The sequence below is a fragment of the Methanobacterium sp. SMA-27 genome (genome assembly GCF_000744455.1).
In the GTDB taxonomy this organism is placed as follows: Archaea; Methanobacteriota; Methanobacteria; order Methanobacteriales; family Methanobacteriaceae; genus Methanobacterium_B.
Genome location: NZ_JQLY01000001.1, coordinates 2183186 through 2413871 on the forward strand (window position 1 = coordinate 2183186; position 230686 = coordinate 2413871).

The following is a 230686-nucleotide window of genomic DNA, read 5'->3' on the forward strand; positions in this document are numbered from 1 at the left end:
GCTCTTAGACATTGCCACTGGCACAAAAAGTGCTATATACAATGGGAAGGATCCAAAAGCTATTAATCTGAATGCCCTCAGAGAACTGAGTTCCTCCAAGAAAGACCTTTGAGTATCAGGATGCTTCGCACCCTTAACAATATCTGGAAATGGCATTTTAAGTGACATAACAGATTTTGAAAGTGATCCCATGAACATATAGATAACCTCTTCAATCTTCAATAGCCCCACAACAGCTATTATACTTGTAAGTGCCGCAAATACATAGAGTTGTGGCATTAGTATTAGCAATATAAATACTACAGATAAAAAACTTATTATTGGAAGAGCATTGTATAATCTAGGCATTGGAGAATGTGGTTTTATTGTTTCTTTGAAGAAAAATTTAATCGGTGCCATTATACCTGCACTGGATATTGGGGGACCAACCCTCTGTTGTATTCTTGCCTGTACAAACTTCCTCTCAATCCCTGGAAGCCATACACTCACTAATAATGCAACTATTAACGTTCCAATTACGGCTATTAGGGAATTTATTGCTGTCATCATGATCTCCTTTTATATTTTGATTATTTGGATTGCACGATCCGTGCAAGTGAAGCAAGGGTCGCATTGAACTATTGCAAGCTGTGCATCCGTTATATGATGTCCAACAGCCGCATACTGCATTGCACCTATATTGGTTATTGATGGTGTTCTAATAATAGAGTTTCTTACTCTACCATCTTCAAGGGCGTAAGAATGATATAGTGTTCCCCTTGGAACCTCGATATAACTCTTGTTTATTGGGGCATCCTGCATTTCCCAACTTCTGTTGGTTATTTTACCTTCTGGAAGATTGTCAAGCGCTTGCCTAATAATTTTTATAGCTTCAGGAATTTCTAGAACCCTGACTAAAAGATTTGATTTAACATCCCCATCATCCTGTGTGATAACATCAAATTCAAATGGATCATAGGACTCCATTTCACTTCGAAGATCTATTGCTACTCCAGTGGATCTTAAAGTAGGGCCGGTTGCGCCCAGTTTTATTGCTTGTTTCTGTGATAAAGTACCTACTCCTGTTATACGTGACATTACCATGGGATCAGAGACAAATCTATCTGCAAAATCGGTTATTTTTTCCTCGATTAAGTCTAATCCTTCTCTAATTTTTTGTATCCTCATTTCATCAAGTTCACAACGGGGTCTAATACCCCCGATTATGGATACTCCATACTGTACCCTGTTACCCCCAATCATCCGTAAAAGTTCCATTACTGTTTCTCGGATGTAAAATAATCTCATAGCAAATGTTTCATGACCTAGTACTTCATTTCCATGAGCTAAATAAAGCATATGACTATGTAGACGTTCCAGTTCCTCCATTATAACCCTTATATACTGAGCTCTTTCGGGTACCTCTATTCCAATGGCCTTCTCAGCAACCAAACAAGAGTTCCATATGTGGCTGTTGGAACATATTCCACATATTTTTTCTGTAAGACTATTTGCCTTTTCAACAGGCAATCCTTCCATGATCCTCTCAATGCCCCTGTGATTGATTCCAACTGTAATTTCAGCATCCCTTACAATTTCGTCTTCAACAAATAATCTAACCCTGTAAGGTTCTATTGCTGCAGAGTGTACCGTTCCCATAGTAACTTCTGTTTCGATGACCTTTTTATCGGTTATCTTGTTATCTTCATTCATTAAATCCACCTTTTAACTCTAATTATAGTACATTATTACAGATTGATTGATTGATTATTTCGCATTCAACAACAATGGTAATGCTGCTACCACACCAGATAATATATCCTCTGGCCTGACTGCACAGCCTGGAACCTTGGCATCAACAGGAATTATGTTCTCTACCGGTCCCATAATTTCTTCTGAGGGTATGTCTCCATGTATATTCTTGTAAACTCCTCCCATCAGAGCACATGCTCCTGCAGCAATAACAGCTTTAGGTTCAGGTATTGCATTGTATATTTCTATTAATGGTTTCTCATTGTGTTTTGTAACCGGGCCTGTAACTACAAGTACGTCAGCTTCCCTAGGATTCCATGTAAGGAAAACTTTGTATTGTTCTGCATCGTACTTGGGAGAGAATATACAATTTACAATCTCTATATCACAGCCATTACATCCTCCAGTATAAACAAGCATTACATGAACGGCTCTTGCCCTTGAATATGATTTTAAGCTCATATCATTCCTCTTTAAAGGTTATGGTAATTTATATTTCTTATAATTCGTTTTTATTTAATTAATTTATAATTTTAATGATTCTAATCCTTCCTCTTTTTAAGTATGGTTGAATCTGCAAGATACTGAGATATGAAAGCTATTTTATCCTCTGAAATTTTAACTGGTTCATCTAAAAGTTTTGATATTTCTAAATCCACAATTCCAACATCATTTGGATGGATGGTGCCAGCTTCTCCGAAAAGAGCATATAATGGACAGAAATCATGACAGTAATAACAGTTAACGCATTTTAAACTGTCCAATACAGGTATCTTATCTTTTACTAAGCCCTCCATGAGTTTTACTGGTTCTGGAAGTTCAACCATTTCTATCGCCTCGGTCGGGCATGCATTGGCACATCCACCACAACCTATACATGAAACCTCTGCAACCTTATCTGTAGGAACTATCCTTCCTTCAAGGATTTTGCTCCTAAGTTCCATATCAGTCACCCTGTCTGATGCAAAGAGGATTCTTTTGGTGTTAGTAATTATACCCTCCAGGAATATTCTGATTAAATTTTTCATTCTGATACCTCGAATTCTCTTTCAAGTATTATTGCCCTGGCAGGACATGCATTTGAGCAGGCTCCACAGTATGTGCATTTTGAATCATCTACTACAATTTTACCTTCTGAATCTTCTTTAATTGCTTCCTCAGGACATATTTTTGTACAAAGTTTGCAGTTCATACATAGTTTGTCCTGTACAAAGCTGAAACCCTCTTTTATGGATTTTTTAACGGTTGCAGTTCTTGGTATAGCATTCATTGGGCAATGTATTGCGCATTTTTCACAGAGGATACATTTTTCAAGATCCACATCTATTGAACCTCGTCTAAGAGTGATTGCACCTTTCGGGCAAATTTCTGAACATATACCACAAGATACACAGTCTTCTGTAACACTTCCATCCCACTCAACTGTTTTTAAAATCCTAGCTTTATTAACATCACAAGATTGAACACATTTACCGCATGAAACACAGAAACCTTGTATACGGCGATCTGGATCATTAGATAGTCTAAGAGTACCTACTGGACAGACATCCAGACATTCCATTGTATTGCACTCTTCACATAATGTTGGATCATATCGCAGTTTGCCTTCTATTACACGAAGTGCTCCGTGTGTACAAGCCTCGGCACAGAGTCCACAGTTGAGACATGATACAATTGACCCTGTTGTTTCTTCCCCTTCTTCAAGATTCCTTATTTTAATCTTAAAATCTTCAATGTACATTGCTTTGTTTGGACATTCCGTTACACATTTAAGGCAAAGGGTGCATTTTTTTTCATCTATAATCCCGTCTTTTATTGCACCTACAGGACATACATCTTCACAAATTCTACAGTCTGTACATTTGCCTTCAGAATCTATGTCAACCATTAAAGCACCAGTTGGACAGTAATATTCACATCTTCCACAAAGGGTGCAGTTGTCAGGATCTGTACAAATATTTATCCTTTTAACATTTTCTTCCTCTTTCTCTACTCTTGAACCAGGTTGAATTGTCAAATTAAGAGATTCAAGGAATTTGAGTTGTCTTTCCTCAATAACATCCTGCGCATCTGCCCTTGCATTTATTGGACATGCATCCACACATATGCCACATCTTGCACATATGCCCTTTACAACGCCATCTTCAATTTTTATGTTGTTAACTGGGCATGTCATCTCACAAACACCACATGCATTACATTTGGCCCTGTCGACAACAAAACCTCCATATTTATTCTTGAATATGGCACTGTTTGGACAAGCCTCAGCACATGCACCGCAGGTTATGCAGCTGAATGCTTTACCATCTATAATTCTTATTGCTTGTGTTGGGCATTCTTCAACGCACTTTCCAATGCCTTCACATTTCTTAGTTGATAGGAACATGACCATTACCTTCTAAAATTTTAATGATTATTTTATTTTGTTATCCATTTATTTCTATTATCCTCTTCCAAATGTTATTTTACCGATAATTATCCCTGCCAAGGCTGCTATCAAACCATTAGCAAGGATAGAATCCGTGTACCATGGGAAAGGACCCAATTGGTATGCCATAATTAATACCACAATTGCTAGCACAACGAATACTGAAGCAGGAAATTTTAAGTTGCTGCCTATGCTGGGCTTAATTCTGGTTCCAATTATGAATCCTATTATAAATCCTAAGATTAATGGGCCACTGTAAACCATTTTATTTACTCTCCATATTCTTCAGTAGCTTTTCGCTTTCGAGGAATGTTATTACAACAGCACTCAATCCAACAAGCACTTTCAGACCTACAACAAAGTTAAGGTATGGTATTATACCTGCGTGTAGTGGGTCAGGGTAATCAAATATATTCACAATATTAGGTGGAACTATATGATAAAGGTCAACCCCCAAATTGTAAAGGAAAAATCCTGTTGTAAATAGTCCTGCTAATCCTAAAAATACGTATCCAAGAGCACCTATACTTTCAATGGATGCCATAAAATTGTGTGAAAATTTTATTGGACTTTCTTTTAATCCATATACTATGAGACAGAATATTATTCCCGAAGCTATGATTGCTCCTCCCTGAAATCCTCCTCCAGGTGTAATGTGACCTCCAAGTATGGTAAGTGCACCGTAACAGATTAATATCAATGCAGCAGGGAATACGAATATTTTGAGTATTGTACTCATTAATCTTCACCTCCAAGATCAACTTGACCCCTTCCAAAGACTAGAAGAGTTATAATAACTGCCGAAACAAGTATTAATGCTTCACCAAGAGTATCGTATCCTCTCCAATCAAACACAACATTAGTAACCATGTTAGGAGCAATGTGTGGACCTACCCAATTGTAGATATAACTTATTCCAGGATAGATCATTGGTTTGAAATCAACTATCGATTGAAAGAGAGTTATTGTGAATACAACTAGTGCAAATCCAGCTATTAGATTTCTTAATCCATCAGACATTCAAATTCCCCCAATAGAATAGTGTTACTATAATTCCAAGTGCTAGAATAACATAGAAGCTCATGCTTGCAAGTGAATCATTTTGTTCCCTTTTAAGTCTGGGCATGATTGGCATTGCCAGAAATACAAGTACGAACACTAATACTACCAATGCTATCATTAGAGTTTTGTTCAAAAGTCTTAGCATTACTACTGCAATTAAAATGGAAGATATGAGTGTTATCTCTGCTGTTAACATGGACGATGCTGCTATATTTGTAACAGGTTTGTCATCTCCTGTTTCCATTCTAACGTCCTTTATTTTTTTCAGTATAATATCGTAGATGTTCATATAATCCCCCTTTCTCTAAGCAATACTGATCGCCAGCCCCTGCAAGAAATTTGTTGCAAGTTGTGGATAAAGACCTAACACCAAACATATAACAAGGAATGCAACCATTGCAACCAATGTAATCTTTGGTATTTTTTCATTTTTAATTTCTAGATCAGCGGGCTTCGGTCTTAGGTAAATGGTATGGAAAGCCCTCATAAATGTCATAAATGTTACAATACTCATTAATACCATAATTATTGCAATTTCTGGCAGACCCGAATTTAATGAAGCCTGAACAAGCATCAATTTACTTTGGAATGCATTGAATGGAGGCACACCTGCTAATGCGATACCTGCAAGGAGTACAAGAAGTGCAGATTTAGGTGTTGCAACCAGCATCCCTCCTAACTTTCGCATATCCGTTTCTTTGGTTTTGTACATTATTGTTCCAAATCCAATGAATAGAAATGCGGTTATAATTGATTCGTTAACAGCTTGGAAAAGTCCTGCTGTAATACCAAACACAGTTCCAAGACCAAGACCAACTCCTATATACCCTAGTTCACCTACAGCAAGGAATGCTATCAATCGTTTGAAATCTGTTTGGGTTATGGCCATTGTTATGCCCAATACCATTGCAACCAAAGATATTCCCAGGATGAAAACATGTGTAAATGGAATGTATGAAAATATTCTTATGATAATTACTCCAAGTGCAACTAAACTAAAGACAGAAAATGCCTGGAGTAATGCTGCTCCGGTTGGAAGTGCTTTGCTGTACATTGCAGATTTAATTGTATGGAATGGAGGGAGGCCAGTTCCATATAGCCACCCAAATATGATTAAACTGCAGGCCATAAGCAGTACCGGACTTTGTGGATTTACTAAACCATTTCTAATTGAATATACCATGTCTGTTACGTTTACGTTACCTGTAACTCCCAGAAGGAGAGCAATTCCCAATAAAAGAATTGGTGAAGCTATGCTTCCCAGTATCATGTATTTGAGTGCTGTTTCATAGTTATTATTAACCTTGGAAACCAGTACAATACCAACTTGTGCAAGGGCAGCAATTTCAAAGAATACATAAAGGTTGAATATATCATCTGATAAAAGCATGGCTATTATTGATGCTGTTCCCATTAGCATGAGGTATATGTAGACACCCGATGGTTTTTTTACCTCATATAGAGATATGAATATGGCAAATAAACCAACAATACCCAGTATAAATATCATGAGTTTTTGGGCGCTTCCATAGACATATGTAATTGCAGGGTGGAAAATGTTCAGTGCTGTTCCTGTTATTGATGCTGGAAGACCTGCTGATATTGTTGGATTTTGTGCTAAGGGAGGATATCCTCCAAAGTATTGTATACCATAATTCGCAAGAAGTGGTATTATTGGAAGTGCCAGTGCAACCACTATTGAAATTGCCTTTACAGTCCTAGTCCTTTCATGAAGAAGGTTTAGGAATAATGCACAAGTAATTGGGATTATTACCATCAATGGGATTAATAGGTTGGGAAGGTTCATTTTGATATCTCCATCAATCCATAATAGTGATGAACAATATAAACATAATTTAACTCTGTTTTTGTTCCTTTGTTGTTTGTTGAGAAGTTTGAAAGCATTTCAATTACTCTCCAAGAATCTTTGATGCACTTATAGATCCATATTTTTTATTAAGTACTATTATAATTCCAAGCATCACAGCCATGGTACTAGCCCCAATAACAATGCTCGTGAGCACAAGAGCGTATGGAAGCGGGTAAGATGCATTCTGTGAAAAATTGCTCATTGACATTCCAGGTAAAAATATGTAGACTATTCCTCCTGCTTTGTACCCTAACGATACAAGAAACAGGTTCGCACCATCACCTATAAATGCTAGCGCTATAACTTTTTTTATCAGGTTATCAAGGAATAATGCACCGAAAATACCTATTACTATCAATGCCCCTGATGTGAGAAGTGATGCTAGTTGTGTGTCCATTATCATTTTATTCCTCCACCCTGCGAGTTCTTAAAACTGCCAGTGCAAAAAATACAGGTACTATTGCCGAACCAACAATTGCTTGGGTCAGTGCAACATCCGGGGCTTGAAGATATTGGTAAAGGAATGCAAGTGAAGCTCCAGGAATACCTGTTAGAATAGCTGCTTTTAGAAGATCCCTTTGCATTAAAGATATTACTGCACCTAAAATCGCTGTTATCATGAAAATGTATTCAATCATTGTTCTTCCTCCCCATAGAAGTAACCATTGGCTATTGCATGTGCTGCAAAGGGTGCTAAAATGAAGTAGGCCACCGCCAAAAGGGGTTCATTGAGTGCTAACAGTGCTATGATAAGAGCTGTGTCTGCAACTCCCAATATATGTATTCGGGCATAGATTATATTTTCAATATTGTCCCCATACCTCAAAATCCCGTAAGCTGCTAAAAGCACCAAAAAGGCGGCTATTATGAGTATTGCTGACTGTATCAATGTTATTACATCTGTCACGTGATCATCCTCTTAAAACTCTTGCAAATGCTATAGTTCCTACTGGCCCTAAAAATATAAGTGCAGTTGCGATGTCCCTACAAAAACCAAGGTTGTACACGTGCTGCACTAATACAAGCATCGTTGCAATTGCAATACTTAATCCTGATAAACCTACCAGGGCCATTGCAATTTTCTTCCTTGTGGTGATCCTTATTGTGGCAATTGCAAAAATTGCAAGTGCCCCCATTAGAATATATTCTGATATAAGCAGTATGTTCATTCTAACATCCCTTTTATATATGATTCAAACGGAATTATCTCTTCAACTGAACGTGGAGATATTGTTGCTACTTTTAATATGCAATTTTCAGAGTCAAGATCAATTGAAAGAGTTCCGGGAGTTAATGTTATGCTATTTGCAAGAATTGTCTGTGATATCGGCCTTTTAAGTTCGGTTTTTATTTCAACTACTACAGGTTCAACTTTCCCGTTTAAAACCCTTTTGGCAACGTCCAATTCTGCTTTGAGTATTTCAAAGATAAGAACGATGAAATAAGCTATTCCATAGAATATTCTGGTTATAAACATTGTGAATTAACTCCCTTTTTATTACCTAGACTGATTAATCATGAATAATTAACATGGAAAACAATTTAAAACTTTATAATAAGTTCAACAATACAATCAGATCATTGCAAACCATGATAATTAATTCATCATTATAAAACATGATATATATAAAATTAACTAAATTGATTTTTCATTCAATACAAAAAGATTCTAAAAATATAATTTTAATACTTTTTCATTTGGAAAATGTTGGAAGTTAAACGGGAATTGTAATTATCTAATGATAAAAAAGTTGTTACCGTATAAAACAACAGAAGCAATTACACAACCTGCCCAAATACCTAGTAAAGTTAGTCCAGCTAGTTTTTTAAATTTTTCTGATGAAATGGGATTTAACAACTGTACCCCTGAAGGCGTAAAGAGATCCAGTATTATATGACTTAAACAACCTAAAAACAGAGATAAAACTACGTAATAAATATTGAAACCAATATGTGTTGAAAAAATAAGTCCAATAATAATTAGAAACCCAAACACAGGCACTAGTTTTTTATTTAAAATTACAATCCCTAAGATAAGTAAAATGATAATTAAAGATATCTTTAAGCTTATGTTATAATCAAAGAGCAATATGTAAGCCCCCAACACAAAAAAGGATATACAACCGGTAATAAATATAATTCCTAATATTGAATGCATAAATCCTCTGTGATCTGAAATATAAAATAATAATGCCATCAAAGCAATTAAAACTCCTACTAGATAGGGAAGTTTGAATATGTAAAGTAATAATGCCAGTATAACTCCCAGCAATCCCATAATAATAATATTTTTCTGATTAACCTTATGATCCATATCTATTATGGATGCACCAACAACTGCTAATGCAACATAGAAAACTTCTGGAAAGAATGGAAACACCAGTATTATTGAGGCTAAGACATGTTCTTTGTAAGACGGCATTGTATCGAACTAACTTTGTATTTTCCCATTAAATAATAATTCCTTATGAGATTCTATATAATTATTTTTAAAATATAGATGAAATAATAATATCAAATCAATCCAAAGTACTTTAGATAATATATCATTTGAAGATAGGATCGTTCAGGACTTCCATGAGTTACTTCACAGTTTTCAGATACGACCTCACAAGTAACTGCTGTAATTCCCCTAATGTTGCATTCATCTTCAATTGCACCGCTGTATAACGATCCCGCAGTTGAATGACAGATAATCTTTGATGACATAGAATTGGTTATATATTTGGCAATAATGTAACTCTCTGGACAGGGATTCTTTGAACAGAACACACTTTCAATTCCAGGATTACTCCTTGGTTTTGTAGAATGAAAATCAGAAATTGATACAATATTCAGGTCATCAATGGCATTTAGTATTTTATTTGAAATAGAACCTTCCTTAGAAGCACTTCTATTCATATCAAATCCTTTAAATCGTCTTGAATTTTTCATTGTGGCATCGGGTATTGCAAATGGAATAATATAGACCGTACCATTTATATTTTTATCTTTCAACTCTTCTGCAAGCCATAATGCAGCAATTTGTGCCGGAAGTTCATTTCCATGTACTCCTGCAGTTATCATGATTTTAGGGGAAGAAAATCCAATTTTAAGCATGGGAGTGCCATGTTTGGCTGCATTGATCAACTGAGTGCATGTATAACCCTCAGGAACATATGCCATGAGATTTTCATTTTTATTTACAATTCCCCCAGTTTTATTAGAGATAATTGTAATATCATCTTTAAGAACCATTAACATCACTTAATCATTATTATCTGTGATTTAATTTTCAATACATTATTAGGTTGCAGAATACCTAATATTTAAACAATATTTCTTTAATTTTATTAAGATATAACCTATTTTATCTACTTTTTTATTCTTAGATCATAATATTCAATTTAAATCTGAAATTCTATGAAATTAAAAATGATACAAAATTATATAGATTTTGTTTGATCCAAAGTTGCTAAAGTCATGAATTTAATAAATTAAGTTAATGATCTGATTTTCATTTTACATAGATAATTTACATAACTCATACCTAATTTTAATTAATATCCTCTTTAGATGTTGAATAAAAACATAAACAATATATGTTAAAATGTATGAAACTTTCATATTTGTTATGAATATAGTAAGGCCTTAACAATAAATAAAAATTATAAAATATTCAAGGTGATTAAATGAAAAAAGTTGTTCTTGCATTCAGTGGTGGATTGGACACAACTGTATGTGTAAAATTACTTCAGGAAAAGTATAATATGGAAGTTATAACTGCATGTGTTGATGTAGGACAGCCTGATGATGAAATTAGAAGGCCTGCAGAAGTTGCAAATAAAATTGGTGTAAAAAAACACTACACAATTGATGCAAAGCATGAATTTGCTGAAGAATTTATATTCAGGGGTATTAAAGCCAATGCCGAATATGAAGGATATCCTTTAAGTACTTCACTTGCAAGGCCTTTAATAGCGATGAAGATAGTACAATTAGCTGAAAAGGAAAATGCAGATGCAATAGCACATGGTTGTACAGGAAAAGGAAATGATCAATTTAGGTTTGAAACCACAATAAGATCTTCATCCCTTTGTGAAATAATAGCCCCTGTTAGAGATTTAAGTTTAACCAGAACAGAAGAACTAGACTATGCCAAAACACATGACATCCCACTTTACTCTGAGAAGCTTTACAGTATAGATGAAAACCTCTGGGGAAGATCCATTGAGGGAGATGTATTAGAAGATCCTATGGTTGAAACTCCAGAAGAAGCCTTTGAATGGACAGTTTCAACCGATGAAGCTCCTGACGAAGCACAAATAATAAAGATTTCCTTTGAAAAAGGTGTTCCTGTGGCCCTTGACGATGTTGAAATGGGTGCATATAAAATTATCAGCGAAAGTAACCGCATTGCCGGACTACATGGAATTGGTAGAATTGACATTATCGAAGACAGAATAATTGGTCTCAAATCAAGGGAAAATTATGAAACACCCGGTGCAGTTCTAATTCTAACTGCCCATAAGGCCCTTGAACAGTTAACTCTATCACGCGAAGAACTAAAATTTGCAAATACTATTACTCAAACCTATTCAGAAATAGTATACAATGGACTATGGCATGAACCTTTACGTGAGGATCTTGACTGTATAGTCGACAACATGCAAAAACGTGTGACTGGAAATGTGAAGTTGAGACTTCATAAGGGCAGTATCAAAACACTTAGCCGTGAATCTCCTTACAGTCTTTACAGTGAGGAAGCAGTTACCTTTGAAGATAAAGAAACAGATCAGAGAGAAATTGCAGGAATGGTTAAAAACTACGGACTACAAGCAGCATGCTATCAAAAAATCTGCAAAAAAAATTAAAAATTGAGGATATATTTATCCTCAATATACCTCTTAAACAAAAGTATTGTCTTAAATCAATAAGAAATAGATTAGGGTTAAAATAATGGTCCTTAACACAATTTTAATTGGAATAATTCTCGCCGTAATAATAGCTATAGGTTTGATAATTCTTTTTAAAGCTGCAGGAATAATAGTAAAAATATTACTTCATATGGGCTTTGGCCTAATTCTCCTTTTTATAGTAGATTTAATTCCATTTGTACATGTTCCAATTAATGTACTAACAGTTCTTGTTGCAGGGTTTGGTGGGTTCATAGGAGTTGTACTCCTAGTAATTTTAGGTGCTCTAGGGTTCTATTGATTAGATTCTTCTTTTAAATACTTTAGGGATGTACTTCCAAATATCGCTTGCAATTAAATTGTATCCATAATCTTCTGCTGCGAGGTCACCTGCATTTCCATTAATAAAAGATCCTAAGTATGCAGCTTCAAAGGCTTCGTGTCCCTGTGCAACTAAAGCACCTACAATACCTGCCAATACATCTCCTGTTCCACCAACTGTCATACCAGGGTTTCCTGTAGAGTTAAGTTTTATTTTATCCCCATTTGAAATAATATCTGTAGATCCTTTAAGAAGTACAGTACATTTACATTTTTTAGAACATTCTAAAATGGTATCAATTTGATCATCCAATTTTTTAGGTACATCAACTCCAAAAAATGCCTTAAATTCTGCTTTGTGAGGTGTTAATATCACTTCATTTCTATAGTGCTTAATTAAATCTAAATTTAACAATTTAAGTGCATCTGCATCAATAACAATTGGCATGTTGATTTTTTCGATCATCTCTGTTAAAGCCAAACCAGTTTCTTCTTCTCTTCCAATACCACAACCAATTACCATTGAATTCGCATTCTTTGATAATTCAAGTATTTTAGCAGTATCATCAAATGTTACATAGTTGTTTGAAAGGCTTTTAACAATTAAATCAGGAGAATAGGATCTAATAGTAGATGTAACACATTTTGGACACGCAATTACAGATATATCAACTCCTGATCTTAATGCAGATATTGCTGCCAATGCAGGAGCGCCAGAATAATCTTTGCTTCCTCCCAAAACCAATAAATTACCATTTTGTCCCTTATGAGAATTAATATTCCTTTGGTTGAGCCTCAATAAATCCCCGGGACCGGTATATAACTCAGCTTGTTCAGGTATTCCAATGTCACAGACTTTTAAATCTCCCAAATATTCATCATCTGCATTTTTAAGCCCGATTTTTTTCTTATGGAATGTTACCGTAAAATCTGCCTTAACAGCCTTATGTTCCACCATTCCTGTTTGTGGATCCAGTCCTGTCGGAATATCTACTGCAATAACAGTACTATTTGAATTATTAATAATATCTATGGCTTTAGAAACTGGTTCTCTAATCTTTCCTCTGGTTCCTGTCCCAAGTATTGCATCTACCACCAGTTCTGCACTGCTAAATCCAAATTGAGAATGATCTTCAATAATATTCAGTACAATACTATTAGTTTCAATATTTAATTTATGGAGAACTTCCCAGTTTTTCAATGATTCAGGTGAACTTATACGTGATGGATGCCCAATCAGGAAAATTTCTACTTCAAAACCATGATTAAGCAGATATCTTGCAGTTACAAATCCATCTCCTCCGTTCCCCCCAGTTCCAGCATATATATTTACTTTGCATGGTTTTGAAATTTCAAATATTTTTTGGGCAATGCACTTTCCAGCATTTTCCATCAGCAAAGTCTTTGATATCCCCAGTGCCTCGGCGTTGACATCAACAACCATCATGTCCATTATATTCATGTTATCACTAGTTATAAATTATAAAACAGATGATATTTATAATAACCTAAGATCATGCAGTAAATTAATGAATATCTAATGATCTCTCAAAATAGTAAACTAAATTATTCAAATTCTATAACTAATTATTCAAAAAAATGGTGATCTACTGTGCGCCCACCATACATGCCACTACTACCAGTAAGTAAAGATCTTACAAACAAACCATATAAATTGGTTCTTTATGCTTTATTGGGAGTTACATTGCTCATAATTTATGGTATGATAGGATCTACATATATAATGAGATTAGATCTGGTTAATTCTATTTATTTTACAGTACAAACCATAGCAACTGTTGGTTTTGGTGATATTCAGCCAATAACTCCATTACAAAAAATGTTTACTGTAACTCTTGTAATGGGTGGGGTTGCTCTACTTGCTTATGCATTTACATTAACAATAACGGTGGTTACAATGGCAGTTGAAGAGATAGCTTCCGGCGCTAAACAAAGGAGAATAATAGCCGCCAGTAAGGATCATTTTGTCCTCTGTGGCTATGGAAGAGTTGGAAGTGCAGTTTATAAAGAGCTTAAAAAAAGGAATATTAGATCAATAATAATTGAAAAAAATAAAGACGTGGTTGAGAAAGAACTTTGGGAAGATCCAGATGTTCTTGCAATTCCTGGAGATGCAACAGATGAAAGTATAATGATGGATGCAGGAATAAAAAGGGCACGAGGAGTTATCATAACTACTGGAGATGATGTGGATAATCTATTCATAACCCTAACAGCAAGAGAAATACATCCCGAGATATGGATAGTTACAAGAGCGAGTAAAAGCGAAAATGTGCGTCGATTATACCGTTCTGGAGCAGATAAAGTCATATCTCCTGAAACAAGTGGTGCAGAAGACATATACTTCGCTTCAATGGAACCCACAATTATGAAGATCACAGAGATCCATGGAGTTGCAGACATACGAAAGGAATCTGAAATCATCTTGAAATATGGATGCACCCTCGAGAACATAGAATACCACTTACCAGAATTCAAGGAACCTCTTGCAAGAAAAATAGGAGTAACAGATATAGAACAGCTCAACAGATTTTTAAGTAGTTTAGAACGTGAAAAATCTCGAAAAAAATCTTTAGAGAGCATATATGAATCAGTGAGCGGAATTCACTCCCATTGGATTTCAGGACCCAACAAGGAAAGTCTTGAAAAAGTTGCTGAAGAACTGAAAAAAGAGGGATTCCTTTTAGGAGTCAATCTCACAGAAGATGAAATAAAAGAAACGGCAAAAAAACATGGCAGAATGGTTGAAGTTGTTCTAAAACCCGAGATTAAGATAACTGAAAACCATGACATCCAAGATATCAGAGAAGAAGCAAAGATAATTCTTAAACATGGTTGTACATTAGAAGATATTGAGTACTACCTCCCAGGATTTAAAGAACCCCTAAAGAGAAAAATTGGACTTTCAGATGAAAAAGAAATGGATAGATTTCTTTCAAGCCTTGAACATGATTCTAAAAGGATGGATGCACTTGAAAGGCTTTACATCATCTCAGGTGGAGGAATTCATTCCCATACCATTTCAGGCAAGGATACACAAAGTTTAGCTAAAGTTGAAAAAGAGCTAAAAACAAAAGGATTCCTTTTAGGGGTAAATTTAACTCATGATGAGATTGTTCAAAAGATATCCGAATTTGGCAGAGTAAGCGAATTACTATTAAGACACAAACCAAGTGATACCGATGATAAAAGAATCATTATTAGTATGGGCGGTAGAATATTGGACTCTAAACATTACCTACCAGGTTTAAGACAAGTAGTAACAAGAAAACTCTATTTAAAAGATGAAAATGATCTAAAAAATTGTGAAGAGGAATATAAAAAACCAGATGCAAAAAGGTCTCTTGAAGCATTATCCCAGATATCAAGACAAGTCCACTCCCACACAGTTTCTGCAGGGGACATTGAAAAAATCAAGAAAATTGAAAATGCACTGAAAAAAACTGGAATGCTTTTAGGGGTTGATCTTCCTGAAGATGATATTTGGAATATCGTTGAAAGTGAAGAAATAGAAAAGTTCTGTATTCAGTGAATAGGATAATTTTAATTTTTATCTTTCATAAATAAAAAAAAATATGGAAATCGTAATTATTAGAAAAGCTCATGAAGCTTAATCTGATATTTACCGAGGTTTCCACCGAAGTTACCTGCACTTATCTGAATTATTCCAGAGATTTTAACTGCAGCTTCAATACCTGCCTTCATGGCTGCTTTGACTGCTTCTTCATTTACTCCGTCAATAACTATCTCATAAACACCATTAACATTTTCCGGTATTTCACAACCCTCAACTTCGTCCTTCAAAGTAACACACATTTTTTCGTTGGTAGAAGCTCCTAAAAACTTGTACTTATTTGAACCAACTTTGGAACCGGAAGCAACTATTCCCCCCGGGAATGGAGTTATTGCACCAGGAATTGCTTCAATAGCATCCACAGCTGCGTCCGCAGCTAATAATCCTGCTGGTTGGTTTTCTGCGAGAATGAAGAAATTCCCACCTGCAACGCCTGCTTTTATTCCTAATTCTGCTTCAACTAAAAAGTCACCGGACATTAGGGGGATGGAGTGTATTTTCCTTCCTTCCACATCCAATGTTTGTTCATATCCATCACCGAAGAATTTTAGTTTCTGACCTGTTTTGAGTTTTTCATCAGGTTCATCCATCCAATCAAAGACAGCTGTGGTTGCTGCAGTTAGGATACACATTCCTACTCGCTCTAGTAATTCATGATCAAGTTTACCCTTGTTCATGTTGCAGATCATTATTATATAACCCGGCCTTCCATCAGGAGTATCCTGTGGTGGCACATAACCGTCTATTCCTGCCTCTGCCGGGCATCCGATAACAGATGTTCCGTAACCTGTGGCTTCGGTAGCTGCTACTAATGCCAGTTTTTTGGTTGCTGCAGTTATGAGAATTCTTGATACTTGTATGCCGAATGCTTCTGCAAAATTATCTTCTATTTCCACTCCGTTTATTTCCATGATTATCACCGTCTAGATCGTAGTTTAGGAGAAGTTATAAATTTTTCCATTTAATCCTGAGTAATTAAAAAATAAAAATAAATATTAAATTAAAAGTATTAAGCCCTATATCTAAAATTTGTCTGAGAATTTTTCTAAAACATTTGACCCAACATATGGAAGCATTCCTATTCCAATAAATGAAGTCATCCAGAAAGATATTAACCTTTCAACAATAGTTGCTGCTGCACTTATTGATGGTGGTACGCCTGCTGCAGAATATAAAATTATCATCATTCCATCAACAGCTCCAACACCTCCAGGAAGAAGTGGAATCAATCCTATTAAGGTAGCTATTACAAATACTGCTGCAATTACCCACAAGGATACTGGAGTACCAAATGATGCGAAAACTACGTAAACTCTGATTATTTCCATGAACCATATCAAAAATGACAATGGAAGCCCATACATTAAAACCCTTCTGTCACGTATCATAATACGCATGCTGCTCTGAAATCCATTCATTGCTTCCAAGGCCTTTCTCTCAATTTCGAAGTGTTTATTTTTTGAAAATCTTTTTACAAGCCCTACTAGCCATAGCGTTATTCTCTGACCTACAGCCTCATTAATAGACATGATTAAAATTATAATAAAAACAACAATTAAAATGACAAGGGATACAATCAAAGCAAAAACAATCCATTCTGGAAGGCTAAGAAAAGAAACAGAAAATATTATTGTTAAAATTGCCAAAAGAACAAATGGAAATGTGTCAAGTCCCCTATCTGCGATTACCGTAGCAAAGGCATTTTCCATTGGAGCCTTTGTGTATTTTCCCAACATATATGCCCTAACAGGTTCTCCCCCTCCTCTAGCACTTGGTGTGATATTATTAACAGCAAGTCCAACCATTAACATTGGAAAAACATGTCTTCTTTTTATGGATATTTTAAGTGAATGGATTGTGATGGACCATCTTTGGGTCCACATCCCATATATTATGAATTGAATTACAACTGCCAATGCAATGTATAATGGATTTGCATTTTTCAGAGCACTTTCAATTTTTCCCGGGCCTATGTATAAAACCATTGCTGCCAGAATCCCTATTCCAACAAGTAACAGTATAATAGTTTTATTATTCATGATATTGTTCCTTTCAGATAATATTTGAATTAATTTGATACTTAAATTTATACAAATCTATATTGAATAGATTTGATGTCTATTTAAGTGATAGCTATAATAAAATTTGTAAATAAAATATGAATATTGTCATATGTATATTACTTCAAAACTGAGATCATCTGTATCTAATAAAACAACTGTTTTTTGCCCTGAAACATATCCACATACTTCACCAGGGTTTATAATCATTGTTTCACCATTCAATATTTCCATTTTATGAGTGTGACCCCTAATAACAACGTCATATTTTCCACATTTGGCAAGAGAATCCACAATTGCTTGGTTACTGCCATGGATGATTGAAAATTTCCAGCCCTCAACTGAAATTTCTTTAAAATCTTCTAAAATGCAGATTTCTTCATAAGCTACCTTAAGACCTTCTTTTTCACCGTCATTATTACCATAAATAGCAATAAATTCCGGATCTAGTTTTCTAAATTCTAATGCAGTGAATGGAGATATTAAATCTCCTGCATGTATTACAACGTCTACTTCTTCTTTGTTAAAAATTTTTACGGCTTTTCTAATAGCATCAAGGTTGTCGTGGCTGTCAGACATTATCCCTATCATAATATTACTATGTTTTATTTGATAATAATTTTTTTTGTTTTTATTAACATTATTAAACTAATATGAAAATTATATCTATTTTTTTACACAACTTTTTTAAGTGTCTAAGTCCAGTTTTCTATTGAATAATATACCCATATAACTAATTAATTTGAGAAACAGCCCTATTAAAATTATAAAGTTAATATTCTGTATTAAAATATTGTATTTTTATTTGGAATAAATTTTAATTAGACGATCAAGTTCTTTTAAAATTGCTTTGTTTCCATCCTGTTTGTATGATTTTAATGCTTCACTGTAAGTATCAAGTTTATTTAAAAATTGTTCAACAATATCCAATTCTAATTCTTCATGGAATTCCCCATATCCTAGTCTTTCCATATATATTGCATTTAATATTTGCTCGAACTGACCTTTTACGGGAATGCTGAGTATAGGTTTTTTTAAGTAAATAGATTCACTAATAAGGGTGAATCCTCCATTGGCTAATACAGCTTTACATGTTCCAAGATCTTTGAAGAACTGATCTTCATTAAATTCACGGAATATTAGGTTTTCATCTACTTTTTCAAAATCAAACCCATATATTATGAAATTTTCATCCACTTTCTTAAGTACTTCTATAAGTTTTGAATTAGAAGTACTGGTCTGATAAACAAGTACATGACCTCCTTTTACAGATTCTAAATTTAAAATTTCGTTCCTTAGAATGGGTGGGAAAATGGATACCTTATCAGAATTCTTAATTTCTGGATAGAAATACGAAGTAATAAGATACTTTTGAGGTAACATAATGAATGATCTAACCACTCCTTCTGCCTTGAGTTTATCTCGGGAATATTTTCGCGGTACATCAATTTTACAGTGTGTTATAACATGCATGTTGTCAATGCTGATCATAGGGACTCTTATGATCTTACTTAATATATTGGAATAAAATTCAAAGTCGGATATTATGAGTTCCGGTTTAAATTCATTCGCAATATTGTAAAGTAGTTTAATATTATCTTTAACATCACGAGGAAGGTTTTTCATAGCTTTTATGAACGTTTTTTTATCGTTTACTGCATTGTCTTCATAAACAGTATTAAAACCATGAATTTCATAAACATTGTCAAATTTCCCTGATAAGTACTCAAAAGCTCTGCTACTAGCAAATACAACAACCTCATTTTCCTGTTTCAAATGATTTAACACGACAGAAGTCCTTATAGCATGGCCCATCCCTTCTCCACATGCAGCGTAAATTATTCGTGGTTTTGAACTAAAATTATCATTCTTTTCATGGCCGAACTTATAATCTAAATCTTCAGCACTGATTTTTTTCCCTCTGAAATCATAAATAGTACTTTTAGTGTATTTAAATGCTAGATCTTTTAGTCCTTCCTTTTCGAGTCTTCTTGTTGAAACCAGGAGTCTTGGATTCCTTAATACTTTGAACGTGCTTATTTTAGCAATTCTTTCGATGTAATCACTGTCCTCACCAAAATCCAATTCTTCATCAAAACCTTTTGCCTTTTCATGGAGAATTTTGGTAGTTAAAATTCCATAACATCCTGCACCATGAGGTTTTATGGATTCCGCACGTTTCATAAAAAAGTTGGCAAATTTATGTAGTACTTTGTCAACATTACTATCACTTAAAGGTATGATCTGAGTGATTGCGATTCCAAGTTCCTTCTCTTCGAATTCTTCAATTGCTGATTCAAGGTACCCTGCTGAAAGTACCACATCTGAATCTAAAAATAATAAATATTCTCCTTCAGCTATCTTGGCCCCGTTATTTCTACCAACAGCCGGTAAACCCCCATTTATTACTTTAGTACAGGATAATTTTGCAATTTCCTTTGTGCTATCTGTTGAGCCGGCATCGGCTATTATTATCTCATAATCTTTGAATTCCTGTTCTTCAATGCTGTAAAGGAGTTTTGGAAGGTATTCTTCCTCATTGTAAGTTGGTATTATGATACTGAGCTTCACATTAATAATTAACACCCTCATCCATTTTATATTTAATGTTGATCTAATGATTTTGAATAATAATTAATCTTTGAATTTAATTGACTCTGCTAGAAAAAGGAATAGATATTCCATGAAACAAAATAAATAGGATAGTTTCCCTTAAATCGATTAAAAGTTTGGTTAAGAAATGTTAACTCATTTGTATCAGAAGATACATCAATTATTGTTTTTCCATTAATTGTTTTCTCATTCAAAATATTATAACCTTGAAGATCTACATTTCCATCTACGCCAAAAGTGGTTACTTCATATATATGAGGATTACTACCCATCAGACCCAATAAGACCCTTATCATCAGTAGTACAATTATAATAGTTGATGGTTTAATAAGATTTGATAAGGAAAATGGATTTTTAATTGAATAAATTATCAAAAGACCAAATAATCCAATAATTGATGGGGATGAGAATAATCCGCCGTCCACCATTCCTATTAATGTAGTTGAAAGCGCAAATGCAAGTAAAATTTTTTGTGAATCTGTTCTATTTTTAATGGAAAAAAGTCCTAAAATGTATACAATTGGAAAAACAGCAAAAATTATCGAAGCAAATTTTGGGACATATTGTGCTAGGGAAATCCCAGTATGAATATTCAATGGTACGTATATCCCTGTATCACTAATTAAAATGCCCAACATGGATTTAAAGATGTGACTGTGTATAATACTGCTTGTACTTATGCTTGGAGATGTTGAAATGAAAGTTGTGAATATAGAAACACCAAATTTGGATCTAATCCATATTTCAAATAATAATCCAATTATATATGTGGTTAAAGCTAGGATGATTACTAATTTGAGATAATAATTTCCGTTTTTTGAAGATATTTTAGAATTTTCAAAAAATTTAGAATTTTTCATTAATTGATTTATTATTAATATGCTTCCCATTAAGAAGAAGAATATAATTGATTTACCTTCAGATGAACCCATTAAAAATGGATATGTAATTTGTAACATTATTGTATCGAGAGATCTTATGAAAATAGTCAAGACACCGATTACAATCATGACTATCCCAATTATACTCAAACGATTAATATGCAATGAACCACCTAATTAATTACCTATATCGACGTTTTTATTCTTAACCAAACTTTTAATTATTCTATTTAATTGAAAAGAATTTTTTTAAATAATTTTTAATCTTTCAATTAGGTTATATTAATAGAATTTATACTTTACTAGAAATTAAAAAGTAAAAATTGGTTAATAATATTTTAAAAAAAATAAATTAAGAAGGCTAAATCTTCTTTTAATCTATTATGCCCTCGATTAGATTTAAAAAATTCTAAAAATTTTTTAATCTATTAAAGGTAATAATACTTCGGTTGATCTTCCTGTATTCACAATCCAATTCATTCTTGTCTTTAGCTGACTGAATGTTAACGTTCTGTAACCATATGAAGGATCTGCAATCTTAACGAGCCCGCTGTTAATGTTAATTCCCATCAAAACAACATAATGTCCAGAGGTATTTGGATTTATAAAGGACTCAATGTGTAAGATTACAGGATGATTATGAACTAAATAATTTCTAAGTCCGCTCCAGCCCTTTGACGAGAATGTTACATCACTTAAATTAAAATGGGTACCATATTTCAAATTCACCCTTTTTACAGCCGTTATAAGCCCTGTGTGACTTGTTCCAATATTAGAATTAGAACTTGCATAGGATGCCAGGCCCATTTCATTTAGGTTCATACCGAAATTTGAAATTGCCATTTTTAGAGATGATGGACCGCAAGTATAAGATGTATCCTGATGATCATACACAATGTTTTTAAGTGAAACCCATCCGTCCGGATAGTTACTTGTAACTATTTTCAAACCTTGTGTCGCTATGATATTCTGAAAAAATGATATATTGATCTGTTTAGTTCCATAACTCACATACTTGGGTAACCTGTTGTTTTGCTTATAGAATGTTTGAACCCTTGATATTCCATCTTTCATTTGGGCTAAATTAATTGGTGAAACAGTAAAACGAGTTGTATAATTAGAAACTCTATTTCCCGCCAAATCAGTTACACTTCCAGAATTTAATGTAAGGGAATATTTTACTCCACTTGCCAATGTTGAAGATGGTGTAACTGTTAGAATGTTATAACTAATGGATTTCTGACTATATATGGTCTTTCCACTAATTGTTTTTAGTGATATATTTTTGTTCCCAAATTTGATTTTTTCGCTAAATTTTACTTTGATGTTTTTTGTTGATGTTACAATGCTATTGTTTGCAGGAGTAACTAAAGTTACTTTTGGTGTTGTATGGTCTGTTAATGAGACATTGCTTGCTGCTGATGTCGTGTTCACATTTATAAAAATTGCCAATCCAAACAGCAATAACACCGATAATAATAATTTTTTATTAATTATACCGCCCCCTATGTCTCAAAAATCAATATTAAGAATTTCCAGACATATAAAATAATTAAGCAAACAATAACATTTAAACACTTCGGTAACCAAAACAAGTGAAAAAAGCTATTAAACCAATTTTTATGCTTAAAAACCCATAAAAACCTATTTAATTAATTTGTAATGAATAAACCTTCTTTGCTTATATTTTTAATAAAGGAGGTCATTTAAAATATTAATTATCAAAAAAAGGTGTCTACGCTGTGTTTTTTGATACTATGATCAACTTGAATCATCAATCATCTATATGTTAGGGAAACACATTTCATTTCACAGGACCACTGATGTTGCTTTAATGTTTTTATGGATTTAAAATTATTCTAATATAATTTTGCAGGATTTCTGTCCATCTTAATTATACTTAATAAAAATTTATTAAAAAATTTTAATCTAAAACTTAAATTTTAATATCTATCCCTATTCATATCTATAATAATAATTTTAATATGTTTGAAAATCAAACTAGTTTATAAAAATAGTAATTAGGAGGTTTAAAAATGGATTGGTTTTCATTAATTATTATTTTGGTTATAATCTTGATTATTTTGGGCTTATCAATACGGATAGTTAATCAATATGAAAGAGGCGTTGTTTTTCGTGTAGGAAAAGTTATAGGAGTTAAAGAACCAGGATTAAGGTTAATAATACCTTTAATAGATCGTATGGTTAAGGCTTCATTACAGATAGTTACTATGCCTATACCTTCTCAGAAGATCATTACAGAAGACAATGTTTCAATAGATGTGGCTGCAGTTGCCTATTTTAAGATTGTAGATCCCTATAAAGCTGTTGTTGAAGTAGAAAATTACAGTAGGGCAGTGAATCAGATATCACAAACAACTGTTAGAAGTGTTGTTGGACAGTTCAATCTCGATGAAATCCTTTCAGAAACGCCTAAAATTAACCTTAAAATTAAGGAAATTATAGACAAACACAGTGAACCATGGGGAATAAACGTCACCACTGTAGAAATAAAAGATATTAAACTTCCAGACACCATGAAACGTGTTATTGCAATGCAAGCTGAGGCAGAAAGGGAGAAAAGAGCAAAAATTATTGCTGCAGAAGGGGAATATCTTTCAGCAACCAAACTGGGGGATGCCGCAGATATAATATCTCAACATCCAATAGCTTTACAACTCAGAATAATGCAAGTACTGAATCAAATAGCTGTTGAGAAAAATTCAACTATAATATTCCCTGCACCACTTATGAACAGCATAACTGACATTGCAAACTTCTTGAAAGAAGAAAATAAAGAAGCAGTCGATAAAAAGTAAGAATGAAACATGATTTAAATTGAATATATATAAATTTTGTTTCTTAGAAGGAGTTAAAATTAGAATAGCAACTTTAAGAATTTTGATTTAACTCCAATATTATTTTTTTCTCTAAATATTTATATTAGATCAACCATTATCATAGGATAATGATAGGTTATCTAAGAAAGAAAGATTTCTATTTGATTTTTAAAAATCTTGGAATCGTAATGGAAGGTGTTGGCGTTGTAATGTTAATACCATTAATTGTTGCACTAATATACGGTGAAAACAATTATGGTGGCTTTTTGATATCAGGTATCCTATCAATTTCTATAGGATATATTTTTAGGCGATTTTTTCCAGCTAAAGTCAACTTACGACTTAAACATGGAATGATAATAGCAGGTTTTGCCTGGCTTTGGGCAGCACTTATGGGGAGTATCTGCCTGATGTATTCAACAGATGTTAGTTTTTTAAATGCCTACTTTGAAAGTATGTCTGCATGGACTGGAAGTGGGCTTTCAATATATCTTGATGTAGAAATACTCCCTAAATCAGTTCTATTTTTGCGAAGCCTAGAACAGTGGGTTGGTGGTCTTGGAGTTGTTATTGTCGTAATAGGTATTTTAATTCGTCCAGGAACCACTGCAGCCAGGCTTTACAAAGCAGAAGCCCGTGAAGAGAAGATTAAACCCAGTATAACCAATACAGTTAAAACCATCTGGTGGATTTACCTTTTTTACACGGTATTAGGTATTGTTCTTTATGTTCTTGCAGGTATGTCACTTTTTGATGCTATAAACAACTGCTTCACTAACCTTTCAACCGGTGGAATGTCCATTAAAAACAATAATATTGGCGCCTACAACAGCAACATCATAACCATAATCACAATTGTGTTAATGGTTATAGGAGGAACAAGTTTTCTAGTACACTACAAAGCTCTTAAGGGAAGAGTTTTAGACGTTTTCAAAGATATACAATTTCAGGCAATGATCATCATTGTGACCCTATTTTCAATACTTCTTTTAATATATTCTCATTTTACAAGCCTCAATTCTGTTTTTTACGTTGTTTCAGCCCTTAGTTGTACCGGCTCCAGCACACTACCGATAAGTACACAAGCAGGGTGGACAGACTTTTCAAAAGTTATACTTGCTGCGTGTATGATAATTGGTATGGCAGCTGGTTCAACAAGCGGTGCAATAAAGCTCATAAGGATTGTTACACTTGTAAAAGGAATTTACTGGGAAATTATTAAGATTTTATCGCCTGAAGGATCCGTACTTCCAAGAAAAATTGCAGGTAAAACTGTTCAGGATGCAGAAATAAAAGAAGCAGGAAGTTACACATTTTTATATTTGTTCATCATTTTTATTACATGGCTGGTTTTCATGGCTTATGGATACGGAGGAATAGATTCATTTTTTGAGATTTCATCAGCACAAGGTAATGTTGGTCTTTCAGTAGGCATAACCTCTCCAACCATGCCTAAAATTCCAGAAATATTCCTTATATTCGGTATGTGGGTAGGTAGAATTGAAATCATACCCGCACTCGTTCTCCTTAAAGGAGGTTTTGATCTTTTCAAAAGATTTAATAGGTCCAAAGCTTAATGAGATAAAATACTTCAAAAATAAAAAAAAATAAAAAACAACCATCATTATTTTGAAGGTTGAATTAAAACTACAATAAAAATAAAATTTAACTAAATTTTAGCTGGTGTATCAAATGTATATAGTTATAATGGGTGGCGGAAGAGTCGGACTTAACCTGGCTTCATCCCTGGTTGCAGGAGGACACGATGTTACCCTCATTGAAAATGATTCAAAATTATGTAACAATGCAGCAAGCGGACTAGATGCTCTAGTCATATGCGGTAATGGAACAGATATAAAAACCCTTGAAGAAGCAAATATAGGTGATGCTGATGTTTTTGTAGCGGCAACGGGACACGATGAAGCAAATCTCCTGTCATGTATCCTTGTTAAAGATTATAATATAAAAAAAATAATTGCTAGGGTCAGTAACCCTGATCATGAGGATGCATTTAAAAAGGTAGGTATAGATGACGTTATAAGTCCGGAACTTACAGCAGCCAGCTACCTAGAAAAACTCATAATTCGTCCTAAAATTGCTGATCTCATAATTATTGGAAAGGGAAATGCAGAGTTACTTGAAATTCAAGTAGAAAATAAGCATATAATAGGAAAACGAATAATGGATGTTAGTCCTACTGATGATTTTATAATAGCTGCATTATATAAAAACGGTGAGATAACCATTCCAAAGAAAGAAGACATCCTAAATAAGGGAAATAGAATTTCTGTACTTGTTAAAATAAATGCAGTGAAGAAAACAACAAAACTTTTCACAGCCTAAATAGGAACAAAATATCAATTCAGCCCGTTTATTAATGTCAAGTTACCAATTAATTAGGAAAACTTAAATATTTTCTTTTGTAGGGTAATTAAATTGATTAATTCGTTTGATTGTACAATAATATTTAATGAATACTCTTAAAATAATTTAATTTTCTTTGACTTTTCTAATTTTAAAAAAATTGAAATTAAAAACCTTCTAACATTTTACATGCCATTTTTATATGCTTTGAACCATCTTTAACCCATGGCCCATGACCCGGTAGTAAAAACTTCACATCTAACTGGCTTAAACGTTTCAAAGACTCCTTCATGTCTTTAACATCACCACCTATATCCATTCTTCCAAAATCCCCACCTGCAAATACGGTATCACCAGATATGAGAGTTTCACCATTGTAAAGACATATCCCGCCTTTAGTATGGCCTGGAGTATGTATAACCTCAAAATTATGGATTTTATCCCCCTCTTCAAGTTTTCTGTCAACTTTAAATCCTTCCATTGCCCTCCCGAACATACGGGCTACAGTTTTTTCATCATCTTCCTCTTCAATAGCCAAAGCATCTTCACTATGCATAGCCACTTCCAAATTGAAACATCTGTTTCCACCTATGTGATCGTAGTGATTATGAGTATTTACTATTAAAGAAAGGTCTTCAATTGATATACCTGCTTCTTTTATTGAATCTTTGATGTATCGAATGTTATCTCCGGTTCCAGTGTCAACAATTACATCTTCGAAGATATAAATATTAGAATCATATCCCTTTCCTTCGATCATAATAATATCATCAATCTTCTCCAATTTATCACCTTTTTATTAATTATTTTAATAATTTGAGTTATTATAATTAAGTCTTGATAAATAGTTGAAATGTGTTATGTTATCTAAATTTAAAATAAGTGAATTTATCGTAATATAATAAGAAAATGGGGTCACCGGGATTTGAACCCAGATCCTAGGATTTCTCTTGTCTCAGTACTCCAATTGGTCATCATACTTTTCCGTCAGAGTGCGCACTTTCTTCAAAGACAACTGGAGTCCCAGATGATAGCCAGATTACACTATGACCCCATAATTAGGTTTTACATAATACCAACACATATTAAAATGTATTTAAGCCAAGGGAGAGATTTGAACTCCCGTGTAATGGATCTGCAGTCCACCGCTTCGCCTCTAAGCTACCTTGGCATGGTAGATATAATTGAGTGTTGTTGATATTTAAACCTTGCGGATAACAAGAGGTATTCTTTTTAATAATTATATGATTATATTTGGATTAAAAAATTGTTATAAAATTTTTTCAAATTTCATTGAATCCAAATGTACGATTCAATAAATTTAAAAAAATATTCTACTCTTATTGACCTGTGATTATTACTTCACTTCCAGTTGCCTGTGGCGGATACGATTGAAGTATGGGTCCTTTGAATGTGACATCAACGTTTTGTCCTGGTTGAATATTTCCAAATGATGCAGATGTACGCTTATTTCCATCTTTTAGGAATATCTGTGTTTCATTTGTTATCCTTACAGAAACGTTACCATGTTGATTACCATTTGTTACAACTCCTTGGATGAGTATAGAGTTTGAATCTGTGGAGTTATTATCACCTGCACAAACACCAACAACCTTTCCAGTCATATCTGCATGTTCACTCCCAGTTGCAACAATAGCACCGTAGACTACTCCCATAAACATCACAAAAAGCATTGAGAGAAGTATGATATTTTTCATTTTTTTACCTTCTTAAATGTCAAATTTCAATGGGTATTAATACATCATATTCTATTCAAATAAAAATCAAGGAATACAAATATACTCTGGAGTATCTTCCCTATTGTACTCTTGGATAATATATCACACAAACCCCTTTATATAATTAATTGGTGAAACTATACCTTACTTGGATTTCAAGTGAATTCAATACCCCTTTTATTTAATAAATTCAATAGTGTTCTTTAAGTTGTCTTTGAATTATCACATGTTTCTCAAGAGTTTTGTTGAAAAGTTTGTTAAATACTTGGGGCATTTCAGCGTCCAGAATATTAATACCTTCTTCAGTTATTCCTCCTTTAGTAGCAACAGCAGATATTAAATTTTCTAAACTTATTTTATTCTCATAAAGAAGTTTTGAAGTTCCATAAAATGTTTTTATTACCATTTCTTCTGTTTCTTCCAATGAAAATCCGCTATTTTTAGATGCCGTTACTGCAAATTCCATTAATAATTTAGCTATGAATGCAGGTGAACAACTAGTAATATCTGCTCCAACATCCAAATCTACCTCATCTACGATTTTAACATCACCTATAGTACTAAAAAGGCTTTCTATATAATTTGCTTCTTCATTACTCACCATGGAGTTATGACAAATCAGAGACACCCCATCAAGCACTTGCGATGTAATTGATGGTATAATTTTGGTTATCTTACCGTTAAAAACCCTTTCAACTTCTGCTATTGTTAATGCTGCGGAAATATAAATAATATATGTATTTTCCGTTATAAATTCATTTATTTCTTCAATAACATCCTTAATATCTAATGTTCCAACGAATAAAAACAATATATCAGATTTAGATGCAGTTATCATATTAGATGATACAACTTCAATTTCAGGGTAGTCATGTTTCAGTTCATCCAATTTAGATATTGTTCTTGTTGATACAACAACTTCATCCTGTTTTAACGCCTTTGAAACTAAAAAACCATTTAAAATTACTTTTCCCATATTTCCATAGCCTATAATTCCTATTTGTTTCATGAAATTGCCTCTAGTTTTATTAACCATTGATTATTCCTATTAAATACTAAAAATTATCTTTCACCACTGAAAACTACAAATATCCCATATTTGTAATGGCAATCCACATTTCTAAAACCACTTTGTTGCAAAGCATTTAACTGCTGTTCCATAGTATCTGGATTATTTTGATACTGTTGAGGAATGTGTTGGAATGTTTCTTCAAAACCTGATTCTCTTTCTTTTTCCTGAATCCATTCCTGCAATAATTTTAGGTACCATTCTTCTAATTGATCTGTATTTGGTAGCACCACATCCATATTAAGAAAACATCCCCCATCGTTGAGATGATTATAAATATAAGTAAACAATAATTCCTTCTCTTTCTGTGATAAATGGTGAATTGCCAGTGCAGAAACAACAAAGTCAAAATTTCCTAAATTATCGTTTTTCATAAGACTTTGAAAGGATTTGTGAATATAATGGATGTTGCAGTTTTTTAAAGTGGATTTAGCATTTTCAAGCATCTCTAATGATCCATCAACTAAAAAGATTTCAGCACAGGCATCCAATTTTAAAATTTCATGGCTTATTCTACCATCACCACATCCAAGATCTAATACTCTTACATTCCTATTTTTTATCTTATGTCTCAAAAAATGATTATAAAAAGAACCTAAAATCTTGAACTGTTGTTTTCTCTCCAGAATAAAGTTGTCTGAATTTTTAATAAACTCATGAACATTTTCACTTTCTATCCATTCTGATTGGTTGAATTCACTCATGATGTCCCCTATTTTATTGTTATTTCATTAATTCTTCATGATATGTAGATATTAAAAAATTAATAAAAATTAACTATTTTGAATAAAATTTAATTAATTTCTTTTTAACAAATCATTCAAATCCTCTGCTCGATAAAGCAATTGATCATCAATACCCATGATATCATTATTTTTCAAAATTTTTAACGTTAACTCAACTGATTTAAGACTTGAAAATATTAAAAGAGTGGGTAAACTGACCCTAGCTATTCCCAAATTTTTTAAATCTTCAATTGAGAAATTATTAATGTTATATGGCATTCCTGCGGCTATGCTAATTGGACCTTTCACCTCATTTTCAAGAGTTTCAACCTCATCAAGGGTTTCAACATAGGCTGCAAATACAATATCTGCACCTGCTTTAATGTAAAGATTAGCACGTTCTATAGCTATATTTAAAGCATCATGACGATCTTCGGTAGATTTTAAAGCATCTGTACGGCCATTAATAATAAAATCTGGATTATTTGATGTTTTGACAGCTTCTCTTGCAGCATATATTTTCTCTAACATCATATCTTCTTCAATGATGTTGATTCCTACATCATTATCAATCAGCTGATCTTCAATATTCAAACCAGCTACTCCTACATCCATAAACATGTTGACTGTTTCAGTAACAGCAGCTGCATCCCCATATCCATCTTCAGCATCAGCCATAACTGGTAAATCAACTGCATTTACTATACTTCGGGTAATCTGGATATTTTCTAGTCTTGAAATATCCATTTCTTTTTTTCTTGCTGCAGCAATCGAAAAACTGTATCCGGAACATTGTACTGCCTTGAAACCTGTTCTTTCAATTAATTTAGCACTTACTGGATCATAGGCGTCGGGCATAACCAATGTTTCCTTGGATAAAAGAAGTTTTTTAAGTTCTTTACTCTCATTCATTGTATCATCATTTAATTTGGATAATCGACAATTATCTTATTATATAATTCTAATTCATGATATTTAAAATTGGTATTTCATGACTCTATACTGCAAGAAAATTATCTCATTCTTCAATAGTTCCATTTTAATAAGTTTCAAGTCTATAGCTTCCTCAGAAGTTTTCAAGTCAGGTGCTTTATAAATGGAATTGGGAGATATTCCTCCAACCAAAACCGGGTTTAAAAGCACGCAAACTTCGTCAACCAAATCATTCCTTAAAAGTACCCCATTTAAAGTACCCCCACTATCAACACGTAGAGATTTAACTCCAAATTGGGTGTTTAATTCCTCAAGAGCAGTTCCCAAATTAACTTTGTTATAACCAATAACCATATATTTAATATCACTATCCTCTAAGAAATTCATATATTCTTGTGGTGTAGATCTAGAACATAAAACTAAAATATCCTTTATAAAGGGCATTTCAAGCACTTTGTTCCAGATACGTATTTGTCCGCCACTATCAGGTACAACAAGTAAAGGAAAATAATCTGTTTCATCAACATCAAAATTCGCCCAACCACATACTTCTCCTGTTTCAGCATTAAATCCTTTAAGAAGAGTATTACTGCCCATTAAAACCGCATCAACATTCCATTTAGATGCGATTTCATAATAAAGTTTAGAATCTATATTAAAAAAATTTAATTTGCCATCCAGACTTACTGCATTGTAAATTATTACTTTTGGTAACATATTCATGCCCTCACTTTTTAGCATTAGTTATTTAAGATATCAATTTACAAGATTTTATTTTGATCTAACTAAGAATCTACAGTAACCTCGTATTGATATATGAATTTTGAATCATAAATTTTTTTTTATTTAAAATTAGATCAATATTTCAAAGGTAATAAAATACCAGATACATCAATATTATTTATCCAACTTCTCAAAACCTTATTAAAAAGATCAGGAGATTCTAAATTCCAAAGATGCCCTAATTTAGGGGCCATGTATCCTTTAGAAATCTGCAATGTCTTTATCAAATCATAAGCTGATTCTTTGATGATCTTATAATCTTTCTCACCTGTCATTACAAGGACTGGTGTTTCAACCTTTTCTAGGCCGTCAGGCTGTTTGAAAAGCATATTTTCTGTTAGTATTCTCTCCAGAGCATCATGGTTAATAAGTTGTGTTGATTCCTTGAAATTATCAAAAAGATGTTTTGGCATATTGTACGTGCGCATATTAGCTTTTATAAAAAAATCTGTATCCTTCACTGGAGTATATACCTTGATTGCATGATCAAGAAGTTTTAAAATTGTTTCGGTTTGTGGAATTGTACGCATAAGTGTACCACTAATAATTGCATGATCAACCACATTAGGCGTTGTACTTAGAATCTGTAATATAATCTGAGCACCGAGGGAAATTCCAACAAGATGAGCTCTCCCATTATTCGTATGGTCAAGTATGATATTGGTTATCCTTTCTGCTGAATCAGTTATAGTGAATGGCTTTACATCAATACTTTGTCCATGTTCTGGAAGATCCGGAATGATACAATGATAATCGTTAAAAGCTGTTATCTGTTCATCATACATCCAACTTGCCATAGCTCCACTATGAAGAAATATTATGGTTTCTGCATTCTCTGTACCCTTTTCTTTTAGGTATAACTCTTTCATTGGCATCAACCCATATATTGCTTAAATCCTGTTCAATAGAGTTTCTATTTATATATTCTTAAAGATTTTAGATCAGGGCCTACACATAAATTATCATCTTAAACAACCATTCTATACAAATTCTATGTAAATTATCCCCAAAACCAATATCTACTATTATAACTATACTTTTGTATAATTTAAGGATTTAATGGCAAATTAAGGTTATTTTCATTGAAATACTTACGGTTAGATTTTCAATCCAAAGTTGATAAACAAATTGTAACCCAATTTATGATGAATTGATTTATTTATTCATCTAACAAATATTCCATTCCATATGTACCATCATCCTTACCAATCCATTTGAAACTCTTTTCACCGCAAACTTTGAAACCTAACCGATCATACAGATTTTTTGCCCTTTCATTTCCAAATAAAACATCCAATAAAACCCTTTTGCATTTTTTATCGTGTGCAAGTTTGAATGAACTTTTAAGTAGTTCTGTTCCAATACCTTGACCTCTGGAGTTCTGCGCTACAACCAAATTGCCTAGATAGAAATCATCACTTTCAATTGATGATGCTGTAATCTTATCATAGACTGGTTTAACAATGGTAAGCTTTAAAAAATCTAAGAAATTCATGGTGTCCATAAATACCTTTGCTTCATCAATGAATTTTACTTCATCACCCCTGAATGCAACAATAATTCCTCCAATCTCACCTTCATCGTTTTCAGTAATATACAAATTTTCTTTACCATAACAATTATTCCCCGCTACTATAAGCTTTTTAAGTTTTTTTACAGCTTTATCCGGGTTTTTATCAAGAAAAGTTGAAAACAGATTCTTATCTGTTTCATAGATGAGTAAAGAAACTTCATTAATATCATGTTTATTTGAATCAAATTTTCGAATATCCATTAATTTAACTCCCCATATATTCATTAAGATATGTTAAAGAGGTTAAATAATGCTCAGATCGAATATTTAGACCCAAACAGTACCACCCAATATCTGAATTTAACAACCTATATAACCTTCACACTATAAATAAAAGTTTATGGAGAGTAAAAGATTCGTGCTTCTGGATATAGATTATATAACAGAAGATGATAAGGCTGTTATCAGGATGTTCGGTAAAATTAAGGGAGATGATGAGGGTAAATCAATAATCGTCCTTGATAAGCATTTTAAACCATATATCTATGTTGTTCCCAAAGACGAAGAGAAATGTATTGAAGATTTGAATGAGTTTGATGAAATTGAGATGGTTGGTTGGGCACGAAAAGGATATATGGGTGAAATTAAAGATTTTTTAAAGATTACACTGAATCATCCCCAAGATGTTCCTAAATTAAGAGATAAGATAAGAGATCTTGATTCGGTTAACAATATAATGGAACATGATATTCCATTTTATCGAAGGTATTTAATTGACAAGGCAATATTTCCTATGGCCGAAGTTGAGGTTGATGGACAATGTCTTGATGAAAATTCAATTAATTTCATGTGTGAAAGCGATGTTTGTGTTTTTGAGATGAATGGCGAGCCAAAGCCGATAAATTCAGAATTTCCTGAACTCAAAACATTAAGTTTTGATATAGAAGTGCGTAATCCCAAGGGAATGCCCCAGTCCGAGGAAGATCCAATTATAATGATTAGTCTTTCAAGTAATTATGGATTACAAAAGGTTCTTTCAACCAAGAAATCCCCCTTAAAATATGTTGAAACCCTTAAAACAGAAGCACATATGCTCCAAAGATTTGTTGAAATAATCAAATCAGAGAACCCTGACCTTTTGATTGGTTATAATTCTGATAACTTTGATATGCCCTACATTCGTGATAGAGCAGCCAAACTCAATGTAAAATTGGGAATTGGAACAGATGGATCCGGTTTGAAGTTTATGAGACGAGGTTACACAAACTCTGCACTTGTAAAAGGGAGAATACACGTGGATCTTTATCTTTTAATGAGAAGGTATCTACAGCTAGATCGATATACCCTTGAAAGGGTTTACAGAGAGCTGTTTGGAGTGGAAAAGGAAGATGTTCCAGGGGATGAAATATTTGAGTACTGGGACAATGGTGGTGAAATGCTTGAAAAACTCTTCAAATATTCCCTTGATGATGCTGTAGCAGTCACAAAAATTGGAGAAAAAATGTTACCTTTGAGCATGGAATTTACTAGGATAGTTGGCCAACCATTCTTTGATATCGCCAGGATGGCAACAGGTCAGATGGTTGAATGGTATCTTATCAGAAAAGCTTATGAAATAGGAGATATGGTACCTAACAAACCTTCATCATCACAGTATTCTGAAAGAAGAGGTAAAAAAGCCGCAGGCGGTTATGTAAAAGATCCTGTTATGGGTTTACATGAAAATATTGTTTCTTTCGATTTCAGGAGCCTATACCCCAGCATAATAATCTCTAAAAATGTTTCACCCGACACATTAGTTGATGAATGTGACATAAACAATTGTTATGTAGCACCTGAAGTAGGTCATAAGTTTCTAAAAGAACCTGTTGGCTTTGTTCCATCAATAATTGGGAATATTTTGAAAGAAAGAGTAAGACTTAAAACTCAAATGAACAATGCTGAGAATGCACGGGAAAAACAGGTATTAGATGTTCAGCAACAGGCTCTTAAAAGATTAGCAAATTCCATGTATGGTGTTTATGGATATTCCAGATTTAGATGGTACAGAATAGAATGCGCAGAGGCTGTAACTGCTTGGGGAAGAGATTTTATTAAAAAAACAATGGTTCAAGCTAAAAAATATGGTTTTAAGGCCATTTATGCAGATACAGATGGGTTCTATGCCACATATATTCCAAAAGATGATATACATGATGATAAATAAAATTGAGTGAAAATATGAAGAGGGCACTTCTGATAATCGATGTTCAAAATGAGTATTTTACAGGAAAATTACCAATAAAGTACCCTGATAATTCATTTAATAATATTTTAATTGCTATGGATATAGCAAAATTTCAAAAAATTCCAATTGTGCTTATACAACATACCAATCCATCTGATGCTTCAACATTTGCCTATGGAAGTGATGGATGGAACATTCAGAGCCATATAGCTTCAAAACATCATGAGACATTAATTGAAAAGACCCTTCCCGGAAGTTTTACTAAAACTAATCTGGAAGACTGGTTGAAAAAACATAATATAGACAGTGTTACAATTGCAGGCTATATGACCCAAATGTGTTGTGACACAACAGCAAGACAGGCATTTGATCTAGGATTCAACGTGGAATTTCTTTCTGATGCAACTGGAACATTAGATGTGTTCAATTATGCAGGGATATGTCAGTGCGGAAGAACTACATCGTTCAATCTTGATTACACAAGCCATGAAGTTTAGTAAGGTTTTAAAAGTCGATGAATGGATAAAAACTCTTAAGAATAATAATACTAATTATTGATTTAAATACTTCAATGAATTAATATTTAATAATGAGTTAATGGATATTTATTCCATGATAAGCTATCTTGAAACTGATGAGACTGAACTTGACCTTATAAAAGACTTGTGGGAAAAACTTAACCATCACCATCAGTTAAGATCTAAGAACTTCCATCAAGATTATTTAAATATTCTTTTTGAGGACAGAAAGGATGAATTAATTAAAAAATCTAACAAAGGAAAGTTAAGATTAGATTTGGCTTTAGATAATACGATTAATAAGGTGGTAGGATATTGTATAAGTTCATTTTCATATGAAAACGGTGAAATTGACTCAATATATATAGACGAAAAATTTCGCACTTTGGGTATTGGAGATACCCTTATGAAGCGTGCACTGAGCTGGATGGATTCAAATAATGTAGAAAATAGACAAATAAAAATATCTGTGGGTAATGATGTTGCAATAAAGTTTTACAATCAATATGGCTTCCATCCTAAACATGTCATTCTTAAACAATTGAAAAATGAATAATACTGAAGATGGTTAATTTAATTCTGGGATGATTAGAAATGGTTGATAAAAGTTTAAAATCTAAATTTGACAGAGGTGCTAAAAAATACGACAGACAAAGGCATCAAATCATTCCAAATTTGGATCAAATGTACAGTATCATGACAGAACTTGCAAGTTGTAAGATACCAGGACCTAAAATACTGGATCTTGGAGCAGGTACAGGACTGCTTACCAATTACATGTTAAAGAAGTATTCTCGAGGACATTTTACATTATTGGATATTTCCGATGAAATGCTAAATATAGCCAGAGAAAGATTTAAAGGAAATCCTAATTTTAAATTTATTAATGGCGATTACCTTGAAGCTGATTTTGTTGAAAAGTATGATATAGTGATATCCTCACTATCCATTCATCATCTTAAAGACCATTCAAAAAGGATTATTTATTCTAAAATATATGAAAGCCTCAATATTGGAGGTATCTTCCTAAATTTAGACCAAGTATATGCACCTAGTTTGGAAAATGAGGATATTTATCAAAGGAATTGGTTTGAAAAAATTGAGTTAAAATCATTATCCCCAAGTGAAACAGGGATAATATTCGATAGGATGAAACACGACAGACCAGCAACTCTAGAAAATAATCTTAAATGGCTAAAAAGCTGTGGTTTCACAAATGTGGATGTTTTTTACAAATATTACAATTTCTGCATTTTATATGGTAAAAAGTGAAAAAATTTGATTGTAAAAATAGTTTTTGTGGAGGCAAAGAATTGTTTGAAGAAAAACTGGATAAGTTTGCAAGAGAACTTGGAGCTGATTTTTATGGAGTTGCAGATTTAACTACAGCTGCAGATTTCATAAAAAAACAAGGAGGAAACAGTGTTACTGGTTATTCTACTGCAATTTCAGTAGGAATCAAATTATTAGATACTATTGTAAATGAACTCCCAAATAGATTTGAAAAATCTGTTGCTGTAAACTACAAACACCACACCTATGATATTATCAACATGCGCCTTGATCTTATAACATCACGTTTGAGCAGTACAATTCAAAATAAGGGATATAATGCTCTTCCGATTCCCGCATCTGAAAGATATGATAATGAACGGATTTGTGCAGTTTTTTCACATAAATTAGCAGCGAATATGGCAGGATTAGGTTGGATTGGTAAAAGTTGCCTTTTAATAACTCCCGAAGCTGGTCCCAGAGTAAGATGGCCAACAATACTTACAAATGCTCCAATTAACCCAACAGGAAAACCAGTTGAAAATCGTTGTGGCGAATGTACTGAATGTATTGATACATGTCCTGTTTCAGCATTTACAGGAGAAATTTTCAATGCAGAAGATGATCGTGATGCTAGATACGATGCTAGAAAGTGTGAAAAATACTTTGAAATAATGGAAGACGCCGGTAAAATACCCGTTTGTGGTTTATGCATTTATAACTGTCCCTATGGTAGAGATAGTATCAAATTTTAATCCATAGTTTACAAATAAATGTAACTTTCCACTAAATATAGGATAAAGTTCAAATATCCTTAAAAACTATTTAATAATGTTAAAAACAGCTTAATATTCAAGATTTTTTATAAATTACTGAAGATCTTTTGTATCCATTATCTTGAATTATATAAGAATGAAGAATTAAACAATTTATAAAATCTACTTAGGATTAAAAATATTATATCATTTAAATCTTTGAAAGAAACTTTCAGGGGTGTGAATTTGGAAAAAGCCAGAATATTTGTGCAGGGAATAGTTCAGGGAGTTGGGTTCAGACCCACAGTGTACAGGATAGCTCATAAAATGCAAATTAATGGATATGTTCGTAACATGGGGAATATTGTCGAAATTATTGTTGAAGGGTCTGAGCATGAAATTAACGCGTTTATTAATAATTTAAAAGAAAATAAGCCCCCAATATCCGAAATAACCACTCTTGTAATAGAATGGTTAGAACATGATGTTCAATCTGAATTCAACGATTTTGTAATTCTTGAAAGTTTAGAAAACTTCTCTGGTTCCTCTGTTATACCACCAGACATTGCAACGTGCGACAACTGCATGGAAGAAGTATTTAATAATTTAGACAGGAGACAAAAATATCCATTCATTGCATGTACAGACTGTGGCCCACGTTTCACTGTTATAAGTTCAATTCCATACGATCGTGTTCGTACTTCCATGAGTGATTTTCCACTCTGTGAAGATTGTACAGTAGAATACACTGATCCTGAAGATCGCAGATACCACGCAGAAGCAACTTGTTGTCCAGTTTGTGGACCTGAAGTATTTTTATACAAAGAAGAAATGATTAAATATGATAATCCTGTGAAAGAAGCATCTAAATTAATTGATGAGGGAAATATTCTCGCTGTGAAAGGTATTGGAGGCACACACCTGGTTGTTAAAACAACTGAAGACAGTCCTGTTGAAGAACTTAGAAAAAGGCTTGGAAGATACAACCAACCATTTGCTTGTATGTCTCCCGATGTAGATACCATAAAAACCTTTGCAGAGGTTTCAGACAATGAAAAAACTACCTTAACATCCAGAAGACGGCCCATTGTAGTTTTAAATAAAAATAATAATTACTTTCTCTCACCTTCTGTATCGCCTGTTCTTCATAATCTCGGTGTGATGCTTCCTTACTCTGCACTACACCACTTACTTTTTACCTACACTAATGAGCCAGCATATGTAATGACCTCTGCCAATATCCCTGGAGAACCCATGCTCATTGATAATAAAGAGATAATATCAAAACTTGATGGAATAGCTGACTATTACCTCCTACACAACCGTAAAATAGTTAACAGGTGTGATGACTCTGTTGTCAGATTTAGGGGAGATGATATGGCATTTATAAGACGTTCACGAGGTTATGTTCCTGAACCATATGATTTTACTAAAATAGCTTCTGATATAAATGTACTTGCACTTGGCCCAGAAATAGATGTAACATTCTCACTTCTTAAAGAGGGTAAATGCTATGTCTCCCAACACATAGGAGACACAACTAAGTATGAAACATTTAGATATTTAGAAAACGCTGTAGATCATATGATGAATATTACCAAGACTGAATCTGTTGATGTAGTTGCATGCGATCTGCATCCAATGTTCTTCACCACCAAACTTGCAGAGAAAATGGGTAAAGATCTTGGATCTGAAATTTTAAAGGTGCAACACCACCACGCCCATGCTGCAGCCCTATGTGTTGACAATAGCGTTGATGAACTCATATGCATAGCAGCAGACGGTGTAGGCTACGGTGATGATGGAAATGCTTGGGGAGGTGAAATTCTCCTATCACATGGATCTAGTTACAAAAGGCTGGGCAGTCTAATGCAACAAAATATGGCTGGTGGTGATTTAACAACCAAATATCCTGCAAGAATGGTCATGTCAATGTTGTTTAAACACATTGCTACTGATGATCTAGTGGATCTAATGAAAACAGAATACATAGAATACTTCAAACATGGCAACATTGAAGTGGATCTCGTTGCAAAACAGCTTCAACAGAATTTTAACACAAGTATCACTACAAGTACAGGCAGAGTTCTTGATTCCATATCCACTGTACTGGGAATTTGTGGAAAAAGAACCTATGAAGGCGAATGTGCTATGAAACTCGAATCTGCAGCGTATTATGGTAAAGATACGCTTGAAATTCCAATTGAAATTGATAAAAGCCCTATAAATGGAATGGAAACTCTAAATACATCCAAAATTTTAATTTCAGCTTTAGAAATGAAACAAAATGGGGGAAAAATAGCCAATATAGCAGTTGCTGCACAGAAAGCATTAGCTCTTGGGCTTGCAGAAATGGCTATAAATGCTGCTGATAAAACCGGAGTCAAAATTATAGGTGGTTCTGGAGGAGTTTTCTATAATGAGGCCATAAGTGTTACAGTGAAGAAAGCGGTTGAATCTGCAGGTTATAACTTTGTACAACATAAGAATACTTGTGCCGGTGATGGTTCTGTATCAATTGGGCAAGCAGCAATTGCAGCCTGGAAATCAAAGGGAATTTAAAAATTATATTTAAAATAAAAAATTTTCACTCTAAAAATTTAGTTATTGGAATGATTTAGTTAGGATAACTGATAAGGAAATTGTTTTAACCATATCTTATTAAAATTCTTTTACTGTATTTTTTTGAGGTGTTCATTGGGATGTTTTATCTTTCTGGACTTCAAGATCACTTAAAAGTTTTTCTGCATGTTTTTTTGCATTGTCATATTTTTTAATAAGTTTTTGAAGTTCTTCTGTTACTTCTGTTTCACCCATGTGAATTCTGCCCTCTAGTGTGTGTAGCTCTGAGAATTCCTGACCTATAACGTTCATCTTAATTGCACCAGGACCTATAAAAATCTGTATTTGAATGTCCTGAGATATGTCATAGTACTTCCTAGGCCTACCCCTTTCTATTTTTTGGAATGAAGAACTGAGTAACCCTAATTCTTCCATTGCCCTCAGATGTTCTATTATGGCCTTCTGTCCAACTTCAAGTTCCTTCGATATTTCACTCACAAATCTGGGCTCGTCAGTTAAAAGATTTATGATATCCCTTCGGGTTTTACAGCCCATCACATCAAGTATTGCTTCTAAATCCATGTTATTCCACTTGTTGATTTTATGATCTTTATGATGTTATAATTAGTACTTATTTAACTAGTTGTGCGAAAGATTTATATAACCTTTTGTAACTATAATAGTTAAAGGTTACTGTTCTTTTTATACCATATAAAAGGTGAATGAATGAATGATAAACAAGAATTAGAGAAGTTAAAAAAGGATCTGGCCCGTCTTGAAACTGATATCCATGAAAAAACCAAGGAAAATCAGGAAAAAGATGATGAAATTCAGAATCTAAAGGATAAAGTGGATGATTACCACTCTCAAGTACTGAGGCTACAGGCTGATTTCGATAACTACAAAAAACGATCAGAAAAAGAGATTAAAGACTATGTTAAATACGCAAATGAAGGACTGATTCTTAAGGTTATAGATGTATATGAAGACCTTGAAAGGGCTTTAAAAGCAGATAAATCACATGACCTTAAAGAAGGTGTAGAAATGATACATAAAAAACTCGAAGACATACTCAAAGGAGAAGGTCTCTGCGAGATTGATGCATCAGGAGAAAAATTCAACCCTTATAAACATGAAGCCCTCATGGTAGAAGACAATGAAAATTATGACGAAGGAACAGTTATAGAAGAGCTTGGTAAGGGCTATACCCTTGAATCCAAGGTAATCAAATATTCAATGGTTAAAGTGTGTAAAAAGAAGTAATCTTAATCTTATAAATTTAAAAATGACGTGTATTAATAAAAGAGGTGAATATTATGGCAAAGAAAGAGAAAATAATTGGTATAGATCTGGGTACAAGTAACTCAGCAGCAGCAGCACTAATTGGTGGTAAAGCAACCATAATTCCTAGTGCAGAAGGTGCAACACAATATGGTAAAGCATTTCCAAGTTATGTAGCTTTCACTAAAGATGGAGAACGTCTTGTTGGTGAACCTGCAAGAAGACAGGCAGTAACAAATCCAGAACACACCATTAGCGCCATAAAAAGAAGTATGGGAACAGATTACAAAGTCAACATCCTAGGTAAAGAATACACCCCACAGGAAATATCAGCTTTCATATTACAAAAAATTAAAAAAGATGCAGAGGCATTTTTAGGAGAGGAAGTAAACAAAGTCGTAATCACTGTACCTGCATATTTCAATGATAATCAAAGAACAGCTACTAAAGATGCAGGAACGATAGCTGGTCTTGAAGTTGTACGTCTTGTTAACGAACCAACAGCAGCCAGCCTTGCATATGGTATAGACAAAGAAGCTGAAGAGGAATTAGAGATACTAGTATTCGATTTCGGTGGTGGAACACTGGATGTCACCGTTATGGATTTCGGAGGAGGAGTATTTGAAGTAAGATCAACCAGCGGTGATACTAGTCTAGGTGGAACTGATATGGACAACTCCATAATGAAGCACTTAGCTGAAGAGTTCAAACGTGACACTGGGGTTGACCTAATGATGGATGATCAAGCAGTTCAGAGGCTAAGGGAAGCAGCAGAAAAAGCTAAAATAGAACTTTCAACAACCTTAACAAGTGATATAAATCTACCATTCATTACTGCAACTGCAGAGGGTCCTAAACACCTTACAGCAACTCTTACAAGGGCCAAACTTGAAGAACTTGTTGATCCTATCATTAAAAAATGTTCAGGACCATTGGAACAGGCAATTAAAGACGCTAAAATGAGTAAATCAGACATAAACAAGATCATACTCGTTGGAGGACCTACAAGGATGCCTGTTGTACAGAAATTTGTTGAAAAATTCATTGGAAAACCAGCAGAAAGTGGAATAGACCCAATGGAATGTGTTGCAATGGGAGCAGCTATCCAGGGCGGAGTTATGGCCGGTGAAATCAAAGATCTAGTACTACTCGATGTAACACCCCTATCTCTAGGTATTGAAACTCTTGGAGGAGTTTTCACCCAGCTCATTGAAAGGAATACCACCATACCAACTAAGAAAAGTCAAGTTTTCACAACTGCTGCTGACAGTCAACCTTCTGTGGACATACATGTGCTTCAGGGTGAAAGGCCAATGGCAGCTGACAATTCAACACTCGGCAGATTCCAACTCGTTGGAATACCACCGGCCCCAAGAGGAATCCCACAAATTGAGGTTTCATTTGATATAGATGCTAATGGAATTATTAATGTATCTGCAAAGGACATGGGAACCGGTAAAGAACAAAGAATTACAATAACAGCACCAAACAAGCTCTCAAAAGAAGAAATCGAAAGAAAAGTTAAAGAAGCAGAGCAGCATGCAGAAGAAGACAAAAAACGCCAAGAAGAGATTGAAATTAGAAACAATGCAGACTCAATGATATACACATCAGAAAAAACCTTAGAAGAACTGGGCGACAAAGTAGACGCAGACAAAAAATCCAAAATTGAAGGTCTAATAAAAGAACTCAGGGAACTTATTGCAGGTGATGATCTAGATTCAATTAAATCTAAGACAGATGAACTAACCAAGATCGTTCAGGAGATAGGAGCTGCAATTTACCAAGAAGCACAACAGGCACAACAGGCACAACAGGCACAACAGGAAGCTCAAGGTGAATCAGAAGAAACTCAAAAGGATAACAAAGACAACGACGAAACAATAGATGCAGACTACGAAGTAAAAAAATAAGTTAAATATTAGAGTCAGGAATTTTATTTCCTGCTCTATTAATTATTTTAATCTAAAGAATCTTAGAATATTACTAAATTAATTCATGTTATGTAATCATAAAAATTTTAATATTGATTGATGACATCAATTAAATAGTTTCAGTATAATAATTTAAATCTCATACTTATATTCATATAAAAATTTCATGTTGATCAATGAGTGATCAAAATTAATTGAGGGTAAGATTATAATGGCAGAAAAGCGTGATTACTACGAAGTCCTTGGAGTGGATAAGGGCGCAGACAAAAAAGATATTAAAAAGGCTTATCGTAAACTAGCGATGAAGTACCATCCTGATGTAAGCGAAGACAAAGAGTCAGGTGAAAAATTTAAAGAAATTAGCGAAGCTTATGCAATACTTTCTGATACAGAAAAAAGACAGACCTATGATCAATATGGACATGCAGGAATGAATGGATTCTCGCAGGAAGATATATACAACAATGTTAACTTCGATGACATATTCAGAGGATTTGGATTTGGTGGAGGTCAAGGAGGAAATCGCAGTGGAGGCGGTTTTGAAAGTATTTTTGACCTATTTGGATTTGGTGGGAACACTAGAAATGGGCCAAGCCAAGGTGAAGATGTATACTATGAAATGAACATTACCCTTGAAGAAGCAGCATTGGGCCTTGAAAAAGACATAGAAGTACCCCATAAAAAGACATGCCCAAACTGTCAGGGAACAAAAGCAGAACCTGGTACAGACACCAGAACATGCCCTGAATGTGGTGGTTCTGGACAGGTTCGCCAGGTCAGCAACACCCCATTAGGTCAGTTTGCAACAGTACGCCCATGTAGAACATGTAGAGGAGAAGGACAAATTATTGACACACCTTGTACTGAATGTCATGGAAAAGGAATAGTTAAACATAAAAGTACCATCCATATTAAAATACCTCCCGGTGTGGAAGATGGCAGTCGCTTACGTGTACCCGGTGAAGGAGATGTTGGAAAACGAGGAGGACCTCCTGGCGATCTTTATGTTATGATAGGTGTGAAAAAACATCAGTTATTCCAAAGAGAAGGATCAGACCTCATATATAATATGCCAATAAGCTTTGTACAGGCTTCGTTAGGAGATACTGTTGAAGCACCCACATTAACAGGAGCCGTTGATCTTAAAATACCTGCAGGAACACAGACTGGAACTTCATTCAGAATACGTGGTGAAGGAATGCCACATCTTCGTTGGAATGGTAAAGGTAATCTCTACGTCAAGGTTAAGATAGTTACTCCAAAGAAACTCAGCCCAAAACAAAAGGAACTTCTTGCAGAATTTGCTGATGTAAGTGGTGAAGAAATATATGCTGAGGATAAAGGTTTTTTTGAAAAAGTAAAGGAAGTTATTAATCACTGATAACTTTTCATCATTTTATTTTAAACATTAAATTTTCTATTTTTCTCTTGTAAAATACAATCAATTAAATCAATGCCAGCTACATGAAAACTCTATTGTAATATTAATTAATTTATTTTATTTTAGTATACTGCTTTTATATTGATTGAGTTCGATCCATGACACAAAGCAGATCCTTATGTCCTCATGTGTTGGAATAAATGTTGAGATTTCAATTAATTAACCTGAAATTTAAATAATTCCTAATTTAAATAATCCCACCCATACAAGGTAAACACCAATTACGATTAGAACTACTCCCATTAGATAATGCCCATTTCTTTGCATCCATTTGTTAACTTTTGACAGAATATTATTAGCCTTTTCTGGAAATAAAAGATATATTCCAAGAGGTACTTCACAAACCATCAGTGTTATGAATGTTAAAATTATCACAATAATTAATTTTCCAATTGGATCAACCAATGATACTCCAATTTCTTTGCCAGCTTCAAGAATAATTATGGTAGTTGAGAAGTTTATTAAAAACATTCCAAATCCAAATGATAACCCTTCAATAAATAATATTAAATTTGATGATTCTTTACCAATTCCTTGAAAACGTTTTTTTGGAGCATTTTGAGGTTGAAAAATTCTTTTTATACCAAATAATAACAGAATAATACCCAATAAAACATCAATTCCTGCTAATGTTGGATCAGGTGTTGGAGATGTTGCGGTTACTCCTGCACTAAGAAGTATTCCAAGAATAACAACTATTAAAATCAAAATGATTGCACCAAGATAATATCCAAAACCTTGGAGTTTTGGTCTTTTAGAAATTGATAAAAGGAGTATTATCCCCATTAATGCTGTAGGACTAACAGCTGCACCTAATGCAAGTGGTATAATCTGTGTTAGAAGCGTTAAGAATGATGACATAATTTAACCGTTTTTAATCAATATTCTTAATTATTTTTTTAAATTTAATATTATAAATGTTTATTTCAACATTCATTTACAATATTGTAATAATCTTGATTTTTATAGTTCATCAACTTATATTAAAATCTTGAAAAATTAAAGAATTTTTCTTATCGAATAATTAATTCAAAAATACCATAAAAATTAATTAAATGGCATGCCGAGAGTAACCCACCTTCTGTTTAAGCAGCATTCATCTATGCGGATTACCTCTACTTCGTACAGGACTCATGAGTAGTATTTACCCTTGCATCCCGTGGAATGGCCGTTTCACCGTTTCTTCTGATGTCGTCAGCTTCGCATCATGTTCATTCATCAGAATACGTGTCGTTTCTGCTCCATGGTCACGCTTCTCAGCGTATGCCTTCTGACACCACGGTTCTGTATGATGGATGGAGTTTCCTCAGTTTACGAAAAACCGTTAGCTGCCCTTCGGCTTGCCATTTAAAAAAGATAAAAATAGCGGGGCCTAGATTTGAACTAGGGCTCTCGGGGTTATGAGCCCCGCGGGATCACCAGACTACCCCACCCCGCTGTACTATGACTGTTTATCCTTACAGCATATAAAGTTTTGCATTGAATATTTCCAATTGAACATCTAATTTAACAGTTTCCATTAATTTAACTAAGTTGCTTGATTTAATATAATGCATAGTATCTTCTTTATCAAGATGATAACATGTAACAGTGATTATGGATGTGTAACTATCAGAACAAGAACTTCATTTAGGAAAGTGTTATCGTGTAATTTAAAATATTTAGGAAAGAAAAACTACATGATTTGATACAAATATTTAGTTATATTTAAAATTATTATTTGACCCATTAAAAAGATAATCCGTTCATAACCATCATTCAGCATAAAATTCTTAATATTTCTATAAAAAATATAAAAATAGATGGTAATTTATATTTAGTTTATACTTTAAGCTTAAATTTAAATAATCAGTATTTGGTTATTGGATTATTCTTCAAATGTTTTCGAGTTTATCTAGCCTTTCTTCAATTTTTTCTAGTTTTTTATTGGTGTATCCTCTGTATTCATTGAATCTACTGTCAAGTTCTCCTAAATCTCTAGACACTTTACTGTACCTTTTTTCGAGATCAACAACATCATTCTTGGTTGCAAGTTCCCAATCTTTAATTAGCTGATCACTTTTATCATCCAAAAATAACTCTATCTTACTTGAGAGTAAATCTGTGCTCTTTGGAACACCCTTAACAGTTCCTTTTATTTTTTCACTCACGCCAGCCATTCTTTCACTGACTCCGTCAATCATACTACCCTCAATTGTTACTTTTTCACTAGCTCCAGAAACTGCTGAACGAGCTTTCTCTCCCATTCCTGACATCTTATCACCAATTCCATTTTCATCTTTATTTTCATCGGCTCCAGAAACTGCTGAACGAGCTTTTTCTCCTGTTTCATTTATTACAGAACGGGCCCTGGAAAATGATGGATTTCTGGTATCTTGCAGATAGTAATAAAGCAAAATTACAATGGCCCCTGCAAGTATGAGTACCGCAAGTAATTCCAATGGGGTCATTTACGTTTTACCTCCTTGACTTTACCTGTTTTCTTTTCAAGTTCTTCTTCCTTCTTTTCTATATCCATAAGTAGTTTTTGGAGTTTTGCATATTCTGTTTTTGCTTCAAGACGATTAACCCTTTCGTTTATCTCACTGTGGAGATATCCTGCTTTATGCATCAGATCAGAAGTTGTTTCCCTAATATTAGTTAATTTTTCTTGCTGATCTTTTGGAAGAACAATATCGCTCATCATACGCTTAGATTCAAGGTCACGTTCCACCAATTCTATCTTTTTGAGTTCAGCCTGTTTTGTAAGAAATTCAACATTTGTCTGTGCTTCTCTAACTCTTCTCCATTGCGTAAGTGCAACTATAAGTCCAACAACCACTATGGCCGCTATTACTATATAAAATACATTTTGATCAATTGCTACCATATTATTACCCCTTTACAGTTTATCAAAACTTATATATGTATTTTTTTTAAACTAACCAAATATCCTTCCTATTTTCAATATAAATTAATTTGAAGGATTCTAAATCATAGACCTGTATTTTATTCACATCTTAAATATGAAAAATTATTGCACTTGATTTTTATATAGTGGTTTTTATAATAATATTGTATTAGATGTTATTTTAAAGTTACTAGTTGAACTAGTTGAAAAGAAGTATTAAAATATTAATATTAATTGAGTTTAAATCAAAATAAAAGAAATTATTTGTAATCAATTTTAAATAGTATAAGTGAGTGTTATGATGGAAATGTATAAAAAACCAGGCCAAATCGTTTCAAAGGTCAGAAAAATGGCTGTTGATCATATCAAAGCTGATATGAAAATCATAGATCTTGTTGAATATGTTGAAAATAATATAATTGAAATGGGAGGAATGCCCGCATTTCCATGTAATGTTTCTATAAATGAAGTAACTGCACATTATACATCACCTCCAGGGGATGATTCAACTATTAAAAGAGGAGATTTAGTTAAAATTGATCTAGGTGCTCATGTAGATGGTTATATTGCAGATTCTGCAGTTAGTGTTCTTGTTGGTGCCGATGATTACACTGATCTTGATTCATCTGAACAGGATTTAAACTTGAAGATGATAGAAACAGCACAAAATGCTCTTGAAAGTGCTATTAATACTATAAAAGATGGTATTGAAATTGGTAAGGTTGGAACTACTATTGAAGAAACTATTAATCAGAACAACCTGAATTCAGTTTCCAATTTAACAGGACATAGTATGGATCGCTGGATACTGCATTCAGGTGTTTCTGTTCCGAATATTAAAGAAGATAATAAACATATAATCCAAGAAGGAGATGTTCTTGCAATAGAACCATTCGTAACTAATGGAATCGGTCGTGTGGGAGATATGAATGATACATATATCTTCAGATTCCTAAGAGATCGTCCAATGCGTATGGCTCAAGCAAGAAAACTTCTTAAAATAATTGAAATAAATTACAGGACTCTTCCTTTTTCCCAAAGATGGTTAACAGAACATATAAACTCGAAACAACTTAATATGGCAATGAGACAACTTCTATCATCACGTGCAATATATCCATATCATGTTTTAAAGGAAAAAAGTAATGCAAGGGTTGCTCAAGCAGAACACACAGTAATTGTGGAGTCTGACGGATGTAAAATAATAACCGAATAAAATATTCTTAATTTTTTTATATTGATTTAAATTAAAATAAGAACTTAAATAAATTATTCTAAAAATAAAGACAGAAGTAAGGGGATTAAATCCCACTTTACTATATTCTGTACAATTTCTTTTCTTAGACGTTTGCGAGTGGATCTTCCTTCTCGCTACTTCCTTTGTATGGAACTGGTAATCCCATTGCTTTTCGTCTGTCGATCTCCTTCATTGCTTTCTCTTTTTTCTGAGTTGAAAGCTTTGTGAGCATCTCTAGACCAAATTTGCCTTCATCAATAGCTTTGGTTTCAATAACACCTGCATCGACTGCTGCTTTGAATATTGTTTCTCCAGCGTCTGTACGTGTGAATACTGTTGACCAACCATCTCCTGATCCAACTGAACCTGTAGCTACGTCTGATAATTCAGAAACGTAGTCAAGGCAGACTTTACATCCACTCTGTTCGTAGCCGTGAGTTTCTTTGAGTGGAAGTGATAACACCTCATCTGCTGTATGAATCCAGAATTTACCTTTTCCAATATCCATTTTCTCTACTAGCTCTGGGGAAACTCCCATTTTTGCCATTAATGTTTCAAGTGACGTAAATGGAAAATTCTCCATACAGAATATACCTGTTAATAGAGCAATCTTATCTGCAAGGAATCTCACACCGAATGGATATGACTGCATTTTCCTTATACCCATAGTCTGGCACGGAATTGCGACAGTACCAACTTTCTCAAGTCCATACTGCCTTACTGCTTTTTTAAGCATCCAAACGTTCGGTGAGAATGTGTACTTGGTTCCTGCAGCAGCTAGTATCTCATCAGAATTCATTGCAACCATTGGTTCTGGTTTCCAGAATTCCTTTCCAGGTCCTGCAACAACAGCTCCATCTATAATTTTCTCATCAAGGGCGTAGCAGAAGAGAGCAGAAACAATTCCTCCGTCCTGTGCGATCTTCTGGATATTTTTGTCAGTTGATCTTGCAGTAACAACTTCTTTGTATGTTCCTAATACCATTTTCTCGTCCTCCTATAACCCCAAGTCCTGTTTAATCCTATCTGCAGGCCACCAGCTTCTAGGGCACTGAGTGTAACATATACCACAGTTAACACATCTATCACTGTTAAATTCTGGTCTACCACTGGTCATGCTTAATGCACGGGTCTGACAGGCCATTGCACATGTTCCACATCCAATACATAGGGCTTGGTTTACTACCTTGTACTGAAGGTCGTTTCCAAATGCTTCAGTGAAACCAGCTAAATCAATCATTGGCTGTAGGTAATCCATGTCACCGTTAATTACAGCTACTACTGTCTTTGCAATTATTTCTGGTGATGGTGGGCATCCTGGTATTGCACAATCTACTTTTACAAGGTCTGCGATTGGCACGAATGATTCGTGATCTGGGCGAGCCTGCTGTCCTCCTCTGGAGTAACGGGTGAAACACCCTGTTGCTGCGCAGGAACCGAAAGCTACTACGAGTCCGGCTTTTTCCCTTGCTTCCATGAGCTCTTTGATACTATGTTCGTCCTGCAGACATACTGAACCTTCTACAAGTACAAGGTCCATTTCTGGCATTTCCCATACATCTGCCAGTGTTTGTCCATAAACAATTTCCACCATATTGGTGAGTAATTCGGCTAAAATGTCGTAGTTTTCACTAAGCGACATAACGTCTCCGGTACATCCTGATAAGTGGACGTAACCGATTCTTGGTCTTGCTTTTTCTTCAGCCACTTTTTCAACCTCCTCTTTTGAAGCTAGTTCTTCTGGTTTTGCCTCCATTCCTAAAAATTCCTTTATTTTGGCTAACATGGGCTAAACCTCTATTTCTTTTAAAATTATTTCAATGGCCTTGGGAATTGCATCTTCCACACATTCTGTTAAACCCAACTCAATGTCGGGGGCAGAGATTGATTCTGGCTGGACACCAACTACCATTACTTCGCAGACCTTGCTCAGATCATGCAAAGGCTGATTAACTGGCCATGAATGCATATTTTCATATGCTCCCTTGGGTAGTTCATCAACACTAAACACTCTGATGGTTCCTGGTTCTGCACCGAAATCTACAATGTCCACAACTATCATCTTCTTCCATGTTTCATGGGGAAGTGAGAATACAAAGTGTGGGCCACCTGTTCCGGCATCTAATGTCATTGTATTATCTGGTAGTGGTTTTTCCTTTGATAACTCGTCTAGAGCATCAATAACTGCTGGTCCAAATCCATCGTCTTTGAACAAGATGTTTCCACAGCCGACAATTAATATCTCTGCATCGTATGGCATGTTAATTCCCTTTAAATCCTGACCATTTCGTTTTTAAGGACACTCCTGTCATCATCGTCAACTACAATCACATGGGTTGCGCATGATAAACAAGGGTCGTATGCTCGTATTACATGAGGTCCGAAATCATGGTGGAATCCTTCGGTTGCTGGTCCCATGGTTGGAATGTTCCAGGTTGTTGGGACTAGGCAGCTGTAGAACTGGGTTTTTCCATCTGCGATCTGGGCCATGTGTACATCCATTCCCCTTGGACCTTCGATTGCACCGATACCAAGCTTGTTAGTACCAGTTACATCGTAGTCTGCCATTACAGGAGCTGATGTGTCCAATTCACCAAGAATAGCTACAATTTTGGACATATTGGTTTTCATTTCAATTGCCCTTGCAACGTGCTGAGCAACAACACCCTCACCAGAGTAGCCTCCGAAGACTGCTGCTCTAGCTCTAGGACCTACTTCTACGCTTCTACCATCGTAGAGAGGTATGGTTGAGCATGCTCTTTTACCTACTTCAGGGTCATCGTACCATGTCTCGGGCATGATTTCTGTGAACCTCTCAAGATCGAATTTGGTTCTGTCACCGTAAGTATGGTGTGTGGCTAAAGTTGGTGCGTTTGTAACACCTAAACCTGCTGGGAGGTCTTTATCTGCAACTAAACCTACAATAAGGTCAATGTGTGCATCAACTTTTGGTATAAGTGCTTTTGTACGGGAGTATAACCTTTTCCTTGCAAGTTCACTTATGTTGCTTGCCATTCCACCGATTCTAACATCTGATGGGTGTATACCTTCTCCGGCAACCATATCAACTACGTACTGTACAGTTTTCCTTATCTCGGAAACAGAGTTTATGGCTGTTGCCATTAGGTTTTCAGGTACGAAGTCAGCTGCTATCAAGAAGTGGTGTATTGCATGGCTGTTTACTGTGTGAGCTGCTAATGTTAGCTCTCTTAACTGCCTAGCTGCTTTTGGTATCTCAATACCTAAAGAGTCGTCTATAGCTTCTACTGATGCTAGAGTGTGAGGTATAGGACAGACACCACAGATTCTCTGTACTATTACAGGTGCTGTTTCTGGAACTTTGCCTGTTACTATTTTCTCAAGACCTCTAACAGGAGTAATACTAAAGTATCGCCCCTTAGTTACGATTCCTTCATCATCGACATCCATGACTAATTCTGCATGTCCTTCCTGTCGTGACGTTGGCGATATAACTATTTTTTCGCTCAAATGTATCACCTCTTGTTTTTATATAATCTTTTGAACATCAATATTTCTCTTGATTATATATTATATTATAACCTTTTCTTTGAAGGATAAAGTGCAAAATTTATATATAATGAGGAACTAAACTATGATTTCCTTATTGAACTTAAGAAATAAATATAGGTGTCCAATTAGTAAGAATTATGCATATTATATTATTAGTCTACTATTCTGTCTCTATTTAATATTAAAAAAGGATAATTATAAATCCAAACATGAGGATATAAAATATATTAGTATTTATGAGATACTAATCTTAATATGAGATATTAAAAATATTACTAAAACCAATAATTTACAAAGAGTTGAGCCAATGATTGACAAGAAAATATTAATATCCATTGTAATTGTACTTTTAATAGGCGTTGCAGCTGCGAGTTATCAGATTACAACTAAAACTCCGGGAATATGGCAACCTAGTGTCTCTCAGGCTCAAACAGCAGCAGATCATGGATCTTCAGGAGCTTCCTCATCAGCAGCACAGACACAGACAGGATCACAATCTCCATCAACAACCTCGTCCGGACAAAGTGGGACTGAAGGAGTGGATGTGAAAGTAACCCCATCAGACGCTCAGACAATTGCTCAAAATCATAATTTGGAAGCCAACACTATAACCGGCACACCAAAGCTCATAACTTTGGATGGAAAACAATTATATTATGTTCCAATTTTTGATAAAAATAATAATCAAATTGGAGAGATATATGTAAATGCTCAAACAGGTAAAACTAGTTTGGAATAATTAAAATATATTTTAATATGTTGGAGGTACCATAATGGTTAAGATGGTTGAGACAGAAGTAGAGTGTTGTAAAATAGTATCAGAAGATGTTAAAGATGCAATAGTTCTAGAAGGATCACCAGAATTAGGCCTTATTGGTAATATACTTGGATGGTTACTTGTTGAAGAACTTAAAATGAAGCAGATTGGATATATAGATTCTAAAGAATTTCCTCCGCTTGCGGTTTTATACAAAGGTATCGCAATTCATCCATTTAGAGTATACAGTACAGATGGAATTGTATTGTTCCTATCAGATTTCATAATACCGCCAAATGTTTCATATGACATGTCCAATGCAATAGTGGATTGGATGGAGAGAAACAACAGTAAAGGACTTATCACATTTAACAGTATGGTAGTAATGGAAAAAACTGGCTCTGTTGCAGGAGCAGCTAACTCAGAAGAAGCTCTTAAAAAATTAGGCGAACTTGATCTTCCGATTTTACCATTTGGAAATGTTAATGGACTTTCAGGCTCGTTATTAACAAAAACAGCAATAAAAAACATACCTGCCTCATGTCTGTTTGCAGAGGTTTTGAATCAATACCCAGATCCAAGGGCTGCAGCCAGTTTAGTGAATGTTTTAAATAAGATGTTGAATATAGATGTGAATGCACAACCATTATTAAAAGAAGCAGATGAGATAGAAGAAAGACTCAAAGAATTAGCAAAACGCGTTCAAAGTGAAAATGAGCCTGAATCTCCTATATACAGTTAATTTAAAATGGGCCCGTAGCCTAGTTGGATAGGGCGTCGGACTTCTAATCCGAAGGTCCCGGGTTCAAATCCCGGCGGGTCCGTAATTACTTCTTTTAGAAGTATTGTAGAATATTAAAATACATGATAAGATACTGTAAAAAAAATTAAGAATATTGTAAATACACCTAAATTCTATTAATAAATATTATTCTTGAATTCAAATCCAATGGGCCCGTAGCCTAGTCAGGATAGGGCATCAGACTCCTAATCTGAAGGTCCGGGGTTCAAATCCCCGCGGGTCCGTTCATAATTACTGATTTTTTATTTTCCTTAAAAAATAGTTATTCTATGAAATCATCCTAAAAAAAAGAAAAAAAAATATTATTTTGATTCAACTATTTCTTGTTCGGGATATCTTTTTTCTGATTCTAATTTAATTACAGATCCAAGTATTCCTCCTACTAATGCAATTATTATTCCTAAAATCAGATAGGTTAATAGACTAAATACCAAAAGTCCTAACACTGAACTGTATCCTGCAATGTAGTACATTATCAACAGTATAATGGTCAAAATAACTCCACCGATAACTCCAAAAATTCCACCGTTAATTGCACCTACCTTGATATCTCCACCAACCATAAAACCAACAGCTATTCCTGCCAGTAAAAGGTCAATCAATGATATATTTAAGCCAGATAGAATATTTGATACAATGTATAATGCTATTACCGTAATTATGCCAATTATTATTGGCCTCCATTTAATTACATCTTTATTAATTTTATCATCTCCTAATCTTTACATTTAATAGCTCAAACCGTATCTTAAAGTTTGTCCAGATTTACACCCAAATTAAACCTCCGCTGAATTTAATAAAATACGCCCTAATTCCTTTTAGAAAATATTAGAAAAAATCAAAACAATTAAAGATAATACTAAAAATTGATTAAATTTTATTAAATTATGGAGAATATTTGAATATGAAACAAAATTTGAAAGGCGTATCTAAAACATTGTTGATCCCTCTTTGGGCCAGGGCTTTTGAGACAAAACAACCCAATCCTATTATTAAAGATGAAAAAGCTGTTGAAATAATGAAAATATAGAATATGATTTCTTAAAATTTGATGAAAGAAAAATGCCCCAAGTTAAGTATAGCAATAAAGACTGAAATCTTAGATAATGCAACAAAGGTTTTCATAAAAAAATCATACTCAAGCGGTTATTATAAACATAGGCTGCGGCCTTGACACACGATTTTCAAGATTGGACAATGGCAAAATCACTAGTATGATCTTGACCACCCACAGCAATCCATGTTCGAACAATTTTTTGATTAAACAGACAAATACAAAATGATAGCCAATCTGTTTTCGATTACTTCATGGATAGATGATATTAAACCAATCAATCCGTTTTAATAATAGCAGAAGGAATAGTTATGTATTTTACTAAACATGAAGTGACAGGATTGTTAAATAAATTGGTTGAATCTTTTCACAATGCAGAAATGATACTTGAAACAATACCTGCTTCATTGGTTAAACAAAGTGAAAATCAGAATCTCATCAAAAAACAATATTATATAGAAGCTCAATTCCATTGGGGGATAAAAAACGGAAAAAATTTAGAAAAAATAAATGATAAAATTAATTATCTTGAAGATTGGCATTATTTTGATTATCATAAAGATAGATGGAAATCTATAAGCTGGTTTTCTTTAATTCCACTATTTAAACAGATTCGGTAATCGGATCGTACATTTGAGATTTTATTGATAGAACTAGAATAATTCATTTTTCAAATTAAAATAAAAAAAACAGATAAAGTCCATTAATCTTTTGGACTTATATTATTAACTCTGAGAAGATTTCTTCCCAAAACCTGCATCATCAGAGTTACAACTATGAATCCACCTATAAAAATTCCAAAAATTATTGTAGCACTACTCATGAATATACTTCCTAATTTTTTAATATGAATGATTCGTTTTTACTGTTAATATATCTTTTTAAAAATTCCACATAATGATACTTTTCATAGATTATATCATTAATCTTCTAAATGTGTTTGAGCACTTTTCACCAGTTTTATCAAAGCATTGATCTCATCGGTTAAATCTTCAAAATCATTAGCAGTGATTAAAACAACTACTTGATTTTCCTCGAACATATCTGCATCTTGGGGTATGACAACCATTCTACCATCTGAGTCCTTAACCTTTGAACATATACCTATACTTGACTTAAGATCCATTTATCCACCCCTTGAAATTATCTTTAAATTTCCAGATATAAATTGATTTTGTTAAACTTGAATTCGCTGAAACATATTATTAATCACATGAACAAATTAAGGGTGCTGTTTTGACTTTCCGCAGGGAGTATAATTTCACCATACTCTCCACCTCCACCAGATTTTATTTGTAATGTTTTGTTTCTAAACGCCTTTATAACATCTGCAACTTTAGGATCTATAATTTTTAGGTCTTTCATTGGCGCGTGTATAAGTGCAGTAATTTCGTTATTGAATTTCGTTACCATTTCTTTCCATATTTTCTGTACAAAAACTGTTGTAACACCTTTGCCATGAGTGATACTTATGATCTCTGCTAATGGAAGTATGTGTATATAAGGTGGCCTATGCATAGGGTGGTGTGGTTTTTTCCACTTTGAAAGCTCATGTATCCTATAATCAACACCTTTCTTTATTTTACCCCCACATGGACATCTCATCTTCATTTCTATTGCATCTTCAATTGAGTATTGTGTGTAACACTTTGAACATGCTGTAAGATGGTACTTTCCAAGTCTTGGATCGAATCCATAGTTAGCCTTGATATTCTTATTTAAAATTGCATCCCTAACCCCTTCAAATGTTAACTTACTAATTTCAAGCTCATTAAACTCTCTTCCAAGACGATGTGGCCATGGAGAATGTGCATCCGAATTGGTTAAAAAAGGGATGTTCTGTAACTCTTCAATTGTGTCTGCCATTTCAGAATCTGCAGACAGACCTAATTCAAGAAAATCGGGCATTTTACCATAGCAATCTTTGATACTATCATATTCCTTGTAAATACTGGTCCAAGGTGTGAATGCATGAGCCGGGCCTATTATACATCCATATTCATGTGCTATTTCCATTATTTCTTTTCCATTCATTCTTACTCTGGGCCTACCATCAGCTTCCATATTCCCCTTCATTTTGCTTCTTATAATCTTCGCAGATTCAATTGATGGGAAAATTATAAGATGGTGAACCCTTTTGATATCTTCTACTTCTGTTGTTAAAATGAATTTGGATTCATTATTTTCTGATGACTCTTGATCCCTAACACTATCCTTTAAAGAAAATATTCCATCTGATGATTCTTCTGTGGTTTCTTCCACCAATGCCATCCATTTTTGGTGAAGTGCATCACCAGTCGCAACCAGATCCAGTCCTTTAAGCTTTGCTTGAGGAGCCATAACAGAAGGAATCATGTTTTTAGAAGTTGCTATAGAATAACGGCCATGTATGTGTAGATCTGCATTTATAATCATATTGATACCCCTTTAAATTTCAAATATATACATTATATATTTTGATATTTCATTCAGAACTATTATAATGATTTGATGTTACAAGGTATTAATAAAATTAATGAAATTAAAATAAGAAATAATAAAAAAAAGTATTTAAAATGGTTTATCCTATATAACGAAGATCTTCTTCGCCTTGGATAATGTTCATGCGGTCGCTCATTTCTTTTTCCATCTGTTGAGCTTTGGATATCATTTTACGGGTTTCTTCAGCTCTTTCCTCAAGTTTTGCAATATCAAGTTCAACTTTGAGTATTTTTTGAAGAATGGTAAGTACTGCCTTTGATGCTTCTGCATCAATGAAGTAACCAGGTGTTTCACCCATTAAACATACACCCATCATATCATTTGACATACCTAAACCCAATATAAGACCAGAAGCACCGATAATTCCCCCGTCTGCAGTTCTTAAGGTGACATCGTGACCTTTTAGCATCTCAGCAAGCTCCACTGTGGTTGCAGCGCCAAAAACTTTTGGTTTATCTACTGGCTGTCCTGTTCCAAGACCTCCAAGTGTGTATATCTGTTTGACACCATGTTTTCCTACAAAGTCAATGATTGCACTACAAATCTCGTACTGACCTTCTGGACTTAATCCCTGAGTATTCCCAACAAGAATTATGTAATCTCTATTATCTTCACCATGAGATTTAAGATAGTAAAATTCATTTTTCATAGGTTCAATAATTCCGTTTTCATCCACAAAAACTTGTGGTGGAAAGGCAGGTGAGTAAAGTTCAGCAAATTTTACTGCATTTAACTCGTGGATCATGTGCTCTGCAACCAGTTTTCCAACATGACCTATACCTGGAAGAGCCTCTATGAATATGGGTTCATTAAGATCTACATTTTCTATGGTTTTAATAAAAGTTTCCTTCATCCAACCAACTCCTTTTCGCTCTTCAAGAGCTGTTTTTTAAGAATACGTCTATATTTACCGTATTTATCTTCAGGAGAGTATTTTGGAGGGTAGATGACCCCTACCTCCCCCTTGCAGGGGCAATTGTCATTAAGAGTGTATTCTCCACAAGACTTACACTTTTTCATTTTAAGCTTCATTCGAGTTCACGTTGGAAGGTACCTTCGCCTCCCTCCTCCAAAACAACTTCAATTGCTTTGTCTGCTGCTTCCTTAAGGAGGGTTTCTGCAGTTATATAATCTGATGATTTAACCATTAATCTATACCTTGGAGCACCAACACACTGAACAGAAATCTCTTCACCATTTATTGCTCCAAGTGCCTTCTTAATAACATCCACACCGTTAGGAGAGTATGATTTTAAATCAACATATCCTGTTATATTAACTTCAGGAGGAGATATATTCTTTTTAGCTACCTCAGTTATTGCATTAGCCCACTCTTCATCCATACCACGATCTATGAGTGTTTTTGCACCTTCTTCTGCAGCGATTTCAAATGCACCATAGAGATCTCCGAATTCTTCCATGATCCCATAGCCGACTTCTTCATAACCTGCATCAAGATCCTTTTCAAGAATTTTTGCAGAGAATTCTAGCAGTTTTTCAGCTTTCTGCTCGATCTTCCACTGTTGGATTTTCCTTGTACGCTGATCTTCCCTTATTCTCTTAAGTGAAACATCAACATGTCCTTTTTTGGGGTTAACACGTAGAACTCTAGCAACGATTTTCTGATTTTCCCTAACATAATCCCTTATGTTTTTAACCCAACCAGAAGAGACCTCGGATATGTGTATAAAAACTTCTTTACCATCATATTCCTCGAGACTTCCGAATGCACCGTAGTTCAAAACTTTGTGAACAGTTCCCACTACCAGATCACCTTCATCTGGCCATTCTTTTCTCATTCTTACCATTAGAACACCTATAATATATTTAAAATATATTATTAACTTTAATTAATTCAATTAATCCATTAATTAGTATTATTGTACTAATCAAGGATTATAATAATTTTAATCTAAGACTTCAACAATCTGAGCTGTTATTTCAGATTTTCCGCCTTTTGGTTTAACTAGGGTTTTTCCACATATTATGCATTGTACATTGGATGCAGCATGGTCAAAAACTACCTGCTGGTTACCACAGTCAACACATTTAACCCTTAGAAAGTTACTTTTGTTACTTCTGTAATTTGCCATATAATCCACCTACATTACGAATTCTACTTTACCTGCTCTGAATGATGATCTCTTGATGTGGGACTTTCCACATTCCTTACATTTATATCTAAGGTCCAGTTTTTTAATTGGCTTGTTCCTTGATGGAAGTGGCCTTGGGTAACCTCTGTATCCGCTTGTAACCCTTCTAAACTGCCTCTGACCCCATTTGAGCTCACTTGCTTTTCTTCTTTTTGCTTCTAATACTTCGTGAATTGTGTGTTTTTTACAACTTGGACAGTAAGTTCTCCTTTCTTTAGGAATCTTCATTATAATCACCTCTTAAATGTAAAAATAAGTCGTGCAATTAACTTCTTATTAATATGCTATTTTTAGAAACTTATTTAAACTGATATTTTTTTTGTTTAATATCTTGTACTTCTTTATAAAAAGTCCAAATAATATATTAATCTGTTTATCATTTCCAGTTTATTTATATGTTTGTATGAGTATTCCCTTTTTGTTTTTCACAAGGATCCTAGCGTTGGGCTCTGGTATTGTTATGAGATCTTGGGGAGATACTGGCCCGTAAACATTCTTATCAACCCCAACAATCGAAGGAAATTCATCAAGAATCATCAAAGTTTTCATTTCATTATTTTCAGATTTTTCCCCATGCCCATTATGATCCTCAAATGAATCAGTATTTTCTGATTCCACTGGAATTTCTTTGTTATTCTCTGATTTTGAAGTGTTTGTATTGTTCTGTTTTACAGTTCCATTTGCCACATCTTCAGGTTTTTGGATTTCATTTTTAGATTTATCTCTTCTTGAAGGTTCAGATCCAAACCTTTCAAATATCTGGTTTTCAAAATCATCTTTAACAGGTTTAACATCTTTATTTTCAGTAACTAAAGATTTTGTTTGAGCATCTGATAAAAGTTCATCGATATTAATAGATTTAAGCGATTTATCTACAGGTTTTTCTACAGGTTTTTCTACAGGTTTTTTGCTATGATTACCATGATTTTTCTGTATATACGACATTAAAGGAGCTGTAAGCTTTCCCCTGTATTTGATGAATGAGTCAACCAATTCTAAATAGAGTCCTTCTTCTTCGGGCGTGGAATTGATTGGAACTGTTATCTGGTTATCATCCTTTGAATCCTTGCTTTTTGACTCTTTAAACAATTGATAAGCCCGTTGTACATTCATAACTGCACTGTTGGCTATTTTATGTTCTCTTCTCTCGCATATTTCTGCCACAATTCTCTGGGCATCCCTCAGCAGGTAAGATTCAAAGGAAAATGGATTATCATCTATCTTCCTCATGAGTCTATTGAGGTAATTGGAGACTTCCCCGTAGAAATTATCGCCTACACGAGATAGACCGCTAATACTACGCTCTTTCTTTTGTGTCTCCCTCAATTTTTGGAAAAATTCATCCAACCCTATTCCTCACTTTCTATCCTTGGAGCTAAAAGGAAACTTAGTTCACCATCTTCTGAAACCATTTTCATGGACAAATTAAGAGGCATATCATTTCCAAGACTTAAAACTGCCGTATCAGAAAATTTATCTGCTTTTAACATCTCTTTTATTTTCTCAAGAGAGAAAACTGACTTTGCATTTTCAGATATTTTCTCACCGTGTAGATATTCTATCTTTGCATCCCCAAATTCTCCCTCAGCAGATGCAATAAACTTGTCCTCATCCACCATTAAAGCAATCTTATCAGAAACTATACCTATATCCTGAATCGAATTTTTAAGTAGGGAAAATGGAATTTCAAATACACTTGGATAATCTAGATCTGGAGGGCTTGGAGCCTCATATTCAATATCAATAAGTCTAATCTTGAAGGTACGTCTTGCTTCATCCTCAAATGTAAGAATCAAATTACCTTCATCAACTGTAAGTTCAACTACATCATCACTTTTTGCCCTCTTAAGAACTTTCATTAGTTCTTCAGTATCTACGTTGATCTTCAATGGTTCGTCACAGGAATATATATCGAAGAGCGCTGCTTTGAGCTCTAAATGCACGAATGTGATGTGGGATCTGTCTAATGCATCAAGCCTTAATCCTTCGCTGTCTGCTTTCATTTGAACTTCGTCCACAATTGAAGAAATAGCTTCGAAACTTGTTTTTAATACATTTGAATCACTTAAAACCGCTTTGAACATTTTCATCCTCCTTGATTACCTTTTATTTTCTTCAACTATATTATCCTTATTATCCTTATCTATCTTATTACCATTTTCATCTTTAACTTTCTTGGAACCATCATCTGATTCAGACCTTCCCTCTGCAACTTCAAGTTCTGTATGTATTTTGTTGAGGAAAGTTTTATTCAAAATACTCTGAGCAAATGCAGCCACAATTATCAAAATACCCACTAATATTAGAAAGGCCGATAGAGTAGCTCCTTCTCCAAATATTACATTATCAGCAACCTTAGTAACTGATGTGGAAATAATAACCAACCCATAAACAATTAAAAATCCACCAATTAATATTGCAGCGGCTTTAATTATTTTGTCCTTTTTATTTTTCAGTGAATCAATAGAATCATGACCACTCAAGATATCTGTGATATTGAAATCATGATCTTCACTTTTAACGTTCTTTTGAGAAGTTATATCCTTTTTATTAGAATTGTTTGAATACACTTTAAAGGAGTTTTTAGAATCTTTATCCTCTGTTTTTTTGTTAGTTGTTATTTCAGGGTTTAGATCATCTGCAATAGTGAATTTCTTGATTTTAGAAATGATTCCCGAAATAGAAGAACCTTTAGATTCAGGGGATTTATCATTACCCTTCTCTCCCACATTATCTTTTGAATTTTCCAATTTTTCCTCAGTGTCCTTATCCAAATCCTCCACCAATTTACTATCCCCCTAGATTTATATTTTCATGAATGATTAGTCAATATCCCATATGGTTAGTCATACTCACGCCATGTGCAAGAACACTTGGTACATCTGAAAAACCTTGTTTCAGATTCATCTGCACCACGAGTTTGGATAAGCCACCAAGATGCTTCCTTATTATCACATTTAGGACATTTAACAGTGGTTGTGGGTAGTGTTTGGATATCATCACTTGTAACAATTATGCTATCATTTGTTGATACCTTTTCAGAAATTTCGTATTCCTTTACAGATTCTTTTGTTATCTTTGTTGTGTATTCACAGTTTTTACATTCGAAACAGTCACCTTTAGGAAACATGACTGTACCGCATTTAGGACAAAATTCCATTTATATCCTCCCTATAAAAATTTAATATTGATTTGTAAGGATCGAATTATTAAATTAAGTTTTATATATTAGTTAATGCATTATTTGTATTGATCAATCTTGTAAAATATAAATTAATTTTTGTATTCTTTTAAGTTGTTATACTTCGTGATTTATGATATTTACTACTTAATATTCAGCAAGTCAAATGCATCTTCAAGAATTTTTCCATGATCAAATGCCAGATCTATAGTTGAAACTTCGTCTAAACAAAAATATTTAACTTCAGCAGCGTCTGTATCGGCCATAAGCTTTCCACCGATTTTTTTACCCAAAAAACATATGGAAATAATATGCCCCCTAGGATCTCTTTCAGGATTCGAGTATACTCCTACTATATCTCCTAATGTTACATCAAGACCTGTTTCTTCTTTAGTCTCTCTTATGGCAGCTGACTCAACAGTTTCACCATATTCAACAAACCCACCCGGCAAAGCCCATGATCCCTTGTATGGAGGATTTTTACGCTTTATGAGTGTAACTGATTCTTTATGAATAATCACGGTATCTACAGTTAAAAGAGGATTTTTAATTGGAACACTTCCTTTTGACAGGAATTTCAGATCTTAGGCTCTTCCCTTTGATTCCCCGTTTATGATGCCTGCTGCTATAATGTGTGCAACTCTCAAAGGTTCGGGTATTGCACTTCTTGTGGTTGAAAGTTTAACTATATCTTCTGCATCTTCCCTCTCAATCCCATGTATCTGCATATAAACTGATTCAGAATTGTCTACCTTGTAAACTTCTCCTGCTTCAAGAACATTACTCCACCTATCTTCAAAATCTTCAAATCTTTGTAGAGCTTTTTTTATTCGATCAAAATTTGGAGTTCTTCGCATTATCACAATAACAGGTACACCTGTTGATTCAAATATCTGACGGATATTAACTAAGTTGAAACCACCAAATGTGATGCCATCAAGCATGATCACTCCTAGCTGGCCAAGATTTCTTGAATTTTTAACCATCTCGGTTATCTTATTTGTTGCATCTGTGCCGTCACCATGGATATATGTGCTTAAAACACCATCTAACCAGCTACCTGCTCTGAAAACAGTGCCTACCAACAATACTTCATCTTTTGTATGGGAAGGAAATGGCGAATCATCAACACCCAAAATTCTTATTTCCTGTTTTATTATCCGGAATTTCTTTTTTTTATTTCTTTTTTTCATCTTCAGAAGAGTCTATTAAATCTTTGAATTCATTACACCTTGATTTAACCGTTTCTGCAGCTTGTTTAAGGGATTTCTTCGGATTTTTAGCCTTAACATATAACTTTGGCTCTCCAATAATTGGATGTTCTATAACGTATGCTGCTGCTTCAACATCCTCATCCTCCATAAGTGTCTTTCTTAAAGTATTGCATAATGAATGAGTTTCTCCAGTTATTTCTATCTCAAGTTCTTTCTTTGTATCCTTTAATACCTTCATTTTATCCCTCATATTTTGAAGAAAGATTTCTTCTTTCTTTATTACCGCAATTTGGACATTCAACTTCGTTTTTGCTTGTTTGCTTCATGTAATGCCTGCATTTTGTGCACATGGCCTTTAAAACACCAAGCTCATCCTCGGCTGTAGTAAGGTCTACATTGTCTATGCCTATTATTTTGGTCACCTTTGCCTCAATAAGATCTCCTATTCTGAACTCATCGGTTAATTTGGCTACGTAACCTTTTTGGGCCTGTGATATGTGTATTCCTCCTGAAAAGGATGTTACAAGACCTCTGCTATTATCCTTAATACTATCCAATTTAATGAGGGCTCTCTGACCCCTTACATCAGATACCTGCCCAACAACAACCACTCCATTTCTAAGCATAGATGGAGAACTTGTTTTTGGTATTATGGATATTTTCTTGTTTTTATTATCTACTGATACTGTTCCTGCCACAAGGGATCTTATCTTCCCCTCTTCTTCATAGGTCCATTCTGATGGAACAAACTCCTCAGTTACTCCTAAAGCATCCCCCGGCAAAACAAAATCTCCAGATTTGGTTTTCATATATTCACCTCAACTAAAATAAGTGCATAAATTATCCTTGAATTTTGAAATCTACATTTCCATGTGTATAAATGAAATTCATTTTAACTACGATTTGTTGTAGTGACTTACTATTTACCCTTCATATTTATATAACTATATAAGATTTGAATTTTTAAACTCCATTATATTTATGGTTTCTTATTTTATCTTATCTTGTATATTTAATTTCATCTATTTCATAATCTTCCCACTTTCTCCTTTTAAATAATATTTCAAGTTCCTGAGGAGTTAATAATGGTTTTTTATACATTTTTGAATCATCAATAGCAATTCTAGGACAAGCCGTCATTACAAATGCATCCAGTTCAGTGAATGGTAGGAGTAAGTTGGGTGATACATCATCAAGGAACAATATGAATCCTTCTTTACCCTCTTCTTTTATCATATTCTTCAAATTCTTTGCAAGCTCCAATCTTGATTGACCTCTTTTTGATGAAACAATTATTCCAAATCTTTCTGCTTCAATTGCCTTTGCTATCCTCGCAGAACGTATCCTCAAGATTCTATCTGCAAATTCATCTATTTCTCTTGCATCTCCAAGATATGGATCTGCAACAACCACGGGTTTGTGTGTAAAAAGTTTAATACCCAATGCATGGAAATTTCCACTTCCAACGTAAAGAAATGCATCGGCATCAATATCCTTTATGGCTGAAAAGTTGCAACCCAACACTTGCCCTCTAGTTGTGCCTGCACCTTCATTGATTAAAATCTTCTTTCCATTTTGTTCTAGAAAATCTGCAACTTCATCAAGCAGATGTAAATGTTGGGTTGTCGTGACAAGTCCTATTTTATTATAGCCCTCGAGAAAACCCATGGCACTTCCAATGCAACCAAGTAAATCTATATTAGAACGAGCATCAACAAAAATAACCGGTAAATCATAATCAATTGGGAGTGGTCTGTGTCCAAAATGGACAATTACATCAACTGAATCCCCCATATCCACGTCAGCTACATCACAAGCCCCATAACAGGGGTCTGCAGATATTATTACTGTTGCACCTGTTCCTAGTTCAATCTGCTTTGCTACTTTTATTGCATGAACTTTAAGGCCTTCTGGAAACTGTAAACCCACAATATCTGCCTTTAATTCATTTATTTTTTCTATAACTTCGGCTATATCAAGTTCGTGAATTGACATTTCTTCATCAGTCCTTTAATTGACATTTAATCTAAGAGTAGAATGAATACTCACAACAAATCATCCACACTTCCTTCTATTACAACCTTTCCTTCCACCACATTCACTTTTAAAAGGCTTTTAACATTGAATCCTGTTTCATTCTTGACAATATCGTTTCCATTGCCTTTTTCTATAACTGCTACAACATCCACAACCTTCACACCCATCCTTTCCAATGCTTTGAGAACTGCTATCATTGTTCCACCAGTACTCACAACATCGTCCACAAGAATTATCCTATCCCCTTTGTGCAAACCATTTATGTAAAGTTGCCCTTGGCTGTACCCGGTAGTTTGATGAACCAGAACTTCCCCTTCCAATCCGTAAACACGTTTTCTTATAACAACAAATGGTATTCCTGTTTTTATTGACAGTGCAGTAGCTATATGTATTCCCATTGCTTCCACACAAACTATTTTATCCACATCCATATTTCCAAATTTTGAAATAGCCTCTGCAGTTTCTTCAAGGATTGAAGGTTCTACCACTGGGATACCATCTGTAATGGGATGAACAAAATAATTATATTCCTTTTTTTTAATTACAGGTGCTTTAATTAAGCTGTTTTTAAGTTTTTCAAGCATTTTATCACCGGATCAAATCTTTAATTTGAATTAAATTCATTATCATCATTAAAATAATCCCACCATAAACCTTAATTAAATTTTTTTGAGGTTTAGATCATCCCCCAGGGATTTTTGGAATATTATTATAGATAAATATTTACAACTACTCTTTTTATATCTACATGAATTTATATTTAACAAGGAGAGTATATGTAAAATATCTATTTTTAGATTCTAAAATTTAAATCTTAAATAAAAATTATCTTAAAAAATATTGAAAATCAAAAAAATAAATTGATTATAATAAAGTACAATAACATGTAATAATAATCTTTTAATTTAAACATTTAATTGTAAATTTATAAGATTATCATAAAAACTGGTGAGAATATGTTGGGCAATCTAGGAAAAAATCTGACCAAAACAATGAAAAAACTGGCAGGAATGGCCATCATCGATGAAGAAGTTGTGAAAGAGGTCATAAAAGACATTCAAAGGGCCCTTATCCAATCAGATGTCAACATCAAATTAGTTTTAAAACTTTCTAAGACCATTGAAGATCGTTCTTTAAATGAAGAACCTCCAAAGGGCGTTACCCCTAAGGAACACGTTATAAAGATAGTTTACGAGGAACTGGTTAATCTTCTTGGTGCTACAGCCCAGGAAATTGAGATCCATAAAAAACCCTATAAATACCTTTTCATGGGTCTACAAGGAAGCGGTAAAACCACTACCATTGGTAAACTTACGCGTTACCTGCAGAAAAAAGGTTTTAATCCTGCAATTGTGAGTACCGATACTTGGAGACCTGCAGCGTACGAACAGCTACTACAGCTGACTGAAAGTATGAACGTGCCTGTTTATGGAGACCCCGAAAATACAGATGCATTAGACCTTGCAAAAAAAGGGTTAAAAGAAGCTAAAAAGAACGATGTCATAATAATTGATACTGCAGGACGTCACAAAGAAGAGAAAGATCTTTTAAATGAAATGGAAAGCATTTCTGAAGTAGTTAATCCAGATGAAGTTATAATGGTCATAGATGGGACCATAGGTCAGCAGGCGAGGGACCAAGCTCTGGCATTCAATAAAACAAGTAAAATTGGTTCAATAATTATAACTAAATTGGATGGTTCTGCCAAAGGTGGAGGAGCTCTTTCAGCTGTAGCTGAAATTGGGGCACCAATTAAGTTTATCGGAACTGGTGAACGCGTTGAAGACTTTGAAGCATTTGATCCCGATAGATTCATCTCAAGATTGCTTGGAATGGGAGACATAAGAACTCTACTTGAGCGTGCAGAAGAAATAGCTGAAACAGATGCTGACATGGGATCTGTAGATGCAATGCTCAGCGGTAAATTCACATTGAAAGACATGTATTCTCAATTCGAGATGATGAATAAAATGGGGCCAATGCAGCAAGTAATGAACATGATTCCTGGTGCTGGAGGTAAACTTCCTAAAAATGCTTCTCAGGTAACCGAAGAAAAACTTGCAAAATACAAGGTGCTAATGGACTCCATGACAGAACATGAACTCGAACACCCTGAGGTCATAAAACAATCAAGGGTAAAAAGAATAGCCAGAGGATCTGGTATGAGAAATGAAGATGTGAAAGAACTTCTAAAATATTATAACGTTACCAAAAAAGCAATGAAAGGATTTGGAAAAAGAAAAATGGGCGGTCCACTTGGGCAGATGATGAAACAGATGATGAGATAATAGTTACACAAACTTCCCCTTTTAAAAAATAAACGTTATTATGACTATATTAATTCTCATTTTATTTTATATTGAAGAATTATAATTTAATATAATTCATGACCATTCAATAGTTTATATCAAATTTAAGGATTCAGTTTAGGAAATGGTAAAAATGGAACTTCAAATAGAAGACAAATTAATCAAAGTTATTAAATTCACCGAAGGAAACATATGCGACAGGTGTCTTGGTCGAAACTTCTCCAAAAGCGTTGCAGGTTCTGGAAATCTGGAACGCGGAGAATATCTAAGAAATAAATTGGAAGCCTCTAATCAAAATATCCAAAAGACAGGTTCATGTTACATTTGCAACGATCTTTTTGAAACTTTGGATAAAATGACCAATAATGTAGTTGAAGTTCTTAAGGACGAACAAATTCATTTTTCCAATTTCTTGGTAGGTAGTCGTGTTGATTCTGAAATACTTAGGAGAGAAGACCAGATACACAAAACATTTGATATTGATGTAGAAAATATAAAAAAAGAAATAAACAGGGAAATAGGTAAAGAACTTTCATTAAGGCTTTCCAAAGAGGTTGAATTTGACAATCCCAATGTGGTTTTGATGGTAGATTTCAAAACAGGCAAAGTAGATATCCAAATAAATCCAATTTTCATAGAAAGCCGTTACCGAAAGCTTATAAGAGGAATTCCCCAAACAAAATGGCCATGCAATAAATGTAAGGGGAAAGGTTGTGAAAAATGCAATTACACCGGTAAAATGTATGCTGAAACAGTTGAAGAACTGATTTCAGAAGATGCAATCAAAGCAGCAAAGGGAGTAGGCGCTAAATTTCATGGGGCCGGTCGTGAAGACATCGACGTTAAAATGTTAGGTAAGGGAAGGACTTTTGTCCTTGAAATCAAAGAACCCAAAATCCGCGATATAGATCTAAAAAAACTCGTGGAAACAGTTAATAAACATGCAATGGGCAAAGTAGAAATTTCAGAAATGAAGTTTGTTGCCAAAAACAGGCGGGCAGTTATAAAAGAATCCTCAAGAGATACTTATAAAATCTACAAGGCAACAGTAGCGCTTGAAAATGAAGTTGATAACTCGCTTTTAGATTCACTGAAATCAATGAAAATAATAAACCAACGTACACCAATAAGAGTATCACATAGACGTGCAGATAAAATACGAACCCGTGAGATTAGGCAATTGGAATATATAAAGGTCGATTCAAAATTATTAGAGCTTGTAATAGAATGTGAAGGTGGCCTTTACATCAAAGAACTCATATCCAGTGATGAAAACAGGAGCCAGCCCAGTGTAGCAGGAATGCTTAAAACAGGTGCAAGATGCGTGCAACTGGATGTCCTTGATGTGAACATTTAAAGTAGTGGAATGGATAATATTATATAGTTAAAAAAAATCAAAATATATATCTATATCCCATTGCAAATTAAACATTCAGCATACAAAATTTGAGTAACTATCTGAATCTGTTTAATTTCAATTAGTCTTCAAACGAATTTTATCATCAAATAATAAAACAGTTTAACTTTTAGACTAGAATTGAGGATATTAAATTTATGATAGTGATAAAACCAATTATTGGTTTATATTATAAAGGTGATTAATTCATCTTACAGCAGGCCCTTAAGGGTTTTGGAGGTTTTAAATATGGTAAAGAGATCAAAAGGTTCAAGAAGTAAAACACGTTACAAACTTAGAAAGACTATAAGAGCAGGTAGAACAAACCCTATAACCAAAAAAATACAAACCTTCGATGAAAGTGATTTAGTTCACATAATAATCGATCCAAGTATTCACAAAGGTCAACCACATCCACGTTTCCATGGGAAAACTGGTAAAGTTGAAGATAAAAGGGGAAAAGCTTACATAGTAGAAATAAATGATGGTAATAAAGCTAAAAAATTAATAATCAGACCAGAACATCTTAAAATGCAAGAGTGATTTTAATGATTGGAAAAAAAGTCATTGAAACAGACCCCATCACAAATGCAGAAGCCAAAAAAATGCTTGAAGAAAGTTCTGAGTCCTATGAGCCAACTTATGAACAGAACCTTGCAATGGATCATGTTACTAAGTTTTCAAAACTAGATGTTGAATCTGCTCAAAAGCTCGTTAACGAGCTTGAAGAAATTATAAAGATAACACAGGCCATAAAAATTGCAGATGTCATGCCAGTGGATCTTGCAGATCTGAGACTGATGTTTGCAAAAGAAAGGGGTTCACACAAAAAAGAAGAATTTGAACAGATATTAGAGATAGTGAACAAGTACCGAAAATAATTAATTTCCAATCTTGGAATTTTTTGAGTACTAGTAAATTGGGACCCACGGGTCTTGAGATATATAATACCATCCGGGTGGTTTTGATGGAAGATCATGCAATTATCCTTGATTATCTTCCTTTAGGTTATGTTAAGGAAGGTGCACCTTCATTTAAAAGAAAACCCATAGCGCAGGCTGTAGGAACAGAAGAATTTACTCTCCTAGAACTCATTCCAAAGGAGAGGGTTCAGCTAGACATACATGAAAGAGTTTATATTGGTCCGGGTAAGAGAGATGAGATAGCTCGTGTAAACAGTAGGTTAAAGTATGATAAACTTACAGCAACTGCTAAAATAGAACTTGATTATGTTATAGAGGAAATCATAAAAGAAAAAGAGGAAAAATTTGTTGAATTTTTCAATGAAGCAGGCCCCATTTCAACTAGATTACACCAGCTAGAATTACTACCTGGAATCGGTAAAAAACATATGTGGGACATTATAAATGCCAGAAAACAAGCCAAATTCTCTAGCTTTGAGGATATAAAAAATCGTGTCACTATGCTTGCAGAACCTGTTAAACTCATTGCAAAACGTGTTCATCTCGAGCTGGAAGCAGGAGAAGACAGAAAGGGTAAGATGAAGTATATTCTCTTTACTAGACCCCCAAAACCAAAAAAACCAAAGTGAAATACCTTTTTTTTTATTTCTTTAAACTATGGACTTTTTTATTTGTATTTCAATATCAATTAGCTAAATATCATTGTTACATATTCAATCTCTTTTTAGGAGTTAACTGTTCTCATGTTGTCCGAAACCCTCAAAATATTAAATAAACAAGGTATAAAACTCGATAAAAGGAAGGGTCAGAACTATCTTATAGATAATAAGGTACTTTCACAAATTATCCAAAGTGCAGAACTCTCAATTAATGACTCAGTACTTGAAATTGGTGCAGGGATAGGTACTTTAACTATTCCTCTTGCAAAAAAAGCAGGAAAAGTTATTGCTATAGAACAAGACAAAAGAATAGCTGCAATTTTAATTAAAAGACTTGATAAACTTAACATTTCAAATGTTGATGTTATTGTGGGTGATGCAACCAAATTAAATTTTCCAAAGTTCAACAAAGTGGTATCAAACCTGCCATATAAAATCTCATCACCCATAACATTCAAGATCCTTGAAAACAAATTTGATTCGGCAATTCTCATGTACCAACTAGAATTCGCTGAGCGTATGATAGCAAAGTCAGGTGATTCAAATTATTCTAGACTATCTGTTATGATGCACTTCTATGCAGAAGTTGAAATGCTTTTTAATGTTTCAAAAGATGTATTTTTCCCAAAACCCAAGATATCATCAGCAGTGATCAAATTAACACCTAAGAATAAAGTGGAATTTAATGAATTATTTTTAAAGGTAACAAGAGCATTGTTTCAACACAAACGAAAAAAAGTTAGAAATGCTCTTATGGACTCTTTCCATGAAATTAATGATCTGGATAAGAATGAACGAAAAATTATAATATCAAAATTAGATCAAAACATTATGGATAAAAGAGTAATTATGATGGAACCCGACAGCATTCTAAAACTATCAAAAGATCTTGAAAAGTTATTAAAAGAATATTATAACTAAATTAACCCTGATTACATAATAAATTTCTATTAAATGATAAATTGATATGTTAGCTGAAATAATTCTTAATTGGTGATTAAATGAAAAAATCCCCATATGAAATTTTTCTAATGGAATGTCCAGAACTTGCAGCTAAATTCAATGAATTAGTACAGGTTCAACATTCAATTAAAGGTCTTGATCAAAAAACAAAACAGTTGATAAACATAGCTATCCAGACAGCTAACAAGAATCCCACAGGGGTTAAAATTCATGCAATGATGGCCAAAACAGAAGGTATAAAAAGAGAAGAAGTAATAAATGCTGTTACAATGAATCTTCATCTTTCGGGTCTTTCAAATGTCCTTGAATGTCTTCCATCAGCCATTGAAGGTTACGATGGCAAGTAGACCATCTTTTTTAAAATAGTTTCTAAATTGTTAAAGTTGGATTTACTATGATTAAATATCAAGGAATGGAATTTCAAACCAGTAATAATGTTTATGAGCCAGCAGAAGATACATTTCTGCTTGGTGATAATCTTATGGTCCGAAAATCTGACAGTGTTCTTGAAATTGGTACTGGAACTGGAATCATTGCAATACTAGCTTCTAAAAAAGCTCAAAGTGTAACTGCTATCGATATCAATAAGTATGCAGTTGAATGTGCCAGTAACAACGCTGAAAGCAATGCTGCTAATGTTGATATAAGATTAGGTGATCTTTTTGAACCAGTTATAGATGAGAAATTTGACCTGATATTATTCAATACACCTTACCTTCCTACAAGCGAAGAAGAATTTGTTGATGATGAACTTGAAGCTGCTTGGAATGGTGGGGAAGATGGTAGGTCCGTTATAAATCGTTTCATTAAAGATTTACCATTACATTTAAATCCATATGGGCGTGTTCAGCTAGTGCAATCTTCATTGTCTGATGTGGAGGAAACTGTTGCAATGTTGATGGATCTTGGTTTTGAAGTATCCATATCTGCAAGGGAAAGATTCTTCTTTGAAGAAATAGTTGTTTTAACTGGACAGCTCATCTAAAATAACTCAAAAATCTTTATTATTTTACAAAAGAAGATCAAATAAATAAAATTAATATTTTTTTAGGTTTATTTTCACAGCAACAAAGTAGCTATAAGACCAATACTCAGCACCATCACAATAACAACTGTTGCAATGGCGATGAAGTTGAATAGCTTTGAGTTTACATATTCTCCCATAACCCTCTTATCGTTGATAATAAGCAACATCAATATGAGTACAAATGGTAATAGCAAACCATTTGCAACTTGTGAGAGGAATAAGATTGTAAGAAGTGGTACACTAGGAATTAATATTATAATCACTGCAAGTATTATAAGTCCAAGATACAAACCATGAAAAACTGGAGCTTCTCTAAATCCCTTGGAAACTCCAGCTTCGAAGCCTAAACTTTCACATATATAATATGCTGTTGAGAGAGGTAAAATGCTTGCTGCAAAGAGTGAAGCGTTTAGAAACCCAAATGCAAATAATATACTGGCATATTGGCCAGCAAGGGGCACTAATGCATTTGAAACATCTGCTACATTATTGACTTGTATCCCATTTGTGTGGATTGTTGCTGCACATGCTAATACAATGAAAAATGCTACTATATTCACAACTATTGCACCAAAGATCGCGTCAACTTTCGAATACTTCAAATTTTTCAGACTGATTCCCTTTTCAACAACAGAAGATTGTATGTAGAACATCATCCATGGTGCTATTGTTGTTCCAACCATTCCGATTACCATAGTAATATAAGCTGTACTTAGGCTTATTTGAGGTACAATAACACTCTTTGCAGCAAGTCCCCAGTCAGGTTGTGCAAGAAATCCTGCAACAATATATGATAAGTAAAGAGAGGAAGCGAGTAAAAATACTTTTTCCACACTCTTGTAAGTTCCTTTAACTACCAACAACCAAACAAATAGTGCTGCAGCTGGTAAAGCAACGAGTCGTGGTACTCCAAATATTCCTGCACTAACTGCAATACCTGAGAACTCTGCTAGTACATTTCCAAAGTTGGCAAGTAAAAGTGCAATCATCATCAAAAAAGTAAATTTAATACCCACCTTCTCGCGTATAAGATCAGCAAGACCCTTTCCAGAAACTATGCCCATTCTAACACCCATTTCCTGTATAACAGCCAGAGCTATTATCATTGGAATGAACGTCCACAGAAGATTGTATCCAAATTGAGCACCTGCTAGGGAGTATGTAGTTATTCCACCGGCGTCGTTGTCAACATTTGCTGTGATTATTCCTGGACCCATTACAGAGAGGAATATTATAAAACTTAAAAAAGCAGGGTTTTTAAAAACCCTACGGAAGATTGTAAAATCCATTAAAAAACCTCATCTTCCAAACATTCTTGGAACTCTTTTCTTCCACGCAGTAGGTAAAACAATATCAATGGCATCATCTACAGTGATAATACCCCTCAATTTAGTTTCCTCCTCGACAACGGGTAAAGCAATCAAATTATATTTGGCAATTTTCTGAGCAACCTCATGCTGATCTTCCATTACATCAGCTTTTATTATGTGGGTATGCATGATCTCTGAAACATTTCGATTAGGTTCTGAAAGTAGAAGATCCCTAAGCGAGATTACACCCACAAGATCTCCTCTTTTCGATATAACATAAACATAGTATATAGTTTCAACATCTTCTGCCATATGCCTCAATGAATTTAAAACCGCCCTTACAGTTAAATCCTGATCAACATAGGCAAATTCTGTTGTCATGATTCCTCCTGCCGTGTTCTCGGGATACTTTAACAACTTCCTTAGATCATCAGATTCTTCTGGCTCCATTAAATCTAAGAGTTCTTCAGCTTTTTCTTCAGGCAAATCAGCTAAAACATCTGCTGCATCATCTGGAGACATTTCATCTAGAATTTCAGCCGCTCGTTGGCTATCCATGCCCTCTAAAAGTGAAACTTGTCTTTCTGGAGAAACTTCCTCAAGAGTGTCTGCAGCAGATTCATCGTCTAAAGATGTTAAAATATTCAAAGATTCATTTAATCCCAATTGATCTACAATTTCCGCCATATCTGCAGGGTGGAGCTTTTTTATTTTCTGTTTAGGCACCTTCAATTTGACATTGGAATAATCACTTTCCAATGGATCAATATCCTTCCATGAGATGAGATCCTCATTTGAAGTTATTCCAAGTGGTTTTATTATCCTATTAAGACTTAACCTTCTTAAAATACCATTAACACCAATATCAACACCAATAACATGAAAGTGACCATTAGTTGGAGATATTTTTATGTCGTTGACTCTTCTGATCTTTTTGCCTTCAATGTCAACCACTTGCCTGTCCATCACATCTTTTAAAAGGATGATATCATGTTTTTGAATTTTATAGGGCTTAATATCTTCTAATGAATATTTAAGTTTTATTTCTTTACCTAAACCTCCAATATATCTCCATGAAACATTTATTGTCTCTTTGCCGGTTGTACTAATTTTTAAAGCTTTAATAATTGGATATGAATGGTCCGATGATACTATAACATCCTTTAATTTTCCTATTCTTTCTCCTGTTGGAGATATCACTGGTTTTTTGATGAAATCACTTAGATACAAGTTCTCACCTCCTTAAATTTTGTGGATCTTAATTTTGATTATATTGGTGGAATTACTCCCTCTTTAACACGCTCCATAACGATCATTTCAGTCAGATCTTCAACACCATCAACAGACCTGACTTTACTGTTCATAATTTCATTGAGCTCTTCTATACTATGCGCCCATACCTTGATGAGTATATCATATTCACCTGATACACTGTACACTTCAGATACTTCTTCAAGCTTTGAAAGCTCATTTTTAACATTTTCATGTTTTTCCGACTCAGTCTGTATGATAATAATTGCAGTTACCTTCAAACCCATTTCATCAGGGTCAACTAAGAGAGTATACTGTTTGATCACACTTTTCTCCAACTTTTTAAGTCGGTTGGATATGGTTGCGTCCGGAACATTTATCTCTTTAGACATTTGGGAGAGAGTTATTCTAGAATTCCTGACCAAGGAACGAATTATTTCAGAGTCTATATCGTCCATTTCAAATTCACCACAAATTTATTTATGAATTTAGTATATTACTACTACACATATAAACGTTAGGGAAGATTACCAAAAATCTTTCAATATACTGGAAAATTACCCATATTTTGCTATATAACTGAGAATATAAAATTATAACCATTATGGAGTAAACAATGTTAACACTCCCCACTTGTTAAATCCCCTGAAATTTGATTATAAACTCTTAAAAAAAATATTATTAAATTCAAATTTTTGTATCTTATGAATATTTACATCCATATCTTCAAAACAAAAAATGCGGGCTGAGGTTTAAGATGGTTAATCTTAACATCCTCAGGAGGAGTGTCCTTAGTTACACCAACAACATAAGTATTAAAATATTTTTCCTTATCTCCATTTGTGAAAATATGCAGTACAAACGTTTCTTTACTTTTATTTTTTGAAAGATCTGAAATAATAGAATTTATATTTATAGGTTTTGAAGTAAATTTCTGGGCGTTCAGAATCTTATTATCTGGAGTATCAATTATCCATGTAGAATAGTCGGTATAATTTTCATTCATAACATTAGAATCTGTCAATAAATAAAAGTCTTTTGAATTAATATCTTCCATGTTAATGGTGAATGGTGCACATATCCATCCTGATTTGCTTTTATTGAAATCCGGCCTCCTATGATCGTGCCCCTCCATATTCATATGGGTACACACATACCCTGATTCACTATTCTCATTGTAAATATCTGGTTTTATACTTAGATAAACATCCATGAGTTCGTAATCATATAGAATAGTTCTATTAACAACTGTTATGTCCCCAATATTGTTAGGAGGAGTTTGATTTTGTACTACAAAGATTGGAATTGATGGATCAGTTGGATAGATCATCAAATTATAACTAGTTGATTCAGGCAGCATTCTGGTTAGCATTTCAGGTTCTTGTTTAAGACGGGATATCTTCCTCATACTTAAAGTATTTCTGACCACCCCTTTTCCAATTTCATATTTTGCTAATCCAGGAGTAATGCGTGTGACGTATTTGATTTCCTCCCAGTTTTCAGGAGAACCCGGTGTATTGATCAAAATATCGGCTGCATCATTTGCAATTCTATCAAGAGAAGTTTCAGTAGAATAATCATATATTTTGTTTCCTGCAATGTCCATTGCATCAGCTGATATTCCTATTATTACGGTTAGTAAGATCAATGCAAACATTGCATCTATTGTAAATGCTTGACCTCTTCGATCCAATTAAACATCCCCTTTAATGTTTGTTTCTTAATTTTCTTTATTTGAAATTTGATTCTCTGAAAATGTCTCGATATTTGATATTCCATATTTAGTTCTGTGTCCATTATCCAGAAATATTCTAAAATAAAGATTAAATGTAGAATAATATTCCACTGCTTCTCCATTATAGATTCCATTCATATCATCGTTAAATAATACATGATCTATAGAGCATGGAGCAGTTGAAACTCTTTTGTTAGTTCCTGCAGGTACTATGAACGTTTCTAATCCATAGTGGCTACATATAGCCTTTCCTTCCAATCTACATAAAAAACATGCCCCATCATTACTTTCATGATAGTAACCATTTTTCAATAATACAAATTTAAATAAAAAAAGTAAAAAGAGGTATTTTTATGCTCCTGTTTTGAATTTGAATGTGTAGGTTGCTAGTAGGTTATTTCCTGTCACCATCATTTAACTCATCCTTTTTGAAAATTTCGTAAAAACTCATTTTTTCTACCTCTTATCACTTCAAAGATTCAAATTTTCTGAAATTAGTTCTAATTCTATTTAATTTTACAAAATAGGGATATTTAGTTAAGTTTATCTTAAATTCTTAAATTTTTGTAGATATTATCCTATTTTATTATATTATGTCAAAGGGTTTATCATTTATGGTAAACATAATGTTATAAGGTGATACAAGATGGCAATGGAAGAAAATATGGATACTATGCATGAAGGAGATTTCGATAAAAAATGGATGGGACTCTGGGAAGAACATGTTGCCTGGACCAGACTAACTATCATAAGTTTAGTGGACATCAAAGATGCAACAGAGACTATTGCCACTGAAAATCGGTTATTAAGAAACACCAAAGACATGGCAGAAGTGTGTAGAATGTTTTATGGTGAACAAGCTGCAACTAAATTCGATGAATTAATGACCGAACACCTTACAACAGCTGCAGAACTGGTGCAGGCAGCAGTCGCAGAGGATAATACAAAAGAGGATGATGCTGAAAAAAGATGGTACAAAAATGCAGATGAAATTGCAGCCACTTTAAACAGGCTAAACCCCAACTGGGAAGAAAAAGAAATGAAAAATATGTTATACGACCATCTAAGACTAACCAAAGAAGAAACAATGGCCAGAATAACCAAAGACTATACAAAAGACATATCTACTTATGATGAAATAGAAAAACAAGCAAGAATGATGGCAGATGGATTTTCCCACGGAATAATCATGCAATTCCCTGAAAAATTCGAAATGAAGAAAAAACACTTCTGGCAACGAATGTAAACATAATTACTATTCTTAAAATCTTTTTTTTAAATTTCTATTTCTTTCTAGTTTACTATTTTACAAAACTGAATAATAATGTTCGATATCTATAAAAAGTGTCATTTTCATTCTATAAAAAAAAGTATTAGAGAGTAAATTAAGAATTTATAATCTGCCCCTACCTCTGCCCCTACCTCCTATTAAAACTCCTATTACTCCACCTATTGCACCGATAATTGCAAGAATTATTATGTTACTTATACTTGCTGCAACTCCAAATCCAATTAAAGCAAGTATGAATAATACTATTGCTGCAACGATACCAACAAGTGCCCCATTGACAGCTCCATTTATGTAGTCTCCTCCTATCATATAACCAACATAAATTGTGGCTATTAAGAATCCTATGAATGCTCCCGATGGTGATATCAAACCAAGGATAAAACCAAGAATTATTGCAATTACTACTCCAATTATTACAGTATTCCATCGTACATAAACCATATTCACACTCCCAATATTATTTGATAAGAAGATAGTAATCAATAAATTTTTAATAAATATTCATTATCTTATAATTTTTATCTTTTATTTTTACCTTCGGCTTCTTTAGCTTTCCCCTTCATTTCTCCTTTCATCTCTTTAGCTTTCCCTTTTATTTCTCCTTCCATCTCTTTAGCTTTTCCTTTTATTTCTCCTTTCATTTCCTTTGCTTTTCCTTTCATTTCACCTGTTTTTTCACTCATAAAAATCCCTCCATAATATGTTTTACTTTCCTAATTCATAATATTATATTTATATTTTCTATTTTGATGATGTGTTGTTGTCTAGGTTTTGATACCAACCTTTACCGGTGCCTCCCATGAGTTTTGGAAGTATAAAACTTCGCATAACTGTTTTAAACATAACCTTGAACATATGCCGATGGTTCATGAGATAGCTTGGTCTTGCATAAAATTTTAAATATGCCATGGCCAGTTTTCTTTCAACCATATTTTTGTTTAAACCCATTTCATCATATTTTAAAACTGGTTTAAGTACAGTGTATTCATCCCAGTCATCATTGTCTATTAAATCTTTTTCTTTGAGTTCATTGTAGATAGGTGTTCCGGGGAATGGTGTTAGGATGGAATATTGTGAGTAGTCTGAGTCAAGTTTTGTTGAGAAATCTATGGTCTTATTCATATCTTCTTCGGTTTCTCCAGGATATCCTAATATAAAAGAGGTTAAAACTTCTAGATCCACATTTTTAGCACTTTTAACCGCATCTTCAGCTTGTTTTAATGTTATGCCTTTTTTCATAAGGTCCAATATACGCTGTGACCCCGATTCCACACCGTAATAGATTGTTTTTAATCCTGCACTTTTCATATTTTGAAGTAAATTCTGGTCTACACTGTCAACCCGTGATGATGCAACGAAGCTTAAATCTAGATCTCTGGCTTTGATTTCATTTGCTATATCGTTAGCTCTTCTTTTATTGAGCATGAATGTGTCATCCATGAATCCTATATCTCTTATTTGATATTGGTTTATTAATTCTTCAATTTCGTCCACGACGTTGTCTGGACTGCGTGATCGGAACTTTTTACCCATGATTAATGATGATGAACAGTAGTTACAGTTGTACACACAACCTCTGCTCGTAATTATCCCACCCGTCTGTTCTTTAGAAGCACCATATGAATCAAAAGGTACAAGATGTCTTGCCGGGAAAGGTAATGCGTCAAGATCTTTTATCAAAGGTCGTTTTTGTGTTGTTTTTATATTTCCATTCATTAAATCCCTGTAAACAATTCCTTTTACCTCTTCAAGATCATTGATACTTTTGTTGGAATATTTGGCCAAATCCACAATTGTTTCCTCTCCCTCACCCATAACTACTACATCCAGATTTTCTGAACTCTTTAAGGTTTCAGATGGCATGAAAGTAGTGTGGGGTCCACCAATTACAGTTAATGAATTGGGTAGAATGTTTTTGATTAGTTCCACGTATTTCAATGCGCTTTTTATAGTAGATGTGGTTGCTGTAACACCTACAATTTGTGGATTGAGCTTTTCTGCCAGCTCAGAAACCTTTTCGTAGCCCATCTGAAGAAGATCATCATCTACAATTTTAACTGAGTAAGATTCTTTCTCAAGTGATGATGCCAAGTACATAAGATTTGTAGGAGGGGTAATGAAACCAAGAGCATTCTTCAATGCATTCTCATCATAAGGATTTATAAGCAGTATATCAAATTTTTTATTCATTTTATACCTTTTTTAGTTATCAATCAAGAGCCTATCTGAAATTTATTAAACTTTTTTTCCATCATATCTGAAATTTTCTCTATGTTTATGGCATAAAAACAAAGGATAACTCTCGTTATCCCTAAAAAATCCTTAAAAATCTTAGTACAACCCTAATATCTTTAATAAGATTATTACTACTATTATGAATACAATGAGGCCTATCCAACTAGTCTGTCCTTTATTATCCATTATATCACTCCTCTAAATTTCATCTTTTTAACTTATTTCATACATTAGTTATTATCTTAGTCTCTCCTATCTCTATCGTCCCTTCTATCATCTCTCCTATCTCTATCGTCCCTTCTATCATCTCTCCTATCTCTATCATCCCTTCTATCATCATCCCTTCTATCATCTCTTCGATCTCTATCATCCCTTCGATCTCCGTCCCTTCGGCCGCCATAGTTTCTGCGGTTTCTGCGGTTTAATAATAATATTAGAGCGCCGATTAAACCGCCTATTGCGCCTGCGACTATTACAAGAATTAATTCTGGTGCTGAGTTTAATGGGACAAAGGTTGATAACTGTGAAGAGAATGCAGCTATCTGACCTTTAAATAAGCTTAGTATCCATAAGATTATTGCACCAGCAACACCCATAAGTGCCCCATTAATCACACCATCAATAATATCACCATAAGATATGTATCCAACTATTATACCTGCGATTAGAAAACCAAATATTGCAACTGGCAATCCAATAACTGATCCAACACCCAAAATTGACAACACTACAGTAATTATAATTGCCAAAATAAAACCTTCAACTATAGCTCCAACACTTACCATTCTATCCCCTTCAAAATTTTTTATTAATAATAAAAAAAATAATATATTAAATTTTCAGAACTGAAATTATATGGATTATTCGGTCTTGAAAATTTTGCCTTTAATTAGAACACTATCTCCTATTGCTTCAATCTTTTCATAGGGTACTATTTTTTTATCGCCTAGGCCTATTTTTGCTGATATTCCTGCTTCTTTTAAATGTATAGATGTTACGGTGTTGGTTTCAAAATCCCATTCTACATCCTTTACTATACCTATTTGGTCTCCAGATTCGTCTATAACATCTTTTCCAATCAATTCATCTGATATTTTCATACTTTTCCACTCTCCAAATTTCACTTATCTAGATAATCCAATTTTCTCTATAATTGATTTAAGTCAGTATTTATCAGTTTAGAATATTCCTAATAATCTTAAAAGGATAATTAACACAATTATAACTACTATAATATATAACAGACTGGGTCTGCCTCCATTCATATTTTCACCTCTACGGTTGGTACATTAATCACAATCTAGTAACTAAAACAAATTCCAGATTCAATTTCATTTAATTGAAATGTATTTCCTGTATAACATTATATGTCAATCGTAATTGTTATAGATGTCTATATTTTCAATAAAGAATTGCTTTATTTTGATGGTATCATTTAAAAAGTCCCAAGTGAAAATGTTTTCAATAGTTAATTTAAAAGAAGTATTAAACGGTTGTTTAAATTAGTTTCAAGTGATTTTACAGATTATTTGATGACCTAATCTATGATTACTTAAGATATTATATAAACTATTGACTTTAATATAGTATTTTGCCTGCATACTAACTTAAATATGTACACAATAGATTGGGCGATTCCTAAATTTTGATGGATTTAATGTTGATTGATAGCAGATTTTGCATGATATTTTACAATAAAAACTTAAAAATAATAATACTTTTTTTCAATTTCATACATCAATTTCATAGTATATCCATGCACTTTTAGACATGAGTATAACCATTTTATATAAAATTTAGATTTTCTTATTTATTTTTAAAATTGATTAATTTTTATTAGAATAAATTATTTAATTAAAAAATCAATAATATTTTGGGAATTATTTTGAATAATACATTTAAAATTTTGATAATTATAAATTGTTTATGAATTTTTTTATAATTTAAATTATTATTGGAGGATTCAGACATGAGTAAAAAATTAGAATTTAGTGAAGAGGATGGATGGGAAGAAATAGAGGATATGGATGAATTTTTTACTTTTGAAAAGGTTGGAGATTCAGTGCATGGAATATATATCTCTAAAGAAGTAAATGTTGGTAGAAATAAAGCAGATGTATATGTTCTAAAAACTGGACCGGTAGAACATAAGATCTTTGGAACAGTAGGACTTAAAAAGAAAATGGCAGATGTTCCAATAGGTTATGAAGTAGGAATAATATATGAAGGTGAAAAACCATCTACTCCACCAAAAAAACCATACAAACTTTTTAGAGTATTCAAAAGACCAGCAACCGATGACAAATAGAGAAATCATGTCTGATTGGTGTCAGTTGATTAATTCTCAGTAGCATTGCATAAATATATATAATATAACTCTGAACGAATACAATAATTGGATATTACTTATTTTAATATTTGACATTTACTCATAGCATTTGTATTTAAATCTACACTTCAAACTGATAGTAACAACTAGAACAAACATATTTTCTTTTAGTAGAATTTGAACTACCTTCACTTGTCATTAGACAATTAACTTCACATTTTGGACATTTTTTCCATTCTTTCTTCATAGTCACATCCTTATTATATATTCAAAATTAAATTTTAAACCACTTTTTACATTCCGAACAATAGTATTCAGTAACAATGATAGTAAAGTATATCTTTTTCTTTGCTTCTGAATCTTTATCTTTTGAACGTACTGGATGGATGTAACGGTTTTTTTGACCTTCAAATCCACAATTGGGACATTTGATATTTTCAGTCATTATATAAAATAGTTAGATAGAAACTATCTTATAATATTTACTATTTTATTTTGATTAAAAAGAGTTAATTAACATCTTAAAGCCTTTGAACATGACTTATCAAATATTACACATTTAGCTTCATAAAAATTTTCAAACGTTCCTAAATGACCCATAAATGTCTTAATATCCGTCTCAAAGTCTTATTGCCCTGTGATATTTTTGATGATAGATTTATTAAAGATAAAAGATTTTGTGATAAAATTCACTAAAAACAAGTTGTTACTGCAAGTGTAAACAAATTATGTTATTCTAACTTATTAATACTTTCATTTTAAATTTATAGAAATTCCTATACATATTTAACCCAGTAAATTGTTCAATTAATTAGAGAGATATTTTGTTCATATATATTACATTGTGGGCTTCGTAGAAGTTTCTGAATAGGTTTATTTTATACATGATTATTTCAACGGATTTATCAAGTTCTTTTGGCATGATTTTAACTGGGATTATGATTGTAATTTCCATTGTCAATGTTTCTAAAATTTCATCATATTTAATTTCAAGTTTTGTAGAGTAATCGTTATCTGTATATAATTTGAATTTGTCTAATTCTTCTTTTAGATAGGTGTATAATTCTTTGTTAACAGGGGTATCTTCGAATTTAAGAAAAATATGGGTAGATGTTTGGTTCTCATTTGTTTTAATATCGACAATTTTTATCATTTACATAATCTCCATAGTTATATATGAACTTAGAAATGAATATATTTATCGAAAATAAGAAAAATCAGAGTTTTAATTAAAAAAATAGTACTGTTCGTTTGATATAAAACAAAAATATTATTTTTTAAGTAAGATATTTGGTATATTAAAAATAGATAGGGATATGTAAACAATATCATAACGAATTATTAATTATTTAATGGGGTCTTTTAGAACGGAAAATTCGAAGATCTTAATAGTAGAAGATGAAATTATAGTAGCAACAGATTTAAAACAACAATTAGAACAGATAGGCTATAAAGTAGTAGGGATAGCAAGCAATGGAAAAGATGCAATAAAAAAAGTAAAGAAACAAATCCAGACTTAATATTCATAGACATAATGCTCCAAGGAGATATAGATGGAATAGAAACAGCAAAAATAATAACTAAACTATACAAAATTCCCCATATATACCTAACAGGCCTCCAAGATAATAAAACATGGGAACGATCAAAAACAAGCCTACCATCTAATTATATAAACAAACCATTTGACGAAGCAGAAATAAAAAATGCCATACACCAAGCCATATCCTTAAAATAAGTTTAGGGAACCTCCCTAGAACTAAATGTCATCTTTCCACCAAAAACAGATAAAAAAAAATTTATAGTATTATTAACCTATTTCTTTAATTGCCAGTTCAATATCTACTGCTTTAACAGTTACTCTTCCAGCGTGTTTTGCAAGTAAAAGTGCTTGTTTGGAAATATCTTCTCCACATTCTTCTAAAACTTTTCCTAAAGCTTCTTTAGCATCCTCACTGATTCTTATATTTGCATCTGCATGTTTTATTATTCTTCCTATTGGAGCTATTGGTAGTTCATTCATATTTATCACCATATATAGTTAACAGCCTTATTTTATTTAAATACATTGAATTTTAATGGATTTTCTTAACGATATATACTTTTTATAAAGATTTAGTGACTTTTTATCACAAAAACATGTTATAATAGTGTAAGTGTAAAAAAAAATATCAAAATTGTTATATTTTATCTGATGTTAAATATTCTAAAATTTGATAAGAAACAGAGATCATAATTTCATTTATTCAAACTTTCCTCAATTATTTTAATCTCCTCAGGTGAACAAACCGGACAGAGTCATATGATGGATTTAAATATTAATTGTTAGCAGATTTGTTAATGATTGTTTAAATAACTTAAAAATAATAATACTTTTTTTCAATTTCATACCTCAATTTAATAATATAATCCATGCATTTTTAGATATGAGTATAACCATTTTCAATGCAATTTTTAAGAGTCTGTGATTTATTGGAATTTCCATGGGATATGTAAGGATCGAATGGACATTTCTTTATGTATAACCCAGAACTCGAGTTTTCATACAATGTACAATTTTTAACACCTTTTTTACTCAAATAATTAGATAGTGTTGAACCATAGGTTATCCTTCCCATATTAACTTTCAAACCACCATAATTTTTACATTTGATAAAGGGTAAAGGGTCTGGTATTTCATTGAATTCATGAGTTTCTTCTGAAAACATTTTAGTTGGTTGTAAACCTATTATAGGTACTTTTTGAATGACGTTTCGGTTATATGAAATATTATCCTTTCGAACCGAAATAGTTGAATTTATTTCTACTTCAAATGGATCAGAGGAAGAATCGACAGACAAAATGTTACATTGGATATTTATACCGGTATTGTTCTGATATTCACTAATTAAATCATTCATTTTGGTTTGTATACGATTTTTAATTACTCCCCTGCTATTTGAGACAGGATTACCGGTTTGAACAACATTTTCAGTAGTTTCTTTTATAGTTTGCCGTGTTAAAATTGGAATATTCCTTTCAACATCCCCAGAAATATGAAATGCAGTGTCTGTGGTCATCATTATATTTGAGGAATCATCTAAATTTATCATGTTTACTAACACAATTAAGAGAATTATCGAAGGTATTATTAGCAAAAATGCTAAACCACTCATTACAAAACCTTTATTATCCATCTCATCACCATTCATAATACTAATTATGGTATTAATATTATCTTAGTTTTCTTAAATATAAAGTTCGCTATGTGGTTGTGAATTATAATTCAACTCATTCTAATAATAAAAAAAAAATGTAATATAACATAACAGTTAATTAACATGTTGTACTAAGAAGATTTAAATTGGAATTCAAACAATGAAATTATGTTACATGAAAATATTTAACAATTTGAATAAATACGTTTTTTTAGCGAATTTAAATAAAAATAACATTAATATGATAAATTTACAATTGAAGTGATATTAAGGAGGTTTAATATGAAAGATATCGTAAGAGGTTGGCGTCATATTCAGCAGCGATACAATCTCATAGGATCAAAATGTTCACAATGTGGAAATGTTTTTTTCCCAAGTAGAGTATTATGCCCTGAATGTAGAAGAAAGGGTAAGATAGAAGATTTTAAGTTTAGTGGTGAGGGTAAGATCCATACATTCTCAGTTATACACACCCCCACAGATGAGTTTAAAACACTTGCACCCTACGTTGTTGCAATAATAGAATTGGATGAAGGCACACATTTAACATCCCAAATAGTTGACTGTGATCCTAAAACTGTTGAAATAGGCGACGAAGTGGAAATGGTATTTAGAAAGATAAAAGCGGAAGGCGATGATGGAGTGATATCATATGGATACAAATTCAAGCTCAAAAACTAAAATCGGTGTACTGCTAGTTGGTCATGGTAGCAGATTACCCTATGGAAAGGATGTTGTAAGTCAAATTGCTAAGATGTACCGTGAAGACCAAGAATTTGTGGTGGTGGTTGGTTTTATGAACATGTCAAAACCTTCCATACCCGAAGCAATAACCATGTTAGCTGATAAAGGTGCAGAAAAAATTATTGTTACTCCTGTTTTCCTTGCTCATGGAGTGCATACCACAGAAGATATTCCCCGAATTCTGGGACTTAACAATGGACATGATGAAAAAGGGGACAAAGCTCATAGCCACTCCCATAGTCACAGCCACGACCATGAAGAAGTTGAAATTAATTTTAAAGGCGAAATTATCTATACAGAACCCCTGGGAGCTGATAAAAGAATCGCCGATATAGTGAAAGACAGGGTAAATGATGCCCTCTAAAATTTCTGATCTCGGGGAAAAACTTCTCATAAAAAGACTTTTGTCAAAGAGCAAGAATCCTCGATTAAATTCTCTTTTTTTAGATGAAAATTCAATTAAAAGCCTTTCTGACGATGCTGCACTCCTAAATCTTGGAGAAAATTATTTAGTAGCATGTTCCGACATGTTAATACAATCTACACATTTCCCCAAGGAAATGAGCCCCTATCAGATTGGTAAAAAAATAGTAACAGTTAATGTAAGTGACTTAGCAGCCATGGGTGCAGAAACTATTGGAATAATCGTTTCAATGGGACTTCCAAAAAACATGCTACTCACTGATTTTGATGATCTTGTTGATGGAGTTCTTGATAACTGTAATAAATATGGTATGGCCCTTATAGGTGGTGACACTAATGAATCATCTGAATTAACACTTTCTGGTACTTGTCTCGGAATTGTAGGAAAGAAAAACGTTATGATGAAAAATGGAACACATCCGGGAGATATTGTTGCAGTCACAGGACCACTTGGCCTTGCAGCTGCAGGATTTAAAGTGCTTCTTAATCCATTCCATAATAAAAACCCTCTTGAAGAGGATACTAAAAATTTAGTAATAAAACATGCGCTTGAACCTGAAGCAAAAATGAAAGAAGGAATTATTCTTGCAAAATCCAATTCAATAAGTTCTGCAACTGACATAACTGATGGCCTTCTCAGTGAATTGGGAGAATTGATCGATGCAAATGAGAATGAAATTGGATTTATAATTTCCATGAAAGATCTTCCCATACCAAAAGAAGTCTTTGATATTGCCAATATAACTGGTAGTGACCCTTTGGATATGGCTACTGCATATGGTGAAGATTTCGAACTCCTACTAACAGTACCCCCAAATCTTTTTAATGATTTAAAAACCAAATTGTCTATTTATAAAATTGGATTAGTTGATTCTTCCGGCAAGATCAAAATGATAGATAAGGAAGGAAATACAAACATAATAACACCTAGGGGTTACGAACATCTGAAGTAATTCCGCCTTATTCATGAAGTAAATATGAAGTATTAAATTAAGATTCTTTATGAAATTTCTTCAATTCTATGGTGTTAAAATTGAAAAAAGAAGCTATTTTATACGACAAAATGGGTAAATCATTGAACTGTAAAGTTTGTGAAAGAAGATGTTTAATTTCCGACGGTAAACGAGGTTTCTGTGACATGCGTGAAAGTATTGACGGAAAATTGTTTACCTTGAATTATGCAGCTGCTTCTTCGGTAGCTATTGACCCTATAGAAAAGAAACCTTTATTCCATTTCTATCCCGGTTCAACTGTATTATCACTTGGATCTATTGGATGCAACTTCAGATGCAAACACTGCCAAAACTGGAACATTTCCCAAGCAGAACTTGAAGATATTTCACTTCGTGAAATACTGCCTGAAGACGCTGTGAAACTTGCAAAGGAATATAAATGTAAATCCATTGCTTGGACCTACAACGAACCAACAATGTGGTTAGAATATACTATTGACTCTGCTAAACTTGCAAAAAAAGAAGGATTAAAGACAGTTTATGTTACCAACGGGTATATGACCAAAGAATCTCTTGGAATGATTGGTCCCTATCTTGATGCAGCAAATGTAGACTTGAAAGGAATGTCCGAACAATTTTATAATGAATTATGTGATGCAAAAATGCAACCCGTACTTGATAATATAAAAAGAATCTATGATAAAAAAATTCATTTGGAAATAACTAATCTGATGATACCAGGATATAATGATTCAGAAAAACATATTAAAGCCCTTGTGAATTTTATGGTAGAAGAAATAGGTGTTGAAGTACCTTTACATTTTACAAGATTCTTTCCCTACTATAAACTAAAAAACATCCCTCCAACAGCAGTTGCAGACCTTGAAAAAGCCCATAAAATCGCTACAGATGCAGGTATGAAATATGTGTATATAGGTAATGTACCTTCCGGTACTGGGGAAAATACATACTGTTATAGCTGTGGAGAACTTCTTGTTGAGAGAAATGGTTATCAGATTATGGAAGATGATCTTAAAAAGGAAAAAAAATGTCCTTCATGCGGTGCAGGCATTGATATTGTAACAGAATAGGTCCATCTAAATTTGAAATTAAATGTTATATTAATAAATTAATTTTTTAATCCAACATCTTACTGACCCTTTCAAATTTCTCTTTTTTATCCAATAATTTAGTTGCGTCAACACCTACTTTTGTTGTAGTACCATCTGGAGTTGCACGAGGATCAAGAGATGATCCTCTAGCACCAGGAACAATTAAGATATCTTCATCCCCTTTAACTCTTGTTGCAATTGCATATTCAATATCAGCACCATTGAAGATATCTATATCTTCATCAACAACTACACAATGTTTCAACGAAGGATGTGCTGCCAGAGCAGCCATTATAACATTTTTACCGTCTCCAGGCGTTTGTTTTTGGATAGATATTGCTGCATGTAACCAACAACAACCTCCCTCGGTCAAAACAACATTTCTAACTGTGGGCACAGTATTTTGGACTGCTTTATATATCCGGGGTTCCTGAGGTAATCCCTGAAGTAGTTTATGTTCATTTCCAGCAGGCATTATGGCATGATAGAGTGGATTATTTTTATAATGCATTTTTGAAAGCTTTATAATTGGTTCTTGTCTAATAACATCATAAGTATCTGTAAGATCAACAAAAGGCCCTTCTGGAGCACGTTCATGAGGTAGTATTTGGCCTTCAAGAAGTATCTCACAATCAGGGACCTCTATATCAACAGTATCACATTTTATAAGTTTCAATTCACCATTATGAAACGTGTTTGCAACCTCTAATTCATCAGATGTAATTGGGATAGATGTACAAGATGCAAGTAGAGTTGCAGGATGCATTCCTATTGCAATTGCAATTTCTAGAGGTTTTTCGAATTCTTCTGCCTTTTTGTAATAGGTATAGAGGTTTCTTGGAACAATTCTAACTCCCAACATATCAGTACCATTCACTAGCATTCTATGAATTGATGCATTCCTAACTCCTGTTACAGGATCTTTAGCTATTATAACACCTGCTGTTAAATATGCTCCACCATCCTTTCGGTAGTAGGTTGGTACGGGTAATTTGGTGAGATCTGCATCCATAGATACCTGAAAATTTTTTGTTGTGGTCTCTACCTTCTCAATAGGAGTTGGATTTTCAGTTGCTTCAACTATCCTAGAAGTGATCTGAGGCACTGTTACCGATATGGAACGTGCAATTTTTTCTCTTGTGTTACAGATACCAGATATTATTCCCATTTCACTTTCTTTAATATTCTTGAAAATCACAACTTCTTTATCGTGTTGCTTTAAGAATTTAGAAACTTCATATTTAGTTGATATTTCATTTTCAACATTTATAACCTTAAAATCATTTTCAATGGCCTTTAAAAAATCTCTCATACAATTCTGGCTCCTTCATAATTCCTTAAATCAATGGAGAAAAATAATCATATAATTTGGGCTATTTTATGGTTGTGGCAATGAACATAACAATGAATATTACTGCTATGGCAACAAGCATGTAGTTAACGTTACACTGGCACCCCTTTACTTCACATTGATCTTCATTAATTTCTTTGTTTCTTTTCATTTTTACAATCTACCTTCGGATAATATTAATAAATTATTATTGACAGTTCATATTCCCCTTAAATTGTAATAATTCTTGTTTTACATTTAAATCTCCTAAAGCAAGCATTTCTGCCGCAAGTAAAGCTGCATTACCGCCAGAATCAATTCCAAGAGTAGCAACAGGTACACCAGGAGGCATATTCACCATTGAAAGCAGTGCATCTATTCCATCAAGTCTTTTTGCACACGGAACTCCAATTACGGGTTTTTCAGTGAAGGCCACTACTGCTCCAGTAACATGTGCTGAAAGTCCTGAAATGGCTATGTATAATTTAACAGCCTTAGTTTCTTCCATGTAACTTTCAAATTTTTTAGGATGTCTTATTGGAGATATTACAGTTGAATCATAGATAATTCTCATTTTATCTAGGAACATGGTTGTTTTTTTTGCAACTTTTATATCTGAGTAGCTTCCTGCTATAACAGCAACATCCGGATATTTTGGATCATCGTAATCCTCAAGATTGTATTCATTAGATCCTTCCAGTTCGTCAATTTCAAATGAATGTCTCGAATAATATTTCCCTGTTAATTTTTCAGCTAGCTTTTCTTCATCTTTCTTTATCTTGAAGAAAAATTCTCTTCTCATTTTTGATAGTTTTGTTCTTACATGTACATCGTGTATACCAACCATCTGGGCAGCTAATATAGCCCCATTTTCGCCTCGATCAATACCGACCGTTGCAACTGGAGCACCAACTGGCATTTGTACTGTAGCAAAAAGTGCATCAAGCCCTCCAAGTTTAACAGAAACAGGGACTCCTACTACCGGTTTGTGCGTGTTTGCAGCTATTATTCCAGGCAAGTGGGCTGAAAGTCCAGCTATTCCAATAAAAACTTCAACACCATTTGCAGTGGATTCTTCTACGATCTTTTTTACCTTTTCATGAGTTCTGTGTGCAGATGCAACTCTTACATCGTAGGAAATACCTAGGATTTCCAGTATATTAATTGACTTCTCTGCCACATTAAAATCTGATGCACTTCCCAATATTATCATGACTTTTGGTTCCATCAATTATACCCCAACAATTATTTAAACTTTGAATATCGAATAAATTAAAGAATAATTATTTACATTAAAAATATATGCCTGAAGAGTTAATAAAGTTTCTGAGAGTACATGAAAATGATTAAAGGGATGTTTAAATGGAAATTTTCATTATGTAATTTTCAACTATATTTTTAAGTCATGTCCACACTTATAGAATAAGAAGTAAACTTGAGGTGTACCTTGTGTATTGGATTATCATGATGTTTATTGTATTATTAGCATCTATAAAAACAGCAGGCAATAATAAAAATCTGAGTGTATCGGTTATAATTCCTGCATACAACGAAGAAAAAACAGTGGGCCATGTTGTAAAGGTTGTTAAATCCCTAAATTATATAACAGAGGTTATTGTTGTTGATGATGGATCAACTGATCAAACAGCCATTATGGCCATTGATGCAGGAGCAATAATAATAAACCATATTAAAAATAGGGGAAAAGGAGCAGCTATTAAAACAGGTTTTAAAAATTCCAAAGGGGACATAGTGGTATTTTTAGATGCAGACATTAAAAATCTAACTAAATCTCAAGTTGACAATATCATCAAACCCATAATGAATGGTGAAGCTGATATAACTAAGACCAAATTTAAGAGGGAAGCTGGGCGAGTTACTGAACTTACAGCTAAGCCATTATTAAATTTTTTCTTTCCAGAGATCAAATTTGATCAACCATTAAGCGGGCAATTTGCAGCGAAAAGATCTTTTTTAAACAAAATTAAACTAGAAGATGACTATGGGGTTGATGTGGGAATTGTTTTGGATGCCGATGTAATGGGTATGAGAGTTAAAGAAGTAGACATTGGTAAAGTAGATCATGTCCTCTCCACTCTAACCGATCTTAATATTGTTGCAACCGAGGTTGTGAGAACTATTGTTGATAGAGCAACAGCATATGGAAGGATCACCATGATCGACTCCCTTGGACAGTACATAAGAATGGAAATCCTAGGACTTTCATTAGCATCTCTTGGTATATTTGCTATTTTTTTCATACGTTTCGTGAGTTTAACAATTGGGTTAATAATTACAGGGGCAGGAGTGATAGTTGCCCTGTACTATATTGTAAAGATACTTAAGATCTCGCTAAATGTGTTCTCAAGGTCCGATGGTAACATCAGAAATTTGAAAGTGTTCCTTAAAATGCATTCTCCAATAATTGTATCAATACTGATACTTTTGGCAATGATGACAACTATTCTTGGTTCTGTTCACGTTGATAATGGCAAAATATCAATTGAACCCGCTTCAAGAAACCTTATAATATTTAACAATCCTGCCAGTAACCAAACCGTAGATGTAAGAGGACCTTATACTGTTGATAGTGCACTTGAAAATGAATTTACAATTATAAGAATGCCCCAAGAGGCTCTTGCCACATTAGAGCTTAATTACGGTGATTCGATCTACATAAACAATCAGAAGTATATTCTTAACCAGACCAGACCCGGTGAAGATAACATCATAAGGATTCCAAATGCTGCAAGAAGTGTAATGGGACTTAATGTGGGGGACATTATTAGAGATGGCGATCTCAGGAACAGATTCAATAATTTCTACGCTGCAAAAGCCATTTCCACAGGGAATGAGAGTGATTTAAACCTCACCGAAGGTGTTGTAATAACCAATAATCTTGATAACGGCAGAACTGTGGACATATTCATGAACAACCAGCAGATTTCTCATACTTCAGGAGTGTTCAAAAATGGAACTTACTCAATTTATGTTAATGGTGTGAAATATAAGACATTCACATATAATGAAAATAACCCTACAAACACTTACTATGTCGAAATTGGAAGCAACCTCTTTAAAATAGTAATTGGAGGCCCTGAACTTACAGATATGGATTTTGCCCCTTCTTCAACAGGTAAGTTCCTTAACTTCCAATATTAAATAATTAGAAAAAGTAAAAAAATAGACAATTAATAATATACTTTCACAGCTTCTTTCAAGTCGTTATAGAGTCCAAGTGCTGCTAAAGCCCCTATTTCCCCAGCGGCCCCTGTAACTTGAACTAACTGTACACCTACTTCTTTTGCTACTTTTTCTGCATCTTCCACATACATCATAGACTTTTTAGTGTCTTCAGCATATGTTCTAAGTTTAGCAGGCACTTTAAATCCGTCAAGAACAGCTATTGCAGTCTTTTCTGAAAGTGTGTCTTTTTTAAGGAGTTGGCATGTTTTATCAACCAATTCATCCCTTCTTCCCGGCTCTACTGCAAATACAAGTGCTATTGCAACGCAATTTTGGGTCTTATTTGGATTATGTGGGTAGAGTTGACATGTGACATGATCAATATATTCAAATCCCATATTTGCTAGTTCCATTCCAACATTGTTGGCAAGTGTCCATGTAGCTCCTTCTTGTTTTGTGTCTGTATCATCAACTCCAATAACAACCTTCTGCATTTTTGGAGTTACAACAGCTGCTCTTCCTACCTTTGATCCTCCACCAATGTCGTAAAGTTCTACACGTTTTACACCTTGTGCCATACCTCGACACATAGCTGCGCCAACACCCGCTCCAGCAAGACCAGCATGTACAATCTTCACCTCATCCTCTTCAACGGATACTTCTTCTATTCCTGCTGCTGAAAAGCTCGGTTTAAGATTCATATTTGCTTTACCTATGTTAAGATGGTAAATGTGCCTGTCTCCATCTCTTTTTGAATCAATTACAAGATTGCTTGTTCTTTTATACTGGTAAACCATCCATTCAGAACCAGCCACACAGGGATGATATTCAACTAGCTCAACTTGGTCATCATCTACCATGGTAATGACTTTTTTGTAAGGTGCTATCCAAGGGTCTTTAAATTTAGTTTTTAAATCATCGGGGGTTAATATTTCCATGAAAACTCTCCAAGAATTTATTCAGGTATTAATCAGACATTTTAGTTACAGTAATCAATTATGATAATGTTATGTCCAAATACTATTTCATAGTATTTTATGATTACACTTATGTTATAGTATTAATTAATTTATAAAATTCAATTTAAAAAAAATAGAGTAATTATTGTAACCTTTCAACCATTTTAACAGCTGCCTCTACAGCTCGTTTACCATAATCTATACGTTGATGAGCCTCAAGTCTTGTCATTTTTGGGCCTGTTATTCCTAGTGCAACAGGTTTACTGTAGTCCAGTGAAAGGTCTGTCATTTTACGAGATGCATGTTGTATAACAATTTCATCGTGGGATGTTGCACCTTCTATTACTGCTCCAATTGTAACTACAGCATCAATATCTTCCTGTTTAAGGAGTTTTTTAATTGCCAGTGGCATGTCAAAAACACCCGGCACCGTTATTACTTCCGTTATCTCAGATTCTAGGAATTTTGCATGTTCTTTTGCTAGCTCTAACATCATGTGAGTTATATCATAGTTGAATTCTGAAACTACTGCTCCAATCCTGACTTTTACCATTTATACCACACTCCTTCTTTAGAATACTTATTCAATTGTTATTAGATCATGATTAAATATCCTGACCAATCTTATCCAGAATTTTGTTCAGTTTAAACAATTAATTAATGATTTTTATAATTATATTAATAAAATTGCTCCTGCAACTGCACTAAATACCATTATAAGAATTATAAATATTGCAATGTACTGTGCTCTATTCATTTTTTTCAATCTCCAAAAAACTTAGAAATCTCCCTTAAAGTTTCTCCAAATATTTGAATTTCTTCCGCTGTATTGTAATAATGTACAGATGTCCTCACTGTCCCCCCACGTTCATAAGACCCCATATGTCGTATTGCAGGGATTGCACAGTGGTAACCGCTTCTCACACAGATATTTTTGAGTTCGTCCAGTATCTTTGCAACATCATGCGCATTTACTCCATCTATATTGAAGGATACTATCCCATAAATATTTTCGGGACTACCGTATATAATTGTATTATCTATGCTATTTATCTCTTGGAATAATTTTGAAGTAAGTTTTTTGCTATGGTTTTCAATTTTATCCATACCTATATTTTTAAGATAATCTACAGCTGCTCCTAATCCAATAACTCCAGCAATATTCTGAGTTCCCCCTTCAAATCTAGCAGGCACATCTTCAAATTCAAATTTAGCCTCTGTAACATCAACAACAGTTCCACCACCTAAATTCGTGGGTTCCAGTTTCTCTACAGATTTCTCGCTGCAGTATAAAAATCCTGTTCCTACTGGGCCAAGAAATCCTTTATGTCCTGGAAATGATACAAAATCTGCTTTAATTTTTTTTACATCAAGTTTCATATGCCCGGCAGATTGTGCAGCATCTACATGATAAAGAATATCATTTTCATCTGCAATTTTACCTATTTCATTTATTGGTTGAACCGAACCTATTGCATTAGAAATATGCGTAGTTGTTATGAGTTTAGTATTATCATCAACAGCTGATTCAACATCATAAGGATCAATTATACCAAATTCATCAGCCTTTATGATTTTGAGATTCACACCGAACTTCTTTAAGTTTAACCAAGGAATAAAGTTAGAATGATGTTCTATATTGGGAACAATTATAGAGTCTCCCTTTTTAAAATTAAAACCATTTGCAACAAGATTTATTGCTTCAGTTGTGTTTTTTGTGAATATTACCTCTGATGGTCCACAACCAACGAACTTTGAAATCCGAGACCTTGCTCCTTCAAATTCTTTGGTTGATTTAACCGCCATTCTATACGCGCCTCTACCAGTGTTGGAATTATAGTTGTAGAAATAATCGCACATTGCATCAACAACTGGTTTTGGAGTCGGTGTAGTACTTGCTGCGTCTAAATATATTACATCTTCAAGTAAGGGTATGTCCGCCCTGATGTCAATATTGGTACTATTTTCCATACTTATGCTCCAAATTTTATTCAGAATTATTTGTTTATGTATATTCCATGTTATAATTAAATAATCACAAGTATCAAGTAATTTTTGATTAGATTAGTAAATATAGTAAAAAAAGTAGGAAATTTGAATAAAACCTATTCTCTCACGAACTTGGTCTTTACTTCTGCAGCCATTTCCATAGTAGTAGCATTACCACCAAGGTCGGCGGTAACAACTTTATTCTCTCTTAGAACAGTTATTAGTGCTTTTTCAAGTTTTCTTGCTTCTTCATTCTCATCAAGATAGTCCAGCATCATCACAGCCGACAATATCATAGCAGAAGGATTTGCAATACCTTTTCCTGCAAGTCTTGGAGCTGAACCATGAACCGGTTCGAATAATCCTTGATTTTCACCTATATTTGCTGATGGTATGAGTCCTAATCCTCCAACAAGTCCAGCTCCCTCATCCGATAGTATATCCCCGAATAGGTTGGTTGTAACTATAATATCAAACATATTAGGGTGGGTTATTAAAAACATTGCAGTTGCATCAACATATTTATCATCGGTTTCTATTTCAGTGAACTCTTCTGCAACTTTATAAAAGTTATTCTTGAAAATTCCATCGGTTTTTTTCAGCACATTTGCCTTATGAACAGCTGTTACCTTTTTCCTTCCAGTTTTTTCAGCATATTCAAATGCAAATCTACATATCCTCTCTGATGCTTTGTTGGTTATGACCCTAACTGCTGTTGCTCCATCCTCTGTGTACTCCTCAATTCCAGAGTATAGTCCTTCGGTGTTTTCTCTAACTATAACAAAGTCTACATCATCAAAAATACATTTAGTACCAGGATAGGCCTTAACTGGTCTGAGATTTACAAATAAGTCTAATTCCCGCCTGAGTTTAACTATTACATCAGCAGCAGATTCCCCCGCTGCACCAAACAAACATGCTTGTGATTGTTTGACAATATCTATTGTTTCTTGTGGTAGAGGTATTCCAGTTTTTTCTGCATATTCATCTCCTGCATCAGCAAACTTGAATTCAAATTCAATGTCAGAAGCATCTAATATATGAAGTGTTGCTTCCATAACCTCTTTTCCTATTCCATCTCCAGGTATAACCGCTATTTTGTACATTAAAACACCATTTTAGCTTTATTTCCTTAAAAATTAATTATTGTATTTTTTATATAATCTTAATTTCTACAATTTAATCTTATTATTCTTCCTTTATCTCTGCAAGGTGATTTTTGAGGTAGTTTATTAATCCACCGTCTTTCATGATCCCTAGCATGAAATCAGGTAATGGTTTGATCTCAAACTCTTCAGAGGTATCTAAATCCTTTAGAATTCCTTTGTCTATATCAATTTCTATAATATCTCCCTCTGATATGTGTCCTTCTATATCTTTGGCTTCTATTAGAGGAAGACCTATATTTATAGAGTTTCTGTAGAATATTCTTGCAAATGATTCTGCAACAACAGCAGATATTCCTGCCCCTTTAATTGCTATTGGTGCATGTTCCCTTGAGGATCCACAGCCGAAATTTTTGCCTGCAACCATTATGTCTCCTTTTTTAACTTTTTTTGAGAATTCGGGATCACATCCTTCCATAACACATGCTGCTAGTTCTTTTTCGTCTCTTAATACAAGATATCTTCCAGGTATTATAATATCAGTATCAACATCGTCTCCAAATTTCCAGACTTTTCCTTTCATTTCAAACACCTTCCAAATATTTTATGTTCTGTTTCCATTTCTAAAGATTTTTATTAGACTAAATTTCATTAAATTACCCTCGGATCGGTAATTTTCCCTTTGATTGCGGAAGCTGCTGCCACTGCTGCAGAGCTAAGATATACTTCTGCATCAGGACTTCCCTGTCTTCCCTTAAAGTTTCTATTTGATGTTGAAAGGCTAACTTCACCGGGCCCCACAAGTCCGATGTGCCCACCTAAACAGGGGCCACAACAAGGATTGCATACCAATGCCCCAGAATCTACAAAAGTTCTTAAAAGACCTTCATCCATTGCTTTGGTATATACTTCTCTAGACGCAGGTATTACAAGCATTCTAATATTTTTTGATACTTCTTTTCCTTTTATTATCTTTGCAGCAGTTCTCAGATCGCTTAACCGCCCATTTGTGCAAGATCCTAGGAATACCTGATCGATAGGTGTACCTTCCACTTCAGAAACAGGTTTTACATTATCCACATTATGCGGACATGCTATCTGTGGTTCAAGTTCATTGACATTGACATGTATGGTTTCAAGTGAAGGTGCATGATCATCTGTTTTTATTATTTCGTAGGATTTGGTTGATCTCCCCTTTAGGTAATTGATTGTCTTTTGATCGGGTTCAACAAGACCAGTTTTACCTCCCATTTCAATTGCCATATTGCAAAGAACCATTCTATCAGAAATACTCATATTTCGTGTTGTTTCCCCTCCGAATTCACATGCTTTATAAGTGGCACCATCTGCACCTATGTTACCTATTATATTGAGAACAACATCCTTTGCGAACACATTGTCCTGTAATTTTCCAGTAATATCAAATTTTATTGTTTCAGGTACCTTAAACCAAAGTTTTCCGGTTGCAAATACCATTGCCATATCTGTAGATCCTATTCCTGTAGCAAATGCACCTAATGCACCATGTGTACAAGTATGGGAATCTGTACCAACAACAACTTCACCAGGTACTACATGTCCCTTTTCAGGAAGAACTTGGTGACATACGCCTTCTCTTACATCGTAAAAATTCTTGATTCCTTGTTCTTCTACAAATTTCCTCATTATCATGTGATTATTTGCTGCGTCAATAGAATCAGCTGGAACTTGATGATCAAAAACAATCACTATTTTGTCTGGATCCCATACCTTTTCTACCCCTATTTTCTCAAAAGATTCCACAGATAGTGGCCCTGTTAAATCGTGAGTCATGGCAACATCTATATTTGCCATTATTATTTCCCCTGCTTCTGATTCTTTATTTCCAGATGCTTTTGCTAGTATTTTTTCTGCCATGGTCATTGCCATTTAAATTCCTCCAATTTAGATTTCATTTATTTTAAAATGCTCAAAATTCCACATAGCTTACGATATCTGTTAAATGATAACTGTAATTTTATCCACTATTTTAATGAAGTTTTCAACTTCTTCCGGGTTTAAAATCTTTAACATCTTCTTGATAGTATTTTTATGAACCTGTTTATGCATTTTCATTATCTCTTTACCTTTAGAAGTGAGTTTTAAAAAATAAAAACGTTTATCAGTTGTAGATTGAATTTTATTTACAATATCAAGATCAATAAGCTGATTAATCGCAATTGAAACTGTTGATTTTTTAAGATCAAGAGTTTTTGAAATTTCTGAAACGCTTATACCTTCGTTTTTATCTATCAATTCAATATAGTATAATTGTCTTAGAGTATATTCCTTCAAATCACCTGTCAGAAGCTCTGTTTGAAATTTTTGCATTAATTCGCTTAATTTATCCATTGATTCCACTAATTCGAGCTCTTGATTCACTTGTTTTCACCTCTTGGATATATAGTTTTATCAAACTAACTATTATAAAAGGTTTGCTATTTTGTCAAAATACTAAAAATTTACACGAATTAATATTGAGTTTATTAACAATCTCGTTAAAAGTAAAAACAATATAATTATAATATTAAATTTTTTTAGAAATTAAAATAAGAGTAATGATGATATATTTTAATGGTTCTTAAAATATAATAGTAATAAAATATTGATATTAAATAATACATTAATTTCAGCAATTCATCAAACTGATATAAATTAAATATACTATGGATGAGAAATATTGAAGTGAGGGAACCCAAATGAGCGGCGAGGAAATAAAGAGTGAATATGAAAAGATTAAGGATAAAATATCATACGATGACTTCTTAAAGAGAATGGAAGAACGGAAACATGATTACGAGGATGTTAGTTTCATGAGCGAGCTTGATATAGCCCGCACAATTGTTGGCGAATATATTAACGAAGCTAATAAACCTTTATCAGAGGCAAATGAAGCACATAAGATATCAGAACTCGAAACTGGTCGTGACAACATCAGTATAACAGGTAGAGTAATGCACATATCTCATGTGAAAAAATTTACCAGTAAAAAAGGAAGGGAAGGAAAACTTGCCAATATGATATTATCCGATGATACAGGCGAAATACGAGTAGTACTATGGACAGAAAATATTAAATTCCTTAAAAAAATATCAGAAGGAGACGTTATTAAAATCAACAATGCTGAAGTGAAGCAAGGATTCAGAGAAGATGAACTTCACATGAAGTTAGATTCAACCATACAGAAACTGGATGAAAAAGATTTTGAAACATTTCCCAAATACGATGATAAGATCACCAATATAGAAGACATAAAGGGAGATATGCAGGTTAATGTAGTGGCCAGAATTTTGCGTATTCCAAAAATAAGAACTTTCAATAAAAAAGGGAAAGAGGGAAAAGTTTTATCACTCGAAATTCAGGATAAAACCGGTAAAATACAATTTACGCTTTGGAACAGAGACACCGATATTGTAGAAGATCTTGAACTAAAGGAAGGAGATTCAATAAAAATATTGGGTGCCCTTGGAAGAACACGTGACAATGAAGTATCTTTATCCAATTCATGGGTAGGTAGAATCTTGAAGGGCGAATTTGATCTTCCAGAATACACCGAAACAATACAAAAAATTGGTGATGCGCATGAAATGCGTGATGTAACAGTTGTTGGTGTCATCTGCAAAATATATGATGCTATTACATTCATGAGAGACGATGGAAGTACAGGACAGGTAAGATCCCTCGAAATGGAAGATGATACTGGATCCATCAGGATAACTCTATGGAATGATGATGCAAATATGGACCTGAAAAAAGGGGACATTATTAAAATTATCGGCGGAAATATTGAATTCGACGAATACTCCGGGACAGACTATAGAATAAACACCAATTGGAATACTAAAATAATTATTAACCCGGAAATCGATGCTAAACTTAAGAAACAACTTCAAGAATGCGGCAAATATCTTAAACCATTAAAAATATCCCAAATACATGAAATGGATGAGGAAGGTGAAGAAATCGATGTTGTTGGGAGAATAGTAAATGTGTACGATCCATCCGAGTTTAATAGAGACGATGGAACAACCGGGAAAGTCAGAACTATTGAAATTGGAGACGGTACAGGAATAATAAGAGCTTCTTTTTGGGATGATAAAGCAGAACTGTCATTCGCAGAAGGGGATCCAATAAAAATAGAAAATGCCCGGACACGTTTAGGAAACTACAACATGGATCTGTCTATTGGCAGAACAGCTAGGATTGTTAAACCTAACCCAGAAGAAATAAACGATTTACCTGCCATAAACGAAATCGAAGATTCTATTTATTCCACCAAAACCATTAGCGAATTGAATGATGGGGACCGTAATGTAAGGCTAATTGGGAGAGTTATTAATATCTATGATCCAAACGAATTCCAGCGTGCCGATGGAAGCAAAGGAACTGTTAGAACAATAGAAATAGCCGATGGAACTGGAGTAATTAGGGCTTCATTCTGGGATGAAAAATCAGAAACTCCATTAAATGTCGGAGATACAATAAAAATAGAAAATCCTCGTGTAAACCTACGTGACGATAAAATAGAACTCAGTGTGGGCAGAAATACAAATGTGACAAAAGCAACAGATGAAGAAACTGAAAAACTCCCTTCTTTTGATGATATAAAAGAAATGATCTATAAAACCAAGAAGATCGATGATATTGGAGAGGAAGATCGTAATATAAAAGTAACAGGACAAATTGTAGAAGCCTATGGAAACAGAATACTCTATGAAATGTGTCCTAACTGTAATAAACGAGTGAGCTTGGTAGATAATATTTATATCTGCGATATATGCGGAGAAGAGATAGATGAACCCAATTATCTTATGATAATACCATGTGTTATTGAAGATGATACAGGGACAATGCGCGTTACATTCTTCAGAACCGCCGCAGAAGAACTAATTGGAATGAAAATGCAAGAAATTATTGAGGTAATCCAAAAAACTGGAGATGAAGGATCGCTCGAAGATAAAGTATCAGATCTTGTTGGCCACGAAATCACAATTATTGCTGATGCTAGCTTTGACGAATACAACGAGGAAATACGACTCAATGCTAAAAAACTTGTTGAAATAAAGTTGTAATAAACAATTAACCATATGGAAGTTTATGAGTATTATGGATTTCCTAGCTAATTGATCAATCTTTAAATAGTGCATCTGTAAATGTTGTATTTGATCCTAGGAATAATTCGAATACTTTTAACAGAAATTTCAAAATGTTTGATATGACTAGGAAATTTACTCATTAAATATTATTTAACAAAATAAATGGACTTTCTGAATTGAATTATTTAAACAATAAAGGGGATTAAAATGGTAGAACTCGAAGACTTGCCAAATGTGGGTGAAAAAACTGCCCAGAAATTGAGAGATGCTGGTTTCGCCGATATGATGAGATTGGCTACCGCAACTGCAAAGGAATTAAGTGTTAAAGCCGAAATAGGAGAAGGTGTTGCTGAAAAAGTTATAGAAGCTGCAAGAAAATCTGAACAGATTGATTTTGAAACAGCAATGGATGTGATGGAAAGACGAAAGGACGTTGGAAGGATAACAACTGGTAGTACCGGTCTTGATGAACTTATTGGCGGAGGAATTGAAACACAATCCATAACAGAAGTATTTGGTGAATTCGGATCTGGAAAAAGTCAGATATCCCACGAACTAGCCGTTACAGTACAATTACCTCCGGAAAGAGGAGGTTTATCTGGAGACTGTGTATTCATAGATACTGAAAACACATTTAGACCTGAAAGAATAAAACAGATCGCAGATGGTCTTGAACTTGATGTGGAAGAAGTTTTAACTAAAATACACATTGCAAGAGCATTCAATTCAAGTCATCAAATATTGATGGCAGACAAGGTTAACGAATTGATCCAGAGCGGCACAAATATTAGACTTGTAATAGTGGACTCTCTAACTGCACATTTCCGTGCTGAATATATTGGAAGGGAATCCCTTGCAACTAGGCAACAGAAACTGAACCAACATTTGCATACTCTTCAAAACATTGCTAACACCTATAATGTAGGTGTTTTCGTTACAAACCAAGTTCAATCAAAACCAGATGCGTTCTTTGGAAGTCCAACCAAAGCAATAGGAGGACATGTGCTAGGTCATGCAGCAACATATAGGATATGGCTCAAAAAGGGACTTGCAGGTAAAAGAATCGCAAGATTAGTGGATAGTCCACATTTACCAGAAGGCGAGGCAGTTTTCAAAGTAATAACAGAGGGAATTTCAGACTGATTCCCCTAATATTTTTTTTAAATATTAATTTTTTGATTTAATGATTTGTGAAAATAATTTTTTAATATAACAATTTTATATTGTCAGATAATATGAGTTCTATTGAAACTATACTCGCCATAATTTTAATGATATTAGTGGGTTACATTTCCAAGAGAATTGGTCTTCTCAAATATGAGGATTCAATTACACTCAACAAAATAGTTGTTAACATTGCCATTCCTTCACTTATATTTTTGGCAATGTACACTGCAGATCTTTCCAATATAAAAGTTTTAATTCCAATTACACTGATATGCATTGTAACAGGGAGTCTTTCCGGTTTACTGGTTTATTTATTTTCAGTTTCAAGAGGATACTCAAAAAAGACGAAATGGACATTGGTAGGTACTTCAACTCTTTTCAATTCAGGTTTTCTTGGATATCCTGTTGTTCTTGGGATTTTTGGTGCAAGTGGGTTGGTAAGAGCTGTTTTCTATGATATGGGTTCTACTATACTCTTTCTTTGTCTTGGAATTTTTTTTATTATTATATTTGAAGGTAAATATACCTCAATCATCAGAAGAACATTTCTATTCCCCCCAATTTGGGGCATTATTCTTGGAATAATTGCAAACTTTTTGCATTTGAATATTGGATTACTACCTCTAAATGTACTGAAATATCTCAGCGGAGCTGCAATTCCAATTATAATGGTATCTCTTGGACTTTCATTAGAAGTTGGGGGATTGAAAAATTATTTAGGTGCTGCTTCATTTGTTTCATTTATTAGACTGGCAGTATCTCCTATAATTGCAATTTCAATAATTTATATTTTGGGGTTAACAGGTCTTGAGAGTACGGTAACAATAATTGAGGCAGGAATGCCCTCTGCAATGTTAAGTCTTGTTCTTGCTGCAAGTTATGATCTTGATATTAAAGCAGCAGCAGCTTGTATATTCCTAAGCACTGTTCTAAGTATGATTTCATTACCAATATTGATTTATTTATTGTAAATTACCAATATACCCTTGTAAAATTATGGTAATTATTTAACAGGATATTTGTTTCATAACTACAAATTCTCAGAAATAAAAAATATCAATTATCTTTACTAACCCTTGGAATCAATTTAAACTTGCAAATTTTAGTTATAAATTTTATTTAAGGGAAATTTAATATTTTAAAATGAATATGCTTTACATATTATTTAGTACATATTTTACTTTACATTTAACGAATTGAAAATATTAAAAATCTTTAATAAGTACTTAAAATAGTGAATTAAAGGTTTATATTTAATTTTTTTGAAAATGGATAAGTTCATTTTAATATGGATATATTATGATAATTAGTGTTCTTAACAGCAGTACGTACAAGTAATTAGTTTGTTAAAAAATTTGTAAAAGAAAATAATGATATTGATGATATACAGATAGAATAATGACTTAAAAATATTCTATTATATATACTTTGTATAAAAAAATAAATAGAAAACTTTATTTATTAAGTTGATAGACCCTACACATTAAGGATAAGAAATCTATCATAGATTTATGGAATAGGTGATCTAATTGGCAGATGAAAAAAAGCAAGAAACAACCGAAGAACCAAAAGTCGGGGTATACACATGTCACTGTGGTATAAACATAGGTGGCGTAGTTGATATCGAGGCAGTAAAAGATTATGCAGCAACACTTCCAAACGTTGTTGTATCAGAAGAGTACAAATACTTCTGTTCAGACCCAGGACAGGAAATGATCCAGAAGGACATCAAAGAAAAGGGTTTAAACAGAGTAGTTGTAGCAGCATGTTCACCAAGGCTCCACGAACCAACGTTCAGAAGAGCAGTTAAAGAAGCAGGATTAAACCCATATCTATTTGAATTTGCAAACATAAGGGAACATGATTCATGGGTTCACCAGAACGAACCTGAAGCAGCAACAGAAAAGGCAAAGGACCTTGTAAGAATGGCAGTAGCTAAAGCCAGATTACTAGAACCACTCATATCTGAAACAGTTTCAGTTATAGACAAAGCCCTTGTTATTGGTGGAGGAGTAGCAGGAATTCAGGCATCACTAGATCTGGCTGACATGGGATTCCAAACTTACCTGGTAGAAAAACAGCCTACAATAGGTGGAAGGATGTCCCAGCTTGACAAAACTTTCCCAACAATGGATTGTTCAATGTGTATTCTAGCACCTAAAATGGTTGACTGTGGAAAACACGAAAATATCGAACTTATTTCCTATGCAGAAGTTAAGAAAGTTGACGGTTACATAGGTAATTTTAAAGTTGAAGTTGAAAAGAAACCACGTTTCATAGATGAAAAGTTATGTACTGGTTGTGGAAGCTGTGCAGAAGTTTGCCCAATAGAAATACCAAACTACTTTGATGAAGGCGTTGGTATGGTCAAAGCTACTTACATACCATTCCCTCAGGCAGTTCCTCTATGTTCTACTATAGACAAGGATTACTGTATAGAATGTAAATTATGCGACCAAGTCTGTGGTAACATGGCAATAAAGCATGACCAGGAACCAGAAACCATTGAACTAGATGTTGGTACCATTATAGTAGCAACAGGTTACGATCCATACGACCCAACAGAGAAAAAAGAATGGGCATATGGTGCAGCTGAAAACGTTATCACAGGGCTTGAACTTGAAAGATACATTAACGCATCGGGTCCAACCCAAGGACACGTTGTGAAACCATCAGATGGTAAAGCACCGAAAAGTGTGGCATTCATCCAATGTGTTGGATCAAGGGACGAACAGATAGACAAACCATACTGTTCCAGGGTCTGCTGTATGTATGCAATGAAAAACGCTCAACTCATCCTAGAACATGAACCAGACACCGATATCACCATTTATTACATGGATATTAGAGCATTCGGTAAAGGATTCGAAGAATTCTACAAACGTTCACAAGAGAAATATGGTATCAAGTTCATCAGAGGTCGACCAGCAACAGTCCTGGAAAACCCTGACCAGACCCTAACCGTAAGGGCAGAAGATACCCTACTCGGAAAAATAACAGAATACGACTATGATATGGTTGTATTATCTGTGGGTCTACAGCCACCAGAAGGAGCAGAAGAACTTAGACAGACTTTAACCCTGTCAAAAAGTGCAGACGGTTTCCTAATGGAAGCTCACCCTAAACTCAGACCTGTTGACACATTAACAGAGGGTATTTTCCTTGCCGGTGTTGCACAGGGACCTAAAGATATTCCTGACGCAGTTGCACAGGCATCAGGTGCAGCAGCAAGAGCAGCAATACCAATGATAAAAGGTGAAGTGGAAATTGAACCTATCATTGCTAGTGTTGATGAAGATGTTTGTGGTGGATGTGAAGTTTGTATTGAACTTTGCCCATACGGTGCACTTGAAAGAATAGATGAACAGGCACATGTTAATATAGCACTCTGTAAAGGATGCGGAACTTGTGTTGCAGCATGTCCATCTGGAGCACTTGACCAAGCACACTTCAAAACCAGCCAGATATTTGCTCAGATTGAAGCAGCAATGAATAGTGGAAAATAAGGGTTATACCCTTTCCTTAATTTTTTTTTAAATTTGAATTTCATTTACTATTCTAATTTTACTGTGCCATTTAATTTGAAATAATTTTTTTAGAAATATTTGTTTAAATTTAATTTTCACAATAAATTATCCAAAAAAAATTATACATTAACTCACCATTTAATAATATAAGAGGGTGAAAATTTGTATCAAGAAATTGGAGAAAAACTTAAGGAAATATTAAAACTTGATCTGGACCCAGTTGCTATAAAGTGGTCCGTAAGAGTACCTAAAAATATCCCAAAGGAAGAAGGCAAATCAAGATTTTGTACCAAACTGGATAAAGCAGCAAAAGGGGAAATTTTTTATTCAACAGTTAAAGAAGAAGACTGTATGGGTGGTATGAGATATTCTGGCATGAAGGATAGGAAAGAATTACCAACAAATATGCAAAGTGGGGCATTTTTAGTGCCTGCTGGGGTTTACAAAAGTATACCTGCTGTTCAACGCTCTTGGAAAAACAACATGGCGATTGAATCTGGAATATTTAGCGCAGTGATATTTTCACCCCTATCCAAAGCTGATTTTGAACCAGATATTATATTTTTGGTTTGTAACGCGGAACAGGCCATGATGATACTCCACGCAAACGCCTATGATTCAGGATCCCATGGTTTAGGTGGAGATTCCGGACCTATATGTAGCTCAATGGCTGCAGTGCCATATTTAACTGGAGAAGTAACGTATGGCTTTGGTGACATAGGATCCCGAAGAAATATGACTTTGAAACCCGAAGATGTAATGGTAACAATTCCTGCAGGAGATCTTGAAAGGATAATTTCTAATCTCATTGAAATGAAGAAAAAAACATTTTTCAGGGAGAGTTAATAATCTCCAAAATCCCAATATAAATACCAGAATAAGCAGGTTAATTTTTATAATTTTGTATAGCTATGCTGCTTTTTTTTTGAAAGTATTTATATTGATTCATTTTATACAATAGATCAATACACCCTAAAACTAATAAATGTTTATCTGGAGGATATTTAATGTTTAAAAACGAAGAATACGCTCTAAAAATTAAAGAAATTACAAAAGAGCACCATAATTGGATGGAAAATAGTATAAATCTTATTGCAAGTGAAAATATTACAAGCACCAGTGTCAGGGAGGCTTTAGCTTCAGATCTATCTCATAGATATGCGGAAGGTCTTTCTGGTTGTAGACTCTACGAAGGCTGCAAGTATGTTGACGAGATAGAAGATATAACTGTGAAACTTTCAAAAAAGATTTTTAAAGCAGAACATGCTAATGTTCAGCCAATATCAGGCGTTGTAGCAAATATGGCATCCTTCTTTGCTCTCGCAAAACACGGCGACTCTATGATGGCTCTTGAGGTTCCCGTGGGTGGACATATAAGCCATGCAAATGTCAGCGCTGCAGGAATACGAGGATTAAAAATAGCCCCCCATCCTTTTGATGAAACAAAAATGAATATCGATGCGGATGCTATGAAAAAGGATATAATCGAGAAAAAGCCAAAAATAGTACTCTTAGGCGGCAGTTTATTTCTGTTCCCACATCCAGTAGAAGACGCTAGGGAAGCAGCAGATGAAGTGGGCGCAAAGGTAATGTACGATGGTGCACATGTTCTTGGTTTAATAGCAGGAGGATATTTCCAGGACCCTCTTAGGGAAGGTGCAGATCTTCTTGTTGGAAGTACACATAAAACTTTTCCAGGACCACAAGGAGGTATAATCCTCTGTAAGGAAGATATTGCGCACAAAATAGATGATGCAGTCTTCCCCGGAGTTGTAAGTAACCATCACCTCCATCATCTTGCAGCACTAGGAATAGCTACATCAGAAATGCTCGAATTTGGTAGTGCTTATGCCAAACAAATAATCAAAAATGCACAGGCACTTGCACAGGAACTATACTCTCTTGGATTTAATGTACTTTGTGAAGATCAAGGATTCACTGAGTCTCATCAGCTAGCAATGGATGTATCAAATGTTGGAAGAGCAGCTAAACTTGCAAAGGACCTTGAATCAAACAACATAATTCTCAACAAGAATCTATTCCCATGGGACGATGTAAACCGCTCAGATGATCCATCTGGTATCCGTATTGGAACACAAGAAATAACCAGACGTGGATTAAAAGAGAAAAACATGTCAGAAGTGGCAGAATTCATTAAAAGAGTTGCAATTGATGGTGAAAATGTTAAACAAGAAGTTACAGAATTTATAAAACAACATAATAAAGTGCATTATGCATTCAAAGAAGATGAAGCATACAATTATGTTGACTTCTAATAAAATTTAACATCCTTTTTTTTATAGACCTATAGGAGAAGTAATATGAGAATTGCTTGGGGAATTACAGGAGCAGGACATCTACTAAAAGAAAGTGTAAACATATTGGTTGGACTTTCAAAGACGCATGAAGTTACAATACTACTTTCAGGTGCGGGTGAAGAAGTTCTTAAAATGTATGGCCTTTTTGAAACAGTTAAAAAGTTAACTGGGGGTAAATATAGGGAACTTGTACTTGAAGCTGATCAACAAGCTAGTTTCCCAATGACCGGGCGATTTTCTTTAGGGACATACGATATCCTGGTTGTTTCTCCTACAACTTCCAATACCATTGGGAAAATTGTTAATGGTATAGCAGATACCCTAATTACTAATGCAGTTGCGCAATCAGGTAAAGGAATGGTTAAAACCTACATTATCCCCGTTGATATGGAATCTGGTGACCTTCAAACCGTTTTACCATCAAAACTAGAACTTGACACATGCCAAGATTGTGAAATATGTGAAGCAGCTGCAGCCTGCCCAAGTAATGCAATTACCCCCGGTGTGGAAATAAACCTCTTGAAATGTGAGGGCTGCGGTGCTTGTCAAGTTGCCTGTTCATTTGGAGCTGTAACCGGAGGTAAACTCATCACCATACATATGAGGGATATTGACATCCAAAACACTGCAAAATTAAGTGAAATTGAAGGAATAAATGTATTGAATCACCCATCAGATTTGAATATCATTTAATTTTAAGCTTCTTTTTTTGGAATACTACAATTTTGCTTATTATCTCCGGTTTATTTCACATTTAAATCTTAATCATGCTCTTATTGAAAATATAAAATTACTAATGGATCTTCATACATAAAATAGATTGGAAATCCTAATATCCAATTTTTTAATACATTCAATAAAGGAGTGATTATATGTCAAACGGTAAAAGAATAGATTTTCTTGTGGATGAACTCCAAAATGATGATTGGATTGTTCGAGAAGATGCTGCAGAACTTCTTGCAGAAATTGGAGATCCTGAAGCTGTTGAACCACTCATAAAATCATTGTATGATGATGATTGGCATGTTAAGGAAGCTGCTGCCCTTTCACTGGCAATTTTCGCAGATTCTCGGGCTGTTGACCCGTTAATTCATCTCATGAAAGATGAAAAGGCAAGTGTGCGTTATGCAGCAGCTTTAGGATTAGCATCTATAGCAGACCAAAGAGCATTAAAAGTTCTTGAAAAAGCTGTTGAAGATGATAATCCCATAGTGAGAAAGGTGGCAAAGCTAGGAATTGACGCAATTGAAAAGAAAGAATAAGTAAATTTTTTTTGTAATTAATTCAATTATAAAAATCAATGGTTAGTATTTAACACTGTAACTAATGTACATAAATAAAATACCTAGAAGTGCCCATACAACGGAGTTCAAAGTTGATATGCCTAATTGTGAGAATTCAATTCCTACAATCCCTGCTATGAATAAAAATATTCCTGCAGCATAAAGCACAATCTTTCTAACCCTCGTGCCATAGCCAATTGCTAGAAACACTGCTCCAAGAACTGCCCATACTACCGAAGTAAAGAGTGTAAAACCTAACTGAGGTAAAATAATTCCCAGAATCCCAGATACAAGTAGGAATAGGCCTGCAATGTAGAGTACTATCTTAGTTGTTTGTTTTTTCATAAAATTCCTCTTACTTCAATGTATTTATATTTTCTTGTTTAATAATTAAAAATAAATTATTTTGGGTTGTTATATCCCAAAATACTCAATTTATATGATATATTAAGAACTTTGGAGCGTCATTATGGTAATTTCAGGCGGACAATTTATTCGTATCCAAAAAACATTGGTTCCAAGACCTCTGTTAGTATACTGAATCATATCTCCAACTTTATATTCTCCCAACGGATATTTTTTGAATTGAGAACCTTTGAATGGTGTTCCAAATCCTGGAATAATCATTTGGCCGCCATGAGAATGTCCTGAAAGTTGTACACAAAATCTTCCTGTTGCTGAACTTTCATCAGCAAAATCTGGTTCGTGTGCTAGTAAAATTGCAGGGCCTGATTTTGGAAGTTTTTTTAGCACTGCATTTAAATCATGCTTTTCCAGGGTGATGCTGTCTACTCCAGCTATGTGAAGCATGGCATCTCCACGTTTTATGGTGTAAACATCATTTTCAAGTTCTATGATCTTACTTTCATCCATTACCCTACGAATATCTTCGGCACCAATCCAGTGGTCATGATTTCCAAGCACAGCCACAGTTGCATCTTTTGGTTTAAGATTTTTGAGAAATCTTAACATGTCAAGAACCGCCTCATTCACCACATATGAAACAGAATCCCCCGTTATAGCAACAATATCAGGTTTCTGTTTATTTACAAGATTTACTACACCTTCAATACGTTTGGCAGATATCCACTGTCCCAAATGTATGTCACTAATATGTACTATACGGTACCCATTAAAAATAGGGTCAAGATCGGGTATTGTTACATTTAAGGGTACAATTTCAAAGTCCCTTGCATCAAATTCATGTATTCCAAGTACATCCCTGAAACCAGACATAGCAATCTGCATTTTTTGACGTAACATCAGGACTCTGAGGTTAGAATGAGTTTCTTTCATAGTTTTTTCATTTAAATATTGTAAAATGATTAAATTTCTATTGATTATGAATTTTAAATATAAATTAGAATTTTTATGTTATTTAAATGATCTCTAAGTCTTCATCCTCTAGAAGGCTAGTTAAATAAACTGTCATTTCTATCTCTTCACGTGCAATGAAATCTTCGATCCGTAATTGGGCATCAGCACTCCCCAATGGGAAATATTTCTCTTCGAAATGGGTTGTAATAAACATATCTCCATTTTTTAACTCAACATTACCTTCAACATTACCTCGAAGCTTTTCCTGATCTTCTGGGTCTATCCCAGTAACCTTATAGATAATATAATAATCGTTAGAATCTGAACCATAATCAAATATTTCCACTTTCATAACTGGACCTCCAACATTCTATATTAATATTTGTTGATGCGATCTCTTGTATTTTTTTATATACAATCGCTTGTGAAATCCAGTTCATCGCCAATATCAAGGTCAAATTTGTTAATTGTACCTTTTTCCATTTCAATAACGTATCTCGCAGGTACGATCGGCGTGTAGGTCTTCCAAGGTTCAATTGATATCATATCAACCACTTTTTTGTTAGAATCAGTAAATAATATATCAAGTGGGAATCTCATGAAAAACATATGAATGGCAGAACCCCGCCTGCTCCTGGTGTTTGGTAGTTTAAGTATAAGACCCCTTTCAAGATCTCGCCTGAACATTAATCCCATGAACCTTGACATAAAGCTGTTAGCAATATCAAATTTGCCCAAATTAGTTCCCTTACTTTTATTTACTAAAACAACGTATTTCATATCTTTGCACCCATATTTTATCGTGTTTATATTATGGTTTAATAATAATGGAATATTTAGTTTTGTAGATTTTACAGATTCCAATGAAATTTTTTGGTTTTGAGGATATCATAAATATTAAAATTTCTTGGATATTACAAGATTCTCATCAAATTTATTCTATAATATAATGTAACGGACCATTGATAATTCATTAACCTTTATAGTTAATTTAATTTTTACATGACCCTTCTATATAAATTCATGATGGCCATTTCAATTACTCATTATAATAACATTATAATGTATATGTTTTAATCCCATTGTTTTTATTATCACAAAACGTTTGGTATTCTCCCTATCAAATGAATGTTCAACCAAAAAGGGAAGATGGTTTAAAAAACCCTGCAAGATACCTAAAATCTTGGGGTTATCACTACATCTATATGCCACAAATAGATTTAAACAAACTAGCAGAAAGAATATATCAAGAGGTCAAACTATAAAAAAATTGTGGATGTTTTAATTCCTTCATCTTTTTATTAAATTATAACCTGATTTATCTCATTTCATGAATCAATGGTAACAGTAATTCATAAATAATTCATAGAATTTTATAAAAATTTCCAAAATTTTGATATACATAAACAAATTTGTTGGTTTGTTACTCTTCACTAGCTAAAAAAATAGTTAAGCATGGGATCATTTTTTATATCAGTTATTTCAAATGCCATACAGTAACACTATCTTAAAGTATATGTTAATTATTGTTGTTGTTACCCCAATAAAAAGTAAATATAATTATTTTATTAACATATCTCTAAGGAGATAGTTTTAACTCACTAATTAATATTAATATGGGAGGCCATTTATGAGGAACATCATTGTAAAAGAGCTTATTCAAAAACCTATTGAAGAGCAAGAAGTAGAGATAGTAGAAAGAAAGGGTATAGGTCACCCTGACAGTATAAGTGATGGGATAGCAGAATCTGTAAGTAGAGCATTATGCCATGCTTACCTGGAAAATTTCGGTGGAATTCTGCATCATAACACAGACGAAGTCCAGATAACTGCAGGAGAATCTGATCCACATTTCGGTGGTGGGGAGATTATCAAACCTATAGACATACTTCTAACAGGCCGTGGAGTCTCAGAATTTGAAGGTAAAAAAGTAGGTATTGACAGAATTGCAATAATGGCTGCTAAGGAATATTTAAAAGAAAATATTATTAACTTAGACGTTGAAAGTACAGCAGTTGTAGAATGTAAGATTGGTCATGGTTCAGGAGACCTTGTTGATGTTTTCAAAAGGGATGGAATGCCTTCATCGAATGACACATCATTTGGTGTAGGATTCGCACCATTTTCAGAAACAGAAAAAATAGTTCTAGCAACAGAAGAACTGTTAAACTCTAGAAGCTTTAAAAAGAAATACCCTCAGGTTGGAGAGGATATAAAGGTTATGGGGCTGCGTGAAGATAATAAAATAGTTTTAACAACCGCAGTAGCAATGGTTTCAAAATATGTCGATGGAAGAGACACATACCTAAATGTTAAGGACGAACTAACAGACATAATAACAGATCTTGCTCTGAAACAAACAGACAGGGAAGTTGAGACCTTCATAAATACTGGTGATGATAATTCCTGCGAGTCAGAAAAGGGTTATTACTTAACTGTAACTGGTACCTCAGCAGAAATGGGTGATGATGGCTCTGTTGGAAGAGGTAACAGGGCAAATGGGCTTATAACTCCTAACAGACCAATGTCTATGGAAGCAACATCAGGTAAAAATCCAATAAACCATGTCGGTAAAATTTACAATCTCTTATCAAATAAAATGGCAGAGGATATAACAAGAGAAATAGAAGGAATCCAACAGATCCATATTATGATCTTAAGTCAGATTGGAAAACCTGTTGATCATCCTAAAGCTGCAAGCGCACAGATAATTGTTAACGATGGTTACAACATCGAATCTGTAAACAAGGATGTTGAAGGAATAATGGACAGCTGGCTTGAAAACATTGGAAAAATCACGGAAATGATGGTTGAAGGTAAAATTAGAACATTCTAATTCTATCAAGAGTAAGAATCTCATTAAAATAGAAATCTTCCCTATTTTTTATTCTTATGGGAGATATGTAGAGTTTTAACGATCCTTACCACGATTAACTTTATTATTTTCTTTTATTTCAATTTTGAATTATTTCATAATGAGTTTTCAAATTATTTTTATAGAAATTCCATCCTTAAATGTAATTAAACTATTTTATATACCTAAAACAAACTTTAGATCAATTCACCATAACTGAAAATCATAAAGGAGAGAATCATTATGCCGATAGAGGAGGCAAAACGCTCATACGAATCAAGAATCATTGAAGAAAAGGTGCAGAAGTTCTGGAATACTAGGGAAATTTACGAAAGAACCAAAAAATTGAGGGAAAATAAGCCCAAATATTCATTCTTAGATGGACCTCCCTACTGCAGCGGTAGAATACATCTTGGAACAGCTTGGAATAAAATTATCAAAGATACTTATCTTCGTTATAAAAGTATGTCTGGTTTTAACATACGCAGACAGGCCGGATGGGACACACATGGACTTCCAATCGAACATAAAGTTGAAGGACTACTAGGTTTGAAGAGTAAGAAGGAAATTGAGGAAAAAATAGGTATCGAAAACTTTGTAAATAAGTGTAAGGATTTTGCAATAGAAAACAAAGGACTAATGACCGAACAATTCAAACTTCTGGGTATTTGGATGGATTGGGATAATCCTTATGTTACACTTGATACCAAATATATGGAATCATGCTGGTGGACTCTTAAAAGAGCCAATGAAAAGGATTTACTAATAAATGATAAAAGAGTCATTACATGGTGCCCTAGATGTGAAACAGCCCTTGCAATGGCAGAAATTGATTACGAAAATAAGGATGACCCTTCTATTTATGTTAAATTCCCACTTAAGGATCAAGAAAGTAATGAATATACAAGTTACATTCTAGTGTGGACAACAACACCATGGACTCTTCCAGCAAACATGGCCGTATGTGTAAACCCTGATTTCGAATACGCTTATGTAAAAGTTGGAAATGATGTCTATATAATGGCAGAGGCATTGGTAGAATCAGTTTTAAATGAAAATATTGATGATCATGAAGATGGTACAGAATGTCATTGCCATGATAAGAATAAAACTTATGAAATATTAAAAATCGTTAAGGGATCAGATCTGGAGGGCGTAGAATATAAACATCCACTTTTAGATGAAATACCTGTTCAAAGAGAATTTAAACATGTTATACTACCAGGAGAACATGTTACATTAACAGAAGGTACTGGATGTGTACACACTGCCCCAGGACACGGACCAGATGATTTTGAAATTGGAAAAAAATATGGACTTAATATATTCTGTCCAGTGGATGAAGCAGGATTGTTTACAGAAGATGCAGGGAAATATTACGGTCAATTTGTTAAGGACGCTGATACCAATATCATAGAAGATATTAAAACCCATCATCTCTTGTTTAGAGAAAGTATAATCAATCACAGGTACGGGTTCTGTTGGAGATGTAAAACACCAATTATCTATCTTGCAACAAAACAATGGTTTTTAAAGATTACAGAAGTGAAAGAACAAATGCTTTCAGAACTCGAAAAAGTAGAATGGGTTCCATCATGGGCCGGTGAAAACCGTTTCAAAAACTGGGTAGAAAATGCCCGAGACTGGACTATTTCAAGACAAAGGTACTGGGGAATACCAATACCAATATGGGAATGCGTTGATTGTAAAGAAATTACTGTTGTAGGTTCAATAAAAGAGTTAAAAGAGCTTTCTGCAGAAGGTGAACTCAAGGGAGACTTTATCCATAGGCCACACGTGGATAAGATAATTATTCATTGTAAGTGCGGTGGAGAAATGAAAAGGATTCCTGATGTTTTGGATGTTTGGATAGATTCAGGGGTTGCAGGTTGGGCAGCTTTACACTATCCTGAAGAGAAAGATCTTTTTGAGGAATGGTATCCATACGACTTCATTACAGAAGGTCATGATCAAACAAGAGGATGGTTCTACTCTCAGCTAGGCTGTGGTGTCATAGCAAACGACAGTACCCCGTACAAAAAGGTACTTATGCACGGATTCACCCTTGATGAAGAGGGGAAAAAGATGAGCAAATCTCTTGGAAACGTTGTTGAGCCAGAAGAAGTAGTAGAACTTTATGGTGCAGATGTTCTCAGATTTTATCTTTTATGGGGTAATAAACCATGGGAAGACCTTAAATTTAATTGGGATGAATTGAAAAATGTAAACAAAATGTTTAACATATTGTGGAATGTCTACGTCTTTTCAACCACATATATGTCAATAGACAATTTTGATCCCACAGAACATGCCGAAGAAGATCTTAAACTACGCGTAGAGGATTTATGGATGACCTCACGGGCAAATTCTCTTGCAATGGAAGTAACAGAATCTTTAGATTCACTTCATTTCCACAAGGCAACCCGTGCAATAAACAACTTTATACTCGAAGATCTTAGTCGCTGGTACATAAGACTCATAAGAGGACGTACTTGGATAGAAAAAGACGATCCCGATAAGTTAGGTGCATATTATACATTATATAATGCCTTAAAAATCTTAATAAAAACAATGGCACCAATTGCACCACATATAACAGAAGATATGTATCAAAATTTGATAAGAAGTGTTGAAACAGATGCCCCAGAGAGCCTGCACATGCTTGATTGGAGTTTTGACAAAGAACTCATAGACAAAGAACTTGAATCTAATATGGAAATTTTACGAAAAATAATTGAAGCCTGTGCAAGAGCGCGTGATGCTGCTCGCTACAAGCTTAGATGGCCTGTACGAGAAATTGTAATTGTATCTGAAGATAAAAATGTGTTGAATGCAGCTCAATCTCTCAAAAATGTTTTAATGGAACAGGCAAATACCAAAACTGTGGTTTCTTCTAATAAATTCGAAAATTTAACTGTAAAAGCATTACCAAACATGAAAACCCTAGGTCCTAAGCTTAGACAGGACGTACCAAAGGTTGCATCCAAATTAGCTGAAGCAGATGGTGATGAGATCATTAGAAAATTAGATTCTGAAGGATGCTTTATTGTAGAATTTGATGATAAAACTATTGAACTTGATGTTGAAGATATTGTGTTTGAAACAGAATTACCTGAGAATATTGCGAGTTCTGACTTTGACGGAGGAAATGTTTTCATTGATACAGAATTAACTCCAGAAATACTTTCTGAAGCTATGTCACGTGAACTTATAAGAAGGATTCAAGATATGAGAAAAGATCTTGACCTTGATGTTGAAGCAAATGTAGAAGTGGTTTTAGAATGTAGCCAAGATTTTAAACATCTAATAGAAAACTTCACTGAATTTATATCGCATGAGGTAAGGGCCACAAACTTCTATTTTGGATCTAAAAAGGGAGACTATACTAAAGACTGGAAGATAGAAGACTACCAACTAAAAATTACCATCAATAAAGTATAAACAAAGAATGAAATGGATATTGAATAAAATATTAATATCCTAGAATCTTTCATTACTTATTCTAGGTTATGGAATACTATAACAAATATGTGAAACATATTACATAAAAAAACTGCATTTCCAAATGTGATAATATGACTTTAACAGACGCAGAAATTGAATATATTAAGAATGAAATAGGAAGAGAACCTAATTCGCTCGAATATGGAATGTTAGACATAATGTTCTCGGAACACTGCTCATATAAAAGTAGCAGACCTATACTGAGACTTTTCCCCACCGAGGGAGATAATGTCATTATGGGTCCTGGAGACGATGCAGGTATTGTTGGACTTACAGATGAGCTTGCTCTGGTTATAGGGATGGAAAGTCATAACCATCCATCTGCTATTGAACCATATGGAGGGGCAGGTACAGGCATAGGTGGGATAATAAGAGATATAATCTCAATGGGTGCCGTACCTGTCGCATTATTAGATTCTCTGCGTTTTGGTTATCTTGAAGACCAAAGATCTAGATATCTATTTGAATATGTAGTTAAAGGAATATCCGACTATGGAAATCGAGTTGGCATACCAACAGTTGGTGGAGAAGTAGAATTTGACAACAATTTCCAGTACAATCCACTTGTAAATGTTGTATGTGCAGGAATAGTTCGAAGAGATTCAATAATGAAGGGAATCGCGCCTAATGTAGGGGATGTTTTCGTTCTAATGGGTGGTAGAACCGGAAGAGATGGTATACATGGAGTCACATTTGCATCTGAAGAACTTACAACCACATCTGAATTGGAAAGCAGACCAGCAGTACAGATAGGAGATCCATTCACTAAAAAACAAGTAATGGAAGCAACATTTGAAGCTCTTGAAAGTGTTAAAATACAAGGTTTAAAGGATCTGGGTGGTGGGGGAATTACTTGTTGTATTTCAGAACTAGCAGCAAAATGTGGAAATGGTGCAAAAGTAGATATAACAAAAATTCCACTGCGTGAAAAAGGGATGACCCCGTATGAAATAATGTTATCAGAATCCCAGGAGAGGATGATTTTTGTTGTTCATCCTGAAGATGTAGATAAACTAATGGCAATTTTTAATAAATATGAACTCCCTGCAGCAGTTGTTGGTGAGGTGATTGAAAGTGATCAGTTCTTAACAACAATTGATGGGGATGTTATTGCAGATGTTCCTGCTGAACTACTTGCAGACCCTCCATTTATTAACAGGGAAATGAAAAAACCAGTAGAAAATCAGGAATATATTAATGTTGAAGACATTAATCCAAAGGAAGCGTTACTAAAATTGTTGTCTTCAGAAAATATTGCAAGTAAAGACTGGGTTTATAGACAGTACGATCATGAGGTTCAGATCGGAACAATTATAAAACCCGGAGATGATGCTGCTGTTATACGTGTAGATGAAAACACTGCATTTGCAATTACCTCCGATTGTAATAGTATACACACAAAACTCGATCCTTTCCATGGTGGAGCAGGTTCAGTTGCTGAAGCAATACGGAATGTTATATCCATGGGTGCAGATCCTATATGTATAGTTGATTGTCTGAACTTTGGGAACCCCGAGAAACCAGAGGTTTTATGGCAGTTTAATGAATGTGTTAAAGGAATGTCCGAAGTTGCCAAGCATTTCAATACTCCTGTGATCAGCGGTAATGTTAGCTTTTATAATGAAACAGAAGGAGTGACTGTTAACCCTTCACCTGTTATTGGTGTAGCAGGAAAAATGGATATAAAAGATATTAGAACTTCTGAATTTAAGAACGAAGGAGATATAATTGTTATGATTGGTACTACCCGTCCAGAAGTTGATGGTTCAGAATACCACAGATCAATTTATGATCTTGTTCAAGGAAAAGCACCAGAAGTTGTAATTGAAGAGGAATATTTGGCCGGAAGATCAATCCTTGAAATTATAAAAAACGATGTTTATAATAATATCACTGCTGTTCATGACTGTTCTTCTGGCGGTCTTGGAGTGGCTATCTCGGAAATGGCAATTTCAAGCGGATTAGGGGCAGTTATTGATTTATTAAAAGTGCCTGTTAAAGAAGATATCGATGTTTCAACGACTCTTTTCTCAGAATCACATGGCAGATATTTGATAACTGTCAAGAAGAATGCAATTGAAGATGTTCTATCCAAAATAAATGTTCCATCATCAATAATTGGAGAAGTCAGAGGAAATAATCTTACTGTAACTGATTCATTTAGTATACCTGTTGAAGAACTTAAAAAATCTTATAATGGAATTATAGAAAAATTCATGGCTTGATGTTATGGATAGGGAAGTATTGAGGCAGCTAATTCATGCATCAGGAATTTTCATACTAGTTTTAGGTTTATTTTTAAACCCTACAGTACTGATACTTCTGTGCGTGATTCTAATTATCTGCGCTGAAATGATATTCATACTGGACAAATATCGCCATATTCCATTTTTTTCAACAATATTGGGCAGATGTAAAAGAAGAGATGATGAAAGGGGTTTTTTATACTTTTTTATAGGTATCATACTTACCCTTTATTTCTTCGGTTTTAATATGGCAATTGCTAGTTCGGGGATATTAATGCTTTTAATTGGAGATTCTGCATCAACCCTTATTGGTAGGAAATATGGGAAGCATAAACTGCCTTTTAATAATTCAAAAACTGTCGAAGGAAGCCTTGCATTTTTTATTGTGGGATTATTAAGTACATTAACTTTGCTTCCAATAGTTCCCTCAATGGTTGGAGCACTGGTTGGAACTTTAACAGAAGCTTACAGCCCAATTGATGATAATATTCCCATCCCTCTTATTTCAGCTTTAGCTATTACTGTGGTGATATATTGGATATGAAAATTAATTTGAACTATTTGAATGTAATTGGAATCATAATGATACTTTTCAGTATCCTCATTTTCACAACTAGATTTTTAGATCATTTTATATTAAATATTACATACCCCTTCCTTGAAGGGTCATCAGAAGGCAAATCTGTTCTTCTATTTGGTATTATGGGCAGTATTTTACTTTTATATCCGTTGTTCAATTTTAATGGAAGGATAATGCAGAAAATTTCCAGTTTACATCCTATTTTCAAGGGCGATGGAAACAAATATCTTAAATTAGTTATTGTTGTTGTTCTTTTAACCTATATAATTGGGATCATGATTGAAATAATCATCAGACTCAAACTTGGCGTTTCCATCTTCACAACATTCGTTGCAATGGACCCCAGCCCTGCAAGCACCAGCATTACACATAGCCATGTATTTAAATCAGTTTTAGGAGATTTAATCAGTTTATCAGGAATACATGTGCCTGGCGATATACACACTGGAAGCTCATTAATACACTACACATCCCCCCTTTCATTCATTGTGTTGATAACTTTTCCACTCACATACTTACTAGGTTTAATATCATTGAATCAAAGAAAAAACCGTTACAAAGTTATTCTTGCATTTGCAATTACCACAACACTCATTGGAATGCTTGATGGTGGGCTCTTTTCAACACCTGCTCTAATTGGGCTTTCAGGTCTTTTTGGAGTTTTAGCCATTAAACAACCTTTTTCACTCAAGAATCTTATAAAACCTAGTTTTTTAATAATACTTCTGATTATATTGAGGATAACAATAGGGATTATAGGAACTAATGTTGAATATCATGAAGTAACCTTTATTGATGAAAAAAGTCCAGTAGATCTAAATGGATATAATGTATTAAACATAAAATATGTAGGAAATGAAACCATTGTAAAGATATCCACAGATCGATCTGATAAAACAATTTTGGCAGACATGGTGAATAGATCTAAAGGAAATGTCTCAGGAATCACTCTATCATGGAATATATTCTCATGGATAATTAAAAATTAATTAAAAAAACTGAATATTTATTATAAATATTTTTTTGATTAAAGTCTAATTGCTCTTTCTCGCCTGAAATATCTCACAGTACCTGCAAATATTAAAAGCGATATTAACATGGTGGGCAGTGCAGATAGAATAATATTGGGATTTATATTGGGTGTGGATGCTAATTTCACCATTATAACTGTTGGTATGTAGTTTAAGATAGGTGCAAAGTAAGATGCCTTTATAAAAAGAGGCATAAATAATATGAATGTTGCAAACACCAATACTATGGTTATAGCAGAATTTGCTTCCTTTGTACTATCAACAAACATAGAAATTAGAATTCCAATACCAATGAACCCCAAACCAATGAAAAATAGCAATATAAAAATTAAAATTGGATTGTAAATTGGAACCTTGAGTAAATCAAGAAGAACAATCCAGACAACGCTTTGAATGAGAGAGAATAACAATATTGGCAATGTTTTTCCAAGCATTACAACCGAACTTGAAATGGGCGTCATAAGAAGAACTTCGAATGTTTTTCTTTCTCTTTCACCAACTATGCTATCTGTTACAATATTACTTGCAAGGAAAAATGGCAACAGTAAAATAAATGGAATAATGAATCCATACATTATTTCTACGAAATAAGAACTGTTAAGAGCTAAACTTGCTTTATTATTCTCATTAATATTTACTATTTGAAGATTAACTGGGTTCAAAATTTGCTGTATCTGTGTGGTGTTCAAACCAGATGATGAAAGTTTTTTTTGAAGCTGATACTCATTTACTGCAGTGTTTATTTTAGTTGAAACAATAGGATAGAACACATTCGAAGTATCTGCCTTTACAGTTACATTTTGTCCATTTGGATTCAGATCCACAATCGCCACAAGAGGATGCCCAAGGAAACTTTGGGCGTCACTGATATTGTTGTAATAAATGAGTTCAAGTTTTTGATTAACAAGATCTGTTTCGAGTACCGTACCCCTTATACTATCGGGAACTCCTACCTTAAGAACAGATGTAATACCATATTGATCAATTAGAGTAGGATCAGATGCAATAGAACTAGCAACAGCAAGACCGAATGCACCTAACAGTATAAATACCTGAACAAAAACCACCAACAGATATATTTTATTTTTCAATATATCGTTACCTTCTTTGCTCGCTAGTGTAGTTAATTTCATTTATATTCGTCCGGAAATCTTATGATCAAATTGGATCTTTAGAATTATTTGATTATACATCATTTCATAAAATATTTTATTTATATAACTTTTTAAATGTGATTAAATCGAATAACAACCTTAAAATTCCTGGTCTTGGTCCAAATACAATGTCATCCCTCTCAAAAAGTTTAATTGCTATCCAGTAAGAAATTATACTCACAATTGCTATTGATATTAATGTCAAAGCATAATCTCCCAATGCTATTGATTCCCCTGAAAATAGCCGCATAACTATGGTCATTGGTGAAATGTTTGATATATAAGAACCTCTTGTAATGTACAACAAAACAGGAACAATTAGGAATCCTACTATTCCTATGTACACTATGCTTAAACCTATTCCTGCCTCCTTATAGTTCTTGGAGTATGCAGCTACTGCAGAAGTAATCCCTATTATGGGTATTGAGCTTAAAAATATGAATATAAATACTAATAAAGGGTTGCTTATATTAAATCCTGCTATTAGAAGAATTATCAACCACATTGCAATTTGTAATGATATTGTTAAAACCACTGCTATACTTTTCCCAATTATTATATTTGCATGGGAAATAGGCATTGCAATGAGTATCTCTGCTGTTTTTCTTTCTTTTTCTCCAACAATACTATCTATAACCATATTTCCAAATAGAAGTAGAGGTAAAAAAAGTAAAATCACTAACATAACCTTTTTAATTATTTGAAGTGGTAATGACTCCCCTGTTGTCTGCTGATTAATATTGGGTAATGTTGTATTCTGGGGTGCAGCAGAAGAGGTAAGTGAAGATGAATATGAATCAGCAATCAACTTCGCAGTTGAATTCACCTCATCCATTACAACACTTTGTTTTGGATCACTAACATCCAAATATACTATCATATTAACTGCTTGTCCATTTTGAATATCTTGGGCTGCATTTCCAGGTACATATAGAAATCCTGTAGTTTTTCCAATTGCAACATTATTTAAAGAAGTATTATAATTTGAGGGGATAATATTAATGATATCTGGGTTTAAATTCTTGGAAATTATACCACTTTGATCCTGGATATTCATAGAAGCGAATCCATTGAGCGAAGGAGTAATTGCTATCCCTTTTTCCGATTCAATGTTTGTAACAAAGGAATTGAAAATAACTATCATTAAAAGTAGAACAGAAAGCTGTAAGAAAAAGATCATCATGAACTTCTTGCTTTTGAGGGTGCTCTTAAACTCCCATTTGGTTATGGTTGTAAACTTCATTATAACACTTGTATCTCTTAATTCATCTCTTACTCTAACCTTTTACAGCTTGAATAAACACATCTTCAAGAGTTGGCTCTTTAGTATTGATTGATAAAACTTCATTGCCAAAAACATCTAATATATCATGAATTTCATTCCTTTGTTTGAGTGATATTAAATATTCGCCCCCAACAAGATTAACAGCCCCTACAGAAGGGAATTGAATTAGTTTATTCTTGATCAAATTAATATCTCCTGCATTTTTAACCCTTATTTTGAGGATAACTTCACCATGAACTTTGGATTTAAGATATTGCGGAGTTCCAACATCTCTAATCTTACCTTCATTTAATATTGCAACTCGATCACACAATAGATCAGCTTCCTCCATATAATGTGTGCAAAGTATCATGGTTTTTTGGCCTTTGAGATTTTTAATAAAGTTTCTTATGGAATTTGCTGTTTCAGGGTCCAAACCCATTGTTGGCTCATCAAAAATAATTATATCTGGATCATGAACAAGTGCCCTTGCAACACTAATTCTTTGCCTCAATCCCTTTGAAAATGTATTTATCCTGTCTTCACTACGTTTTGTCATTCCAACAAGTTCCAGAAGCTCCTGTATCTTCCCATCAATATCATCCTTTGGCACCCCATAGAGTTCTGCAAAGTATTTCAGAAGATCTTTAGCTTTAAAACGCTCATAAAGATTTGGTTCCTCGGGGAGATAACCAATCATCGATTTGATCTTTATTGGATCATCATGGATACTGTAACCATCAATAATGATATCGCCAGAATCTGGTTTGAGAATGCAGCAAGCCATTCTAATAGCAGTAGTTTTACCTGCCCCGTTTGGACCGATAATACCCAGAAGTTCTCCATGCTTTACATTAAGATTAAGATCGTTAAGCGCTTTTATCCTACCAAATGACTTATTCAGTGCCTCTATTTTTATCATTTCATTTGAGTTCATATCGAACCCCACAATTTTTATTGACTTTACTATTAATTTGAGCAAATTTATAATTTATTTATCAAGTTTATAAGTTGTAAATTTATTGATCGATGGTAAATTATATTCTATGATCTTATAACTCAAAGTTCATACTTTAAATGGAAAAATCGAACCCCCACTAGTAAGAACTCCTATACCAATTATAATAAGAACGAATGGTAGGATTATATTGCCATATTCCTGTAATTTATATCCTATGATTTTGTTTATAACCATGATATAACTTATAATACACCAAATTCCAACCATTACCAAAAAAGTTGTTGAAGTGAGGAATATCTGTGAAATACTCAAACTCGCAAAAAGAGGAGCATAAACCCCAATATTGTCCCCGCCATTAGAAAACGTAACAGTTGCTACTTTAAGAATATTCATAATCGATAATGAAGAATTATCATGGACAATATCTTTTTTATTAGTATAATTTATTTTATTCGAAAGGTTATGAGAACTATTTTTTTTAAACTTACAAAGATGATTCAATCCGATAGCAATGGGAAAAATTCCTAATAGTGCAATGTAAGAAGGAGGTATAATAAATTTAAAAAAATAAGCCAACATACTGATTAGGATTAATATAGATATTCCAATATACTGGCCCACTACAATCGAACCTTTATTAAATTCATTGCGTGTAAAGAAGTATATTAAAATAAACATATCATCCAAATTTGTTGCAATAAATGCTGTAACTGCCACTGAGCAGGTTAAAATAATTTCCATTGTATAACTGCACGTGTTGTAATGTTTAGTTTCCTTAAATTTTTTTCATAAGTGGTTTATACTCTTTACATATAGACAAACATATATTATATTTAAACCACAATGATATACTCCTTTCATATTCAAGTATGGTATACTTATATTAATGTTAAATTTGTGAAGTAGATTAAATATTGAAAGATGATTCATGTAAATTGATATGAATTTCAAGTGGGAATATGAAATTCGATAAAGTAATTGAACAATCTATTAATACAATAAAAATAGAACTTAATAAAATTATGTCTAAGAAAAAAATGTTTCTATCCAATTTAATGCCTGTCAAAAAGGCCCAAGATATGATAAGTTCCTCGCTAAAAAATGTAGGAACAGAAGAAATATCCCTTGAAGATGCTCATAAGAGAGTTCTATCAGAAGAAATTGTATCATTACTAAACTCACCCCCATTTGAAAGGTCAGCCATGGATGGTTACGCAATTCGTGCAGAAGATACATTTGGATTTTCAGAAAATAATCCTGCGAAACTTAAAATAGTGGATACAATAGGTGCGGGTCAAGTTTCAGATACTATAATCAAAAATGGAGAAGCTATTAAAATAGCAACTGGCGCCCCAATACCTAAAGGATCTAATGCAGTTGTTATGGAAGAATACACTGTTGCAGACAAAGATAGTTTAGGGGTTGAAATGAGCATTACTCCTGGAGAAAATGTTTCTCCCATGGGGGAAGATATAGAAACTGGAGACATTGTATTAAAAAAAGGAAAAATACTAAAACCACAAGATCTGGCAATAATTGCCTCTGCAGGTTACAGTAAAATAGAGGTTTTCAAAAAACCAAAAATTGGAGTAATCACAACCGGCAATGAACTTGTAATGCCACGACCAGATATAAGTGGAGCAGAAATCATTAATTCAAACCACTACACATTTATAGCCTTTGTTGAATCTGCGCTGGCCGTACCTACACTTGTACACTGTCTTGACAGTGCCAAAAAGGTTGAAGATGAATTTGAAAGACTTCTTGAAACTCACGATGGGCTGATATCCACAGGAGGAACTGCAATAAGCAAAGGCGATGTGGTTGTAGATGTAACTGAAAAAATTGGAGAAGTTTTAGTCCATGGTGTTGCTTTGAGACCAGGCAAACCATTTGGTTTTGGAATTGCACATGAAAAACCCATTTTCATGCTATCAGGCTATCCTGTAGCTGCAATGGTACAAGCTGATGTTTTCGTGAGAAATAATCTTTATAAAATGCAAGGGATTGATTTGGCACCACAATGTGTCTCAAAAATTGCTTCTAGAAAGATCCCCTCAAGTCTCGGAAGAACAGATTATATAAGAGCAAAAACAGATGGAAGTAATGTTAGACCCCTCAAAATAAAAGGATCAGGTATCATCAGATCCATGGTAGAATCGGATTCATATATTGTTATAGAAGAAAACCTAGAGGGCATAGGTGAAGGAGAGGAATGTAATGTTCTTACTTACGATTCACTTACAATTTAAATTATAAATTAATTTAATTGATTAAAATTGCATATTTATAAATTAATTATGAAAAAACATGACGGCATATATTTAAAGGTGATTTTTTGGAATTGAACGTTTTATGGTATTACGCTATTGGATTTATTGTTATATGGGTTTTAGCTATCCTATTTAGAGATAAATTGAAAATAGATATTGAAGGGCCTGTTCTAATGAGAAGAACCCAAAGATTAAGGGATTTCATAGATTCCATTGCAAAGATAAACCCTCGATTTTGGAGATGGGGCATGAACATTGGATTGCCTGTGGCCTTTTTCTTCATGGCATTTATATTGTACCTCCTAATTGAAACACTTCCAACTACATTTTCAAATCCACAAGTTGGATTAATTCTTCCAGGAGTTGATATTCCTGGTTCTCCACTATTTATACCTCTCGGCTACGGTATCATTGCTCTTATGACCGTATTGGTTATCCATGAATTTGGTCATGGTATTATTGCTAGGGTTGAGGGAGTTAAAATAAAATCAATAGGCGTTCTATTGTTAGCTGTGCTCCCTGGAGCATTTGTAGAGCCTGATGAAGAAGATGTTAAAAAATCAAAAAGAATTTCAAAACTAAGAATTTATGCTGCTGGATCTATCTTCAACCTGATACTTGCATTCATATCCCTACTGATTGTCTTGTTTATTAGTGTGATGATCATCGGTACCGTATTCGTAGGCCTTCCAGGATTTACTATCCCTGGTACAAATATAACAACTCAACCAGTTGGTTTTAATGTAACCGGTCCAATATTTCCAACATTCCATGAAGATGGGGTTCAAATAGCAAGCGTGGTTCCAAATAGCCCTGCAGCAGGAGTATTAACTACAGGGATGATTATTGAAAGTATAAATGGGGTAAACATTACCAATTTTAACAGCTCAGTAACAGTTCTTAACAACACCAAAATAGGCGAAAATGTAAACATTCAAACAACTACTGGAAATTATACTGTAAAAGCTGGAGTACATCCCAATAACTCAACAAGAGGTTACATAGGAATAAGAAGCGGAGAACATCTAGTTGTGAATAGCGATGTTGGAAAAGCAGTGGGCTATCAAATACCATGGTTTATATACTCTTTAGCTAACTTATTCTGGTGGATATTCCTTCTTAACTTTGCAGTTGGAACATTCAATCTACTTCCAATGAAACCATTAGACGGAGGATTATTATTAGAGGAGCTTTTAGGCTATAAATTATCAGAAAGTAAAGTGAATAAAATAATGACTCCCTTATCTTACGTATTGATTTTGATAATAGCTGTTATCATTATCTATGGCCTAGGAAGAGGAATATCACTCCTCATTTAAATTCTTTTTTTTATTTTTATGATCAAAAACTAAAAATTAGGACATATAACATAATATTTACGCATCATCATTTCGAAAACATTCTTAGAATGGAATTAAACCATCCAATTCATTTTTTAAATATTGTAATATTATTTATATTTATTTTTCAAAAAAACAAATTGATATTAATTGAATTTAGAAACTCAAAACCTGATCAATATTTTCCATAATATCCCGAACCAACTCATCATAGGTAATAAATTGTTCAACATTGTTTACAAGAACTTCAACAGTTAAACCCCTTGCTTTAAGATCATCCCTACAAACATACACATTTATAGCATTATTGGGATCATTTAACATCCCAGTTATTATTTCAGACACATAATGGCCCGATCTAAAACAATAAACACCATTTCCAATTAGATAAATAGATACTTCCGTATTTCCAAGATATATCTTTAGAAATTTAAGAAATGTATTAAAACCTTCTTCAGAGGGAGTTTTTGTGAGTATAAATCCAACGTGCATATAACCACTTATGAAATTTTTATATTATTCATTCCAACCCATAGATTGCATTATTTGAATCCCAAGAAGTTCTTTTAGACATGAAACATCTTTAATATGCTCCCTATCCCTAAGTGGTTTGCATTTATCCAGTTTTATGTCTCCTGAAAGCAGTTTAATTGCAAATGCCATGCACGTAACCTCACCACATTTTTCACAGTTAGTTTTTGGTAAGCAATTATAAAGTGCAAGTGGTCCTATCTTTGAGAGTTTTTCCTTAATTTCAGAGTAATCTAAACCATTATCATTATTTAATTCGATAAATACCTCATTAATTACTTTCATAATTTCTGTAACTGCTTCAATTGCGTCTTCTTTGTCAATAGTATTATTCATGCTGATCTTACCGGAGGGGTATAATGTTACTAGTCTGTTTTGAATATTCAGAGTAATGATTCCCTTATTTTCAATAAAATTAACCTTACCTGGAGGATATCTAGTTATTAATAACGGAATTACATCCCTTATTTCTGAATCAAGCTGCATTAAAACTCTGATCATATTTTCTGCAACTATACATGGCTTTATTTGTTGTATTGTGACCCTTTTTACAAGTGCACCATCAACAAATATTTCATATTCGAGTTCGTCTATCTCCATTGATAACCCTCATTTTTAAGACAAATAATGTTAAATACACATTAAATCCGGATAAAGGCAGTATTTTTAGTTCTAGACTTTACAATATCATATAATTCATTATCATTTATTATTTGGGAAGCTTCAACCAAATCATCTTCAACAATACCCCGATCAAGCATAGATTCTAGATGTACGTATATATTACCCTCTGGAAAAACTAAGTAGGACAATTCTCCAACATTAGGATAATTTACGCTTCCACAGGGTTCTTGATCCTTAATAGCTGCATAAACACCATCCCCTGTAAGTAATACATCAGCATCCATTCCCTTGTTAAGACAGGCTATTGCTACATAAAAAGCGCTAAAAGTATCTTCATAACCGTATGGTGCTTTATCAACTATTATTAAAACAGTATCCATGTCACCCACTCAGTGTTATTACTTTGTCACTCTTCCTAACCCATCCAGGAATGTCGTAGACACTTGTTATGGAAACACCTTTTAGATAAGATGCATTATCACAGGCGTGTCCCCTTGCTGTTGCACACCTTACACACGCCCTAACATCTGCTCCTTTTTTTATAAGATGTCTCAATCTCTCACCCACATTTGGAAATGAATGTGGATTTTGGTTTTTCTTAGGAATGTGTGTAGCATCCATGTATAAAAATAGATTTACATTGTATCCTATGTTAAGAGCACTTTCAGCAATATTGTGGGCCATTTCAACATACTGAGATCGGTATGGCCCCTCTGTAAGTATGATTGTCAAGGTCTTTTTTTCTTCTTGTATAATTTCAACCATTGTATAATTTTTTAGTTTTCATACAATAAATAATAGTGCACGAATAATAATGAAAGATATTAAATTGAGAATATCAAAGAATAAACTGAACATCTCAATATAAATTAATAATCAATTTTTTAATTTATCCCTTTCAATTGCATCTTCAAATGCGTCCCTATGAAAATTTGCTGCTAATTCCTTTTTACACTCATCAACAAACAACCTCATCTTAGAAGCCCTGCAAGGGTAATGTTGGACTTTAAGACCTGCTTTTATGGGAAGGTTATTAACATCCTCCCCAACCATCTCGTCAGCTACGAAAAATGTTGAACCGCACGGAGATGATCTTAAAACGTGAACTTTTGATACTTTATTACCTACGGTTTCTATTTCTACAATGGGTTTTCCAAACTTGGACACAAATTCATTAAAAACTTCGTCTCCACTTTCTTCAAGGTCACATATATTCTCCGGACAAATAACATTGTCATATTCTTCAATCTGATTTTTAAAGCCTTCACCTTTCCATGCACCTACGATGATCCATTCAACATGATCATGAAGTTGTTCAACTAGTTCCAATAAAAGATCAGGGTGCAAAATATAACTGATAATTATATCTGTACTTTTAAGACTTTCAAGAGCTTCTTCAGCTATTTCAACATCTTCCATGAACATTGATTCTGGTTGTTCTAATTCGATAAAATCGCTCTCAAATTCCTTAGAGATAGTATCAAACGCTCTATCACCATAAGGACCATCTGTAACAACAGCAATCTTTAACATGATTAATCTCCACAAACACGTATTAAATATCTAAAATTTCAGTTTAATTATTATTCACTTTATTATATAATTTTAAGATAAATAAGAATAATTCCTATGAGGAAAAATTATATTCTTTAATATCTTAGAAATACAAAAGAATTCACAAAAAATTGATTTTATAAATAAGATATTTTTGATTAATACATATATCCTTCTTTAACTATAGCTTTAGTATAATTATATGTTGAAATGCTGTTTTTTGATTTTATAATATCCCAAACTTATCGGGTTATCTGCTCAGTGTTCTTTACACTTAACCAATTTCATCTTTTTCTTTCATTACTAAATACATTTATAGAATCCCGTTAGCCTATTCACAGATTAATAATATGCATTTATAGCTATTTTTGACTGCACTTACTTGTATATTGATTATTTTTCCTACAAGTCTTTCATCTAAAGTTATGTTCAGTATTTAAATGTCCAATTAAAAATTTCTAATCTGGAAATATTTATCATATCGGCAGAAAAAATAGATAAATTCCTTCCATATCAGTCAACATTTTAATATAGAAACTTCAAAAAAATCAATTATATTATTAAATTTTTGGGGAATCAATCCCTAAGGTGTAAAAAACATGAAAGTAGTAATAATAGGCAGTGGTGCAGGTGGGCTCACTGCAGCATCAAACATTAGGAAATATTCAGAGAAGGCAGAAGTAACAGTAATAACCCTAGAAAGTAGAGTAGCTTATTCTCCATGCGCTATCCCTTATGTTATTGGTGGGGAAATAGCATCATTCGATGAGATAGTAATGCATACCCCAGAATATTATAATGAACATGGCATTAATATCATAACAGAATCCGAGGCTATTGAAGTCGTTTCTTCAGGAAATATTGTGAAATACAAACCAAAAAATTCCAGAGACAATGAAGTTATTTTAAACTATGACTATTTAGTCATTGCAACTGGTGGATCACCATTCATTCCTCCAGTGAAAGGAACTGATCTACAGGGAGTTTTCAAGGTCAAAACTATTGAAGACGGAGTAAAAATTAAAGAATGGGCTGAAAAAAGTAAGAATGCAGTTGTTGTAGGTGCAGGAGCCATAGGTTTAGAAGTGGGATACGGCCTTAAAGAACTTGGAATTGATGTAAGTGTTACTGAAATGCTGCCCCAGATACTCCCAAGATCTCTTGACCCTGATATGGCCATTAAAGTACAGAAATACCTTGAAAGTCAGGGCATTAATATAATTTTAAATCAGACCTTAGATAAAATTTTGGGCAATGAACTTGCAGAAAAAGTTGTTATTGGTAATAATATCATTGATGTAGATATAGTAATATTATCAACAGGCATAAGACCATCTGTAGAACTTGCTAAATCAGCAGGATGTGCTGTTGGTAAAATGGGTGTCAAAGTAAACGAAAAAATGCAAACATCAATACCGAACATATACTCTGTAGGTGATTGTGTAGAAGTTTATGATGGAATAACCAGACAGAAAACTCAATCCCCCTTTGGAACAACTGCAGTGCGTCAGGGGAAAGTTGCTGCGAAAAATATAACCGGAAGAGAAGCAATTTTCAGACCTGTTTTAAACTCAGTAGTATCAAAGATAGGTGAGCTTGAAATAGGGGCCGTTGGATTAACAGAGATTTCTGCCAATTTAAACGGTTTAGATATTATTGTTGGAAGGAGTAAAGCCTTAACAAAGGCCAGATACTATCCCGGCTGTAAACCAATAGACACTAAAATTATTTGCAGTAAAGAAGGTAAAATTTTAGGATGTCAGATCATTGCAAAGGAAACAGTGGCAGAAAGGGTCGACACAATGGCATTGGCAATAGCTAAAGAAGTGAAATGTGAAGAGTTAACAGAGATGGAATTTTCATATGCACCTCCAGTTTCAATGGTAGTAGATCCCATAGTACTAGCAGCAGAAGATGCTTTAAATAAAATAAAAAAAGATCTTTAATTATTTATCATTAGTTTAGATAGTAAATAGAAGGGTATTAAAAATACCTTTCTAAAATACCTTTCAACATTCTAGCATGCCTTGCTTCGTCCCTGGAACTCTCATCAAAGAAATCATGGGCAGGATCTATTTCTTCCAGCTTAGCTTTTTTTGCAGAAGCTTTCTTTTCATTATTTGCCAACCTAAAATAATATTAAGCATAGATATTTCTTTCGATTACATATAGGCTATTTTTTATCCCTAAATTTAACAATGGTAGTGGATAAATATTTTTTATCCTTTGAAAATCCTTCAAAAACATTTTCATCTTGCATACTGCAATTTTGAACCGAAATGATAGATTTATCTCTATTATCTTGATTAACAATTTCTTCAAGAATTTCAGAATGCCTTGAAGTTTTCATAATTACAAATGTATCCCCATATTCCATTATCCTCTTCAACCTGTCATCAACCTTGGGAACTATAACTACTATTTCATCCTTTTCAGCCAAAGAAATTCCTGCGGCAGCAGCACATCCTGTAAATGAAGTTATGCCTGGTATTATTTCAATCTCATAACCCGATTCAGCTATTCTCTTAGCAACATAGGAAAAAGTACTGTAAATTGTTGGATCCCCAAGTGTAATGAATGCGACATCTTTACCATCAGATAGATTAGTTATAATGATCTCTGCAGCCAGATCCCAATATGAATTCAGGGCAGATTTATCTTCTATCATCGGGAAAAGTGGATCTAAAATATCATATTTTTCATTCCTCTCATCTAAAATAGGTTGTACTATTGAAAGTGCAAGACTAGGCTTTAACTCAGCAGATCTTGGGGAACATATAACTTCGACATTTTTAAGGATTTTAGTTGCTTTAATAGTTAAAAGATCGGTATCTCCTGGCCCTACTCCCACTCCAAATAATTTTCCTTTTTTCATATTTAGATAACACCCTATAAAATTTATTATTACAATCTTATAACTTAATACTTTTAAAATTTTATTATTTTTTGGATTAAATTTAATCTAATAAACTCTATCCATTTAAATCTATTTGAACTTTAGATAAGACCTTTTTTAAAGGTTTCTTTTTAGAAATTTTTTCTAATTTTATATAAGGTTTCATTTTTATACCACCGCTAATAAATATAAGTCTCTATGGAAAGCGGTTTCTTCTGTGAAAAGTGTGGAATGATAAAGGCACGATGTATCTGTGGTAAAAGCAGTACCAAAAGACGAATTTATACTAAAATATCCAAACCCAATATATCAGAGATTAAAAAGTCATATCCAAATGTGGATGAAGAGATAGTTGAAAATTTCCCGTTTTCAGAACCAAGAAATGGTCAGTTTGAAATAATCACCAGGATTAAAGATGCAATTGATAATGGTTATCGTTACATCATACTTGAAGCGGGTACTGGGACTGGAAAATCTGCAATTGCAACTACTTTAGCTAATATCTATCAGCCGGCTTATATTTTAACAATGACTAAACAATTACAATCACAATATGCCATTGAATTTGGTTACCCTATGGTTAAGGGCCGAGGGAATTTTACTTGTAGGGATTCCAACTTCGATGATAGATGCGATTCTGGTACATGCCAAACTGTTCCAAGCACCCAAAATTTTGTGTGTGACTTTGGAATCACAAAATCCCCATTTGAAGAGGGAAATTTTGCATTCAATGAGGCACATGGAACTCCAATATATTTCAGATCAAATGAAAGATGTAACTACTGGAATCAGAAATCAAGAGCAGTTGAAAGTGATATCACGCTTATGAACTATGATTATGCGCTTTTAGAACTTGCATATGTACAACATTTCGGTAAAAGGAGTTTAATGATTCTTGATGAAGCTCATAACATTGAAGATAAACTCATGCGTAGAATGGAATTGAGTTTATCCAATAAAATGCTTGAAAAGGATGTTAAAAAGAGCATACCGAGAAGTATGTTGAAATTTCAGGACCCCAAAGAATGGATAATTTTCATACAATCACTTTATCAGGATTACAAGGATATCAGCCTCACAAAAATGCCAAAAAATAAGGCAGACAGAATCAACAGAACCAAATTAAGGTTGAGCGAACTCATGACCAATTTGGAAGAAAATCCCAAGAACTGGGTTGTTGATGGGTCAGATGGGGGAATAACTTTCAAGCCACTTAAAATAGATGTATACGCCAATGATAGATTATTTAGACATGCTGATGTGTGTCTATTTATGAGTGCAACCATACTAGATCAGGAATTATTTTGCAAATGGCTTGGAATTAGGCCTGAAGAAGTATATTTCTTGAGTATTAAAAGTAATTTCCCTGCTTCAGAACGTCCAGTTCATCTAAAAACGGTTGGTCCTATGTCTCAACGTGCTATTAAACGTACAGCACCAAAAACCATCCCAATTCTTGAAAAGATTATTGAACATCATAAGTACGAAAAGGGACTCATACACACACATAATTACAAGTGTCAACAGTACATTATGAAACAAATTAAAGACAAGAGACTTATTGATCATAAAAGTACAGACAGAGAATATAAATTAAGACTTTTTGAAAAAAGTAAAGACCCTTTGGTTCTGGTTAGTCCTTCAATGAGTGAAGGTGTTGATTTGCCTTATGAAAAATGTCAATTCCAAGTAATATATAAAATTCCATTCCCATATTTAGGTGATCAACAGATAAAAAATAGAAAGGCCCAAGATCCCAAATGGTATGCCTATAAAACTGTTATGACGTTGTTACAGGCATACGGGAGGGGAATGCGTGCTGAAGATGATTATTGTGAAACCTACATCCTTGATGGGAATATTAAAATGCTCTTCAATAACAGATTATACAAATCACTTGTTCCTGAATTCTTCAAAGAAGCTATTGTACGTGATTAGTACCATTTAATTATAGAAACATAATTTAAGAAAATAAATTTTCGATGAATTAACAGAATTTCTAAAGAGATTTAATTTGTTTAAACCTGATCATCTTTTTTATTCCATTTTGATCTCCAATTTTCCATCTCATCCTTAGTTAACCAATGACTACCATCACAAAAGGGTTTATTTTCCGATTTACCACATTGACATAGTGTTACTCTATTACGTACTTCGTAAATTGTTCCATCAAAAGATTCTATAGGAATACCTCCCCGTACCCATATAGGACCTTCACACTTCTTTTGAGGATCATGAATAATTGCTATGGAAGGTTCAAATTCTGGTTCAAGTGCTTTTCCAGTTTCTTTATCCCAAACAACCAATCTTCCTGATGGACAATTTTGACCCTGTTCAATGGCTATCTTCTTTGCTTCAGGATCATCTGAATTTGCAATTAATTCTCGTATACCGCCTGCCCTTTGACAAAAACGTGAATGATCACACAAAGGCCATACATCTGTTAAGGTTAGAACTGGCCCCTCTGTTCCCACTGCTTCAGCCATGTATGGTTTCTTACTTGCGGTTTCTGTTCCATCAAACCCTGTCTTTAAATGCGTCCCATCACAAAAAGGTTTATTTTTTGATTTTCCACAACGACAAAGCGAATATGTATTTTTTAAAGGATATGTAATTTCTAATGTCCATTGATATGAATTACCCTCATCATCTGTACCAATTCCTTGTTTAATTAATGGAACTCCTCCCGAAACAATGTAAGGTCCATCTTTTAATATTCTAATTTTTTGTTTATTTTTTTCAGCAGCCATTTTATAACCTTTTAAATTAAAAATATCTTTATATAATTGATTAAAGAATAAATTCATAGGCACCCATACCTAAATCTCCCCAATACCAGCTATGATGAATAATATCTCCTATTGAACCATCTTCCGCTGCGCCCATTGATGTGATAAGTGGCATAAAATGGTCAGGATAGGGATGGGCTTTTTCAGGAGTTGGTGCAAACTTAGAATAATTTTTAACTACATCATAATTACCATTTTTCAATTCTTTTGTGAGCCATGAATCAAAATCTAGAGCCCATTGGTCTGTTTTTGCACCAGGTCTTAGAGGAGCATATCCTAATGGGTGAACAGCACCACCACTGTCCAATATTAAAACTCCTTCCTGGCGTAATGAGCCTATGGCATGACCCAGGGCATAGTGTTTTTCAGGATCCATATTATTTTGTATAGAAAGTTGAAAAACTGGAATATTAGCTTTGGGAAACATAAGTTTCAAAGGAATCCATGCACCGTGATCAAGTCCCCTTTTATTATCAAGTTCACAAGGTATTCCAGAATTTTGTATCAATTCTGATGTTAATTGAGCCAGTTCTAAATCACCATTAGCAGGATATTCAATCCTGTAAAGTTCTGGAGGAAATCCATAAAAGTCATGGATGGTATCTAATTTCTCCACCATATTAATAGTGGGTGCTTGAGTCATCCAATGTGCAGATATACAGATTACTGCTCTTACAGAACTGTATTTTTTTCCAAGTTCGTTTAAAAATTCCCTAGCAGGGACATCTTCAAGCAACAATGAGGGTGCTCCATGAGAAATGAAAACTGTTGGTAAAGATTTTTTACTCAATACTTACCACCTAATTACAAAATTCAAATCTTCAAATCCTCTATTTTAATAGAGAGTTTCAGTAAAAATTTCTGCAAATTATCAATAATAATCCAGTTCATTAACAATTGTTATTATAATTGTATACCCAGAATTTATATTTTTTGATGAATATGGATATAATATATAAAATTAGTATAAAAAAATAAGATATAATAGCGGACCTGGGGGGATTTGAACCCCCGACCTTGGGATCCGAAGTCCCACGTCATGTTCCTGGCTAGACTACAGGCCCAAAATGAATTATTGATTTAATGAAAATTCTTTGATGTTCAATTTAATTATGTCTATTCATAGTTATAACATTGTAGAAACAACTCAACTTTTGAACTTTTGAACTTCATACTTTAAAAATAGTTATGTTACAGGAAGATAAAGATTAACAATCAAAATCTTTAAATCCAAAAATAATTAATGAGAAATATTCAACTCTTAAAGATAATTATTAACTTATTAAGAATCAGAAGATAAATGAGGTAAAAATGTTGGCCAAAAGAATTATACCATGTCTTGACTGCGATCTTAACGTTCCAAATGGAAGAGTTGTTAAAGGCGTGGAATTCAAACAGATTAGATATGCAGGCGATCCTGTTGAACTTGCAACTCGTTATTATGAAGATGGTGCTGATGAGATAGTATTTTTGGATATTACCGCATCACACGAACGCAGAGAAACTATGGCAGAGGTTATTAAAGCGACAACAGAAAATGTATTTGTGCCTATTTGTGTTGGTGGAGGCATTAGAAAACCTCAAGACTATGTTAACATGCTCAGGGCCGGTGCAGACAAATGTTCAACTAACACCGCAGCCATTCACAACCCTGAACTCATAAATGAAGCTTCAAAGGTTGTTGGTAGTCAGGCATGTGTAATTGGTATAGATGCCAAACGACGTTACATATCTGATCCATGTGATGTGCCTGATAAAATAACAATTGAAACTGAAAAGGGTTATTGCTGGTTTGACTGTAGCATCTATGGAGGTCGTGAATTTACAGGGATAGATGCTATTGCATGGGCTCTTGAATGTCAAGAAAGGGGTGCTGGTGAGATACTTTTAACTAGTATGGACAGGGATGGTACAAAAGAAGGTTATGATCTTGAGCTTACAAGAACGATGAGCGAAAACCTGGACATCCCTGTAATTGCATCTGGAGGGGTTGGAAACCCGGAACATATATATGAATCATTTGAAATTGGAAAAGCAGATGCAGCACTAGCTGCAAGTATTTTCCATTTTAATGAATACCCCGTACAAGTAGTTAAAGAATATTTGAAGAAAAAAGGAATACTGGTTAGGGATTGAAAATTTTTTATTAAAAAGTAGTTATTTAAGTCCTATCATTGCCCCATAATTCGAATAAACATTTTCAACTAATTCCCCTGCTTTTGGATGGTTCCAGTCGTGCATCCACTCTGAAACTAACGATTCCAGAGTAATTGGTATGACTCCTGCCTGTATCATTCTTTTTACACCATAATTATGTGCATCCTCAGTAGAATCGCCCCCAGCATCGATTAATCCATAAACATCATATCCTTCTTTAATTGCATGGAGTGCAGTGTATGTAAAGCACATACTCGTCCATAATCCTGATACCACTATTTTATTTCTGTTTGTTTCTTTAACCGCATTAAAAGTTTTATCATCTTCAAATGCATCAAAACTTGGAATTTCTCTTGCAAACACTTCTTGATCGGGAAAAATTTCAGTAATCTCTGGAAACACATCCCCATTACTATGAGGATTAATCGATGATAAAACAACAGGAACATCAAGAATGCTTGCAGCTTTAGCAGCAAATATAGCCGCATTCTTAATTATTGTCTTATCCCCTGAACTAACACTTTTAATCATGGTTGGCTGATAATCCACCAAAACTAAAACACTATTCAAATCAGTTAATAACTCCAATTTTCCTTCGTTTAAATTCACCAATATAATTCCCCCATAAGATCTAAGAAAGATTCAAAATTTTTACATGATATTGGCCCATTATAATATTTAGATTGGAGAAGTAATAAATTTTTGTTACTATAGCCAAATCCAAAATAAGTGGTTAATAGGGTGTTTTCTTTTATGAATTAATAATTAAGAAAACTAAATATCCTTTTGATTAGAAATATAAATTCATGAAAATACGATGCCCTTGGGTAAATGATGATCCATTGATGATGGAATATCATGACAATGAATGGGGAGTTCCCATTCATAATGACAATCTTCTCTTCGAATTCTTGGTATTAGAATGTGCACAGGCAGGTTTAAGTTGGAGTACTATACTTAAAAAAAGGGAAGATTATAGATTGGCTTTTGATAATTTCAATCCAGAAAAGGTGGCGGAATATAGCAGCAAAAAAATTAATGAACTGGAAAATAATACATGCATAGTTCGTAATCGTCTCAAGATCCGTTCTGCAGTGATTAATGCAAGATTAATTCTTGACATTCAAAAAGAGTTTGGAAGTTTCGATAAATATATGTGGAACTTTGTTGGAGGGAAAACAATTCAAAATCATTGGAAAACAATGAGAGATATACCTTCATCAACATTAGAATCGGAACAAATGGGTTTAGATATGAAAAAAAAGGGTTTCAAATTTGTTGGCCCCACAATCTGTTATGCATTTATGCAAGCTGTAGGAATGGTAAACGATCATGTTGTGGATTGTTTCAGGCATTCTGAGTTGAACCAAAGTTAAATTGGGATGATCTTAATGAAACTTAAAAGATCATTTTACATACAGGATACAATAGTTGTAGCTAAAGGACTATTAGGCTGTTTTTTAGTCCATAGAACTCTTGAAGGAATAACAAAGGGCAAAATTGTAGAAATAGAAGCTTATATGGGTCCAAATGATAAGGGAGCCCATTCTTATGGAGGTAGGCATGCCCCCCGTATGGATCCTCTTTACAATACTGGAGGATATGCATATATTTTCCAACTACATGGGCATAATTACTGTTTTAATGTTGTAACTCAAAAAACAGGAATTCCACAAGCTGTACTTATACGAGGTTTGGAACCTATTCAAGGTTTGGATTTAATGGCAAAACGTAGGAATATTGATATATCAACAGGTTTGAGAAGTAAATTTAAGAATTTGACTAATGGACCTTCAAAATTATGTCAGGCAATGGATATTGATACTTCACTTAACGGAATAGATTTATGTGGAGATGAACTCTTTATTACATCAGGAAAGACTTTCAATGATGATGAAATCTTGAGTGCTCCAAGGGTAAATATTGATTATGCAGAAGAATATAAGGATAAACAATGGCGATTTTTTTTAAAAAAAAATGAATTTGTAAGTAAATACCCTAAAATATGACATTATCAAATAATTTATGATCAAATGAGGAATAGATCTGGATCTAAAGAAAATTTATACAATTCATGATATACTCTACTTAAAATTATCAAATAAAAATTTTTCCACTAACCTTATTAATCTTGCAAATCTAAAAAAATTATTAAAATAGAGTTAAAGGGGATTGAAATTGTTAAAACGTAAACATGTTTTTCTTGATGACCAAGCAAAAATCAATAGAGTTGAGAATAAACTAAAAAAATATGAAAAATTCAAGCCTTACGAACAAAAAACAGTCGAAGAAGACTTTCGTTTACATGAAAAACTGGCACAGCTCAGTATAGTTGCAAGTAACTTCATGATGACTGGGCATAGCCCAACCATGGTAATGACTAAAAGGGAAGAAGGAGACGAAGTGTTATTACCAGTAGGTGGAGGCCAAAAAGATAGGGCTCGAGAAATTATATCCAAAATTGATTTCAGAAAACTTTATCGTGGAGGAAAGGGTAGAAAAACAGACCCAATCATGATTATAACAGCCATTTGTATGTATGTTATGAGACAGGATAACCCTCGAAGAGGCGACATAAAATATTCAAATGATTTTATTAGGAATGTGGGAGTAACCAAGGACATATATAAACACATTAGCGAAAAACTCGACTCTTACATAAACTCTGGAAATCTGATAAGTAGCTCTATATAGTGATAGCAAAAATAAATGACTATTTTTATAGATAGCTTTTCTGAATTATTTTTATTAAATTTTATCAACCTATAAATTTCTTCTATTGTTCAGGGTTTAGATATCGTACTTGATCAAATAATAGAAAGTTTTTAATGTTAACTTTGTGACTAATGTTATTTTACTTCTTTCAAAATTATTTCAAAATTTATTAAACATAACAGTTTAAAAATTATTTTATTAATTCTTGATTTATAGAATTTGACATTTCTTAATTTCTTTTTTTATTATATTTTAGAATTAGGATTATTATGTTTCATGTTTGATTACTGACTAGCTATTTTATGATTTTCTTATTCAAATTAATGAACAATTTGTTTCCATATAACATTTTTTATTTACAATGAAATGGATAATTAACAATGGAAAACATTAATAGATTTCAAAGTTTAAGGAGATGGAAACATGTCACTGGTAATAAACACCACTACACCCGAGGGAATAGTTCTAGCTGCAGACAGCAGACAAACCTATAGAAATCTTAAAGGTATGGCCCGTATAGGAAGCGATAATGCTTTGAAACTTTTTCAGATCAACAGTAGGATAGGAGTAGGAATAACTGGTCTTGCATTTCTGGAAGAAGATGGAGTACTCAAAAATCTGAGTAAATTTATTGAGGAATTCAAAAGAGAGCCCAATGTCGAAGATATGGATGTTGAAGATGTTGCAATCGAACTCCATCGGATCTTCGATAAAAAATATCAGTGGAAAGAACAGTTAGATCTGGCTGTTGAAAATATTAAAAATGATCTACAAATGAAAGGTTGTGAATTGTTAAACATAGAAAAAAATCCATATAACATATCTTTCAGTTTCAAAAACCCTCAAGGAGGATTAGAAGAGGGTTTGGCTGGAGTGGATATGATTGAGTTTTTGGTTGCAGGTTACAACAAGAAGGGTTCACACCAAGTTTATGGCTGTTATGTGCCTGGTGAAATTCAGAAAAGACGTGATAGTGAAGATAAAAATAATGAATATGGAAGTTCTTGGATAGGACAGGGAGATGTGGTTTCAAGAATTGTTTTAGGGTTCGATGGACGTATAGCTAATATCCAATTTGCTAAGGAAGCCATGTTAATCCAAGGAGAGCCAAATATATTCGAAGAATTAAAGAATCTCGAATATGCTATTCAATGGGGTACCATGACTTTACAGGATGGAATTGATTTCTGCACACTTATGATACAAACCACATCAGCAATGCAAAGATTCTCTGATGGAATCAATGCAGATCCTGGAGACATGCCTGGAGTTGGAGGACCAATCGATGTTGGGGTTATTACACCGGATAATGGATTTGTTTGGATTAACAAAAAAAAGCTTAAATTCGGAGGAAATGAAGTGGAAATTAATTAATGATATTTTTATATTTTCCGAGAGACTACATGCCACAATGGGCATACCGAGTTTGATAAGAAAAGTTTATAGCACTTCCAAATGCCAATATACATATCTAACGAGGAAAAAACCATTCAGATATTAATAAATTGGGGTTTAAAAGGAAAAACAGAATGAAATGAACAAGATGGAATCGATAATAGTATAATGTTCAATAGAATATTTAATATCAGGTTTAGTTTGATACTGTGATCTCGTAACGAACTTAAATGCGCAACAGCTATTTTTCTATAGAACATTTCTCTCAAAAGCTTAAACATGCTATCCTAAAAAGATTTTAAATATTTAGCATTTTCATTTTTCTATTAAAGATATATTAAAATTCAATTTTATATGATCCCTTCTTAATAACCAAAATAATTTTTATAAAATTTTTATCTTGAACATGACAACTTTATAAGTTTTAAAACTGATACTTTTAACGTTAAAGTTTAATTATATAAAGTTAACTTTTTATTTAGAAGTATTGGAGGAATTAGTTGAATCATTATAATATTGAAAATAAATTTCCTTATTTAGGTATCCCTACATTTTACAATTATCCCCACAGCAAAGATCTGAATGGAATTGATATGGCAATTGTAGGTGTTCCCTTTGATCATGGGACAACTAACCGACCAGGTACACGTTTTGGTCCTCGTGCTATCCGTAATGCATCACAAAATTATGGAATTTATCTAGATCCCAAATATGGAGCATATGATACTGAACTTCAAAAACATATAATGAGTGGTGTAAAGGCTGTTGACTATGGAGATGTGCCAATTCTACCTACACATACCCATACAAACATGAATATGATCAAAAATACCCTCAAGAATATTGTAGATAAGCATGTTTTTCCTGTTGTATTCGGTGGAGACCATACTATAACTGCGCCATTGGTAGAAACATTCGATGTTCCACTTGATATTGTTCATTTCGATACACATCTTGATTTTGTTGATGGTTCGGAGAATATGAAATTTTCTCATTCAAATCCACTTAAACGAGCCTCAGAGCTAGAAAATGTGAACAATATAACCCAAATTGGAATTCGTGGCTTTACAGATTTTGAATCTAATTATGAAGAATCATTAAATTATGGTTCAAAAATTATTACTGCTTCAGAAGTTTTTAAAAATGGAACATCTTGGGTTTTAGACCAAATACCAAAATCAGATAACCTTCATGTAACATTTGATATAGATGTTCTTGATCCTTCAATTGCTCCAGGAACAGGAACACCAGAACCTGGAGGTTTGAATTACTTTCAAATGAAAGAATTACTTATCAATTTATATTTAAAGGGTGAAATTAAAGGTTTAGATATTGTAGAAGTAAATCCTCTTTTTGATGTATCAGAAATGACTTCTCTACTTGCATCAAGGCTTGTATTTGACTTTTTAGGCTCGATATTTTAAGATTTCAACAATTTTATTAAAGTTTGTGATTTTTTTTAAATATTAAATGAATTCAAAAAAAATTGCAGAAATTTATTAACAAAAAACAAGACATAACACATATGAAAACCCAATTTGTAATTGATTCCGATGAATATAAAGGTCAATTAAACCTTGGTTTAACCATTAAGAGTGGTCAGACTTCCCAACCAGCTTGGTTACAAAGAAATGGCTGTTTCAGTGAGCTCGTAGAAATAGATGGAATACATTGTCTTATTAAAGCTAAGCAAAAAATTAATGATTTGTATGCTCCTTTGGAAATTATTGCTGAATCGGAAGAAAAAGTTGATGAAGAGTCTGTTAGATCTTGTATAATGAATATATTCGGTTTATATGATGATCTGGATGAGTTAAACAATTATTTAAATAAAGATCCTAAATTAGCACCTACTATCGATTTCTGCAGAGGTTTAAGATTATTCAAAGCCCATAATCCTTTTGAATGTATAATATCTTCAATATCATCAGCTAATTGTTCTATAATCCGATGGAACAAAGCTATTAACGATATTAAAAAGAAATGGGGAAATAAATATAATTTTGGATCTGATACGTTTTACACGTTTCCATCCCCTGCTTATCTTCAAAAAGTACCAGAACATGAATTAGAGGAAATGCAACGGTTAGAAGACACCCTTCCTAAAGACTATGTCTTTGAAAAGAATCTTAAAAGTTGTGGAGTAGGATATAGGGCCAAATTCATAATAAAAACTTCAGAAATGATCCAAAATAATATTAATATTAAAAAGTTAGATAAAAAAAGTTATAAAAAAGCATTTGATACCTTGCTTGAACTCCCAGGAGTAGGTCCTAAAGTAGCTGATTGTATTTTATTATATGGTTTTGGATTTAAAATGGCTTTCCCAGTTGATGTATGGATAGGCCGTATTGTTTCAGAATTTTATTTTAATGGAAAAGAAATTAAGCCGCCTAAAGCGCGTTTATTTGGAATGCAAAAATTTGGAGATTATGCAGGTTATGTTCAACTCTATATGTTTCATTATGCCCGAAAATCCGGTCTTTTAGAGACTTTAAAGAAATGAAAGCGATTTAGTTAATACCAATTATCAAAGATATCTCATAAATTAGTACATGAAAAAAATGAATTATTAAGTTGGGACAATAATTATATATTCATGACTTTGGTGATTTAATGGCAGGAATATCCAATAACCTTGAAGAATTCCGGGAACTTTCAAGAAAGCATTATAAGAATCTTATAGAAGGACTTAAAGATAAATATTGTTGGAAATGTCCAATGCGCACCAACAGTTCAGAGGCTTTTTGTAGAGAAGTGGATAGTTGGATTAGGTTATCAGTTGCCTTTGAAATGGGAATTTATGACCATATGAGAGATATGGGAATGCCTAATAATTGTCTAGAAGTAATTGCTTCCAAAATTCTTGAAAAAAAGATGAACTCTAATCATCTATCTTCTAAATTCCAGAAGCTTATTATTTTAAAGATTGAAGAAAACTTGGCTCATGGAATAAATTCGGGGGACTTCCTTCTTGTCAATGAAAACCCTAAGACTGTTAAAAAAGGAGATATGGTATTATTACCTCGCGCATGTCCTTTATCATTAATTTGGTTTTCAAAAACCACTTATATTAATAAAATGCCACTTAAAGTCTTTAAAATTGTAAAAGTACATCAAAAAGCAGGAGTAAAATATATAACTACCGATAATGATCTTGAAATACCCATAGAATATGTTTATGGTTTAATCACTAAGGTAATTAACAATAAAGATCCTATTTTTACTGAACTCCACCTAAAGGACATTTAAAAATTAATAAATATTTTATACAAATTTTAAATACGTTAAAACGTATCCAATTGCATATATAACTGCTATTGCAATTAATATTAGTCCTATTTTGCCATTGTCTATTTTATAGTATTGATATGCTCCAAAAATAACTATGAGGATGGCAACTACACTTGAAAGTGCATTATCGAAACCGGTGCTATTTATTGTATAAGTACTTAAGAGTACTCCAACTATCATTAAAAGAGCATTTGTCTGCTTATATGAACCTACTAATCTATCTATATCGTTTTTTTCTTCCATTATTTAACCTCAAGTAGTAATGTATCATTAAAAATTGTAATAATTCATCAGAATATTTCTTAATTAGAGATATAATGTAATAAACTAATTCATTCATAGAAAATTCTTAATTTTAATCTATACATTATTACAAAGATAATTATAGCTCTGCTATATTCAATTGAATCTTAATAAGAATATTAATTAAGAAATAGAATAAATAGACTTATGTAATGTTGTGGTTAATGATGGGAGATGAGAAAGATAAGCAAGAACTACCGGATTATGGAATGGGTTCAGGAATAAGAATATAAAACAACGATATTATTTCTCTAAAAACAAGGATTGATAATATTTTACGTAACTCATCCCTTAAGGAAATTTCCGACATAGTTATGGAAGAAACTAAACGTCTGACTAACAGTGCAAACTGCTATGTTGCTTATGTTGATCCTTCCAATAATGATAGTGTTGGAAATATCATTTCTCATGACCGAAAGTTGTCAAATGTATACAGATCGGGGTGAGGCACGTTTTCAGATAAGGAAAGATGGTACATATGGAGGACTTTTAGGTTATTCTCTGGATACTGGTGAATCCTTTTATATTCATAATCCAGAAGTTCATCCTGCAGCCCATGGTCTTCCAGAAGGCCATGTTCCGGTATCACAATTTTTATCTGTTCCTGTTATGTACGATGGTGAAATACTAGGCCAAATTCGTACTTGGAAATCCTGAAAATGACTACACAGCGACAGATATTGATTTAACTGATGCAGTGGCCGCTATATATGCAATTGCACTTAAAAAATTGTTATACTGAATCAAAAAAATATGAATGATATGGCTGTTAGCTATATATCTAAATTATTTTATAATGTATGTGTGTCCTTCAATAACTTTTCCATTTGGAGAGACATACTTCATGTGTACTGAAGCACCTTTTTTACCTTCAAATTTAAAAATATCAACTCCACTTGAACCACATATAATTGGATGATCCAGAATATATTTCTTACTAACCAATTTTACTTTAGAATGGTTGTATTCTGCTACCCAATGATATCCAGTTGATGGATTGCATGGTAAACTAACAGTTAAATAATGGCCATGACATGTTAAACCTGTCATGTCTACACTGGTATTTTTATCTGAATATGTGCTTGCAAAAGACCCGGAGATCATTGCGAAACATATAAATACTGCAAATATTGCTGCAATTTTTTTCAAATTACCACCTCGAATAGTACATGTAAAAGTTTTGATATTTATATATATCGGTATTATCAACTTTTTTGATAATGTAATAAAAATATCTTCTTATTGATGAGATTCAAGAATATAAAAAAAAATTATATTATAATTTTTAAGGAATAATCCTATTCTTCTATAACTGTAACCTTGTTCATCACGTCATTAGGCTGAATCTTATTGACAACATCCATGCCTTTAACAACTTTACCGAACACCGTATGAACACCATCTAGATGGGGTTGAGGGCTATGTGTTATAAAGAATTGACTTCCACCAGTGTCTTTACCTGCATGAGCCATTGAAAGTGCCCCAGTTCCATGTTTGTGTTCATTTATCTCACATTTTATAGTATAACCTGGCCCTCCAGTTCCATTACCCTTTGGACATCCTCCCTGTATTACAAAGTTAGGTAAAACTCTGTGGAATGTTAATCCATTATAAAAGCCATCCTTTGCAAGTTTTTCAAAGTTTGCAACGGTGTTAGGAGCTTCTTTATCGAATAAAGTAAGTTCTATATTTCCTTTATCTGTTTCAATTATTGCCTTTTTCATATTTTCACCATTTTATAATTTTAAAGAGTGTTAGAAATTTCTATATCTCATTCTTAATCAAGTCTTTCATTTGATAAAAACGTTTAATAAACCATGAAATCCAAATAATAACATTGATATTCGGGGCATGTTTTACTAAAAATAGTCTTTATTATCCAAAATGAGCATGGAATATTAAAATTATAAATAAATATTAAAATAGGGTGATTTTATGAATACAAAAGAAATTATGGATTTAGATTCAAAATACGTTATGCAAACATACGGTCGTCAACCATTGGCACTTGTTAAGGGAAAGGGGTCTATTGTATGGGATGCTGAGGGAAAATCTTATGTTGACTGCGTTGCAGGAATTGCTGTAAACAATGTTGGTCATTCAAATCCAAAGGTAGCAGAAGCAATCTGCGAACAGGCCAAAAATTTAATTCATACCTCAAATCTTTATTATACGGAGCAACAGGTTACACTTGCAAAATTACTTGCTGAAATTTCATCCCACCAGAAATCATTCTTCTGTAATAGTGGAGCTGAAGCAAACGAGGGGGCAATTAAACTTGCTCGAAAGCATACTGGAAAGGGAGAGATAATAACCATGGAAAACTCATTCCATGGGAGGACAATTACAACTATAACAGCAACAGGTCAAAAAAAATATCAAAAAGGATTTGAACCTTTAACACCTGGTTTTAAGTATGTTCCTTATTGTGATGTTGAAGCAGTATCAGATACAATCGGTAGTGAAACTGCTGCAGTCCTTGTTGAGCCTATTCAGGGAGAAGGTGGAGTTATAATACCTCCAAATGATTATTTAAAGAATTTGAAAGAAGTCTGTCATGAAAAGGATGTTTTATTAATATTCGATGAAGTACAAACAGGTTTTGGACGTACAGGAGAAATGTTTGCTTCACAAAGTTTTGGAGTAACACCCGATATTACAACAGTAGCTAAGGCCATTGCCGGAGGATTTCCAATGGGTGCAGTGCTAGCTAATGAAGTAGGTGATACATTTGAACCGGGAGATCATGCCGCAACCTTTGGTGGAAGCCCTCTTGCATGTGCAGCGGCAAAAGCATCCATAAACTTTATATTAGAAGAAAAACTCCTTGAAAAATCCAAAGAAAACGGATCATACTTCCTGAATAAACTCAATATAATTAAAGAAAATAATGAGATTGTGAAGGATGTACGTGGCATGGGATTGATGATAGGAATGGAACTCGACGTTGAATGTGCAAAACTTGTGGATGATATGCGTGAAAGAGGCATAATTATAAATTGTGCAGCAGGAAATGTACTGAGATTCGTACCACCCCTCGTGATCACTAAAAACCAAATAGACTTAGTTTCAAGTGCATTAGAGGATGCTCTAGGTAAATTTTCCTAAATAAATAAATTTTTTTTTTAAATTAGTCAAATTGTATTCTATCAAAAATTTATTCTTAATCATCTTACCAGTCAATATACCCCTCACTGATAGAAAAGCCATTAAGCTTATAAATATCCCCAATGTAACAACCAAGTGCTGTCCTGTTGTTAGATTATATGCTTCTAATGGTAGAAGGTTGGTGAGTTGAAGTGTAGTTGAACTAGTGGTTTTACTTATTAATATACCTGCATAACATGCAGCAAAAACCATTCCAAGGTTTCTCATGGTAACTAATATACAGGATGCAACTCCGGCCTGACATCTGGTATTTTGGCCATTATCGCCCTATTGGTCGGTGACTAGAAAATTGCGGTTTCAAAACCAAAGATTGCTAAACTAATGAATACATCAATTTCAGTAGAAAAACAGTGAGTTGTAACATAGAATAAAAAGCAAAAGCACATATCAAACCGCAATGAAAGATAAATGTCTAGAACCAAATTTATCCGAAATTACGCCACTAAATGGCAAGAAACATTATTAATAGAGGTGCAGCTGTAAGTACTAGTCCAGTAGTATTTGGTGATAATTTTAAAACCTTCTGTAGGTAAAATGGCATAACAAATATGAGCATATACATGCAAACATAATTCAAATGAAGGCTAAGGTTATAAGTAGAGAAACTGATGGTTTTTAAAGAGTGATAAATCTAAAATAGGATTATCTGTTTGGTTTTCCCACAATATAAATATAATTACCATCGATATGGAAAATATCGCCAGAACAATTGCTTTCATATCTATGGGATTCGGCGTTATGTAATTCAAAAGAAAAACTAGTGAAAATAGTGCTAAAAACTGAGTGAAAGTATCACTAATATCCCATTTTACCTTCTTGGATTCTTCCCTTTCGAATATTCTGTAGCAATATAAAGCTCAAAATTCCGGGAAGAATGTTTATTAAAAATATAGATCTCCAACCCCATAAACCATCCAAAATTCCCCCTATTGCTGGATCCAACGCAAGACCCCCGGCAATTGCCACAGCATATATTCCCAATACTTGTCCCAACATAGGTAATTGGATGACTTTTAACAATTCCAAGTGATACTGAAACCATCATAGCAGCTGTGAATCATTGTATAACCCTAAAAAGTATTAATAAGAGAATAGATGGTGCAAAACTACAAGAATTAGATGCAAATATAAAACCAATTAGACCAGTTAAATATAGTTTTTCATGGCCCCAATAGTCTCCAAATTTACCAAAAAGAGTACGAATGCTAGTAAAGTAATTAAATAACTTGTTAATACCCATTCAGATGTTGTTACTGTAACCTAAAAAATTCTGTAATAGTAGGAGTGAAACATTTACTATACTTGCATTTATAGGTACCATAATGGTGCCAAGAACGTACTGCAAATAGAATTCGCCAGCTTTTATTAATAGAACTGCTCAAACCCATACACTTCCTTAAAAATGCTAAAATTATTATATTTCTAAAATTTAAGCAAATTCTTGCAAGTCATCAGTTAATCTAAACATTTTCTAATATAGAATTAAGAAATATTTACTTTTATATCATTGTATAATCTATAATACTCCTTGAATAATATTTGAACTAGATTGAGTGAACTACCCCTCCCTTTCGGAAGGAGCTTCTTCCTTCATTAAATCCACTAATGTGGTTTTTTTCAGAGAAGCTTTAATTTCAGTAGTTCCTACGGTACTGATTAGATTAAGTGTAGTATGTTGGTTATCGCATACGATAATATTAATTATTGTTAAACTATTATTTATATTATTGGTTGGATTCATCCCCACCCTCACACATGGGGTATTCTCCAACATTAAGATAAAAATTTACTTATATTGTATGGTGTAAAATTTTTTATATGATAAGATGTAGAAATTTAACATTCACTTTATTTTCTTGTTTTGGAGGATAATTACATGGATTTTAATTTAGAAACAAATGAAAAAGGAAATCTAACCATGGGTGGAATAGATGTGCATGAGTTAGCAGATCAATACCAAACACCATTATATGTTATAGAAGAAGATAGGATAAAAAGTAATTATAAAAGACTTTATAATGCATTTTCAAGTCATTATAATGATTTCAAGATGTATTATGCATGTAAAGCTAACACGAATCTTTCAGTTATGAGAATATTAGAAAAAGAAGGAAGTGGAATAGATGCTGTCTCTCCTGGAGAGATTTATACATCGTTACTAGCAGGATTCGATCCTTCCAAAATACTTTACACCGGAAACAACGTCACAGATAACGAACTTAAATTTGCAGTAGAATCTGGAGTAAAGATTAATCTCGACTCCATTTCACAGCTTAAAAGGCTTTCAAATATCCCTGAGGCTCAAGGAATGGATATATCATTCCGTGTAAACCCTATGGTAGGAGCAGGACACCACGATCATTGCATTACTGGTGGACCTCTTAGTAAGTTCGGTATAATGGAAGAAGAAGCTGTTGAAGTATATAAAATGGCCAAAAATCTTGGATTCAATCCTGTAGGAATTCATACACATATAGGATCAGGAATACTCGATCCAGAACCATTTAAACTTGCAGTAAACGTATTAATGGATATTGCAGGGAAAGTAAGTGAATATGCTGATGTTGAATTTGATTTCATTGATTTTGGTGGGGGTATTGGAATACCATACACTCCTGAAGAATCACTATTAGACATTAATGACTTTGGTGAAAAAATTACTGACTTATATAAGGACAAATTAGATGAATATGGGCTTGGTAAACCAACAATGTGCATAGAACCTGGTAGATATATAGTTGGTGATGCGGCTGTTCTTTTAACCAGAGTAAACACAATTAAACAAAGTTATCGTAAGTTTGCAGGAGTAGATGCAGGTTTTAACACATTATTAAGACCTACAATGTATGGATCTTATCATCATATAGTTGTTGCTGATAAACCATTTGCAGAATCTGTACAAAAAATAGATATAGCAGGAGATGTCTGTGAATCCGGAGACCTTTTTGCACGAGATAGATCAATGCCTAATGTTGGAGAAGGAGATATTTTAGCCATTCTTAATGCAGGTGCATATTCATTTTCTATGGCATCCCAATATAACAGCAGACCAAGACCAGCCGAAATATTAGTTTCTAATGGCCAATCAGATATAATACGAGAAAAAGAAACATTTTCAGATGTTCTTGCAAAACAGAATGTCCCAATGAGGTTATTGAGATGAGTGAAAAAACTTTAGTTACTTTCTCAAAAATGCACGGGCTTGGAAATGATTACATAGTCATTGATGAATCTAATAAGATAATAATTCCAGAAGAGAAAAAACCTGAAATTGTTGAGGAAATCTGTAGAAGAGGATTCTCAGTTGGTGCTGATGGTGTAATATTTGTTACACCCGCAAGCTCTGATATCGCAGATATAAGATTTAGAATATTCAATTCTGATGGCAGTGAAGCTGAAATGTGCGGTAACGGAATAAGATGCTTTGTGAAATATGTATATGAGAATGATATTTTTCATAATGACCAAATGCTTGTTGAAACATTGGGCGGAATTAAAGAAGTTGACTTAGATGTGGAAGGTGAAGAAGTAAGAGCATCAACAGTAGATATGGGTGTACCTAATTTCAAAACCACCGATATTCCAATGATAAGTGATAAAGAAGAATTTTTAGATTCAGAACTCATTGTAAAAGGTAAACCTGTAAAGATCACGGCCGTAAATGTTGGCAATCCACATGCAGTAATATTTACAGATAATATACAAGATATAAAATTGAATGAAATAGGGCCTTTAATCGAAAATCATCCGGCATTTCCCCAAAAAACCAATGTTCACTTTGTAAACATCATAAATAGAAATGAAATAGAAATGATAACTTGGGAGAGAGGAGCAGGTTTCACATTTGCATGTGGTACAGGAGCTACTTCTTGTGTTATGGCAGGTTTTAAACTTGGAATACTTGATGAAGAAGTTGAAGTCCATCTTCCTGGTGGAGAGCTCCTAATTATAGTTTACGAAGTGGATAACGAAGTGAGGGTATTTATGGAAGGGGAATCTGTACTTGTATTTGATGGTGTGATGGAAATAGAGATTTGAGTTTAGATAGCAGGTGTTATTTAAAATTCCATTCTTTATTGAATATTTTTTTAACTAATATCATAATTGATCCCTTCCAAATGGGCATGTGAGTAAATGTGTACATACCCACTTGGAACTTGATTTCTGTATTGAAATCAAGAGATGGCCCTGTAGAGGTATTTGGGGGGGGTGTAAAAACAGATTGCACAAGAATTTGAATTCCAGCACAAACCATCTGGGAAACGTCAATTTTTTGTGTACAATGAATTTAAATGATTATATTACTATTTTAACTAATGATAATAATATTATGCATATTATCATATATAAAATTATTACTATTTGCATAAAAAATTCTAAATTAAAAATAGATTGAATTCAAAAGAAAAATTGAAATAATTATAGCCTATCGTTTGGTGATCCCTAGCCTGATTATTTTGTACTGAAGATACATTCTCTTCTTAATTTAAGGAGTTCTTTCTTTTTATTCTTAAGATCTCCCACTTCTTCAAGGATATCTGGTAACTTGGTCTGTATGCACTTCACTGTATCATCATTATGTATCCATTCACAGTCTTCACAACTCCATACACCTTTGTCTTTAATCCATTTCCCACCAGTAGAACCTTCCCCACAAGGATAAAATGGGCAATAACAGAATGTGCAGCTTTGATGGTTGTTGTGGCAGGGATAGTACTCACAATCTCTGTTTGGACCAACATTAATATTTCCTTCAAGATAGTTCTCATAAAATTCTCTTGATAGTGGGTGAATTGGATAAGAAACTCTGTAGCCCCTTGGTGTAATCATGTATCCATCTTGAATATATGTCATTGAATTTCCTATTATTAAGGTGGTAGACATGTTGATTTCAATTTCTGAAAGTTTATCAAGGGTTGTGATTGATACATCAACTCCAAAATCTTTACTCTTGACAATTCCAACAGGTGTTTCAGGTTTTTTAGTTTCGAGCATGATTTTAATTGACTCTTCAAAGGGCTTGGTTCTTGTTTTACTTAATGGATTGTAGATAGCTATCACCAAATCTGCTTCACATGCTGCTTTAACCTTTCTTTTTATCTCAGATAACGGTGTTAATATGTCACTGAAACTTATAACTGCAAAATCGTGCAGTGGTGCTCCTAATTTGCCTGCCGAAAAGGTTGCAGCAGTAACACCTGGAATGACTTCTACATCAACATCAGAATATTTACTTATAATCTGGAATAGAACATTTCCCATTCCAAAAACACCAGGATCTCCAGAACTCACAAGTGCTACTTTTTTACCTTCTTGGGACATTTTTATTGCAAGTTCTGCACGTTTTATTTCATCACCCATTCCTTTTAATATAACCTCTTTCCCGATGGTAAGGTCTTCAATATTTTTAATGTAAGATTTATAGGTAATAATAACGTCTGCAGCTTTAATAGCATTGATTGCTTTTATGGTTATGTCTTCACTAGAAGGTCCTATCCCAATAACACTAATCATTTCTTCACCTGTTGTAATAAAATATTCTAAATCTCAAATATTTAGATGGTAAAATTAAAAAAGTTTAAGATTTTTAAGTACCATTTGTATTTCCATAGAGTTTTCTTGATGAAGTTATCTGAATGGTGGTAACATCAATTGTTATGCCTCCATTTTTAAGTGTGCCCATTGCAGATGCAGTTAAACTGTAAGTTTCATTCGCACTTATAACAATCTGGCCTCCAGAACTGTTTCCACCAGAAATAGCGTCTTTATATCCCATCACTGTGATGTTAACTGGTATTACAGTTTCTTTAGAATTTCCTGATATTTGCGCCGATAATGTCTGAAGATTTATACCATCCAAACCTGCCTGAGTTTTCAATGCAGCTGCAACATCGTCAGGATTATTAATTTTTTTGTTTGATTGAGAACTAAGAATATTAGAACCCGAACCAAAGCTTAATAGAGAAGTAATCTCGTCAATTTGCATTCCAATAAGTTTTCCCACATCTGGAGGTTGGGATGTTACAATAGTGTAAGAGCTTATAAGGCCTGCTTCGAAGAAAACAGTAAAAAATATAATGAATAATATGATCTTCATGATTCTTGACAAATGTACCACCTTCAATTTTTCTGGATCAGTAATTGGATTAACTATTATATTAAGATTATAAATATAATTTGAATACTGTTATTTGAACATTATGTAAGAAAAATATTTCCATGGGATCTTATGACTGATGATATAATTTTAAAATTCACAAACGCCGATCTTCTAATAGATGATTCAGCATATAAAAAAATAGTAGAGCAAGAACATTCTAATCAGATTGTAGATTCATTAATAAAAGATCTATCAGGTTCCAATGATAATTTGATATTTTTAACAGAACCTATTGTAGATCAATACATTCAGAAATATTTATCAAAGTATGATCCACAAAATTATGCTAATCAAGATTCTGATATTATTGAAGAGATGTATAATGAAATTAATAATAATAATAAAACCCCCCGAGATAAACTATTAGATGTTCCATTTGATTTCCATGTGATCCAGGATGCTACCAAAAAATCATATACAAATGGAGAAATAAAAGACTTTTCAGCTTATTTCAACAACAGATTCCAGAAAATAAAGGCTATGTTAATTAAAAAACCAGGCCTTAAAGATAGTTATCCCATGAAAGATGTGGGTGTTCGTGATGATGTTGTAAATGTTATTGGAATGGTAAATGATATTAGAAATACTAAAAATAACCACAAGATAATGGAAATTGAAGATGAAACGGGTTCCATCACTGTTCTTATACATAATGAAAATCATTCTCTCTTTGAATTGGCTGAAAGTGTTGTAAAAGATGAAGTGATTGGTGTTATAGGTAGTAAAAAAGGTACCCTTGTAATTGCATCGGATATCATTCATCCAAGTGTTCCTAGGATAGATGAGAAGAAAATGGATTTTTCAGCTGTTTTTATTTCAGATATCCATATAGGAAGTTCAACATTTCTAGAAGACGCTTTCAAAAGATTTGTAAAGTGGATAAATGGTGATTTTGGAGATGAAGAACAGAGAAAAATAGCAAATGATGTACGTTACCTTGTTGTTGCAGGGGATGTTGTAGATGGAATTGGAGTTTACCCGCATCAAGAAGAAGAACTTACTATAAAAAACATTTACGAACAATATGAAGAAGCAGCAAGACTATTAGGGGACATAAATGATATTAAAATAATTATTGCTCCTGGAAACCACGATGCATCAAGATTAGCTGAACCACAACCTGCAATTCCAGAAAATTATGCAGCTGACTTATACAAAATTAAAAATGCTGAATTTGTAAGTAACCCATCTCTTGTAAGCCTTGATGGATTAAAAACTCTGATATATCACGGAAGAAGTTTTGATGATCTTGCAATGACTGTAAATGGATTATCTCATCAAAATTCAGACCTGATAATGAGAGAACTTATTGAAAAACGACATTTAGCACCTATATATGGTGAAAGAACACCTCTTGCATCGGAATTTGAAGATCATTTGGTAATTGATGAAATCCCTGACATATTCCATACTGGTCATGTACATATTAACGCCTACAAAAAACATAAAGGAATACACATGATAAATTCTGGAACTTTTCAGTCTCAAACAGAATTCCAGAAAATATATAATATAATGCCAACTTGTGCAGAAGTACCTGTTCTTAATAAAGGAGCGTTTAAAATACTCAAATTTACATAAATTAGAATATTTATTTTTAAACAATTAAAAATTATAATTATACTGTTCTAATTCAAGGAGGATTTAACATACAAAAAAACGAAATAATTAAGAAAATTGTAACAGTATCACACTACCTATATGAGAAGGGTCTTGTACCAGGTAAATCCGGAAATATCAGTATGAAATTCAAAAAGGATGAATTTGAAAGGGTTGCTGTTACACCAAGTGGATTTTCACTCAAATCTATTGTTGAAAAGGATGTAGTAATCGTTGATATGGATGGAAATTTAGTATACAATTCAAACAAGAAACCTACTTCAGAAATGCTAATGCATCTTAACATATATAAAGAACGGAATGATATTAATTCAGTTGTTCATACACACTCCCCAATTGCTACAGGATTTGCATTTGCTGAAGAAAAAATAAATAGATTGGAAGGTTTTGGACCAATTGAAGAAAAATTTGTCCCCTTTGTGGATTATTATCCACCAGGGAGTATAGAGCTTGCAGAAGCTGTTTCAAAAGAATTGAAAAATCAAGATATTGTTGTTTTAAAAAAGCATGGGGTTGTTGCTCTTGGAAAAAATTTGGAGGAAGCAACTCTTCTTTCTGAATTTATTGAAGAAAGTGCCAAAATACAATTTGTAAAAAGTTCTTTAATGGCGAATAGACTCTAATTCACTTAAAACATTCCAAATAAGTGTTCTGGCATGTATTGGAATATTGGGATCATTACTTATCTCATCTAATATTGAGATCACAGTACTAGCTCGTACAGTTGGATCTTCATCATCCTTTGATAATAAATCCTTTGATTCTTCAGCTGCCCTTCTAATATTTCTTGGAACGCTTGTATCTTCTGTAATATGTTGTAAAATTTGATTACACCGATCAAATGCATCTTGACTCATAATATGGCCTCCATTTTTAACTTAAATTTACCCTTTAAATATTAATAGATTACTATAAGAGTTATATCCAAATGTTTTTATATCTTCTGATTAAAAAGCTTTTGGCTTGTAAAAACTTTTGTTGCACTTTAACTGATAATTAAATATTTAACTTTTAGATACTGCTATAGCAACTGTGACACCATTGTAGGGTGTTTTTCTGAAAATAAGAATAGAATCATTACCTGCTGCAATTAATGATGATGGTTCACACACACCTCCAACACCAAATTTGTTCTTTACAAAATCTGAATCATTTAAATCAGGATTTTTGAAATTTTTTATTGATTTTTCAGAAATTATTTCAAGGGGAATGTGAAGTTTTTGTGTAGCATCAATAATTCCATTTTCATTTTGCTTCATCTGACCAGTAGCAATTGAATCAATACGTTCTAATGGTAAACCGAGTACATTCAAAGCATTTTTAATAGCATTAATAACAACTGAACTAGCAACATCTTTTCTAGAACCTATTCCCACAACCAACTTTTTTGGCTTTAAATTCATTGCAATTGAACTTTTCGAGACGGTTATGGTATCGGATGTAGTTGAACTTTTATAATACGATTTTTTGACATCTAAATCTTCCCATAAATAATTTAATTTAGGATTAAAAGCTATTTCAACCCTTTCATCATTTATCAGCGCTGAATTTATATATTTTATTTTTGAAATATCATCTATTTTTAGATAATATCTCCTTGAAAGGCTATCTATCCCTAATTTATTATTAATATCTGTTGAAGTGGTTATAATTGGTTCTGCATCAATTATATTAGCAATTTTTATTGAAAAATCATTTGCACCACCTAAATGTCCAGAAATAAGACTAATTACATGTTTACCCATTTCATCTATTACTAACACTGCAGGATCTTCATTTTTATTCTTAATTAATGTACAAATGTTTCTTATCATGATTCCTGTTGCCATAACTCCTATTATACAATCGTAGGAATTGAATATATTGTATAAAGTATCTTTAATATTTTTATGAAACATATCAACTTTAATAACACTTGGATCTTCTTCGAGTATGGTATGAATATTCTTTACAATCATTCGACCATTTTTTGTGACACTAAGTAGAGCTATTTTCATTTTTTATCATCCAAATTTATCATTAAAATTTTATCCATTTATCAGTTTATTATTAATTAGTAAAATCCACTTTGTATTATTTACTTAATAGCTTGAATTAAAAATATTTCATGACATTATGAAAATAGTGAATATAATAAATAAAAATGATGATAATATTAAGAAAATTATTATTGTTATCTTAGTAAGTTGAATTGCTTTAAGAATTGTTTCAGATTTTAAAGGATTGATATTATCACCAAGTTCATAATAACCTGGTTTTTTCAATTGTATACCAAGTGCTCCTGCAGTAGCAGCCATTGGATATCCAGAATTAGGACTTGGAGTTTTTTTTGCATCTCTCATCATAATTTTGTAAGCATTTTTCCAGTTAAGTTTCAAGAAAAATGATGCAATTATAATTAGCCAACCAGTGATCCTTGCTGGAAAATAATTCAAAATATCATCTAATCTAGCTGGAAACCAACCAATATTTATATTTTCAGGGTTTTTATACCCCACCATGGCATCTAAAGTGTTAACAACCCTGTAGAATACTGCACCTAAAACACCAAATAAAAATGCGTAAATCAAAGGAGAAATAATGGAGTCTGTGATATTTTCAGTTAAAGTTTCAATATCTGCAGAAATTAACTCACTTTTAGAAAGTTTCGAAGTATCTCTACTCACAAGATAAGACATGGAGTGTTGTGCTTTGACCAGACTAATATCAATATCTTTTTTAATCAATTTTACAGAATCAAATAGTGATTTAATTGCAAAAGTGGTAGAGAGAAGTATTGCTGAGATTAATACATATAAATAGGGATTATAAGTTGAAATTTTCAATATAATTCCAAATATGAAAATAAAAATAAACAAAGTTGTAATAGTAAGTACAACGCCTGATATTTTATTATTATGTTTCTTAAGTATATTTTTTAGTATGTTGATTAATTTTCCCATCAGAACAACAGGATGAATTTTTGATGGAAGTTCTCCTAGTATAATGTCAATAATTACAGCAATTAAAATAATTGTTAATATGTCCATATTACACTCCAATATTACAATATCATTTATATCCTAAATTCTGTTAATAAAGATAGTTTAAATAATTTTTTGATAAAATTTTTAGATGAATTTTTTAAATCGCAATTTTTATATCATACAATTAGATTTATAGAATTTTTATTTTAAAAAATTATCAGGCAGAGGTGCATTTCATGTGTAAATTAAATTATTATCTCAAAAATTTTGATAGTTCAGCTAAAATCTATCAATTATTAGATATTTATCATTACTCTAATGAAAAAATATGTTATTTATTTGAATTTAATGATTATAATTTAATTTTAAATATTATTTTGTACTAACAAAGAATATAATTTGAGAATGAGGGATATATTGCAAGTGTAAAATGATTTTTATTTGGTTTAAAATAAGGTGAGAGGTACATTGCAAGTGTAAAAAAAATAGATAATAATAAATTTAAAAATGATTTTTTTATAAAATTTTTAAAGTAAAATTTCAAGTGTATAAATTTTTTTAAAATGAACAATTTTTCATTGAATTTATGATAATTTAATATAATGATAAATATTTATTTGGATTTTTATAACTATTACATTTGTTTTTAAAAAATTTTTACTTTTTATTTTTTTTGAAAAAAATGTTTTAAGTAGCTATATTAATAATTGGTGATAAATTGATAGTTTATTTCAGGATTTATCCTTTATTAACGATTTATTTATTTAATATTTTATTATAATATTTTTCATTTTAATTATACTGAAATTTAATATTGTTTAATACTATATAAATATATCTATAAATTTCTAATAATACTAATTGTTTTATTATTCTTTTTTTATAAAAAAAACAATTAATATCAAGCATAAAAGCAATAAAAAACTTTTATAATATTATATAAATTAAATAAGGATTAATTAGATTATTTAAAGGAAAATAATACTTAATATGTAAAAAAATGTGAAATTTTTCTTTAAAAATTTATATTATTGTATTTATTGTTACAAAATTAAAATTTAAAAAATTTTAATATAATTTATTATTTCGATTTGTTATATTTTTTTAAAGGAAATTATGTGAAATTAAAATTGTGTCTTAATAAAATTCAAAAAAGTAGAAAAGGTAATACGAAAACTTTAATACTCACAATCTACTGATTAATATTTACACTTGAAATGTACCTTTCACCCAAAAAATATCTATCACACTTGAATGTTTACACTTGAAATCTACCTCTCAGTATCGCATGAATATTTATTTCATGTTTTTTACACTTGAAATGTATCTCAACTATGTTGAATACTGAATATTTGCATGATTTTTTACACTTGAAATGCACCTCTCTTTCATGCAAAAATAAATATTTTAAAATAAAAATCCATTCATTTAATCCCATATTTGAATATTAATAAATGGAAATTTAACGATAATAAACCTGTTTACTATATTAAATCTTTATTAAAGGGGAATAGTGATATTAATGAATATATTTGAAGAATTGGGAGAAAAAAAGACTGTTTTTAAATGCAAAAAATACTTAGATCACAGATTTCTTCCAGAAAAATTACCTCACAGAGAAGAGCAAATTAAATCAGTAGCAAAATACTGGATTGAAGCTTTGAGCAGTGTTACACCACCTGATGTTACGATATATGGTAAAACAGGAACAGGAAAAACAGCAGTTGCCAAATTTGCAAGAAAACAATTAGAACAAATCTCCAAAGAGAAAAAGGTAAATGTTAGGGTAGAATATATAAGGTGCACAGATTACACTACTGAATATCAAGTTATAGCCCGTTTATGCCAACAAATGGGGCAAGATGTCCCTTATAGAGGTTGGACCAAAGCTGAAGTAATTAATGCTTTTCGTAATCTTTTCAAAAAAAATGTGTTTGGAAAAGATCTTATCTTGATTATAATTCTAGATGAAGTTGATATTTTATTAAAAAATGATGGTGACGGCCTTCTTTACACTTTAACCCGGACAGATAATGTTTCTATTGCTTCCATAAGTAACTTTGTAGATTTTAAACAGTTTATTAAACCCCGGGTAAGAAGTAGTCTTCGAGATCGAGAAATTGTGTTTCCACCATACAACGCTCAACAACTAGTTGATATTCTACAAGAAAGATCGGAAATGTCATTCAAAGAAGGAGTTCTCAATAATGATGTTATACCATTATGTGCAGCTCTTGCAGCCAAAGAAGAAGGAGATGCAAGATATGCATTGGATTTACTCCGTACATCTGGTGAACTTGCAGATGAAAGAGTTTCTGAAACTGTTTTTGAAAATTATGTTCGTGAAGCCAAGGACTATATAGAACACAACAAAGTCACAGATATTGTGATGACACTTCCAAGCCAGCAACAGAAAGTTCTAGAGTCAATTCTTTATTTAACTAAGGAAAAAGAAGAAATAACTTCTGGAAGACTGTATGAAGTTTATAAAGAGTTTTCTAAGGGTGATTCAGTATCATACAGAAGAATATTTGACTTCATAAATGAACTGGAAATGCTCGGTCTAATATCAACCAAAACAATATCTAGAGGCAGGGGAAAAGGTAGAACAAATATAATTGATCTTCAATGTGAAATGGGGCTTCTGGAAGATGCAATATGGAATGGTTAAAAATATGCTAATTTTTTAAAGTTTTAATTATTTTTTTAAAAAAAATTGTTTTATTCAAAACTATCAATTATTGATTTTAATAGTGCCATACGAACAGGGACACCATAAAATGCTTGTTCAAAATATTTTCCATATTTTGTATTGTCCACATCGTATGATATTTCATCGACCCTTGGAAGAGGATGCATAACAATAAGATCTGTATCTTCGACCAATTTTTTATCAATCATGTATGCACCCTTAATTTTTGAATATTCTTCTGGATCTGGGAATCTTTCCTTTTGTATTCTTGTAACATATAAAACATCTGAATCTTCTAGGACACTATGAATATCATTAGTTTCATTGATAGAAACTCCAGCCTTATTTAAATCATGTACTATTCCATTCGGCATCTTAAGTTCGGGTGGAGAAACAAAACTCATTTTAACATCAAACATTGCAAGTGCATAAGCTAATGAATGAACTGTTCTACCATATTTAAGATCTCCAACTAATGCTACATGAAGTTCATCAATTTTACCCAGTACTCTCTTCATTGTATACAAATCAAGCAAGGTCTGAGTCGGATGTTGGCCGGCACCATCTCCTGCATTTATTACTGGAACATCAACTACACTACTTGCAAAACGTGCTGTTCCTTCCATATTATGTCTTATAACAATTGCATCTGAATATTCTCCAACAATTTTCACAGTGTCTGTTAGATTCTCACCTTTAGTTGTTGAACTAACATTTGCTTCTGCGAATCCTATTGTACTACCGCCTAATCTTTTCATAGCTGCTTCAAATGAGAGCCTGGTTCTTGTTGATGGTTCATAAAAGAGCATTCCTAATATTTTTCCAGAAAGTACATTTGATTGTTTTTTGGACCTTGCTATTGGTTCCATTTTCTCGGAAAGTCTTAATATATACTCAATATCATCTTTACTGAAATCACTTATTGATATAATATTTTTTTGATGAAAGACCATTTGCACACCACATATCATATTTCATTTTAAGATAGATGTATTATTATTTAAATAGAATATTGCATTAATCTATTATTGACATTATAATACTCTTCTATTACTATTCATATTAAATTTTTCAGAGTTTTCTTGCAAATGTAAGATATCCTGTATGGCCTGCCATTCTTGTTTTTGGCCGTGTCCCTTTGTTTGTAACTTCAATACCTCTGAAAATGCATTCAAAACTTTCTACTTCTGATAATCCAACTTTTTTAAGCACTCTTTGCAGAATTTGAACCTGCTCAACAAAGGGGGTGTATGTAGCAATATAACCTCCAACTTTAAGAGCTTCTTTTGCATATTCGGCAGCATCCCATGGTTTTGGGAGGTCTAAAAATACTAGATCCAAATTTTTTTCTTCTATACCTTCTGTAACATCAGTACATTTTACTTGGACATTTTCAAGTCCAAATCCTTTAATGTTTATTTCTGCAATTTCTGCAAAATCTTCACGAATTTCATAGGAATATACTTCTCCCTCTTTACCTACAATATTACCGAAATGAAGTGCAGTAGCTCCTGCTCCAGTTCCAGCATCTAAAACCCTAAAGCCAGAACCTAATCCTGTTTTAGCAACAATGATTCCAATGTCTTTTGGAAGAATAATTGAACATTTTCTTTCCATAAGTTCGATATAATCATTGACATTAGGTTTTATAACTTTAAATTCTCTACCTAGATGGGTTTTTAGCACATCTCCTGCTTTTGATCCAATAATATCTTCTTCAGTAATAAATCCGAAGTCAGTATGGAACTCTTTGTCAGCTACCATATACTTCTTACCCCTTTCATCCATTAAAATTCGCAAATGTACCACTCCTAACTTTAATAATTTAACAGCTGTAAATATCTATGTAAAAAGATTATTGTAACTCTTTAATGATTATTTAAAATTATCTTTAAGTTCATCATCCATTTTTAATATTACATGTCTATCTGTTTTAATGGTTTCAAAACCTGAATTAATAACTCGTATAATTCTTTGGGCAATTTTATTTCCAATTCCCTCTACTTTTTTAAGATCTTCTTCTGATGCATTGATCACAGCTTTTACACTTTGAAACTCTTCAAGTAGTTTTCGAGCTGTCACTGGACCTACATTTGGTAATGATTCAATTATAAAGAGTTGTTGTTCCCAAGTAGTTAATGGTTTTTTTCCATTTCTTAACTGAATATCTGGTTTTGCATGTTTCTGTTCCCTAATTGCTATCCTATATATCATTGCTGCCGTATCTTCAGGGGATCTGGTAGGTATAATTGATATGCCAAAGTCCAAAGCGATTGATGCAATGGCACCCCGTATCGCATTTGGGTGTACAGAGCTGGAGTAAAGATTTATTCCTTCAATTATCATAATAGGTTTTTTGAAATTGTCAACGAGTTCTTTTGCCTGTTTATGGAGTCTTTTATCCATTATAGAACTAATAAAATCGGCATCAGTCTTTCTTTCAATTGCAACTTCTTCGCTTACTTGATAATCCGCAACTACAAGACTTTTAATTTCTACTTCAGCATTTAAATGTTCGAGTTCCCTTAGAATTTTCCTTTCTTTTAAATCTGCGTAGATAACTGGTTTGTTTTTGTTTTTTTCTTCCGCTTCAACAATTATATTTTTATTGTTATTAACAACTTTAAAATTACTCGGATCATTCCGGTAATTATTTGAAAGTTGTTTTTTCATTTGTTTTTCTTTGTTAATACTTGACCAATAATATGACTCGTCCCTTGTTCCTTTGGTTATTAATATGGACATTTTTCCTAAATGTTTACGGCCAGTTCTACCTCTTCGTTGGATCATTCTTATTTCAGATGGAACTGGTTCGTACAAAACAACCAAATCTACTGCAGGTATGTCTATTCCTTCTTCTGCAACACTAGTGGATATTAGAACATCATATTCTCCGTTTTTGAAAGCTTTAATTATTTCTTTTTGCTTTTTTTGAGTTAAACCCTTTTCATTTTCTCTTGATGCTTGTCCAAAGAATTTTACAGCATTTATACCTTCTGCAGTGCAATGCTGATAAATATTTTCAACTGAATCACGAAATTGGGTAAACACAATTACTCTTGATTCTTGATTTTTCAGTTCCTTTTTAAGGATATTTATAAGTTTTTTGAGTTTGGGATGGTCAATTCCCTTTTTGTAAGCATTTTCTGTAAGACCCATGGCCATTTGAAATTCTGCATCATTAATAAGTCCCTTGGCAGCTTTTGTCTTTTTTTTCCTTAATCGTTCAAAGTATTTCTGAAGAGTTGTAGTTCCTTGTGTTTCTAGCAATTCCAAAGAATGTAAAATATTTATAACTGCAGTCAAAATAGAAACAGCAATGAAACATTTTTTTGGTGGGTGAATACTTCGGCCTATCCTATTTTGTGCTTTTCCTTTTGCTATAAGCACATCCTTTTTACTGACATTTGAAACAGACCTGATAACTCCCATTGTTTTAAGAGTTTTTAAGCGTACCTTCAATGTTTTTTCAAGGTGTAATTTTATATCTTTAAGTTCCTGATTAAGTTCTATTTTCACCCATTTAACTTCAACTGGATTAAAATAGGGTTCAACATCTGAATCTTCTTCAGTTTTAATAACAACATCTTTTATAAAGAGATTTTTACAAATTTCTTGAATTTTCACTTCATCCCATCCTGGAGATGCTGTGAGCCCTAATATTAGTGGATTTTTAGATTCTTGCATGTATTTAGTAGCAAGATAAACATAGGAATATGATCCCACTCCACGATGACATTCATCAAAAACCAACACAGAAACGTCTGAAAGGTTATACCGACCAGATATTAAATCTGATTCAACTGTTTGAGGGGTTGCGCATATGATTTGGGAATCATTCCATCTTTTAATTCTTTCTTCAGGTTTAATGGCACCTGTTATTGATGTTACACTAGTTTTTAAAAAATATCTGAAGCTTTCTTCGTGCTGAACAACAAGAGGTTTGCTCGGTGCAAGAATCAACACTTTTGAATTGTTATAAGTATTAAGTCTTTCAGCAGCTACTAAAGCAGCTACTATTGTCTTTCCAAGTGCAGTTGGAGCTACAATCATTGTGTTTCCATTTTTTAGCACATCAGCTGCTAATACTTGTTGGTAAAGCCTTGATTCTATTTTTTCTGCATTAATCAAGGGGTGTTGTATCCATTTTCCCATAATGATCTATATCTAAAAATAACTTATAAATGTTTACAATTAAAGTACAAAATTCGGAATTAGAGATGATCAAAGATTTTTTTTGAATTAATAAGATAATAAAAGCCTAAATTTAGTTACAATACAAAATTTAGTATCATACATTTCTCAGGTTGATCAAAAAAAATATTTTAAAAAAATTTTTTATTTATCTTCAATAATTAAATTCTCTAGATCGTTGTATACAACATCAATTCCACACATATTAGGAACATAATTTGCGGCTTTGGCTGAATCTACTCCAACTACTTTGTAATCAAGTTCTTCTATTGGAGCAACTACCATACAAGTGTCACAAACTATTTTTCCTCCTGCATTTTCAATAATTTGGGTGTAACCCATTCTGTCTGAAGCAGCTTTAACTGAAATAGAAGTGCATACCCATAACATGTTTTTTAGTTTACGACCTGCAACAGTTTCAGCTACCTTTCTTATCTCTTCAAGTGATGCATGTGGACATCCAACACAAATCAGATCAGGTTTTTCGTTAGTTGTTGATAATTTTTCTTTGGTTTCTTCAATATCATTTCGATTAATAGATAATTTTTCAACTTTATTATTTGCAATAAATTTAAGTGCCCATTTACTTTCCGGTGTGGTGTTTTCTACATGATAGAGCGCAACAGCACCTGATGATGCAAGTGCAGCTCCAAGCCATTTAAGTTGGTCAGTTGATGGACTTTTTTTAAATTTAAAGTATGGAACTCCTCCACCAACATGGTTTCCTACCATGTAACCTATGGCACCAAAGTCCGAGCCCATTACAGACGTATCAATTTCAACCTGTAAATTTGGATGTCTCTCCTCTTCAAGATGATATCCGTACTTCGCAGTTCTTCCACAAATTGCTGCTGAAAGAGCTCCTGGCCCTCCTTCACGATTAGTACGTGCACCTAAAACTGAATTTGCATAACAAACGGCAGATGACTCTGACCATGCAATATGTGAGCCAAAAGTTGGTACATTTCCAACTAAATATGGTGTGCATGTACAAGTGGTTGATACTCCCATTTTCTGATATGCTTCTACAATTGCAAGCTGTTTTTTAGTGAATTCTTCAGAAAATCCCAATTCTCTCCATATTTTAAGATCAACACCAGCAGGATTTAGAGTTGAAGGGACTCTAACAAGCGCATCTTTTGAAAGATCTTCTAGAAACTCTAGTCCTGCATCACCAATAGTTTTATATGAAACACCAGATATCTGTGCAGAAGTGATAGAAACTAGTTTTCCTGCTCCGTATATATCTCCAAGAGCTACTAGAATCTCCATACATTTCTCTACTGCTGGTCCTTCCTCACCGGCATACATCTTTTCTTCTTCGCGTGTTAGGTGCATAGAAATCACTAATTTTTTGAAATATTAATATGTATTATATTTTCAGCTAGCATTCAATTGTGTTCTAATTATTTCATCAACAAGATTCAGAAAATTATCCATTTCTCTATAAGGGATTACAGCACCTGCTGCAATATTATGCCCACCACCAGATCCATTGAAACTTTTTGAAGCATTTTCAAGGGCATATCCTAGGTTAACTCCCTTTTCAGTCATTTTTGATGTGGTTCTTCCAGATACTTTTATTATATTATCCATGCGAGACATTGCAAGAACTGGTTTTTCAGGATCTAAAATTTCAAGATCGAGACCGATGCTGGAAAGAGTACCCATTATACGTTTTTTACGTTTTTCTTCGGTGTATATATATTGGATTTTATCTTGAACAACTGATCCCTCTTTGCTGATCCATTCAATACCATGCATTAGATCGTCACTGTAACTTTTAACAAGATCTTGAGCTTCTTTAATAGATTTATCTCTATCACCTATGCATATACTGAGGCCTAGGCCTTGTTTCTTATTCTTTCCACAAGCATCAAGTATGTTGGAATAATCTTCAAGGTTCCTTAGTTCTGGTATTTCTGTGGGTATGCTATAAACACTGCTGAAAATTTCAGGGTTTATCTTAACAAGCTCTTCCTTAAGGATATCTTTCTCTTCATTGCCTAACTCTGTGAATTTAATTCTATAAGAAATTCCTATTTTTTCTAAGAAAGTAACTGAACCTTCTTCATCTCCTGAAATCCCTTTGATAGCAGGATTAATTGTATGGGAAAGTGCTTTATAAAGTGGTTCATGTGTTTTGTTTGCTATTTTAAGATCATCTCGAACCTCGATATTATGGGACTCAATACCATCATCAAGTATCATCTTATTAACACCACTAAAACCGTTTTTATATTGCATGTCTCCAAATGCACCTACAAGAGCCAGTCCGGCTAGATTTTTATATTCCATAGGTCGAACAGTGAGATATGATACTCCAGATCCGCTTACATCCTTTGTACCGTCCAGTCCATATAGGTGTGGATTGACATGTATAATATTATCTGGAATTGTTGTTTCGGGATTGGTTTGGTGATGATCAGCTATTATAACGTCACCCTTGAGTCTTCTTATACCCTTGAGATTAGCACTACCCATATCGCAGAAAACAAATAATTTATATTTTTCCTTAAAAAATTTTGAGAGTACTTCATCCTTTAATCTAGGAACTATGGTAACATGGAATTTACCCTTTTCTTTGGCAATTGCGTTACACATTACCCCAGCAGCGGATATTCCATCAGCATCGTTGTGAGAAATTATTCTCACAACATGATCTTGCTTTAAGTGCCTGCGCAATAGATTGCAGGCTTCTTCTGCCTTATTTAACAAGGAGTGCTGCTGTTTTTGGATCATATCTCCATCCTTCAGGGAGCACACCTTCCCTTACATAATATCTTACGAGTCTTCTGATTTTGGATTCGATGATCCTAAGGCCTCTTTTGGTGTGAAGGTCCTTTGGGTTCTCTGTTAAGTGGTCTCTAATATTAACTGCTTTTTTTATCAGGTTAATGAGTTCTTCAGGATATTCTTCTCCTTGACCATGTTTTTCAAGTATTGCAGTTATTTTATCCCCGGTTACTGTTTTAACATCAGGAATTCCGTACTGGTCTCTTAAGATAACTCCTATAACACTTGTAGATTTACCTTCCTTTCTGAATTTTAACACTAATTCTTCAATTTCTTCATTTGAGTATTCTGTCCATTCAGGCTTTATTGCCATCTAATCACCTCTATAATCTTTATACCAAATTGCAAACTTTTCAAGTGATTTTCTACGGTGAGAAAATTTATTTTTTTCAGTTATGGATAATTCTCCGAAGGTTTTATCATATCCTTCAGGCGTGAATAAGGGATCATATGCAAATCCATAATTCCCTTTCTCAATGTATCCTATACATCCATTGACAGCACCTAAAAAAATCTCGGGCTCGGTTTTGGGGGTGCAGAACCCAATAACCGACCTGAATTCGGCATATCTGTCTTTAACATCACCCATAAGTTTCAATATACCCTGATTTCCCAGTGTATCCTGTACATAGGATGAATAAGTACCTGGAAACCAATCAAGGGCTTTAATGAAAATACCTGCGTCTTCAACTATCACTGGTTTGCCAAGACGCTTGGCAACATGTTTTGCACCATACCAGGCTACATCTACCAAATTTCCTTGGATTTCTGGGTAACCGAGGTCTACATGTTCCAGTTCTATTCCAAAGTTATCAAAGATACCATTGGCTTCTTTTACTTTGTGTTGGTTACCAGTTATAAATGTTATCTTCATGTATCTCAGCCCATCATCTAAATACTGTCCTAAAATTTTATCTTAAATATTAGTTATCACTGAATTTAAGTTGTTTTTTTATATATAATTCTGTTTTAGAAGATAAAATACCGTTAATTAAAGAAAATTACTTAAGTATTTTATCTGTGTAACGTCCCCGTCCTTCAATTTCCATCATCTTTGATACTACAGATTCATAATCATTAGCGTACCGATATCCGTGGAGAACTGATTCAATACATTCCTTGGAGATAGTGTGGTGTATTGCAGAAATTGCTTTTTTAAACACTAAAAGGTCAACACCTTTATCTTCAACCAGATCTGATATCATTCCCAGTCCAAAATCTATGAAAATGAGCTGTTCATCTTTAACCATCATGTTTGAACTAGTCAGATCTCCATGTATTATCTTGCAGTTATGGAGTTTTGCAATGTTTTCACCAATTTTTTCGCATAAATCTTTAAATTTAAAGTTATTGGAAGTTTTTGAACCCTCAAAAATATTTTTTACTGGAGTGCCTAATATTTTTTCCATTACAATTGCACTTTCATCTTTTACAATGTCATATATTATCGGAGTTTTGACACCACAGCTTTTTGCTTCTCCTAACAGTTTGGCTTCACCCTTACTTCTTTTTTTTCTCAGATAATTATCAATATCTTCGATTCTATATCCTTTTGGAACCCTTTTCTTAATTACAGCTTCTTTGTCCATCCATTGTCCGGGTAATATGTTAGCTTCTGCACCTTTTTCTAATATATCTGAAGGTAGTTCCAATATTCTTTCAGAACTTTTCATCCAAGGAACATCTACCTGGTCAGTTCTATATTTCTGTATTATCCCTGTATCTTCAATATCAGTTACTAAACCATTTTTATGCATCAATTGCCCCATCCAAGCTATCATGGCACCATTATCTCCACAGTACTTTATTGGGGGCATGTAAAAATCTGCATAATGTTCCTCAGACATAATTGATAGCATTTCTCTTAATCGTGTATTTGCAGCAACACCACCACATAAAAGGACCTCAACTTTCTTTGTGTGAGCAATGGCTCTTTCTGTCACCTCTACTAACATTGCAAAGGCAGTTTCCTGTAGGCTGTAACAAACATCTTCTATGGCTTCACCAGATTCATATTTCCTTATGGCAGCAGTTAAAAGTCCTGAAAATGATAAATCCATTCCCTTAACAGTATAAGGGAGTTTAATGTAGGTGGACGATTTTTTTGCCAGTTCTTCAACTTTTGGACCGCCAGGATGCCCAAGCCCCATTGACCTACTAAATTGGTCAAGACAGTTTCCTATGGCTATATCAAGGGTTTCACCGAATAATCTATATCTACCTGAGTCAAAAGCAATTATTTGGGTGTTCCCCCCACTAACGTAAAGCGTAACTGGATCAATTGCACCTGTAGTTAATTTTCCAATTTCAACATGGCCAATGCAATGATTTACTCCAACTATGGGGATTTTAAGCATTAAAGAAAGGCTTCTTGATGCAGTTGCAACAGTTCTGAGGGCAGGTCCAAGACCGGGGCCCTTAGAGAATGCAACCAGATCAATTTCATTTAAATGTAATTTTGACTCACTAAGGGCCTCTTCTATCAAAGGAACAATTGTGGCGGCATGGTGTTCTGCAGCTTCTCTAGGGTGAATTCCTCCACTTTCGGGTATTAGGGCTTTACCAACAGAGGATAAGATTCTGCCTTCTGAGTCTACAATTCCTACACCTGTTTTTTCTGCGGTACCCTCAATTCCTATACATATCAATTAAATCACTTTTCCATCAATATTTTCAATTAGATTAAATTAGTTAGTACAATATTTTATATTAAAAATTTGTATACATCAATTGTCATATCAAAATTTCAGAGTTATCATTTATTTATATCTAATTTTATAACATAACTAATAATCGAAGGTGAAACAATGGAAGGAGTAATAAAATGTTATGGATCAGCAAATATGATTCATAAATTGAAAAATAAGGATTCATTATTTTTATGTGTAATAGCAAGTACATTAACATCTAGAATTACAGGAATAACAGGTGCAGGAGCAACACCTGAATTAACTGATTATACTCCTGCAGCTGATGTTGAGCTTGTAATGTTGGGGGAGCCTCTTTGTCTTTCTGAGATTCCAAAAACTGTTGTAGGTGGCGTAGCAGCACCAACTCCTGCAGTAATAACTAAAGCTTCTTTAGATCTTGCAGATATTCCTTTCTTGGTTGTAGATGCGGGGGCTGCAGTAAAACCAAATATACCCTATATGAATATAAATGAAACTCCTGGAGGAGATATAAACAAGGGAAACGCTGTTGATAATTCTGAAAAAATCTTTAATAAAGGGGTTATCCTTGGTAAAAATCTTTCAAAATTAACAGATCACCTTGTGATTGGAGAAAGTACCCCTGCAGGTACTACCACAGCTCTAGGAGTTTTAACTGCAATGGGATATGAAGTTGATCATAAAATTAGTGGAAGTACTCCTGAAAATCCCCATGTACTTAAACATAGTGTTGTTGAGAATGGCCTAAAGCTTTCAGGGTTTAAAGCTGGTGAACTCGTTACTGAACCTTTTAAAGCTATAGATGCAGTTGGAGATCCAATGATACCTGCAGTTGCAGGCATTGCGATGGGGAGTACAGTACCTGTTACCCTAGCAGGAGGTACCCAAATGACTGCGGTTTGTGCAGTTATTAAAGGGATAGCACCTGAATTTGATTTTAGTTCATTATCTATTGCAACGACAGTATTTGTTGCTGAGGATGAAACTTCGGATATTAACTTTATAGCCAATCAAATTTCAGATATCAGTATTTTTGCAGTTGATCCTTACTTTGAGAAATCAAATACCATTGGTCTTGTAAACTACACTAAAGGTTCAGTAAAAGAGGGAGTTGGTGCGGGAGGGGCAATGTTCGCAGCAATGCTTAAAAATGTTTCAATTGAAGATATAAGAATTAGAACTGAAGAACTCTGTAGGGAAATTTTTTAAATAGAATTTTCTAAATTTATTTAAAAATAATTTAACAAATAATAACAACAAAATCGATTTTAAAAATAAATAAAATAAAAAATGATTTTTTTTATGGATGCACTAAAGAGATGATTATTACAGTAATACCGACGATCCAACAATAGTATGCAAAGATCATCAGTGTCCGTTCTTTAATTATTTTAAGTAGTAATTTGATTGCTAAATAACCGAAAATTAATGCTGATAAAAATCCTGCTATTAAAACCGCAGTACTTGCATCAAAACTTGTTATATCTTTAGCTTGTACTAAAGCAGCGCCCAGTATAGCTGGTATGGATAATAAAAAACTAAACTTTGCTGCTAACTCTCTGTTAAGTCCTGAAAATAGTCCTGCAGAGATGGTTGCACCTGATCTTGAGATACCTGGAGCTATTGCAATACCCTGTGCAATACCGATTACAAGAGCATTTTTAAATGAAATATCTTCCACATCCTTCTCTCCAGGTTTAACTCTTTCAGCACCCCACAATAACAGTCCTGTAATAATCAAGAAGAATCCAACGTATATAACAGAATTAAAAAGAGCTTCAAACTGTTTTTGAAGTAAAATTCCCATTAATCCTGCAGGTATTGTTCCTACAACCAGGAGCCATGTAAGTTTTTTAAAGGGTTTTTCCTTTAATCCTTCTTTGAATTTTCCTCTGAAAATATCCATAATACTTGATATGAATGAAGTAATTATTTCTACAATATCTCTCCAGAAATATCCTACAACTGCTACAAGTGTTCCTAGGTGTAATAATGTGTCAAATGCCACATTTTGTGGTAGTCCTAAAATATCTGTAATAAATACTAAATGTGCAGAACTACTTACTGGAAGAAATTCTGTTAGACCTTGGATTACTCCTAAAATTATTGCTTGAATAATGTCCATTTTTTTATCACCTTATAATTATTGAAATATGTAATTTCATTAGATTAAATTGCTGATATAAAATATTGTTTTACTTACTTTTATTAAAAAATTAGTGAAAAAAAGTTATAAGTTATAACTTATAAGTTTTTAGTTATAAGTCAGAATTCACGTGTGTCAACCAACCATATTCATCTTCATTTTCACCATTAACTATTGTAAAAAAGGTTTCTTGAATTTTTCTAGTAATTTCTCCCCTATAACCTTCGCCTACAATAATCTTATCAACAGAACGAACAGGAGTGACTTCAGCAGCCGTACCTGTGAGAAATACTTCATCAGCTATGTATAACATCTCCCTTGGGATCTGTTCTTCACGAACTTCCAATTCTAACTCATTTGCAAGAATTATTATTGCATCTCGTGTTAAACCCGATAATAGGGAAGAGGAAATCGGGGGTGTAAACAGAATATCATCTTTAACAACAAAAATATTTTCTCCACTACCTTCACTAACCATACCCTGATAATCGAGCATGATACCTTCATCATATCCATTGATAATGGATTCCATCTTTGCAAGTTGTGAGTTCATATAATTTGAACCCGCCTTTGCCATGTTAGGCATGGTGTCTGGGGCCATTCTTCTCCAGCTGGATATTCCAACATCAACACCTTCCTCAATAGCTTTTTCACCTAAATATTTTCCCCAAGCCCAAGCAGCTATAACAGTTTCAACAGGGCAGTTCATTGGATAAACTCCCAGTTCACCATAACCTCTAAAAGCAATGGGCCTAATATAACACGCCTTCAATTTGTTTATCTGAATGGTCTTTACAATAGCTTGACTGAGATCATCAACAGAGTACGGTATTATCATTCTGTAGATCTTTCCTGAATTTATTAATCGTTGAACATGCTCTCGCAAACGGAATACAGCAGGGCCTTTTTTAGTCTCATAACACCTTATTCCCTCAAAAACACTTGTTCCATAATGAACAACGTGTGATAAAACATGTAAATTTGCATCCTTCCAGTCAACGAAATTTCCATTAAACCATATTTTTCCTGATTCATCAAATGCCATGGTTATCCCTCAAATTTATCATTTATAATTAGGGTTACTAGAATAAATAGATTTATAAAATTAATAATAAATGCTCAAATCATAAAATATATACAATTTTAGTCTTTATTTTGAAAAAGATTAAATTTTAATTATTATATTTCATGATCAATTTTTTTACTAATAGATTAGAATGAAAATTTTATAAGTAGTACAGTTAAATCAATATTTACAAATATTCATATATAATATTTGAGACTTTATGGATTTCTAGAAAAGGTTTATATAGCCTAACGCATAATATGAGAGAAGAGGGCCGGTGGTCTAGGGGTATGATACCTCGCTTACAACGAGGTGATCAGGAGTTCGAATCTCCTCCGGCCCATTTATAGGCATTTTTTGATCAAATAAAATTACAAAAATAAAATAATTTTAGGTGTAGATAACCATTTTATTGTTTCTTGGAAAATCTAATTTTAATTTTTTTTTCAAGGGGCCGGTGGTCTAGGGGTATGATACCTCGCTCACACCGAGGTGATCAGGAGTTCGAATCTCCTCCGGCCCATATTCTAATTTTATGACATATTCATTTTTCAAGATTTTGATTTAAAATTTAGCAAGCTCTATTTTAAATTACCAATGTTAAATTTAGAGCATATTCAGAATTTTATGATAAAAAAAAGATTTTAAGAATCATATTTTATAGCAACACAATTAGAACAACATATATTATCATTGAAACGAAGAAAACAATTGTTCCTTTAGTAAGTACCACATTTGGATCCCTATCTGCATAAAAGACAAGACCGTATGATAGGATAGCTGAAGATAGTATCTTGGAAACACCAATAAGGGCAGTGTTTTTATTAAATAGGCCTATTATATAGGTTATCAATGATGATAATAATAGTACTATTATAATTAGCGCAATAGTGTTACTCATAATACCTTTGAATCCCGGCATAAAGTTTCCAAGATTCAAATTCCTTCCAACACTTTTTGATCTTCTACTTTTAGATAAACTTCTTTTCCCTGCATGGAAAATTGATGGTCCTTTTGATGATTTAGTCGAAGGGATATATGTTTCTGAATCTTCGTTTTCATCGATTACATTTGTTTCATATATTTCATTTTCTTTTTTGGAGAATTTTTTTGCTATTGTCACTAAACCATCTTTATCAATAAGTTTAATATTTCTTCTTCCCGCATAATTTGACGCGCTATTAGTGAAGTAAGATGTGGTAATTACGACAATCTTCGATGCTTTAAGGGTCTTACCAACCATTTCCATTTCCTTCAATACATCTAATCCGACTTCCCAATGTTCATCATAGTTTTTACAGGCCACTACAACACCCATATCTCCTACAATGGTAGGTAAAACTCCATAGATGTCTATTATATAGCGGGAAGTTTTGAAGTCCTTGTAGACCTTGAATCCAGATTCTTCCATAACCTTTCCAACGAACCTGACCAACCTATCTTTTTCCAATTTCCTCACCTTAAAATACCTAAGGGAATGATATTTTACATTATCTTTACTATCATTATTTAATATGTATTATTAATTCTTTTCTAATTTAATATACTTAAAACTGTCCCCATCTCCAACTCATTGCCACGCAAACTTTTTGAATGTTGAGTTATAAATATGCCAGTATGAGAATTCTTATAACCAATGACGATGGAGTTAACTCGTCTGGAATAATGGCTGCTAAAAAAGCTGTTGAAGGTCTAGGAAAGATCGACGTGGTGGCTCCTGCAACTCAGCAAAGTGGAATTGGACATGCATTAACGTTATTTGAACCAATTAGGGTTACTGCAACAAATCTTCTAGATGGAAGTGAAGCATTTTCAGTTTCAGGAACTCCTACAGATGCTGTAATAATAGGTATTTATGAGATTACTGAAGAAAAACCAGATCTTGTGATATCCGGAATTAATATAGGAGAAAACCTTGGGAAGTCAGAATTAACTACTTCCGGAACTATAGGTGCTGCAATGGAAGCAGCAGTTCATGGTATTCCTTCAATTTCAGTTTCACTTCAAGTTTCTCGTGGTGACATAAAGTTTCATGATGGTCATGTTGATGTTGATTTTAGACATGCATCAAAGATTTTGAAATGTGTGGCTGAGAAGGTAATTGAGAAAGGACTCCCATCAGGTGTGGATTTTTTGAATCTAAACATACCATCACATCCATCTAATAACAAGATAAATCTCACTAGGTTGGGTGAAAGAATGTATAAAATACATATAAAGAAAAGATTAGATCCTCGCGGTAGGCCTTATTATTGGATCGATGGGGATCCAATTGAAAATGATGATATTGGAACAGATGTGAATGTTCTTAAAGTTGAACGTTCTGCAACAATAACTCCTATTTCTCTAGATTGTACATCGAAATTAAATTTAATGGAAGGATGGTTGGATTAACATTTATTTCCCTTTCATATTAGGAATTTTAATTATTATTTATTTTTACATTTATTTGATTTTCCAGACATACACTTCAAGTGTAAAGGTGTTCATTTTTGGTGTACTAATTAATAAAATATTTTCTACAGAAGAATTATTAAAGATATATATTCAAACTATTTCATTAATATGCAATTTTTTAGATGTAAAATTTAAAATGCCAGGGATTAATGGATATTTTATTCAAAGAGATATTATTTTAGTCTTAATATGAAATTATCTTAAAATAATTTTAATATAGTTATTATAATTAATAGAAAAAAAATAAAATATTCTCAACAGAATTACAAAATTTAAACATCTAGATGATCTACTGTAGAAAATTTTTTTAATATTTGTTGATTATAATTAAAAAATTAGTTTAAAATTTAAATTTTATGATTCTACTGTAGAATAATATTATCAAATTTCAATTCATATTTTCTACTTTTATCCCTAGAATATTTTTTTTACCTTCAAAAACTGATTTAGCTATCTGTGCACTTCCTAAAGAACCAGATGTAGGGGGTAATTTAAGAATTGGAATTGATTTATTCAATCCCATTTTAATTTCTTGAAAAAAGTCATAAGGTTTTTGCATTGAACCTATTGAACCTGTTAAAACAATACCTTGAAGTTGGGAATCGGTTATCCCAATAAGACCATGAATTTCCATTAGAATGCTCATAATCATTGTTTTGAAAGCAAGCTCAGTCATTTCATCTCCTTTGATGTATCGTTGTAGAAGCTCTTCTTTAGCTAATGAAACTTTTGTATCTAAATTTGCTATTTTAACCGCTCCTGCTCTCGAAAAACATTCATTAGCTGTTTTTAATCCATCATCAATGTCTCTAATCATTTGAAGATCTAATGGGCCATGAACTATACCCATTGCCCCAATACAAGCATCCATTGCTCCACGTATTTTTCCATCTTCAATTAACATGCTTACAGTATTTGAGCTAATATCTGATACAATCATATTTTCAAAACCAGTTTCCATATATGCATTGTAACATATACTGATTTTTTCAGAGCTTGCATGATGGGAATAAGCAGCTTTAAATCGAGGATCAAGACAGCCTGTATTCTTATGGATTCCGGGTATAAGTATTGTGGGAATTCCTGATTTTTTTATTTCATCATATACTGCAGTTCCTCCTCCAGTTACCTTACCTGCACCTTCCATAGATAGAATTCCTCTATCTTTAACCTTTTCAATAGGCATAATGGTATTGATGCCGTCACCCATAGCGTAAGTAATGGCCATTAGGTCAATGGATTTTAGGTCAACCATTTTATTAAGCTGTTGAAGTGCTGATGCAGAGCCTTTTGATAGTTCTTCTCTTCCAATTTTGAAGTGTACAGGCTTATCAGTAAGTATAGTAAAAGAAACTCCTGTTGTACCGTGATCCATGCCAATAAAGACCATATTATCACCATTTTAATTGATAAAGGTATTAATTCAAATAGAATTTAGTATAATCTGGTGTAATTCCAAAAGTTCAATCTTGTGTTAAAAAGAAAAAAATTATTTTTGGAGTCCACATAATTTTCTGAGTTTGGCTCCAACTTTTTCTATTTGTAGTTCAGATTCAATTGCTCTTAATCTTTTGAGCATTGGGCTTCCAGCATTAGTTTCAGTTGCCCATTCTCTTGTAAATTCTCCGGTCTGTATCTCTTCTAGAATTTTCTTCATTTCTGCTCGGGTTTCATCGGTAATTATACGTTTTCTTGTAGCAAGACCACCATATTCAGCAGTGTTACTTACATCGTTCCACATCCCAGCAAATCCTTTTTGATATATAAGATCTACAATGAGCTTTAACTCATGACAAGTTTCAAAGTAAGCAATCTCTGGTTGGTATCCTGCATCAACAAGGGTTTGGAAACCAGCAGCAATAAGTTCTGTTGCACCACCACATAGTACGGCTTGTTCACCAAAGAGATCTGTTTCTGTTTCTTCTTTGAAAGTTGTTTCGAGTACTCCTGCTCTTGTTAATCCTGAACCTTGGCCCATTGCTAACGCAATTTGAAGTGCATTTCCAGTATAATCCCTTTCAACAGCTACTAATCCTGGCACACCGAATCCTTCTTCATAAGTTTTTCTAACCATTGCACCGGGACCTTTAGGAGCTATCATTGTTATATTAACATTTTCTGGAGCGTTTATATACCCAAAATGTATATTGTAACCGTGTGAGAAAGACAAGGTATTTCCTTCTTCAAGATTATCTCTTATTGATTTTTTGTATACTTCTCCCTGAATTTCATCTGGTATTAGTATGTGTATCACATCAGCAGCTTTTGCAGCATCTTCAACAGTCATAACATTTAAACCATCATTTTTAGCTTTTTTCCAAGAAGCTCCATCTTTTCTTAAACCAACAACAACATTTAATCCGCTTTCATGCATGTTTCTTGATTGTGCCATTCCTTGGCTTCCATATCCTATAACTGCAACAGTTTTATCCTTTAAAATGTTTAGATCGACATCTTTTTCATAATACATTTTCATTTTTTCTCCTCCATTTAAATAATATTTTTAACATAAATGCTTAATTTTTTTAGTTGTAAATACAAATTACATGGTCTTAGTTCCTCTTGAAATTGCTGTTGGGCCTGTTCTGGCAACTTCTTTGATGCCAAATATCCTAACAAGATCTATAAGGGATTCTATTTTTTCAGGCGGGCCTGTAATTTCAATTGTAAGTGTATCAGGACCCACATCAATTATTCTTCCACGGAATATATTTGCATATTGTATTACTTCTGATCTCACTTTCTCATTTGCTGTATGAACCTTGATTAAACATAGTTCTCGTTTTACTGTTATTTGAGGTTCAAGATCCCTTACTTTAATTACTTCTATGAGTTTGTTGAGTTGTTTTGTAATTTGTTCAAGAACTTTTTCATCACCCTTTGTTATAATTGTCATACGTGCAAGGTGCTCTTGTTCTGATGTGCCTACAGTAATATTCTCAATATTAAAACCTCTTCTAGTGAAAAGACCTGCTACTCTTTGGAGTACACCCGGTTTATGAAGAACCAAAGCACTTATAATATGAGTTCTGCTTTCATCCAACTTAATCACCACCCTTTTCTTTTCCAGTTGGTTTATAAAGAATTTCACCTGGTGTTTCTTGTTCAGTCTTGTATTCGCCAATAATTTCTGTTATCCCCCTTCCCGGTGGCACCATAGGGAGTATCTCTTCAGGGTCAATTATAACATCGATAAGGTAAGGTTCTCCTGACCTAATGGCATTTCTAATTGTTACTTCCATTTCTCCAGGTTTTTCAACTCTTTCTGCACTAACCCCGAAAGATTCTGCTAGTTTTACAAAGTCAGGACTCTGACCTAGGTGTGTGTGTGACATTCTTTTATTATAAAACAATTTTTGCCACTGTGAAACCATACCAAGACGTCTGTTATCTAATACACAGATAACTAAAGGTATATCATATTCTTTAATGGTAGCTAGGTCTTGACACACCATTAGAAATCCACCGTCTCCACATACAGCCACAACATCATTATCTGGCATCGCAATTTTCGCACCCATTGCAGCAGGGAACCCGAATCCCATTGTTCCAAGTCCTCCTGATGAAATAAACTTTCTGGGATTTCTTGAAGTGAAATAATGGGCCATCCACATCTGGTTCTGACCCACATCAGTGGTCACAATTGTATCATCAGTAATGGCTTCATATAATTCTTTTATCACTTGTTGAGGTTTTAATGGAATGTCATCAGCAAATGATAAACGAGGTATGCAAGTCTTCTTAAAGTTCAGCACATGGTTTAACCAGGCACTTTGATGTTTATTCTCATTTTTATCTTTTGAAATAATCTTTATCAGATTATTGAGTATTATCTTGGCATCTCCAACAATAGGAACATCGACATCAACATTTTTACCTATTTCGGCTGGATCAACATCTATATGGATAATTTTTGCATTTTTAGCAAATTCTGAAATTAAACCGGTAGTACGATCTGAGAATCTACACCCAATTGCTATTAGGCAGTCGCATTCATCAACAATAAAATTTGATACTTTTCTTCCATGCATTCCTAACATTCCGAGCGATAACTGATCATCTTCTGGAAATGAACCTTTACCCATCAGTGTTGTAGTTACTGGTGCTTCAACCAATTTTGAAAATTTTAACAGTTCTTCTGATGAATTGGAAAGTATTATACCTCCACCAGCTAAAATAACAGGCATTTTTGAATTTAATATTAATTCTGCTGCTCTTTTGACCTGTAATGGATGGCCTTTTTTAGTAGGTTTGTATCCTGGAAGATCCATATCTTTTGCTTGATCATAATCGAACTCTTCTTCTTGAACATCTTTTGGAAGATCTAAAACCACTGGCCCGTTTCTACCTGTTCCCGCTATATAAAATGCAGATTTTATCATTCCAGGAATTTCTTCAGCTTTCATTGCTTGGAAATTATGTTTTGTTATTGGCATTGTAATACCAATAGTATCTACTTCCTGAAACGCGTCATTACCAATTAAATGTGATGATACTTGACCTGCAATTGCTACTATTGGGGAAGAATCCATGTACGCTGTAGCGATTCCAGTTATAAGATTGGTTGCACCGGGTCCTGAGGTACCAATACATACACCTACCTTACCTGAAGCTCTTGCAAACCCGTCTGCTGCATGAGCTGCGCATTGTTCATGTCTTACTAGTATATGTTTTAGATCTGAATCGTATAATACATCGTATAACGGAAGTAGAACCCCTCCAGGATACCCGAAAACAACTTCTACTCCTTGATCTGTGAGTGATTTGATTATGGCTTCGCCACCCTTCATAAAAACACCTAACTTACTTTTAATCACTTTATTGTCCTTTTTTTTAATCTACCTTAATTGAATAATTCTATTCATTTCAACATTACCATGTTGAAGTATATATTATCTTTTATTAACCATCTATCACTGACTGACCCCCAAGCATATAAAACATAATAATATAGATTTTTTTAAGTTTAACATTATAATTCATCTTATATATTGGATGAGTCGAATTAATCCTTTATAAATCAATAAACTTAAATTATAAAATATATTTTTTGTAAAGATTAATATAGAATTAATCGATTTAAAGTTATTTTATATAAAAAAATAGAATATTTGGTACTATTGGATGTATTGGCCATGAAGTAAACTATTTTATACTGGTATTCTCAAGGTGTCAATCATTTTTATAAGTGTAGGGGATTATAGATTTAGGCAAGGAGGAGTAAACATGAAGATTCTTGTAGTAGGAACTGGAGCAAGGGAACATGCAATTTGTAACGCGGTGAAAGACGCCGAATTATATTCTATCATGAGCAATAGAAACCCGGGAATATCCCGGATATCAAAATTCCAAATTTCAAGCGAGAAAGATTTGATTGGAGTTAAGAAATATGCTTTGGATAATAAAATTGACATAGCAATAATTGGTCCAGAGGCACCCCTTGAAATGGGAATTGTAGACGAACTTCAGGCAGCAGGTATAGGATGTGTAGGTCCAACTAAAGAAGCTGCAAGGATCGAGACTGATAAGGCATTTATGAGGGATCTATTTGATACTTATAAAATTGGGGGGTCTATTGTTTACAAAGTTTTCGATAGTGTGGAGGATACTGGAGATTTCATTGATGAATTTGGTCAAGACGTAGTAGTGAAGCCTGTTGGACTAACCGGGGGTAAGGGTGTTAAAATTGTTGGAGAACATCTTGAAGATGGTGAAGCTGCTAAAAGATATGTAAAAGAAATAATAGACAATAAAATCAGCGGTTATGCTCAAGTGGTAATTGAGGAAAGATTAATTGGTGAAGAATTCACTGTACAGGCTTTTGTTGATGGAGACAAAGTTGTACCAATGCCCGCTGCCCAAGATCATCCTCATGCTTATGAAGGTGATCAGGGTCCAATTACTGGAGGAATGGGATCTTATTCTGATAAAGATGGTTTACTTCCATTTTTAGATAGAAAAAATTATCAAGATTCGGTCAAGATAATGCAAGATACAGTTAACGCAATAAAAAAAGAAGTTGGACCATACAAGGGTATTTTATATGGTCAGTTTATGTTATGTAAAGATGGACCTAAACTTGTAGAATACAATGCAAGATTTGGAGACCCCGAGGCCATGAATGTTCTACCTCTTCTAAAAACAGATTTTGTCGAATTATGTGAGAATATAGTCGATGGAAATTTAAAATCAGCTGATTTTAAAAGAAAAGCGACTGTATGTAAGTATATAGTGCCTCAAGGTTATCCGGAAACAGGAAAAGCTGGACAGATAATAAATGTAGATGAATCTAAAATAAATCAAGAAGGTGCACTTGTTTATTACGCTGCAGTGAATCAAAAGGATGATAAAATATTTACATCTGCATCAAGGGCACTTGGGCTTGTTGGGATTGGGAATACAATATCAGAAGCAGAAGAAATATGTGAAAATGTTACAAAATATGTTAAAGGTAAGGTTTATCATAGGAGAGATGTTGGAACTGTTAAACTCATTGAAAAGAGAATTAAACACATGAATATGCTCAGATCATAATTTAACTATTAAATTTTTAGGATTAAACAAGTAAAACTGGAACTTTCAAAAATTCTAATAAAAATTTAACAAATTAGTACATTCTAGAAATTAACAATAAAAACTTGTAAAATATTAGGATAGACTGTTTTCACATATATGAATTAGATTATAGTTATGAAAATAAGAGGAATTGACACGATAAAATAAGTTTTTAATGGAATTAGTCAAAAATAACCTAGATTTCAAATTGTACAGTTAAATTTAAGTAATATTGGAATAAGATAATTTAATTCTTACAGAGAACTTCAGTTTTGGGGGATAAGTAATGAAACATCTTTTATCGGTCACTGATGCAAAGAAGGATATATTTGAAATACTAGAATTGGCAGGGAATTTTAAAGAGGATCCATATGGTAAAAAACCTTTAAAAAATAAGACCCTTGCAATGATATTTGAAAAAGCATCAACAAGGACCAGGATATCATTTGAAGTGGCAATGTTACACCTTGGAGGTAACCCTCTTTATCTATCGGCTTCGGACATGCAATTAGGTCGTGGAGAGATCATTGAGGACACTGCTAATGTATTATCAAGATATGTAGATGGGGTTATGATAAGAGCCATCAAACACGAAGATGTACTTCTCTTCGCACAAAACTCGAATGTTCCTGTTATTAATGGTTTAACTGATAAAGAACATCCATGTCAGTCATTAACAGACATATTTACTATTTTTGAACATAAAAATAGTTACCAAGTTAAAATGGCATATTTAGGGGATGGAAACAATGTTTGCAATTCACTTTTACTTACATGTGCTCTTGTTGGTATGGATTTGACAGTAGTATGCCCTGTAGGATACGAACCAGACCAGGAAATATTTGAAAAAGCTTTAATGTACGCGGAAGAAACAGGTTCAAATATTGAGATAACTAGTAATGTTCGTGATGGAGTTAAAGATGCAGATGTTATTTATACAGATGTTTGGGTTAGTATGGGTGACGAAGCTGAAAAATTGCAACGTTTGATTGATCTGAATGATTATCAAGTTAACATGGAACTTTTGAAACGTGCCAAACCTGATGCCTTAGTAATGCATTGTCTTCCTGCTATTAGGGGTCAAGAAATTACAGATGAAGTAATGAAAAGTTCCCAATCTGTTATTTGGGATCAGGCAGAAAATAGGATGCATGTAGAAACTGCTATACTTTTCAAACTCTTAAATAAATGAATATAAATAAATTCATTTTTTTCTAATTAATATTTCGTACTACATAGATTGTGGAGCTTCAATTCCCATTAGCTTAAGGCAATTTTGTATGGTAATTCGAGATTTGTCTACTATTAGAAGTCTTAAATCTTCTTTATCTGATCCAATTACTGGGACTGACTTGTAGAATTTGTTGAATGCACCTGCAAGATCTTGTGAGTATTGTGCAATGTTATGAACTCTATTTATTCTAGCAGACTCTTCTATAACAAATGGAAATTTAGATATGATCTTTATGAGATCAATTTCAAATGGATGTTCAAGATTTAAATCTATAATCTCATCTAATTCATTTGTCTTGTAGTTAGCTTTCTCTAAAAGTTTGCATGCTCTGGCATGAGAGTACTGTATTGATGCACAACCACGTTCAAAACTCAGAGCTTCATCCCACTTGAAAATTATATGTTTTTCAGGCGATAATCTGGCTATAAAATATCTAATTGCACCTATTCCAATTTGTTCAGCAATTTTCAAGCGTTCAGATTCATCAAGATCAGTTCTTCTTTTTTCAATTTCTTTCATGGCCCTTATAACAGCTTCTTCCATTAAATCATCGACACTTATGAAGACTCCCCTTCTAGTTGACATTGATCCTTCTGGAAGAGTAATAAATTCATAAAATATTACTTCAGGTTTTTTAGCACCGAGGAGTTCAAGTGGTATGTTCAACTGGTCAATTGCTAACTTATGATCAGAACCAAGAACATCTATTGAAAGATCAGATTTTTTAGATTTTTCAAAATGATAAGCAAGATCTCTTGTGGAATAAAGTGAAGTTCCATCTGAACGTATGAGTATTAGTTCTTTCTCAATACCATATTCATTCAAGTCCATATAGACAACTTCATTCTTCTTTGTGTATGGATCAAGAAATTTTAATATTTTTGCAACACTACCATTTTTAATGAACCGGCTCTCCCATATAAACGCATCATGCTCCACATTAAGTCTAGCAGATGTAGAAGATATACCCTTAAGGCACTCTTTAACAACATTTTCAAAGAGTTTTTCAAGTTCATCATCGCCACCCTTTTCATATCGTTTTAGTAAAGCACTTACCTCAACTTTGAGATCAGGATCTGCTCGAAGTTTTTCATTAACTTGGAAGTATAGTTTTCCAATTTCATGATCTGGCTTTCCATTGGGATCCATCTGATAAACATGGTTTAAAATTCCCCAGACAATCATAGCAATTTGTCTTCCCATATCATTTACATAGTACTGTGTTTCTACATCGTATCCTGCTGATTTCAAAACCCGTGCAAGAGAATCTCCAATTATGGAATTTCTTATATGTCCTATGTGTAGTGGCCCATTTGGATTGGCAGATGTATGTTCAAGGATTATTTTCATATTTTTATCTTGAAGTTTTCCATAATCTTCATTAATGGAATTCAAAACAATTTCTGAGAATTTATCATTATCAACAAAGAAGTTGATATATGGTCCTTTAGAATCAACCTTTTTAAAGATATTTGGAGTCTTCAGAACACCAAGGATATCGTTGGTAATGTCCATTGGGGCCCTTTTAAGGTTTTTGGCAAGTTGAAATGAAACTGAACTTGCAACATCTCCTAAATTAGAGTTCGGTGGTTCTTCAATTCGAATGTCTTCTGGAACTTCCCAACCAAGAGTACTTATAGCTTCTTCAAGCGATTTAATTGATTCTAACATTAAAATTCTGTACATAAAATTCACCTAAGATTAGTATAACATGTTAAATAAATCTGTTCTAATAATAAAAAGTTGATTAGGGTTATTTTTCCACTAATGCAATTTATAAGGATAATTATTATAAACCTCTTATCCAAAGGGTTATATATCCTACTTTTGGGATTACAAATGGAGTATTGCCGAAACTGATTACTTTAGCCATTACCTGGTCATGATAAACAGGCGCAGGATCTTGAACTGGATTGTTATCTCCCTTTGTTGTATAATATGGAGTTCCATTTGAATCAGTTCCTGTTGCTATAATTCTATGTATAACTGGTTCTGGGAACCAAGTGGCCCTATAGATGACTATATCTCCGATCTTCAGATCGTCTGGATTAATTTCTTGTATACCTAAAAAATCTGTTTTCTCTATTACAACAACGTCTCCTCTATAAAAGACAGGTTCCATACTTCCAGAGACCACGACATTCATATGTTGCGCTAAAATTATTCCTATGATAATTATTGCCACGTAACTAAATATTTCCCGGGTATTAGACATTTTATGCACTCCTATCTTAAAACTGCTCCCTCATCTGCTGATGTGGCTAATTTCATATATCTTGCAAGGCATCCTTTAATATTCCTATCCGGTTTAATAGCTTCTTTAATTCTTTTCTTTATCTCTGCTTCAGTAACTTCGAATTCCAAGATTCTATTGGGAATATCTATTTTAATAATATCCCCATTTTTCACAGCTGCTAATGGGCCATCTGCCATTGCTTCAGGGGATACATGGCCAACACAGGGTCCACGCGTTCCTCCTGAGAATCTACCATCGGTAATAAGTGCAACAGACTTTATTTCCATTCCTGATATTGCTGAAGTAGGATTCAACATTTCTCTCATTCCTGGGCCTCCCTTGGGGCCTTCATAACGGATTACAATTACATCTCCTTCGTTGATTTCTCCTTTAAAGATGGATTCAACACAATCTTCTTCACTGTTATAAACCTTTGCAGGACCTTCATGCTTCATCATATCAGGATCAACAGCACCTTGTTTAATTACAGATCCTTTTGGTGCTAAATTCCCCTTGAGAACTGCAATCCCTCCTTCGGGATGTATTGGATTATCGAGAGATCTTATCACGTTTTCATCCAAAACTTTTGCATCTTTGATATTTTCTTTAAGAGAACCACCAGTGCATGTAAGAACTTCCATATCTAGTTTAGTCTCCAAAACCTTTAGAACTCCAGGTATTCCTCCGGCTTTATCTAAATCTAGCATACTATGAACTCCTGCAGGACTTATAGAGGTTATATGGGGGATTTTTTTACTAAATTCATCGAAGAGATTAAGATCAACTACTATTCCTTTCTCTGAAAGCTCATTAGCTATTGCAGGCACATGTAATGTTGTATTAGAGGAACCTCCAAGTGCCATATCGACAGCCACAGCATTTTCAAAAGCACTTTGAGTCATTATCTTTGAAGGGGTTATATCATTTTTAATTAAATTTAATATCTGTTCTCCAGATTCTCTAGCTATTCTTATCTTTTTCCCTGCAACTGCATGTGTAGTTGCACAATATGGTAAACTCATTCCAATGGCTTCAGTAATGCATGCCATGGTATTTGCTGTAAAAAGACCTGCACAGGAACCTGGTCCAGGACATGCGCATTGTTCGAGTTCAAGTAAATCTTCTTCACTCATTTTACCTGCTGAAACAGCTCCAACCGCTTCATAAACATTTATTAAATCAACAGATTTACCTTTAAACTCTCCGGGAAGCATGGGGCCACCCGTAACAACTATGGAAGGTATGTCTAACCTGGCAGCGGCCATAAGCATGCCTGGGACTATTTTGTCACAAGTAGGAATCAACACCAACCCATCAAACTGGTGAGCCATGGCTACACTTTCGACTGTATCGGCAACAATTTCCCTCGAAGCTAAAGAATAACGCATACCTTCATGATTCATTGCAATTCCATCACAAATAGCCATAGTATTAAATTCAAATGCCACTCCTCCGGCATTATTTATTCCTGTTTTAACGGCTTTTGCCACTGTATTAAGATGTATATGGCCAGGAACTATGTCTGTGAAACTGTTTGCAACGCCTATAAACGGACGATCCATTTCTTCGTCTGTTACTCCACATGCTCTCAAAAGGGATCTGTGAGGTGCTCTTTGAAAACCCTTTTTAATAGTATCACTTCTCATTTCATCACCATGAATAAACTATTTAAAATAAATTTAGAAATTTTTATATTAAATATATTTCAATGTTATTATTTTACTATTATTTACTCAAATATTATATTTATATAGAATTAACAGAGCATTTATAATTATCATTTCCAATTTTAATAATTTATAATTAGAAACTATATGGAAGTAAATTAATCAAAAATAAGATTTGAAAGTGGAATTATTCAATTCATTGACCTTTATAAAGGTTGCATTGATAATTTGGATTATTATTGTTTTAAATGAAGTATCTTATTATTTATTTAATTAGAATAATATTCAATATGTCGAAATATTATGAATACAATTAATTCAATAAGATATTGTTTAATATTAATTCAAATAAATTAATGTTATATTTTTGTCAAGAAATAAATCTAATAGAAATAACATCCAGATAATAACAAATTTTATCGAGAGATAAGGTGGTATAATGAGAATACTTTTAATTCACTCTGATTATTTGAAATATAAAACAAAGTCTAAAACCAGGATAGCAGAAGAAATAAAAGATAACAAAAAAGAAGGAGTTTATGAAAATGCCTTAGTTGTCTTCACAGCAGTAGAAAAGGAAGACGAAGTAGATATGGAAACAGTGGTAGAAAATGCCATTAATGAAATAAATGATGTATTTGGAAAGGTAGGCGCGAAAACTGTGGCCATATATCCATATGCACATTTAAGTTCATCTTTAAGTACTCCAGATGCAGCAAAAAAAATACTTACTAATATGGAAATTGGGCTGGAAAAATTGGGCTTGAATGTCAAGAGGGTTCCATTTGGATGGTACAAATCATTTGAAATATCTTGCAAGGGTCATCCTCTTTCAGAACTTTCAAGAACCATAACTGCTGAAAAAGTAGATAAGGAAGTATCTGATGATGATAAAAAATCTGAATCTGAAAAATCTGTATTCTACATTCTTACGGAAGGTGAAATCATTGATGTTGATGAATTCAACTATGAAGAAAATGATCTTAAAAAACTCGTTGATTACGAACTTGGAAGATTGGAATCATCAGGTGAAGAACCTCCACATGTAAAACTAATGAGGGAAAAGAAATTAGCGGACTATGAGCCTTCTGCTGATATTGGTCATCTGAGATGGTATCCTAAGGGCAGACTTATAAGGGATCTTCTATCTGATTATGTTTATAATTTAGTTACTGAAAGGGGAGCAATGCCTGTTGAAACTCCCATAATGTACGATCTATCAGATGATGCAATAAGGGTACATGCTGAAAAGTTTGGGGAGCGCCAATACCGTATGGGTACCAAAAATAAACAACTTATGCTCAGATATGCATGTTGTTTTGGGGCTTTCAGAATACTTTCAGATTCGTTCTTAACGTGGAAAAACCTACCAATTGGCATTTACGAACTTTCAACCTACAGTTTCCGTTTAGAGAAAAAGGGAGAAGTTGTTGGTCTTAAAAGACTTCGAGGATTTACAATGCCCGACCTACATACAGTTTGCGCAGATATAAACCAGTCAATGAAAGAATTTGATGGCCAGATAGCAATGTGCAAACAGACCGGGATTGATCTTGGTGTGAATTACGAGGTTATTATGCGGGCAACAAAGAGCTTTTTAGAAGAAAATAAGGATTGGGTTTATTCTGCTTCAGATAAAATTGGTAAACCTGTGTTACTCGAAATTTTACCAGAGAGAAAACATTATTGGACTGCTAAAATGGACTTTGCAGCTATTGATTATCTTGGAAGGCCTATTGAAAATCCTACAATTCAGATCGACGTGGAAAGTGGGGAAAGATTCGGAATTACTTATATCAATCAAGATGAAGAAGAAATAAATCCAATTATAATCCACTGCAGTCCTACAGGAAGTATTGAAAGGGTTATATGCAGTTTACTAGAGAAAAGTGCAGTTGATAAAAAGGAAAGACCTCCAATGTTACCAATATGGCTTACACCTACGCAAGTAAGAATAATTCCCATAGCTGAAAGGCATATTGAGAGATCTGAAGAACTAGCTAAACAGATAAGAGACCAAAACATAAGGGTTGATATTGACGACAGACACGAAACTGTTGGTAAAAAAATTAGAAATGCAGGAGGAGAATGGGCTCCATATGTAATTGTCATAGGCGACAGAGAACTTGAAGGAGGCGCACTGACAGTTAATATCCGTGAAACTAATAAAAAGATCTTAATGGAAATTGATGATCTTGTTAATAAAATTCATGAAGAAACGGTTGGAATGCCATTCAGGAAACTACCATTACCTATAAAACTAGCTAATAGAGTTAGTTTTTAATTTTTTTTTGAACTAGAGCATGTTCAAATTCAAACAACAAAATAAAAATATTATTTGAGGTTAAATCTAAGTTTTTTGTATTTTTAATAATAATTAATATTAACTTTCATTTCAATATTATTACGTAATCTATACATCCACATTCAGGACAAGTACCTTGAGATTCAACAGGTTCTTCTTTTATATTCCTTCTCGTATTGCCTGAACGGAGTCTATTGTAAGATCCCTTTTCAATAGGTTTAGTTTCTCCCTTCAAATCTCTGACGAACCCACATTCTTCACATTTAATACAGATTTTTTCATCGGACATATTGCACCAGAGTTAGATATGTATATGTTATTTAATATAATTTTCCAATGAATGGTAATACTTGTCATACTGACTGTCAACATCAATTATTAAAAAATCTTGACCAGATATACTCAGAATCTGAAATTGGATATATTTTTAATTAATATTGCTAAAATAGCAAAATTTATAAAAATATTTTTATATTATAAGTTATAAGTTATAATTTAGAACTTATAACAAATAATGGAGGAAGACATTATGGCAGAAATAATAGCAATACTTAATCAAAAGGGTGGTTGTGGTAAAACAACAACTGCTGTGAATCTTGCAGCAGCTCTTGCAATTTATGGTAAGAAGGTTTTAGTTGTAGATATGGATCCACAAGGTAATGCAACAACTGGTTTTGGAATCGAAAAGAATGAAGTCACACGTACTATATATTCTGTTTTAACTGGTGAAAGTAATTTACAAGATGCTGTTCTTGATACAGAAATTCCCGGTCTAGATGTTATTCCAAGTAACATTGCATTAAGTGGTGCAGAGATTGAATTGAGTAAAGAGGTTGGCTATCACACAATACTTGACCTGGCAATGGAAGGAGTTTCTGAAGGCTATGATTATATATTTATCGATGTACCTCCTTCTTTGGGTATACTGACAATAAATTGCCTTGTTGCAGCAGATAGTGTTATAATACCCATACAGGCAGAATTCTATGCATTGGAGGGTATGGCTGATCTTTTGGAAGCAATTCAACTGGTTGAAACAAGACTGAAAAGCCCATCACCTATAAAAGGTATTCTTCTGACATTATATGATTCTAGGACAAGACTTGGAAGGGATGTCTATAGCAACGTCAAAGAGTACTTTGGAGCTACTGAGTACATTTTTAAAACAACTATCCCCAGAAATGTTACATTAGCAGAAGCACCAAGCCATGGTAAACCTTGTATAATCTATGATGATGAATCTAGTGGTTCACATGCATACCTAAATCTAGCAAAAGAAATTATTAGTAGAGATGGTTCGGAGGGCAATAAATGACTGCTAGGAAAAAGGAAAGTGCCCTTGGGAGAGGGTTGGATGCATTAATAAGACCAGAATTTAATGATGTTGATGAGGCTGATAACAAATTAAAGAAAACAGAATTAAATAAGCCTAATTCTAAGAATATAAGAAAGAATAAAAACAAAACTTCAAAATTAACTAAAAAAGATAAAAAAACAACAAATACAACAACTAATCATTCAGAAAAAAAATCTTTTGTTGATGATACATTGGTAAAGAATGTAATATTGGAAGTTCATAAAAATCCTAGAATATCTCTCTGGTCCGCTAAGTCGGCTGCAGTTTTAAGATTATTAAAAAAGACTAAACCTGAGTTCAGTATAAGTAAAGAAGCTTCAGCTCTTATAGAAGAAGCCGTTAAGAATAAATACCCTGATCTTTGGGAAGTATTTGAAGAAAAGGAAATATAAAAATTTAGTTATAAGTTATAACTTATAAGTTTCTCAATTATAACTTATAAGTAAAACTATTAACTTTTAGTAAGAATTTATTTCAAAATTAAAGAGTTGATTGGTAAGAACTTTTTAATTTAACAAATGTTTCAGCTCTACCTATACTTACACCCATTTTTTTCAAGTCTTCCATACTTTTAAAAGAAATATTTCGTTTTCTAGATTCGATTATCCTTCTAGCAGATATTTTACCTATTCCTGGAACTCTGAGAAGATCTTTATATGATGCAGAATTAATTTCAACAGGAAACATTTCCATTTTAGAAAGAGCGGCTGAATATTTTGGATCTAAATCCAACTTCATATTACCATCTTCCTCAAACACAAGTTCATCAAGATCAAAACCATATGATTGGATTAAATGATCAGCTTGATATAATCTTGAAGTTCTTTTAGGATGTGGTTCAGAATGATTTTCTAAAGGTGTGTTCTTCATGGAATTAAAAGGGCTGAAATAACTTCTTTTAATATCTAATTTTTTCTGAAGCCAATTTGCTCGTTTTAATATTTCAGTATCTGTTTCATCGGTGGCCCCTACAATAAACTGCGTGGATTGTCCCGAAGGCGCGAGATTTTCATCTTTTTTCATTAGCCTTTGTATCCATTTCATCCGCCTTAAAATATCGTTATTGAATGTTTTGGTAGTTGATAATTCTTCAAATCCATCAGGAGTAGCTGCTTCTATATTAACACTCACTCTATCTGCAAGGCTCATGGCACGTTTAAGTAAATCATAAGAGGTCCCAGGCAAAATTTTCAAATGGATATATCCATTGTATTCATGTTCCATTCTAAGTTTTCTTGCTACTTCCACCATATTCTCCATAGAAACATCTGCATCTCTAGGGATACCAGAACTCAAGAATAAACCTTCAACCAATCTGTTGTTGTAGTAATCAAGAAAAGTAGATGTGAGCTCATTAGGGGTAAATTCAACTCTATTAAATTTATGGCCACCATGATTAACACAGTATCGGCAATCATTTGAACATTTATTGGTCATAAGAACTTTAAATAGAGGAATACAAACACCATTTCCTGCTGTTGCATTATATATGCCTGGTAACTTTCCTGAAAGAAAATTATCTGGGTTGTAGTTACCATAGTTACAAAGATCATACCTTGCACTATCACCCAAAATTACCATCTTTTTTACCCTATTCATTGATCTCATGATATGATTATGATATTAATTAAAATTTCTTATAATAAATCAAAACATTATAATAAGATCATGGATCACTAATTAGTATGAGAGCCGTTATTGCAGGAACAGGAAGTGCTGTTGGTAAAACAACCATTTCAACGGGAATAATGAGGGCTTTGTCGAATGAATATGATATACAGCCTTTTAAAGCAGGTCCAGATTATATAGATCCTACATATCATGGTCTTGCTACAGGAAACATTTCTAGAAATCTGGATTCATTTTTCATGTCAGAAGATCAAATAAGAGAAGGATTTCAAAGAGCTATGAAGATTTCAAACGCTGATTTTGGAATAGTCGAAGGAGTTAGAGGTCTTTATGAGGGCATAAGTTCTTTAAATGATGTTGGGAGCACAGCTTCGATTGCTAAAGCACTTAATGCTCCGGTAATTCTTATTTTAAATTCAAAAAGTCTTGTAAAAAGTGCAGCAGCAATTGTAATTGGATTTAAAACCCTAGATCCTAGCATTAAAATTGAAGGAGTCATACTTAACTATATTAAAAACAGGAAACATTATCTCAAAACAAAGGAAGCTGTTGAAAAACTTGCAGACACTACAGTTATTGGAGGAATATCTCGTAATGATTCAATAAAGGTAGAAGAACGTCATTTGGGTCTTGTGCCTGCCATAGAACGTCAAAATATTCTCCAATCCATTGAGAAATGGGGAGATGTAATGGCAGATAATATTGATCTTGATGCATTAATATCAATAATGAAGGGATCTGGAAAATTATCTGGTGGAAGAGCACCTTTGTGGGATGAAGGAAACCGAAACAAAGTAAAAATCGGGGTTGCAATGGATGAGGTTTTCACATTTTATTATCGTGAAAATTTAGAAGCACTTGAAGCAAATAATGCAGATATTATTCCATTCAGTCCACTGCATGATGAGGAACTTCCTGATGTTGATGGAATATATATTGGTGGCGGCTATCCTGAAATATTTGCAAATGAACTTGAATCTAATCAATCAATGCGAAAATCAATTTTAAAGTTTCATAATGAAGGAAATCCAATTTATGCTGAATGTGGAGGGCTTATGTACTTGTCCAAGTCAATAAACAATAGAAATATGTGTAATGTTTTTAATTATCCCTCAACAATGACTAAGAATGTTCAGGCATTGAGTTATGTTATATCCGAGGCACAAAGGGATAATATCATTCTCAAAAAAGGAGAATCTTTTAGGGGTCATGAATTCCATTATTCTAAAGTGGATATTGGAAATGCCAAACCTAAATTTGCATTTAAGATACTAAGAGGAAAGGGTATTTTTGGATCTCAGGATGGATTAATGGAAAACAATACTGTTGCAAGCTATGTACATACTCATGTTGCTGCCTGCACACAATTCGGGTTAAACTTCACAACAAATGCATATTTGCATGAATAAATATATTTTAAAAAAGTTTGGAGGATCAAAATGCGTATCGCAGTTATAGCAGAAATGGCACCTGCAAAGGCATTCATACCCATAATAAAACAGCTTGATGCTGAAATTATTGGATTGACCCATGGTCATGGAGTTAACGAATTACTTGGTAAATATTGTTCAGAAGTACATTCTATAGGGCAGAGTAGGGGACAAGGAGCAAAAAAGAGATCCAATACAAAGATCGCATCCCTTGTATTAAAAGATATTTTTAGTGTTGTTAATTCCCTCAAAGGGAAAAAAATTGACCTATTGATGACATGCGGTAATGCTGGTGATGTAAGAAAGGGCATATCCGCATCAAAAATACTTAGAATACCAAATTTACATATTGAACAGGATATTTATAATCCCATTGAAATGATAGCATTTTCAAATCTGATTACAGTCCCATCAGAGGGTTATAAAAAATTTGTAGTTGAAAAATATGGATTGAAAAATGTTCATGTAATTGGTGGTTATCCAATGGCGTCATATGTTAGTGAAATGACTATTGAGGATCAAGATTCACTTAAAACCCGTTATGGTGTTGATGATTTTATGGTTCTTGTGTTTGGGGGAGATGTGAAAGGTGAAGATATTCCTAAAATTATCAAACAAGTTGAACTCATTAACAAGGAGGTTATAATAATTCCATTCAGATTCAGTGCAGAATTTGTTAAAAAATTTGTGACATCTCCAAAATTAATGGTTTTAGAGGGTTACATCGAGATTCCAAGTCTTATTAAGGCTTCATCAGGACTTATTTATGGTGCAGGAATGGGTTTAACAATTGAAGCGGGGGTTTTATCTGTTCCATCAATCAAGATAGCTGGATTTCATAGGGCACATTCCAGTGTTGATTTAGCACACGAACTTGGAATTCAAGTAACTGAAATTGACAATATTGCTTCTGCATGTGATCACTTAAACAATCCAAAAGGTGAATGGTTGGTTAAAAATGCTAATAATGCAATTTCAAATGTTGTAAAAATTATAAATAATTTTGAACATGAAAAAATATGTGGTAGTGGCGTAGGTAGTTTTAATAAAATTTGGAATGCACGATCAGAATTCAGATAATTGAATAAAACTCAATATTCCTAAAATTAGCTATTTTTACACTGTTTTAATGTGTAATTAGAATCAAAATTTAATATATTATATGATTATCACTTATTTGTATCTAATATACTTTTTACTAGGTTCTCTTTATATCATCCTTTCATACACATATAAAAGCTTAGCCATAAAAATTAAATCAAAAAATACTTATTTGATCATTTGAATAGCAACCTTGGTGATAAAATGGTTGTAAAAATAGGAATCATTAAATGCGGTAATATAGGTACCTCTCCAGTAATTGACTTATTACTAGATGAGAGGGCTGACAGACCCAACATAGATACTTGTGTAATAGGCTCTGGGGCTAAGATGAACCCAGAAGAAATCGAAAAAGCTGTACCGTTAATGTTAGAGATGGACAGAGACTTCGTTGTATTTATAAGCCCAAACCCAGGTGCACCAGGCCCTGCTAAAGCAAGAGAATTATTATCTGCTGCAGACGTTCCTGCAATCATTATTGGTGATGCTCCAGGATTAAGATCCAAAGACGAAATGGATGAACAAGGATTAGGTTACATCATCGTTAAAGCAGACCCAATGATTGGTGCAAGGAGAGAATTCCTTGACCCTACTGAAATGGCATCATTTAACTCCGATGTAATAAAAGTATTAGCTTTAACCGGAGCATACAGAGTTGTTCAGAACACCATCGACGCAGCAGTAAATGCTGTTGGAGCTGGAGAAACTCTCGAACTTCCTAAAGTTGTTATATCACGGGATAAAGCTGTTGAAGCTGCACAATTTGCAAGTCCATACGCAAAAGCAAAAGCAATGGCTGCATACGAAATTGCAACCAAAGTGGCTGACTTAGATGTCGAAGCTTGTTTCATGACCAAAGCTGCTGAAAAGTACATACCACTCGTAGCTTCAGCTCATGAAATGTTAGGTGTTGCAGCTAAATTAGCTTCAGAAGCAAGGGATATTGAAAAGGCTAACGACACAGTCGTAAGAACACCTCACGGTGGAAAAGGCCAGACATTGTCCAAATCTGTTTTAATGGAAAAACCAGAATAATTTAAAACCAACGACCTCCGGGTCGTTAATTTTTTGTTTTTTTAATTAGATGTTATTTTTTGATAGAGAGTAAATATTATTTTTTTAGGTGTTATTTATGATAGAGAATCTGATCGAAAGATTTTATGAATCAGCAAGTATGAATAGATGGAATGATCATATCCGGCCTGTTGAATTAACTGAATTAGATAAACAAGCCCATAAGATGGTTATAGCATATGTCATAGCCAACTTTGAAGAGAAGGATAGAAATGCTGAAATAAACTGGCAGAATCTTATAGAGGGAGGAATATTCGAATTTTTGCATAGAACAATATTAACAGATATTAAACCGCCCGTTTTTCATAAAATGATGGAAGAAAAGGGCGAATCCCTCAATAAACATGTTCTTAAATTGTTAGAAAGTGATATGAATGGATTAAGCCCGGAGTTCAAAGAAAATTTCGAAAGATATTTATTTGATTCTAAATATGCACAATTAGAAAAAAAGATTCTTAAAGCAGCACATTATATGGCTACAAACTGGGAATTCAGGATCATTTATCATACATCTCCATTTATTTATGGTATAGAAGAAACCAAAGAGGCTATAGAGAATCAAATTGAAGATCACTTTGATTTAATTGGAGTTCAAAAGCTTTCATTAGAGAAAAAATCTTTTGGATTTATAGACCTTTGTGGACAGCTACGTTTTCAGGAAAGATGGGCACACTCACCTCGACTTCCGAAAACCTCTGTTTTAGGACATATGTATATAGTTGCAATAACATCTTATCTTTTCTCGCTTGAGAATAATTCTTGCAAAAAACGACTTTATAACAATTTTTTTACTGGACTATTCCATGATCTACCTGAAGTACTTACAAAAGATATTATTTCACCTGTAAAGGGATCTGTCGAAGGTTTAGAAGATATTATCAAGGAATATGAAGAAAATCAAATGAAAACCCGTCTTCTACCACTTTTACCTCTTTCTTGGAGGGAAGAAATGAGATACTTCACACAAGATGAATTTGAAAATAAGATAAAAATAAACGATAACATCCATAAAGGAATTAAATTCAAAGAATTAAATGGTAAATACAATAAAAATAAATTCCAACCCCTTGATGGGAAACTCATTAAGGCATGTGATAAATTAGCAGCATTTATAGAAGCAGATTTTTCAATTAAACATGGAATAACATCAAAACACCTTGAAGAAGGAAGAAAAAATATATATGAAGATTTTAAAACAAAAAAAGTATCAGGAATAGATTTTGGGAGTATATTTAATTACTTCAAGGAAAAATCATTCAAAATCAAAGATTTTTAATAAGTTCAGTACTTTAAAGTGTTTTTCATCCATACTACTCTTCTATTCTTGTCTTTGAGACTTTCTGTGTTTACTGAAAGGAAATTTTCCACAATTTCCAGTTTGCCTAATATTTTGGCGATTTTACGTGTAGATCGTGGATTAGAATGTGTAGGAATGATTAATTGTGGTTTTATCTCTTCTATCAATGTATATCCTTTATCTGAATTAAACATTCCTGAAAAAGGGTTTGAAAATTGCATCAATGCAATATCGATCTTTCCAAGGGATTCTATTTGTTTTATTGTCATATGATCTTGGCCTATATCTCCCATATGTGCAATTTTAAGCCCATCAACCTCTAAAACATAGATAACATTATTGGGATTGTTATAATTAATTATATTTCCCCGATGTGATGAAGGAATGCTGTAAATATGAATATCTTTAACATCAAATCTTTCTACAGTTCCAATTGATTTTTTACATTTTAATGTTTCAATAAATTTTGGATCTATATGGTCTGAATGTGAGTGAGTAATGACGACAGCATCGGGATTTAGATCCAGCTCTTCTTGGGTGGGCATTGAAGTTGGATCAGTAACAATAACAGTTCCTGAAGAAGAAATTATAATAAATGAGTTAGTGGGTGTTGAACTAGACTTACTCACTGTTTGAATAATGGTCTTTCCAGTTTCATTTTTTAAAATGGGAACTTTTTTTGTCATTTTACATTCCTGAAATATTTTATCAGACAAGAAGTTTGATTAATTTATATAACATAAATCATAATTTTTTAATTAATAAACTTCATTGAGAAAATATTAAATATTTCACCACATTTTCCATTATCAATATCTTTTGTCCACAATTTCATCTGTCCAACAAATCGCATTCCTTGAGCATCTAAGTATTCACGCATTTGAATAGTGGCTTTTTGTGATTTATTCCCTTCTGAAGTCACAAAAGACTGCAAATTGTTTATCCTTTACATTTTTAAGTTCATATAAATATTGATTGATTGCTGCTGGAGTTCTTCCTGCCCAAACAGGGCAACACAAAATAAGACCATCATAGTTCATCAGATCAGTAGTGCAATTTTTTATAGGGACTTTATTTGCTCGAAAAGAGTCCCAAATTTTAAAAAGATACCATTTATCATTTTCAGTTTTTATTTCCGTTAAATCTGCATTAATTTTCTTTTGCAGTTTTTTTGCAACTTTAAGGGGGTGTCCTGAATATGAATAACATGCAATCAATGTTTTCAATCATATACCTCCATAAATTCATATCAATTATAAAATTCCCTTTGTGCTTGGAATAGAATCATGTTCTATCATTGATGCTTCTTTGAGTGCTCGAGCAAATGACTTAAAAAGGGCTTCTATTTTGTGGTGGTCGTTTTCTCCTTCTACATTAGCATTAATGTTTATTTTTGCAGAATTTGCAAATGATGCAAAGAAGTGTACAATGTTTTCCGTACTTAAATCTCCCACCTTCGCTTTTTTAAATTTAAAATTCAACACAGAATAATTTCTTCCACTAATATCTAATGCAACGGTTGCTAAAGCATCGTCCATTGGTACTATTGCATGTGCCATCCGTTTAATCCCTTTTTTGTCCCCAATCGCCTTATTAAATACTTCTCCAAGTAATATACCCACATCTTCCACTGTGTGATGATCATCGACACCAATATCTCCTTTTGCTTCCACTTCCAAATCAAAACGGCCATGCTTTGCAAATGAGTCTAACATGTGATCGAAAAATTCTATACCCGTTTCAACATTAAATTTTCCTTCACCATCTAGATCTAATACTATTTTAATGTCTGTTTCAGAAGTTTTTCTATTCATTTTTTGTTTTCTCATTTCCCTCATCTCTAATAACCTGTATAGCTTGTTCTGGACATTTTCCTGCACATATTGTACATAAATGGCAGTATTCTAAATTCGTGGCCATAGCTTTCTCATTTATATCCCAAATTTTTGCTCCTTTGGGGCAAGCTTCTTTACATATTCCACAACCAGTGCATTTATCTTTGTCAACTACGATCTTCATTTTTATTACCTTATAACTTATAACTTTTAACTTATAACAAGTATTTTTTAATAATGGAAAATTTGATTTAAATCCTTTTTTTAAACATTCTGATGATAAATACTCTTATCAAATTATAAGTTATAACTTTTAAGTTACAAGTTATAACACATTTACATTTGATGGTATAATTATATCAATTTTATTCTTTCATTTCAAATTTATCTATAAAGTAAGAGAATCTCTTTATAGTTTTTCGAAGACTTTTAAAACCCTGATCATCTTTTTTCACACCTTCTAGCGTATCCTGTGACCAGAAGTTAGCTCCCATATTTGCTCCATACGCCCCACCACTGATAGGAATAGCACCTGTTAGTATGTAAAATGTTAATATTTGTTGCATTGCAAGTTCTTGACCACCAATACGATCTCCGCCAACAGAAATGCCCATTCCTACTTTAAAACGCATGAAATCAAAGTTAACTGCACCTAATGCTCTGCATCGATCCATCACTGCTTTTAATTGTGCACTTAATCCTCCATTGTAAATTGGTGTAGCCATTATAATGCCTTTGGCCTCTATGATCAATGGATAAAGGTCCTGCATATCATCTTTAACAATACATTCTTTTTTTCTTATGCAATAATCGCAATGTCTACAAGGGTTAATGGTTTTTCCTCTCAAACCAAAAAATTCAGTTTCAAAACCTTTTTCTTCCAGCATTTTTAATGATTCTTTTAAAACATATTCTGTTGCCTGTTTTCTAGGACTACCACATATTCCCAATATCATCTTAATTGACACCTTCCATGAATGGGTAATGTTAAGTTGAAGAATTAATCTATAATTAATATTGGACATTTAAATAATAAAATTTATGTTTATTACGGAATAATCAAAAAAAAAGCTATAAAAAGTTAAAAGTCAAAAAAAATTAGAAATGAGGGAATAATAAAAACCCCCTATATTTATTCTTAGATTGATTCGTCTTCATCCATTGCTAAACGCATGGTATCAGGATCCTGTGGCATGCGGTCTAAAAAGTCTTGAGCTGAACGGCGCACATCCCTTGAACCAATAATATATCGACCAACAACAATTATGTCTGCTTTGCTATCGAGGGCCTTATCAACACGATCTGGAGTTACACCTCCTGCAACTGCAACCAGTTTACCTTTACCAAGTAACTCTTTGATCTGGTTAATATTTCCCCATTCAGTGACTTCTGCTAGTTTTTCTCCTCTTTCAGATTGCATTGTTTCAAGATCAACATTTCTGTGGAGTAGTACAATATCTGGTTTATATTCGAGTCCTTCGAGTTTTGCAACGATATTGTCAACATTCATCATGTCAAGAATAGAATATATTCCTTGTTTCTGAGCTTCGTGAATAGCTTTTTCTATTGATTCAATTGTTCCAAGTCCAGAAATTGCTATGGCATCTGCAGTTTCATCTGCAGCCATTTTAACTTCAATTCTACCCACATCGAGCGTTTTAAGATCTGCAATGATAAATGCATCATTTTTAAGCTCTCTGATCTTTCCAATGATTCCAACACCGAATTTCTTAACAAGTGGTGTTCCGGCCTCAATGAGTATTCTTTCCCTGTTTGGAAGTGTATTTATTATGCGTTCCATCTCTTCCATGTTATCCAAGTCAAGTGCAACTTGTAAATATGGTGGGCTCCACAATCTTGTTACTTTGAATCCCATTACAGGATGTGTTCCACGGTCTTTTTCTGCTAGAACCTTTTTAATAGACGGATAACCTTCCATTGCTCTCTGTATTGCGAGTTTGGTTGCACCGTAATTGTACTGGTAGATTTTACGGTAATTTTCAGCACCAGGATGTATAAACACCCCTGCAATAATAACAAGATCTTCAACATCTTCTTTTGGAATTAATCCTTCAGCAACAGCATCTGCTACAGCGCGACCTACTGCTGTTTGAGCAGGTCCAAATATTTTGTCAGCATCCTCTAAATCTCTTACAGTTACTTTTGGTACTATTAGTGTTGCGGGTTTGGTCAACAAATTTGGTCTTATTACAGATAAAAGTGGGGTGTGTCCTATTGACATATCGGCCATATTATTTACGAATGCCGCCCCGACAGGACCATTTTTATCTCCAATTATTAAATCAACGTGAGCGATTTCATTGCCATTTCCTATTAAGGCTTCACCTATTTGATACATAATTATTATCCTCCATATTAGTCTAATTAATCTTATGGATCAGATCATATAAATAAATATTTCAAATATTTTAAAATACTTAGAATTTTATTTTATGATGATTGATGATTTATTTTTTACATGATTGAGTTATATTTGTTTAATGAATCTTAAATAAACAATAAAAAAAGTAATAAGACTTACCAACCCAATTAAAAACTTATTCATATTAAATAAAAAAAATATAGGATATGGAAAGACTATTGTGTTAAATGTCCTTCTATGAAATCGTCATATCCTTGAAGATCGAGTAATCCATGACCTGAGAATGATATTAAAATATTCTTCTCTTCTCCTGTCTTTTTACACTTCAATGCTTCATCCATTCCTACTTTTATAGCATGGCATGTTTCTGGAGCAGGTATAACTCCTTCAGTATTAGCAAATATTTGGCCTGTTTTAAATATTTCTGTCTGATTTACAGTTCTTCCCTCTACAAGACCTTGATTAACCAATAAAGCAACCAACGGCGCCATTCCATGATATCGTAAACCGCCTGCATGAACTGATGGAGGTACAAAGTCATGTCCTAGGGTGTACATTTTCATTAGTGGAGTTAAACCAGCTGTGTCTCCGTAATCGTATCGGTATTCTCCTTGTGTAAGTGTTGGGCATGATGAAGGTTCTGCAGCTAGGAACTCACAGTCTAGATCTCCTGAGATTTTATCTTTCATGAAGGGGAATGCTGCTCCACCAAAGTTACTTCCTCCTCCCACGCAGCCCACTAATACATCGGGGGTTTCATCTATAAGTTCGAATTGTTTCTTGGCCTCTAGACCAATTACTGTTTGATGGAGAAGTACATGGTTTAAAACACTTCCGAGGGTATAAAATACTTTTTCATCTGTTAAAGCATCTTCAATAGCTTCAGATATTGCGATTCCAAGGGATCCTGGATGATTTGGGTCTTCCTTAAGTATTTTCCTACCGAAATCTGTTCTATCACTTGGTGATGGTATAACTTCTCCGTTGTAAAGATGCATTACTGTTTTACGATATGGTTTTTGTTTGAATGAAACATTTACCATATAAACTGTACATTCAAGCCCTAAAAGTGAACATGCGAGAGATAATGCAGATCCCCATTGTCCGGCTCCTGTTTCGGTTGTTAATCTTTCAGCACCAGCCTTTTTAGCATAATATGCCTGGGCAATTGCTGTGTTTAATTTGTGGCTGCCAACAGGAGACATATCTTCACGTTTGTAGTATATCTTTGCAGGTGTATCTAAATACTTTTCAAGTCCCGTTGCTCTAAAAAGTGGAGTAGGCCGTCCCACCTGCTTGTATACGTTTCTAATTTCTTTTGGAATATCTATCCATCTTTCCTGTGACATTTCTTGCTCAAGAACATACTTGGAAAATATTTTTGGTAAATTTTCAAGTTGTTGTCCCTCTTTAGTTTGTGAGGATGCAGGGAGTTCCACAGGTAGATCTGCAACTATATTGTACCATTTTTTTGGAGTGTCCTTTTCTGAAAGTGTTATTTTATACATTCAATCACCTATCCATGATATTTAATCATTCAAATTCTGGTTGTAACCAATTAATATTCTTAAACTACTAATGTACCTTAAGTTTAAGTTGTACTAAATCTATTTTTAATGTATTATTTAAATCTTTGTTGTCCATATATGTACATTATCAATTCTAGAGAATTTAATAGGATAAACAACAGATATATTTATATGAATATACTAGCTGTTGATGTTGGAGTTGGAACACAGGATATAATGTTTTATGATACAGATTATCCAATAGAAAATTCTATAAAAATGGTTATGCCCTCACCAACCAAGATACTTGCAAAAAGGATTCGAAAACACCACAATGATATTTTAATTAATGGTAATACAATGGGTGGAGGTCCGGTTAATAAAGCAATAGAAAATCATATTAAAAGAGGATACAAAGTTCTTATGACTGAAAATGCTGCGCGGACGGTTCGAGATGATTTAAAACGTGTAAAGTCACTAGGTATAGAAATTGTACCTGAAAGAGAACATCATCCGGAACTTGGAAGGGTGGAACTCAAAGATATAGATTTAGATTCAATAAAAGAGTCATTATCCAAATTTGAAGTAAAATTGGATTTTGATTACATTGGTATTGCAATCCAAGATCATGGATATCTGGAAGGAGTAGGAGATCGGAACTTTCGATTCATGAAAATAAAAGAAAAACTTAATGTTCCAAGGTATCCTGAAGAATTTGCTTATTATGATAAGGTTCCAGAATATTTCACCAGAATGAATGGTGTTTTAAACACTTTAAAGGGTTATAAACCAATTATTATGGATTCAAAGTTTGCATCAATATGCGGTGCTACGTGTGATCCTATTGTTAAAGAGTTAAATAGTTATATTGCTATTGATATAGGGAATGGACATACCCTTGCTGCTGCATTTGATAATGGAAAAATAATTGGTGTTTTTGAGCACCATACAAAATCACTAGATCCCAAAAAAATTAAATATCTCATTGAAAAACTTATTGATGGAACAATAACTCATAATGAAGTTCATGATGATGGTGGCCATGGTGCCTGGACTACAGCTCCAATGGATAATATTGAATGCGTAATTGCAACAGGACCAATGAGAAGAATACTGCAGAAAACTGGCATGAAAGTTCATTATGCGGCTCCTGCAGGGGATGTAATGATGGCTGGTCCAGTAGGACTTATTAAAGCAATAATGTCAAGACATACAGATTAATACAAATAAATACTATGCATTTAATTTAAACATTTATTTCAATAAATCAAAGGATGAATCATGATACTCGATCCACACATACACAGTACCTACTCCAGTGATTCTACTGCATCCCCGAGGGATATAGTTAAAAAAGCAAGATCTATAGGTTTGGATGCGATAGCAGTAGCAGATCACAACACAATTAAAGGGTCACTTGCTACAATTGAAGAGGCAAGAAACTATAAAGACTTTGTTGTTGTGCCTGCAATGGAAATAAGCTCAAATAAAGGGCATATTGTGGCATTGGGAATAAAAGAAGATGTTCAACAGGGATTATCTCCAGAAGAAACTGTTGAAACAATTAGAGAACTAGGTGGAATAGCAATAGCCGCACATCCATTTGTTAGTTACAGGGAAGGATTATGTGACAATGTTAAAGAACTGGATATAGATGCCATAGAAACACTTAATTCTAGATATGTTTTCGGATATTCTAATTGGCGTGCAAAAAATCTAGCAGAAAAAAGAAATCTCCCTGAAATAGGATCCAGTGATGCTCACTTTTTAGGGGCTATAGGAAGTTGCGTTACAGAGTTAGATGCTAATTTTACCTATGAAAGTATAATTGAAGTGATTCTATCTGGAAAAACTAATGTATTTGGTGATAGAACCCCATTACCACTTATTTTGAAAGAAGTTATTAACAAAAAAATCAAGAGAATTGGTTAAAAGTATTCAGAAAATCATAACAGCCATAACTTAATGAATTATTAAATTTTTTAGAATAAACAACCATAATTTTAAATCGTTAAGCTCCATATTAAAATTATGATATTCGATTTCTTTCAGGGAATACTTGAATACATTCGACAAAACTTTGTTTACCTTCACCCAGGATACACTATACTCAACACTGTAGTATTTGGTATAATACTCGGTATTTCTATTCTACTAATTATTAAAATGTTTAAATATATTAAAAAAGATCCAGCCGACCTTATGATCCCACTGATTCCATTCATATTTTTTGGATCAAGTGCTAGAGCATTGGTTGATAATAATATTTATCCACTTACTTATATTCTTGTAACACCAGGGATATACATTTTTACGGGACTCATGGCGATTTTTACTGTATTAGCTTCAGTTTATATTGAGAAAAAAACCAATTTTGATTATAGATATATTATAATAACAGTAGGGGCTGTTATTTGCATACCAAATATATTATTTATGGGTCCGATTAATATTATCGCAACTTTACAAGTAGTGGGAGTTTGGGCCCTAATATCTTCGATATTTGTGCTTTTAAAAAATAAATGGTCTTTATTGAAGAATAAATTCAATTTAAGCGTTCTAATGGCGCATCTTTTCGATGCATCTTCCACATACATAGCAGTTGATTTCTATGGCTACAGTGAACAACATGTTCTTCCAAGTGCGCTCACAGGATTAGTTGGATCTGCAATTGTCATGTTCCCACTCAAAATAGCAGTAATATTAGGTGCATTGTATATTATAGATAGCTATATTGAAGACAGAACAATTGCTAATATGCTGAAACTAGCTATATTCATTTTAGGCCTTGCTCCTGGTCTAAGAAATTTCCTAAGTCTTATCATGGGTACTTGAGGAAATTAGTAATTGAATGGAGTTTACATAATTTGTTATTCATAGAACAATTAGTATAACAAATTTTTTTAAACGCATAAATCATATATATAATTAATATGGTCAAACTAAATGAGGTCTTTCAATGTATGTAGAAACAGTGAAAAAGACTATGAAACTCCCGAAGACAGTTAGAATTTTTGATACCACTCTAAGAGATGGTGAACAAACTCCGGGAGTAGCAATAACAGTCGACGAAAAGATAAGAATTGCAAAAAAATTAGATAAACTAGGTGTTGATACCATGGAAGTAGGGTTTCCTGCATCTTCGCCTGGTGAAATGAGAGCAGCGCGTGAAATTTTAAAACTGGGACTTAACTCCCAAATATGTGGTTTGGCAAGGGTATTGCGTTCTGATCTTGACGCTGCAATAGACACTGGCGTTGATTATATACATACGTTCATAGGAACTTCTCCTCTTCATAGAGAATACAAACTTAAAATGAGCCAAGAGGAAATTCTCAGTAAATCAGTTGAATCAATAGAATATATAAAGGATCATGGAATAACTGCAGAGTTTTCTGCAGAGGATGCAACAAGGACAGAATTTAGCTATCTTAAAGAGATATATAATGCTGTTGAAGAAGCAGGGGTGGACTACATTAATGTGCCGGATACCGTAGGTGTAATGGTTCCTGCTTCTATGAGATGGATTATTTCGGAAATTAAAAAAACCATTAAAGTTCCCATCAGTGTGCACTGTCATGATGACTTTGGAATGGCTGTAGCCAATTCTTTGAGCGCTGTTGAAGCTGGAGCTAGCCAAGTTCATGTTACTATTAATGGTCTAGGTGAAAGAGCAGGCAATGCTTCCCTTGAAGAAGTTGTTATGGCATTAACATCCCAATATAACATTAAAACTAATATTAATACAAAACTTTTAGTAGATACATCTGAATTTGTTTCTAGAATTACTGGTATTAAAATGCCTCCAAACAAAGCTATAGTTGGCGAAAATGCATTTGCACACGAAGCAGGGATACATGTACATGGAGTACTCCAAAAAGCAGAAACATATGAACCAATCACGCCTGAAATGGTTGGACATACTCGTAGAATTGTTTTAGGTAAACACACTGGTGCTAATGCAATAAAAGCAAAACTTGAGGAATATGGGATTGAACTTAATGAAGATCAATTTTTTAAGGTATTCGATCAAATAAAAAAGCTTGGTGATAAGGGGAAATGTGTAACAGATGCAGATTTAAAGGCAATGTCAGAAACTGTTCTTGGTAGAGCTCAAAAGGAAATAGTGAAGCTTGAAGGATTTTCAGTAATGACCGGTGACAATGTAATGCCAACTGCTACTGTCAAGCTTAATATTGATGGGACAATAAAAACTGCTGCAAAAACGGGTGTAGGGCCGGTTGATGCTGCTATAAATGCAATACAAAGTTTAGTGGGGGAAACTGCAGATATTGAACTTAAAGAATATAATATTGAAGCAATTACTGGAGGTACAAACGCTCTTGCAGAGGTTTTCGTTATAATGGGTGATAATAATGGAAACCAGGCAACAGGAAGATCCACTACTGATGATGTTGTACTGGCAAGTGTTGAAGCGGTTTTAGATTCAATTAACAAGATACTTATTGAACGTTAAATAAATTAAATCATTAAATAACTGAAAACTTTCTTTGGGGGATAAAGTGGATGGGATCAAAGATTCTGGTAGTTGAAGATGAAAGAATCACTGCAGAGGATATAAAAAGTGGCCTAGAAAGTGCAGGCTATCAGGTTCCTGCATTGGTTTCTTCTGGAAAAAAGGCCATAGAACTAGCAGGAGAGGTTAAACCAGATTTAGTTCTTATGGATATAAAATTAAAGGGTAAAATGGATGGAATAGAGGCAGCAGGGCAGATTAAATTGCATTATGATATCCCAGTTATCTACTTAACTGCATATTCGGATGAATATACTGTACAGCGGGCCAAAATTACAGAACCTTCAGGATATATTATTAAAGAATCAACAGGTTTATTGAAAAAGCCTTTTGAGGAGAGCGAACTTCACACAGCTATTGAAATTACTCTTTACAGGCATAAAATGGAGAAAGATCATGATATCCTATTGGCAGCGATGCTAAAAAACATCAACGAAGGTGTGATTGCAACTAATGTAGAGGGTAAAATAAAACTAATGAATACTGTTGCTGAGGGGATAACAGGTTGGAAAATTGAAGAAGCTATGGGAAAAGATTTAAGAGACGTATTTACTCCTTTAAATCATATTATAAAAACATTTAAAGATCTAAGACTGAAAAACGAGATTTCAGCAGAGGATACATTATTAAGATCAAAAGAAGGACAAAGTATTCTAGTTAAATGTAATTTTAAAGTAATTAAAGGGGATAATAAGGATATTAACGGTTATATTCTTGTATTTAATCGTATAATGGCTTAATAATAGGGAAAATGCCAATAGTCCATAGTGAGGATGAGAGTATTATTAATGGATTCAGGAAACCAAGAAAATTAGGATAAAAGTTTCCAGCCATATTTGCTACTGTGAAGATGATACGAACCACATATGTTATTATGGATATTAAATCTAAGGTGAATTGTGATATTGAGGCAGTATATACTATGGGATCAAATTTTTCTATTCAGGTAATTTAACCTCATATACTGATAAAAATACGGTTTGACGTGTTGAAACAACTAAACCTTCAGTATTTATATTAATTATTTTAATGATCTTTATCAGATAGATATAACTCTTTAAATGGATGCAAGAGGGTTTATATTTCTGAATCTATTTGTAAATACAAAAAGAAGCTCTCCAAGAACATAAAATTTATATATTATTAATATATTTAAAAAGCAGGGTATTTTATGGAGGGTTTAAACGAATGTCAGTGGAAAATATTGTATACATTGGAAACAAACCGGTAATGAACTACGTTTCAGCTGTTGTAACTCAAATGAATGGGGGATTTTCAGAAGTAACTTTAAAAGCAAGAGGCAGGGCAATTAGTAGGGCTTTTGATGTTGCGGAAATAGTGAAAAACAGATTCTTAACAGATGTTGAAGTTTTAAATATAAATATTTCAACAGAGGAAATTTTAAACAATGAAGGATCATCTTCAAATGTTTGCAATTGAAATATTGCTTTCTAGACAAGTTTAACTCCTTATGAAATTAACCTATTAAAAATTCTAGATTTTTTTTTAATACAATTAACCTGTACATCTTAATAAAAATATTAATTAGTAAAATCAAAGGCATTAATATGAAAATTGGATTTTCAACACTCGCACTTTTCATGAGTTCATTTGAGCAATTCTTAGAAACAGCTTCAAAAGATGGATTTCAGCTTATAGAAATATTATGCGAGGGTCCTTACTGGCCTAGAAATTTATTATCCCTTGAAAAAGTTGATTTAGATGTCTTTAATTCGTATGATATCGATGTGTACTTACATTCACCAACCATAGATCTAAATCCTGCAAGTTTAAATCCTGGAATTAGGGAAGAAACCCTTAAACAACTTAAAGAAACAGTTGATTTTGGAATAAAAATTAATGCAAAGGCAATTACAACTCATCCTGGCCTAATCCATAGGTTTGAAGAAAGAGTAAGAAAATATGGAATGCAACATTCAATTGAAACCCTAATTAAAGCAAATGATTATGCAATGGGAAGAGGTATTAAATTCTCTATTGAAAACATGCCCAATAAATATGCTTATTTCTGTAACAATGCTGAAGAACACCAATTTTTTATTAAGGAATGTGGTTCATATGCCACCATAGATACGGGCCATGCAAATACTACTAAAGATGTTAAATCATTTTTTAAAATGAAAAAAATTGCTTACTATCACTTGAATGATAATAATGGGGAAAAAGACCAACATCTACCATTAGGTGAGGGAAATTTTGATCTTAAACTGCTTAATGGTGTAAATAAAGGTATTATTGAATTAAATAGTTATCCAAATATTCTTAAAAGCAGAGATTTATTAATATCCTCAAATATCGGATAAATCAAGCGTGTTATGTTATTATTCAATTATTTAACTTATTGTTAGGGAAGGAGGGTGATTTATGGTAAGTAAAGTTTATTTTACTGATTTTAGATCTAGAACAGACGTCGATAATAAGATTAACAAAATAAAAATACTTTTTGAAGCAGCTAACTTCAGAGGATTAATGAATAAGGATGAATTGGTGGCTGTAAAACTACATTTTGGAGAAGAAGGTAATGATTCATATATTAGCCCAGTATTAGTTCGACAAGTTGTTGACAAAATATATGAAGCTGGTGCAAAACCATTCATAACCGATACTAACACCCTTTACTTTGGAAGTAGGCACAACTCTCTAGATCATATAAAGACGGCTATTCTCCATGGTTTTGATTATGCAGTTTCTGGAGCACCTTTAATTATTGCAGATGGTCTTTTGGGTACTTACTCACACAATATAAAAATAGAACAGAAACATTTTGAACAGGTTAAAATTGCAGGAGACATAGAAAATGCCGATTGTATGATAGTTATGTCACATTTCAAAGGGCATGAAATGGCAGGTTTTGGCGGGACTATAAAAAATCTTGCAATGGGATGTGCATCAGCAGAAGGCAAATTGGAACAACATGAATGTGTAAAACCAATTATAATGGAGGGCTGTACTTCTTGCGGTATATGTATTAAATCCTGTCCTTTAGATGCATTGTGTTTAAATGATCAAGGGGCTATAATGGATTATGATCGATGTATAGGATGTAATAACTGTATATCTGCATGTTCTGAATCTATAATTAAACTAAATTATGAAAACATGAACGAATTCATTGAAAAAATGACTGAATATGCATTAGGTGTAGTTAAAAGTAAGAAAGGTAAATTAGGATACATGAATTTTTTGATGAATATAACTCCGGATTGTGATTGTCTTCCTTGGAGTGATAGTCCAATAGTTCCAGATATTGGGATATTGGTATCAGATGATCCTGTAGCGCTAGATGCTGCTAGTTATGATCTAGTAAATCAGCAGATAGGTTTCAAAAATTCAATGCTCCATCATCATTATCTTGAGGGAGAAGATAAGTTTAATGGGGTTTGGGATATGGTGGATGGCCATGTGCAGATTAATTATGGACATAAAATAGGTCTTGGAAACCCAGAATATCAATTAATTGATATTAGCTCAAAAAAATAAACTATTAATTATTAAAGTATTATTTGAGGCTTCTTAATTTTTTTAACCAATTTATTGAATATCCCTTAATTGATAAACAAATTTCTTTATTTGGATGTCATTGAATATATGGACTGAAAACGTTCAATCCTACTTTAATTATTAAATTTTTCGATTTAACTTCAATCACAAATAATAAATAATAAAGAACATTATGTGTTAGATAATGGAGCTATAAATGAAGCTAATCGAGTTATAAATATTTTATAATTAGTTAATAGTAGGAGGATGATTTTATGGATTTTGCTTATGTTTTCTTTTTCCTAACAATATTCGTGGCAATTTTATATATTTTTATTTCAAAATTTAAAAATAAACCATTAGGTAAAAAGAGAATTGTTGAAATTTTTCTATTAACATTTTTAGTTTTGTCAGTGGGTATTGGTAGTATATGGGCTTTTATTGGGCATTATTTCCTTTCTGCACAAGTCGCTGCCAGTATTGGATGGGCTTCAGGTAATCCATTCCAGCAAGAAGTAGCATTTGCAAATCTAGCAATTGGGGTACTTGGTGTTCTATGTTACTGGTTTAGGGGTAATTTTTGGACTGCAACAGTTATTTCAAGTTCTATATTTTTATTGGGAGATTCGTATGTTCACATTATGAATATGTTTCAATTTGCAAATTATGCACCGGGAAATGCAGGTTCAGTTTTGTATATGGATATAATTGGCCCTATCATCATTATAATACTTTTAATTGTTTATAGGGCAATGGAGAAAGAGGCCATTAAAAATTCAATTAAAAGCCTTGAAAATTCCCTTAAAAAAGAATAGGGTTTATTAAATTTTTAATTTGATTAACTTTCATAATAACGGATTAAGGAGTTTGTAGGGTATGGCCAATTGATAACAAAAAAAGCGTTTGGATGAGTACTAAACGCATTGAAACACTTATTGATGGCGTTTTTGCTATTGCACTGACTTTACTTGTTTTAAATATTGATTTACCCAACATAATGGGTCTGTTAATGATCCAGTGCTCTGGCAGTATGTTGTAAATTTGAGTCAGCAGCTTTGGATATATGCTTTTAGTTTTTTATTACTTTCAAGTTTCTGGAGGGCAAATCATCTACAGTTTTTCTTTATTAAAGAGGCAGATAGTAATCTTATTTGGATAACTGTTCTTTGGTTGATGTTTATTGCTTTAGTTCCATTTTCAACAAATTTTGTTAGTAATTATGGTAGCCATTCCATTCCCATGTTTTTCTTTAATTTAAACATGCTTATTATTGGAGTATTCTATATTTTGATCTGGACATATGTTAGTAAAAAGAATTATTTTTATGAAACTGTGGATAAGAAACAATTGAAGTTAATTAATAGGATAAATTATATTCTACCTATAGTTGCACTAGTTGCAATTGGCGTTACATTTGTAAAACCTTCTTGGAGCCCTTATTCATATTTTCTGATTTTTATCTTGAGGATGAATATTAAAAGAATTAGTAGACTATAATGTTGGGGAATATTTTTCTACAGTAGAATAAAGATAGGTATATTTTAATTTACAAATTGAAATATTAAACAATAATTTCTACTGTAGAATTTAATTTATATATATTTGGTTTAAATAATTATATGATCTCATAAATAACTAAAAATCAATATTAAGGAGTTCTCGGATATTTTTAATAACATAATCTGCAGCATTATAGACTTTTTCCGGAGTTATTTCATTTTGTTGAAGTGTTAAAACTCCCACATCTGCTTCTTCAAGTGCTAATATGTCATTAGAGCTATTACCTACCATCATGACTTTATATTTGCTCTTCAAATCTTTTATAATTTCTTCCTTTCTTCTTGAATTCGCTGTATCAAATACATTTTCCTGAGGTACATTAATGAACTTTGCAAGTTGTTCAAGAGAAGTTTTTCTATCTCCTGAAGCTACAAAAATATCTATTCCTCTATTTTTAAGTTCATTAATAACAAATGGAACTTCTTTAAAAATTCGTCCTCCGGCTGTTATGGTAAATTCAATTTTACCAGTTTTCATATTTACTATGAAACCTGATCCACTGCAAATATGAACATTATATTTTTTTTCTACTACAGAACAATACGTGTCTTGAACATCACTTATACAAGATTTATCATCTTTAATTGCTTCTAAAAGTTCATCTTTACTAATATCAACTTTAGAATAGCTAATATCAAAGTCTACATCGTTCTTTTTCAGGAAATGTCTGATGGTTTGATCGGGCTTTGCTTTATTGATACATTTTGAAGGGTCTGTCTGAAGAACAACCAAAGCACGATTTTCATCACGATCTACAACATCAATAGAAGCAACATTATCACATATGGCTCCAGTTCTAAGATCTTTAATGGCCTTGTAACGCTTTATAAGTGTACCTGAGTTATCGAAGACAACTGTTTTCATTTTTACCATCTCAAAAGTTTATTGTTTCATATTACATAAAACTATTAGGTAATTGATCTAAATTTAAATTTTATTATTAATATTAATTTGATAACTAAAATCCTACTAATACTAAATTAAATTAATTTTTGGGCATTCAACAAGAAATAAAGGCCTAGTATCATTAAAAAAATTCCACTAATATTCATTATAAATTTGTAATGTTTTTCAGTCATAATCTGCGATCCTCTGCTAGTGAAAAATGATACTCCACTGAACCAGCTTAAATCCGAAGCCCAGTGCCCTACAAGAAATCCTAAAACACCAAATATTCCTGCAAGTTCCAGTCCTTTAAAAATAAATGCCCATCCAATGGTGGCCCACCATATGAAAAAGAAGGGGTTTGAAACACTTGTAAAAAAACCACTTAAAATAGGACCATAGTCCTTCTTAATTCCATTATTTTCTTTTAATTCGCTAAGTGAATTGGATGATCTCGTTATTCTAAAACCCATTAACAATATCATAGTACCAACTAAAGTACCAATAAAGAATACGGCAGTACTTGACCCAATGAACCATCCAAGTCCTGCAAATATAAGCAATATTAAGGCTATTTCTGCAATATAATGTCCGATAACAATCAAAGGTCCAGCAATAAATCCCCTTTTTAGAGAATCTGAAATAGTAACAGTTAACATTGGCCCCGGCACTAAGGCACCGGACAGACCGACTGCAAATGAAGTAATTATAAACAGTATTATTTCAATCAAATTATCAACACCAACTACAAAATAGAATTTGAACTTAAATAAAATAAATTTGATTTATTACAGAATTCTAAAGAATAATAAATTAAGATAAGAAAGAGTTAACAATCGTTTAAAACCTTCATGATCTCAGACAGATGATAATCAATGGTTTCCATTTGTTTTTTATTGAAAGACTTGGATCTTATTAGGAATCTATAACGTTCAAACACATGGCCCATTTTGTTAAGAACTTCCGTTCTATGTATCTTCTGTTCGTACATTAAACCACCAAATTATAATTAATTTTAAACTTTATATACTTATGTCTGATTATTAGTCAAGGAAATTGATATTACTACCTATACCTCTTTCAAGGGCTTTTTCATAGACTTTCCATGCTGTAATAACATCCTGAACAGCTAGTCCTGTTGAGTCAAATATGGTTATATCTTCATCCGAAACTCTACCAGGATTCTTACCAATTATTACATCTCCTATCTTTGCTGATATATCTTCTCTTGTGAGAATACCTTCAGCAACTGGTACATTAATTTCACCACTATGTCTGGCTTGTTCCCAGCAATCTATAAATACCTTAGATTTTTTAAGTAATGCAGATTCAAGTTCCTGTTTTCCTGGAGCGTCTGCACCCATTGCATTTATATGAGTTCCTTCACTTATCCATTCTGCCTTTAAAATAGGTTTATTGGCTGGTGTTACAGTTACAATTACATCGACATCTTTCACAGCTATTTCTGCAGTTTCAACTGCCTTTACATTAATACCAAATCTTTCATTGGCCAATTTAGCGAAATTTTCCCGGGATTTACATGTCCTACAGAAAACTTGGGCATTTTCAATATTCATAACTTCTTTAAGGGCCATTAGTTGGGTAAAAGCTTGTTTACCTGCTCCTATAATTCCCAATGAGGTTGAATCTGACCTTGCCAGATATTTAGTACCAACACCAGCTGCAGCACCAGTTCTCATATTAGTGATCCAAGTACCATCCATAACTGATATAGGAAAGCCAGTTTTTGGATCAAAAAGCTCTATTACACCCATAACAGTTGGTAAATCATGATCAAGCGGATTACTAGGGTGAACATTAACACATTTAACTCCTGCCTGATCCATATCCTTAACGAAACAAGGCATAATACGCAGATCACCATGGTATTTTTTAAAAAACAAGTATTTCTTGGCGGGCATCTGAACTCTTCGATTTGCATGCATACTATATGCTGTTTCAACAGATTCAATAACTTCATTCATTTCTATTAGTTGTTTTATTTCGCTCTGTTTCAATAGAAGTGTTTCATACATTGTAGCACCTTTCATGAATTTTAATATGATATATGTTTTATATCCAATTTGGGAATTAAATTTCGATTAATATTTTATTTAAATTGACATTTAATAATCAATAATAGAATAGACTTAATTAAAAAATAATGATAATTTAATTTGTTATGGTGAAAAAAAGTTTAGAATATTATAAAACTTAAATTGGGTTACAATATGGAAATCGACGTGAAAAAAAGGTTTTGGGAAGTGGATTCACTCCGTGGTTTGGCAATAATCACAATGATAACATATCATTTCCTTTTTGATATCACATTTTTTGGTGTATACCCTTTTGAAGTTAATTCTGGATTTTTATGGTATTTTGCACGTGCAACTGCATTCACATTTATATTTTTAATGGGTGTTTCATTGACTCTGAGCAATTCAAGATCAATGATAACTGGTGAATACCCCGAAGGAGGATTACTCAAAAAATATCTTAAAAGAGGTCTTAAAATATTTTCATTAGGCCTTCTAATAACATTTGCAACATGGATTTTTATACCCCAGGAGTTTATAATATTTGGAGTGCTCCATTTTATTGGAATATCTATTATTTTGGCTTATCCATTTATAAAACGAAAATATCTTAATTTGATCTTAGGAATATCCATTATTCTACTTGGAATTTATCTTGGAAATTTCAATTTTGATTTCACATGGCTTATGTGGCTTGGTTTCATACCCAACAATCTTCAAACTGTAGATTACTTCCCATTAATCCCCTGGTTTGGAGTTGTTTTGTTAGGATTATTTTTTGGAGGAATACTATACAAAAATTATCAGAGGCAATTTAATCTTCCTGATCTTTCCAGTAATTATATCATTAGGGGTTTTTCATTTTTGGGAAGAAATTCACTTATAATCTATTTGATACATCAACCAATACTAATAATTCTTTTATATCTTTTAGGAGTAGTTAATATCAATCACTTATTTTAATGTTAACTAAGATTTTCATTGTCTTATAAACTGATCAAAAATTATAATATTAAAGTATATTAAAAACAAGAACAAATTAAGAATCACTTTACAAAAAGCAGTAATATTTATATTCTCCCATATTAATTACAGGTGTGACTATGAAACTATTGGATAAGTCAGAATTAATTAAAAATCATGAAATCACAGCATTAGAAAACCTTGAACAATTTTGTAACAATATCGACGCGAACAATGGTCGTTATAATGCCTTTTTAGAAATAAATAAGAATTCAGCAATTGACTGTGCATCAAATATTGATTCAAGAATTAATAACGATGAAACAGTTGGAAAACTTGCAGGGTTGGTTGTTGGAATTAAAAGCAACATCAATGTTGAAGATTTTCATATAACAGCCGCTTCAAAGACCCTTGAAAATTATCTTGGAAGCTATGATGCAACAGTAATAAAAAGAATAAAGGAAGAAGATGGAATTATTATTGGAATGACCAATATGGATGAATTTGCTGCAGGAAGTTCCACTGAAACATCATATTTTGGCCATACTGAGAATCCCGTTGCACTTGGCAGGATTCCTGGAGGTTCAAGTGGAGGCAGTGCAGTGGCAGTGGCAGCAGAAATGTGTGACTTGGCTATTGGATCTGATACTGGCGGTTCAATTAGAAATCCTGCATCTCATTGTGGATTAATAGGATTTAAACCCACATATGGGATGGTTTCTAGGCAGGGACTTATGGATCTTGCTATGAGTTTCGATCAGATAGGACCTTTTGCAAGAGATCCTGGGGGAGCTGCATTGATGCTGGAAGTTATTGCAGGTTACGACAAAACAGAGTGCACATCATTGGACTTGAAAATTCCAAACTTCACAAATTCTGTAAAAAACTGTGAAGATTCCATTAAAGGGATGAGAGTAGGTGTAGTAAAACAATTCTTTGAAGTGTCCGATGATAAGATAGTCAATATAATTGAAGAATCCATTGATAAAATGAAAGAGATGGGGGCAGAAGTAGTTGAATTAAGCTTCGATTATATTGATTTATGCTTACCTACCTACTACCTCATAAACTATGTCGAGTTTTTCTCTGCAACTAGGAAGTACGATGGAAGGAAATATGGTAACAGAATCGAAGATGTATGTGGCGAAGAAGTTTTGAGAAGGATTCATATGGGTTCTTATATCAGTCAAAAAGAGTTCAGCGGTAGATATTATAAAAAAGCACTACAAGCTAGATCTTTAATTAAAAGAGAGGTTAACAAGCTCATCAATGATGTGGATGTAATGGTTGGTCCAACTGTTCCAAAATTACCTCATAAAATTGGTACCACATTGGACCCTCTGGATATGTATTCATACGATGTTCTGACGGTAATAGCTAACCTCGCAGGAATACCGGCTGCAAGTACTCCGGCAGGTGATGTTCGCGGTATACCAGTTGGTCTTCAGATCCAATCCAAACCACTTGATGATGCAAAGATAATTGGAATGATGGCTGCCTTAGATGTTATGGATTAAATTTTCTTCCATCTAAATTCTTTTTTTAAATTTTTTCTTTGATTATTATTTTGCGGTTTTATAAGACAAAGCATTTAAGGTAAAAATATCTAAGCTATCTTAAGAGAATAAAGAATCTTTAAAAATAAAAAGAAATGAATTTATTACATTATTTTTAAAATCTTATCGTAAAATATTTTTAATGGCATTAATACTTGCTATATTAGGTATCTGCATATTGGTTTACATATTCATGGTTACCTACATGTTTACAAGGAAGAAATCTTTCAGTAACAAAATCTGCATTATGGATAATTGTAAACCAGATAGGAGGAATTATTGGCCTAATATCTTTTGGTTATGTTGTAGATAGATTTGGTCGAAGACCCGCATTTTCATCATTTGCAATTGCTATGGGGTTAATAATGATTACAGTATTTTGGGATAATATTGCAAATTATCCTCCGTTAATATTTGTGTTTATGTTTATTATAGGTATAGGAACAGGTATTTATGGGGGATACGGTCCCATAGTTTCTGAATTATTCCCTACAGAAATAAGAAGCACGGCTATGGGGGCAGGTTTCAATTTAGCAAGAGGCACCCAATTTTTAACACCCATTTTATAGCATTAATTGCAGTTCAGTATGGATTGGGTAGCGGAATCTTTCTGGGATCTATTTTCGCTTTAAGTGTTGCCATATTCATATGGACATTCCCCAAAACAAAGGCAATTGATCTAGAAAACTTGGAAAAACAAAATTGATTTTATTCATTAATGAAAACATTTAAGATTATGTTTCATAAAAATAGCAAAAGATGAAAAAAATAGGTCTTCTCTATGTAAAGGGCTCATTGCCAATGTTTGAAACCTTTGGAAATTTACCAACACACATTTTAAAAAATAATGGGATGGTTAATGGGAAAAAGGCACATAAAGAGTTAGATGGTTTAATAATCCCTGGTGGAAGTATAATTGAATCAGAAAGTGTAAAAAATACTTTAATGATCGAGATCAGGAAAATAGAAAGGGAAGGTAAATTCATTTTTGGAATGTGCTCAGGATTCCAACTTCTTGCAAACCAAACAGACATAGGAAGAAAATCTCCATGTGCAATTGAAAAAAAGGGTCTTGGTATTTTAGACGTTTCATTCAGTCCAATGATAGGCACAGACCGAGTTGAAGCCGAAATTATTGATAATTCATTTTTAACAGAAGATCTGGTTGGAAATAAAATCACAGGGTTTCATTGCCACACCTACGGTAATATAACTGGAAATGCTAAGCCAGTACTAACTTCAAATGTTAAAAGAACAGACTACACTAATGATCCTCGTGAACTACTTTCAGGAGTTAGAAATGATGAAGGTAACGTTGTGGGAGTTATGGTTCACGGGGCCCTTGATGAGAATACATCACTAGTAGAAAATATCCTTAAATTTTTAGATTGCAATGAAGATAATATTTTATCAATCAAAAACAACAATCAAAAACTCTTGAATCAGATTAAAAGGGAAGTAGGAATTGAAACAGGAGTTAAAGTTAAAGAAAATATTTCAAATATTTCATATAACGATTCATACCCTCGGATCATAATGATGGCCAGCACAGGTTCTGATTCTGGAAAAACATTCATTACAACGGGTTTGACGGGTATTCTAAAAAAAAGAGGTTATAAAGTAGGTGTTCTTAAAGTTGGTCCAGATATCAGGGATATCGTTCCTTCGTTATACTTGAATAAAGAGAAGATGGAAAGATTTTCATCAATTAAAATAGGATCTCTAGGATGGAAAGATTTATTTGATGTTTTGGAAGATATTAAGGGCCATAATTATGATATAATTATTATTGAAGGGGTTATGAGTGTTTTTACAGGAATTTTAAATGAAAAAATACCGTTTTCATCTGCCGAAATTGCAATGGCTTCAAATATTCCGGTTTTAATGGTTTCTCCATGTAACAAGGGAGGTATAGAAACTGCGGCAGTAGATATTGCTGCACATGTGGATAGAATGGATAAATTGGGCATAAACACGGCAGGTGTTATTCTCAATAAGGTCTACGATGAAAAAATTGCAGAATCTACTTTTAAATTCATAAAGAGTAAGACGGGTATTGACTTCCTGACACTAGTGCCAAAGGTCAAAATCACTGAAAGGGGGAACATGCCCGAGGTTGAAATAAAACTTGAAGATTTTTGTTTAAATGCAATGAAAACAGTTGAAAAATATTTAGATGTTGATAAAATTTTAGAATTAGCAGCAAAACCAAAATTTAAAGAGTATATGGAATATAAAGAGATTTTAAACAGATTTTCAAGTTGATAAATCATATCCATAATATCAATTGACAAAAAAAATGGGGTTTATCCACTCTTTTTAAAGTCATTGTATGCTTCTATGAGATCTGCACCACTCATAAAGACCAACCCATGTTCTTCAGCATACATTTTTGCTTCTGCTGTTGGTAATGAACCGCCAGTTTTATCATCCATCATTTCACAACATACTGCTACTTCTGTAAGGCCTGCCATTTCCATCAGAGCAATACTCATCTCAGTATGTCCTTTCCTGTTAATAACATGACCTTTAGCTGATCTAAGAAGAGTTACATGTCCAGGGGCCCTGAAATATTTCCCAAATTCACTCTGTTTACCATTTTTGCATAGTAATGCAAGTTCTTTAATTGTACATGCACGGTCATTGTCGGTTATGCCTGTGAAAGTCTTCCTATGATTTACTGTAATTGAGAATGCTGACTTTTCGTCGTATGGAATGTCATTTGGGTTAAGTTCTCCTAGCACAGGATATTCTGAACTTGCAATTTCCATTATATCTGTCATGAAGGGCACTCCTAATGCATCTGAATTTTCAGAGGAAAGAGGCACGCAGAAAAGTCCACCCGCATCATTTCTTATTTGGGTCATGTACTGTGGGGTCATGAACTCTGCTGCAACTATCATATCAGTTTCACGTTCCCTGTTATCACTGTCAAATACCAATACAATTTCTCCATTCTTTAATGCTTTCAATGCTTCGTTTATCATAGATAATCACTCTTAAATTATTTTTATATATTTTTTAATCAATGGTTCAAAATTTTGTTGAACAAATTTCATTTTTAGGAATAGATACCTTTCAATCAATTTTAACAGATACTTGGTTTCCATCTTTAAGGTTTAAATATTTTCTAAGATTTTTATTTGAAATAAATTCTATAACATCCTCTGTATGCTTCGTTTTTGCTGGAAATACAATGGCTCCATTTACCTCACCATTTAAAACTGCTTTAATAAACTTAACATCTCCAAATTTACCTTCTCCATGTACTATGCCAAATTTTTCATTGGGTATGTCCATTATACAGGCAATTTCTTCTGGTCCAATCTTTATGTTCAAAGTTCCAACAAATGGTTTGAAATGAAGTTTTTCAAAGAACTGATCAATATAAAAATTTTGAGACATAAAATACGTGCCTTTTCCCATTCCTGAGGTTATAATTCCTTTTATTTCCATTGAATCACATTTAATTATTTATCGATCATTTTAAACTTAATTGCCTTTGCTAAAGGCTTCAAAGAGGTTTATTATTAATATCTCTGAAGTAGAATATAACTTTCTATATTGTATTCTTACAAAATAACCTTTTTGCAATTAAGTTAACTTAAATGAAGAATTAATTAAATAATTTTTTGGATTGATTTATTCCAATACTTCACAGTTTATAGTGCAGAACACAGGGCCCCTGATATCGATAACCTTATTGTTACCGGTTATGTAGTTTAATGCTACTTTATCTAGCTTTAAATTAACATCAGATATTGATTTTGATAATGTTGTTCTAATACTCAGTTCTTGAGCTCCGCTAACAATCATTTCCTCTATTTTGTATGAAGCATATGCAGAGACACCATCCATATAACTAATACCCGTTGGAATTCCATTTTCAACAGCTTTTACAGAGATTTCATCGTTTATATCTGTTTCAGGTACTCCTACAATGTTACCATCATATATGTATATATTGTTCCAAGCTGCAGGTCCAAGGAGTTTAGTACCATCTTCAGGTTCTAATATTGTAACTTTTATGTTTTTTCCCAAGAATTCTCCTTCAAATGCAGTAAACTGGCATGGTGAAGGGGTATTTCCATTATCTCTAGCTGTGGACAACAACTTGTCCATTAAATTTCTTCCTTCAGTGCTGAATGGGTAGTAATTAATGCATAACATTGTTGCAAGGGTCCTGTCTGACAAAAACCATTTTCCATATGTTTGGGGATAAACCATTTCACGAACATCTGTCTGGTTGTGAAGTATCATGGCTATTCTTTCGGCTCCTACTCCTAAATTCATTACTTCTTTATCTATACCATAGTGTGACAGAGCAATGGGGGAATAAATTCCAAAGGTTGCAACTTCAACCCACTCTTTAAGTTTGGGGTGGTAACCATAAACTTCAGTCTGTGTACCTGGAATATAGTATTTAGATTTTTTCTCGTCTGGCATGTATTTGAACTTTTGAAATCCAAAATGTTCAAGCACGCTCTCTGAAACAGCCATTCCCATGTCAAGATTTACATCATTATCTGCCCATACACATGAAGCTGAGTGATAAGTCATAAGGTGGCTTAAATCTTCTCTCTGTTCCCTTCTGAAACATCTGTCTATTGAAAAGAGTTTGATTGGAAGTTTGTCCTTATTATGTAATGATTGAAGAGTTAGAAACCATCCTGATGTCATGTGGGATCTTAATGTGGTTCTACTTGGAATAGGTTTAAGTTCACGAAGCTCTGGGAAAACGTTTTCAAGTATTCTGAGTCCTAGAGCATCTTCAACCTCGAGTGCGTTCGAAACATCGTGAACTAGATCATCTCCACTTTCATCTCCCTTTTTATAGCTTCTAAAAATATCTTTTAAAGACTGAATTTTTTCTTCGTTAAGTGAAACACCAACCTCTTCAATTACCTCAATTTTATCCATTCCTATACCAATATCTGGTCTTGGAAGTCCTGCAAGGTAGAAACATCGATCTAGAACTGCAGGTGCCTCAGGTCCAAATTGTTTGTATATGTCCTCTTCATCAACAAAAACTGGATTTACTGTTTCATTGAACCCCAAGTTCAAATAAGTCTGTCTAAGTTCCCAAATGGTGTTGTAGAGCATATGGGATTTACCCGTTTCAAGGTGTATTCTTGGATATTCATTATCGTGATGGGGTTTTTTCAAGGTTTGGGCTGTTTCAACCCATGCTTTTTCAAAATCTTTTCTTGCAAGTTTTATTATTTCTTTTCTTTTCAGGACAAAGCCCCCATGATGATTAAGATAAATAATTATGCGATAAATGATCATTAATATAATTGAATTTTGTGTTGATCCTTTTTATATTTATTTTAATATTATCTTTAGTAAATAGCAACCGACAAAAAATAAATATTAATATGTATAATTCCTTATTATGGAAAAAGAGATACACGAATGTGATGTTCTGGTTATAGGATCAGGCGGTGCAGGATGCAGGGCTGCAATAGAATCACGAAAGTATAATTTAGATGTTATAATAGTTTCAAAAGGCTTATCATTTAAATCAGGATGTACAACACTTGCTGAAGGAGGATATAATGCTGCTTTTGGATATGTTGATTCAGAGGACAGTGTTGATTCTCATTTTCAAGATACAATGAAAGGTGGGGCATATTTAAATGATATGGAACTGGTTGAGATACTTGTTAAGGAAGCCAAAGACAGATTAATGGAACTTGAAGATTTTGGTGCAATCTTTGATAGACAAGAATCTGGAAAATTGAATCAAAGAGCCTTTGGTGGTCAAAGTTTCAGAAGAACTTGCTTCCAAGGGGATAGAACCGGCCATGAAATGATGATGGCTCTTAAAGAAGAAGTAACTAGGCAAAAAATAGATACTTTTGACGAATTGATGATAACATCTCTTTTAACGGATGAAAACAGTAAGAAAGTAATTGGGGCTGTTGGAGTATCCCTTAGAAATTCAAAAATAATTATTTTTAAATCTAAATCCACTGTAATTGCAAGTGGAGGTGCTGGATGGCTATATCCTGTTACATCAAATGCTATTCAAAAAACAGGGGATGGTTACAGCTTAGCATACAATGTTGGAGCTGATGTACTTGACATGGAACAAATCCAATTCCATCCAACAGGAATGTTGTATCCGGCATCTAGAAGAGGTGTTCTCATAACAGAAGCAGTACGTGGTGAAGGTGGAAAACTTTTCAATGTAAAAATGGAACGTTTCATGAAAAATTATGATGAAAGGGGTGAACTTGCTACACGTGATGTTGTTGCCCGTGCAATATACAACGAGATCAGAGAAGGAAGAGGAACAGATAATGGGGGTGTCTATTTGGATGTCACACATCTCCCAAATGAAATTATTGAAGAAAAATTAGAAACAATGCTGTTTCAGTTCATGGATATTGGTATTGATATTAGAAAACAGGCAATGGAAGTAGCACCAACTGCACACCATGTTATGGGAGGTGCGAGAATCAAACCAAACTGCGAAACAACGGTGAAAAATCTTTATGCTGCAGGCGAAGTTACAGGAGGAGTACATGGTGCTAACAGACTTGGAGGAAATGCATTAGCAGATACACAAGTATTTGGTAAAAGAGCTGGAGAATCAGCTGCAAAAAATGCTCTTTCATCAGAATTTATTTTTAATGAATTACAAGTGAATCAAGAAGAAGATAGAATTTCAAATATCTTTAAAGAGGGTGATATATATCCTCACGAAATTAAAACATCTCTCATGGAAACA

Annotated in this window: 239 protein-coding genes, 8 tRNA genes, 1 other RNA gene and 3 pseudogenes (2 of these 251 cut by a window edge); 100 read left to right on the top strand and 151 right to left on the bottom strand. The window is 33.4% G+C overall.

Annotation, left to right across the window (positions count from 1 at the left end; all coding sequences use genetic code 11):
• The 17 genes from DL91_RS11030 to DL91_RS11110 form a co-directional block, all read right to left on the bottom strand.
• Window positions 1-546: the 5' portion of a respiratory chain complex I subunit 1 family protein gene (locus DL91_RS11030; RefSeq protein ID WP_048191749.1), read on the bottom strand. 444 nt of this gene lie to the left of the window's left edge; only the first 546 of its 990 coding nucleotides appear in the window; it begins with the start codon at window positions 544-546; the stop codon falls past the left edge of the window.
• 12 nt (window positions 547-558) lie between these two features.
• A complete protein-coding gene (locus DL91_RS11035) occupies window positions 559-1692 on the bottom strand; it encodes a nickel-dependent hydrogenase large subunit (protein WP_048191750.1) in 1134 nt (377 codons plus the stop codon).
• A 54-nt stretch (window positions 1693-1746) separates the two neighbouring features.
• Complete coding sequence (locus DL91_RS11040) at window positions 1747-2193, bottom strand: NADH-quinone oxidoreductase subunit B family protein (RefSeq protein WP_048191752.1); 447 nt, start codon at window positions 2191-2193, stop codon at window positions 1747-1749.
• Between the two features lie 80 nt (window positions 2194-2273).
• Window positions 2274-2759, bottom strand: a complete 486-nt coding sequence (locus tag DL91_RS11045) for a 4Fe-4S binding protein (protein WP_048191754.1) — start codon at window positions 2757-2759, stop codon at window positions 2274-2276.
• Complete coding sequence (locus DL91_RS11050) at window positions 2756-4117, bottom strand: 4Fe-4S binding protein (protein WP_048191755.1); 1362 nt, start codon at window positions 4115-4117, stop codon at window positions 2756-2758. Before DL91_RS11050 ends, DL91_RS11045 begins: the two co-directional genes overlap by 4 nt.
• 57 nt (window positions 4118-4174) lie before the next feature.
• Window positions 4175-4423 (bottom strand): hypothetical protein, encoded by a 249-nt coding sequence (locus tag DL91_RS11055; RefSeq protein WP_048191757.1) that lies wholly within the window; start codon window positions 4421-4423, stop codon window positions 4175-4177.
• 1 nt (window position 4424) lies between these two features.
• Window positions 4425-4898 (bottom strand): MnhB domain-containing protein, encoded by a 474-nt coding sequence (locus DL91_RS11060; RefSeq protein WP_048191759.1) that lies wholly within the window; start codon window positions 4896-4898, stop codon window positions 4425-4427.
• The gene (locus tag DL91_RS11065) at window positions 4898-5179 is read right to left on the bottom strand and encodes a hypothetical protein (RefSeq protein ID WP_048191761.1); all 282 of its coding nucleotides are present in this window, start codon (window positions 5177-5179) and stop codon (window positions 4898-4900) included. The genes DL91_RS11060 and DL91_RS11065 overlap by 1 nt, the downstream gene beginning before the upstream one ends.
• Complete coding sequence (locus tag DL91_RS11070; RefSeq protein WP_048191763.1) at window positions 5172-5510, bottom strand: hypothetical protein; 339 nt, start codon at window positions 5508-5510, stop codon at window positions 5172-5174. The genes DL91_RS11065 and DL91_RS11070 overlap by 8 nt, the downstream gene beginning before the upstream one ends.
• A gap of 15 nt (window positions 5511-5525) precedes the next feature.
• Window positions 5526-7028 (bottom strand): energy conserving hydrogenase EhbF, encoded by a 1503-nt coding sequence (gene ehbF / locus DL91_RS11075; protein ID WP_048191764.1) that lies wholly within the window; start codon window positions 7026-7028, stop codon window positions 5526-5528.
• Between the two features lie 103 nt (window positions 7029-7131).
• Entirely contained in the window at window positions 7132-7494 is a 363-nt protein-coding gene (locus tag DL91_RS11080; protein WP_048191767.1) for a cation:proton antiporter subunit C, read from the bottom strand.
• Window position 7495: 1 nt separating this feature from the next.
• Window positions 7496-7729 carry a DUF4040 domain-containing protein gene (locus tag DL91_RS11085; RefSeq protein ID WP_048191769.1) on the bottom strand — a complete coding sequence of 78 codons (234 nt, stop codon included), beginning with the start codon at window positions 7727-7729 and terminating at the stop codon, window positions 7496-7498.
• Complete coding sequence (locus DL91_RS11090) at window positions 7726-7998, bottom strand: monovalent cation/H+ antiporter subunit G (RefSeq protein WP_048191770.1); 273 nt, start codon at window positions 7996-7998, stop codon at window positions 7726-7728. Before DL91_RS11090 ends, DL91_RS11085 begins: the two co-directional genes overlap by 4 nt.
• Before the next feature lie 4 nt (window positions 7999-8002).
• Window positions 8003-8260 carry a monovalent cation/H+ antiporter complex subunit F gene (locus DL91_RS11095; protein WP_048191772.1) on the bottom strand — a complete coding sequence of 86 codons (258 nt, stop codon included), beginning with the start codon at window positions 8258-8260 and terminating at the stop codon, window positions 8003-8005.
• Complete coding sequence (locus DL91_RS11100; RefSeq protein ID WP_048191774.1) at window positions 8257-8568, bottom strand: monovalent cation/H+ antiporter subunit E; 312 nt, start codon at window positions 8566-8568, stop codon at window positions 8257-8259. Before DL91_RS11100 ends, DL91_RS11095 begins: the two co-directional genes overlap by 4 nt.
• 255 nt (window positions 8569-8823) lie before the next feature.
• The gene (locus DL91_RS11105; RefSeq protein ID WP_048191776.1) at window positions 8824-9513 is read right to left on the bottom strand and encodes a metal-dependent hydrolase; all 690 of its coding nucleotides are present in this window, start codon (window positions 9511-9513) and stop codon (window positions 8824-8826) included.
• A gap of 92 nt (window positions 9514-9605) precedes the next feature.
• Window positions 9606-10328 (bottom strand): succinylglutamate desuccinylase/aspartoacylase family protein, encoded by a 723-nt coding sequence (locus tag DL91_RS11110; RefSeq protein WP_052374382.1) that lies wholly within the window; start codon window positions 10326-10328, stop codon window positions 9606-9608.
• Window positions 10329-10762: 434 nt separating this feature from the next.
• Here DL91_RS11110 and DL91_RS11115 point away from each other — a divergent pair, with 434 nt between their 5' ends.
• Together DL91_RS11115 and DL91_RS11120 are read left to right on the top strand one after the other, a co-directional pair.
• On the top strand, window positions 10763-11944 hold the full coding sequence (locus DL91_RS11115; protein ID WP_048191779.1) for an argininosuccinate synthase: 1182 nt from the start codon (window positions 10763-10765) through the stop codon (window positions 11942-11944).
• Between the two features lie 85 nt (window positions 11945-12029).
• Entirely contained in the window at window positions 12030-12287 is a 258-nt protein-coding gene (locus DL91_RS11120; RefSeq protein ID WP_048191781.1) for a pro-sigmaK processing inhibitor BofA family protein, read from the top strand.
• Here DL91_RS11120 and DL91_RS11125 read toward each other — a convergent pair whose 3' ends face one another.
• The gene (locus tag DL91_RS11125; RefSeq protein ID WP_048191783.1) at window positions 12288-13769 is read right to left on the bottom strand and encodes a bifunctional ADP-dependent NAD(P)H-hydrate dehydratase/NAD(P)H-hydrate epimerase; all 1482 of its coding nucleotides are present in this window, start codon (window positions 13767-13769) and stop codon (window positions 12288-12290) included.
• A gap of 150 nt (window positions 13770-13919) precedes the next feature.
• On the opposite strand from DL91_RS11125, the gene DL91_RS11130 reads away from it, so the two are divergent.
• Window positions 13920-15860, top strand: coding sequence for a 3H domain-containing protein (locus DL91_RS11130; RefSeq protein ID WP_369792057.1), 1941 nt, complete (start codon window positions 13920-13922; stop codon window positions 15858-15860).
• Between the two features lie 59 nt (window positions 15861-15919).
• Here the strand turns inward: DL91_RS11130 and fhcD are convergent, their stop codons facing one another.
• From fhcD to DL91_RS11160, 6 genes are all read right to left on the bottom strand, one after another.
• Window positions 15920-16813: a formylmethanofuran--tetrahydromethanopterin N-formyltransferase gene (fhcD, locus tag DL91_RS11135; RefSeq protein ID WP_048191785.1), complete on the bottom strand. Its 894-nt coding sequence runs from the start codon at window positions 16811-16813 to the stop codon at window positions 15920-15922.
• Window positions 16814-16924: 111 nt separating this feature from the next.
• Complete coding sequence (locus DL91_RS11140; protein WP_048191787.1) at window positions 16925-17941, bottom strand: UPF0104 family protein; 1017 nt, start codon at window positions 17939-17941, stop codon at window positions 16925-16927.
• A 129-nt stretch (window positions 17942-18070) separates the two neighbouring features.
• Window positions 18071-18541, bottom strand: a complete 471-nt coding sequence (locus tag DL91_RS11145) for a metallophosphoesterase (protein ID WP_369792058.1) — start codon at window positions 18539-18541, stop codon at window positions 18071-18073.
• A 222-nt stretch (window positions 18542-18763) separates the two neighbouring features.
• The gene (locus DL91_RS11150; protein ID WP_048191790.1) at window positions 18764-20533 is read right to left on the bottom strand and encodes an MJ1255/VC2487 family glycosyltransferase; all 1770 of its coding nucleotides are present in this window, start codon (window positions 20531-20533) and stop codon (window positions 18764-18766) included.
• Between the two features lie 89 nt (window positions 20534-20622).
• Entirely contained in the window at window positions 20623-21621 is a 999-nt protein-coding gene (locus tag DL91_RS11155; protein ID WP_052374384.1) for a hypothetical protein, read from the bottom strand.
• Window positions 21622-21876: 255 nt separating this feature from the next.
• Complete coding sequence (locus DL91_RS11160) at window positions 21877-22908, bottom strand: Ig-like domain-containing protein (RefSeq protein ID WP_231551454.1); 1032 nt, start codon at window positions 22906-22908, stop codon at window positions 21877-21879.
• A gap of 584 nt (window positions 22909-23492) precedes the next feature.
• Between DL91_RS11160 and DL91_RS11165 the strand changes: the two genes are divergently transcribed.
• The 3 genes from DL91_RS11165 (at window position 23493) to DL91_RS11175 (ending at window position 26639) form a co-directional block, all read left to right on the top strand.
• Complete coding sequence (locus DL91_RS11165) at window positions 23493-24275, top strand: slipin family protein (protein ID WP_048191792.1); 783 nt, start codon at window positions 23493-23495, stop codon at window positions 24273-24275.
• 182 nt (window positions 24276-24457) lie between these two features.
• The gene (locus tag DL91_RS11170) at window positions 24458-25873 is read left to right on the top strand and encodes a TrkH family potassium uptake protein (protein WP_231551455.1); all 1416 of its coding nucleotides are present in this window, start codon (window positions 24458-24460) and stop codon (window positions 25871-25873) included.
• A gap of 115 nt (window positions 25874-25988) precedes the next feature.
• A complete protein-coding gene (locus tag DL91_RS11175; RefSeq protein WP_048191795.1) occupies window positions 25989-26639 on the top strand; it encodes a TrkA family potassium uptake protein in 651 nt (216 codons plus the stop codon).
• Between the two features lie 187 nt (window positions 26640-26826).
• Here DL91_RS11175 and DL91_RS11180 read toward each other — a convergent pair whose 3' ends face one another.
• From DL91_RS11180 to DL91_RS11225, 10 genes are all read right to left on the bottom strand, one after another.
• Window positions 26827-27444 carry an MBL fold metallo-hydrolase gene (locus tag DL91_RS11180; protein ID WP_048191796.1) on the bottom strand — a complete coding sequence of 206 codons (618 nt, stop codon included), beginning with the start codon at window positions 27442-27444 and terminating at the stop codon, window positions 26827-26829.
• A gap of 126 nt (window positions 27445-27570) precedes the next feature.
• Window positions 27571-27714, bottom strand: a tRNA-Trp gene (locus DL91_RS11185).
• A 45-nt stretch (window positions 27715-27759) separates the two neighbouring features.
• Window positions 27760-27831, bottom strand: a tRNA-Cys gene (locus DL91_RS11190).
• A gap of 169 nt (window positions 27832-28000) precedes the next feature.
• Window positions 28001-28378: a DUF3221 domain-containing protein gene (locus DL91_RS11195; RefSeq protein ID WP_052374386.1), complete on the bottom strand. Its 378-nt coding sequence runs from the start codon at window positions 28376-28378 to the stop codon at window positions 28001-28003.
• A 211-nt stretch (window positions 28379-28589) separates the two neighbouring features.
• Window positions 28590-29408, bottom strand: a complete 819-nt coding sequence (locus tag DL91_RS11200) for a pyrroline-5-carboxylate reductase dimerization domain-containing protein (RefSeq protein WP_048192751.1) — start codon at window positions 29406-29408, stop codon at window positions 28590-28592.
• Between the two features lie 53 nt (window positions 29409-29461).
• Window positions 29462-30172, bottom strand: a complete 711-nt coding sequence (locus DL91_RS11205; protein WP_048191797.1) for a class I SAM-dependent methyltransferase — start codon at window positions 30170-30172, stop codon at window positions 29462-29464.
• 93 nt (window positions 30173-30265) lie between these two features.
• Window positions 30266-31105 (bottom strand): oxaloacetate decarboxylase, encoded by an 840-nt coding sequence (locus DL91_RS11210; protein ID WP_048191799.1) that lies wholly within the window; start codon window positions 31103-31105, stop codon window positions 30266-30268.
• A 63-nt stretch (window positions 31106-31168) separates the two neighbouring features.
• Window positions 31169-31849: a RibD family protein gene (locus tag DL91_RS11215; RefSeq protein ID WP_231551456.1), complete on the bottom strand. Its 681-nt coding sequence runs from the start codon at window positions 31847-31849 to the stop codon at window positions 31169-31171.
• 134 nt (window positions 31850-31983) lie between these two features.
• Complete coding sequence (locus tag DL91_RS11220) at window positions 31984-32778, bottom strand: alpha/beta fold hydrolase (protein WP_048191803.1); 795 nt, start codon at window positions 32776-32778, stop codon at window positions 31984-31986.
• A 290-nt stretch (window positions 32779-33068) separates the two neighbouring features.
• A complete protein-coding gene (locus DL91_RS11225; protein WP_048191805.1) occupies window positions 33069-33683 on the bottom strand; it encodes an N-acetyltransferase in 615 nt (204 codons plus the stop codon).
• A gap of 139 nt (window positions 33684-33822) precedes the next feature.
• Here DL91_RS11225 and DL91_RS11230 point away from each other — a divergent pair, with 139 nt between their 5' ends.
• The 6 genes from DL91_RS11230 to hypF all read left to right on the top strand — a co-directional run bounded on the left by DL91_RS11230 (window position 33823) and on the right by hypF (window position 40756).
• Window positions 33823-35628 carry a DNA-directed DNA polymerase gene (locus tag DL91_RS11230; protein WP_048191807.1) on the top strand — a complete coding sequence of 602 codons (1806 nt, stop codon included), beginning with the start codon at window positions 33823-33825 and terminating at the stop codon, window positions 35626-35628.
• A gap of 14 nt (window positions 35629-35642) precedes the next feature.
• On the top strand, window positions 35643-36146 hold the full coding sequence (locus DL91_RS11235; protein WP_231551457.1) for a cysteine hydrolase family protein: 504 nt from the start codon (window positions 35643-35645) through the stop codon (window positions 36144-36146).
• Between the two features lie 115 nt (window positions 36147-36261).
• Window positions 36262-36723, top strand: a complete 462-nt coding sequence (locus DL91_RS11240; protein ID WP_048191809.1) for a GNAT family N-acetyltransferase — start codon at window positions 36262-36264, stop codon at window positions 36721-36723.
• A gap of 38 nt (window positions 36724-36761) precedes the next feature.
• Window positions 36762-37439, top strand: coding sequence for a trans-aconitate 2-methyltransferase (locus DL91_RS11245; protein ID WP_048191811.1), 678 nt, complete (start codon window positions 36762-36764; stop codon window positions 37437-37439).
• 41 nt (window positions 37440-37480) lie between these two features.
• A complete protein-coding gene (locus DL91_RS11250; RefSeq protein WP_048191814.1) occupies window positions 37481-38194 on the top strand; it encodes a 4Fe-4S double cluster binding domain-containing protein in 714 nt (237 codons plus the stop codon).
• Window positions 38195-38440: 246 nt separating this feature from the next.
• The gene (hypF, locus tag DL91_RS11255; RefSeq protein ID WP_048191815.1) at window positions 38441-40756 is read left to right on the top strand and encodes a carbamoyltransferase HypF; all 2316 of its coding nucleotides are present in this window, start codon (window positions 38441-38443) and stop codon (window positions 40754-40756) included.
• Between the two features lie 132 nt (window positions 40757-40888).
• Here the strand turns inward: hypF and DL91_RS11260 are convergent, their stop codons facing one another.
• Window positions 40889-41338: an ArsR family transcriptional regulator gene (locus DL91_RS11260; protein WP_048191816.1), complete on the bottom strand. Its 450-nt coding sequence runs from the start codon at window positions 41336-41338 to the stop codon at window positions 40889-40891.
• Between the two features lie 144 nt (window positions 41339-41482).
• Between DL91_RS11260 and grpE the strand changes: the two genes are divergently transcribed.
• From grpE to dnaJ, 3 genes are all read left to right on the top strand, one after another.
• Window positions 41483-42019 (top strand): nucleotide exchange factor GrpE, encoded by a 537-nt coding sequence (gene grpE, locus DL91_RS11265; RefSeq protein ID WP_048191817.1) that lies wholly within the window; start codon window positions 41483-41485, stop codon window positions 42017-42019.
• 53 nt (window positions 42020-42072) lie between these two features.
• The gene (dnaK, locus tag DL91_RS11270) at window positions 42073-43950 is read left to right on the top strand and encodes a molecular chaperone DnaK (RefSeq protein ID WP_048191818.1); all 1878 of its coding nucleotides are present in this window, start codon (window positions 42073-42075) and stop codon (window positions 43948-43950) included.
• Window positions 43951-44182: 232 nt separating this feature from the next.
• Entirely contained in the window at window positions 44183-45352 is a 1170-nt protein-coding gene (gene dnaJ, locus DL91_RS11275) for a molecular chaperone DnaJ (RefSeq protein ID WP_048191820.1), read from the top strand.
• Between the two features lie 231 nt (window positions 45353-45583).
• Here dnaJ and DL91_RS11280 read toward each other — a convergent pair whose 3' ends face one another.
• The 5 genes from DL91_RS11280 to DL91_RS11295 all read right to left on the bottom strand — a co-directional run bounded on the left by DL91_RS11280 (window position 45584) and on the right by DL91_RS11295 (window position 48281).
• On the bottom strand, window positions 45584-46273 hold the full coding sequence (locus DL91_RS11280) for a GAP family protein (protein WP_048191822.1): 690 nt from the start codon (window positions 46271-46273) through the stop codon (window positions 45584-45586).
• A gap of 197 nt (window positions 46274-46470) precedes the next feature.
• An RNA gene (gene rnpB / locus DL91_RS13005) (RNase P RNA component) lies at window positions 46471-46756 on the bottom strand.
• Window positions 46757-46775: 19 nt separating this feature from the next.
• Window positions 46776-46850: transfer RNA gene (locus DL91_RS11285), tRNA-Met, on the bottom strand.
• 436 nt (window positions 46851-47286) lie between these two features.
• Window positions 47287-47862, bottom strand: a complete 576-nt coding sequence (locus tag DL91_RS11290) for a hypothetical protein (protein WP_048191824.1) — start codon at window positions 47860-47862, stop codon at window positions 47287-47289.
• Window positions 47859-48281: a hypothetical protein gene (locus DL91_RS11295; protein WP_048191826.1), complete on the bottom strand. Its 423-nt coding sequence runs from the start codon at window positions 48279-48281 to the stop codon at window positions 47859-47861. Before DL91_RS11295 ends, DL91_RS11290 begins: the two co-directional genes overlap by 4 nt.
• 319 nt (window positions 48282-48600) lie before the next feature.
• Here DL91_RS11295 and map point away from each other — a divergent pair, with 319 nt between their 5' ends.
• On the top strand, window positions 48601-49518 hold the full coding sequence (gene map, locus DL91_RS11300) for a type II methionyl aminopeptidase (RefSeq protein ID WP_048191828.1): 918 nt from the start codon (window positions 48601-48603) through the stop codon (window positions 49516-49518).
• Window positions 49519-49642: 124 nt separating this feature from the next.
• On the opposite strand, the gene frhB is transcribed toward map, so the two are convergent.
• From frhB to frhA, 4 genes are read right to left on the bottom strand one after another with little or no spacing between them, the layout of a single operon-like run.
• On the bottom strand, window positions 49643-50524 hold the full coding sequence (gene frhB, locus DL91_RS11305) for a coenzyme F420 hydrogenase subunit beta (RefSeq protein ID WP_048191830.1): 882 nt from the start codon (window positions 50522-50524) through the stop codon (window positions 49643-49645).
• Window positions 50525-50536: 12 nt separating this feature from the next.
• Window positions 50537-51325, bottom strand: a complete 789-nt coding sequence (frhG, locus tag DL91_RS11310) for a coenzyme F420 hydrogenase subunit gamma (RefSeq protein ID WP_048191831.1) — start codon at window positions 51323-51325, stop codon at window positions 50537-50539.
• 3 nt (window positions 51326-51328) lie between these two features.
• Entirely contained in the window at window positions 51329-51799 is a 471-nt protein-coding gene (gene frhD / locus DL91_RS11315) for a coenzyme F420-reducing hydrogenase, FrhD protein (RefSeq protein ID WP_048191833.1), read from the bottom strand.
• 11 nt (window positions 51800-51810) lie between these two features.
• Entirely contained in the window at window positions 51811-53028 is a 1218-nt protein-coding gene (gene frhA / locus DL91_RS11320) for a coenzyme F420 hydrogenase subunit alpha (protein WP_048191835.1), read from the bottom strand.
• 349 nt (window positions 53029-53377) lie between these two features.
• Here frhA and DL91_RS11325 point away from each other — a divergent pair, with 349 nt between their 5' ends.
• The 4 genes from DL91_RS11325 to DL91_RS11340 all read left to right on the top strand — a co-directional run bounded on the left by DL91_RS11325 (window position 53378) and on the right by DL91_RS11340 (window position 54853).
• On the top strand, window positions 53378-53809 hold the full coding sequence (locus DL91_RS11325; protein WP_048191837.1) for a PepSY domain-containing protein: 432 nt from the start codon (window positions 53378-53380) through the stop codon (window positions 53807-53809).
• Window positions 53810-53843: 34 nt separating this feature from the next.
• A complete protein-coding gene (locus DL91_RS11330) occupies window positions 53844-54569 on the top strand; it encodes a proteasome assembly chaperone family protein (protein WP_081882666.1) in 726 nt (241 codons plus the stop codon).
• Window positions 54570-54577: 8 nt separating this feature from the next.
• A tRNA-Arg gene (locus DL91_RS11335) sits at window positions 54578-54651 on the top strand.
• Window positions 54652-54778: 127 nt separating this feature from the next.
• Window positions 54779-54853: transfer RNA gene (locus tag DL91_RS11340), tRNA-Arg, on the top strand.
• A gap of 78 nt (window positions 54854-54931) precedes the next feature.
• Here the strand turns inward: DL91_RS11340 and DL91_RS11345 are convergent.
• Complete coding sequence (locus tag DL91_RS11345; protein ID WP_048191839.1) at window positions 54932-55333, bottom strand: DUF5518 domain-containing protein; 402 nt, start codon at window positions 55331-55333, stop codon at window positions 54932-54934.
• A 200-nt stretch (window positions 55334-55533) separates the two neighbouring features.
• On the opposite strand from DL91_RS11345, the gene DL91_RS14435 reads away from it, so the two are divergent.
• Together DL91_RS14435 and DL91_RS13975 are read left to right on the top strand one after the other, a co-directional pair.
• On the top strand, window positions 55534-55659 hold the full coding sequence (locus DL91_RS14435) for a hypothetical protein (RefSeq protein WP_255343947.1): 126 nt from the start codon (window positions 55534-55536) through the stop codon (window positions 55657-55659).
• A gap of 335 nt (window positions 55660-55994) precedes the next feature.
• Complete coding sequence (locus DL91_RS13975) at window positions 55995-56303, top strand: hypothetical protein (protein ID WP_197050646.1); 309 nt, start codon at window positions 55995-55997, stop codon at window positions 56301-56303.
• A gap of 302 nt (window positions 56304-56605) precedes the next feature.
• Here the strand turns inward: DL91_RS13975 and DL91_RS11355 are convergent, their stop codons facing one another.
• The 17 genes from DL91_RS11355 to hpt form a co-directional block, all read right to left on the bottom strand.
• Window positions 56606-56809 (bottom strand): hypothetical protein, encoded by a 204-nt coding sequence (locus DL91_RS11355; RefSeq protein WP_048191841.1) that lies wholly within the window; start codon window positions 56807-56809, stop codon window positions 56606-56608.
• Window positions 56810-56892: 83 nt separating this feature from the next.
• Complete coding sequence (locus DL91_RS11360; RefSeq protein ID WP_048191843.1) at window positions 56893-58098, bottom strand: TIGR00375 family protein; 1206 nt, start codon at window positions 58096-58098, stop codon at window positions 56893-56895.
• A 145-nt stretch (window positions 58099-58243) separates the two neighbouring features.
• A complete protein-coding gene (locus DL91_RS11365) occupies window positions 58244-59017 on the bottom strand; it encodes a proteasome assembly chaperone family protein (protein ID WP_048191846.1) in 774 nt (257 codons plus the stop codon).
• A complete protein-coding gene (locus tag DL91_RS11370; RefSeq protein WP_048191848.1) occupies window positions 59014-59196 on the bottom strand; it encodes an RNA-protein complex protein Nop10 in 183 nt (60 codons plus the stop codon). Before DL91_RS11370 ends, DL91_RS11365 begins: the two co-directional genes overlap by 4 nt.
• Window positions 59193-59972 (bottom strand): translation initiation factor IF-2 subunit alpha, encoded by a 780-nt coding sequence (locus DL91_RS11375; protein ID WP_048191850.1) that lies wholly within the window; start codon window positions 59970-59972, stop codon window positions 59193-59195. The genes DL91_RS11370 and DL91_RS11375 overlap by 4 nt, the downstream gene beginning before the upstream one ends.
• A 99-nt stretch (window positions 59973-60071) precedes the next feature.
• Window positions 60072-60257 carry a 30S ribosomal protein S27e gene (locus DL91_RS11380; RefSeq protein WP_048191851.1) on the bottom strand — a complete coding sequence of 62 codons (186 nt, stop codon included), beginning with the start codon at window positions 60255-60257 and terminating at the stop codon, window positions 60072-60074.
• A gap of 9 nt (window positions 60258-60266) precedes the next feature.
• Window positions 60267-60545: a 50S ribosomal protein L44e gene (locus DL91_RS11385; protein ID WP_048191853.1), complete on the bottom strand. Its 279-nt coding sequence runs from the start codon at window positions 60543-60545 to the stop codon at window positions 60267-60269.
• A gap of 159 nt (window positions 60546-60704) precedes the next feature.
• Window positions 60705-61643, bottom strand: coding sequence for a hypothetical protein (locus DL91_RS11390; RefSeq protein WP_231551458.1), 939 nt, complete (start codon window positions 61641-61643; stop codon window positions 60705-60707).
• Between the two features lie 23 nt (window positions 61644-61666).
• Entirely contained in the window at window positions 61667-62401 is a 735-nt protein-coding gene (pcn, locus tag DL91_RS11395; protein ID WP_048191857.1) for a proliferating cell nuclear antigen (pcna), read from the bottom strand.
• Window positions 62402-62416: 15 nt separating this feature from the next.
• Entirely contained in the window at window positions 62417-63103 is a 687-nt protein-coding gene (locus tag DL91_RS12985) for a DUF308 domain-containing protein (RefSeq protein ID WP_052374390.1), read from the bottom strand.
• Window positions 63104-63159: 56 nt separating this feature from the next.
• The gene (locus DL91_RS11405; RefSeq protein ID WP_048191859.1) at window positions 63160-63477 is read right to left on the bottom strand and encodes a transcription factor S; all 318 of its coding nucleotides are present in this window, start codon (window positions 63475-63477) and stop codon (window positions 63160-63162) included.
• Between the two features lie 164 nt (window positions 63478-63641).
• Complete coding sequence (locus tag DL91_RS11410; protein WP_048191861.1) at window positions 63642-64049, bottom strand: NUDIX hydrolase; 408 nt, start codon at window positions 64047-64049, stop codon at window positions 63642-63644.
• 33 nt (window positions 64050-64082) lie between these two features.
• On the bottom strand, window positions 64083-64691 hold the full coding sequence (locus DL91_RS11415; protein ID WP_048191863.1) for a DUF99 family protein: 609 nt from the start codon (window positions 64689-64691) through the stop codon (window positions 64083-64085).
• Window positions 64675-64950 (bottom strand): DNA-directed RNA polymerase subunit L, encoded by a 276-nt coding sequence (locus DL91_RS11420; protein ID WP_048191865.1) that lies wholly within the window; start codon window positions 64948-64950, stop codon window positions 64675-64677. The genes DL91_RS11415 and DL91_RS11420 overlap by 17 nt, the downstream gene beginning before the upstream one ends.
• A gap of 1 nt (window position 64951) precedes the next feature.
• A complete protein-coding gene (locus DL91_RS11425) occupies window positions 64952-65521 on the bottom strand; it encodes an exosome complex RNA-binding protein Csl4 (protein ID WP_048191866.1) in 570 nt (189 codons plus the stop codon).
• A gap of 190 nt (window positions 65522-65711) precedes the next feature.
• Window positions 65712-66707 (bottom strand): diphthamide biosynthesis enzyme Dph2, encoded by a 996-nt coding sequence (dph2, locus tag DL91_RS11430; RefSeq protein ID WP_048191868.1) that lies wholly within the window; start codon window positions 66705-66707, stop codon window positions 65712-65714.
• A gap of 50 nt (window positions 66708-66757) precedes the next feature.
• Window positions 66758-67333: a hypoxanthine/guanine phosphoribosyltransferase gene (gene hpt, locus DL91_RS11435; RefSeq protein WP_048191870.1), complete on the bottom strand. Its 576-nt coding sequence runs from the start codon at window positions 67331-67333 to the stop codon at window positions 66758-66760.
• 372 nt (window positions 67334-67705) lie between these two features.
• Here hpt and DL91_RS11440 point away from each other — a divergent pair, with 372 nt between their 5' ends.
• The 8 genes from DL91_RS11440 to DL91_RS11475 all read left to right on the top strand — a co-directional run bounded on the left by DL91_RS11440 (window position 67706) and on the right by DL91_RS11475 (window position 73984).
• Window positions 67706-69037, top strand: coding sequence for a signal recognition particle protein Srp54 (locus DL91_RS11440; protein WP_048191872.1), 1332 nt, complete (start codon window positions 67706-67708; stop codon window positions 69035-69037).
• 154 nt (window positions 69038-69191) lie between these two features.
• Window positions 69192-70415, top strand: coding sequence for a tRNA pseudouridine(54/55) synthase Pus10 (locus tag DL91_RS11445; protein WP_048191874.1), 1224 nt, complete (start codon window positions 69192-69194; stop codon window positions 70413-70415).
• A gap of 288 nt (window positions 70416-70703) precedes the next feature.
• Entirely contained in the window at window positions 70704-70997 is a 294-nt protein-coding gene (locus tag DL91_RS11450; protein ID WP_048191876.1) for a 50S ribosomal protein L21e, read from the top strand.
• Window positions 70998-71002: 5 nt separating this feature from the next.
• Entirely contained in the window at window positions 71003-71335 is a 333-nt protein-coding gene (locus DL91_RS11455) for an RNA polymerase Rpb4 family protein (protein ID WP_048191878.1), read from the top strand.
• 86 nt (window positions 71336-71421) lie between these two features.
• Window positions 71422-72006 (top strand): DUF655 domain-containing protein, encoded by a 585-nt coding sequence (locus tag DL91_RS11460; protein WP_048191880.1) that lies wholly within the window; start codon window positions 71422-71424, stop codon window positions 72004-72006.
• Between the two features lie 114 nt (window positions 72007-72120).
• On the top strand, window positions 72121-72957 hold the full coding sequence (gene rsmA, locus DL91_RS11465; protein WP_048191882.1) for a 16S rRNA (adenine(1518)-N(6)/adenine(1519)-N(6))-dimethyltransferase RsmA: 837 nt from the start codon (window positions 72121-72123) through the stop codon (window positions 72955-72957).
• A gap of 80 nt (window positions 72958-73037) precedes the next feature.
• Window positions 73038-73346, top strand: a complete 309-nt coding sequence (locus DL91_RS11470; RefSeq protein ID WP_048191884.1) for a carboxymuconolactone decarboxylase family protein — start codon at window positions 73038-73040, stop codon at window positions 73344-73346.
• 47 nt (window positions 73347-73393) lie between these two features.
• A complete protein-coding gene (locus DL91_RS11475; protein WP_048191887.1) occupies window positions 73394-73984 on the top strand; it encodes a HemK2/MTQ2 family protein methyltransferase in 591 nt (196 codons plus the stop codon).
• A gap of 74 nt (window positions 73985-74058) precedes the next feature.
• Here the strand turns inward: DL91_RS11475 and DL91_RS11480 are convergent, their stop codons facing one another.
• The 5 genes from DL91_RS11480 to DL91_RS11500 form a co-directional block, all read right to left on the bottom strand.
• Window positions 74059-75315: an Nramp family divalent metal transporter gene (locus DL91_RS11480; protein ID WP_048191889.1), complete on the bottom strand. Its 1257-nt coding sequence runs from the start codon at window positions 75313-75315 to the stop codon at window positions 74059-74061.
• 9 nt (window positions 75316-75324) lie between these two features.
• Entirely contained in the window at window positions 75325-76566 is a 1242-nt protein-coding gene (locus DL91_RS11485) for a magnesium transporter MgtE N-terminal domain-containing protein (RefSeq protein WP_048191891.1), read from the bottom strand.
• 38 nt (window positions 76567-76604) lie between these two features.
• The gene (locus tag DL91_RS11490; RefSeq protein WP_048191893.1) at window positions 76605-77045 is read right to left on the bottom strand and encodes an Lrp/AsnC family transcriptional regulator; all 441 of its coding nucleotides are present in this window, start codon (window positions 77043-77045) and stop codon (window positions 76605-76607) included.
• Between the two features lie 254 nt (window positions 77046-77299).
• A complete protein-coding gene (locus DL91_RS11495) occupies window positions 77300-78280 on the bottom strand; it encodes a hypothetical protein (RefSeq protein WP_048191896.1) in 981 nt (326 codons plus the stop codon).
• Between the two features lie 27 nt (window positions 78281-78307).
• Entirely contained in the window at window positions 78308-78580 is a 273-nt protein-coding gene (locus DL91_RS11500) for a hypothetical protein (RefSeq protein ID WP_048191898.1), read from the bottom strand.
• Between the two features lie 388 nt (window positions 78581-78968).
• Here DL91_RS11500 and DL91_RS11505 point away from each other — a divergent pair, with 388 nt between their 5' ends.
• Window positions 78969-79568 (top strand): hypothetical protein, encoded by a 600-nt coding sequence (locus DL91_RS11505; RefSeq protein ID WP_197050647.1) that lies wholly within the window; start codon window positions 78969-78971, stop codon window positions 79566-79568.
• A 147-nt stretch (window positions 79569-79715) separates the two neighbouring features.
• Here DL91_RS11505 and DL91_RS11510 read toward each other — a convergent pair whose 3' ends face one another.
• The 5 genes from DL91_RS11510 to DL91_RS11530 form a co-directional block, all read right to left on the bottom strand.
• Window positions 79716-80054: a DUF5518 domain-containing protein gene (locus DL91_RS11510; protein WP_048191899.1), complete on the bottom strand. Its 339-nt coding sequence runs from the start codon at window positions 80052-80054 to the stop codon at window positions 79716-79718.
• Between the two features lie 77 nt (window positions 80055-80131).
• A complete protein-coding gene (locus DL91_RS11515; protein ID WP_048191900.1) occupies window positions 80132-80296 on the bottom strand; it encodes a hypothetical protein in 165 nt (54 codons plus the stop codon).
• 58 nt (window positions 80297-80354) lie between these two features.
• On the bottom strand, window positions 80355-81803 hold the full coding sequence (locus DL91_RS11520; RefSeq protein WP_048191901.1) for a B12-binding domain-containing radical SAM protein: 1449 nt from the start codon (window positions 81801-81803) through the stop codon (window positions 80355-80357).
• Between the two features lie 287 nt (window positions 81804-82090).
• Window positions 82091-82633, bottom strand: coding sequence for a DUF5518 domain-containing protein (locus DL91_RS13980; RefSeq protein ID WP_048191903.1), 543 nt, complete (start codon window positions 82631-82633; stop codon window positions 82091-82093).
• Between the two features lie 75 nt (window positions 82634-82708).
• Window positions 82709-82948: a PRC-barrel domain-containing protein gene (locus tag DL91_RS11530; protein ID WP_048191905.1), complete on the bottom strand. Its 240-nt coding sequence runs from the start codon at window positions 82946-82948 to the stop codon at window positions 82709-82711.
• A gap of 869 nt (window positions 82949-83817) precedes the next feature.
• Here DL91_RS11530 and DL91_RS11535 point away from each other — a divergent pair.
• Window positions 83818-84156, top strand: coding sequence for a hypothetical protein (locus DL91_RS11535; protein ID WP_048191907.1), 339 nt, complete (start codon window positions 83818-83820; stop codon window positions 84154-84156).
• A gap of 142 nt (window positions 84157-84298) precedes the next feature.
• Here DL91_RS11535 and DL91_RS14440 read toward each other — a convergent pair whose 3' ends face one another.
• Together DL91_RS14440 and DL91_RS11540 are read right to left on the bottom strand one after the other, a co-directional pair.
• Window positions 84299-84424: a hypothetical protein gene (locus DL91_RS14440; protein ID WP_255343948.1), complete on the bottom strand. Its 126-nt coding sequence runs from the start codon at window positions 84422-84424 to the stop codon at window positions 84299-84301.
• 564 nt (window positions 84425-84988) lie between these two features.
• Complete coding sequence (locus DL91_RS11540; RefSeq protein WP_048191908.1) at window positions 84989-85330, bottom strand: hypothetical protein; 342 nt, start codon at window positions 85328-85330, stop codon at window positions 84989-84991.
• 342 nt (window positions 85331-85672) lie between these two features.
• Between DL91_RS11540 and DL91_RS13990 the strand changes: the two are divergent.
• A pseudogene (locus DL91_RS13990) lies at window positions 85673-85915 on the top strand (response regulator); the annotation flags it as partial.
• A 72-nt stretch (window positions 85916-85987) separates the two neighbouring features.
• Here the strand turns inward: DL91_RS13990 and DL91_RS11550 are convergent.
• A complete protein-coding gene (locus DL91_RS11550; protein ID WP_048191910.1) occupies window positions 85988-86200 on the bottom strand; it encodes a histone family protein in 213 nt (70 codons plus the stop codon).
• Window positions 86201-86597: 397 nt separating this feature from the next.
• Window positions 86598-87353: a hypothetical protein gene (locus DL91_RS11555; protein ID WP_048191912.1), complete on the bottom strand. Its 756-nt coding sequence runs from the start codon at window positions 87351-87353 to the stop codon at window positions 86598-86600.
• 303 nt (window positions 87354-87656) lie between these two features.
• On the opposite strand from DL91_RS11555, the gene DL91_RS11560 reads away from it, so the two are divergent.
• The 4 genes from DL91_RS11560 to amrS all read left to right on the top strand — a co-directional run bounded on the left by DL91_RS11560 (window position 87657) and on the right by amrS (window position 90585).
• Complete coding sequence (locus DL91_RS11560; RefSeq protein ID WP_048191914.1) at window positions 87657-88055, top strand: Zn-ribbon domain-containing OB-fold protein; 399 nt, start codon at window positions 87657-87659, stop codon at window positions 88053-88055.
• A complete protein-coding gene (gene cfbA / locus DL91_RS11565) occupies window positions 88027-88482 on the top strand; it encodes a sirohydrochlorin nickelochelatase (RefSeq protein ID WP_048191916.1) in 456 nt (151 codons plus the stop codon). The genes DL91_RS11560 and cfbA overlap by 29 nt, the downstream gene beginning before the upstream one ends.
• Window positions 88472-89494 carry a thiamine-phosphate kinase gene (gene thiL, locus DL91_RS11570; protein WP_048191917.1) on the top strand — a complete coding sequence of 341 codons (1023 nt, stop codon included), beginning with the start codon at window positions 88472-88474 and terminating at the stop codon, window positions 89492-89494. The genes cfbA and thiL overlap by 11 nt, the downstream gene beginning before the upstream one ends.
• 80 nt (window positions 89495-89574) lie before the next feature.
• Window positions 89575-90585, top strand: coding sequence for an AmmeMemoRadiSam system radical SAM enzyme (gene amrS, locus DL91_RS11575; RefSeq protein WP_048191918.1), 1011 nt, complete (start codon window positions 89575-89577; stop codon window positions 90583-90585).
• Between the two features lie 46 nt (window positions 90586-90631).
• Here amrS and DL91_RS11580 read toward each other — a convergent pair whose 3' ends face one another.
• The 3 genes from DL91_RS11580 to purE all read right to left on the bottom strand — a co-directional run bounded on the left by DL91_RS11580 (window position 90632) and on the right by purE (window position 93164).
• Window positions 90632-91918 (bottom strand): UbiD family decarboxylase, encoded by a 1287-nt coding sequence (locus DL91_RS11580; RefSeq protein ID WP_048191920.1) that lies wholly within the window; start codon window positions 91916-91918, stop codon window positions 90632-90634.
• Between the two features lie 61 nt (window positions 91919-91979).
• On the bottom strand, window positions 91980-92108 hold the full coding sequence (locus tag DL91_RS14445; protein WP_255343949.1) for a hypothetical protein: 129 nt from the start codon (window positions 92106-92108) through the stop codon (window positions 91980-91982).
• A gap of 36 nt (window positions 92109-92144) precedes the next feature.
• On the bottom strand, window positions 92145-93164 hold the full coding sequence (gene purE / locus DL91_RS11585; RefSeq protein WP_048191922.1) for a 5-(carboxyamino)imidazole ribonucleotide mutase: 1020 nt from the start codon (window positions 93162-93164) through the stop codon (window positions 92145-92147).
• Between the two features lie 221 nt (window positions 93165-93385).
• On the opposite strand from purE, the gene DL91_RS11590 reads away from it, so the two are divergent.
• Window positions 93386-95098: a glycosyltransferase gene (locus DL91_RS11590; RefSeq protein ID WP_048191923.1), complete on the top strand. Its 1713-nt coding sequence runs from the start codon at window positions 93386-93388 to the stop codon at window positions 95096-95098.
• A 29-nt stretch (window positions 95099-95127) separates the two neighbouring features.
• Here the strand turns inward: DL91_RS11590 and mmp11 are convergent, their stop codons facing one another.
• The 7 genes from mmp11 to DL91_RS11625 form a co-directional block, all read right to left on the bottom strand.
• A complete protein-coding gene (gene mmp11, locus DL91_RS11595) occupies window positions 95128-96060 on the bottom strand; it encodes a methanogenesis marker protein 11 (protein ID WP_048191924.1) in 933 nt (310 codons plus the stop codon).
• A gap of 163 nt (window positions 96061-96223) precedes the next feature.
• A complete protein-coding gene (gene ribH, locus DL91_RS11600; RefSeq protein WP_048191925.1) occupies window positions 96224-96634 on the bottom strand; it encodes a 6,7-dimethyl-8-ribityllumazine synthase in 411 nt (136 codons plus the stop codon).
• A gap of 209 nt (window positions 96635-96843) precedes the next feature.
• Window positions 96844-98052, bottom strand: coding sequence for a cysteine desulfurase (locus DL91_RS11605; RefSeq protein WP_048191927.1), 1209 nt, complete (start codon window positions 98050-98052; stop codon window positions 96844-96846).
• 134 nt (window positions 98053-98186) lie between these two features.
• Window positions 98187-99176, bottom strand: a complete 990-nt coding sequence (locus tag DL91_RS11610; protein WP_048191929.1) for an isocitrate/isopropylmalate family dehydrogenase — start codon at window positions 99174-99176, stop codon at window positions 98187-98189.
• An 82-nt stretch (window positions 99177-99258) separates the two neighbouring features.
• A complete protein-coding gene (locus DL91_RS11615; RefSeq protein WP_048191931.1) occupies window positions 99259-99759 on the bottom strand; it encodes a 3-isopropylmalate dehydratase small subunit in 501 nt (166 codons plus the stop codon).
• Between the two features lie 68 nt (window positions 99760-99827).
• Window positions 99828-101084, bottom strand: a complete 1257-nt coding sequence (hacA, locus tag DL91_RS11620) for a homoaconitase large subunit (RefSeq protein ID WP_048191933.1) — start codon at window positions 101082-101084, stop codon at window positions 99828-99830.
• Between the two features lie 69 nt (window positions 101085-101153).
• On the bottom strand, window positions 101154-101576 hold the full coding sequence (locus tag DL91_RS11625; protein WP_048191935.1) for a MarR family winged helix-turn-helix transcriptional regulator: 423 nt from the start codon (window positions 101574-101576) through the stop codon (window positions 101154-101156).
• Between the two features lie 317 nt (window positions 101577-101893).
• On the opposite strand from DL91_RS11625, the gene DL91_RS11630 reads away from it, so the two are divergent.
• From DL91_RS11630 to DL91_RS11665, 8 genes are all read left to right on the top strand, one after another.
• Entirely contained in the window at window positions 101894-104266 is a 2373-nt protein-coding gene (locus tag DL91_RS11630; RefSeq protein WP_048191937.1) for an OB-fold nucleic acid binding domain-containing protein, read from the top strand.
• Between the two features lie 231 nt (window positions 104267-104497).
• Window positions 104498-105433 (top strand): DNA repair and recombination protein RadA, encoded by a 936-nt coding sequence (gene radA / locus DL91_RS11635; protein WP_048191939.1) that lies wholly within the window; start codon window positions 104498-104500, stop codon window positions 105431-105433.
• Window positions 105434-105525: 92 nt separating this feature from the next.
• Window positions 105526-106428: an AEC family transporter gene (locus DL91_RS11640; protein ID WP_048191941.1), complete on the top strand. Its 903-nt coding sequence runs from the start codon at window positions 105526-105528 to the stop codon at window positions 106426-106428.
• Between the two features lie 558 nt (window positions 106429-106986).
• Window positions 106987-108963 carry a CoB--CoM heterodisulfide reductase iron-sulfur subunit A family protein gene (locus DL91_RS11645; protein ID WP_048191943.1) on the top strand — a complete coding sequence of 659 codons (1977 nt, stop codon included), beginning with the start codon at window positions 106987-106989 and terminating at the stop codon, window positions 108961-108963.
• 183 nt (window positions 108964-109146) lie between these two features.
• Entirely contained in the window at window positions 109147-109830 is a 684-nt protein-coding gene (locus DL91_RS11650; protein ID WP_048191946.1) for a DUF169 domain-containing protein, read from the top strand.
• A gap of 161 nt (window positions 109831-109991) precedes the next feature.
• Window positions 109992-111260, top strand: a complete 1269-nt coding sequence (gene glyA / locus DL91_RS11655; RefSeq protein WP_048191948.1) for a serine hydroxymethyltransferase — start codon at window positions 109992-109994, stop codon at window positions 111258-111260.
• A gap of 45 nt (window positions 111261-111305) precedes the next feature.
• Complete coding sequence (locus DL91_RS11660) at window positions 111306-111995, top strand: dihydromethanopterin reductase (acceptor) (protein ID WP_048191949.1); 690 nt, start codon at window positions 111306-111308, stop codon at window positions 111993-111995.
• 179 nt (window positions 111996-112174) lie between these two features.
• On the top strand, window positions 112175-112564 hold the full coding sequence (locus DL91_RS11665; protein WP_048191952.1) for a HEAT repeat domain-containing protein: 390 nt from the start codon (window positions 112175-112177) through the stop codon (window positions 112562-112564).
• Window positions 112565-112606: 42 nt separating this feature from the next.
• On the opposite strand, the gene DL91_RS11670 is transcribed toward DL91_RS11665, so the two are convergent.
• The 4 genes from DL91_RS11670 to DL91_RS11685 all read right to left on the bottom strand — a co-directional run bounded on the left by DL91_RS11670 (window position 112607) and on the right by DL91_RS11685 (window position 114682).
• Window positions 112607-112930 carry a hypothetical protein gene (locus tag DL91_RS11670; protein ID WP_048191954.1) on the bottom strand — a complete coding sequence of 108 codons (324 nt, stop codon included), beginning with the start codon at window positions 112928-112930 and terminating at the stop codon, window positions 112607-112609.
• A 102-nt stretch (window positions 112931-113032) separates the two neighbouring features.
• On the bottom strand, window positions 113033-113881 hold the full coding sequence (locus DL91_RS11675) for a metallophosphoesterase (protein WP_048191956.1): 849 nt from the start codon (window positions 113879-113881) through the stop codon (window positions 113033-113035).
• A gap of 82 nt (window positions 113882-113963) precedes the next feature.
• Window positions 113964-114254: a DUF5750 family protein gene (locus tag DL91_RS11680; RefSeq protein ID WP_048191957.1), complete on the bottom strand. Its 291-nt coding sequence runs from the start codon at window positions 114252-114254 to the stop codon at window positions 113964-113966.
• A 56-nt stretch (window positions 114255-114310) separates the two neighbouring features.
• Window positions 114311-114682: a DUF192 domain-containing protein gene (locus tag DL91_RS11685; RefSeq protein WP_048191958.1), complete on the bottom strand. Its 372-nt coding sequence runs from the start codon at window positions 114680-114682 to the stop codon at window positions 114311-114313.
• A gap of 344 nt (window positions 114683-115026) precedes the next feature.
• Between DL91_RS11685 and DL91_RS13740 the strand changes: the two genes are divergently transcribed.
• The 6 genes from DL91_RS13740 to DL91_RS11710 all read left to right on the top strand — a co-directional run bounded on the left by DL91_RS13740 (window position 115027) and on the right by DL91_RS11710 (window position 124075).
• Complete coding sequence (locus DL91_RS13740) at window positions 115027-115167, top strand: hypothetical protein (RefSeq protein WP_156096081.1); 141 nt, start codon at window positions 115027-115029, stop codon at window positions 115165-115167.
• A 365-nt stretch (window positions 115168-115532) separates the two neighbouring features.
• Window positions 115533-116738 (top strand): methionine adenosyltransferase, encoded by a 1206-nt coding sequence (locus DL91_RS11690; protein ID WP_048191960.1) that lies wholly within the window; start codon window positions 115533-115535, stop codon window positions 116736-116738.
• A gap of 261 nt (window positions 116739-116999) precedes the next feature.
• A complete protein-coding gene (gene ileS / locus DL91_RS11695) occupies window positions 117000-120197 on the top strand; it encodes an isoleucine--tRNA ligase (protein WP_048191961.1) in 3198 nt (1065 codons plus the stop codon).
• Between the two features lie 134 nt (window positions 120198-120331).
• Window positions 120332-122485 (top strand): phosphoribosylformylglycinamidine synthase subunit PurL, encoded by a 2154-nt coding sequence (purL, locus tag DL91_RS11700; RefSeq protein ID WP_048191963.1) that lies wholly within the window; start codon window positions 120332-120334, stop codon window positions 122483-122485.
• 4 nt (window positions 122486-122489) lie between these two features.
• Window positions 122490-123050, top strand: a complete 561-nt coding sequence (locus DL91_RS11705; RefSeq protein ID WP_048191965.1) for a diacylglycerol/polyprenol kinase family protein — start codon at window positions 122490-122492, stop codon at window positions 123048-123050.
• Window positions 123047-124075 carry a hypothetical protein gene (locus DL91_RS11710; RefSeq protein WP_231551505.1) on the top strand — a complete coding sequence of 343 codons (1029 nt, stop codon included), beginning with the start codon at window positions 123047-123049 and terminating at the stop codon, window positions 124073-124075. Before DL91_RS11705 ends, DL91_RS11710 begins: the two co-directional genes overlap by 4 nt.
• Before the next feature lie 38 nt (window positions 124076-124113).
• On the opposite strand, the gene DL91_RS11715 is transcribed toward DL91_RS11710, so the two are convergent.
• The 4 genes from DL91_RS11715 to DL91_RS11730 form a co-directional block, all read right to left on the bottom strand.
• Window positions 124114-125250, bottom strand: a complete 1137-nt coding sequence (locus DL91_RS11715; protein ID WP_048191966.1) for an ABC transporter permease — start codon at window positions 125248-125250, stop codon at window positions 124114-124116.
• Window positions 125251-125326: 76 nt separating this feature from the next.
• Entirely contained in the window at window positions 125327-126514 is a 1188-nt protein-coding gene (locus tag DL91_RS11720) for an ABC transporter permease (RefSeq protein ID WP_048191967.1), read from the bottom strand.
• A 34-nt stretch (window positions 126515-126548) separates the two neighbouring features.
• Window positions 126549-127472 carry an ATP-binding cassette domain-containing protein gene (locus DL91_RS11725; protein ID WP_048191968.1) on the bottom strand — a complete coding sequence of 308 codons (924 nt, stop codon included), beginning with the start codon at window positions 127470-127472 and terminating at the stop codon, window positions 126549-126551.
• 129 nt (window positions 127473-127601) lie between these two features.
• Window positions 127602-128237 carry a cadmium resistance transporter gene (locus DL91_RS11730; protein ID WP_048191970.1) on the bottom strand — a complete coding sequence of 212 codons (636 nt, stop codon included), beginning with the start codon at window positions 128235-128237 and terminating at the stop codon, window positions 127602-127604.
• 296 nt (window positions 128238-128533) lie between these two features.
• On the opposite strand from DL91_RS11730, the gene glp reads away from it, so the two are divergent.
• Together glp and DL91_RS11740 are read left to right on the top strand one after the other, a co-directional pair.
• The gene (gene glp, locus DL91_RS11735) at window positions 128534-129748 is read left to right on the top strand and encodes a gephyrin-like molybdotransferase Glp (protein ID WP_048192758.1); all 1215 of its coding nucleotides are present in this window, start codon (window positions 128534-128536) and stop codon (window positions 129746-129748) included.
• Window positions 129749-129834: 86 nt separating this feature from the next.
• Entirely contained in the window at window positions 129835-131088 is a 1254-nt protein-coding gene (locus DL91_RS11740) for a site-2 protease family protein (RefSeq protein ID WP_369792059.1), read from the top strand.
• A gap of 177 nt (window positions 131089-131265) precedes the next feature.
• On the opposite strand, the gene tusB is transcribed toward DL91_RS11740, so the two are convergent.
• The 5 genes from tusB to DL91_RS11765 all read right to left on the bottom strand — a co-directional run bounded on the left by tusB (window position 131266) and on the right by DL91_RS11765 (window position 133797).
• Window positions 131266-131601 (bottom strand): sulfurtransferase complex subunit TusB, encoded by a 336-nt coding sequence (gene tusB / locus DL91_RS11745; RefSeq protein ID WP_048191971.1) that lies wholly within the window; start codon window positions 131599-131601, stop codon window positions 131266-131268.
• Between the two features lie 24 nt (window positions 131602-131625).
• Window positions 131626-132240 carry a (Fe-S)-binding protein gene (locus tag DL91_RS11750; protein ID WP_048191972.1) on the bottom strand — a complete coding sequence of 205 codons (615 nt, stop codon included), beginning with the start codon at window positions 132238-132240 and terminating at the stop codon, window positions 131626-131628.
• 41 nt (window positions 132241-132281) lie between these two features.
• Window positions 132282-132644, bottom strand: a complete 363-nt coding sequence (locus DL91_RS11755; RefSeq protein WP_048191973.1) for a DsrE family protein — start codon at window positions 132642-132644, stop codon at window positions 132282-132284.
• Between the two features lies 1 nt (window position 132645).
• Window positions 132646-133029: a DsrE/DsrF/TusD sulfur relay family protein gene (locus tag DL91_RS11760; protein ID WP_048191975.1), complete on the bottom strand. Its 384-nt coding sequence runs from the start codon at window positions 133027-133029 to the stop codon at window positions 132646-132648.
• 111 nt (window positions 133030-133140) lie between these two features.
• On the bottom strand, window positions 133141-133797 hold the full coding sequence (locus tag DL91_RS11765) for a DUF166 domain-containing protein (protein WP_048191978.1): 657 nt from the start codon (window positions 133795-133797) through the stop codon (window positions 133141-133143).
• A gap of 620 nt (window positions 133798-134417) precedes the next feature.
• On the opposite strand from DL91_RS11765, the gene DL91_RS11770 reads away from it, so the two are divergent.
• Window positions 134418-135764, top strand: coding sequence for an NAD(P)/FAD-dependent oxidoreductase (locus tag DL91_RS11770; protein ID WP_048191981.1), 1347 nt, complete (start codon window positions 134418-134420; stop codon window positions 135762-135764).
• 37 nt (window positions 135765-135801) lie between these two features.
• Here the strand turns inward: DL91_RS11770 and DL91_RS13200 are convergent, their stop codons facing one another.
• A complete protein-coding gene (locus DL91_RS13200; RefSeq protein ID WP_231551462.1) occupies window positions 135802-135945 on the bottom strand; it encodes a hypothetical protein in 144 nt (47 codons plus the stop codon).
• A 46-nt stretch (window positions 135946-135991) separates the two neighbouring features.
• Complete coding sequence (cobI, locus tag DL91_RS11775) at window positions 135992-136693, bottom strand: precorrin-2 C(20)-methyltransferase (RefSeq protein ID WP_048191983.1); 702 nt, start codon at window positions 136691-136693, stop codon at window positions 135992-135994.
• Between the two features lie 219 nt (window positions 136694-136912).
• Here cobI and DL91_RS11780 point away from each other — a divergent pair, with 219 nt between their 5' ends.
• Window positions 136913-138652, top strand: coding sequence for a helicase C-terminal domain-containing protein (locus DL91_RS11780; RefSeq protein WP_048191985.1), 1740 nt, complete (start codon window positions 136913-136915; stop codon window positions 138650-138652).
• Between the two features lie 80 nt (window positions 138653-138732).
• Here the strand turns inward: DL91_RS11780 and DL91_RS11785 are convergent, their stop codons facing one another.
• The 3 genes from DL91_RS11785 to DL91_RS11795 form a co-directional block, all read right to left on the bottom strand.
• A complete protein-coding gene (locus DL91_RS11785; protein WP_048192762.1) occupies window positions 138733-139464 on the bottom strand; it encodes a CDGSH iron-sulfur domain-containing protein in 732 nt (243 codons plus the stop codon).
• 40 nt (window positions 139465-139504) lie between these two features.
• Window positions 139505-140293 (bottom strand): class III extradiol ring-cleavage dioxygenase, encoded by a 789-nt coding sequence (locus DL91_RS11790; protein WP_048191987.1) that lies wholly within the window; start codon window positions 140291-140293, stop codon window positions 139505-139507.
• A 198-nt stretch (window positions 140294-140491) separates the two neighbouring features.
• Window positions 140492-140567: transfer RNA gene (locus DL91_RS11795), tRNA-Arg, on the bottom strand.
• A gap of 247 nt (window positions 140568-140814) precedes the next feature.
• On the opposite strand from DL91_RS11795, the gene hisF reads away from it, so the two are divergent.
• Window positions 140815-141639 (top strand): imidazole glycerol phosphate synthase subunit HisF, encoded by an 825-nt coding sequence (hisF, locus tag DL91_RS11800; protein ID WP_048191989.1) that lies wholly within the window; start codon window positions 140815-140817, stop codon window positions 141637-141639.
• Between the two features lie 21 nt (window positions 141640-141660).
• Here hisF and DL91_RS11805 read toward each other — a convergent pair whose 3' ends face one another.
• Window positions 141661-142269 (bottom strand): isochorismatase family protein, encoded by a 609-nt coding sequence (locus DL91_RS11805; RefSeq protein WP_231551506.1) that lies wholly within the window; start codon window positions 142267-142269, stop codon window positions 141661-141663.
• 197 nt (window positions 142270-142466) lie between these two features.
• Between DL91_RS11805 and DL91_RS11810 the strand changes: the two genes are divergently transcribed.
• From DL91_RS11810 to DL91_RS11840, 7 genes are all read left to right on the top strand, one after another.
• The gene (locus DL91_RS11810; RefSeq protein WP_048191993.1) at window positions 142467-143036 is read left to right on the top strand and encodes a DNA-3-methyladenine glycosylase I; all 570 of its coding nucleotides are present in this window, start codon (window positions 142467-142469) and stop codon (window positions 143034-143036) included.
• A 15-nt stretch (window positions 143037-143051) separates the two neighbouring features.
• The gene (locus tag DL91_RS11815; protein WP_048191995.1) at window positions 143052-143669 is read left to right on the top strand and encodes a DNA-3-methyladenine glycosylase; all 618 of its coding nucleotides are present in this window, start codon (window positions 143052-143054) and stop codon (window positions 143667-143669) included.
• Window positions 143670-143838: 169 nt separating this feature from the next.
• The gene (locus tag DL91_RS11820; protein ID WP_048191998.1) at window positions 143839-144354 is read left to right on the top strand and encodes a hypothetical protein; all 516 of its coding nucleotides are present in this window, start codon (window positions 143839-143841) and stop codon (window positions 144352-144354) included.
• A 444-nt stretch (window positions 144355-144798) separates the two neighbouring features.
• Window positions 144799-145749 (top strand): hypothetical protein, encoded by a 951-nt coding sequence (locus tag DL91_RS11825; RefSeq protein ID WP_048192000.1) that lies wholly within the window; start codon window positions 144799-144801, stop codon window positions 145747-145749.
• Between the two features lie 521 nt (window positions 145750-146270).
• On the top strand, window positions 146271-147194 hold the full coding sequence (gene speB / locus DL91_RS11830; protein ID WP_048192002.1) for an agmatinase: 924 nt from the start codon (window positions 146271-146273) through the stop codon (window positions 147192-147194).
• 101 nt (window positions 147195-147295) lie between these two features.
• Window positions 147296-148276 (top strand): DNA glycosylase, encoded by a 981-nt coding sequence (locus DL91_RS11835; RefSeq protein ID WP_048192764.1) that lies wholly within the window; start codon window positions 147296-147298, stop codon window positions 148274-148276.
• A gap of 110 nt (window positions 148277-148386) precedes the next feature.
• Complete coding sequence (locus tag DL91_RS11840) at window positions 148387-149022, top strand: hypothetical protein (RefSeq protein ID WP_048192004.1); 636 nt, start codon at window positions 148387-148389, stop codon at window positions 149020-149022.
• Between the two features lie 15 nt (window positions 149023-149037).
• Here the strand turns inward: DL91_RS11840 and DL91_RS11845 are convergent, their stop codons facing one another.
• Window positions 149038-149307, bottom strand: coding sequence for a hypothetical protein (locus DL91_RS11845; RefSeq protein WP_048192007.1), 270 nt, complete (start codon window positions 149305-149307; stop codon window positions 149038-149040).
• Between the two features lie 414 nt (window positions 149308-149721).
• Between DL91_RS11845 and DL91_RS14275 the strand changes: the two genes are divergently transcribed.
• The gene (locus DL91_RS14275; protein ID WP_231551463.1) at window positions 149722-150024 is read left to right on the top strand and encodes a GAF domain-containing protein; all 303 of its coding nucleotides are present in this window, start codon (window positions 149722-149724) and stop codon (window positions 150022-150024) included.
• A gap of 129 nt (window positions 150025-150153) precedes the next feature.
• Here the strand turns inward: DL91_RS14275 and DL91_RS12990 are convergent, their stop codons facing one another.
• Together DL91_RS12990 and DL91_RS11860 are read right to left on the bottom strand one after the other, a co-directional pair.
• Entirely contained in the window at window positions 150154-150516 is a 363-nt protein-coding gene (locus tag DL91_RS12990; RefSeq protein WP_052374392.1) for a protease inhibitor I42 family protein, read from the bottom strand.
• 149 nt (window positions 150517-150665) lie between these two features.
• The gene (locus DL91_RS11860) at window positions 150666-151091 is read right to left on the bottom strand and encodes a peptidylprolyl isomerase (protein ID WP_048192009.1); all 426 of its coding nucleotides are present in this window, start codon (window positions 151089-151091) and stop codon (window positions 150666-150668) included.
• Between the two features lie 211 nt (window positions 151092-151302).
• On the opposite strand from DL91_RS11860, the gene DL91_RS11865 reads away from it, so the two are divergent.
• Complete coding sequence (locus tag DL91_RS11865) at window positions 151303-152475, top strand: aspartate aminotransferase family protein (protein ID WP_048192011.1); 1173 nt, start codon at window positions 151303-151305, stop codon at window positions 152473-152475.
• On the opposite strand, the gene DL91_RS13995 is transcribed toward DL91_RS11865, so the two are convergent.
• The 3 genes from DL91_RS13995 to DL91_RS11875 form a co-directional block, all read right to left on the bottom strand.
• Window positions 152458-152727, bottom strand: coding sequence for a hypothetical protein (locus DL91_RS13995; RefSeq protein WP_231551464.1), 270 nt, complete (start codon window positions 152725-152727; stop codon window positions 152458-152460). The two genes, DL91_RS11865 and DL91_RS13995, sit on opposite strands and share 18 nt — an antisense overlap.
• 603 nt (window positions 152728-153330) lie before the next feature.
• Window positions 153331-153561 carry a hypothetical protein gene (locus DL91_RS14000; RefSeq protein WP_231551465.1) on the bottom strand — a complete coding sequence of 77 codons (231 nt, stop codon included), beginning with the start codon at window positions 153559-153561 and terminating at the stop codon, window positions 153331-153333.
• Window positions 153562-154093: 532 nt separating this feature from the next.
• Window positions 154094-154288, bottom strand: a complete 195-nt coding sequence (locus DL91_RS11875) for a hypothetical protein (protein ID WP_156096082.1) — start codon at window positions 154286-154288, stop codon at window positions 154094-154096.
• 123 nt (window positions 154289-154411) lie between these two features.
• Between DL91_RS11875 and lysA the strand changes: the two genes are divergently transcribed.
• Together lysA and dapF are read left to right on the top strand one after the other, a co-directional pair.
• Window positions 154412-155698 (top strand): diaminopimelate decarboxylase, encoded by a 1287-nt coding sequence (gene lysA / locus DL91_RS11880; protein WP_048192014.1) that lies wholly within the window; start codon window positions 154412-154414, stop codon window positions 155696-155698.
• Complete coding sequence (dapF, locus tag DL91_RS11885; RefSeq protein WP_048192017.1) at window positions 155695-156573, top strand: diaminopimelate epimerase; 879 nt, start codon at window positions 155695-155697, stop codon at window positions 156571-156573. Before lysA ends, dapF begins: the two co-directional genes overlap by 4 nt.
• 414 nt (window positions 156574-156987) lie before the next feature.
• Here dapF and cobJ read toward each other — a convergent pair whose 3' ends face one another.
• Complete coding sequence (gene cobJ, locus DL91_RS11895; RefSeq protein ID WP_048192022.1) at window positions 156988-158049, bottom strand: precorrin-3B C(17)-methyltransferase; 1062 nt, start codon at window positions 158047-158049, stop codon at window positions 156988-156990.
• A gap of 73 nt (window positions 158050-158122) precedes the next feature.
• Window positions 158123-158644, bottom strand: a complete 522-nt coding sequence (locus tag DL91_RS11900; protein WP_048192024.1) for a hypothetical protein — start codon at window positions 158642-158644, stop codon at window positions 158123-158125.
• Between the two features lie 120 nt (window positions 158645-158764).
• On the opposite strand from DL91_RS11900, the gene DL91_RS11905 reads away from it, so the two are divergent.
• Both DL91_RS11905 and DL91_RS11910 read left to right on the top strand, forming a co-directional pair.
• Window positions 158765-160276, top strand: coding sequence for a DNA-directed DNA polymerase II small subunit (locus tag DL91_RS11905; RefSeq protein ID WP_048192026.1), 1512 nt, complete (start codon window positions 158765-158767; stop codon window positions 160274-160276).
• 95 nt (window positions 160277-160371) lie between these two features.
• A complete protein-coding gene (locus DL91_RS11910) occupies window positions 160372-160938 on the top strand; it encodes a class II aldolase/adducin family protein (protein ID WP_369792076.1) in 567 nt (188 codons plus the stop codon).
• Here DL91_RS11910 and DL91_RS11915 read toward each other — a convergent pair.
• The 3 genes from DL91_RS11915 to DL91_RS11925 all read right to left on the bottom strand — a co-directional run bounded on the left by DL91_RS11915 (window position 160918) and on the right by DL91_RS11925 (window position 163344).
• Window positions 160918-161172 (bottom strand): UPF0147 family protein, encoded by a 255-nt coding sequence (locus DL91_RS11915; RefSeq protein ID WP_048192030.1) that lies wholly within the window; start codon window positions 161170-161172, stop codon window positions 160918-160920. The genes DL91_RS11910 and DL91_RS11915 overlap by 21 nt on opposite strands.
• 147 nt (window positions 161173-161319) lie before the next feature.
• Entirely contained in the window at window positions 161320-162312 is a 993-nt protein-coding gene (locus DL91_RS11920) for a cobalt-precorrin 5A hydrolase (protein WP_048192032.1), read from the bottom strand.
• Window positions 162313-162420: 108 nt separating this feature from the next.
• Entirely contained in the window at window positions 162421-163344 is a 924-nt protein-coding gene (locus DL91_RS11925) for a cobalamin biosynthesis protein (protein ID WP_048192033.1), read from the bottom strand.
• A 1459-nt stretch (window positions 163345-164803) separates the two neighbouring features.
• Here DL91_RS11925 and DL91_RS11930 point away from each other — a divergent pair.
• Entirely contained in the window at window positions 164804-165952 is a 1149-nt protein-coding gene (locus DL91_RS11930; protein WP_048192034.1) for an orc1/cdc6 family replication initiation protein, read from the top strand.
• A gap of 50 nt (window positions 165953-166002) precedes the next feature.
• On the opposite strand, the gene pyrB is transcribed toward DL91_RS11930, so the two are convergent.
• The 8 genes from pyrB to DL91_RS11970 all read right to left on the bottom strand — a co-directional run bounded on the left by pyrB (window position 166003) and on the right by DL91_RS11970 (window position 175611).
• Window positions 166003-166926: an aspartate carbamoyltransferase gene (gene pyrB, locus DL91_RS11935; protein ID WP_048192035.1), complete on the bottom strand. Its 924-nt coding sequence runs from the start codon at window positions 166924-166926 to the stop codon at window positions 166003-166005.
• A gap of 118 nt (window positions 166927-167044) precedes the next feature.
• Entirely contained in the window at window positions 167045-167773 is a 729-nt protein-coding gene (locus DL91_RS11940; protein ID WP_048192038.1) for a tRNA (adenine-N1)-methyltransferase, read from the bottom strand.
• Between the two features lie 75 nt (window positions 167774-167848).
• Window positions 167849-170128, bottom strand: a complete 2280-nt coding sequence (locus DL91_RS11945) for a DEAD/DEAH box helicase (protein ID WP_048192041.1) — start codon at window positions 170126-170128, stop codon at window positions 167849-167851.
• A gap of 183 nt (window positions 170129-170311) precedes the next feature.
• Entirely contained in the window at window positions 170312-171505 is a 1194-nt protein-coding gene (locus tag DL91_RS11950) for an aconitase X catalytic domain-containing protein (protein WP_304412457.1), read from the bottom strand.
• A 42-nt stretch (window positions 171506-171547) separates the two neighbouring features.
• Complete coding sequence (locus tag DL91_RS11955) at window positions 171548-172909, bottom strand: DHH family phosphoesterase (protein ID WP_048192045.1); 1362 nt, start codon at window positions 172907-172909, stop codon at window positions 171548-171550.
• The gene (locus DL91_RS11960) at window positions 172875-173276 is read right to left on the bottom strand and encodes a 30S ribosomal protein S15 (protein ID WP_048192047.1); all 402 of its coding nucleotides are present in this window, start codon (window positions 173274-173276) and stop codon (window positions 172875-172877) included. The genes DL91_RS11955 and DL91_RS11960 overlap by 35 nt, the downstream gene beginning before the upstream one ends.
• Window positions 173277-173837: an XTP/dITP diphosphatase gene (locus DL91_RS11965; protein ID WP_048192048.1), complete on the bottom strand. Its 561-nt coding sequence runs from the start codon at window positions 173835-173837 to the stop codon at window positions 173277-173279.
• A 127-nt stretch (window positions 173838-173964) separates the two neighbouring features.
• Window positions 173965-175611, bottom strand: coding sequence for a bifunctional N(6)-L-threonylcarbamoyladenine synthase/serine/threonine protein kinase (locus tag DL91_RS11970; protein WP_048192050.1), 1647 nt, complete (start codon window positions 175609-175611; stop codon window positions 173965-173967).
• A 159-nt stretch (window positions 175612-175770) separates the two neighbouring features.
• Between DL91_RS11970 and cobT the strand changes: the two genes are divergently transcribed.
• A complete protein-coding gene (gene cobT / locus DL91_RS11975; RefSeq protein ID WP_048192052.1) occupies window positions 175771-176841 on the top strand; it encodes a nicotinate mononucleotide-dependent phosphoribosyltransferase CobT in 1071 nt (356 codons plus the stop codon).
• Between the two features lie 91 nt (window positions 176842-176932).
• Here cobT and uppP read toward each other — a convergent pair whose 3' ends face one another.
• Both uppP and DL91_RS11985 read right to left on the bottom strand, forming a co-directional pair.
• Window positions 176933-177757, bottom strand: coding sequence for an undecaprenyl-diphosphatase UppP (uppP, locus tag DL91_RS11980; RefSeq protein WP_048192055.1), 825 nt, complete (start codon window positions 177755-177757; stop codon window positions 176933-176935).
• Window positions 177758-177890: 133 nt separating this feature from the next.
• The gene (locus DL91_RS11985) at window positions 177891-178823 is read right to left on the bottom strand and encodes a branched-chain amino acid transaminase (protein WP_048192057.1); all 933 of its coding nucleotides are present in this window, start codon (window positions 178821-178823) and stop codon (window positions 177891-177893) included.
• 292 nt (window positions 178824-179115) lie between these two features.
• Here DL91_RS11985 and DL91_RS11990 point away from each other — a divergent pair.
• A tRNA-Val gene (locus tag DL91_RS11990) sits at window positions 179116-179187 on the top strand.
• Window positions 179188-179295: 108 nt separating this feature from the next.
• Window positions 179296-179367: transfer RNA gene (locus DL91_RS11995), tRNA-Val, on the top strand.
• A 135-nt stretch (window positions 179368-179502) separates the two neighbouring features.
• Here DL91_RS11995 and DL91_RS12000 read toward each other — a convergent pair.
• Window positions 179503-180294 (bottom strand): restriction endonuclease, encoded by a 792-nt coding sequence (locus DL91_RS12000; protein ID WP_048192059.1) that lies wholly within the window; start codon window positions 180292-180294, stop codon window positions 179503-179505.
• A 167-nt stretch (window positions 180295-180461) separates the two neighbouring features.
• Between DL91_RS12000 and surE the strand changes: the two genes are divergently transcribed.
• Window positions 180462-181238 (top strand): 5'/3'-nucleotidase SurE, encoded by a 777-nt coding sequence (gene surE / locus DL91_RS12005; protein ID WP_048192060.1) that lies wholly within the window; start codon window positions 180462-180464, stop codon window positions 181236-181238.
• A gap of 451 nt (window positions 181239-181689) precedes the next feature.
• On the opposite strand, the gene DL91_RS12010 is transcribed toward surE, so the two are convergent.
• From DL91_RS12010 to DL91_RS12025, 4 genes are all read right to left on the bottom strand, one after another.
• A complete protein-coding gene (locus DL91_RS12010; RefSeq protein ID WP_048192062.1) occupies window positions 181690-182691 on the bottom strand; it encodes a methanogenesis marker 12 protein in 1002 nt (333 codons plus the stop codon).
• Window positions 182692-182790: 99 nt separating this feature from the next.
• Window positions 182791-183777, bottom strand: a complete 987-nt coding sequence (gene ilvC / locus DL91_RS12015; protein WP_048192064.1) for a ketol-acid reductoisomerase — start codon at window positions 183775-183777, stop codon at window positions 182791-182793.
• 66 nt (window positions 183778-183843) lie between these two features.
• Entirely contained in the window at window positions 183844-184344 is a 501-nt protein-coding gene (gene ilvN / locus DL91_RS12020) for an acetolactate synthase small subunit (protein ID WP_048192065.1), read from the bottom strand.
• 1 nt (window position 184345) lies between these two features.
• A complete protein-coding gene (locus tag DL91_RS12025) occupies window positions 184346-186091 on the bottom strand; it encodes an acetolactate synthase large subunit (protein ID WP_048192067.1) in 1746 nt (581 codons plus the stop codon).
• Window positions 186092-186527: 436 nt separating this feature from the next.
• Here DL91_RS12025 and purD point away from each other — a divergent pair, with 436 nt between their 5' ends.
• Complete coding sequence (purD, locus tag DL91_RS12030) at window positions 186528-187835, top strand: phosphoribosylamine--glycine ligase (protein WP_048192069.1); 1308 nt, start codon at window positions 186528-186530, stop codon at window positions 187833-187835.
• A 307-nt stretch (window positions 187836-188142) separates the two neighbouring features.
• Window positions 188143-189048: an ornithine carbamoyltransferase gene (argF, locus tag DL91_RS12035; protein WP_048192071.1), complete on the top strand. Its 906-nt coding sequence runs from the start codon at window positions 188143-188145 to the stop codon at window positions 189046-189048.
• A 39-nt stretch (window positions 189049-189087) separates the two neighbouring features.
• On the opposite strand, the gene argS is transcribed toward argF, so the two are convergent.
• The 3 genes from argS to ilvD form a co-directional block, all read right to left on the bottom strand.
• Entirely contained in the window at window positions 189088-190776 is a 1689-nt protein-coding gene (argS, locus tag DL91_RS12040) for an arginine--tRNA ligase (protein WP_048192073.1), read from the bottom strand.
• Between the two features lie 103 nt (window positions 190777-190879).
• Window positions 190880-191305, bottom strand: a complete 426-nt coding sequence (locus tag DL91_RS12045) for a signal peptidase I (RefSeq protein ID WP_048192075.1) — start codon at window positions 191303-191305, stop codon at window positions 190880-190882.
• A gap of 11 nt (window positions 191306-191316) precedes the next feature.
• Window positions 191317-192972, bottom strand: a complete 1656-nt coding sequence (gene ilvD, locus DL91_RS12050) for a dihydroxy-acid dehydratase (protein WP_048192077.1) — start codon at window positions 192970-192972, stop codon at window positions 191317-191319.
• A 460-nt stretch (window positions 192973-193432) separates the two neighbouring features.
• Between ilvD and DL91_RS12055 the strand changes: the two genes are divergently transcribed.
• Complete coding sequence (locus DL91_RS12055; RefSeq protein WP_048192079.1) at window positions 193433-195277, top strand: threonine--tRNA ligase; 1845 nt, start codon at window positions 193433-193435, stop codon at window positions 195275-195277.
• A 106-nt stretch (window positions 195278-195383) separates the two neighbouring features.
• On the opposite strand, the gene DL91_RS12060 is transcribed toward DL91_RS12055, so the two are convergent.
• Window positions 195384-195587, bottom strand: a complete 204-nt coding sequence (locus DL91_RS12060; protein WP_048192081.1) for a hypothetical protein — start codon at window positions 195585-195587, stop codon at window positions 195384-195386.
• A gap of 240 nt (window positions 195588-195827) precedes the next feature.
• On the opposite strand from DL91_RS12060, the gene DL91_RS12065 reads away from it, so the two are divergent.
• Window positions 195828-196613: a ParA family protein gene (locus DL91_RS12065; protein WP_048192082.1), complete on the top strand. Its 786-nt coding sequence runs from the start codon at window positions 195828-195830 to the stop codon at window positions 196611-196613.
• The gene (locus DL91_RS12070) at window positions 196610-197047 is read left to right on the top strand and encodes a hypothetical protein (RefSeq protein WP_048192083.1); all 438 of its coding nucleotides are present in this window, start codon (window positions 196610-196612) and stop codon (window positions 197045-197047) included. Before DL91_RS12065 ends, DL91_RS12070 begins: the two co-directional genes overlap by 4 nt.
• Window positions 197048-197135: 88 nt before the next feature.
• On the opposite strand, the gene DL91_RS12075 is transcribed toward DL91_RS12070, so the two are convergent.
• The gene (locus DL91_RS12075) at window positions 197136-198236 is read right to left on the bottom strand and encodes a helix-hairpin-helix domain-containing protein (RefSeq protein WP_369792060.1); all 1101 of its coding nucleotides are present in this window, start codon (window positions 198234-198236) and stop codon (window positions 197136-197138) included.
• 104 nt (window positions 198237-198340) lie between these two features.
• Between DL91_RS12075 and cfbB the strand changes: the two genes are divergently transcribed.
• The 4 genes from cfbB to DL91_RS12095 all read left to right on the top strand — a co-directional run bounded on the left by cfbB (window position 198341) and on the right by DL91_RS12095 (window position 203165).
• Window positions 198341-199693, top strand: a complete 1353-nt coding sequence (cfbB, locus tag DL91_RS12080; protein WP_048192085.1) for a Ni-sirohydrochlorin a,c-diamide synthase — start codon at window positions 198341-198343, stop codon at window positions 199691-199693.
• 30 nt (window positions 199694-199723) lie between these two features.
• On the top strand, window positions 199724-200794 hold the full coding sequence (locus tag DL91_RS12085; protein ID WP_048192087.1) for a hypothetical protein: 1071 nt from the start codon (window positions 199724-199726) through the stop codon (window positions 200792-200794).
• 225 nt (window positions 200795-201019) lie between these two features.
• Window positions 201020-201850: a F420-dependent methylenetetrahydromethanopterin dehydrogenase gene (locus DL91_RS12090; RefSeq protein WP_048192089.1), complete on the top strand. Its 831-nt coding sequence runs from the start codon at window positions 201020-201022 to the stop codon at window positions 201848-201850.
• A gap of 97 nt (window positions 201851-201947) precedes the next feature.
• Window positions 201948-203165 carry an HD domain-containing protein gene (locus tag DL91_RS12095; protein WP_048192091.1) on the top strand — a complete coding sequence of 406 codons (1218 nt, stop codon included), beginning with the start codon at window positions 201948-201950 and terminating at the stop codon, window positions 203163-203165.
• A gap of 5 nt (window positions 203166-203170) precedes the next feature.
• Here DL91_RS12095 and DL91_RS12100 read toward each other — a convergent pair whose 3' ends face one another.
• From DL91_RS12100 to DL91_RS12130, 8 genes are all read right to left on the bottom strand, one after another.
• The gene (locus DL91_RS12100; RefSeq protein ID WP_048192093.1) at window positions 203171-203872 is read right to left on the bottom strand and encodes an MBL fold metallo-hydrolase; all 702 of its coding nucleotides are present in this window, start codon (window positions 203870-203872) and stop codon (window positions 203171-203173) included.
• Between the two features lie 68 nt (window positions 203873-203940).
• Window positions 203941-204108 (bottom strand): hypothetical protein, encoded by a 168-nt coding sequence (locus DL91_RS12995; protein ID WP_231551466.1) that lies wholly within the window; start codon window positions 204106-204108, stop codon window positions 203941-203943.
• Complete coding sequence (locus DL91_RS12105) at window positions 204089-204412, bottom strand: flavodoxin (protein ID WP_052374396.1); 324 nt, start codon at window positions 204410-204412, stop codon at window positions 204089-204091. The genes DL91_RS12995 and DL91_RS12105 overlap by 20 nt, the downstream gene beginning before the upstream one ends.
• Window positions 204413-204439: 27 nt before the next feature.
• Complete coding sequence (gene hisB, locus DL91_RS12110) at window positions 204440-205015, bottom strand: imidazoleglycerol-phosphate dehydratase HisB (protein WP_048192095.1); 576 nt, start codon at window positions 205013-205015, stop codon at window positions 204440-204442.
• Entirely contained in the window at window positions 204993-205205 is a 213-nt protein-coding gene (locus DL91_RS12115) for a 4Fe-4S binding protein (RefSeq protein WP_048192097.1), read from the bottom strand. The genes hisB and DL91_RS12115 overlap by 23 nt, the downstream gene beginning before the upstream one ends.
• A gap of 181 nt (window positions 205206-205386) precedes the next feature.
• The gene (locus DL91_RS12120) at window positions 205387-205977 is read right to left on the bottom strand and encodes a flavodoxin family protein (RefSeq protein ID WP_048192099.1); all 591 of its coding nucleotides are present in this window, start codon (window positions 205975-205977) and stop codon (window positions 205387-205389) included.
• A gap of 182 nt (window positions 205978-206159) precedes the next feature.
• Window positions 206160-207380 (bottom strand): bifunctional 5,6,7,8-tetrahydromethanopterin hydro-lyase/3-hexulose-6-phosphate synthase, encoded by a 1221-nt coding sequence (locus DL91_RS12125; RefSeq protein ID WP_048192101.1) that lies wholly within the window; start codon window positions 207378-207380, stop codon window positions 206160-206162.
• A 239-nt stretch (window positions 207381-207619) separates the two neighbouring features.
• A complete protein-coding gene (locus tag DL91_RS12130; protein WP_048192103.1) occupies window positions 207620-208912 on the bottom strand; it encodes a TrpB-like pyridoxal phosphate-dependent enzyme in 1293 nt (430 codons plus the stop codon).
• A 192-nt stretch (window positions 208913-209104) separates the two neighbouring features.
• Here DL91_RS12130 and DL91_RS12135 point away from each other — a divergent pair, with 192 nt between their 5' ends.
• The 11 genes and pseudogenes from DL91_RS12135 (at window position 209105) to DL91_RS14545 (ending at window position 218447) form a co-directional block, all read left to right on the top strand.
• Entirely contained in the window at window positions 209105-210133 is a 1029-nt protein-coding gene (locus tag DL91_RS12135) for a DUF1786 domain-containing protein (protein WP_048192105.1), read from the top strand.
• A gap of 60 nt (window positions 210134-210193) precedes the next feature.
• Entirely contained in the window at window positions 210194-210844 is a 651-nt protein-coding gene (locus DL91_RS12140; RefSeq protein WP_048192108.1) for a PHP domain-containing protein, read from the top strand.
• A gap of 99 nt (window positions 210845-210943) precedes the next feature.
• Window positions 210944-211747, top strand: coding sequence for a DUF63 family protein (locus tag DL91_RS12145; RefSeq protein ID WP_048192110.1), 804 nt, complete (start codon window positions 210944-210946; stop codon window positions 211745-211747).
• A gap of 124 nt (window positions 211748-211871) precedes the next feature.
• On the top strand, window positions 211872-213389 hold the full coding sequence (locus tag DL91_RS12150; protein ID WP_048192112.1) for a 2-isopropylmalate synthase: 1518 nt from the start codon (window positions 211872-211874) through the stop codon (window positions 213387-213389).
• 50 nt (window positions 213390-213439) lie between these two features.
• Entirely contained in the window at window positions 213440-214189 is a 750-nt protein-coding gene (locus DL91_RS12155) for a response regulator (protein WP_048192114.1), read from the top strand.
• Window positions 214190-214637: 448 nt separating this feature from the next.
• Window positions 214638-214914, top strand: a pseudogene (gene albA, locus DL91_RS12160) (DNA-binding protein Alba).
• A 103-nt stretch (window positions 214915-215017) separates the two neighbouring features.
• Window positions 215018-215773, top strand: a complete 756-nt coding sequence (locus DL91_RS12165; RefSeq protein WP_048192118.1) for a sugar phosphate isomerase/epimerase — start codon at window positions 215018-215020, stop codon at window positions 215771-215773.
• 61 nt (window positions 215774-215834) lie between these two features.
• Window positions 215835-216950 (top strand): DUF362 domain-containing protein, encoded by a 1116-nt coding sequence (locus DL91_RS12170; protein ID WP_048192119.1) that lies wholly within the window; start codon window positions 215835-215837, stop codon window positions 216948-216950.
• 275 nt (window positions 216951-217225) lie between these two features.
• Complete coding sequence (locus DL91_RS12175; RefSeq protein WP_048192120.1) at window positions 217226-217765, top strand: DUF6790 family protein; 540 nt, start codon at window positions 217226-217228, stop codon at window positions 217763-217765.
• Window positions 217766-217857: 92 nt separating this feature from the next.
• On the top strand, window positions 217858-217989 hold the full coding sequence (locus tag DL91_RS13745) for a TMEM175 family protein (protein ID WP_156096083.1): 132 nt from the start codon (window positions 217858-217860) through the stop codon (window positions 217987-217989).
• Complete coding sequence (locus tag DL91_RS14545; protein ID WP_081882667.1) at window positions 217968-218447, top strand: TMEM175 family protein; 480 nt, start codon at window positions 217968-217970, stop codon at window positions 218445-218447. Before DL91_RS13745 ends, DL91_RS14545 begins: the two co-directional genes overlap by 22 nt.
• Before the next feature lie 138 nt (window positions 218448-218585).
• Here the strand turns inward: DL91_RS14545 and DL91_RS12185 are convergent, their stop codons facing one another.
• The 4 genes from DL91_RS12185 to ala form a co-directional block, all read right to left on the bottom strand.
• Window positions 218586-219374: an HAD family hydrolase gene (locus DL91_RS12185; RefSeq protein WP_048192122.1), complete on the bottom strand. Its 789-nt coding sequence runs from the start codon at window positions 219372-219374 to the stop codon at window positions 218586-218588.
• Window positions 219375-219490: 116 nt separating this feature from the next.
• Window positions 219491-220126: a LysE family transporter gene (locus tag DL91_RS12190; RefSeq protein ID WP_048192124.1), complete on the bottom strand. Its 636-nt coding sequence runs from the start codon at window positions 220124-220126 to the stop codon at window positions 219491-219493.
• A gap of 98 nt (window positions 220127-220224) precedes the next feature.
• Window positions 220225-220386, bottom strand: a complete 162-nt coding sequence (locus tag DL91_RS14005) for a hypothetical protein (protein ID WP_197050651.1) — start codon at window positions 220384-220386, stop codon at window positions 220225-220227.
• A 52-nt stretch (window positions 220387-220438) separates the two neighbouring features.
• On the bottom strand, window positions 220439-221431 hold the full coding sequence (ala, locus tag DL91_RS12195; RefSeq protein ID WP_048192126.1) for an alanine dehydrogenase: 993 nt from the start codon (window positions 221429-221431) through the stop codon (window positions 220439-220441).
• 195 nt (window positions 221432-221626) lie between these two features.
• Here ala and DL91_RS12200 point away from each other — a divergent pair, with 195 nt between their 5' ends.
• The 4 genes and pseudogenes from DL91_RS12200 to DL91_RS12215 all read left to right on the top strand — a co-directional run bounded on the left by DL91_RS12200 (window position 221627) and on the right by DL91_RS12215 (window position 226215).
• Entirely contained in the window at window positions 221627-222394 is a 768-nt protein-coding gene (locus DL91_RS12200) for a heparan-alpha-glucosaminide N-acetyltransferase (RefSeq protein ID WP_048192129.1), read from the top strand.
• Window positions 222395-222534: 140 nt separating this feature from the next.
• Window positions 222535-223911, top strand: a complete 1377-nt coding sequence (gatA, locus tag DL91_RS12205) for an Asp-tRNA(Asn)/Glu-tRNA(Gln) amidotransferase subunit GatA (protein ID WP_048192131.1) — start codon at window positions 222535-222537, stop codon at window positions 223909-223911.
• Window positions 223912-224183: 272 nt separating this feature from the next.
• A pseudogene (locus DL91_RS14010) lies at window positions 224184-224519 on the top strand (MFS transporter); the annotation flags it as partial.
• Between the two features lie 190 nt (window positions 224520-224709).
• Window positions 224710-226215: an AAA family ATPase gene (locus tag DL91_RS12215; protein ID WP_048192135.1), complete on the top strand. Its 1506-nt coding sequence runs from the start codon at window positions 224710-224712 to the stop codon at window positions 226213-226215.
• A 41-nt stretch (window positions 226216-226256) separates the two neighbouring features.
• Here DL91_RS12215 and ribB read toward each other — a convergent pair whose 3' ends face one another.
• From ribB to sepS, 3 genes are all read right to left on the bottom strand, one after another.
• Window positions 226257-226937, bottom strand: a complete 681-nt coding sequence (ribB, locus tag DL91_RS12220) for a 3,4-dihydroxy-2-butanone-4-phosphate synthase (RefSeq protein WP_048192137.1) — start codon at window positions 226935-226937, stop codon at window positions 226257-226259.
• Window positions 226938-227028: 91 nt separating this feature from the next.
• Complete coding sequence (locus tag DL91_RS12225) at window positions 227029-227406, bottom strand: DUF120 domain-containing protein (protein ID WP_048192140.1); 378 nt, start codon at window positions 227404-227406, stop codon at window positions 227029-227031.
• Between the two features lie 186 nt (window positions 227407-227592).
• Window positions 227593-229239 (bottom strand): O-phosphoserine--tRNA ligase, encoded by a 1647-nt coding sequence (gene sepS, locus DL91_RS12230; protein ID WP_231551467.1) that lies wholly within the window; start codon window positions 229237-229239, stop codon window positions 227593-227595.
• Between the two features lie 106 nt (window positions 229240-229345).
• Between sepS and tfrA the strand changes: the two genes are divergently transcribed.
• Window positions 229346-230686, top strand: partial view of a fumarate reductase (CoM/CoB) subunit TfrA gene (gene tfrA / locus DL91_RS12235; RefSeq protein ID WP_048192142.1) — the 5' portion only. The gene runs 336 nt beyond the window's last position; the window shows 1341 of its 1677 coding nt (coding positions 1-1341); the start codon lies at window positions 229346-229348; its stop codon lies off the right edge, out of view.

Coding starts and splice junctions, on each gene's coding strand:
- DL91_RS11035 (WP_048191750.1), bottom strand. CDS start 1,692: ATGAATGAAGATAACAAGATAACCGATAAAAAGGTCATCGAAACAGAA.
- DL91_RS11040 (WP_048191752.1), bottom strand. CDS start 2,193: ATGAGCTTAAAATCATATTCAAGGGCAAGAGCCGTTCATGTAATGCTT.
- DL91_RS11045 (WP_048191754.1), bottom strand. CDS start 2,759: ATGAAAAATTTAATCAGAATATTCCTGGAGGGTATAATTACTAACACC.
- DL91_RS11050 (WP_048191755.1), bottom strand. CDS start 4,117: ATGTTCCTATCAACTAAGAAATGTGAAGGCATTGGAAAGTGCGTTGAA.
- DL91_RS11055 (WP_048191757.1), bottom strand. CDS start 4,423: ATGGTTTACAGTGGCCCATTAATCTTAGGATTTATAATAGGATTCATA.
- DL91_RS11060 (WP_048191759.1), bottom strand. CDS start 4,898: ATGAGTACAATACTCAAAATATTCGTATTCCCTGCTGCATTGATATTA.
- DL91_RS11065 (WP_048191761.1), bottom strand. CDS start 5,179: ATGTCTGATGGATTAAGAAATCTAATAGCTGGATTTGCACTAGTTGTA.
- DL91_RS11070 (WP_048191763.1), bottom strand. CDS start 5,510: ATGAACATCTACGATATTATACTGAAAAAAATAAAGGACGTTAGAATG.
- ehbF (WP_048191764.1), bottom strand. CDS start 7,028: ATGAACCTTCCCAACCTATTAATCCCATTGATGGTAATAATCCCAATT.
- DL91_RS11080 (WP_048191767.1), bottom strand. CDS start 7,494: ATGATAATGGACACACAACTAGCATCACTTCTCACATCAGGGGCATTG.
- DL91_RS11085 (WP_048191769.1), bottom strand. CDS start 7,729: ATGATTGAATACATTTTCATGATAACAGCGATTTTAGGTGCAGTAATA.
- DL91_RS11095 (WP_048191772.1), bottom strand. CDS start 8,260: ATGAACATACTGCTTATATCAGAATATATTCTAATGGGGGCACTTGCA.
- DL91_RS11100 (WP_048191774.1), bottom strand. CDS start 8,568: ATGTTTATAACCAGAATATTCTATGGAATAGCTTATTTCATCGTTCTT.
- DL91_RS11105 (WP_048191776.1), bottom strand. CDS start 9,513: ATGCCGTCTTACAAAGAACATGTCTTAGCCTCAATAATACTGGTGTTT.
- DL91_RS11110 (WP_052374382.1), bottom strand. CDS start 10,328: ATGGTTCTTAAAGATGATATTACAATTATCTCTAATAAAACTGGGGGA.
- DL91_RS11115 (WP_048191779.1), top strand. CDS start 10,763: ATGAAAAAAGTTGTTCTTGCATTCAGTGGTGGATTGGACACAACTGTA.
- DL91_RS11120 (WP_048191781.1), top strand. CDS start 12,030: ATGGTCCTTAACACAATTTTAATTGGAATAATTCTCGCCGTAATAATA.
- DL91_RS11125 (WP_048191783.1), bottom strand. CDS start 13,769: ATGAATATAATGGACATGATGGTTGTTGATGTCAACGCCGAGGCACTG.
- fhcD (WP_048191785.1), bottom strand. CDS start 16,813: ATGGAAATAAACGGAGTGGAAATAGAAGATAATTTTGCAGAAGCATTC.
- DL91_RS11140 (WP_048191787.1), bottom strand. CDS start 17,941: ATGAATAATAAAACTATTATACTGTTACTTGTTGGAATAGGGATTCTG.
- DL91_RS11145 (WP_369792058.1), bottom strand. CDS start 18,541: ATGTCTGACAGCCACGACAACCTTGATGCTATTAGAAAAGCCGTAAAA.
- DL91_RS11165 (WP_048191792.1), top strand. CDS start 23,493: ATGGATTGGTTTTCATTAATTATTATTTTGGTTATAATCTTGATTATT.
- DL91_RS11175 (WP_048191795.1), top strand. CDS start 25,989: ATGTATATAGTTATAATGGGTGGCGGAAGAGTCGGACTTAACCTGGCT.
- DL91_RS11195 (WP_052374386.1), bottom strand. CDS start 28,378: ATGAAAAATATCATACTTCTCTCAATGCTTTTTGTGATGTTTATGGGA.
- DL91_RS11200 (WP_048192751.1), bottom strand. CDS start 29,408: ATGAAACAAATAGGAATTATAGGCTATGGAAATATGGGAAAAGTAATT.
- DL91_RS11205 (WP_048191797.1), bottom strand. CDS start 30,172: ATGAGTGAATTCAACCAATCAGAATGGATAGAAAGTGAAAATGTTCAT.
- DL91_RS11210 (WP_048191799.1), bottom strand. CDS start 31,105: ATGAATGAGAGTAAAGAACTTAAAAAACTTCTTTTATCCAAGGAAACA.
- DL91_RS11215 (WP_231551456.1), bottom strand. CDS start 31,849: ATGAATATGTTACCAAAAGTAATAATTTACAATGCAGTAAGTCTGGAT.
- DL91_RS11220 (WP_048191803.1), bottom strand. CDS start 32,778: ATGAAAGAGTTATACCTAAAAGAAAAGGGTACAGAGAATGCAGAAACC.
- DL91_RS11225 (WP_048191805.1), bottom strand. CDS start 33,683: ATGGATATTCGAAAATTTGATTCAAATAAACATGATATTAATGAAGTT.
- DL91_RS11230 (WP_048191807.1), top strand. CDS start 33,823: ATGGAGAGTAAAAGATTCGTGCTTCTGGATATAGATTATATAACAGAA.
- DL91_RS11235 (WP_231551457.1), top strand. CDS start 35,643: ATGAAGAGGGCACTTCTGATAATCGATGTTCAAAATGAGTATTTTACA.
- DL91_RS11240 (WP_048191809.1), top strand. CDS start 36,262: ATGATAAGCTATCTTGAAACTGATGAGACTGAACTTGACCTTATAAAA.
- DL91_RS11245 (WP_048191811.1), top strand. CDS start 36,762: ATGGTTGATAAAAGTTTAAAATCTAAATTTGACAGAGGTGCTAAAAAA.
- DL91_RS11260 (WP_048191816.1), bottom strand. CDS start 41,338: ATGGATTTAGAAGCAATACTTGATGTGATGGGCTGTAAAACCCGAAGG.
- grpE (WP_048191817.1), top strand. CDS start 41,483: ATGAATGATAAACAAGAATTAGAGAAGTTAAAAAAGGATCTGGCCCGT.
- dnaK (WP_048191818.1), top strand. CDS start 42,073: ATGGCAAAGAAAGAGAAAATAATTGGTATAGATCTGGGTACAAGTAAC.
- dnaJ (WP_048191820.1), top strand. CDS start 44,183: ATGGCAGAAAAGCGTGATTACTACGAAGTCCTTGGAGTGGATAAGGGC.
- DL91_RS11280 (WP_048191822.1), bottom strand. CDS start 46,273: ATGTCATCATTCTTAACGCTTCTAACACAGATTATACCACTTGCATTA.
- DL91_RS11290 (WP_048191824.1), bottom strand. CDS start 47,862: ATGACCCCATTGGAATTACTTGCGGTACTCATACTTGCAGGGGCCATT.
- DL91_RS11295 (WP_048191826.1), bottom strand. CDS start 48,281: ATGGTAGCAATTGATCAAAATGTATTTTATATAGTAATAGCGGCCATA.
- map (WP_048191828.1), top strand. CDS start 48,601: ATGATGGAAATGTATAAAAAACCAGGCCAAATCGTTTCAAAGGTCAGA.
- frhB (WP_048191830.1), bottom strand. CDS start 50,524: ATGGTATTAGGAACATACAAAGAAGTTGTTACTGCAAGATCAACTGAC.
- frhG (WP_048191831.1), bottom strand. CDS start 51,325: ATGTTAGCCAAAATAAAGGAATTTTTAGGAATGGAGGCAAAACCAGAA.
- frhD (WP_048191833.1), bottom strand. CDS start 51,799: ATGCCATACGATGCAGAGATATTAATTGTCGGCTGTGGAAACATCTTG.
- DL91_RS11325 (WP_048191837.1), top strand. CDS start 53,378: ATGATTGACAAGAAAATATTAATATCCATTGTAATTGTACTTTTAATA.
- DL91_RS11330 (WP_081882666.1), top strand. CDS start 53,844: ATGGTTAAGATGGTTGAGACAGAAGTAGAGTGTTGTAAAATAGTATCA.
- DL91_RS14435 (WP_255343947.1), top strand. CDS start 55,534: ATGAAACAAAATTTGAAAGGCGTATCTAAAACATTGTTGATCCCTCTT.
- DL91_RS13975 (WP_197050646.1), top strand. CDS start 55,995: ATGTATTTTACTAAACATGAAGTGACAGGATTGTTAAATAAATTGGTT.
- DL91_RS11355 (WP_048191841.1), bottom strand. CDS start 56,809: ATGGATCTTAAGTCAAGTATAGGTATATGTTCAAAGGTTAAGGACTCA.
- DL91_RS11360 (WP_048191843.1), bottom strand. CDS start 58,098: ATGATTATAAATGCAGATCTACACATACATGGCCGTTATTCTATAGCA.
- DL91_RS11365 (WP_048191846.1), bottom strand. CDS start 59,017: ATGAAGGAAACTTTTATTAAAACCATAGAAAATGTAGATCTTAATGAA.
- DL91_RS11370 (WP_048191848.1), bottom strand. CDS start 59,196: ATGAAGCTTAAAATGAAAAAGTGTAAGTCTTGTGGAGAATACACTCTT.
- DL91_RS11375 (WP_048191850.1), bottom strand. CDS start 59,972: ATGGTAAGAATGAGAAAAGAATGGCCAGATGAAGGTGATCTGGTAGTG.
- DL91_RS11380 (WP_048191851.1), bottom strand. CDS start 60,257: ATGGCAAATTACAGAAGTAACAAAAGTAACTTTCTAAGGGTTAAATGT.
- DL91_RS11385 (WP_048191853.1), bottom strand. CDS start 60,545: ATGAAGATTCCTAAAGAAAGGAGAACTTACTGTCCAAGTTGTAAAAAA.
- pcn (WP_048191857.1), bottom strand. CDS start 62,401: ATGTTCAAAGCGGTTTTAAGTGATTCAAATGTATTAAAAACAAGTTTC.
- DL91_RS11405 (WP_048191859.1), bottom strand. CDS start 63,477: ATGGAATTTTGTCCTAAATGCGGTACAGTCATGTTTCCTAAAGGTGAC.
- DL91_RS11415 (WP_048191863.1), bottom strand. CDS start 64,691: ATGAAAAAAAGAAATAAAAAAAAGAAATTCCGGATAATAAAACAGGAA.
- DL91_RS11420 (WP_048191865.1), bottom strand. CDS start 64,950: ATGAAGGTATTAAAGGATACAAAGAAAGAACTTGAGATAGAAATAACT.
- DL91_RS11425 (WP_048191866.1), bottom strand. CDS start 65,521: ATGAAAACCAAATCTGGAGATTTTGTTTTGCCGGGGGATGCTTTAGGA.
- dph2 (WP_048191868.1), bottom strand. CDS start 66,707: ATGTCAATTCACGAACTTGATATAGCCGAAGTTATAGAAAAAATAAAT.
- hpt (WP_048191870.1), bottom strand. CDS start 67,333: ATGCTTGAAAAACTTAAAAACAGCTTAATTAAAGCACCTGTAATTAAA.
- DL91_RS11440 (WP_048191872.1), top strand. CDS start 67,706: ATGTTGGGCAATCTAGGAAAAAATCTGACCAAAACAATGAAAAAACTG.
- DL91_RS11445 (WP_048191874.1), top strand. CDS start 69,192: ATGGAACTTCAAATAGAAGACAAATTAATCAAAGTTATTAAATTCACC.
- DL91_RS11450 (WP_048191876.1), top strand. CDS start 70,704: ATGGTAAAGAGATCAAAAGGTTCAAGAAGTAAAACACGTTACAAACTT.
- DL91_RS11455 (WP_048191878.1), top strand. CDS start 71,003: ATGATTGGAAAAAAAGTCATTGAAACAGACCCCATCACAAATGCAGAA.
- DL91_RS11460 (WP_048191880.1), top strand. CDS start 71,422: ATGGAAGATCATGCAATTATCCTTGATTATCTTCCTTTAGGTTATGTT.
- rsmA (WP_048191882.1), top strand. CDS start 72,121: ATGTTGTCCGAAACCCTCAAAATATTAAATAAACAAGGTATAAAACTC.
- DL91_RS11470 (WP_048191884.1), top strand. CDS start 73,038: ATGAAAAAATCCCCATATGAAATTTTTCTAATGGAATGTCCAGAACTT.
- DL91_RS11475 (WP_048191887.1), top strand. CDS start 73,394: ATGATTAAATATCAAGGAATGGAATTTCAAACCAGTAATAATGTTTAT.
- DL91_RS11480 (WP_048191889.1), bottom strand. CDS start 75,315: ATGGATTTTACAATCTTCCGTAGGGTTTTTAAAAACCCTGCTTTTTTA.
- DL91_RS11490 (WP_048191893.1), bottom strand. CDS start 77,045: ATGGACGATATAGACTCTGAAATAATTCGTTCCTTGGTCAGGAATTCT.
- DL91_RS11505 (WP_197050647.1), top strand. CDS start 78,969: ATGGCAATGGAAGAAAATATGGATACTATGCATGAAGGAGATTTCGAT.
- DL91_RS11510 (WP_048191899.1), bottom strand. CDS start 80,054: ATGGTTTATGTACGATGGAATACTGTAATAATTGGAGTAGTAATTGCA.
- DL91_RS11515 (WP_048191900.1), bottom strand. CDS start 80,296: ATGAGTGAAAAAACAGGTGAAATGAAAGGAAAAGCAAAGGAAATGAAA.
- DL91_RS11520 (WP_048191901.1), bottom strand. CDS start 81,803: ATGAATAAAAAATTTGATATACTGCTTATAAATCCTTATGATGAGAAT.
- DL91_RS13980 (WP_048191903.1), bottom strand. CDS start 82,633: ATGGTAAGTGTTGGAGCTATAGTTGAAGGTTTTATTTTGGCAATTATA.
- DL91_RS11530 (WP_048191905.1), bottom strand. CDS start 82,948: ATGAAAATATCAGATGAATTGATTGGAAAAGATGTTATAGACGAATCT.
- DL91_RS11535 (WP_048191907.1), top strand. CDS start 83,818: ATGAGTAAAAAATTAGAATTTAGTGAAGAGGATGGATGGGAAGAAATA.
- DL91_RS14440 (WP_255343948.1), bottom strand. CDS start 84,424: ATGAAGAAAGAATGGAAAAAATGTCCAAAATGTGAAGTTAATTGTCTA.
- DL91_RS11540 (WP_048191908.1), bottom strand. CDS start 85,330: ATGATAAAAATTGTCGATATTAAAACAAATGAGAACCAAACATCTACC.
- DL91_RS11550 (WP_048191910.1), bottom strand. CDS start 86,200: ATGAATGAACTACCAATAGCTCCAATAGGAAGAATAATAAAACATGCA.
- DL91_RS11555 (WP_048191912.1), bottom strand. CDS start 87,353: ATGGATAATAAAGGTTTTGTAATGAGTGGTTTAGCATTTTTGCTAATA.
- DL91_RS11560 (WP_048191914.1), top strand. CDS start 87,657: ATGAAAGATATCGTAAGAGGTTGGCGTCATATTCAGCAGCGATACAAT.
- cfbA (WP_048191916.1), top strand. CDS start 88,027: ATGGATACAAATTCAAGCTCAAAAACTAAAATCGGTGTACTGCTAGTT.
- thiL (WP_048191917.1), top strand. CDS start 88,472: ATGCCCTCTAAAATTTCTGATCTCGGGGAAAAACTTCTCATAAAAAGA.
- DL91_RS11580 (WP_048191920.1), bottom strand. CDS start 91,918: ATGAGAGATTTTTTAAAGGCCATTGAAAATGATTTTAAGGTTATAAAT.
- DL91_RS14445 (WP_255343949.1), bottom strand. CDS start 92,108: ATGAAAAGAAACAAAGAAATTAATGAAGATCAATGTGAAGTAAAGGGG.
- purE (WP_048191922.1), bottom strand. CDS start 93,164: ATGGAACCAAAAGTCATGATAATATTGGGAAGTGCATCAGATTTTAAT.
- mmp11 (WP_048191924.1), bottom strand. CDS start 96,060: ATGGAAATATTAACCCCCGATGATTTAAAAACTAAATTTAAAGACCCT.
- ribH (WP_048191925.1), bottom strand. CDS start 96,634: ATGGTAAAAGTCAGGATTGGAGCAGTAGTTTCAGAATTCAACTATGAT.
- DL91_RS11605 (WP_048191927.1), bottom strand. CDS start 98,052: ATGGAAAATAGTACCAATATTGACATCAGGGCGGACATACCCTTACTT.
- DL91_RS11610 (WP_048191929.1), bottom strand. CDS start 99,176: ATGTACAAAATAGCGGTTATACCTGGAGATGGAATAGGAAAAGAGGTT.
- DL91_RS11615 (WP_048191931.1), bottom strand. CDS start 99,759: ATGAAAGGAAAAGTCTGGAAATTTGGAGACGATGTTGATACTGATATT.
- hacA (WP_048191933.1), bottom strand. CDS start 101,084: ATGGCAATGACCATGGCAGAAAAAATACTAGCAAAAGCATCTGGAAAT.
- DL91_RS11630 (WP_048191937.1), top strand. CDS start 101,894: ATGAGCGGCGAGGAAATAAAGAGTGAATATGAAAAGATTAAGGATAAA.
- radA (WP_048191939.1), top strand. CDS start 104,498: ATGGTAGAACTCGAAGACTTGCCAAATGTGGGTGAAAAAACTGCCCAG.
- DL91_RS11640 (WP_048191941.1), top strand. CDS start 105,526: ATGAGTTCTATTGAAACTATACTCGCCATAATTTTAATGATATTAGTG.
- glyA (WP_048191948.1), top strand. CDS start 109,992: ATGTTTAAAAACGAAGAATACGCTCTAAAAATTAAAGAAATTACAAAA.
- DL91_RS11660 (WP_048191949.1), top strand. CDS start 111,306: ATGAGAATTGCTTGGGGAATTACAGGAGCAGGACATCTACTAAAAGAA.
- DL91_RS11665 (WP_048191952.1), top strand. CDS start 112,175: ATGTCAAACGGTAAAAGAATAGATTTTCTTGTGGATGAACTCCAAAAT.
- DL91_RS11670 (WP_048191954.1), bottom strand. CDS start 112,930: ATGAAAAAACAAACAACTAAGATAGTACTCTACATTGCAGGCCTATTC.
- DL91_RS11675 (WP_048191956.1), bottom strand. CDS start 113,881: ATGAAAGAAACTCATTCTAACCTCAGAGTCCTGATGTTACGTCAAAAA.
- DL91_RS11680 (WP_048191957.1), bottom strand. CDS start 114,254: ATGAAAGTGGAAATATTTGATTATGGTTCAGATTCTAACGATTATTAT.
- DL91_RS11685 (WP_048191958.1), bottom strand. CDS start 114,682: ATGAAATACGTTGTTTTAGTAAATAAAAGTAAGGGAACTAATTTGGGC.
- DL91_RS13740 (WP_156096081.1), top strand. CDS start 115,027: ATGAATGTTCAACCAAAAAGGGAAGATGGTTTAAAAAACCCTGCAAGA.
- DL91_RS11690 (WP_048191960.1), top strand. CDS start 115,533: ATGAGGAACATCATTGTAAAAGAGCTTATTCAAAAACCTATTGAAGAG.
- ileS (WP_048191961.1), top strand. CDS start 117,000: ATGCCGATAGAGGAGGCAAAACGCTCATACGAATCAAGAATCATTGAA.
- purL (WP_048191963.1), top strand. CDS start 120,332: ATGACTTTAACAGACGCAGAAATTGAATATATTAAGAATGAAATAGGA.
- DL91_RS11705 (WP_048191965.1), top strand. CDS start 122,490: ATGGATAGGGAAGTATTGAGGCAGCTAATTCATGCATCAGGAATTTTC.
- DL91_RS11710 (WP_231551505.1), top strand. CDS start 123,047: ATGAAAATTAATTTGAACTATTTGAATGTAATTGGAATCATAATGATA.
- DL91_RS11715 (WP_048191966.1), bottom strand. CDS start 125,250: ATGAAATTAACTACACTAGCGAGCAAAGAAGGTAACGATATATTGAAA.
- DL91_RS11720 (WP_048191967.1), bottom strand. CDS start 126,514: ATGAAGTTTACAACCATAACCAAATGGGAGTTTAAGAGCACCCTCAAA.
- DL91_RS11725 (WP_048191968.1), bottom strand. CDS start 127,472: ATGAACTCAAATGAAATGATAAAAATAGAGGCACTGAATAAGTCATTT.
- DL91_RS11730 (WP_048191970.1), bottom strand. CDS start 128,237: ATGGAAATTATTTTAACCTGCTCAGTGGCAGTTACAGCATTTATTGCA.
- glp (WP_048192758.1), top strand. CDS start 128,534: ATGTTTCTATCCAATTTAATGCCTGTCAAAAAGGCCCAAGATATGATA.
- tusB (WP_048191971.1), bottom strand. CDS start 131,601: ATGCACGTTGGATTTATACTCACAAAAACTCCCTCTGAAGAAGGTTTT.
- DL91_RS11750 (WP_048191972.1), bottom strand. CDS start 132,240: ATGGAGATAGACGAACTCGAATATGAAATATTTGTTGATGGTGCACTT.
- DL91_RS11755 (WP_048191973.1), bottom strand. CDS start 132,644: ATGGATACTGTTTTAATAATAGTTGATAAAGCACCATACGGTTATGAA.
- DL91_RS11760 (WP_048191975.1), bottom strand. CDS start 133,029: ATGGTTGAAATTATACAAGAAGAAAAAAAGACCTTGACAATCATACTT.
- DL91_RS11765 (WP_048191978.1), bottom strand. CDS start 133,797: ATGTTAAAGATTGCTGTTGTTACAGATGGTCCTTATGGTGATAGAGCG.
- DL91_RS11770 (WP_048191981.1), top strand. CDS start 134,418: ATGAAAGTAGTAATAATAGGCAGTGGTGCAGGTGGGCTCACTGCAGCA.
- cobI (WP_048191983.1), bottom strand. CDS start 136,693: ATGAAAAAAGGAAAATTATTTGGAGTGGGAGTAGGGCCAGGAGATACC.
- DL91_RS11780 (WP_048191985.1), top strand. CDS start 136,913: ATGGAAAGCGGTTTCTTCTGTGAAAAGTGTGGAATGATAAAGGCACGA.
- DL91_RS11785 (WP_048192762.1), bottom strand. CDS start 139,464: ATGGCTGCTGAAAAAAATAAACAAAAAATTAGAATATTAAAAGATGGA.
- hisF (WP_048191989.1), top strand. CDS start 140,815: ATGTTGGCCAAAAGAATTATACCATGTCTTGACTGCGATCTTAACGTT.
- DL91_RS11810 (WP_048191993.1), top strand. CDS start 142,467: ATGAAAATACGATGCCCTTGGGTAAATGATGATCCATTGATGATGGAA.
- DL91_RS11815 (WP_048191995.1), top strand. CDS start 143,052: ATGAAACTTAAAAGATCATTTTACATACAGGATACAATAGTTGTAGCT.
- DL91_RS11825 (WP_048192000.1), top strand. CDS start 144,799: ATGTCACTGGTAATAAACACCACTACACCCGAGGGAATAGTTCTAGCT.
- DL91_RS11835 (WP_048192764.1), top strand. CDS start 147,296: ATGAAAACCCAATTTGTAATTGATTCCGATGAATATAAAGGTCAATTA.
- DL91_RS11840 (WP_048192004.1), top strand. CDS start 148,387: ATGGCAGGAATATCCAATAACCTTGAAGAATTCCGGGAACTTTCAAGA.
- DL91_RS11845 (WP_048192007.1), bottom strand. CDS start 149,307: ATGGAAGAAAAAAACGATATAGATAGATTAGTAGGTTCATATAAGCAG.
- DL91_RS14275 (WP_231551463.1), top strand. CDS start 149,722: ATGTTGCTTATGTTGATCCTTCCAATAATGATAGTGTTGGAAATATCA.
- DL91_RS11860 (WP_048192009.1), bottom strand. CDS start 151,091: ATGAAAAAGGCAATAATTGAAACAGATAAAGGAAATATAGAACTTACT.
- DL91_RS11865 (WP_048192011.1), top strand. CDS start 151,303: ATGAATACAAAAGAAATTATGGATTTAGATTCAAAATACGTTATGCAA.
- DL91_RS13995 (WP_231551464.1), bottom strand. CDS start 152,727: ATGGTTTTTGCTGCATGTTATGCAGGTATATTAATAAGTAAAACCACT.
- lysA (WP_048192014.1), top strand. CDS start 154,412: ATGGATTTTAATTTAGAAACAAATGAAAAAGGAAATCTAACCATGGGT.
- dapF (WP_048192017.1), top strand. CDS start 155,695: ATGAGTGAAAAAACTTTAGTTACTTTCTCAAAAATGCACGGGCTTGGA.
- cobJ (WP_048192022.1), bottom strand. CDS start 158,049: ATGATTAGTGTTATTGGGATAGGACCTTCTAGTGAAGACATAACCATA.
- DL91_RS11905 (WP_048192026.1), top strand. CDS start 158,765: ATGACTGATGATATAATTTTAAAATTCACAAACGCCGATCTTCTAATA.
- DL91_RS11915 (WP_048192030.1), bottom strand. CDS start 161,172: ATGAGTCAAGATGCATTTGATCGGTGTAATCAAATTTTACAACATATT.
- DL91_RS11920 (WP_048192032.1), bottom strand. CDS start 162,312: ATGAAAATAGCTCTACTTAGTGTCACAAAAAATGGTCGAATGATTGTA.
- DL91_RS11925 (WP_048192033.1), bottom strand. CDS start 163,344: ATGGACATATTAACAATTATTTTAATTGCTGTAATTATTGACATTATA.
- DL91_RS11930 (WP_048192034.1), top strand. CDS start 164,804: ATGAATATATTTGAAGAATTGGGAGAAAAAAAGACTGTTTTTAAATGC.
- pyrB (WP_048192035.1), bottom strand. CDS start 166,926: ATGGTCTTTCATCAAAAAAATATTATATCAATAAGTGATTTCAGTAAA.
- DL91_RS11945 (WP_048192041.1), bottom strand. CDS start 170,128: ATGGGAAAATGGATACAACACCCCTTGATTAATGCAGAAAAAATAGAA.
- DL91_RS11950 (WP_304412457.1), bottom strand. CDS start 171,505: ATGCACCTAACACGCGAAGAAGAAAAGATGTATGCCGGTGAGGAAGGA.
- DL91_RS11955 (WP_048192045.1), bottom strand. CDS start 172,909: ATGATCCAAAAACAGCAGCACTCCTTGTTAAATAAGGCAGAAGAAGCC.
- DL91_RS11960 (WP_048192047.1), bottom strand. CDS start 173,276: ATGGCAATAAAGCCTGAATGGACAGAATACTCAAATGAAGAAATTGAA.
- DL91_RS11965 (WP_048192048.1), bottom strand. CDS start 173,837: ATGAAGATAACATTTATAACTGGTAACCAACACAAAGTAAAAGAAGCC.
- cobT (WP_048192052.1), top strand. CDS start 175,771: ATGGAAGGAGTAATAAAATGTTATGGATCAGCAAATATGATTCATAAA.
- uppP (WP_048192055.1), bottom strand. CDS start 177,757: ATGGACATTATTCAAGCAATAATTTTAGGAGTAATCCAAGGTCTAACA.
- DL91_RS11985 (WP_048192057.1), bottom strand. CDS start 178,823: ATGGCATTTGATGAATCAGGAAAAATATGGTTTAATGGAAATTTCGTT.
- surE (WP_048192060.1), top strand. CDS start 180,462: ATGAGAATTCTTATAACCAATGACGATGGAGTTAACTCGTCTGGAATA.
- DL91_RS12010 (WP_048192062.1), bottom strand. CDS start 182,691: ATGGTCTTTATTGGCATGGATCACGGTACAACAGGAGTTTCTTTTACT.
- ilvC (WP_048192064.1), bottom strand. CDS start 183,777: ATGAAAATGTATTATGAAAAAGATGTCGATCTAAACATTTTAAAGGAT.
- DL91_RS12025 (WP_048192067.1), bottom strand. CDS start 186,091: ATGAAGGGTGGCGAAGCCATAATCAAATCACTCACAGATCAAGGAGTA.
- purD (WP_048192069.1), top strand. CDS start 186,528: ATGAAGATTCTTGTAGTAGGAACTGGAGCAAGGGAACATGCAATTTGT.
- argF (WP_048192071.1), top strand. CDS start 188,143: ATGAAACATCTTTTATCGGTCACTGATGCAAAGAAGGATATATTTGAA.
- argS (WP_048192073.1), bottom strand. CDS start 190,776: ATGTACAGAATTTTAATGTTAGAATCAATTAAATCGCTTGAAGAAGCT.
- DL91_RS12045 (WP_048192075.1), bottom strand. CDS start 191,305: ATGTCTAATACCCGGGAAATATTTAGTTACGTGGCAATAATTATCATA.
- ilvD (WP_048192077.1), bottom strand. CDS start 192,972: ATGAGAAGTGATACTATTAAAAAGGGTTTTCAAAGAGCACCTCACAGA.
- DL91_RS12055 (WP_048192079.1), top strand. CDS start 193,433: ATGAGAATACTTTTAATTCACTCTGATTATTTGAAATATAAAACAAAG.
- DL91_RS12060 (WP_048192081.1), bottom strand. CDS start 195,587: ATGTCCGATGAAAAAATCTGTATTAAATGTGAAGAATGTGGGTTCGTC.
- DL91_RS12065 (WP_048192082.1), top strand. CDS start 195,828: ATGGCAGAAATAATAGCAATACTTAATCAAAAGGGTGGTTGTGGTAAA.
- DL91_RS12070 (WP_048192083.1), top strand. CDS start 196,610: ATGACTGCTAGGAAAAAGGAAAGTGCCCTTGGGAGAGGGTTGGATGCA.
- DL91_RS12075 (WP_369792060.1), bottom strand. CDS start 198,236: ATGGTAATTTTGGGTGATAGTGCAAGGTATGATCTTTGTAACTATGGT.
- cfbB (WP_048192085.1), top strand. CDS start 198,341: ATGAGAGCCGTTATTGCAGGAACAGGAAGTGCTGTTGGTAAAACAACC.
- DL91_RS12085 (WP_048192087.1), top strand. CDS start 199,724: ATGCGTATCGCAGTTATAGCAGAAATGGCACCTGCAAAGGCATTCATA.
- DL91_RS12090 (WP_048192089.1), top strand. CDS start 201,020: ATGGTTGTAAAAATAGGAATCATTAAATGCGGTAATATAGGTACCTCT.
- DL91_RS12095 (WP_048192091.1), top strand. CDS start 201,948: ATGATAGAGAATCTGATCGAAAGATTTTATGAATCAGCAAGTATGAAT.
- DL91_RS12100 (WP_048192093.1), bottom strand. CDS start 203,872: ATGACAAAAAAAGTTCCCATTTTAAAAAATGAAACTGGAAAGACCATT.
- hisB (WP_048192095.1), bottom strand. CDS start 205,015: ATGAGAAAACAAAAAATGAATAGAAAAACTTCTGAAACAGACATTAAA.
- DL91_RS12115 (WP_048192097.1), bottom strand. CDS start 205,205: ATGAAGATCGTAGTTGACAAAGATAAATGCACTGGTTGTGGAATATGT.
- DL91_RS12120 (WP_048192099.1), bottom strand. CDS start 205,977: ATGATATTGGGAATATGTGGTAGTCCTAGAAAACAGGCAACAGAATAT.
- DL91_RS12125 (WP_048192101.1), bottom strand. CDS start 207,380: ATGTATCAAATAGGTGAAGCCTTAATAGGAAATGGCAATGAAATCGCT.
- DL91_RS12130 (WP_048192103.1), bottom strand. CDS start 208,912: ATGTATAAAATAACACTTTCAGAAAAGGACACTCCAAAAAAATGGTAC.
- DL91_RS12135 (WP_048192105.1), top strand. CDS start 209,105: ATGAATATACTAGCTGTTGATGTTGGAGTTGGAACACAGGATATAATG.
- DL91_RS12140 (WP_048192108.1), top strand. CDS start 210,194: ATGATACTCGATCCACACATACACAGTACCTACTCCAGTGATTCTACT.
- DL91_RS12145 (WP_048192110.1), top strand. CDS start 210,944: ATGATATTCGATTTCTTTCAGGGAATACTTGAATACATTCGACAAAAC.
- DL91_RS12150 (WP_048192112.1), top strand. CDS start 211,872: ATGTATGTAGAAACAGTGAAAAAGACTATGAAACTCCCGAAGACAGTT.
- DL91_RS12155 (WP_048192114.1), top strand. CDS start 213,440: ATGGGATCAAAGATTCTGGTAGTTGAAGATGAAAGAATCACTGCAGAG.
- DL91_RS12165 (WP_048192118.1), top strand. CDS start 215,018: ATGAAAATTGGATTTTCAACACTCGCACTTTTCATGAGTTCATTTGAG.
- DL91_RS12170 (WP_048192119.1), top strand. CDS start 215,835: ATGGTAAGTAAAGTTTATTTTACTGATTTTAGATCTAGAACAGACGTC.
- DL91_RS12175 (WP_048192120.1), top strand. CDS start 217,226: ATGGATTTTGCTTATGTTTTCTTTTTCCTAACAATATTCGTGGCAATT.
- DL91_RS13745 (WP_156096083.1), top strand. CDS start 217,858: ATGAGTACTAAACGCATTGAAACACTTATTGATGGCGTTTTTGCTATT.
- DL91_RS12185 (WP_048192122.1), bottom strand. CDS start 219,374: ATGAAAACAGTTGTCTTCGATAACTCAGGTACACTTATAAAGCGTTAC.
- DL91_RS14005 (WP_197050651.1), bottom strand. CDS start 220,386: ATGTACGAACAGAAGATACATAGAACGGAAGTTCTTAACAAAATGGGC.
- ala (WP_048192126.1), bottom strand. CDS start 221,431: ATGTATGAAACACTTCTATTGAAACAGAGCGAAATAAAACAACTAATA.
- DL91_RS12200 (WP_048192129.1), top strand. CDS start 221,627: ATGGAAATCGACGTGAAAAAAAGGTTTTGGGAAGTGGATTCACTCCGT.
- gatA (WP_048192131.1), top strand. CDS start 222,535: ATGAAACTATTGGATAAGTCAGAATTAATTAAAAATCATGAAATCACA.
- DL91_RS12215 (WP_048192135.1), top strand. CDS start 224,710: ATGAAAAAAATAGGTCTTCTCTATGTAAAGGGCTCATTGCCAATGTTT.
- ribB (WP_048192137.1), bottom strand. CDS start 226,937: ATGATAAACGAAGCATTGAAAGCATTAAAGAATGGAGAAATTGTATTG.
- DL91_RS12225 (WP_048192140.1), bottom strand. CDS start 227,406: ATGGAAATAAAAGGAATTATAACCTCAGGAATGGGAAAAGGCACGTAT.
- sepS (WP_231551467.1), bottom strand. CDS start 229,239: ATGATCATTTATCGCATAATTATTTATCTTAATCATCATGGGGGCTTT.